The sequence below is a fragment of the Micromonospora sp. NBC_01699 genome (assembly GCF_036250065.1).
Classification (GTDB): domain Bacteria; phylum Actinomycetota; class Actinomycetes; order Mycobacteriales; family Micromonosporaceae; genus Micromonospora_G.
In genome coordinates this window covers 4,943,942-5,174,627 of the sequence record NZ_CP109199.1, presented here as the reverse complement: position 1 = coordinate 5,174,627, position 230,686 = coordinate 4,943,942, and the positions used below count along the sequence as shown (strand labels likewise).

The window sequence follows — 230,686 nt, the reverse complement described above, 5'->3', positions numbered from 1 at the left end:
AGCCGCCAGGCAGCCGAAACCGATCCCTATCGCCGCCGGATAGCTCATCCTCTCCACCCGCTGCGCCACCATGGGTTGGACGATCGCCAGGCCGAGGGAGTAGCCCATCATGGCCACGCCGAAGAGCAGCGTCGTCACCCGCCCCTGGGCATAGCTGGAAAGGTACTGAAAGAACTGCATGTGCAGGTAGAAGGTCAGCGCGGTGACGACGAAGGGCAACACCGCCAGACCGTGCAACATCCGCCGGAACGGCTCTACTGGTGGGGCGTCCTCGGTTCGTTGCTCTCGACGGAGGAAGACATGACCGATCGCCAGGCTGGCGTAGACCGCTGTGACGACGGCGAACATTTCACCCGGGCGCTGGATGAGCACCGCACCGACCACCGGCCCGACCGCGATACCGAGGCTACCGGCGGCGTTACCCGCCGACACCAGCCGGGGCCGCTGCTCATTGCTCACGCCGTGCAGGAGGTAGCTGCGGTACGCGGGGGAGTACAGCGACCCTCCGCCGGAGATGAGGAACAGGCCGGCGATGGTGAGCACCGGGTTCTCCCCACCCGCGAGGAAGGCGCCACCGCCGAGGCCGTACAGCACCAGGGCGGCGACCAGGGACCGCTGCAATCCCACCCGCTCGGCGACCGCCGCCGTGGCTGGAGCACTCGCGAACTGCACCAGGGTCGCCAACCCCAGCACCACCCCGACCTGGGCCATCCCCACACCCATCCGCTCACGCAGCAGCACCGCGACGTACGGATAGACCGAGAACGAGCCGACGTTGACCAGAAAGCCGCCCACCAGCACCGCGAACTGGGCGCCGGTGATATCGCGACCACGCAGGAACGCCAGCCCGCGGGCCCACGCGGCAGTCCGGGGCGAGGCAGGCGTGACCATCAGCAGCCCGATCCGCAGGAACCAGACCGAGCTGGCCCCGTAGCCGGCCTTTGACGTACGGAATGCCCGCTCACTCTGGTCCTCTCGAACTGCCTCGTCCGTTGACCGCCTGCCCCCGGCACCTGCCGCGCATAGGGCAACGCCTTGCTCGGGCCGGCAGCGAGATGGTCGTCGTCACACTCGGATAAGTTCCGGAGATCGTCATATCAGGTGCGGCCGTCGTGTCGGGCCGTGGACTTCCACTCCGTCGCGGGCCCCACCACGATGACCCGTTCGACTCCGGGCATCGTCCACGCGAGGAACGCACCATTCGATGGTTTCGCCATGGTGCGCCGACTCTCAGCGTCGGGATCCCGCCTCCGAGCTGAAGTCCGTGCCCGGGATCGAACCGCCGTCCTCGGTGGACACGACTCCCAGACCGGGCGCGTCTCCGAGGACGATCCGTCCCCGGTTGAGGCCGAGCCCGCGAAAGGGCGGATCGCGTAGGAGGAACTGGCTGTCGATGTCGATCCGATCGGCGAGCGGTGCCAGCAGGGCCGCCTGGCTGAGCGCCAATTCCGACTCACAGTTACAGCTGAGCATCACCGACAGGCCGAGCTGCCGGGCGGTCTCCATCACCCGGCGGGTCGCCTGGACACCGCCGGACTTGGCCAGCTTGACCACCACGCCGTCGGCAAGCTCACGCGCGGCGTGGACGCTCGCCAGGTCGGTGCAGCCCTCGTCCAGGAAGACCGGCAGCCGGTTCGGTAGCTCCCGGTAGCGGCGATAGGCGTCAACGGACGCGGTGGGGAAGGGCTGCTCGATGAGCTGGATGTCAAGGCCACGCAACCGTGGGGTCAGATCCCTGGCCGTTTCGAAGTCCCACGCCTCGTTAGGGTCGATGCGGATCGCACGGTCGGTTACTGCCCGGACCTTCACCAAGCGATCGAGGTCCTCAGGCCCGCGTACCTTCATCTTGAACGCGCCCACCTCGGGAGCGTTCTGGACCGCCGTGAGGGTTTCCTCCAGGCTGCCGATCCCGATCGTGTACCCCGTCGGCTCAGTGAGAGTGCGAGGTAGGCCGAACAGCTGCCAGGTCGGCACCCCGGCTGACCGGCCGAGCCAGTCGTGCACGGCCCCGTCGAGGGCCATCCGGGCACCGACCGGCGCCTCCCAATCCGCGATCCGGTCGAGAACAGTCTCGGGATCGGACAGGTCGGAACCGAGGATCCACTCGCCCTGCGCCTCGACCGCCGCGAGGACCTCCTCGACGGTTTCGCCGTGTGCCCACGCCGGGGTCCCCTCACCCCGGCCGACGATGCCACCGTGAACGACGGTCGCGACACAGGTGTCCGTCGAGTCATAGGCGACACGCGAACTCCGAAACACCGTGCGCAGACGCAAAGTCACACGACGAACGCGTACCTCCATGCGGGCAAGGATGTCACGACCCGGACGAGTAATCCATACCCGCCAATCCGACCTGCTCACTATCACGCGATCGATGCCCGAGGTCCGGACCGGGACGCGGTACCGGCCGACGTGCCCGCGACCAGCGAGCAATCGGTACGGCAACGAACCTGTGGTGTGTTCCGATGCGGATCCCTGAGTGGGCCGCGCCGCAGCCGGGACCTCATCAACGCGGTCTCATGTTCATCGATGTCATCGGGAACTTTTCCGTCCTCACCTCCGACTGTTCAGGCACGAACCGCTGTCGGAGGGATCATCGATGAGGCGACGGGCAATGTTGACGGGTGGTGCGGTCGCGGGTGTGGGCACGCTGATCGGTGGGCAGGCGGCCGGGGCAACGCCGCGCGGTACGAAGGGCCCTTTGCGGGTACGTATCGTCATGTTCGACGGTGTCGAGGAGCAGGACTTCATCGCGCCGCAGGAGGTGTTCTCGCTGGCCGGGTGGTACAGCAGCAGGGAGATCGACACCGGCTACACGGTGCTCGGCAGACCTCGTGTCATCACCGCCGCGTTCGGCACTCGCGTGACGGTCGATCGCGGCTGGCGGCCCGAGGAAGCGGACCTGATCATCGTGCCCGGTGGTGGTCGTCCCGGAGAGCCCGGTATCTGGGCGGAGATCAACAACGGGGCGCTCCCGAAGGCGCTCGCCGAAGCCCGCCGTCCGGGGCTCATCATCTCCTCACTCTGCACCGGCGCGATCATCCTTGCCGCGGCCGGCCTGGTTACGGGCCGCCCCTGCACCACCCACACCGTCGCGAAGAGGGAGCTGGCCGCGCGCGGCGGCGTCGTCAAGAACGCGCGCGTCGTCGACGACGGCGACCTGGTCACCGCAGCCGGCATCACATCCGGCCTGGATCTGGCGCTGCACCTGATCGCGCGCGAGCTGAACGCGGACGTCGCGGTCCAAGTCGAGGAGGCCCTCGAATACCAGGCGCGCGGCACAGTCTGGACCCGGTGAGGATCCGGACACCGCCGCCTGGCGGCACCACCGCCACCGCGGTACGGCATCCAACCAGCAGACACAGTGGTCCCTATTGCTCCAACATGTTCGGCAGGTTCCATTCGGGGTCCCGCGAAGGGTTGAGGTGGCTGTCTGAGCGACGTGTCGCACGAAGCCGAGGATCAATGCCTTCGAGGGAGGCCACCGGAGCGCTACCGAAGCTACGGCGGTAACTGGCCGGGCTCGTCTGGAGGTCTCGCTGGAAATGGGCCCGCAACGCCGTCACCGAGCCGTGGCCGCTGTGTTCGGCGACCGCCGTCACTGACAGATCGGTGGTCTCCAGGAGCCGGCGGGCCAGGTGCAGCCGTTGGTGGTGTAGCCAACCGAGCGGTGTGGTGCCGGTCTGCTCCCGGAAGCGCCGGGTGAGCGTGCGTACGCTGACCCGGGCATGGCGGGCGATGTCGGTCACGGTGAGGGCGTCGGCCGCGTTTTCGGTGAGCCAGGCCAGGGTCGGGGCGAGTGAGCCCTCGGTGCCGGCGGGCGTGTGGTCGATGAACTGTGCCTGACCGCCTTCCCGGCTCGGGGCCATGACCACCACACGGGCAGTCCGCGCGGCGACAGCCGCACCGTGATCGCGACGCACGAGGTGTAGGCACAGGTCGAGGCCCGCGGCGACGCCTGCTGAGGTGAACACCAGGCCGTCGGCGGTGAACAGGGCCGCCGCGTCGACGTCGACGCCGGGGTGCCGGCGGCCCAGTTCGGCCGCGGCGGCCCAGTGGGTGGTGGCGCGGCGGCCGTCGAGCAGTCCCGCTTGGGCGAGGACGAAGGCACCTGTGCAGATCGAAACCGTACGTGCCCCGCGTTGGGCCGCAGCGCGCAACACCTCCAGCACGGTGTCCGGAGCCCGGCGAGGAACTGCCAGGCCGGGCACCACGACCGTGTCGGCGTCGGCGGCGGCTTCGAGTCCGTACGGCGCCTGGATCTTGTAGTAGTTGGTGCCCGACGCGCTGGCGCTCACAGTCGACTGAACACCGCACACCCGGATCTCGTACGGGTAGCCGCCGTCGGCCAGCCGGGTACTGCCGAAGACCTGACACGGGATCGCCAGGTCGAAACCGACGACGCCCTCGATGGCGAGTACGGCGATGACGTGGGGATCACCGGGCATCGATCGTCCTTCGCGTGCAACTCCACAGGCAGGCCCGCTGTGGGCAGACGCACATCGGGCGCAGCTCGATCCGTGGCGAGCCGTCGTGCGCCGTGTCGACCACGGCGGCCACCCCGAACACGTCGTGCAGTATGTCGGGAGCCAGCACGGTCGATGGAGGTCCGGCCGCGACGACACGACCACCATGCAGGACCACCACCGCGTCGGCGTACCGGGCGGCGAGGTCCAGGCCGTGCAGGGCGGCGACGACGGTGACGCCGAGTCCGCGGACCAGTTCGAGGATCTCCAGTTGGTGGCGGATATCGAGGTGGTTGGTTGGCTCGTCGAGAACGAGCATCCGGGGTTGTTGGGCGAGCGCGCGGGCGAGCAGGACACGCTGCCGTTCCCCACCGGAGAGCTCACCCACTCGCCGTCCGGCGAACTCGGCCAGCCCGGTCGCCTCGATTGCCCGGTTCACCGCGTCATGGTCCGTCGTCGACAGACGGTCCAATCCCCGTAAGTGCGGAGTTCGGCCCATTGTGACGGTTTCCGAGACGGTGAACTCGAATCCCGAATGCTGCTCCTGGGTGAGTACCCCCGTGTGCCGGGCCGACCACGTCGCCGACTCGGTCCAGATGTCTGTGCCGTCGACCAGTACCCGCCCGGAGTCGGGCCGCCGGGCCCGGTAGACCGTCCGGAGCAGGGTGGACTTGCCGCTGCCGTTCGGACCGAGCAGGGCCACGAACCGGCCCTCCGGCACGGCCAAGGAAACCTTGTCGAGCACGACCGTCCCGCCGAGGGCGACGGACACGGACTCCACGTTCAGCGTCACGACGAACCTTCCGCAGCCAAACCTCGGGCGTGCATGACGAGCAGGAAGAACGGCACCCCGAGGAACGCGGTGAGAATGCCGATCGGCAACTCCGTCGGCGCGATCAGCATGCGGGCCGCGACATCGGCCCACACCAGGAACAAGGCACCGAGGGCGACAGTTACCGGCAGCATCCGCCGATGGTCCGCGCCGACGAGCATCCGGGCCAGATGTGCCACGATGAGACCGACGAACCCGATCCCGCCGGACACCGCCACCACCGTACCGACCAGCAGGGTCGTCACCAGCAACAGCTCGAGGCGCAGCCGGCTGGCGTTCACGCCCAGCGCCGCCGAGGCCTCGTCGCCCAGCACCAGCACGTTGAGCCGCCTGGCCCGGTACAACAGCAGCAGGCAAGCCCCCGTCACGATGATTGCCGGCACCCCGAGCAGCCCCCAGTGCGCACCCGACAGCGCTCCGAGCAGCCAGAAAATGATCTGTTGCTGGGCCGACGACGTTTCCGCGCGGGTCAGCATGAACGAGGTGACGCCGCTGAGCAGATGCCCGCACGCCACCCCGACCAGGATCAGCCGCAAGGGCAGCAGACGACCCCGATGGCGGGCCAGCAGCAGGACCACGGCCATCGCCCCGGCCGCGCCCGCAAAGGCCGCAGCTGGAAGCGTCACCGCACCGAGCACGCTGATGCCGGTGGTGATCACCAGGACCGCTCCGACCGAGGCACCCGACGACAACCCCAGCAGGTACGGGTCGGCGACCGGGTTACGAACCACGCTCTGGACCACCGCGCCGGCCAGCGCCAGCCCTGCCCCGACCACAGCGCCCAGCAGCACTCGGGGAAGCCGCAGCCGCCACACGATCAGATCGGCCGTGGATGTGGTGTCGCCGCCGCCGGAGAGATGGTGGAGCAGGATCCGGGCCACGTCGCCGGACGGGACGCGGACCGGTCCGATCCCGGTTGCCGTTACCACCGAGACCACCACGGCCGTGCACAGGACGCCCAGTACTACCGGGTACGGCACCGGGCCGGTGCGGATTCGCGACCAGGAGCGTCCCCGCGGTGCCGTTGCCCCAGAGGTACCTGTGGTGCTCACGACCCGCCTACGTGCATCGCAGCCGCGATCTGCTTGAGCGCGTCAACGTTGAGCGGGCTGGGGAACGCCGCGACGTACTGCGAAGTGGACAGCACTCGGCGGGTGCGCACTGCGGTGGTGTTCGCCAGCAGCGGGTTGGCGCGGACCTGGTCGACGAGCGCTTCGCCCTTGGCCTTGGCGAAGCTGTAGTCGGTGACCACCAGGATCACCTGCGGGTCGCGTTCCGCGACCTTCTCGGGTGACACCTGGCTGTGCATACCGCTGGCGTCGGCGAAGACGTTCTCCCCGCCCGCCCCGATGACCAGGGCGTTGGCTATGGTCGCCGGGCCGGAGGTCGGCACCGGCTGTCCGGCCACCGGGTTGTCGGGCAGGATCAGCACCCGCGGCTTCGTTCCGGTGCCGGCCGTGGCGACCACCGCCTGCTCCCGTTCTTTGAGGTCGGCGACGAGTTGCTCGGCGCGGTCTTCCACCCGGAACACCTTGCCGATGTTCAGTAGATAGTCGTACGTCGGGGCCAGGGTGGTCAGTGGCTCCGCCGCCTCGGTGGGGGATGCCGCGCGCGGCATGCAGGCGGCCAGCCCCAGGGCGTTCATCGTTGCCAGGTCAGCGTCCTTCGGGCTACCCGGCGCGCCACCGAACGCGGAGAATGCGGTCAGCACCAGGTCGGGTCGTTTCGCCGCGACAAGCTCGGTCGGCGGCACACTGTCAGCCGTCAGAACCGGCAGCCGTGACAACTCGGACCGGATCGGTCCCTGCTCCACCGAGAACGGCTTCGTGAACCCCACGCCAACGATGCGGTTGCCCAGACCCAGCCGGACCATCGACTGCGCGGCGTAACCATCGAGGACAACCACCCTCTGCGGCACCGCCGCAAAGGTCACGTTGTTGCCCGCGCAATCCTTGATCGTGACCGGAGTGGCACCGCCCGACGCGGGTCCGGCCGCCTTGTCCGAACCGCCGCAGGCAACCAGAGCCAGCGACAGCCCCGCAGCGCACATCACCCTGATCAGACGCGCCCGCCGCATCACGCACCACCTCCGGAGATCGGAGCCGGTGACTGCCATACCTGGCCCTGCCGTTCATACTCCAGCCCACGGGCGACCGTGGCGGCGACCTCGGCGCCGTGGAAGCGCTCCACCAGCCACAATGCCAGGTCCAGGCCGGCCGTGACACCTCCGGCCGTGACCACGTCGCCGTCGTCGACCACGCGTGCGTCCACCGGTTCACCCCCGGCCTCGGTCAGCGCTGCGATCGCCCGGTGATGGGTCGTGCATGGTCGCCCGGAGAGCACGCCCGCCGCCGCCAGCAGGAGCGCGCCCGTGCAGACCGAAGCGAGGACCAGACCCGGGCGTACGGCCGACCGCAACGCCGTCGGGATCCGGCCGGTGGCCAACTCCACGGCAACCCCAGGATGCTGGGCCGATGTGAAACCGCCGCCGGGCACGAACACCACATCCGCCGTCCCCGGTGACCACCGCTGCACGGGCGCGAGGCGCAGGCCGCCGGCTGTCGTCACCGTTGACACCGCACCCTCCGAGACCAGTCGCACCGAGACGGCTGCTCCTGCCCGCCGTGCCATCGACCAGGTCCCGTACGGCCCGGCCACATCCAGGTCGTCCACACCGTCGAAGACCAACATGTCTATCCGCATCACACCTCCAGGGCGCTGTCCCCGGGCGCCGTTCGGGCCCGCTGCACGCGGACCCAGTTCATCCGCTGCGCTGGGCCGGCGGAAGTGGCCCGTGGGCCAACCTGCGCCAGCTTCACGCCACGGCACCAGGCAGAGAACCGCTCGTCCAGTGAGTCGTACGGGCGCGTCGTACAGTTCCCGCTGACGTGCCGTCTGTCCCGGCAAAGGCGGGTGCGTGGTAGGGATCATCGTGGCCGGCGCGTTGCCGATGGCTCTCATTACGGGATACGGGACCGCGGTCCGCACACGGAAGGACGGCTGTTGGAGGCGCACCGACCGACAGGTCGATCCGACGAGGGAACCTTTCGACTGCTGCTACCGACTACCGGTAGGACGCAGCTCCCGCCCGTCTGCGTCGATCACCCAGCCCAGCAGTGCCCACTGTCGCGCGGTGCCACCCCGATGCGTGGAGCGCCGACAGCTATCCGGACGGGGGCACCTACACGACGGGCTACCCCGGCTACAACCTCCTGACCCTGGTCTTCGACACGTTGCTGGTCCTGGGTCCCGGCAACCAGGTCACCTCGCTGCTGGCGACCGGGCTGACCACCAGTCCGGACAGCAGGGTCTTCACCCTGCCGTTGCGTACCGACGTCTCGTGGCACGACGGTAAGCCGTTCGGAGCCGAGGACGTGGCATTCACCATCGACTACTACCGCAAACACGACTCGGTACGGTTCGCGGGCCCGCTGGCGGTCGGCGACACCGTCCAGGTACACGGCGTGGCTGCACGGCCGTGGCCGGCTGTTTCGCTCCGACAACCCAACGGTCGTCCGGAGACCGGACCGCGAAGCCCGTCACCGCTGCGTCCGCATCCGTCCGCTCGCGGTCCACCCGCACGTCGGGGCAGCCGGCGGTGGCCGGGTGCCAGGAGCCGTCGTCGGCGCGTACGGCGTGCGAACGGCAGTGCTCCTCGTCGACATAACCCCACGCCAAGAGAAGTTTCCGGCCCGCGTACCGATAGCGCCCGACGCTCGCCGTGCGTCCGCTCTCATCGTCGCGGTGGTAGATCTCCGCGCGCAGGCCGGGTACGGGGACGCCCTCGAACGCTGCGTCGGGGTCGATGCGGTGCGAGTGCGGCGGAGTAGATCCATTCGCGGGTGGGGTTCCAGCGCATCTTCGTTTCGTGGCCGAGGGCGACGTCTTCGATGTCGATGAGGATCTCGGCTTTGCGTTGCCGGTTCCATACCTGCCGGCCGGCGTAGCGGGGGTTTAGCAGGATGACGCGTACGGCGCTCTTGGCCCAGGCGTTGCCGTGTCGGTGGGGGTTGCGTCGCGGGTCGGCCGCAGACGGGGACGGGATGCCGCCGCGGGTGAGTCCTTCGGCGATGGCGTAGATGCCGGAGCCGGCGAGGGACTCGCGGTAGATCCGGGCGACGACTGGTGCGGTGAGCGGGTCGGGTTCGAGGCGGTGCAGTCGTCGTCCGTCGGCTGCCTTGCTCGGGTTGGGGTGCGGTCCGGCGTCGGCGAGCCGGTAGCCGTACGGGGGTCGGCCGCCGAGGAATCTGTCCTCGGTGGCGGCCTGGGCGGCCATCGCTGAGCGGACTCGGATCTTGATCCGGTTCCGTTCGCCTTTGCTCATTCCGCCGTAGAGCGACATGACGAGGTCGTGGGCGTCGCTGCCCGGGTCGACTGCGCCGCCGACTTCGGGAATCCACAGCAACTCGTCGCGGTGGATCATCTCCTCCGGCCGGCGTTGCGGGTCGAGGAGGGTGTCCGTCCGCATGTAACGTGCGTAGTCCGTGCTCCCCTGGCCGGGCAGCACGGGTGAGTAGTCTTTCTTTACAGAACCGCCCCTTTCGATGCCGATGAGCCCGACCCTCGGTCGTCTCCACGGATCGTCGCGTGGCCATTACCCAGTGACAACAGGCAATTGATCTTCGGGGCCCCGCCGGTCGACGTCGGGACGGGGGAGATCCCGATCTGCGCTTCTTGCCAGGAAAGCGCCCCCTTGTCGGTGCGTTTGATGGGCGAAGTCGGTCACCCGGCCGGTGAAATCGCCGGTGGCCGGTCGCGTCGTCGTGACGTCCGGTTCAGACGGTGGCGGGTCGGGTTGGCTCGTCCGGTGAGGACGGCGTCGGCCGTCGATCGGCCCGGGTGGGGCCCGTCACCCGGGCGCGCGGGATAGCCCGATCAGGTCAGTAGGAAATTCGTTCGGCGGGGCGCGTCGATTGCCGCCACGTGAAAGGTACGTTACGCCTGCGTGATGGCCCTTTCCGGACAGCTGTCCGAAGTAAACAAGGTCACCTTGAGTAGTGTGCGCTGGTCGGCGCCGGCAGGCCCCGTGTGCTGGCTGGTGTGGCACGCGCCGCCGTGGCACGCGCCGCCGTGGTGAAACCCCTGCTCGGGGCGGGCCGGCGGGGGATATTGGTCGGTCCTGATGGTTGTGGTCGTCGGTTAATCCGCAATGGAGCTTGCTCCGAAAGAACTGCTACCGATCCACAACAGAGCACCCAAAACCGACACCGTGAGGTCACTGAGCACTTTTCGCGTTCCACTGCTAGCATTCCCCTCGTGGCCCGCTGGAGGTTCGCGGGGGCGTCATCGGGTCAATGCTGGGACGGAATGCCGGGCAGGTGTTCTGGCCTTCGGGCTGCCGATACTCCTGCCCTTTTCCGGCCTGGCGCACACGGGCTGACGGTCGCTCTGCGTATTGAGGTGAGCTGTGGGGAAACGTCAAGGCGGACGATGTCCGGCCGTTCTCGGTCGGTCACATTCGCCGCGCCGACGACGCGTTCCGTCGCGGCGCCGAGAACGTGCCGTCCTGGCCCAGCCCACCACCGCCGTCGCCCTGAGCTGGTGAGACTCTCCCTGCCGCCCGGGGCGGCCCGCACTTCCTGACCCGTAGAACCGCGCCAGTCACCCACCGCGTCGGCAGCCTTCCCCGGTCGGCCCACCTCTCGCCGCGTACCGCTCGCCGGCGAACGAGCCCGGCCAGGTGGAGGATTCTCCCGTTTAGGACAAGTGCATGCGTCACGACGATCCGGAAGTCCCGAGTCACGATTCCCTCACCGCTGTCCAGGTGGAGACCTGGCTGCGGGAACGGCTGGCTGCGCAACTCGACCTCGACGCCGCCGGCCTGGACGCGTACGAACGGTTCCACCGGTACGGCCTCAATTCGCTGCGCGCCGCCGGCCTCATCGCCGCGCTCGCCGAATTCGTCGGACGGCCCCTTCCGGCAACGCTTGTCTGGGATCATCCCACCATCGACTCGTTGGTCCGTTTCCTTACCCGTGGCGACGAAGAGAAGGCCACGCCGAGTAGGCGTCCGATTACCCGGGAATCGGAGCCGATCGCGATTGTCGGAATGGCGTGCCGCTTTCCCGGCGCCCCGAACGTCGGGGCGTACTGGAAACTGCTGACGCAGGGTGTCGACGCGATCACTGAAGTGCCGGCCGGGCGGTGGGACATCGAACAGTTCTTCAGTTCCGCGCCGGACGCCCCCGGCAAGATGAACACCCGCTGGGGCGGCTTCCTCGAACACGTCGACCGCTTCGACGCCGGCTTCTTCGGACTCGCCCCCCGCGAGGTCCTCCAGATGGACCCGCAGCAGCGCCTCGTCCTCGAGCTGGCCTGGGAGGCCCTCGAAGACGCCGGGATCGCCCCGGGATCCCTGCGGGACAGCGCCACCGGCGTGTTCTGCGGGGCGATGTGGCACGACTACGGCCACCTGTTCGGTCACCACGCCGAGGACGTCACCGCGCACACCGCGACCGGGCAGGACCTCAGCATCATCGCGGCCCGGGTGTCGTACCTGCTCGGGCTCCAAGGGCCGAGCCTGGCCGTCGACACCGCCTGCTCGTCCGCGCTGGTCGCCGTCCACCTCGCCTGCCAGAGCCTGCGTACCGGTGAGGCGACGATGGCGTTGGCCGGCGGGGTGAACCTGACCCTTGCCCCGGAGAGCACGGTGGCGATGTCGAAGTTCGGGGCGATGGCCCCGGACGGCCGCTCCAAGGCGTTCGACGCCCGTGCCAACGGCTACGTCCGTGGTGAGGGCGCCGGCCTCGTCGTACTCAAGCCGCTGTCCCGGGCGCTGGCCGACGGCGACCCGGTGTACTGCGTGATCGCCGGCTCCACGGTCAACAACGACGGTTTCAGCAACGGCCTGACCGCGCCGAACCCGCAGGCGCAGGTGGCGATGCTGCGGGCCGCGTACGACCGGGCGGGCGTCGCCCCGGACCGGGTGCACTACGTGGAGACCCACGGCACCGGCACCCTGCTCGGCGACCCGATCGAGGCGAACGCGATCGGTGCCGTCCTGGGCGCGGGCCGGCCGGCGGAGCGTCCGCTCGCGCTGGGCTCGGTGAAGACCAACATCGGTCACCTGGAGGCCGCCGCCGGCATCGCCGGCCTGATCAAGGCCGCTCTGGCCGTCCGGCACCGGACCATCCCGGGGAACCTCCACTTCGAGGCGCCCAACCCGCACATCGACTTCGACGGGCTGCGGCTGCGGGTGCCGCGCACCACCGAGCCGTGGCCGTACCCCGAGGAGACCCCCCTGGCCGGGGTCAGCGCGTTCGGGTTCGGGGGCACCAACTGCCACGTCGTGCTGGCCGGGGCGACCGCGCAGCCGGTCCAGCTCCTGCCGCTTGCCGCAGCCACCGAGGCCGGACTGCGCGAGCTGGCCGGTATCGTCCGGGACGCCGTGGCCGGTCCGGTCGACTCGGCCGGTGCCGTCCGGGACGCCGCCACCGGACCGCTCGACCTGGCCGGGCTCGGCTGGACCCTGGCCGGCCGGAGCGTCGAGCAGCCGTACCGCACGGCGGTGACCGCGCGGACCGGCGACGAGCTGGCCGCCGGGCTCGACCGGTGGCTCGCCGACCCTGCCGGTACGACGGCGGAGGTGACCACGTCCGCTCCCCGGGTGGTGTTCGTGTTTCCGGGTCAGGGTGGTCAGTGGGTGGGGATGGGTCGGGAGTTGTGGCGTCGGGAGCCGGTGTTTCGGGAGGTGGTGTTGGCGTGTGAGGGGGCGTTTGCGGGGTTGGTGGATTGGTCGTTGGTGGAGGTGTTGGAGGGTGGGTCGGTCCTGGAGGGGATCGATGTGGTGCAGCCGGTGTTGTTTGCGGTGCAGGTGGGGTTGGCGGCGGTGTGGCGGTCGTGGGGTGTGGAGCCGGCGGCGGTGGTGGGGCATTCGATGGGTGAGGTGGCGGCGGCGTGTGTGGCGGGGGCGTTGTCGTTGGGTGATGCGGCTCGGGTGATCTGTGTGCGGAGTGGGTTGATGCGGCGGGTGTCGGGGGTGGGTGCGATGGCGGTGGTGGGGTTGGGTGCGGTTGAGGTGGGGGAGGTGGTGGCTGGGTTTGGTGGTGAGGTGGTGGTGGCGGCGTGGAATGGTCCGGTGACGACGGTGGTGGCGGGGTCGTCGGGTGCGGTGGATGCGGTGGTGGGGGAGTTGTCGGGTCGGGGGGTGTTCGCGCGGCGGGTGCAGGTGGATGTGGCGTCGCATTCTCCGCAGGTGGATGGGTTGCGTGATGATCTTTTGGCGGGGTTGGTGGGGGTGTCGCCGCGGGTGGCGTCGGTGCCGTTGTATTCGACGGTGCGGGGTGAGGTGTTGTCTGGTGTGGAGTTGGGGGCGGGGTACTGGTGGGAGAATCTGCGGGAGCCGGTGCGGTTCGCGCCGATGGTGGAGCGGTTGCTGGTTGATGGGTTGACGTGTTTTCTGGAGGTCAGTCCGCATCCGGTGTTGGGTGGGGCGATCGAGGAGTCGTGTCGGCGTTCTGGTGGTGGGGTGGTCCTCACCTCCACCCGACGAGACGAGGACGAGCGCGGTGCGCTGCTCGACACCGCCGCCACCCTCTACCGGCTCGGTCACCCGTTGCACTGGCCCGCCCTCTACCCGCAGGACCTCACCCCGGTCGACCTGCCGCTGCCGGACGCGCCGACCCGACCCGCCGCGCCGACCACGCCCGTCCCACCGGCGGTCGACGACGCCGGGCCCACCGCCGACGAGGTGACCGCCGCCGTCGACGCGCGGACGGCGCAGGACCCGGTCCTCGTCCCGCTCTCGGCCCACACCCCGGACGCGCTGACCGACCTCACCCGACGCACCGTCGACCTGCTCGGCCGGCACCCGAACGTACGACTGCGCGACCTCGGCCACACCGCCGCCCTCCGGCGGGACCACCACGCCGTTCGGCTCGCCGTCGCCGCCACCTCCCACGCCGACCTGGTGGAGAAGCTGACCGTCCGGCTCGCCGACGACCGTCCGGCCACCCCCGTGCCCGCCGGAACCGCCCGCAAGGTGGTGTTCGTGTTTCCGGGTCAGGGTGGTCAGTGGGTGGGGATGGGTCGGGAGTTGTGGCGTCGGGAGCCGGTGTTTCGGGAGGTGGTGTTGGCGTGTGAGGGGGCGTTTGCGGGGTTGGTGGATTGGTCGTTGGTGGAGGTGTTGGAGGGTGGGTCGGTCCTGGAGGGGATCGATGTGGTGCAGCCGGTGTTGTTTGCGGTGCAGGTGGGGTTGGCGGCGGTGTGGCGGTCGTGGGGTGTGGAGCCGGCGGCGGTGGTGGGGCATTCGATGGGTGAGGTGGCGGCGGCGTGTGTGGCGGGGGCGTTGTCGTTGGGTGATGCGGCTCGGGTGATCTGTGTGCGGAGTGGGTTGATGCGGCGGGTGTCGGGGGTGGGTGCGATGGCGGTGGTGGGGTTGGGTGCGGTTGAGGTGGGGGAGGTGGTGGCTGGGTTTGGTGGTGAGGTGGTGGTGGCGGCGTGGAATGGTCCGGTGACGACGGTGGTGGCGGGGTCGTCGGGTGCGGTGGATGCGGTGGTGGGGGAGTTGTCGGGTCGGGGGGTGTTCGCGCGGCGGGTGCAGGTGGATGTGGCGTCGCATTCTCCGCAGGTGGATGGGTTGCGTGATGATCTTTTGGCGGGGTTGGTGGGGGTGTCGCCGCGGGTGGCGTCGGTGCCGTTGTATTCGACGGTGCGGGGTGAGGTGTTGTCTGGTGTGGAGTTGGGGGCGGGGTACTGGTGGGAGAATCTGCGGGAGCCGGTGCGGTTCGCGCCGATGGTGGAGCGGTTGCTGGTTGATGGGTTGACGTGTTTTCTGGAGGTCAGTCCGCATCCGGTGTTGGGTGGGGCGATCGAGGAGTCGTGTCGGCGTTCTGGTGGTGGGGTGGTCCTCACCTCCACCCGGCGGGACACCGGGGAACGACTCACCATGCTGGACACCGCCGGTGAGCTGTACCGGCTGGGCGTCCGGCTCGACTGGACGGCCCTGCACCCCGGCGCCGGCGAGGTCGTCCGCCTCCCCGAGTACCCCTGGCAGCGGGAACGCCACTGGCCGGAGCACACCGTCCGGGCCGGCCAGCCGGTCGGCCACCCGCTGCTCGGCGCACGCGTCGAGTCCTCCCTCGACCAGGGCACCCACCTCTGGACCACCGACCTGCACGTCGACCGGCTGCCCTACCTCGCCGACCACCGGGTCCGGGGCCAGGTGCTGCTCCCCGCCACCGGGTACCTGGAGATGGCGCTGGCCGCCGCGACCGACCGGCTCGGCCCGGCCGTCTCCGTCGCCGACCTGGAGATCACCGAACCGCTCGCGCTGAGCGATCGGCCGGTCACCGTCCAGGCGACCCTCACCGGCCACCCGACCGGCGGGTTCGCATTCCAGTGCGCCAGCCGCCAACCCGACGAGGACGGCCGCCCCGGCGACTGGCTCGTCCACGCCCGGGGCACCGTCCGCCGCACCGGCGACACCGCCCCGGCCGCCGACGCCATCCGACCCGAACTGCCCGAACCGGGCGAAACCCACTACGCGGCGATGCGCGCCCGGGGACTCGACTACGGCCCCCACTTCCAGGGCGTACGACAGCTCCGCCGAACCGACGGCGAGGCGTGGGCGCAGGTCCACGGCGAGGCCGGCGGCGGCTACACCATGCACCCCGCACTGCTGGACGCCTGCCTCCAGGTCGCCCTCGCCGCGCTCCCGACGCAGCCCGCCGACACCTACGTGCCGGTCGGCGTCGAACGCCTCGACCTGCGGGACCGCCCCGGCACCGAGGTCACCTGCCACGCCCGGCTCCGCGAAACCACCGACACCGACGAGCACACCGCCGACCTGACGGTCCACGCCCCGGACGGCCGGGTCCTGGTCGTCGTCACCGGCCTACGGCTGCGCCGCCTGGCCCGAAGCGTGGCCGGCGGCGCCGACCTGCTCTACCAGATCCGCTGGCAGCCCGCCCCGGGCCTGACCGCCGACGCCGGTACGGCCGACCTCACCGGACGGTGGCTGCTCCTCGCCGACCGGGACACCACCCTGGACGCCGCGCTGACCGCCCGGGGCGGCAGCTGCGTCGTGGCCCGCCCCGGCGACCGCTACCAACGTCTCGGGCCGGACGCCTACCAGGTCGACCCGACCTGCCCCGAGCACCTGCGCGACCTGCTCGCCGAGGTCCTCGCTTCGGGGCAGCCCACCCTGCGCGGGGTGGTGCACCGCTGGGCGCTGGACACGGTGGTACCCGGGACGGACACCGCCGACGGCTGGGAACCCAACCACCGGCTGGTCGCCGACAGCGTCCGGCACCTGGTCGCGGCGCTGCACGACGTACCCGGCACCACGCGCCCCCGGCTCTGGCTGGTCACCCGGGACAGCCAGGCCGTCCGCCCCACGGACCGGGCTACGGCGGTCGCCCAGGCCCCGCTCTGGGGGCTCGGCCGGACCATCGCGCACGAACACCCGGACCTGGACTGCACCCGCGTCGACCTCGGGACGGACCTGCCCGACGAGGACGCCGCGCTGCTCACCGCCTTGACCGCCCCGGTCGAGGAACCCGAACTCGCCCTGCGCGGCACCGACGTGCTGGTCTCCCGCCTGGTCCCGGCCACCGCCGAGGAACCGACCGTCGACCCGGAGCCGGCCGGGGACCGCCCGTTCCGGCTCGCCGTCGACCGGGTCGGCACCCTCGACCAGCTCCACCTGCGCGCCGTCGCCCCGCTCGCCCCGGGGCCGGGGCAGGTGCTGGTCGAGATTCGGGCCAGCGGGCTGAACTTCCGCGACGTCCTGAAGACCCTAGGTCTCTACCCCGGGCTCGACGACACCGCCGAGGTGACGCTCGGCGACGAGTGCGCCGGGGTTATCGCGGCGGTCGGACCGGACGTCACCGACCTGCGGATCGGCGACCCGGTGGTGGCGGTCGCCCCGCACGGCATCGGCAGCCACGTCCTCGCCGACGCGCGGCTCGTCGCGCCCAAACCCGAGCGCCTCGACTTCGCCGAGGCCGCCACCATCCCGATCGCCTTCCTCACCGCCGCGTACGCCCTGGAGCACCTCGCCCGGATCGAGCCCGGCGAGCGGGTCCTGGTGCATGCCGCCGCGGGCGGGGTCGGGCTGGCCGCGGTGCAGCTCGCCCACGCCGCCGGGGCGGAGGTGTTCGCCACCGCCGGCAGCAACGAGAAGCGCGCCCACCTCACGTCGCTGGGCGTGCGGCACGTGATGGACTCCCGGTCGGCGGCGTTCGCCGACCAGGTCCGCGCCGAGACCGACGGGCGGGGCGTGGACGTCGTCCTCAACTCGCTCTCCGGGGACCTCATCGCGCACGGCGTCGGCGCGCTCGCCCCGTACGGGCGGTTCGTGGAGATCGGCAAGCGGGACATCTACCAGGACCGGTCGCTCGGGCTCGGCCCGTTCCGCCGGAACCTGTCGTTCTTCGCCGTCGACCTGGACCTGATGTTCACCGAGCGCACCGCGCTGGTCGGCGGGCTGCTGCGGCGCATCGTCGCCCGGGTCGACGCCGGGGAACTCCAGCCGCTGCCGGTGCGCCGGTTCCCGGTGGGCCAGGCGCAGGACGCCTTCCACCTGATGGAGCAGGCGGGCCACATCGGCAAGATCGTGCTGACGGTGACCGACCCGGCCACGGTCGAGGTCCGTCCCGCCGCCGGTGTCGGCCGGCTGCCCGCCGACGCCAGTTACCTGATCACCGGCGGGTTCGGCGGGCTCGGCCTGCGGGTCGCCCGCTGGCTCGCCGAGCGGGGGGCCACCCAGCTCGTCCTGGTCGGCCGCAGTGGCGCATCGGCCGCCGCGCAGCCCACCCTGAACGAGTTGGCCGACGCCGGCGTCCGGGTGGCGACCTTCGCCGCCGACGTCACCGACCCGGCCGAGGTGGCCCGGGTGCTCGACCACGTCCGCGCCCACCTGCCCCCGTTGCGCGGTGTGGTGCACGCCGCCGGGGTTCTCGACGACGGCATCCTGCTCCAGCAGACCGGGCAGCGGTACCGGCGGGTGACCCGTCCCAAGGTCGACGCCGCCTGGCACCTGCACACCCAGACCGGCGTCGACCCGCTGGACTTCTTCGTCCTGTTCTCCTCGGTGACCTCGGTGCTCGGCTCACCCGGGCAGAGCAGCTACGCCGCCGGGAACGCCTTCCTGGACGCGTTGGCCCACGCCCGTCGGGCGGCCGGCCTGCCCGCGCTCAGCGTCAACTGGTGTCCCTGGTCGGCGGTGGGTATGGCGGCCCGTCTGGAACAGGGCGGCCAGGAGGCGCTGCGCGGACTGCGGGCGATCACCCCCGACCAGGGCGTCGCGGTGCTCGGCGCGCTGCTTGGGCAGCAGAGCGCCCAGGTCGCGGTGATGCCGTTCGACGCCGCCGAGTGGGTGGCCGCGTACCCGGCCGCCGGGCGGACCAACCAGCTCGCGCTGCTCGGCACCGCAGCCGCCGAGCGGCCCGCGTCGGACGGCGTTCGGGAACGCTTCCTCGCCGCCCCGCCGGGTCGCCGTCGGCGGGCCGCCGTCGAGGCGTACGTCTGTGAGGAGGCGGCCCGGGTGCTGCGGCTGGCCCCGTCCCGGGTCGGGGTGGGCACGCCGCTGCGCAGCCTCGGCTTCGACTCGCTGATGTCCCTCGAACTGCGCAACCGGCTCGAGGCCGGCCTGCACCTGGCGCTGTCCGCGACGCTGATCTGGAACTACCCGACGATCGAGGTGCTCGTGCCCTACCTCGCCGACCGGCTGGGCGTTCCGCTCGACGCCCCGGAGGAACCCCCGAAACAGGACGAGTCGACCGAATCTGCCAACCATGCCGACCCCACCTCCGGCGACCAGACGGGCGACGACGACCTGGGCGGGCTCTCGGTCGACGACCTCGAAGCGCTTCTCGCCCAAGAGCTCAACGACCTCGAGTCCTGACGGCGACAAGGAACCGACATGTCCTCAGCACACCCCTCGGCGGCGACGCTGCAACGCGCGTTGACCGCGGTGCGCGACCTACGCGCCAAACTCGAGGCCACCGAGCGCGCCCGCACCGAACCGATCGCGATCGTCGGTCTGAGCTGCCGGTTCCCCGGCGGCGCGAACAGCCCGGAGGCGTTCTGGGCGCTGCTGCGCGACGGGGTGGACGCGATCACCGAGGTCCCGGCCGACCGGTGGGACGCCGACACCCTCTACGACCCGGACCCGACCGTGCCCGGCCGGGTCAGCAGCCGCTGGGGCGGCTTCCTCGACCAGGTGGACCGCTTCGACGCCGCCTTCTTCGGCATCTCCCCCCGGGAGGCCGACCAGATGGACCCGCAGCAGCGGATCATGCTGGAGGTCGCCTGGGAGGCCCTGGAGCACGCCGGCCAGACCACTGACCGGCTTGCCGGCAGCCAGACCGGCGTGTTCGTCGGCGTCCACAGCCACAGCAACGACTACACCTGGCTCCAGTACGCCGACCCCGACCAGATCGACACGTACACCGGCACCGGCACCTCACACAGCGTCGTGGCCGGGCGCATCTCGTACCTGCTCGACCTGCGTGGGCCCAGCGTCGCGCTGGACACCGCCTGCTCGTCGTCCCTGGTGGCGGTGCACCTGGCCTGCCAGAGCCTGCGCGCCGGCGAGTGCCACACCGCGTTGGCCGGCGGGGTGAATCTGGCGCTGGCCCCGCACTTCACCATGGCCACCACCAAGATGCGGATGATGGCCACCGACGGCCGGTGCAAGACCTTCGACGCCGCCGCCGACGGGTTCGTCCGGGGCGAGGGCTGCGGGGCGATCGTCCTCAAGCGACTTTCCGACGCGCGGCGCGACGGCGACCCGGTCCTCGCGGTGATCCGGGGCTCGGCGGTCAACCAGGACGGTCGGACCAACGGCCTGACCGCGCCGAGCGGACTCTCCCAGCAGCTCATCGTGGCGCAGGCGTTGCGCAACGCGGGCGTCGACCCGGCCGACGTGGACGCCGTCGAGGCCCACGGCACCGGCACCGCGCTCGGCGACCCGATCGAGGTCGAGGCGCTCGCCGAGGTGTTCGGCCCGGCCACCGACACCAACCGGCCGATCGCGCTCGGCTCGGTGAAGACCAACATCGGCCACCTGGAGGCCGCCGCCGGCATCGCCGGCCTGATCAAGGTCGTGCTCGCCCTGCGGCACCAGGCGATCCCCGCCCACCTGCACTTCCACGCCCTCAACCCGAACACCTCGTTGACCGGCACCCGGTTCGTCATCCCCACCGAGTCGCGCCCGTGGCCGGCCAGCGACCATCCCCGGTACGCCACGGTCAGCTCGTTCGGCTGGTCCGGCACGAACGGCTGCCTGGTGGTGGGCGACGCCCCGGCACCCGCCGAGCCCGCGTCGGTCGCGCCGACGGACCGTCCCGCGTCGGCCGCCCCGACCGACAGTCCCACGTCGGCTGCGCCCACCGACGCTTCGGCACCGGCCGCGCCCACGGACGGCCTGGCCGACCGGGTGGAGCTGCTGCCGCTGTCGGCGCGCAGCCCGCAGGCGTTGCGGGACCTGGCCGGTGCGTACCGGTCGCTGCTGGCCACCGACGGCGGCCCGGCGCTGCGCGACCTGGTCTGGACGGCCGGGGTGCGGCGCAGTCACCACCCGTTCCGGGCCATGGTGACCGGCCGTACGCCCGCCGAACTCGCCGACAAGCTGGCCGCCCTGGTCGACTTGCCGGTCGACGGAACCGTCCCCGACCCGCCCGCCGGGCCACTCTTCGTCTTCTCCGGGCAGGGCGCCCAGTGGGCCGGCATGGGCCACGATCTGCTGGACCAGGAACCGGTTTTTGCCGAGACCATGCGCCACTGCGACGAGCTGCTCCGCGCCCACACCGACTGGTCGCTGCTGGCCGAGATCCGCGCTGACGAGACCCGCTCCCGGCTGGACCGCACCGAGATCGCCCAGCCCGCCCTGGTCGCCGTGCAGGTCTCGCTGGCCGCCCTGTGGCGCTCGTGGGGGATCGAACCGGAGGCCGTGATCGGGCACAGCGTCGGTGAGATCGCCGCCGCCCACGTCGCCGGGGTGCTCACCCTCGCCGACGCGCTGCGGGTCGCGTACCACCGGGGACGGGTGATGCAGCAGGCGCACGGGCTCGGCCGGATGGCCAGCGTCGCGCTGCCGGTCGCCGAGGCCGAGGCGGTCGTCGCCGGGTACGCGGAGCGGCTCACCGTGGCCGCCGTCAACGGGCCCACCGCCACCGTCCTCGCCGGTGACCCGGACGCCCTCGCCGAGGTGCTCGCCGCGCTCACCGCCCAGGGCGTGGCCAGCCGAATGTTGCGGGTCGAGTACGCCTTCCACAGCCCGCAGATGGCACCGTTCCAGGCCCCGCTGGTGGCGGCGCTGCGCGGGCTCGCCCCGCAGCCGGCCAGCGTGCCGATCGTCTCCACCGTCACCGGACGCGCCGCCGGAGACGGGGACTTCGACGCGGCGTACTGGGGACGCAACATCCGCGAACCGGTCCGCTTCGCCGATGCCCTCGCCGACCTCGGCGTGGAGACCGCCCTGCGGACGGTGGTCGAGGTCGCCCCGCAACCGGTGCTGGCCCGGCCCATCGTCGAGCAGTTCGAAAGCACCGGCCAACGGGCCGTCGTGCTCGCCTCGATGCGGGCCAACGCGGACCCACGGACCACCCTGCTCACCGCCCTCGGCGGCCTCTACCGGGCCGGCCACCCCGTCGACTTCGGACGGCTGCACCCCACCGCCGGCCGGTGCGTGGAGCTGCCGGCGTACCCGTGGCAGCGGCGACGGCACTGGCTGCGCCCGGCAGCCCGACCCGCCGCCGCCCGGCCGGCCGGCGGGCACCCGCTGCTCGGTCGGCGGGCCCGCACCGCCCTGCCCACCTTCGACAGCGTCCTGGACGCCACCGTCGGGGCCCTCGGTGACCACCGCGTCCACGACGCGGCGCTGCTGCCGCTGACCGGTTACCTGGAACTGGCCCTGGCCGCCCACGGCGACCCCGGCCCGGCCCAGGTCACCGACCTGGTGCTGCACGAGCCGCTGGTGCTGCCCGCCGACGCGCCGGTGGCGGTGCAGACCGTGCTCACCCCCGCCGGCGGTGGCCGGAGCAGCGTCGGTGTGTTCAGCCAGCCGGCCACCGCCGTTGACGACCAGCCCTGGACCCGGCACGCGGAAGGCGTGGTGGCCCGGTACGCCCCGCCGCCCGGACCACCGGTCGACGTGGCGGCGCTGCGCGACCGACTCACCCCGGCCGAGGTCACGCCGTTCTACCAGCGGCTGCGCGACGTCGGCATCGGCTACGGGCCGGCCTTCACCGGCGTACGCGACCTGTGGCGGGGCACCGACGAGGCGCTCGGTCGGGTCGCCCTCCCGGCCGACGTGGCCGCCACCGCCGGCGCGTACCGGTGGCACCCGGCGCTGCTCGACGCGGCCCTCCAGGTGGTCCTGGCCGCGCTCCCCGACGACCTGGCCGCTGCCTGGCTGCCGATCGGTCTGGACCGGTTCGCCGCGGCCGCCCCGGCCGGGGCGCAGGTGTGGAGCCACGCCACGCTGCGTCGCCGCGACGACGACACCACCGTCGCCGACCTCGACCTGTACGCCCCGGACGGCACGCCACTGGCCCGGATCGAGGGGCTGCTGCTGCGGCGGGCCGGCCGGGACGCGCTGCGCCGGAACGCCGACCTCGGCTACGAGATCGCCTGGGAGCCGGCGCGGGCACCCCGTCCGGCCGAGTGGGACGGCGGCGGGGCCTGGCTGTTCCTGGCCGACCGGGACGGTTCCGCCGAGGCGCTCGGCGACCTGCTGCGGGCCCGGGGCGACGAGGTCGTCGTGCTGCCCGCCGACCCGGCCGACGACCTGGCCGCCCGGCTGCACGGCCAGCTCACCGCCGACCGGCCGTGGCGGGGCGTCGTGCACCTCGCCGGCCTGGACACCCCTGCGGTTTTCGGGCCGGGGGCCGAGCCGACCACCGGCGACGTGCTGACCGCACACGAACGGACCGTCCGCGTCCTGCTCGACCTGGCCCGGGTGCTCACCGCCGCCGACGGCCCGACCCCGCCGGTCTGGCTGCTCACCCGGGGCGCACGGGCGGTCACCCCGGACGACGCGCCGGTGGCGGTGACCCAGTCGCCGGTCTGGGGCCTGGCCCGGGCGGTCGGCCGGGAACGCCCCGACCTGCGCTGGACCTGCCTCGACCTCGACCCGGCCGACCCCCGGCCGGTCCCGCCGGAACTGCCCGACCTGCTGCGCGCCGCCGACGCCGAGGACCAGCTCGCGCTGCGCGCCGGCACCGTCCATGTGCCCCGGCTGGTGCCGGCCACGCCGCCGGCCGAGGCCGGGCCGGTGCGGCTGGGCATCCGCGCGCGGGGTGTCCTGGAGAACCTCACCTTCGACCCGGCCGCCCGCCGGCAGCCGGCACCGCACGAGGTGGAGATCCGGGTGCACGCCACCGGGCTCAACTTCCGGGACGTGCTCAACGCGCTCGGCATGTATCCGGGTGAGGCGGGACCGCTCGGCCTTGAGTGCGCCGGGGTGGTGGTGGCCGCCGGCGCGGACGTGCCGGACCTGGCCGTCGGGGACCGTGTCCTCGCGCTCGCCCCGGCGAGCTTCGCCAGCTTCGTCACCGTCGCCGCCGACCGGGTCGCCCCGCTCCCGGCGACCCTCGGCCACGCCGAGGCTGCCACGATCCCGGTGGCGTTCTGCACCGCCGCGTACGGGCTGCACCACCTGGCCGCGCTCAAGCCCGGCGACCGGGTGCTGATCCACGCCGCCGCCGGTGGCGTCGGCCTGGCCGCCGTGCAACTCGCCCAGGCGGCCGGGGCGGAGGTGTTCGCCACCGCCAGCCCGGCCAAGTGGCCGATCCTCACCGACCTGGGCGTGCGACACGTCTTCAACTCGCGCACCCTGGACTTCGCCGACCAGATCCGTGAGCGCACCGACGGTGCGGGCGTCGACGTGGTGCTCAACTCGCTCGCCGACGACTTCATCCCGTACAGCCTGGACCTGCTCCGCCCCGGCGGGCGGTTCCTGGAGATCGGCAAGCGGGGCATCTGGGCGGTCGAGCGGGTCGCCGCCCACCGCCCTGACGTCGCCTACCACCCGTACGACCTCGGGGCGGTCGCCGACGACGACCCGGCGCTGATCCGCACCCTGCTGCGGGACCTGACCGCCGCACTCGGGGAGGGCCGGCTCAACCCGCTGCCGCTGCGCGCGTTCGCCCTGGACCGGGCGGTGGACGCGTTCCGCCATATGGCCCAGGCCCGGCACGTCGGCAAGGTGGTGGTCACCCACGAGCCACCGCCGGCCGTGCACCCCGACGCCACGTACCTGGTCACCGGAGGTCTCGGCGGGATCGGCCCGGCGATCGCCCGGTGGCTGGTGGCGCGCGGCGCCCGGCACCTGGTGCTGGTCGGCCGCAGCGCCCCCACGCCGCAGGTCGCGGCGGCCCTGCGCGACCTGCACCCGGACGCGCGGATCCACGTCCGGCAGGCCGACGTGGCCGACCCGGACGCCCTGACCGACCTGCTCGCCGGGATCGCCGCCGACCTGCCGCCACTGCGCGGCGTGGTGCACGCCGCCGGCGTGCTCGACGACGGTGTGCTCGACCAGCAGAACTGGCCGCGCTTCGCCCGGGTGCTCGCCCCGAAGGTCGCCGGTGGCTGGAATCTGCACCGGCTCACCCGGCACCTGCCGCTGGACTTCCTGGTGTTCTGCTCGTCGGTCGCGTCGCTGCTCGGCTCGGCCGGGCAGAGCGGCTACGTCACCGCGAACGCCTTCCTCGACACGCTCGCCCAGCACCGCCGCGCCCGAGGGCTTCCCGCCACCAGCGTCAACTGGGGGCCGTGGGCGGACGGCGGGATGGCCGCCCGGCTCAGCGACCAGCAGCGGCAGCGGCTCGCCGGGCAGGGCTTCCGGCCGCTGACCGCCGACGACGCCACCGCCGCCCTCGGTCGGCTCCTCGACGCGCACGCCGTGCAGGCCGGGGTGTTCGCCGTGGACTGGCCGACCCACCTGCGCCAGTACGGCGGCGACGCCCCGCCGTTGCTGACCCGGCTCGGCGTCACCCCGGCCGCCGCCCCGACCGGCGCGGCACCCACCCCGGCGACCGGCGGGCCGCGCGAGCGGATCACCGCCGCCCACCCCACCGAGCGCCGGCAGCTCCTTCAGGAGTACGTCCGGGACACCGCCGTCACCATCCTCGGGCTGCCCACCAGCCAACCGGTCAACCCGCAGCAACCGTTGCGGGACCTCGGCCTGGACTCGCTGATGGCGGTCGAACTACGCAACGCGCTCGGCGGGCTCGCCGGCCGCGCCCTGCCCAGCACCCTGGTCTTCGACTACCCCACCGTGGCCCGGCTGACCGACCACCTGCTCGGCGAACTCTTCCCCGAGCCGGCCCGACCGTCGCCCACCCCGGCCACCCCGCCGCCGGCGACCCCGGGCCCTGCCCCCGAGGCCCCGGCCGACCTGGTCGCCCGGGTCGCCGCCCTGGACGACGCGGACGTCGAGGCGCTGCTGGCCGCGAAGCTTTCCGCCCTGGAGGTGAGGAACACCAATGAGTGACGCCGGACCGTCCTCTCAGGCGCTCTCCCCGCTCAAGCGGGCCCTGGTCGCCATCGAGACCCTGCAGGCCCGCTTGGACGAGGTCGAACGCGCCCGGACCGAACCGATCGCGATCATCGGGGTGGGCTGCCGCCTCCCCGGCGGCGCGGACGGCCCCGACGCCTTCTGGACCCGGCTGCGCGACGGCGTGGACCTGGTCTCCGAGGTTCCCGCCGACCGCTGGGACGTGGCCGCGTACCACGACCCGGAGCAGGCCACCCCGGGCACCATGAGCACCCGCGACGGCGGCTTCCTCGACCGGGTCGACCAGTTCGAACCGGGCTTCTTCGGCATCTCGCTGGGCGAGGCCGCCAGCATGGACCCCCAGCAGCGACTGCTGCTGGAGGTCGCCTGGGAGGCCCTCGAACACGCCGGTCAGGTGCCCGCCCGGCTCGCCGGCAGCGCCACCGACGTCTACGTGGGCATCAGCACCTGGGACTACTCGCTGCTGCTCGGTGGCGCGCCGATCCGGGGGCTGTCCGGCACCGCGTTCAGCATCGCCGCGAACCGCCTGTCGTACCTGTTCGACCTGCGCGGCGCGTCCATGGCGGTGGACACCGCCTGCTCGTCGTCCCTGGTCGCGGTGCACCTGGCCTGCCAGAGCCTGCGTGCCGGCACCGCCCGGGTCGCCCTGGCCGGCGGGGTGAACGTGATGCTCTGGCCGGAGACCATGGCGGCGTTCTCGCAGATCGGCATGCTCTCCCCGGACGGGCGCAGCCGCACCTTCGACGCCAGCGCCAACGGCTACGTGCGCGGCGAGGGCGCCGGCATGGTCGTCCTCAAGCGACTCTCCGACGCCCGCGCCGACGGGGACCGGGTCCTCGCGGTGATCCGGGGCTCGGCGGTCAACCAGGACGGTCACAGCAACGGCCTCACCGCCCCGAACGGCGTCGCCCAGAAGGCGGTGATCCGGGCCGCGCTCGCCGACGCCCGCACCCCCGGCCACCGGGTCGACTACGTCGAGGCGCACGGCACCGGCACCACCCTCGGCGACCCGATCGAGGTCCGGGCCCTCGGCGCGACCCTCGGCCCGGGCCGCGACCCGGCCCGCCCGCTGCTGCTCGGCTCGGTCAAGACCAACACCGGGCACCTGGAGGCCGCCGCCGGGATCACCGGCCTGATCAAGGTGGCGCTCGCCCTGCACCACGGCGAGATCCCCCCGCACCTGCACCTACGCGCGCTGAACCCGCACGTCGACTGGGCCGAACTGCCGCTGCGGGTGGCCACCGCCCGCACCCCGTGGCCGTCCCCGGCGGGCGCGCGGACCGCCGGCGTCAGCTCGTTCGGCTTCGGCGGCACCAACGCCCACATCGTCCTCGGCGACACTCCGGCCGACGCGGCCGAGCCGCTCGCCTCGGTTGATTCGGTCGCCGACGACCGGCCGGTCCGGCTGCTCACCCTCTCCGCCCGTAGCGAGGACGCCCTGCGCGACCAGGCCCGCCGGTACGCCGACCGGCTCGCCGCGCCACCCACCCCGACCCTCGCCGCGTTCTGCCACACCGCCAACGCCCGCCGCACCCACTTCGCGCACCGCGCGGCGGTCCCGGTGACCGACCTCGCGCAGGCCCGTGCCGCACTGACCGCGATCGCGGCCGGCGAGCGCCCGGACGGCGTCCAGGTCGGCGCCGTCGCCACCGGCACCCGCCGGCGGCTGGCGTTCATCTTCCCCGGTCAGGGCGGCCAACACCGGGACATGGGCCGGGAGCTGTACCGGACCGAGCCGGTCTTCCGGGGTGTGATCGACCGCTGCGCCGAACTCTTCGACGCCCACCACCCGTGGCGGCTGCGGGACGTCCTCTACCCCGACGGCGGGGTCACCTACCCGATCGACGACACCGAGTACGCCCAGCCGACCCTCTTCGCCCTCCAGTGCGCCCTCGCCGCGACCTGGCGTTCCTGGGGCGTCGAACCGGACGCGGTGCTGGGGCACAGCCTCGGCGAGTACGCCGCCGCCTGGGTCGCCGGGGTGTTCAGCCTGGAGACCGGGGTGCGGCTGATCGTGGAACGCGGCCGGCTCACCCGCACGCTCCCGCCGACCGGCATGATGGCCGCCTGCTCCGCCTCGGCGCAGGACGTCACCGCGCTGCTGGACGGGTACGCCGGCCAGGTCGCCGTCGCGGCCATCAACGGCCCCGAGCACACCGTCATCTCCGGCGAGAAGACCGCCGTGCAGGCGGTGCTGGAACGGCTGGAGGAGGACTTCGTGCTCACCCGCCCGCTGCGGGTGTCCTACGCCTCCCACTCGCCGCTGCTGGAGCCGATCCTCGACGAGTTCGAGAAGGCCATCGCCGGGCAGGAGTACGGCGAGCCGCGCATCCCGTTCATGTCCACCTACCAGGCGACCATGCTGCGCTCCGGGATCTGCCACGACGCCGAGTACTGGCGTCACCAGCTCCGCGAGCCGGTCCGCTTCCTGGACGCCACCCGGGCGCTCGCCGCCGAGGGCTACGACACGTTCCTGGAGATGGGCCCGAAGGACACCCTGATCGAGATGGGCAAACGCTGCCTGCCCCGGGGGACCGGCCGGTGGCTGCGGTCGCTGGACCCGGAGGTGGGCAACTGGGAGACCCTCACCGCCAGTGCAGCCATCCTGCACACCGACGGCGTCGAGGTGGACTGGACCGCCTTCGGCGGCGGCGCGCACGCCCCGGTGGACCTGCCCACCTACCCGTTCCAGCGGCGGCGCTGCTGGCTGGACCCGGAACAACTCGCCCAGTACCGCCGGCCGACGGAGGACCCGAGGTGACCCACCACGATCCGGTTCTGGCGGTGACCCGACTCGACTCGGGCATCGTCCAGCTCGCCATCTGCGACCCGACCCGGGAGAACCGGCTCAGCTACGAGCTGGTCGACCAACTGTTCGCCGCCCTCGACGAGCTGGCCGGCGACGAGTCGGTCAAGGTCCTCCTGGTCACCGGCACCCCGGAGATCTGGTGCGCCGGCGGCACTCTCCAGATGCTCCGGGAGATGGCCAGCGGCGTGTACGACGAGCGCCGGCTGCTCGCCCTCGCCGACCGGCTGCTGGGCTTCCCGGTGCCGGTGATCGGCGCCCTCGAGGGGCACGCGGTCGGCGGTGGCCTGGCCCTGGCGCTGTGCTGCGATCTGACCGTCGCCGCCGCGAACCGCCGCTACGCGGTCAACTCCGCCAGCATGGGCTTCACCCCGGCGATGGGCCTGTCGGTGCTGCTGCCGGCCGCCGTCGGTCACCACGTCGCCGCCGAGATGATCTTCACCGGAAAGTACTACAAGGGTCGCGAGCTGGCCGACCGGCGGCTGTTCAACGCGGTCGTACCCGGCGACGAGGTGCTCGCCCACGCCACCGACCTGGCCGAGCAGATCGCCGAGAAGCCGCGCTACGTGCTGGAACTGCTGAAGGAGACGCTGGCGCTGCCCAAGCGCCACGCCCTCCAGGAGGCCATCGCCCGCGAGCCGCTGATGAACCGGATCTGCTTCACCCAGCCCGGCAGCGCCGCGCTGCTCGACCAGACGTACCTGAGCTAGGAGAACTCCCATGCGGGTAGGCATCGAGAAGTTGAACCTGTACGGCGGTCGGGCGTACCTGACGATCGCCGACCTCGCCTCGGCGCGCGGCGGCTCCCTCACCGAGCTGGAACGCCGCCAGATGATCCCGTACGAGTCGCGGGCCATCATCCCGCCGTACGAGGACCCGGTCACCCTGGCCGTCAACGCCACCGAACGGCTGCTCACCGACGATGACCGTGCGCAGATCGAACTGGTCGTGGTGGCCACCGAATCGGCGGTGGACTTCGGCAAGCCCATCTCCACCTGGGTGCAGCGGTTCTGCCGGCTGCCCGCGCACAGCCGCAACTTCGAGGTCAAGCACATGTGCTACGGCGGCACGGCCGCGCTGCGCGTCGCCGCTTCCTGGGTCGCGTCGAACGTCCGCCCCGGCAAGAAGGCCCTGGTCATCAACAGTGACCTGAGCCGCACCCGCAACCACGTGCAGACCGAGGACGACGACCTCGGTGAGCTGATGGCCGGCGGCAGCGCGGTCGCCATGCTCGTCAGCGCCGAGCCGGCGGTGTTCGAGCTGGAACTGGAGAAGGCCGGCTACTGGACCAACGAGTTGTCCGACGCGCTGCGCCCCAACTCGCGTACCGAGATCATCACCGGCACGACCAGCTTCTACTCCTACCTGGACGCGCTGGAGGAGACCTACGAGCGGTACGAGACGATCGTCGGCGAGGTCGACTTCGAGTCGTACTTCCGGAAGAACATCTATCACGCCCCGTTCCCGGGGATGACCAAGGTCGCGCACAAGACCCTGCTCAACCGGCTCGGCGTCACCGACAAGGCCGCCATCGAGGCGAGCTGGCGGGACCGGGTCGCCGCCAGCACCCACTTCGCCCGGCGGATCGGCAGCGCGTACGGCGCGTCCACCTTCATCTGCCTGCTCGGCATGCTGCACACCGCCACCGACCTGGCCGCCGGGGATCGGCTTTCGGTCTTCGCGTACGGCTCCGGCTGCCAGGCCGAGTTCTACAGCGGACTGGTCGGACCGGACGCCACCGGGTACGTGCGCGGCCTCGACCTGGACGCGCACCTCGACTCCCGGGTCCGGCTCTCCGTCGCACAGTACGAGCAGATCGAGAAGGCCTGCGAGACGAACATCGACGAACGCACCTACCAGCCGCTGACCCAGGACGTCGGCGACCTGTACGCCCAGCGCTACGAGGGAGAGCACCTGCTGGTCCTGGAGGCCGTCCGCGACTACCACCGTCACTACCGCTGGAGCTGACGGAATGGACCGCGCGGTACGCACCGAGATCGCCGACGGCGTCTGCTTCGTGACGCTGGCCGCCCCCGCCAACGGCAACGCGATCAACTTCGACCTGATCGACGGGCTGACGGCGGCGCTCGACGCCGTGGACGCCGACCCGGACTGCCGGGCGATGGTGGTCGCCGCCGAGGGGCCGACGTTCTGCCGTGGGCTCGACCTGGAGGCGTTCTTCGTCCACGGCCGGCTCCCGGACCGCGACCAGCTCCGCCGGCTCCCGGCCTGCCTGGCCCGGATCCGGCGGGCCCGGGTACCGGTGATCGCGGTCGCCGACGGCGAGGCCATGGGCGGCGGCGTCGGCCTGCTCGCCGCCTGCGACCTGGTGCTCGCCACCCCGGCCGCGCGGTTCATGCTCTCCGAGCCGATCGTCGGCCTGGTGCCGGCGACCATCGTGCCGTTCCTGCTGCTGCGCATCGGCCCGGCCCGGCTCCGGGCGATGACCCTGAGCACCCGGGGCATCCCGGCAGCCGAGGCGCACACCTGGGGCCTGGTCGACGAACTGGTCACCGATGGCGTCGGCACGGCGCTGCGCGCCCAGCTCCAGCGGATCTTCCGGTCCGCGCCGCAGGCGCTCGCCGAGACCAAGCGCTACTACGACCGGCTCAGCGCCGCCGACCTCGACCAGCAGATCGAGATCGGCCTCGACCAGTTCACCGGCTGGCTGGCCCGGCCGGACGTCCTGGCGGGGGTCACGTCGTTCGGCGAGGGCTTCGCCCCGCCGTGGTTCGCACGCTACCGAGGGCGGACGGATGTTCCAGGTCATTCGGGTACGTGAGGTCGAGCCCGGCGTCGCCGAGCTGACCCTCGACGACGCCGAGCACGACAACCGCCTCAGCGACCGGCTCTGCGACGAGCTGCTGGCCGCCCTGGCCCAACTCGCCCAGGACCCGCAGCTCAAGGTGCTGATCCTGCGCGGCCGGCCGGAGGTGTTCTGCGCCGGGGCGACCATGGAGGCCCTGCAACGGGTGCTCTCCGGTGCCCTGCACGTCAAGGACCTGCTGCTGTCCCGGCCGATGCTGGACTTCCCGGTGCCGATCGTCGGCGCCCTTGAGGGGCACGCCGTCGGCGGCGGGCTGGTGCTGGCGCTCTGCTGCGACCTCGTGGTGGCCGCCCGCAACCGCCGGTACGCGATGAACTTCGCCCGGATGGGCTTCACCCCGGCGATGGGCACCACCGCGCTGCTACCGGCCGCCGTCGGGGCCGCCACCGCCGCCGAGCTGACCCTGACCGCCCGCTACTACCGGGGCGGCGACCTCGACGGCCGTGGCTTCTTCAACGCCGTCGTCCCGGCCGACGAGGTGTTCCCCACCGCGTTGGAGTTCGCCCAGCGCATCGCCGAGAAACCCCGGCACGTGCTGGAGCTGACCAAGGAGACCCTGGCCCAGCCCCGACGCCAACTGCTGCGCGCGGCGATGTCCCGCGAGCACCTGATGCACCGGGTCTGCTTCGGCCGACCCGAGGTCGCGGAGATCGTCGCCGAGACCTACCTCACCTGACCAGCACCACCGATCAGAACAAGGAGACACCTCAAGATGGACCGTCAGCAGGTCGTGGACGTGGTGACCAAGCACATCCGGCTCAACGCCGAGGGCCTGGACGACCAGCCCGTCGACACCACCAAGTCGATGAAGGACTTCGGGCTCGGCAGCCTCGACATCGTCGAGATCGTCTCGGCGTCGATGCGCGAACTCAAGATCCGGGTGCCCCGCACCGAACTGGCCAACCTCAAGAACGTCGACGAACTCGTCGACCTGTTCCTGAAGGTCAAGCAGGAGCAGTAGGTCTCATCTCCCGAGGAAGGGTTCGAGCCCCCATGGCCCTGGAGCGCAGCCGCCGGGACGACGATCGACTGTCGTCCCGGCCCGCCGCTGAGCCGATCGCCGTCGTCGGTCTGAGCTGCCGGTTCCCCGGCGCGCCCGACGCCGACGCGTTCTGGCGTCTGCTCGTCGACGGCGGGGACGCGATCACCGAGGTCCCGGCGGACCGGTGGGACGCGGCTGCCCTCTACGACCCCGACCTCGCCGAGCCCGGCAGAGCCAACACCCGCTGGGGTGGCTTCGTCGACGACGTGGACCGGTTCGACCCGCACTTCTTCGGCATCTCACCCGGCGAGGCGGCCAGCATGGACCCGCAGCACCGGATGCTCCTCGAGGTCACCTGGGAGGCACTGGAACGGGCCGGCATCGTCCCGGCCCGGCTCGCCGGCAGCGCGACCGGGGTGTTCGTCGGCATCGGCACCGACGACTACGCCTCGGTCGCCTTCGACGACCCGGCCAACCTCAACGCCTACTTCGTCACCGGCAACGCCCTCAGCATCGCCGTGAACCGGCTGTCGTACCTGCTGGACCTGCGGGGGCCGAGCCTGGCGCTGGACACCGGCTGCTCGTCGTCCCTGGTCGCCGTGCACCTCGCCTGCCAGAGCCTGCGCGCCGGCGACACCCAGGTGGCGCTCGCCGGCGGCGTCAACCTCATGCTCTCGCCCAAGGCCACCATCGGGCTCTCCCAGACCTGGATGATGGCCGCCGACGGGCGGTGCAAGAGCTTCGACGCCGCCGCCGACGGCTACGTACGCGGCGAGGGCGCCGGGATGGTCGTCCTCAAGCGACTCGCCGACGCCCAGCGCGACGGCGACCCGATCCTGGCCGTGATCCGCGGCTCGGCCATGAACCACAACGGACGCGGGGAGGCGCTGACCGCCCCCGACGCCCAGGCCCAGGAGGCGGTCGTCCGGCGGGCCCTGCGGGACGCCGGCGTCACCCCCGGGCAGGTCGACCTGATCGAGGCGCACGGTGTCGGCACCCCACTGGCCGACGTGGTCGAGGCGACCGCCCTCACCCGCGTCTTCGGCGTCGACCGCGACCCCGACCAGCCGTGCGCGCTCGGCTCGGTCAAGACCAACGTCGGCCACCTGGAACTGGCCGCCGGCGTCGCCAGCCTGATCAAGGTGGTCCTCGCCCTGCGGCACGGCATCATCCCCCCGCACCTGCACCTCACCACGCTCAACCCGCAGACCGGACTGGCCGACGCGCCGTTCGTGCTGCCCGACACGCCGCTGCCCTGGCCTGCCGGCGACCGGAGCCGACTCGCCGGGGTCAACTCCTTCGGCCTCGGCGGCGTGAACGTCCACCTCGTCGTCGCCGAAGCGCCGCAGCCTGCGGTCCCTGCTGCGGCCGACGCTTCCACCCCGCTGCTGCTGCCGCTCTCCGCCCGGACCGCCCCGGCGCTGCGTGCCCTCGCCGAGCGGTACGTCACCCTGCTCCGCGCCCCGGACGCCCCCGACCTGGCCGCCGTCTGCGCGACCGCCGCCACCGGCCGGACCCACTTCGCGCACCGGCTCGCCGTCCTCGCCCCGGACCGGGCCACCGCCGCCGACCGGCTGGCCGGCTGGCTCGCCGGCGCCGACCAGCCCGCCGTCCGGCACGGCGTGGCCGACCCGACCGGGCCGTCCGACCCGGGTACCGCCGGGGACGCGCCGGGCAGCGATCCCGACGGGCAGGCCGAGGCGTACGTGAAGGGCACCGACCCGGCGACCCCCGCTGCGGCGGCGACCCGGATCGTCCTGCCCACCTACCCGTTCCAGCGCAAGCGCTACTGGATCGAGTCCCGTCCCGCCGCCCGCGCCGACCGGACGCCCGAGGTGCCCGCCCTGGTCCGCGAGATCGTCGCGGCACCCCCCGCCGAGCGGCGGGCCCGGATCGCCGACGCGGTCAACGACCTGGTCGCCGCCACCCTCGGCACCGAGGACGACAGTCCGGTCGACCCCCGGCAGGGCTTCTTCGCCCTCGGCATGACCTCCCTGATGGCCGTCGACCTCCAGAACCGGCTCCAGCGGGCCCTCGGCGACGCGCACTCACTGCCGCTGACCGTCGTCTTCCAGTACGCCTCGGTCGCCGCGCTCAGCGACTACCTCGCCCGCGAGGTCTTCCGGATCGAGACCGTGGAGCCGCCCCGCCGCGCCGTCGGCGGCGACCTGCCCACCGCCGACGCGCTGGCCGCCCTCTCCGAGGACGAGGCCCTCACCCTGCTCCGCCGGCACCTCGGCGACCCGACCGGGCTCTCCCCGGTCAAGCAGGCCCTGCTTGCCCTCGGCCAGCACGCCGCACCTCGACCGACCAGCGAACCGATCGCGGTGGTGGGTGTGGGTTGTCGTTTTCCGGGTGGGGTTGTGGGTCCGGGTGGGTTGTGGGAGTTGTTGGTGGCCGGTGGTGAGGGTGTTGGTGTGGTGCCGGGGGATCGGTGGGATGTGGATGAGTTTTTTGATGGTGATCCGGATGTGGCGGGTCGGATGTATACGCGGTGGGGTCATTTTGTGTCTGGGGTGGATGGTTTTGATGCGGGGTTCTTTGGGGTGTCGCCTCGTGAGGCGGTGAGTTTGGATCCGCAGCAGCGGTTGTTGTTGGAGGTGGCGTGGGAGGCGTTGGAGCACGCCGGTCAGGTCCCCGCCCGACTGGTGGGCAGCCGCACCGGGGTGTTCGTCGGGATGATCAGCAACGAGTACATGCAACTCCAGCTCAAGCTCGCCGATCCCACGATCATCGACACCTACTACGGCACCGGGGGCATCGGCAGCGCCGTGGCCGGCCGGCTGTCGTACCTGCTCGGCTTGCACGGGCCGAGCCTCATGGTCGACACGGCCTGTTCGTCGTCGCTGGTCGCCGTGCACCTGGCCTGTCGCAGCCTGCGCTCCGGGGAGTCCGACCTCGCCCTCGCCGGCGGCGTCAACCTCATGATCATCCCGGAGTCGTACATCTTCCTGTCCCGGGCCAAGGCGTTGTCGCCGGATGGTCGGTGTAAGACCTTCGATGCCTCCGCTGATGGTTACGGCCGTGGTGAGGGTTGCGGGGTTGTGGTGTTGAAGCGGTTGTCGGACGCGCGGCGTGACGGTGATCGGGTTCTGGCGGTGATCCGGGGTTCGGCGGTGAACCATGACGGGCCAAGTTCCGGGCTGACCGTGCCGAACGGGCTGGCGCAGCAGGACCTGATCCGTACCGCGCTGGCCGATGCCGGCATCTCGCCCACCGACGTCGACTACGTCGAGACGCACGGCACCGGTACGCCCCTCGGCGACCCGATCGAGGTGGCCGCCCTGGGCAGCGTGCTCGGTGACCGCCGTACCCCGGACCGGCCACTGCGACTCGGCTCGGTCAAGGCCAACATCGGTCACCTGGAGGCGGCGGCCGGAGTGGCCGGCCTGATCAAGTCGGTGCTGGCGTTGCAGCAGGAGCAACTACCTCCGCAGCTCCACTTCCACACCGTCAACCCCCGGATCGCCCTCGACACGATCCCGGCCGAGATCCCGGTCGCCCCGACCGCCTGGCCCCGCAGCGAGCGGCCCCGGATCGCCGGGGTGAGTTCGTTCGGCATGAGCGGGACGAACGCTCACGTGATCGTGGCCGAGGCACCCGTTCTGGACGCGGTGGAAGCGCCGTTGCCGTCCCGGGGCGTACACGTCCTGCCGTTGTCGGCGCGGGACGACGCGGCGTTGCGCGCCCTCGCCCAGCGGTACGTGGATCTGTTGGAGGCCCCCGGTGGAGTGTCGTTCGGCTTGGTGTGTGCGGCGGCGGCCGTGTCGCGGAGCCACTTCCCGCACCGTGTAGCGGTGGTGGCATCGGACGCGGTCGAGGCGGCGACGCGGTTGCGGGGTTGGCTAACGGGCGACGCGCACCGGTCGGTGACGTACGGGGTGGTCGCCACCGGTCGACGACCGCGAATCGGGTGGCTGTTCACCGGTCAGGGCGCCCAGTCGGTGGGCATGGCACGCCCCCTTTACGAGTCGGAACCGGTGTTCCGCGCTGAACTCGACCGGTGCGCCGAGTTGCTGGCCGGTGAGCTGGATCGACCGTTGTTGGAGGTGTTGTTCCAAGGCGAAGGCGACGTCGCCCAGGACCTCCTGGACCAGACGGGGTTCACCCAGCCGGTGCTGTTCGCGGTGGAGTGGGCGTTGGCGAAGCTGTGGCGGCACTGGGGTGTGGAGCCGGAGGTGGTCGCCGGTCACAGCGTCGGTGAACTGGTCGCCGCGTGCGTGGCGGGGGTGTTCTCGCTGGAGGACGCACTCCGGTTGGTGGCGGCACGTGGTCGTTTGATGCAGGCGTTGCCGGCGGGCGGGGCGATGCTGGCGGTGGCGTTGCCCGAGGAGCGGGTGGTCCCGCTGCTGGCGGGTACCAATCTCGTCGTGGCGGCGGTGAACAGCCCGGTCGAGACGGTGGTGGCCGGTCCGGCCGAGGCAGCGGAAACGTTGGCCGACCGGCTCTCTGCCGACGGGGTGAGGACCACGGCCCTGCACGTGTCGCATGCGTTCCATTCGCCGTTGATGGCGTCGATGGTGCCGGCGTTCCGGCAGGTCGCCGAGACGGTGTCCTTCCATCCGGCCAAGCGGACCGTGGTGTCGAACGTGACCGGTCAGGTCGCGGACCGGAGCATCGCGTCCGCCGGCTACTGGGTCGACCACGTGTTGGCTCCGGTGCGGTTCGCCGACGGGGCGGCGACCGTCGTCGGTCAGGGCTGCACGGTGGTGCAGGAGATCGGCCCGCACCCGGTGTTGCTGACCGCCGCCAGGCAGTCCGTCGAGGACGACACCAACGTGGTGTGGGTGCCGTCGCTGCGGCGGAACCGGGACGACTGGCAGCAGATGCTGACCGCCGTCGCGGCCCTTTACACCCAGGGCGTGGACCTGGACTGGACGGCGGTCACCGGTGGTGTGTCGACCGCCTCGGTCGACCTGCCCACGTACCCGTTCCAGCGGAAGCGGTACTGGGTCGACACGTCCCGCCTCGCCCAGATCTCCCCGGGCCACACCGACCCGCAGGCCGACTGGCTGTACGAGCTGAGCTGGCGACCGTACGACCTGCCTGAGGCAGCCGCCGATGCCGACCCGGGCAACTGGCTGCTCCTCGCGGACGCCGGCGGTGTCGCCGAGTCCGTCGCCGCGCTGCTGCGTGCCGAGGGCGCCCGCTGCCATCTGGTTCGCGCCGGAGACTCGTACGCCGCCCTCGCCGACGACGAGTGGCAGGTCACGCCCGACCAGCCGGACCACTTCCGCCAGCTTCTCGCGGAGGTGGGTGGCGGCCTCACCAGCATCGTGCACCTCTGGAGCCTTGACCACACCGCCGCGGCCCCCGATGCGCTGCACGCCGCCCACCGGCGTGACTGCGCCGGTCTGCTGCACCTCGTGCAGGCACTGGCACCACTCGAACTGGCGGAACCGCCGAAGATCCGGGTCGTCACCCGAGGCGGCCAGCCGGTCGGCGGCACCACCACGCCCGGCACGCCGCACCAGGCCCCGGTCTGGGGGCTGGGCAGCGTCGTCGGCCTGGAACACCCCACCCTGTGGGGCGGCCTGATCGACCTCGACCCCCAAGCCGGCGACCCGGCGGCCACCATCGTGCGGACTGTCCGGTCGGCCAGCGGCGAGCACCAGCTCGCGTGGCGCGACGGCCGCAGCCGCGTGGCCCGGGTCACCCGAGCTGCTGCCACTCTGCCCGCCAGCCCCGTGCAGATCACGGCAGAGGGCACCCACCTGGTCACTGGTGGCCTTGGCGCGCTCGGCCTGCTCGTCGCCCGGTGGCTGGTGGACCGGGGTGCCCGACAGGTCGTCCTGGTCGGCCGCCGCCCGCCGTCCGAGGCCACCGTGGAGACGCTGCGAAACCTCACCGCACAGGGTGCCGACGTACGGGTGATGCGCGGCGATGTCGGCGACGCGGACGACGTACGACGCGTCCTCGACGAGATCGGCACCACCATGCCGCCACTGCGGAGCGTCTTCCACGCGGCCGGCGTGCTCGACGACGGCGTGCTGCACCAGCAGAGCTGGGAACGGTTCGCGCGGGTGTTCGCGCCGAAGGTCGACGGGGCGTGGCATCTGCACACCCTCACCCGGGACCTGCCCCTGGACCACTTCGTTCTGTTCTCCTCGATCGCCTCCCTTCTCGGTGCGCCGGGCCAGGGCAACTACGCGGCGGCGAACGCCTTCCTCGACGCGCTTGCCCACCACCGGTGTGCCTCCGGGCTGCCGGCGGTCAGCGTCAACTGGGGTGCGTGGGGCGACTCCGGCATGGCCGCCAGCCTCACCGACCGCGACCAGCAGCGCTGGACCGAGCGGGGCATCGGCATCATTCCACCGGAGCAGGGCATCCGGGTGCTCGAACGGATCATGGCGCGCGGGGTGACCCAGGTCGGCGTCCTGCCGGTCGACTGGTCCCGGTACGCCGAGCGGTACCCGCTCGGCGCGGAACGTCCCCTGCTGGCGGAGGTCGTCCGGCGGGAGCCGGCGGTCGCCGGGGCATCGGCCGACACGACGACCGCCCCCCGCCTGCGTACGCAGTACGCGGCCCTGCCGGACGCGAGCCGCCGGACCGCGCTGACCGACTACGTGACCCGGGAACTCGAGAAGATCCTCATGCTCGACGAGGCGTCGCTCGACCCGCAGAAGGGGCTCTTCGACCTCGGTCTGGACTCGCTGATGGCGCTGGAGTTCAAGAACCGTGTACAGGCCGCCTTCGAGTACGAGCTATCCGCCACGCTGCTCTTCAACTATCCGACCATCGACGCCGTCGTCGGCTACCTCCAACAGGCGATCTTCGGTGCGCCGGACGCTGGCCGGAGCGGGGCCCCGTCGCAGACGGCGGAACCCGAGGACGACGAGCTGGGTGCCCTGCTCGACAACCTTGAGCAGATGTCCGACGACGAGATCGACCGCATGTTCGCAGACAGTTCAGGCGTAGAAGGACAGGCATCATGAGCGACCTCCACGAGCGGCTGGCCAACCTGCCGCCCAAGCGCCTCGCGCTCCTGGTCCTCGACCTCCAGAAGCGTCTCGACGCAGCGAAGCGTTCCGCACCCGAACCGATCGCGGTGGTGGGTGTGGGTTGTCGTTTTCCGGGTGGGGTTGTGGGTCCGGGTGGGTTGTGGGAGTTGTTGGTGGCCGGTGGTGAGGGTGTTGGTGTGGTGCCGGGGGATCGGTGGGATGTGGATGAGTTTTTTGATGGTGATCCGGATGTGGCGGGTCGGATGTATACGCGGTGGGGTCATTTTGTGTCTGGGGTGGATGGTTTTGATGCGGGGTTCTTTGGGGTGTCGCCTCGTGAGGCGGTGAGTTTGGATCCGCAGCAGCGGTTGTTGTTGGAGGTGGCGTGGGAGGCGTTGGAGCACGCCGGTCAGGTCCCCGCCCGCCTGGTGGGCAGCCGGACGGGCGTGTTCGTCGGCATCGGCACCGACGACTACTCCCTGATGCTCCGTTCCGCCGACCCGGCCACCATGGACGCGTACACCGGCACGGGCAACGCGTTCAGCGTCGCCGCGGGGCGGCTGTCGTACCTGCTCGGGTTGCAGGGGCCGAGCCTGGCCGTCGACACGGCGTGTTCGTCGTCCCTGGTCGCCGTGCACCTGGCGTGTCGCAGCCTGCGGTCCGGCGAGTCGAACCTTGCCCTTGCCGGTGGCGTGCACCTGGTCCTGACCCCCGAGGGCACGATCTACCTGTCCCGGGCCAAGGCGTTGTCGCCGGATGGTCGGTGTAAGACCTTCGATGCCTCCGCTGATGGTTACGGCCGTGGTGAGGGTTGCGGGGTTGTGGTGTTGAAGCGGTTGTCGGACGCGCGGCGTGACGGTGATCGGGTTCTGGCGGTGATCCGGGGTTCGGCGGTGAACCATGACGGGCCGAGTTCCGGGCTGACCGTGCCGAACGGGCTCGCGCAGCAGGAACTGATCCGCACCGCCCTCACCGACGCGGGCGTCACCCCGGCCGACATCGACTACGTCGAAGCCCACGGTACGGGCACCTCCCTGGGTGACCCGATCGAGATCGACGCGCTGGCCGCCGCGCTCGGCGAGGGACGCGCGCCCGATCGTCCGGTGCTGGTCGGTTCGGTGAAGACGAACATCGGTCACCTGGAGGCGGCGGCCGGGATAGCCGGTCTGATCAAGCTCGTGCTGGCGCTGCAGCAGGAGACGATTCCGCCGCACCTGCACTTGCGTACGCCGAACCCGCACATCGCCTGGGAGAAGCTGCCGGTCGAGGTGACCGCCGACGGGCGGCCGTGGCCCCGGAACGAGCGGCCCCGGATCGCCGGGGTGAGTTCGTTCGGCATGAGCGGGACGAACGCCCACGTGATCGTGGCCGAGGCGCCGGCCGCGGAGGCCCCCGACATCGCGCTGACGCGCGACGTGCACGTCCTGCCGTTGTCGGCGCGGGACGATGCGGCGTTGCGTGTCGTCGCGCAGCGGTACGCAGACCTGTTGGAGGGCGGGGCGTCGTTCGGGTTGGTGTGTGCGGCGGCGGGGGTGTCGCGGAGTCACTTCCCGCACCGTCTAGCGGTGGTGGCGTCGGATGCCGCCGAGGCGGTGACGCGTCTGCGCGGCTGGTTGGCCGGCGGCGAGCACCGGTCGATAACCCACGGTGTGGTCGAGGCCGGGCGCCGGCCTCGAATCGGGTGGCTGTTCACGGGTCAGGGTGCCCAGTCGGTGGGGATGGCCCGGGGTCTGTACGAGTCGGAGCCGGTGTTCCGCGCGGAACTCGACCGGTGTGCCGAGTTGCTGGCCGGTGAGCTGGATCGACCGTTGTTGGAGGTGTTGTTCCAAGGCGAAGGCGAGGCCGCCCAGGAACTCCTGGACCAGACGGGGTTCACCCAGCCGGTGCTGTTCGCGGTGGAGTGGGCGTTGGCGAGGCTGTGGCGGCACTGGGGTGTGGAGCCTGAGGTGGTGGCCGGTCACAGTGTCGGTGAATTGGTGGCGGCGTGTGTGGCGGGGGTGTTCTCGCTGGAGGACGGACTCCGGTTGGTGGCGGCGCGGGGTCGTTTGATGCAGGCGTTGCCGGCGGGTGGGGCGATGTTGGCGGTGTCCCTGCCGGTCGAGAGGGTGACATCCCTTCTCGCTGGTACCGACGTCGTGGTGGCGGCGGTGAACAGCCCGGTCGAGACCGTGGTGGCTGGTCCGGTCGACGCGGTGGCAGTGGTAGGGGAGAAGGCCACCGCTGATGGGGTGAAGACGACCGCTCTGCACGTGTCGCATGCGTTTCATTCGCCGTTGATGGCGTCGATGGTGCCGGCGTTCCGGCAGGTCGCCGAGGCGGTCGCCTTCAAGTCGGCCAGGCGGACCGTTGTGTCCAACGTGACCGGTGGTGTCGCCGGCCAGGAGATCAGCATGCCCGGCTACTGGGTCGACCACGTGCTGGCGCCGGTGCGGTTCGCCGATGGGGCGGTGACCGTCGTCGGTCAGGGCTGCACGGTGGTGCAGGAGATCGGCCCGCATCCGGTGCTGCTGGCCGCCGCCAGGCAGTCGGTGGCCGACGACACCGGTGTGGCGTGGGTGCCGTCGCTGCGACGGAACCGGGACGACTGGCAGCAGATGATGACCGCCGTCGCCACCCTTTACACCCGGGGCGTGGACCTGGACTGGAAGTCTGTCACCGGCGGTGTGTCGACCGCATCAGTCGACCTGCCCACCTACCCCTTCCAGCGCCAGCGTTACTGGGCATCCGTCGCTCCTCGGCAGAACGCGAACCCGCCCGCCGAGGGCGGCACGCATCCGCTGCTGGGACGGAACCTCACCTCGCCCGCGCTCGCCAGCACCGTCTTCGAGACCACGTTGGCCCCGGCATCCCATCCGCTGCTCACCGAGCACCGCATCTACGACCAGATCGTGGTGCCCGGTGCCCACCACCTGACGATGCTGGCCGCTGCCACCGACAGCCAGGGCACCGCGACCGCGATCGCGGACGTGGTCTTCCCACAGCCGATGCTGCTGGCCGACGGTCAGGCCCGAGTGGTGCAGGTGGTCATCGGGACCGCCACCGACGACGGGGCGCCGATCCAGTTGGTCAGCCGCAGCACCGACGACCCGACCTGGACGACCCACGCCACCGCCACCCTGCGCCCGGCTGACGACGAGAGCGGTACGCCACACGAGACGCCCGCCGTCATCCAGGAGCGGTGCACCGCCGACCCGGACTACGTCGACTGGTTCTACGACAGCGGTTGGCGGGACGGGCTCGAACTCGATGCCGGGTTCCGCTGGCAGAGCCGGATCTGGCGGCGGGACGGCGAAGCTCTGTGCCGGATGCGCGCCGTCGAGGACACGGACCGTCAGGACCGGTACGTGCTGCACCCCGGCCTGATCGACGCCAGCTTCCAGATCGTCGGCGCGACGTTGCCCACCGCCGGGCGGGAGTTCGCCGTCTACGTGCCGCTCGGGCTGGACCGGTTCCGGCTGCACCGGGCTCATCCCGCCGACCGTCCGCTGTGGGGACACGCCCGACTGCGTCCCGGCAGCGACCCGAACGACGAGACGCTCACCGCCGACGTCCGACTGATCGACGACGATGGTCAGGTGGTGGCCGAGTCCCGGGGGCTGCACCTCAAGCGAGCCGAACGGTCCGCGCTGCTGCGCGCCGGCCAGTCCCAGGCGACGGGCCTCCTGCACGAGATCGCGTGGCAGCCGCAGCCCGCAGCGTCCGCCCCTGCGGAAGGCCCCGGACGCTGGCTGCTCTGCGCCGACCGGAACGGTGTCGGCACGGCCGTGGCCGCCGCGCTGCGGGCGAGGGGACACCAGGTGGTCGTCGTGCACCCCGGCCTGTCCCAGGAGGCGGTCGGCGAGCACACCTGGCAGGTCGATCCGGCCGACCCCACCCAGGTCACGAGCCTGCTCCGTACCGTGGCCGCCGACCGGGACGTCCCGTTCCGGGGTGCCGTGCTGCTGTGGGGGGCGATCCCGGCCGACGGCGAGCCGGAACTGGCCGGCCTCGACGTCGCCCAGGCGCGGACGTTGCGGGCCGCGCTGCACCTGCTCCGGGGACTGGCCGCCGTGGCGGGCGGGACTGCGGCACGGCTGCACCTGGTCACGCGGGGTGCCTTCCCGGCCGGCCAGGCAACGGTGGCCGTGGCGCAGACCCCGCTCTGGGGCCTGGGCAATGTGATCGAACTGGAGCACCCCGAACTGTGGGGCGGACAGGTGGACCTCGATCCGGCAGCCACCGACACCGAAGCCGCCGCCGCACTGGTTGGGGAACTGCTCGCACCGCCGACCGGCGACCGGATCGCCGTACGCGGGGGAGAGCGGCTGGCCGCCCGGCTCGTGCCGCAGCGGACCGTTCCGGCCGGAGACCCGGCGGTGACCGTGGCCGGCGACGGGACGTACCTGATCACCGGGGGCCTCGGTGCGCTGGGCCTGGCGGTCGCGCGCTGGCTGGTGGCGCGTGGTGCCGGGCATCTGATCCTGGTCGGTCGGCGGGAGCCGACCGGCGCGACCGAGACGGTCCTCGACGACCTGCGGCGGGCGGGTGCCGCCGTCACGGTGGCCCAGGCCGACGTGACGCGCGCCGACGACGTGACCCGCCTGCTTACGGCGATCCCGGCCGACCGGCCGCTGCGCGGCGTGGTGCACGCCGCCGGTGTCCTCGACGACGGGGTGCTGCTCCAGCAGCCGTGGGAGAACTTCGTCCGGGTGCTGGCCCCCAAGGTCGCGGGCGGGTGGAACCTGCACCGGGCCACCCGCGACCTGCCGCTCGACTTCTTCGTGCTGTTCTCCTCGGCGGCCTCGCTGCTGGGCTCCACCGGGCAGGCCAACTACGCCGCCGCGAACGCGTTCCTCGACGGGCTGGCGCACCACCGCAGGTCACTGGGCCTGCCGGCGGTGAGCGTCAACTGGGGGCCGTGGACCGAGGCCGGGATGGCGGCGCGGGCTGGCCAGACCGAGGGACGCTGGGCCGCCCTTGGCATCGGCGGTATCACCCCCGAGCAGGGCATCGAGGTGCTGGAGCAGATCCTGCACGCCGACCCGGTCCAGGTCGGTGTCCTGCCGGTCACCTGGTCGACGTACCTGCGGCGGTTCCCGCCCGGGGACGAACCGGCGCTGCTGCGGGAGCTGGCCCGGACGGCGCGCGCCGGGGAGCGGCGGGCGGCCGTGGCCACGCCGGGGCCACGACTGGCCGAACGGCTCGCGGCGGCCGCGCCGCAGGACCGCCTCGACCTGCTCCGGCAGCACGTCCGCGGGCAGGTGGTCGCGGTGCTCGGCCTGCCGGCCACGTACCACCTGGAACCGAGGCAGAAGTTCTTCGAGATCGGCCTCGACTCGTTGATGGCGATCGAGTTGAAGAACACCCTGCAGAGCCAGCTCGGCAAGCCGCTGCCGTCGACGGTGGTGTTCGAGTACCCGACCGTCGAGGCGCTCACCACCTACCTCGCCCAGGACGTCCTGGTCCTGGACGTGAGCGGCCCGGAGAAGGCGGAACCGGAAGAGCCGGCCGCCCGTACGGACGCGATGGACCGGCTCAAGGACCTCTCCGAGAACGACCTGGAAGACCTGCTGGCGAAGAAACTCGCCGCCCTCGCTGAGCGGAGAAGCAAGTGACCGAGGACTCGACGCGGGCCGAGCAGCAGCAGTCCGCGCTCCTGCGCGCGTTCGTCGCCATCGAGGAGCTGGAGGCCGAACTCGACGAGGTGCGGCGGGCGCAGCACGAGCCGATCGCGATCATCGGGGCGAGCTGCCGGTTCCCCGGCGGTGGCGACAACCTGTCGTCCTTCTGGCGGGTGCTGCGCGACGGCGTGGACGCCGCCGGCGAGGTGCCACGCGAACGCTGGGACCTGGCCGACTACCACGATCCTGACCCGGACCGGCCGGGGAAGATGTACCCCCGCGAGGGCCACTTCGTGGACGGCGTCGACCAGTTCGACCCGGCCTTCTTCGGCATCGCACCCCGGGAGGCGGCCAGCCTCGACCCGCAGCAGCGCATGCTCCTGGAGGTCGCCTGGGAGGCCCTGGAGCACGCCGGTCAGGTGCCGGACCGGCTCGTCGGCACGCCGACCGGGGTCTACGTCGGCATCATGACCAACGACTACCTCCAGTTGCAGACCGGTGCGGGTGACCCCGGCCAGCTCGACCTGTACGCCGGCACCGGCAACGACCTGAGCTTCCCGGCCGGCCGGCTGTCGTACCTGCTGGGGCTCCAGGGGCCGAGTATGGCGGTGACCACCGCGTGCTCGTCGTCGCTGGTCGCGCTGCACCTGGCCGCGCGCAGCCTCCGCACGGGCGAAAGCAACCTCGCACTGGTCGGCGGGGTCAACGCCATGCTCTCCCCGGACGCGTTCATCACCCTGTCGAAGATGCGCGCCCTGGCCGTCGATGGCCGGTGCAAGACCTTCGACGCCGCCGCCGACGGTTACGGCCGTGGTGAGGGCTGCGGGGTCGTCGTGTTGAAGCGGCTGTCGGACGCGCAGCGCGACGGTGACCGGGTGCTCGCGGTGGTTCGCGGTACGGCGGTCAACCACGACGGCCCGAGCGGTGGCCTCACGGTGCCGAACGGCCTCGCCCAGCAGGAGCTGATCCGGACGGCGCTGGCCGACGCGGCGATCTCACCTGCCGACGTCGACTACGTCGAGGCACACGGCACCGGCACCTCCCTCGGTGACCCGATCGAGGTACGCGCGCTCGCCGCCGTCCTCGGCCGGGACCGGCCCGCGGATCGTCCGGTGCTGGTCGGTTCGGTGAAGACGAACATCGGGCACCTGGAGGCGGCGGCCGGGATGGCCGGCCTGATCAAGCTGGTGCTGGCGTTGCGGCACGAGCAGTTGCCGCCGCACCTGCACCTGCGTACGCCGAACCCGCACATCGACTGGGCGGAGCTGCCCGTCCAGGTGCCCACCGCACCCACGCCCTGGCTGCGCGGCGAGAAGCCGAGAGTGGCCGGCCTCAGCTCGTTCGGCATGAGCGGGACGAACGCCCACGTGATCGTGGCCGAGGCGCCGGCGGCGGAGGCCCCCGACATCGCGCTGACGCGCGACGTGCACGTCCTGCCGTTGTCGGCGCGGGACGATGCGGCGTTGCGTGTCGTCGCGCAGCGGTACGCAGACCTGTTGGAGGGCGGGGCGTCGTTCGGGTTGGTGTGTGCGGCGGCGGGGGTGTCGCGGAGTCACTTCCCGCACCGTCTAGCGGTGGTGGCGTCGGATGCCGCCGAGGCGGTGACGCGTCTGCGCGGCTGGTTGGCCGGCGGCGAGCACCGGTCGATAACCCACGGTGTGGTCGAGGCCGGGCGCCGGCCTCGAATCGGGTGGCTGTTCACGGGTCAGGGTGCCCAGTCGGTGGGGATGGCCCGGGGTCTGTACGAGTCGGAGCCGGTGTTCCGCGCGGAACTCGACCGGTGTGCCGAGTTGCTGGCCGGTGAGCTGGATCGACCGTTGTTGGAGGTGTTGTTCCAAGGCGAAGGCGAGGCCGCCCAGGAACTCCTGGACCAGACGGGGTTCACCCAGCCGGTGCTGTTCGCGGTGGAGTGGGCGTTGGCGAGGCTGTGGCGGCACTGGGGTGTGGAGCCTGAGGTGGTGGCCGGTCACAGTGTCGGTGAATTGGTGGCGGCGTGTGTGGCGGGGGTGTTCTCGCTGGAGGACGGACTCCGGTTGGTGGCGGCGCGGGGTCGTTTGATGCAGGCGTTGCCGGCGGGTGGGGCGATGTTGGCGGTGTCCCTGCCGGTCGAGAGGGTGACATCCCTTCTCGCTGGTACCGACGTCGTGGTGGCGGCGGTGAACAGCCCGGTCGAGACCGTGGTCGCCGGCCCGGCTGACGGGGTGGCAGTGGTACGGGAGAAGGCCACCGCTGATGGGGTGAAGACGACCGCTCTGCACGTGTCGCATGCGTTCCATTCGCCGTTGATGGCGTCGATGGTGCCGGCGTTCCGGCAGGTCGCCGAGGCGGTCGCCTTCAAGTCGGCCAAGCGCACCGTTGTGTCCAACGTGACCGGTGGTGTCGCCGGCCAGGAGATCAGCATGCCCGGCTACTGGGTCGACCACGTGTTGGCTCCGGTGCGGTTCGCGGATGGGGCGGCGACGGTCGTCGGTCAGGGCTGCACGGTGGTGCAGGAGATCGGCCCGCACCCGGTGCTGCTGGCCGCCGCCAGGCAGTCTGTCGAGGACGACACCAATGTGGTGTGGGTGCCGTCGCTGCGACGGAACCGGGACGACTGGCAGCAGATGATGACCGCCGTCGCCACCCTTTACACCCGGGGCGTGGACCTGGACTGGAAGTCTGTCACCGGCGGTGTGTCGACCGCATCAGTCGACCTGCCCACCTACCCGTTCCAACGCCAGCGTTACTGGGCGGCACCGACGCCGGGAGTACGGAGCCGGCGACGGTCGGGGGACCATCGGCTGCTCGGGCAGCGGCTGCGTACGCCGTCGCTGCGGGACACGGTCTTCGAGGCCACGCTGGGCGTGACCGACCATCCGCTCCTGGCCGAGCACCGGCTGCACGACCAGGTGGTGGTACCCGGCGCCCACCACGTGGCCATGCTGCTGGCGGCGGCCGGTGCGGCGGGCACCACGACGGCGGGGCTGCGGGATGTCCTCTTCGCCCAGCCGCTGCTGCTCCCCGAGTCGGGCGAGCGCACCGTGCAGACCGTCCTGACCTCGGAAGACGCGACCCTGCGGCTGGTCACCTTCGACGACGGGGCCTGGACCGAGTACGCCACGGCCGGGCTGGACGCCGACGCCCACCCGGCGGAGCCGCCGGCCGACCTGGCGGAGCTGGGGGCGCGCTGCGACCGGCCGATGGCCGACCTGGACGCGTTCTACCGGCGGGTCACCGACGCCGGCCTCGACCTCGGCCCGAGCTTCCGCTGGCTGACCGACGTGCACACCGGCGACGGCGTGGCGACCAGCGTGATCCGGGTCCCGGAGCAGCTCGACCGGTCGGTGCCGTACCCGGTGCACCCGGGCCTGCTGGACGCGTGCTTCCAACTGCTGGGGCTGACCCGGCCGCAGCCGGCGGACGGGCTGGCGATCCACGTCCCGTTCCGGGTGGAGCAGCTTCGGACGGCAACGCCCGCCGACCAGCACGAACTGCGCGCGTACGCGTGGACCCGGGACACCGCGTCCGACGTAATGGGCGACGTGCTGGTGGTGGACTCGACCGGGCGGACCGTGGTGGAGCTGCGCGGACTGCGACTGCGTCAGGTGGACCCGGCGGCGGTGCGTCCGGCGAGCGCCGGCGCCGACGGGCTGCGCTACGAGATCACCTGGCCAATCGTCGGCCCGGTCGAGGCAGGCGGTGACCAGGTCGCACCGGGACGCTGGCTGGTCTTCGCCGACCAGGGCGGGCTCGGGCAGGAGGTCGCGGCGTCGCTGACCGCCGGGGGCCACACCTGCACGTTCGTTCACCAGGGACAGCAGTACGGGGCGGGACCGGACGGGTACCGGATCGACCCGGACCGCCCGGAGGACCTGACCCGGCTGCTCGACGAGACACCCGGCGACGGCTGGCGTGGGGTGCTGCACCTGTGGGCGCTGGACGTGCCCGCCGACCCGGACGCGGACCCGGCTGCCCTCCAGGACGCCCAGCGGGTCGTCCTCGGCAGCGCCCTGCACCTGGTCCGGGCGCTGGCCACCCGGAACCAGCCGCCCCGCACGTACCTGGTGACCCGGGGAGCGCAGCCGGTCGGCGAGCCGGCCGGGCCGTACGCGCTCGGTCAGGCACCGCTGTGGGGCCTGGCGGGCACGGTGGCGCTGGAGCACCCGGAGCTGCGCTGCACCCGCATCGACCTGGACCCGGCCGGGACCGGGGACGACGCGGCGTCGCTGGTCGCCGAGCTGCACGCCGGTGGACGCGACGACCAGGTCGCGCTGCGCGCCGAGAATCGGCACGTGGCCCGGCTGGGCCGGTGCGCGGACGACGACCGGCGGCACCTGACCCGGCCCGGCGTCGAGTCGTTCCGGCTGGAGGTGGGCGCCCCGGGTGTGCTGGACCAACTGGTGCTCCGGCCGGTGGCCCGCCGCGCCCCGGCCGCCGGCCAGGCGGAGTTGCGGGTCCGGGCCACCGGCCTGAACTTCCGGGACGTGCTCAACGCGCTCGGCATGTACCCGGGTGAGGCGGGCCCGCTGGGCCTGGAGTGTGTCGGCGAGGTGGTCGGAGTCGGCGCGGACGTGTCCGGCCTGGCGGTGGGGGAGCGGGTGGTCGCCCTGGCCCCGGCGAGCTTCGGCAGCTTCGTCACGGTGGACGCCGACCTGGTCGCGCCGTTGCCGGCGGTGGTCGGGGACGCGGACGGGGCGACGATCCCGGTGACCTTCCTGACCGCGTTGTACGCGCTGGAGCACATCGCCCGGCTCGCCCCGGGGGACCGGGTGCTGGTGCACGCGGCGGCCGGCGGGGTGGGCCTGGCCGCCGTGCAGCTCGCCCAGGCGGTCGGCGCCGAGGTCTACACGACGGCGAGCCCCCGCAAGTGGCCGGTGCTGACCGGGCTCGGGGTCCGGCACGTGTTCCACTCCCGCACGCTCGACTTCGCCGCCCAGATCCGCGAACAGACGGGCGGGGCCGGCGTGGACGTCGTCCTCAACTCGCTGACCGGGGACTTCATCGTGGAGAGCCTGCGGCTGCTCCGCCCCGGCGGCCGGTTCGTGGAGATCGGCAAACGGGAGATCTGGTCCGCCGGACAGGTGGCCGCGCTCCGGGACGACATCACCTACACCGCCTTCGACCTGGTGGAACTCTCCCGGGACGAGCCGGGGACGGTGCGCGTCCTGCTGGCTGAGCTGATGCGCCGGTTCGAGACGGGGACGCTGCGTCCGCTGCCCCGGCGGGTCTTCCCGCTCCCCCGGGCGGTCGACGCGTTCCGGTACATGGCGCAGGCCCGGCACGTCGGCAAGGTCGTCGTCAGCCACACCGACCCCATGGCAGGCGACGCCGCCGACCTGGTCCGCGCCGACGGGACGTACCTGATCACGGGTGGCCTGGGCGGGTTGGGCCTGCACGTGGCGCGCTGGCTGGTCGCCCGGGGGGCCGGGACGTTGGTGCTGGTGGGCCGCAGTGGCGTCACCGACGCCACCCGGCCGGCGGTCGAGGCGCTGCGCGAGGCCGGGGCCCGGGTGGAGGTGGTCCGGGCCGACATCGCCCGCGCGGACGACGTGGCCCGGGTCGTCGACGAGATCAGCGTGTCCCTGCCGCCGCTGCGCGGCGTGGTGCACGCGGCCGGGGTGCTCGACGACGGGGTGCTGCTCCAGCAGGAGTGGTCCCGGTTCGCCCGGGTGCTCGGGCCGAAGCTGGCCGGGGCGTGGCACCTGCACCGCGCCACCCAGGGCCTCGACCTGGACTTCTTCGCACTCTTCTCGTCGGTGGCGTCGCTGCTCGGCTCGGCCGGGCAGGGCAACTACGCGGCCGGCAACGCCTTCCTGGACCTGCTCGCCGCCGAACGCCGCCGGCAGGGCCTGCCCGGGTTGAGCGTCAACTGGGGTCCGTGGCGTGGCGCGGGCATGGCCGCGTCCGTGGACGACCGGGGCGACCGGCAGTGGGCGCTACGCGGCATGGGCCTGCTCGAACCGGAGCAGGGCATGGCCGAGCTGGCCGCGCTGCTGGCCGCCGACGACCGGGCGCAGGTCGGGGTGGTGGCCGTCGAGTGGGGCGCCTACCTGCGGCAGTACCCGACCGGGCTGCGCCCGCCGCTGCTGGACGACCTGGCCGACGCGGTGGCCGGGCCGGGCGGCGGGCCGACCGGCGGCGGCAGCGACCACCGGGCGCTGCTGACCCTCCTGGCGGAAGCCGCCCCGGACGACCGGACCGACCTGATCGTGGCGCACATCCGGGAGTTGGCGGCGCGGGTGCTCGGTCTGGCAGCCGCGCACACCCTCGACACCCGACGTCCGCTGAACGAGCTCGGCCTGGACTCGCTGATGGCGGTGGAACTGCGCAACGCGCTCAGTCTCAGCGTCGACCGGTCACTGCCGGCGACCGTGCTGTTCGACTACCCGACTGTCGAGGCGCTGGCCGACTTCGTCGCCGGGGACCTCCAGCCGACCGAGGCAAAGCCGGCTCCGGCTTCGCCCGCGCCGCAGGCGACCCCGGCCCGGACGGCACCGGCCGTCGCCGGGGACCGGGACACCTGGCTGGCGGAGATCGGCCAGCTCTCCGACGCCGAGGTCGAGGCACTGCTGGAACAGGAACTCTCCGAAACACGGAAATGGGACCGCCATGAGTGAGAGCCCCGCCCCGAACCTGACCCCGCTGCAACGGGCGCTGCTGGGCATCCGGGAACTACGCGCCCAACTCGACGAGGTGGAACGGGCCAGACACGAGCCGATCGCGGTGATCGGGATAGGCTGTCGCCTGCCCGGCGGCGCCAACGACCCGGAATCGTTCTGGCACCTGCTGCGCGACGGCGCGGACGTCATCCGGGAGATGCCCACCGACCGGTGGGACGTGGACGCGTACTACGACCCGGACCCGGAGACGCCCGGGAAGATGAGTACCCGCTGGGGCGGCTTCCTCGACGGGATCGACGGCTTCGACCCTGCCTACTTCGGGATCTCGCCGTGGGAGGCGGCGAACATGGACCCGCAGCAGCGGCTGATGCTGGAGGTCGTCCAGGAGGCGTTCGACGACGCCGGGCAGGTACGCGCCCAGTTGCAGGGCAGCCGCACCGGCGTGTTCATCGGCCTGGCGCACAGCGAGTACGGCTGGCTCAACTTCAACAACCCGGACCTGGCCAACGTCTACACGGCCACCGGGTCGTTCGGGTCGATCGTGGCGAACCGGGTGTCCTACGTGTACGACCTGCGTGGCCCCAGCTACACGATGGACGCGGTCTGCTCGTCGTCGCTGCTGGCCGTGCACCAGGCCTGCGAGAGCCTGCGCAGCGGCGACTGCACGATGGCCCTCGCCGGCGGGGCGGGTCTCTTCCTCAAGCCGGAGGGGTTCGTCTGGTTCACCAAGCTGGGCGTGATGGCCCCGGACGGTCGCTGCAAGGCGTTCGACGCCCAAGGTGACGGCATCGTGCTCGGCGAGGGCGTGGCCGCGGTGGTGCTCAAGACGCTGTCCCGGGCGCTGGCCGACGGCGACCCGATCCACGCGCTGCTGCGTGGCAGCGCCGTCGCGCAGGACGGCCGCAGCAACGGCCTGACCGCGCCGAGCCGGCTCTCCCAGGAGGCGATGCTCCGCGAGGCGTACGAGCGGTCCGGCGTCGACCCGGCGGCGGTGCAGTACGTCGAGGCGCACGGCACCGGCACGATCCTCGGTGACCCGATCGAGGCGCAGGCGCTCGGCACGATCCTCGGGTCGCGCCGCCCCGCCGACCGGCCCCTGATGATCGGCTCGGTCAAGACCAACATCGGGCACCTGCAGATGGTCGGCGGCCTTGCCGGGCTGCTCAAGGTGGTGCTGGCGATGAAACACCGCCAGCTCCCGGCGAGCCTGCACTACACCGAGGGCAACCCGCACATCCCGTTCGACGACTACCGGCTGCGGGTGCAGGACCAGTCCGGCCCGTGGCCGTACGAGGGGCCGTTGCTGGCCGGGGTGACCTCGCTCAGCTTCGGCGGCACCAACGTGCACATGGTCGTGGAGGAACCCCCACCGCCGGCCGACACCCCGCCTGCGGCCGGGCCGGCGGACCGGGGTCGGCTGCTGCCGCTGTCCGCGCACGACCCGGGCGCGCTGCGGGACCTGGCTGGGGCGTACCGGGAACTGGTCGCCGACCCGGGCGTCGACCTGGACGACCTCTGCTACACGGCGAGCCTGCGCCGCACCCACCTCGACGACCGGTTGGCGGTCGCCTTCGCCTCGCGGGCCGAGCTGGTCGACCGGCTCGGCGCGTACCGCGACGGCGCGGTCCGGCCCGGCATGACCGGCGGCGACCGGTCGCAGCACGTCCGCCGCCGGCTGGTGTTCGTGTTCCCCGGGCAGGGCGGCCAGTGGGTCGGCATGGGGCGGCGGCTGCTCGACACCGAACCGGTGTTCCGGCAGGCGATCGAGGAGTGCGCGGCGGCGATGCGCCCGTACGTCACCTGGTCGCTCCTGGGCGAGCTGCGCGCCGACGAGGCGTCCTCGCGGCTCGACGAGATCGACGTGGTGCAGCCGATGACCTGGGCGGTGCAGGTGGCCCTGGCCGCGCTGTGGCGCTCCTGGGGCATCGTCCCGGACGCGGTGGTCGGGCACTCGATGGGCGAGGTCGCGGCGGCCCACGTTGCCGGAACGCTCACCCTCGACGACGCGGCCCGGGTGATCTGCCGGCGCAGCGCCCTGGTGCGGCGCATCCGGGGCCGGGGCACGATGGCCGTGGTGGAGCTGCCGCTGGCCGAGGCGCGGGCGGCCATCGCCGGCCTGGAGAACCAGCTCGCCATCGCGGTGAGCAACAGCCCCACCTCCACCGTGCTGTCCGGGGACACCACCGCCATCGAGACCGTGCTGAAGACGCTCACCGAGCAGGACGTGTTCTGCCGGCAGGTGCGGGTGGACTTCGCCTCGCACAGCCCGCAGGTGGACGAACTCCGCGCGGACCTGCTCGCCGAACTGCGGCCGGTGCGCCCCCGCGCGTCGTCGGTGCCGATCCACTCCACGGTGACCGGGCAGCTCACCGACGGCCGGGAGTTCACCGCCGAGTACTGGGCCGACAACCTGCGTGAACCAGTGCTGTTCGCCACGGTGGTGGGGCAGCTCGTGACGGCCGCGCCGACGGCGGTCATCGAGATCAGCCCGCACCCGATCCTGCTCCCCTCGGTGGAGCAGTGCGCCCGGCACGCGGACGCCGCCGTGGTCGCGCTGCCGTCGTTGCGCCGTGACGAGGACGAGCGGACCGTACTGCTCGGCACCCTCGGCGCGCTCTGGGCGCTCGGTCGGCGGGTCGACTTCCGTCGTCAGCACCCGGTCGACCGGACGGTGCTGCGGCTGCCCGCGTACCCGTGGCAGCGGCAGCGCTGCTGGCTGGAGTTCGACCCGGCCGGCCCGGCTCCCAGCACAGCGGTGTCGACGCAGCGCTACCTGCGGGCGGCCGTGCCCGGCAGCGAACACTTCTGGGAACTCCCCGTCGACCGGGTGTCCCGGCCAGGGCTGGCCGGCGAGCCGGACCTGCCCGCCGCCGTACACCTCGACCTGGCGCTCACCGCCGCCAGCACGCTCACCGGGTCGCCGGCGGTGGTGCTCACCGACGTGACCGTCGCCGGCCCGGCCGTCCCGTCCAGCCGGGGGAGCGTCGTCCAGGTGGCGACGACCGGGCTGCGGGACGGGAGCGCCCGGTGGCAGGTGCACAGCCGCCCCGCCGGCGACGACACCGGGCCGTGGACCGGGCACGCCCACGGCAGCCTGCGGGCCGCCCCCGCCGGGCGGCCGGTCGTGCCGCCCCGGGAGGCCCCCGACGCGGTACGGCAGCGGTGCGCCACCGAGATCCCCGGTGCGGCGTACCGGGCCAGCCGGGCGGCGGCCGGACTGGCCGGCGGCGCGGGCGCGGACACCGTAGGTGAGCTGTGGCGCGGCGACGGCGAACTGCTGGCGTCGCTGACCGTGTCGGCCTCGGCGGACGGGTCGCCGCTGGACTGGCGGCTGCTGCACGGCGTCGCCGACCTGCTCCCGGTGATCGCGCCGGACCCGGCCGTTGCTTCCGCCGCGCACCGGGTCGCCGAGATCGCCCGGCTGCGCGTGCTACGGCCGGCGACCGGCGAGTTGTGGGCGCACGTCACGCTCCGGGAGGTCGACGACGACAGCCTCACCGGCGACGTCCGCCTGCTCGACCCCGACCTGCGGGTGGTCGCCGAGCTGACCGGACTGCGCGTGACCCGGGGCGCGGCCCCGGTCGCCGACCCGGCGTCGGCCCCTGCGCAGGTCGTCGGGCCACTGCGGTCCGAACTCGGCGCCCCGGCGGTCCTGCCGACAGCAACCGGGATGACGGTGCCGGCCGCCGCGCCGACCAGCCTTAAGGCGCTGCTGACCGTCCCCGCCGACCAGCGGCAGGCGGTGCTCACCGGGTACCTGCGCGAGCAGATCGCGGCGGTGCTCGGCCTGCAACCCCAGCAGCTCGACGTGGACCAGGTGCTGCTCGGGCTGGGCCTGAACTCGCTGATGGTCTTCGAGCTGCGTAACCGGCTGCGGGTGATGTACGGCACGCAGATCACCCCGCAGGAGTTCCTGTCCGGCATCTCGGTCGCCCGGATCGTCGCGCACGTCCTCGACCAGGCCGACGGCGGCACCCCGGAGGCCACGCCGCCCGCTGCCTCGGAGTCGCCCTCGGACGACGTGCCGGTGCGGGTGCCACGCCGGATCGTGGCCCGCCGGTCCCGGCCAGCCACCGCCGACGTCAGCATGGACCCGGCCGACTGGCTGGGCCAGCGCGCCGCCGACCCGACGGCCCGGCTGCGGCTGTTCTGCCTGCCGTACGCCGGGGGCAGCGCCGCCCTCTTCCGGGGCTGGGCCGACAGCCTCCCCGACGGGGTCGACGTGTGCCCGATCCAGCTCCCCGGCCGGGAGCAGCGGCACCGGGAACCCGCGTTCACCCGGATGTCCGAGCTGGCCGCCACGCTCGGCACCGTGCTGCGCGGGCACCTCGATCGCCCGTACGCGGTGTTCGGGCACAGCATGGGCGGCCTGATCGCCTTCGAACTGGCCCGGTACCTGCGTCGGGAAGGGCTGCCCGGCCCGGCACACCTGTACGTGTCGGCGGCGCGGGCCCCGCACGTGCCGGACCCGGAGCCGCCGCTGCACCGGCTGCCCGAAGCGAAGCTGATCGAGAAGCTGCGGGCGATGGACGGCACCCCGGAGGAGATGCTGCGTGACCCGGAGGCGATCGCGCTGTACCTGCCGGTGATCCGGGCGGACCTCGCCATGGTGGAGACCCGCATCCACCACACCGAGCCGCCGCTGTCCGTGCCGCTGACCGTGTTCGGCGGCCGACGCGACGACAAGGTGTCCGAGGAGTCGCTGGACGCCTGGCGCAGCCAGACCACCGGGGAGTTCGCCGTCGAACTGCTCCCCGGCGACCACTTCTTCGTCCGGCGGGAGCGGGCCGACCTGCTGGCCGCGCTCACCCGGCGGCTCACCGCCGACCTGGCCCGGCCGGCCACCCCGGCCGCCACGCCGACGAACCTGACCTGACCCCCGACGCATTCCTGAAAGGACCAGCATGCCGTACATCGTCGCCACCGAGACGAGTCTGCCGACGTACTACTACGACCAGCAGACCCTCGCCAGCACCCTGAAGAAGTACTGTCAGGCCATCGGGCTCGACATCGACCTGGACATCATCGACAGTCTCTTCCAGAACACCCAGATCGACGGCCGTTACTTCGCCATGCCGCTGGACACCTTCTTCGACCCGCCGCCGTTCAGCCAGGTGGCCGCGCGCTGCGTCGAGGAAGCCGCCGACCTGTGCGAGAAGACCGTCCGCAAGCTGCTGGCCAGCGCGGGCATCGCGTCCACCGAGATCCACCAGCTCACCTCGATGCTGTCCACGGTGGTCTCGGTGCCGACCGTCGACGCGATCCTGATCAACCGGATCGAGTTCGCGCCGACCATGAAGCGGGTGCCGATCAACGGTCTCGGCTGCATGGCCGGGGTGGCCGGGCTCAGCCGGGTGGCCGACTACCTCAAGGGCCACCCCACCGACGCGGTCATTCTGCTCACCTGCGAACTGGGCGGCACGGCCTTCTGGCAGGGCGGCGTCCAGGGCTACCTCCAGGAGGCGCTCGACCGGGACCTGACCGAGAGTTCCTTCTACACCGACCTGGTCTCGCAGATCGTTACCGTGGCGCTGTTCGGCGACGGGGTCGCCGCGACCCTGATGGTCGGCGACGAGCACCCGCTCGCCCGGCCGGGGCTGCCCCGGGTGGTCGACACCCGCTCCGGGTTCCTCCAGGACACCCTGCACGTCGCCGGGGTGGACGTGTTGGACAACGGATTCCGCAACCGGCTCAGCGTGGACGTGCCCGGCCTGGCCAGGACCGGCCTGCGCCCGGTGCTGGACCCGCTACTGGCCGACCACGACCTCACCGTCGACAAGATCGGCCACTGGCTGATCCACCCCGGTGGGCCGAAGGTCCTCACCGCCACCGCCGAGGAATTCCACCTCACCGACGAGAACCTGAAGCTCAGCCAGCACATCCTGCGGACCGTCGGCAACGTCTCCGGGCCGACCGTGCTGTACATGATGGACGAGACGTTCTCGTCGTACGAGCTGGACCCGGGCACCTACGGCCTGGTCGTCGGCATGGGACCGGGCTTCTCGCAAGAGGCGGTCCTGCTCCAGTGGTGACCCTGACGGCGGCGCATCGGAGCGTCGCGTCCGGGACCGGACAGAAGGAGAGGCATGGCTAGCGTCGCCCCGACCGCGCCGACCGGGGCGGGCCGTCGCCTGGCCCCGGGACCACGCGGCAAATTCCTCCTCGGCAGCCTGCTCGACCTGCGGCGGGACCTGATCGGCTTCCTCGGGCAGGTCACCACCGAGTACGGCGACATCGCGCGGTTCACCGTCGCCGGGTTCACCGTGCACCTGGTCAACCACCCCGACCACCTGCGGCACGTGCTTCAGGTGAACAGCCGCAACTACGACAAGCAGTCCCACGAGTACCGGCCGCTCAAGCTGGCCTTCGGCGAGGGGCTGTTCACCAGCGACGGGGACTTCTGGAAGAAGCAGCGCCGGCTCATGCAGCCGGCCTTCCACCGGCAGCGGATCCTCAAGCTCGGCGAGTTCATCGTCCGGGACGTGGTGGACCGGATCGACACCTGGCAGCCGTACGCCGACCGGGGCGAACCCCTGGACGTGGCCGCCGAGATGGTCAACCTGTCCATGAACGTGGCCACCAAGTCGCTGTTCAGCACCGGCCTGCGCAGCGACGACGAGGTGACCACGATCGCCCGCAACCTCGACGCAGTGATCAACTACTGTCTGTACCGGACGATGGTGCCGTTCGCGCCTCCGCCGAAGGTGCCGACCCGGCGCAACAAGGAGTTCACCGCCGCCCTCGGCGAACTGGACGGGATCATCTACCGCATCCTGCACGAGCGCCGGGAACAGGGCACCGAGACCCACGACCTGCTGTCGATGCTGCTGGAGGCGCGGGACGAGGAGACCGGCGAGGGCATCCCGGACAAGCAGATGCGCGACGAGATCGCCACCCTGCTGCTCGGCGGCTACGAGACCACCTCGAACCAGTTGAGCTGGGCCTGGTACGAGCTGTCCCGGAACCCGGAGGTCGAGGAGCGGCTGCACGAGGAACTGGACCGGGTGCTCGGCGACCGGCTGCCCACCGTCGCCGACGTGCCGGAGTTGGCATACACCAACCGGGTGCTTGAGGAGACTCTGCGGCTCTACCCGGTGCCGTGGCTGGAACGGCGCGCGGCGGCCGACGACACCATCGGCGGGTACCACGTCAAGGCCGGTTCGCTGATCTACATCAGCCCGTACCTGACCCACCGGCACCCGGACTTCTGGCCGGACCCGGACCGGTTCGACCCGGACCGCTTCCTCCCGGAACAGTCGGCCGACCGGCCCCGGTTCGCGTACTTCCCGTTCGGCGGCGGGCCACGGCTGTGCATCGGCAACCGGCTGGCCCAACTGGAGGCGCAACTCACCCTGGCGACGATCGCCCAGCGCTATTGGCTGCGGATGGTGCCAGACCACCCGGTCGAAGCGAAGATGCAGGTCACCACCAGCCCCCGATACGGGCTGCGGATGACCCTCGAACCCCGCCGCCCGTCGGCCTGACGGCGGCTGCGAGGAGATGTCCCCTATGGACGACAACCGGCTCAAGCTCCACCGACTGGGCGGCACCTGCGCCATCCTGGTCGGTGTCTCGTACCTCGTGGTCACCACGTTCTTCGTGCTCGACCCGACACAGCTCATCCACGACGACAAACACGAGCTGTGGACCCGGCTGGCCGAGAACGGCACGCCGCGGATCCTCTACTACTGGGGGTACGCCCTCGGCGCGATCTTCGCGTTCGGGGCGATCCCCGCCATCGCCGACCTGGTCCGCGACCGGCACGAGGGGTGGGTGCGTTGGACCACCGGCCTGGCGTACCTGTCCTTCGGGGTGACCGCGGTGGAGACGTTCCGCCTGGTCACCGCCACCCCGCTCTGGGCGAGCGAGTACGCCGCCGGCGACCCGTCGGTGCGTACCGCCATCGTCACCACCGACCTGCTGCTGCGCCTGGACCCGGCGACGTGGCTGCGGTTCGGCGCACTCGGCCCGTTCTTCCTGGTGGTGAGCATCCTCGCGCTGCGGCACCGGCTGTTGAGCCGACCGCTGAACTACGTCGGCATCGCGCTGGGCGTGCTGACCAGCACTGCCGCCCTCGGGGTGGCGTTCGGCATCGGCCCGATGGTGCTGGTGTCGGCGGTGCTCGGCGGCGCGGTGGCCGCCCCGGTCTGGTTCGTCTGGATCGGTGTGGCGCTGCGGCGGGGCGTACCGGCGGCGGCTGCTTCGGTGACAAGCGGCGGGGCCGCGACCCCGGTGCCCGCCGGCGGCGGTACGGCGGCGGAGGCCCGTCATGGCTGACCGGCACCCGCCGGGACCCAAGGGCGTTCCGGTCCTCGGTAACCTGCCCGGCCTCGGCAAGGGCATGGTCGAGTTCATGATGGAGACCGCGACGCACGGCGACGTCGCGTCGTTCACCATCGGACCGACCCGCAACTACCTGCTCAGCCACCCGGACCACATCCACGACGTGCTGGTCCTGCGCCGGGACAAGTTCGCCAAGGACCCGCACGACCTGCGGACCCTCGGCCGGTGGATGGGCAAGGGGCTGCTCACCAGCGACGGGGAGCACCACCGGCGGCAGCGGCGGCTGGTGCAGCCCGCGTTCCGGCACCGCCGGATGGCCGGGTACGGCGAGATCGCGGTGGAGAGCTCGCTGCGCCAGATCGGGGACTGGCGGCCGGGCGAGGTGCATGACATGCACCACGAGATGATGAAGCTGACCCTGAACGTCGTCTCCCGGGCGATGTTCGGCAGCGGGGTGCCGGCCGAGGAGGCGCTGAAGGTCCAGCGGGCGGTCGCCGGTCTCCAGGACGTCGCCATCAACATCAGCAAGTTCGGCATGCTCGTCTCGCCATGGCTACTCCTGCCGATGCACCAGCTCCTCAAGCGCGGCACTCGGGTGCTCGACGAGGCGGTCATGCGGATCATCGCCGAGCGGCGGGCCAGCGGGGAGGACAAGGGCGACCTGCTGTCGATGTTCCTTCTGGCGCAGGACGAGGTCGACGGCACCGGCATGACCGACCAGCAGGTCCGGGACGAGGCGGTGACCATCTTCGTCGCCGGCCAGGAGACCACCGCCAACGGTCTGACCTGGGCCTGGTACCTGCTCTCCCAGAATCCTGAGGTGGCCGAGAAGCTCGGCGCCGAGCTGGACGAGGTACTGGGGGACCGTCCGCCGACCGCTGAGGACCTGCCCCGGCTGCGGTACACCGGGATGGTCTTCAAGGAGGCGCTGCGCTTCTGCCCACCGGCCTGGACGTTGAACAAGCGCACCCCGGTCGAGGACGTCGAGCTGGGCGGGTACCGGATCCGCCGGGGTGCCGGGATCTTCATCATGCCGTACGTGATGCACCACCTGGAGCAGTACTTCCCGGACCCGTTCCGGTTCGACCCGGAGCGGTTCGCGCCGGAACGCGAGGCCCAGATCCCCCGGTACGCGTTCATGCCGTTCGGCGGCGGCGAGCGGATGTGCGTGGGGGCGGGCTTCGCCGAGATGGAGGCGAAGCTGATCCTCGCGACGCTCGCCCAGCGGTTCCGGTTCACCCTGGAACCCGACCAGAAGGTGGCGCTCAAGCCGCTGGTCACCCTGGCCCCGAAATACGGGCTGCGGATGCGGGTGACCCCCCGCTCACACTGACCGGGAACACAGTCGAGGGCCGACCCGCCGGTAGGCGGGTCGGCCCTCGCCGTCGTCGAGCGACCGCGACAGGACGGTCGCCCCGTCGGTGTCGGCCATGACCACGGCCGTCGTCTGCAGTGCGGCGTTGAGCCGCTTCCGGATCAAGGCGAGGGCTTGGCGAGTTCGGCTGCGCCGACGTAGTCCAGCGTCGAGGTCTTCATGCTCACTGCGACGTGGGTGGCCGCGGTGAGCATCGAGACGGTGACCAAGCCCATTCTCGGGGCCGCGTCCAGGATCCCGACGTCGACGTCCTGGTCCTCGTCGAACTCGGCGGCGAGCAGGATGTCCAACCCTGGCGGGCGCTCGGACTCGACCCGGGCCAGGGTGTCCAGACTCGGCACGATCCGCACCCCGGACACGCTGGTCGGCGCGGTCGCCTCACGGATCGAGCAGTCCCCGAGCATCACGTCCAGCAGGGTCGGATATCCGGCCGGACGCTGCGGGGTCAGCCAGTACCGGAGCGCCGGCCAGGTACCTCGGCCATCTCGATCACCCCCGTGACCTGCCGATCAGTGGGGCCACCGTAGCCCCGCTCACCGGTCACGGCGAGGCTGTTTCCCGAGCGCAGCGAGGCCGTTGGAGCGCAGCGACCTGGCCTACCGAGAGTGCGGTCGCGCGCTGCTCCACCACCAAGGCCCGGCAGTGCCTGGTGTGTCGTGGGGCGGCCGGCACCGGCGGCGCGACCGGACCGGTCAGCCCCTCCTCCAGCACGGCGCGCTACTCGATCGAGCTGCACCGGGACAAGCTGCAACAAGCGGCCAGCCCTACCCAGCCGGCGGCCAGCCCGAGCGGACCGCAGGCCGATCCGGCGGGGCTGACCGGCGCGCTCGGGAGAGCGCGCCGGGCACCCGGAATGTCGCCGACCTAGACGAGCAGCCGGGGGGCGCCTGAGGGTCCGATGCCGGCGGTGGCCAGCGGGCCGACGAGCGGGTTAGCGGCCTTGATGGTGCGTGGCGCGCGGGAGCGTGGCGGCTATCCGGCCCGGTACCGGGCAATCGCGGCGGCGGCGGCCTTATCGTCCTCGTAGTAGCGCATGAACCGCTCGGCGGAGCCGCCGGCCTCCAGCACGTTCAGCGCGATGGCCCGGACCTCCCGTGCCATGTCGGGGTCGCGCGATCCGCCTGCGTCGTCCGGGATGTCGAGGATGGCTGCCATCACCGGTGTGACCACTGGACCGTGGTGGCCGGAGACTGCCCGCACCAGGTGGGCACGTTGTGGCCAGGTGTCCAGCGAGGGGTACGCGTCGACCAGAGCCTTGAGCAGGTCTTCTCCGAACGGTTGGCGTAGCTTCTCGATCGCGTCGCGGTCGCCGGCCCGAATCGCCGTCAGCAGGGCGCGCAGCAGGCTGGCGTCGCTGATGTCGTACTGCCGGGCTCGGACGTCCTCCACCCGGTGCTCCCCGTTCACGAGGGTCACCACGGCGGCAAGTTCGAAATACCACAGGCGGTCGCCGTACATCTCCTGTTCGATCGCCCCGGCGAGGTCGTTCCGCCCATGCCCGCGGAGCCGGTCGACGGCGTAGCGGAGATAGTCGCGGGTGCCGCCGACCACCGTTGTCCCGTACGGCAGACGCCGTCGCGGCAGCTCGTACTCGCCGGCCAGCGCGGTGACGACGAGCAGCCGCTCGCCGTCGTCGCCCGGCATCCGCCACACCGCGTCGAGTTCGTCAGGTTCGGTCGGCTCGCTGTCCGCCCCCCAGAGGCGTATCGCTTCGGGAAACACCTGTTGGACGTAGCTCGTGGCGCACAGCCGGGCGATCGTCCGGTCCGCCTCCCACACCGCGCGGCTCGTCGCTTCGTGATCCATCCGGCCTCCAAACTTCGCCGCCGATCCCGGCGTCAGCCCGACAGGTTACCGCCGAGAAGGGACCGGCGCGTCGGCGATACATGGGACAGGTTTTCGTGCACATCGACGCCGCGACGGCGTTCGCACCTCGCCGCAAGCAGGTCGGCTACGAAACGCGTGCCGCCAACTCTGCAACCTCTCGGAGATGGTTCGCCTCACCCAGAGTAACCAGCAATTCGCCCTCCTTTGTGCGCACGTCGAGGTAGGCGAAGGTCTGGGGGCTCTGCCCCTGTCCTACAAGATGGGTCTTCGACCACTTCCGCACATCCACCTCGTTCCACGCATATGGCCGCAGCTGTCCGTTCCCGCCAAGAATGAAGCCGGCTTCGAAGCAGTACAACCTGGGTGCTCGCGCCCAGGTCCGGCCGTACGCCCGCCAGAAGAGGAAGGCGACCACGGGTGCAAGAACAATCAGAGCAATGCCGACCGCAGTCGTCACCGGTCCACCGTCGGCGACGAGCAGCCCGGTGCCGACGAGTACCAGGACGAAGGGCGCGATGACGCTCAGGCACCCGGAGCCGATGTCGGCCAGCACCGTCGTCACGACATGCGAACCGTAGCCGCGCTGTTCGGCCAGCTCCGCCACTGCCCCAGTTGGTCGTTCCATATTCTCACTGTTCTCGCTAGTCCTGCATCGCAGACTAGCGAGGTACGGGCCGGTCGTACCAGGTGTGACGACGACGTCTGCCGTGACGATCCGCGCGACATATGCTCCCGAACCACTCTCTGATGCGCAGGGGATGCGGGTGGCGTCGGCGACCCAGAGCCGGTTCGGCCCGGTCGCGGTGAACTGCCGGTTGACCAGATCCGGCGCCGGCGTCGCCTTCGGGTCCTGCTTCGTGGAGCCGCCGCGCCAGCGTCGACGCAGGAACGCGCCCTGCCAACCCTGGTCGGCCATCAACCGCTCGACCCGCTTACGGCCCACGTGGATGCCGTCGCGGCGTAGCTGCCGGTGCACCCGGTCCGCGCCGTAGGTGTGCCCGGACGTGGTCCATATCTCGTGGATGTTGGGGATCAGGCCCAGGTCGACCAGGTCCCGGTCGCAGGGCTGTTCGACCTGCTTGACCCAGGCGTAGTAGGTGGATGTGCCGATGTTGAGGACCCGTAGCAGGAGCGCGACCGCGAACTGGTCACGGTGTTCGTGGATGAACCTCATGACCGTCGCCGGGTCGGGTCGAGCTCCGCCGCGAAATACGCGCTCGCCGCCTTCAGGATCTCATTCGCCCGACGTAGCTCCGCGGTTTCCTTCAACAGCCGCCGGTTCTCGGCCAACATGTCGCTGCTGGGCCGGTCGTGCCGCTCGCCCGCGTCGGCCTCGGCCTGGCGGATCCAGTTCCGCAACGCCTCGTGATGCACGCCAAGCTGCTCGGCCAGGCGCCGGATGACCGGCGTCGGGTCCGACTCGCGGTACAAACGCACAGCACGCTGACGTAGCTCATCGGGGGTACTTCTTCGGTGCTGCCACAGAAACTTTCTCCCCAAGGTCATCAGACCATGATCAAGAAGCTCCATGAAAACGGGGTGGCTCAGTTCGGCATGGCTAGAGAGGTGCGTGTGTCACGGGTTTCCTTCGGGCTGTGGTGTGCAATAGATGGCGAACGCGTTGATCGCGTGTGCCCAGGCCGCGTCGAGATCGGCGTTGGGTGGGAATCGGTTGGCCAGCTCAAGATCGACAAGGCCGTGTGCGAGGCCCCAGATGGCACGCGCGGCTGCGATGTTGCCGCCGGTGATTTTCAACAGTGGCGCGGCCGCTGCGGCCTCGACGCCGGGCGCGAGACGTGGACGATCCAGGGGATGGCGGGCACTGAGCTCGTAGAGGCGAGGGTGCTCAAGTGCCCATCGCCGGTAGGCGGCGACGAGCGTGGCTAGGTCGGCGCTGGCCCCGGCCAGCACAGCGCCGAGCCGTTTCAGTGCGCGCTGTTGCAGCGCGGCTTCGATCTCGGTCTTGCCGGCGATGTGTTTGTACAGCGACGGTGCCTGGATCCGCAGTTCGTCGGCGAGGCGCCGCATGGTCACAGCCTCTGGGCCTTCACGTTCCAGGATCCGCTCGGCCGCGTCGACCACCTCGGCGCGGCGGTTCACCAGCGCCTCGGACATGCCGGGATCGCTACCGGCGCCGTCATCCGGCGCGCTGGGTGGTGCCGCGCCAGTCCGGGGACGACGTCCAACCGCGACTCAACACGTAGGCGCCGATGAGGAGCACCGAGACGGTGCCATCCCAACCGACGATGGTTGCGGTGTCTGCGATACCGCCGTGAGCGGCGTAGAGCAAGGCGGTCACCGTGAGCGCGACCTTGTGGAAGATCACCAGCTCCCACACGCCTCGGTAGCTGCGCGGCGCCAGCGCAAGCAGCAGGAACAAGCCCGCAAAGACGGCGAGGCCGTAGGCTCGCCAGGTCTCGACGACTTTGGTCCCGCCATCGGCGTCCCAAACCGTGCCGGCCGCGGTGAGCGCGGCGCCGGCGGCGCCGGCGGCGGCAAGCCACAACATGATCCTTGCGATCCGATCGCGACCAACTCGCGGCGACCGCGCCGACGAGGTCGACACCGTGGAACTGCTGGTGATCATAAACCCTCCCGCGGTTTGGCTAACATCGTTAGCCAGACCGTAAGCTAACAACGTTAGCCTCGTCAACCGAGAGGTGAGCAAGTGAGGGCCGTGATCGCTGTCGCCGACATGGGCAGCAGGTCCTTCCCATCGCCAAGACGATCAACAAGTGCATGCTGCCGATCCTCAACCAGCCGGTAGTCGACCACGCGGTCGCCGACTGCGTCGCCGTCGGCGCCCATGAGATCGCGATACGATGCGGATTCCTTACCTTCGGCCAGCGCAGTGATACCCATTCCTGCCAGGGCCTCTTTACCTCGGACGACGCTGAGCTGCGACTACAGCCCGTGACGTTTGACCATGCTGGCGGCCTCGATCCGGGTACCCGACTGACTGCCTCGGTGTCCGGCCCGGACGACGGCACGGCAACCGTCGGGGGCACGCGCAGCGTCGGGATGCGAGTCGTCCTGGCCGTTGTGAGCGTGGCCGGGTTGGTCGCGGTGCTGCTCCGGTTTCGACGGCTGCTCCTCGTCGGCCGGTCGAGCCGGGTGGGCGCTACCCGGCCGGATGGGGATACGCCGGCAGTGGCGACCGGAGTGGCGCGACCCGCCGATACCCGCCCTGGCACATCATCGTTGGGCTCGACCCGGATCGTCTGGACGCACACCGGCAACGGGGAGTCTCCGTACCGGGCGGTGGCGGGCGGCCACGAGTTGACCGTCCGGGTCAACGATTTTCCGGCGAAGATGCTCTACACGGTGATCGTCGACGGTGTGGAGACGGAGGATCTGGAAGACTGGCCACCCGAGTGGATCAGGCCGCGGGTGCCCCGCGCAACAGCTCGCCTCGCTGCACAGCGTCATCGAATGCCCGCTGAGCGCTACAGGATGCGCCGGCAACCTTCACCCTGGATAGTCCCGGCGCGGAGGTGGTCGTGGCTCGTGGCTGTCACAAAACGGGGTGGAGCTTCGTCCAATGCGTGTGGTGAGACCAAGGTTGAAAGCCAGGAGCCGGGCATAGGCCGGAACAACGGACGCCGCCCGATCCGAACAACCGCGTGCGCTGCAACCTGCTGCGCCACCCTGGGTCCACTCGCGACCAACCGCATCGACCGCAAACGAGGATCATGACCAAGCTCCGTCATTTCCGATGTCAGGACGCCTCCCCCATGTCTAGCCGGAGGCTGGCCCTGAGCGCCGTACTCACCCTGGCAATGGTCGGGTGCGGGGGACCGCCGAATAAGGACTCTCCGTCGCCGCCCGCCTCCAACACTCCGTCCGCCACCGCCACCGCCACCGCCACCGCCACCGCCAACACCGGCACGGCCCTGGCCGAAACCCGCAGCACCATGACCGAGAACCTGAAGGTCGAGGTCATCGGCCTCAACCGCGTCAAGGGCAGGCACCTCATCGCTCAGATTCGCCTGTCCAACACCGGCACGGAGAAGCGTCTGTCCTGGGCTGGCGAGATGGGCGACCACACGCGCCCGCTCGGCGAGATCAAGTGGGCCTCCGGCATCGGCATCCTTGACGCGCAGGCCCGCACCTGGCTCCTGCCGTACAAACCCGCCGGCTCCCCCTGCCTGTGCAGTGGCCGGGACCGCGACGGCCTCGGCCAGTTCATCGACCCCGGCCGGTCGATCACCGTCTACGCGGTGCTGCCCGCGCCGTCGGGCAACCCCGCGAGGACCGTCGTCGTCACGCCAGTGGGCCCGCCGATGCTCGACGTGCCCATCAGCGACGAAGCTCCGGCCGGTGATTTTCCCGACCCCGATGCCGAACCCGTCACCCCGGTCACCCGCCGCCTCATCCTCCCCTCCGAATCACTGGACAAGTCGGAGGAGACCGCCGACGACGGCAAGGACCTGCAGGTCAACCTCTCCGCCGACGTGCTGTTCGCGGTGGACAAGGCCACCCTCACCCCCAATGCCAGGTCGGTCATGGCCCGCACGGTGAAGCTCATCGACGCCTCGCCCGCCACGGTGGTGACGGTGGCGGGCCACGCCGACTCCTCCGGCACCGACGCCATCAACGACCCACTGTCGCTGCGCCGCGCCCAGGCAGTACAACACGCCCTGTCGGCGCTGCTGACCAGAGGAGGGGTCCGCTTCCAGACCGAGGGGTACGGCTCACGCCGCCCGCTCTACAGCAACGACAGCGACGAGGGAAAACGCCGCAATCGCCGCGTCACGGTGACCTTCCCCAAACCTCAACCCGCTGCCCAGGAACCGGTGGCCACGACCACCACCGGCGCGACCGACCTGACCGGCAGCACCAAGGCCGACGGTCAGCCCATCGCGATGGAGGTCACCGGCCTGCGCCGGCTACCCGGAGGCCTCGGCCTGCTCACCTACAAGATCACGAATGAGGGCTCGTCCGACGCCTGGTTCAGAGACCTACACCACGCTCAGGACTGGGAGGCGTACAAATACCAGGCCGCCACCAACGTCCGCGTGACCGACCTCGCGGCCCGCCGCCGGTACCTGCCCGGCCGCATCGAGGTCCCCACCGACGACGGTGTGGACTTCTACTGCGCATGCACAGCCGCCTCCGGCGTCCGCATCAGCACCGAGAAGTTCCCACCGGGCCAAACCCGCGAGTTCTGGAACCTCTTCGCCCTGCCCGACACCGCCGACGCCCTCAAGGTCAAGATCGGCCCGTTCCGCGACCTCCAGGTCCCCGTCCAGTAACGGCATCCCGCGCTGCCTGCCCATTTCAACCCATCAGGGCCGCCACCCTGTTGACCATCAGGTCGGACGATCCTGGCGTCGACGTCGATGGCGGTGACCCGGGCCACGACGAGTTTCACATCGGCACCGTCCAGCATGGTTCGCAGCGACCGGTCTCGCAGGGCCTGCCCTGCGGCGCGCTGGTGCAACCGGATTCGTTCCACGAATCGGTCGGTGGCGTTGATCAGCGTCACCTCGACGTCGGTGCGGCGCAGCCGGCGGGCGGCGCGCCTGGCGGCGCCGAGGCCCGCGTACCCGGCGCCGAGTACCAACAGGCGGTGAGTCATGGTCGTCTCCTTTGATATGCACTGGTTGACGGGTGACGGGGCAGATTCGTGACCGTCTTCCAGTGCAGGCGTGGTCTTCCACGGCACTGCGGGGTGCTGGGCGATCTACCGGCCGTGGCATCACCTAGCGCCCTGAACGGTTCCGACACGGATGTCGCGCGCCCACGACCGGGCGAGGAACCGTCGCGCAACGTCGAGGCCTACTCGTTACCTGTCGATCCAGCCGAGCTCAACTGCCTGCTCGCGCATGACGTCTTCCATCACGGGCAGCGTCAGGAACGAGACGGCATACAGGACAACGATGAGTCCGATCGGGACAATCCAAGCGCGAGGACGGGTTGCCCAAGCGCGAGGACGGATCTCCAACGGCCCGACCCCATCCGGTCCAGCGTCGGCAGGGCGGGCCCGACGGAGCCGAGTCTCCGGAAGCCGGCGGTCGGCTGACCTCAGCACCCACGACGCGATGGCGCACGTGCCGAACATCAACGGCACCCACCACGACTTGAGACCGTCACCGACTGCCAGATGCGACGCCACGGCACCCGACCACAGGAAGAAGGCGCCCACGTACGCCCATTCCTTGAGCAGCGGGAGCCCGGGCGCGATGATCGCGACGGCCGCGCCGGCCTGCCACGCGCCGAGAATGTAGGCGAAGAAGTGAGGGTACCCCAGGTGGTGCAACTGCACTTCCACCCATTCAATCGTCAGCAGGTTCCACACCGATCCAGCAGCCAACTCGAAAACGATTACAAACGTCGTGGCCCAAAAGGCGATGGGGCGGATCCGGCTCCAGGTCCAGCCGCTTCGTGTGACGGTGGCCGACTTCTCGTCGGTCGCTTCCTGGAACTTTCTGGTCGCTTCAGTTCGCATCTCACTCGCCTCGTCAAATCGGTCTGATGTGTCGGAAATTGCCGGCTCGCAATGGAAGTACACAGCCGGGGCCGGAAGCAGCTGTCCACGCCGGCGGTGTAGTCGGTGCCGTCGGGACGGGCCAGGGTTCCGGTCAGTTGCGATCGCCAGGACGGGGGGGAACCGTCACGGTCTCACTGCGATTTTGGCCCGCCGGGTGGGGTGTTCGTCTCAGTGGTACGACAACAGGGCGCCTCGGAATGTGAGGCGACGCGCGAACCTCACAGTTCGGTGTGCTGTCTTGTCGAACCAAGTGAGGGCAGATGCGACCAAAGGGAGTCGGCGACACCATGACCAGACGAACCGAGCCAGGACATGTCCGATCCGATCCGGGCCTGACTGCGGTCATGAACGAACGGCGTCAGCTGATCAATCTCGCCTACCGGCTCCTCGGCTCCCTGACCGACGCCGAAGATGCCGTCCAAGAGACCTATGCCCGCTGGTACGCCATGTCCCACCAACAGCAGGAGGCGATCCGATCCCCCGGCGCCTGGTTGACCAAGGTCGCCAGCCGGATCTGCCTCAACGTGCTCTCCTCGGCACGGGTCAGGCGGGAGACCTACGTGGGCGAATGGATCCCCGAGCCGCTACCCGAACCCACAGAGTGGATCAGTGGACGGTCCGACGCCAACACCATCGACCCGGCCGACCGCATCACCCTCGACGAATCGATCAACATGGCCTTCCTCGTCGTACTCGAATCGATGACCCCGGCCGAGCGCGTCGCGTTCATCCTGCACGACGTCTTCCGCTACTCCTTCGCGGAAGTTGGCGACATTGTCGGCCGTACCCCTGCGGCGTGCCGCCAGTTGGCTTCCTCGGCCCGCCGTCGCGTTCGCGTGGCACAGACCCGCGCGACCTCGACAGCCCCACGCGCCGACATCGTCAGGAATTTCAAACAGGCATGGGAAGCCAAGGACATCGACGCCCTCATCGGCCTCCTCGACCCCAACGCCACGGCGATCGCCGACGGCGGCGGCATTGTCGGCGCCGTGCTCCACCCGATCGAAGGCGCCGAGCAGATCGGCCGCTCCCTGATCCACCTCGAGGGCAGACTTCGGAACCTGACGATTCTGGAGCGTACGGTCAACGGCCAACCCGGCCTGATCGCCCAGCAGGACGGCGTCACCGTATCGGTGTACGCCTTCGAGGTCGTAGGCGACCGGATCAAGCGCATCTGGGCGGTACGCCACCCTGACAAGCTGCGGCCGTGGACGGTGGGACGCCTGTAAGGGCTCCCCGCTTCGGCCCGGCTCTCAACGTCGTCTACCGCAACGTCAACGGCGCGCTGCTGTTCGCCGACGGCGACACCCCCCTCGCCGGCGTCGTCCTCGACCTCATTCCGGCCTGCGGCCAGGTATACGGAATCGATGCCGTCAGGAATCCCTACAAGCGTTCTCACGTCGACTGAGCACTGAGGAATCCCCATGTTGCGGAAAGTAATGACCTTGCCCAGTGGCAGGATTGCGAAATGGGCAATCGTGGCCATCTGGGTCGCGCTGATGGTGCCGGCCTTCCTGCTGGCCGGCAACCTGGGCGACGTTGAGAAAAACGACAACTCGGCCTGGCTGCCCAGCAACGCAGAGGCGACCAAGGTCCTCGACCAGGCCAAAAAGTTCCAGCCCGCCGAGACCCTGCCCGCGATCGCGATTTACGACCGGCCCGAGGGCGTCACCCCTGCCGACATAGCCAAGGCCCACGCCGACGCCGATGCCTTCAAGGGCATCGAGAGGGTCGTAGGGCAGCCACAGGGCCCATTGCCGTCCCAGGACGGCAAGGCGATCCAGACCGTGGTCCAGGTTGACGACGGTAATGAGGGCTGGGACGGCGCCCACAGGGTCGTCGACGAGATGACCGCGATCGGCGAGCAAAACGCCGACGGTCTCGGGTTCCACGTCACGGGGCCTGCCGGCTACGCATCCGACTCGATAACGGCCTTCAGCGGAGGAGGCGCCCTGGGGATGATCACGGCTTTGGTAGTGGTGGTCATCCTGCTGTTCACCTACCGCAGCCCGTTGCTGCCACTACTGCCGCTGCTGAGCGCGGGCGGTGCCCTGGTCACGGCGGAAGCGGTGATCTACCTGCTAGCAAAGAACGCCGGACTCGTCGTCAACACGCAGACCAGCCTCATTCTGACCGTGCTGGTGTTCGGTGCCGCCACCGACTACGCGCTACTGCTCATCTCCCGGTACCGGGAAGAGTTGCGGCGACACGAGGACCGGCACGAGGCGATGGCGGAAGCCCTGTACCGCTCCAGCCCCGCGATCATCGCCAGTGCAGCGACCGTCGCTGTCAGCCTGTTGGTGCTGCTGATGGCCACTCTCAACTCCACAAAAGGCCTCGGCCCGGCCTGTGCCATCGGTATCGTCGTCGGGCTGCTTGCCATGCTCACCCTCATGCCGGCCCTGCTGGTCATCTGCGGCCGCTGGATATTCTGGCCGGTGAAGCCGTCGTACGGCTCGGTCGGGACGGCCAAGGACAGCATCTGGACGCGGATCGGCACCGCCATCTCCAGCCACCCGCGGATCGTGTGGGTCGCCACCGCGCTCGTCCTCGGTGTCATGGCGATCGGGATGACGGAGCTCAAGGCCGATGGGATCCCGAGCAAGGGCCAGTTCACCAGCGAGCCGCAGGCGGTCGTCGGCGAGGAGATCCAGTCCAGGCACTTTCCGGCCGGGTCGGGTGACCCCATCTACGTCGTGGCCAAGGCCGCCACGGCGGAGCAGGTCAGGACCGTGCTGTCAGGCATCCCAGGGATCGCCGACGTCGCGGCACCTATGGCAAGGATGGTGACGTCTTCGTTCTCGGGACGCTCGAGGACGCGCCCGGCAGCAAGGCCGCGATGCGCACCGTCGAGCAGGCCAGGACCGGGGTCCACAAGATCGAGGGTGCGGATGCGCGGCTTGGCGGCAGCACGGCGATCGCACTCGACACACAACAGTCGGCCGCCCGCGACGCCAAGGTGATCATCCCCGTCGTGCTGATCGTTGTCTTCCTCATCCTCGCGCTGCTGCTACGGGCGATCGTCGCACCGCTGCTGCTCATGGCAACGGTGGTGCTGTCGCTCGGAGCGGCCCTCGGCGTGAGCGCGTTGGTGTTCAACCATGTGTTCGACTTCGCCGGGGCGGACGCGAATTTCCCACTCCTGGTGTTCGTGTTCCTGGTCGCCCTAGGCATCGACTACAACATCTTCCTGGTCAGCCGGGTACGGGAAGAGGCACAGCTGCACGGCACCCGATACGGAGCGCGGGCCGGACTGTCCGCCACCGGCGGTGTGATCACCTCCGCCGGTCTGGTCCTGGCCGGTACCTTCGCGGCGCTGGGATCACTGCCGTTGGTCTTCGCGACGCAGCTGGGGTTCGCGGTGGCGTTTGGCGTGCTGCTGGACACCATAATCGTCCGCTCGGTCCTGGTCACCGCGCTAACAGTGGAGGTTGATCGATGGATGTGGTGGCCCAGCAAACTGTCCAAGCACCACGAGCCCCTGCCGGCGACGGGCGGATCCAACCCCGAACCCGCCCTCGCGGGCACGGGCGGGTGACATCCGTCCGGCCCCGGCCCTCTGGCGCCGGCCGGGAGGTCCGGTTCCGGGTGTGACGCTGCTCGGGAAGCCACCCCTGCCGCGGCGTTCCGGTGGCATCCGCAAGATGGATGAGGATATGTGACACAAGGTGTCAGGATTCGGATTGAGGATGGGTTCATCGGGCCGGCGTCGACGGTCCACGTGGACCGACACCATGGACGGATAGGAAGGTGAGGAACTCCGTGCGCGAAACTCCAGAAGAACTCAAAGAGCTTCAGGCCCTCCTTGACGACTCCCTCTCCCGCTCCGCCGCGCACCTCCGCAGGACCTCGGTCGCAGGCTCGGAATCCTCGACCGGCTCGGCCTGGCCCATCTCCAATTGTCCCGGAGCGCGGCGACACTGTCCGGGGGTGAGTTGCAGCGGACCCGGCTCGCCGCGCAGCTCAGCACCGAACTGAGCGGCATCATCTTCGTCCTCGACGAGCCCGGCACCGGGCTGCATCCGGCGGACAAAGGCACGCGAGCCGACGATGCGATAGGCCAACGACATCAAGTCGGGCCCTCGAAGCCTCGAAGTGTTCGACGAGTTCCACGTCTGGTCACCTTTCATGCGTGCCGGGCGTCAGAAGGGGCGAGAGACCACAACCTGATGAACCCGCGCACGTGGAGGCACCTATGAGTTTACCGATTTCTCGATCGCGCCGGCGCGCGTCATGATCGCCGTACTGGAGGGCGTCCTGGTCGTCGCGACCATCCTTTGCGCCCTCGCCAACGCCATCGAGGTGTCCGCCAAGGTGATCAAGGCGGACTTCGTGATGCGCAACTGCGCCGAGGTCGGGCTGTCCGCGCGGTGGATCCCCTACCTTGCGGTGGTCGAGGGGGCCGGCGTCATCGGTCTGGTGCTCGGCCTTCTCGGCGTACATCCCGTCGGATTGGCCGCGGCCGTCGGCCTCGTCCTGTTCTTCGTCGGCGCGATCCTGGCTCACGCCCGCGCGCGGGTGTTCCACAACATCGCGTTTCCCGCGGTCTTCCTCGTCCTCGCCGTCGCCGCCGTGGGGCATTTCGCATCGACGATCGCCTGATCAATCGCCGATCGGCCTTGGCGGTGCAGGGGCTGAGGGTCCGTGCGGTTGTGCATAACGCCGTGGTGCAATTCACCCGTAAGTACCGGCTGACGCTGTTCGCCGTCTACTTCGCCGCGCTCGCCTACGTCCTGCGCCGGCGGACGGCGGTGGGGGAGTCGACATTGTAGAGCGCCGCCCAGTACCGCAGATACTCACGCGCCGTCAGCTTGTGGTACAGGCCGCGTTCGCCGCCCATCACGATGCCGATCAACGGACGCAACCGCTTCGCGTCGCGTACCACGTCCAGCCCGAAGATCTCGACCGAATCTGAGGACGGCGTCAGCACCGGGGACAGGATCTTGCACAATGTGGTCTTCCACGCGCCGTTCGGACCGAGCAGCCCGTGCAGCTCGCCCTCGTCGATGCGCGGGTCGACTGTGTCCAGTGCGGTGACCTCACCATCCGACCGGTTCAGGAACCGCCGGCGCCCCGCGTACGTACGGCCGAGACTTCGCGTTGAAGGCGGGCCGAGGCCCGGACATAGCATCCGCCGTTGTCGATCATCTCCGTCTGGATCGGGACCCTGGCATTTCGGTCTTATAGTCGCGGGCGTCCATTTCGGCGGCGAATGCATGACCTCGCTCAAGCTCGGCTCGAGGGGACCGCGGCCCCTGCTCGAACTGGTCGGTCATGGTCTCGCACTCCCTCGGTCGCGTTTTGCTCTCAGCGAATCGACAAGACATCGCAGCGAACTGTGAGCCACCTCGCCTCACATTTCTCTGTGTCGCGCTATCGCAAGAGTGAGCGATGTCCATCAACTATCGCAGCTGCGGGCTGATTGGCGGCTCGCTGTTTGGAGCCGCGCTGCTACTCGCAATCCCACCAGCGGGGAGCGCGTCCAAGTGTCGAGATCGCGAAGGGAACCTCTCCAATGTCCACGCGTGTTGGGCCCACCGTCCGCAAGGTCGTGGTCGTCGTCGGCGGTTACGCCGGCACGCTCGCGGCAAACCGGTTACGCAAGCGCGACGACGTAGACGTCGCCCTCGTCAACCGCCGTCTGAAGTTCATCGAGCGCATGCGGCTCCACCAGTTCGTGGTCGGCACCGGGGATGCGACCGCCGACTACGGATCGCTGCTGGCCGAGGGAATCGGACTCGTCGTCGAGAGCGCCACGCGCATCGACGCTGCGGCCCGCACGGCCCGGCTCGCCTCGGGTCGCGACCTCGACTACGGCTTCCGTGTCTACCTTGTGGGCAGCGCTTGCGGTACCAACTTCGGTTGCCCGGCGTGACCGAGGTCGCCGTCGCCATCGCCGAGCGGGAGTCCGCGCAGCGGATGCGCGCCACGCTGGACGAGCTGCCCCTCGACCTCCGGTCACCGTCGTCGGCGCCGGACTGACCGGCATCGAGACAGCTGCCGAGCTGGTCGAGCAACGGCGGATCACCATTCTGGAGGACCAGCGCCTCCACCTCGGCGATCTGACGTCGTCGGCGCCCGTCTCGAAGCCGGTGTCGAGACTTGGGATCGGCGTGCATCCGGCACGCCGGCGGCCTGGGGTCGCCCGCGTGCCGGGGACTGTCAGTTGCCGCCGACCACCACGACGGCGTCGGTCGCCGTTTCGACGCGGTGGATCGGCACGAACCATGAGGCGTCGACCCCGTTGCCGCAGGCGTGACTGCCCACTGCGGCGAGATCGTTGGTGGCCGAGGTGGCGGTGTTCCACCTGGTCACCGGGGCCCCGGAGTCACCACCGAGCGTGGCGCCGTCCTGGGCGTGCCCGGTGTCGGTGTCGATCGCCACCATTCGTTCGCCGTAGCAGTCGTCGTTGTTCGACGTCACCCGCCCGTAGACGAGCCCACCGTTGGATCCGGAGACGTAGACCGCTGAGCCGACAGCCGGCCAGGTGGTGTTCTTCCCGGAAACCGGATTCGCGGTCGAGGTGTTCTGTTCGCCGAACCACGAGTAGCGGCTGAAGTACCGCTCGCCGAGTGGGGCGAGTATCGCGACGTCCGTGCCTGAACTCTCGTAGTCCGAGCTGATCCGGACCGCCCAGCCGCCGGGATGCCAGAACTGGTCGCCGTTGTCGCCGCAGTGCCCCGCGGTGGTGACCCAATTGCTGTTGGTCCCGCCGCGCGTCATCCGGAATCCGGTCGTGCAGTCGGCGTAGGCGGTGGACGGGTTGCCGACGCTGCTGCCCCAGAGCGCCATGCCGCCGTAGTAGGGCGCCGAGTCCGATCGGCGGGTCTGCCGGGTCGGACCGCTCCGTGACACGGTGACCCGCGGGGTGATTCCGGTGGCCCGGTTCGCCGCTGCGGCGAGCTTCTCCGCCTCGCCGGCGGCCTCGATGACGATCTGGTCGGCGAGTTCGTCGAGACGAACCTGATGCACCATCCCGGCCAGCTCGCCCGCCCAATCGCGGGACTCGTCCAAGCTCTTGGTTGCCTTCGCCAGGCGGGCCGAGGAGATCTTTGTCGCCTCGTACCGGATCGGCACGTCCCCGGCGATGGCGCGCATCGTCCTGCCCTGCGCGCGCCATAGGGCGCCGTTCCGGTTCTCCACGTACCTGACGACGAGCTGCCCGGTGGCCTCGTCGAAGTACGTGCTTCCTGAGCCGTCCGGATAGGCGGCCGCCATCGCCACCAGACGGTGGTATTGCGCGTTCATCGCCTCGGTGTCTACGCTCGCGGCGAAGCCGACGGTGCCGAGCTTCTCCGCTTCACTTGTGGGTGGTTTTGCTTGGGCGGCTGACGTCGTGCCCACGACGGCTACGAGCACGCAACTCGCGAGCACACTCCGTCTGCGCATAGGGCCTCCTGGTTGATCCGAACGGGTGGGGGAACGTGTGCACCGTAGGGTCGCGCGCTTGCAAATGACATGCAGTCCATCTGCGGGGCAGGTCAGAAGATGTTCATGGCGATGCCGTTCGTCAACGACGTCGTACTCTGCTCGCCGTCGATCTTGATCGGGTTGCCGGAGACGTGCTTGACGAAGATCCGCATGATGAAGGTCCGGGTCCCGCAGGTCGGATCGATCGGGATGCCGGTGAGCGAGAAGTTCGCGACGTAGTGATGGGCGTCGTCACGGATCGTCTTGCGCGAGGTCGCGGTGCTCGTCGTGCGGCAGGTGTGTGCGGTCGGGTCGAGTTGGATGAACTCGAAACGTACGTCGACCACGGCGTTGGTCCCACGCGGCTGCTCATACGCGTCGATGGCGCTCTTGCACGACGCGGTGCCCGTGTAGCAGGTGGTCAGCTCCAGGTTGGCCAGAGCCTGCACCGAGGTCGCGCCGGCGGCGGCGGTCCACTTGTGGACCGGGGTGCCGTCGTCGTAGAACACCCATGCTGTGGACGTGCCGGCGCCGACGTAAGTGCAGGTGCTCGACGTGCCGGTGCTGCTGCACGCCGGGTTCTGCCACCACCGCGCACCCGCCTGGTGGGTGTCGCTGACCTCCAGCCACGTGTCGGTCGCGACGGCGGTCAGGTAGTAGCCGGTAAGTGAGGTGGAGGCCGTGTACCCGTACAGGCCGCAGGTGTAGGCGCCCGCCGACGGCGCGGTGAAGAGCAGGTCGGCGTAGATCGGCAGGTGCCCGGGCCTGGCGTAGTAGGTGGTGTCCGAGCCCTCGTGGTTCCGCGAGGACGTCGACGTGGTGCCGACGACGGTGCCGGCCGAGTTCACACACTTCAGGGTGTTGTTCATCGACACGATCTGCGGCACACTGCTGGTCGCCTGGAGGCGTCCGCGCACATGCCGGGACTCTCCGGCCGCGAGGGTGACCGTTCTGCTCAACAGTCGCTCCTCGACCCGCGAGTGGAAACTGTTCGCGCTGGTCAGCGTCACCCGGGTCACCGGCCCGTCGTCGGCATGCGCGACGGTCGCCGCGAACACGACGACCGAGAGCACGGCCACCATCACGCTGAGGATCTTTCGCACGTATCGGCTCCTGTCAGTTGGTTGGCGGGTCTGGCCACCGTCACGTGACGCGCTTGCAAAAGTCATGCATTCGCCCACCCGGCTCGCGAATCGATCACGACTAATCGATTGCGGCATAATGGCGAACGGCAGACAAGCGGGGGGTTAGCGTGGTGGAGTTCCGGATTCTGGGTGCCGTCGAGGCGTGGGCGGGCGGGAAACGGATAGATCTCGGTTCGCGTCAGCAGCGCCTCGTGCTCGCCGTGCTGCTGCTGGAGCCCAACCGGCTGGTGCCGCTGGACCGGCTGATCGACCTCGTCTGGGACGAGGAGGCGCCCGCGTCCGCACGAGCCTCGATCCAGACGCTCGTGTCCCGGCTCCGTGCGGCGCTTCGGCAGGCCGACGACGGGACCGCCATCGTCGGCCGTGGAGCCGGCTACGCCGTGCAGGTGGATCCGCTCTTGATCGATGCACATCGGTTCACGGACCTGATCCTCGCGGCGCGTTCCTCCGACGACGAGCGAGCGGTCGAACTGTTCGACCAGGCCCTCGCCCTCTGGCGAGGCGAGGCCCTCGCGGGTGTGGCCTCCACGGAAGTCGCCGAACGCCTGTGCGGCCACCTCCGTGAAGCCCGATGGACCGCGCTGGAAGACCGAATGGACGCCCACCTGCGGCTGGGCGACGGCCGAGGGCTGCTGGCCGAGCTCACCGGTCTCGTGGCCGACCACCCGCTGCGGCAGCGGCTCGTGGGCCAACTCATGCTGGCCCTGCACCGCGACGGCCGGACCGCCGCCGCGCTCGACGTCTACCAAACACTGCGGACGCGACTGGCCGGCGACCTCGGCCTCGATCCTGCACCAGAGCTGGTGAGGCTGGAGTCTGCGATCCTGCGCGCGGACCCGGCCCTGGATCCGACCGCGAAAACCCAGAACACAGCACCACCCGAGCCGGTACGCCCGGCGCAGCTACCGCACGACCCCCAAGGATTCGCCGGACGCGCGGAAGAACTCGCCCGGCTCGACGCCGGACTGCACCCCTCGCCAGGCCCGAAAATCTGGGTGATCAGTGGCACCGCCGGCGTCGGCAAGACGGCGCTCGCCATCCACTGGGCCCACCGCAACCGAGCGAAGTTCCCCGGTGGGCAGCTCTACCTCGACCTCCGTGGCTTCGACGCCGAGCATGACCCGCTCAGTGCGGAAGCAGGGCTTCTCCAACTACTCAGCGGTCTCGGGGCCGATCCCCGGCTGATCCCGGCGGATATGGATGGCCGGGTCGCGTTCTTCCGCTCGCTGCTGGCCGACGAACGCGTCCTGCTGGTGCTGGACAACGTGCGTGACGCCGCCCAGGTCAACGCGCTGATCCCACCGGCGGGCACGGTCATCCTCACCAGCAGGCAGCGGCTCGGTGAGCTGATCGCCCGCACTGGGGCGCAGCCGCTGTCGCTGTCCGTGCTCACCGCTGCCGACTCGCGCCGGCTGCTGGAGGCCGCGCTCGGTGTCGACCCGGTCGCCGCCGAAGCCGCAGCCGCCGCGAAGCTGGCGCATCTCTGCGGTCACCTGCCGCTCGCCCTGCGAATCGCGGTGGCCAACATCGTCGCCGTACCGAAGGCCGAGATCACCGGGTTGGTGGAGGAGCTCTCCGACGGCGACCTGTTAGCCGACCTGACTGTGGACGGTGCCGAGGAGAGTGCCGTGACGAGGGCGTTCGCCTCGTCCTACGAGGCGCTCGCAGCGGAGCCTCGGCTGCTGTTCCGCCGCCTCGGGCTGATGCCGGGACCGACGTTCACCGCGCTGCCGGCGAACGTGGCTGCCGGGCTGCCGCCGGTTCGGACGGACCGCCTGATGAAGGCGCTGGCTGCGGCGCACCTGATCGAGCAGCACGAACGCGGGCGCTACCGGTTCCACGACCTGCTCCGACAGTACGCGGTCGACCGGGCGCTGGTCGAAGACACGGCGATCGAGCGCGAAAACGCGCGCGGACTCGTCCTGAACCATTACCTGCACACGGCTGACGCGGCGGGCAAACAGCTCATCCCGCACTTCCTCCGGCTGCCGCGAGAGGCGCCGGACGGGATCAGCTTCCCGGACAACACCAGCGCTCTCGCGTGGCTCGACGCCGAGTGGCCGAACCTCGCCGCCGCGGTCAACCAGGCGGCGGCCCGCGGCCCGCGACCGCTGGCCTGGCACATTGCCGACGCCCTGCGCGCCTACTTCCACCACCGCGGTCACCGCGCGGAGTGGGTCAGCGTGGCATCGGTGGCACTGGAGGCGGCCCGCGCCGAGGGTGACGAACGGGCGCAGGCCGCGATGCACCAGAGCATCGCGCTCGCCTACGTCAACATGGGCCGCTACGCCGAAGCGCAGGAGCATCTCGACAGCGCGCTGCGGCGAAACGCGGCCGACGGCTGGCACGAAGGCCGCGCCGCCGTGCTGAACAATCTCAGCGCGGTGCATCAGCGTCTCGGCAACCCCCAGGCGTCGATCGACTGCGGGCTGCGTTCGCTGGACCTTCAATGGCAGTTGGGCAACGGTTCCGGCATCGCCATGGCACTCGCGAACCTCGGCTTCAGCTATTGGCAACTGGGCATGCTGGACCAGTCGCTCGACCACTTCGGTCGGGCTCTCGAACTGGGAGAGCGGCAAGGCGCGCGCTACAGCGTCGCGGTCCTGCTCGTCGACCTCGGGAACGTGCACCGGGACCTCGGCAACCGGGACGCGGCCGAGGAGTTCTATGCCCGGGCGCTGTCCGCCAACCGTGAGCTCGGATATCACTACGGCGAGGCGACCGCGCTGTCCGGCCGCGCACTGCTGCACTGCCAGACCGGTCCTTCGGAGCAGACTCACGCGGACGCGCGTGCGGCAGTCGAGCTGACCAGGCAGATCGGTGACCACGGCACCGAGGCGTGGACGCTCAACGCACTCGGTGACGTTTGCCTGCGGCTGGGCCTGGCCGCACAAGCCGCGGACCACCACAGCCGAGCCCTGGAGATCGCGCGGTCGACCAGCTTTCACTGGTGTGAGGCCGACGCGTTGCGAGGTTCGGCCGAGGCGCTGCTGACCCTCGGCGACCTCGAGGAGTCCATGGCCCGAGCCGTGCGTGCCGTCGAGGTCGCTGATCGTGCCGGGTATCGACTTGTCGAGGCCCGCGCACTGCGCACGCTCGCCGAGGCGAGGGCCAGGCGGAACGGAGACGCACTCCCAGTCGGGTCGCACCGTCCCTGATCGCTTCAGCGGCAGCCAGCCATCGTGGGAGTGCGACCGGAGTACCTGGATAGCCGCGAAAGCACTGCCGTCATCGCGAGTCACTCACCTCAGCCGGCATCTCGCGGCTGTATCGCAGGCGGCCACACTCGCGCCGGCCAATCGGCCGCAACCGCTCGTCTTTGCAACTACCGCCGAGCGCACTGGGCTGTCTGGCTCGATCAACAAACCGGTGGCCGCAACCGGCAGGGAACACCGTGGACAAAGCGACCAACCGAGTCTCGATCCGGGTCGCGGTAGCCGACCCTGAGTATTCCGGCACCGTCGAGACGAGGATCTTCATCGACGACCGACCTATCGTTGTGGAGGCGTTCACCGCCGGCCCCGCCGAGCCGCCCGAGTACCTGCTTGGTCTCGACCATCGGCTCCACGCCGGCGTCGAGCCGCACGAGGTGCGGCTGGCCGAGGCCGACTGCACCGAGGGCTGCTGCGGCGCGCTCTACGTCACGATCCAGCGATGCGGCGACGAGGTTGTGTGGCGCGGCTGGCGCAACCCGGACACCTCCGACCTCTCCCTGCCGGCGTTCACCTTCGACGCCGCTAGCCGGCGGTAGCCAGGAAGCCGCACAACAGCTCGGCTTCCAATGGCCACCGAACCGAACGCAGAACTAAACATGGCTGGCCCGCGACGCGGGCCAGCCATGCGTGATCCCGCGACGTCGGCACCCATCACGCGCATCAATTCAACAGGTGTCCATGTGGTTGTGGGCGTGCGCGGTGCCCGGGTTCAAGCCGGGCCCGGATGGTTCAGTTGTCCTGGTAACTGTGCAGGAGCAGGTCGCTGGCGCGTTCGAGGTCCGCTTGGTCGCGGATGCGGATCTCTAGGTCGCCCGTGCCGAAGTGACCGATGGAGCGAACGTCACGGGTGAAGCCGTCTTCAAGCGCGACGGTACTGGGGTCTACCTTGGCGTACACGAGTAGGCAGTGGTCGCGCGGATGGACCTCGACGCACGCGAAGTTGCGCAGCCGCCGGTAGGCGAAGTAGTTCTTGCGGGTGATGCGCTGCACGTCGTCTCCGAACGCGTTGAGCGTGGCGTCGAGGTCGGCGAAGAGGTTCGCGAGGGACTCTGGTGCCTTCTCCAGGTATTGGCTTACTGTCTTGTCCTGGGTTGGTCCCGATCGTGTGCGGTTGTCGCTGGCAGCCTGAGTCCGCTCACTCGGTTGACGCAACGGCTTGCCGGCCACCGCTGTCACGAGTTCCAGCGCGAGCAATTGGCCACCGTAGTCGCGGTATCGCACGAGTTCGATCGCTCGGTTGATCTGCTGCACCGCATGCTCGTCGTAGCGGGTGAAGTCCTGCGCCACGCAGACGAGCCGTGGGTTGCTCCAATCGATCTCGGCTGCGGACGCCGCCCCCAGTCGTCGCTGTACAAGTAGTGCGAACTCGCCTTGATGGTCCAACAGCCAGTCCAGGTAGAACAGTCCCTGATTGATGACGTTTTCGTCGCGTGACCTCTTGTACTCAAAGTTCACTGGCGAGCCGTTTTCGTCGATGCCCAGCGAGTCGACGCGACCGCCGTGGCGGGCTCCCGTGGAGTACTCCGAGGCCAGAAAGCGCACGCCGAACAACGTCTCCATGTTTCGCTCGAGCAACGTCTGCAGGTGCCTCTCCAGCACCATGGCGCTGTTCGTCAACTCCGCGGCCACACCGCTGTCGATGCGGAAGAGCTTGAGGTCGCTCAATTCGAACTCCTGCGGAAGGCGAAGGCGTCAGTTGGTCTGGACTGCGGGTGCGTCGGTCCGCCGTGGCATCGTAGTCGCGACCGGTTCGGGAGGCCGCGATGCGGGTAGTTGCTTGCCGTGGGTGGATATGCCGATAGCCAAGGTGTTCGCCCCGGGTGGGTGGTGTCTCCGGGGTGGCTCCGGGCCGGCAGGGCGGCGGTGGTCAGGCCGGTAGTGGCAGGCGACGCAGCCGTGTGATGACTTCGGCGAGTATGTCGTGGCCGAGTGCGGGCCGCAGGGTCAGTGTGCAGGGCGTGGCGTGTCAGCCGGGCGGGGGTGTGCAGCAGACGGTGGCGGAGGGTGGTCAGGTGGGCGCGGTTGGTGCCGTCTGGTGGTTCAGGTGTTGAGGCCGGCTCGCTGTGTGATCGGTGCCTTGGGCTCTATCCTTGCGCGATGCCGTACGCGGATCTCAGCTTCGATCAGTGGAACGATCTGTCTGACGGCGCTGCCGGCCGGCTGGCCCAGGAAATCGCCGATCGACACGACCTGACTGTGGTGGGCCTGAAGAGCACGGCGTACGTGGGGCGGTCGCACCGGGTGGCGCTGTTCGACCGTGACGGGATGCGGTTCGCTCTCGTGCCCGGCGGACGGCCGGCGCTCGGCTACGACGCGGCCCGGTTCCAGCCCGTTTCGCACCAGGCCGTCAGCTACGCCGACAGCGCCAGCGAATTTGGTCTTCCTCCGCTGGTCGAGTACGTCGACGCGATGACTTCGCCGGTACGCAGGGTCGAGATGCCGGCGATGCTGGTCGCGGTGGAAGCGTTCGACCCGTGCGAGGTTCCGCTGGCGCCGGACGACCCTCGGGTACTCGAACTGCTCGCGTCGAGAGGGGATCGGCTCGGCGGGGTGAGCACATTCCGATCTGCTGGTGGGCTGAGGGTCGAGTTCGACCAGGCCGGGCAGGTGGTGCGGGCCCGAGCGACCAGGGAGGTCTCCTTCGACGAGGGTATGTCCGGGCTCGCGAGCATCGGCTTGCGGACGACCACTGCGGATGAGTGGGAGTGGGCGTGTGGAGCCGGTGCGGCAACCCTGTTCCGCTGGGGCGATGACTGCCCCAACGACGGTTACCCGTTCGACTACAAGACCGGCCCGCACAGGCAGAAGAACCTATGGGGCTTGGCGATCGGGCAGGATCCCTACAAGCATGAGACGACCACCGAGCGCACCATCGTGTGCGGCGGCGATGGCGGCAGCACCACCTGTGGAGGCAGCGGATTCTTCCTGGGCTGGCTCACCCTCGCGACCGCCTACTGCGACAAGGAGTTCGGCCAGTGGCTCGCCTCTGACGACGGGTACGCCGACGAGATCCTGACCCGGCCCGTCATAGAGCTGAGCTGAGGAGCGCCGAACAGTGGACGACCGCACCCGCGAGCTCCTCGACACCGCCGTACGAGAACAGCTTGACGCCCATGGGCGGGTCCTGCCGCCGTGGACGGCGTACCCGCAGATCGAGCGGTACAGCATCGGCTGGCGCATGGGTGACGGCGAGTGGCATCTGATGGTGTGGTGGCACTGGTGGGAATCCGCGCCCATGGACGAGGGGGAGAGGATTGCCTACTTCCGGGCCGATGAGCCGCCGCGCGAGTGGCTGGACTGGGTAGCGCACCAGCTCTGGCCGGATGTGGACTTCGGTGAGGCGGGCGTACGCCGCCTGGCCGAGCACGGGATCGGCGCTGCGCGGTGACTGATCGTCCGCTGCTGTTCCTCGACGTGGACGGGACGCTTCTGCCCTTCGCCAGCGCCGCGGGCCCGATGGGCGATGATGCCAACCCTCTGTTGGCCGGTCTCGACGCCGAACACGGTCGTCGGCTTGCCGCGTTGCCTTGTGATCTCGTGTGGGCCACGACCTGGATGGCCGAGGCGAACGAGGTGCTCGCACCACGGCTCGGCCTACCCCAGCTCTCGGTTGTCGACTGGCCAGACGACGAAGACGACGGCGGTCGACTGCACTGGAAAACGCGCTGCCTCGTCGAGTGGGCCGCAGGACGCCGGTTCGCCTGGGTGGACGACGAGATCACCGACGCCGACCGGACGTGGGTAGCAGCGAACCACAGCGCTCCCGCGCTCCTGCACCGCGTGGATCCACGCTGCGGCCTCACCGACGCGGACTACCAAGCCGTCGCGCGATGGCTGAACGAGGAAGTCTCGGACACGGCAACCCCCACGGGTGGTCTTCACGGCCGCTGAGGGTGGCTCGGTGGAGGTCTCTTCCGCTCGGCGCTGGTGCGGGACGGCGGGTGATCGGTGTATCGCGCCCAGGTGAGGTTCTCGGTGATGGTCAGCGTTCCGCCGATGGCGCAGGTGACGTGGACATCATGTTCGAGTAGCGCGGCTACGACAGCGTTGGGGTCGGCGGCCGGGATGCCGAGCCAATGGGCAACTTGTTTGATCGCTTTGGCTTCGTTGATGTAGACGTTGCGCGGCCGGGCTATCCCATCTGCCGTTGCGTTGCGATGGCCGTGGCGGCAGCGGTAGGCGGCGTGCTTGTTGACCCAGTGTGCGTCGAGGATCCGGCCGCATTCCTGGCAGCGGATCAGTCCGGTCAGCAGGTAGCGTCCGCTTTCGTCGTCGGCCGGTGTAGGCCGGGCGTTGGCTTGTTGGGCGGCGACGAAGTCGTGTTCGTTGACCAGTGGCGGATGGGCGATGTCCCGGGAGATGACCCACTGTTGCATCAGGTTCCAGCGGCGTACCTCCGATTGACCGAGCAGATCATCGGCGGTGTCGAGCGGTCCGCGGTCGGTGTGCTGCCGGTTCCAGACTTGCCGGCCGGTGTAGCGAGGGTTGGCCAGGATCGACGCCACGGTGCGCAGGGTCCATCCCGCGCCGCTGCGGTGGGGGTTGCGGCCGGGGTCGACGCTGGACGGGCATGGGACGTGCCGTTGGTTGAGGTCGCGGGCGATTCCGGCGACGCTGCGCCCGGTGAGGCGTTGGGCGAACATCCACTGTACGTGCGGCGCGGTGGATGGGTCGGGTTCCAGTCGGTGGGCCACGCGTCCCCACTTGGCGTGGGCGGGGTTCGGGTGCGGTCCTGCCGCGACGAGGCGGTATCCGTACGGCGGCCGACCGCCGAGATGACGGCCTTGCTCGATCACCTGGGCGCACATGGCTGCCTTCGCCCGAAACCGCGAACGCTGGACCTCCCGCCTGGAGTGCACGCCGAGCAGGGCCAGTAGTGACAGGTGCAGTTCGTCGCCGGCGTCGACCGGGCCGTTGAGCTCGGGGAGCCACAGCTGCACGCCGTACAGCTTGAACAACGGCGCGAGGTCCCGGAACTGGTTGCCGTAGAAGGCCCGCTCGAACTCTCCCACTACCACCGCGTCGAACCCGCGGCCAGGATCGGCCAAGGCTACCAGCAACCGCGCGGCTTGCGGGCGACGTGGCCAGGGCACCTGCCGGGAAAAACCGACGTCGAAGAAGTCGGCCACGATCACTCCTCGCCCGTCGATCACCTCCTCGGCGAAGTCGCGCTGCCACCGCGCCGACGACAGCCGATCCTGGAACTCTCGGGTCGACATCCGCCCGTAGAAGGCGAACCGTATGCCCACGGGCTCTGGTGCCTGCGGGCGCCGTGTCCGCAGGCGGCCTCGCCGGTCCGGCTGCCGGAGCCACCAGCCGAGCAGGTCAGGGCCGTCCAACTCCGGCGCGTACTGCATCAGGACCCTCCCCATGTCGATGCTTCGCTAACAGCTGTCGTCGGGCAGATCGAATCGGTCACCCCCGTAAGCAGGCTCTGACCTGCTAATCAGCCCTCCTCGTCGTCAGGGGAAGCTCAGCCCGACAGCACGCTACATCTTCTAGAGACTTCGTCTGGAGACCAGCAAGTTGGCGGTCAGCGTTGTGTGAGCGGTTCAGGCAGTGGCTTGCTGTGCACCACGACAAGCTCCCGGTTTGCCCGGGTCAGGCTCGTGTACAGGGTCCCGGCGAATTCCTCCTGTCGCACGAAGTAGCGCGGCTCCACGACCACGACCCCGTCGAACTCGACACCCCTTGCCGAGTCGGGCGTGCGGACGGCCAGCCGACGTCCCTCCCTGGTCCAGTCGCCCGCACCCGCTGCCGTGTCTGTTCGTCGCCACCCGTTGCCGAGAAGCAGTTTGTCGATGGCGTCCGGATCGGTGGTGATGATCGCTGCCGTTCCGCCGGGGTACGAGTTCAACAGTCTGCCCGCCTCACCGACGGCCCGAAGGTCGCGCTTGCCAGGTGTGCTGGCTCGGATGACGGACGGTTCCGGCCCGTCGGTCTGGAGTGAACAGGGTTGGTTCTCGTTGGGTGGCAGAAGGCGGTTGGCGAAGTCGAGAATTGGTTGGGTGGAGCGGTATCCCCGTTCCACGACCTCGGGTTGGAACAGCTGGGCATCGGGAAGTATGTGAAGTCGCTCCGCCAGTTCGTGCCAGTCGAGGTGGCTGATGTCCAACCGGCGGCGTTGGTTCAGATCGCCGACGATTGTCCATCGTCCGTTGGCGTTGTGGGCCTGGATGATCTTCCATTCGAGTTCCGAGACATCCTGGGCCTCGTCGACGACGATGTGTTCGTACCTGGACCGTTTGTCGCTGAGCAGCGTGCCCAGTTGCGCGAAGAGAGGGAGGTAGCGACGTTTCCCCCATGCCTTCGGGAACGGTGGGAGCGCCTCGATCCACCGCTGCTCCGCCTGGCTGGTTGGTGGTCGTCTGTGTGGGTCGTTGCTGCTGCGGATGGCCTCGTAGGTCATCTTGACCATGTCGGTCAGACGGCTCGCCTTCCATTCCGGTCGGTCCTGGCTCTCCAGTACCGCGTGTTTTGCCAAGGCCACGACGAAGCCGCCGACGTCCTCCGCCGTCCCCTCACCGGGCTGTACCGTGGTGGTGCCCAGACCGGCGAGTTCGGCGAGCCATTCGGGAAGTGACTTGACCGTTACGGCTCCGGTCGGGTCGAGTTCCCTGACCGTCCGTGACACATGGCGAACGTACTGTTCGGTGGGTCCAAGCAGGAGCACCCGTGGGATCTGGCCCTTCTTTGTCGTCTCCTCGTTGACCAGATAGCCCGCACGGTGCACCGCGATGATCGTCTTCCCGGTACCCGGGTGTCCCTGGATGATCAAGGGCATTGTCGGCGGTTGGGTCACCAGGCGGTACTGGTCGGGTTGGAGAGTGGCGAGCACGGAGGTCATCGCCTCCGTTCGGGGCGCGTGCAGCGCGTAACGGACCGCGTCGATGGCACGCATGCCGTTCTCAAGGTCGACGGCCGCTGAGGCGGAGCGGTGTCGGTGGTCGGCCGGTTGGGGTCGGCGGTCGGGTGCCCGGTCGTGGACTCCGGGTGGCGTGGCGGGAGCGGCTTTCGGTATCGGCAGGGCGACGGTGTGTCTGATCAGTCTGGCGCCGTGGACGGCGATCACGTCGACTTCTCCGCGGTTGTCCGGGACGCCGAGGCGTTCAACCATGCCGACCGTGCGGCGACTGTCGATGGTCGGTGATCCGGGGCTGGTCAGATCGGTGAGGACCGTCCACTGGGCGGTGGGGTTGTTCGCTCGTAGTACGGCGCAGGACAGACTGGAAAAATCATGTTCGCCATGGACGATGACGTGGCCGTAGGGCCTTTGGCTGTCGGGGCCTCTGATCGAGGTGACCAGTTGGGCGAACAGTGCGAGGTAGCGTAGTTGCCCCCAGGCGGCTCCGAACGGCGGTAGAGTCGCGATCCATTCTGCGGAATACCTACCCAGCTTCAGTGGTTCGGTGGGCACTCCGCCCATTCGGATCACCTCGTAGGTGACCTCGAGCTTCGCCGACAGGTGTACGTCGCGTTGCGCCCACCCCAGGCGTCGGCGACAGATCGGTACGGCCTGCTCCACGATCTCCTTGACGTACCGGCCGACGTCAAGGGCGTCCGGCTCTCGGGTGTCCGTGAAGCTGGGGTATCCGGCGATCCCGACCAGCCACTCGGTGTCCTGCACGATGGTCACGATCTTGGGTATATCCGCAGCGGGCAGTCCGACGAGTGCTGCTGCGCTGTGGACCCTGCGGACGATCTTCGGGAGTGGGGTAGTCCATGCTGACACGATGAGCACGCGCCGTCGTTCGTGGGCCAAGTGCCGCACCATGTCGACCGCGCGCACGGCCGCGATACCTTCGGGATCCGCCCGGAAGCCCTCCGAGAAAGCAACGACGAGCGGTGCGTCCGGTTGCCATGTTGCCAGGTCCGCCGGTTTGTCCGGCAGTGGCAGTCGGACTGCGGTGTCCCTTCTCGCCACGGCGGCCCGACGCGCTCTAGGGGCAACCGGTGACGGTGGTTCCATCCTTGGCGTGCTCGGACCGGGTGCCGTGGCCTGCCGGGTTCTCGGCACCTGCTCCGCGGGGCGGTCTGTCGACGAGGCGGTACGGGCAGATGACGACGTCGAGCCGGTGGGGCGCCCGACCTGCCGGCGCGGCGGTGCCGGGGGAACGCGCAGCTTCCCTGCCTTGAAAGGCGACTGGTCGGCCGGCACCGCGACCGCCCAGTCGTCGGAGCCGTGTACCACCTCTACATCACGCGCAGTGAGTGTTCGGCGCACCACCACATCTGTGTCTAGTTCATGGGTCGCGTTCGGGTCGAAGAACACCCTCGCTGTCCGTGCGGCCCAGTTGATGACCGGATAGTCCCAGTCCGCGCTGTTGAGGTACCGCGTACCGATGTAGAAGGCGATTCCGAGATCCCGGTCCGGACCGGCAAGGCCGACTCGGCCGTAGAGGGGGCCGACGCTTGCCCGTTCACCCCGAGGGACGTTGTCGACGTAGCGCTCGTTCGCGGTGACGGAGATTTCGGGGTTCTTCCGGGCGAGTCGCCGCTCCAACGCCCGCAGGTAGCTTCGGTTGGTGGCGATTTCGTAGGCGAGTTCCTCGTCGCTGATCTTGGCCACCTACCGCACCTCCACTACGCAGACGGCCAGGTCCTCAGTACTGAGCATGGCTGTCGATCGTGCCGATATGTCCTGGAGGAGGCCCGCGTGGCGGTTGTCCTCTCGACGCTGTTGGGCCTCGAAGAGCGGCACCATGCGCTCCCTGCCACGGGTCCGCAGGGTGGCGATGCGTGACTCCAGCGCCTGTGTCCGCCGTTGATGGACCTGCTCCACGCTGAGTCGTCGTGAGGCGAGGAACGCCTCGTTCTCGGCGGCCAACGTGTTCTGGCTCCGGAGATGCCTTCGGACCAGCAGGTCACTGCTCACGTCGAGCGCGGGCCGTAGGTCGATCGACCCGTCGAACCATGCGGGTTGCAGGTTTCCGGCTGCCACAGCCGCCATCAACCGGTCACCCAGGTCTGGGGCGACCTGTAAGGTCCGGGCGTCAACGGTGGCGGTCCATACCTCATGCAGTGGCCTGACACCGCTCCAGTTGGCGATGCAGAGATGGACGAGATAGGTGCCCGGGGCCACCCCGGCGCGGTGCGCCGGCATCGTGATCGCGGAGAATCTGGTCTGCCGGTGCCCTGGTACGTCCAACGCCGCCCGTACCAACGGGTGGTTGGCCGTCAGGAGCGGCACCCCGGTGGTTCGGGACGCCTCCTGGTCCAGGGACAGCTGAACCGGCAGTTGATGTGTCAGGTCGCTGAGGATCTGGTCCACCTCGGACCTCGTCTTTTCACCGCGCAGCGCGAGGTCACGGACGTGACCGGCGAGCTCGCTGTTGCCGATCACGGTCACGTGGTCGCCACGGACCTGGCAGCGTCCACCGTAGCTACCCACCCAGTCGCTCACCAGCAGGGCCAGTTCCTGCTGTCCGACATACCGGCCCGATGCGAGTAGATCGGGTTCGAGGCCCTCGATGTCGACGCCATCACTTGATATGAGGTGGGGCGCCGCCGACTCGATCTCGTCCGCGGCCCGCTTCTGTTCCGCGACCGCCGCCAGGAACTCCCTAGTGCGCTGCTCTCGTTGGGCTGGGGTCAGGGCGAAGTCGAGCAGGGTCGACTCGACGTCGGGCCATATGCTCTCGATGATCGGTTCCAGCGCCCCGATGGCGTGTTCGAAGATGCCGATCCGGGTGAGCAGCCGCTCGATGATGTCCGACTCGATCGTCCCGGGCGTCGTGAAGTTGATGATCACAACTTTCTGCTCGGTCTGGCCTATCCGGTCGATCCGACCGATGCGCTGCTCGACCTCCATCGGATTCCATGGCAGGTCGTAGTTGATCAGAACGGAGCAGAACTCGAAGTCCAGGCCTTCGCTCGCGACCTTGGTCGCCACGACGATGTCGTAGCCACCTGCCCGGAAATCGGCCATGACCCTGGCCCGGTCGTCCTTGCCGACACCACCGTGCAGTACCGCGGTCCTGCACCGGCTTCGGAGATGCCTCTCGAGGTAGGACAACGTCCTCCGGGAAAACGTGAAGACGAGTCCCTGCCTGCCCTGGCTGATCAGATCGTCGACAACGCGGAGCAGCCGCTCGAGCTTCGTGTCCACGTCGATGCCGGCTGCCAGATCCCGCAACCGTGGCGACGGCGGCACATCCGGACCGAGCACAGCCGCCGACGGCTTCGCCGTAGCGTTCACCTCATCCTGCACGCCCGGTGTCTGCCACGCGGTCAGAACAAGTGCCGCCGCCTCGGGGAGACAACTGCCCGCGAGGCGGAGCGGCATCTGCATGCCGAAGTGCAGCGGAGTGTCCTTGACCCTCGCGCGCTCGATGCACCATTGCAGGTATGCCTGGTAGAAGTCGTGCTCCCGCTGAGTCCAGCGCACCTGGACGGGGCGCGGCTCTCGCACCGCCTTGTCCTCCTGGACCTCGATCTTGCGGGTGCGCGTGACCTGGGCCGAGAGCCCGCCCAACTCGCTACAGATCCGTTTGACCTGGACCACGTCGGTCGGGGACAGGTGAGGTCGCTCAAGGATCTCGCACAACAGTAAGAAATCAGGCCGCAGGGTGATGACGCGGCCGAACGTGCTGTCGGACAGGTTCGACAGCCACCGCCTACGTGTGGCGTTGCTGATCGAGGCGTCGAGCAGCGAACCCATGATCCGATTGAGGACTGCGTTGGGTTCGATCCGCTCCTGCAGGTCCGCCAGGTCCTGAAACTCGCCGGGCACCAACAGCTCAAGGAGGTTGTACAGATCGTTGCTGCGCAGGTTCACCGGGGTGGCGGAGAGGAAGACGTACGCATCCGCCCAGCGGGACAACAGCTCACCCAACGCGTGGCTTTTGGTGTTCGAGTTGCGGAAGACGTGGGCCTCGTCCACGATCACCAGGTCCAACTGGAGACCCAGTTGCTCGATGTCGGCCAGCCCCTTCCACGCCCGTAGCCGCTCCACCGAGCAGATCCAGGCGATCCTCCTGGGCAGGCGATCCGATTCGAGACGGTCCTTGAGGTCGGCCAGCCCCGCACCGGTGAGCTCGGTCAACTCGAAGCCGAACCTCTCGCGCATCTCGTGCTGCCATTTGGTCAGCAGTACGGAGGGACACACGACGAGCACCCGGTCCGCGTGCCTGCGGGCATCGAGTTCAGTCCACAACAGTCCGGCTTCGATGGTCTTGCCGAGACCGACCTCGTCCGCGATGAGCAACCGCAGGGACCCTGTGCTCAGCAACTTCATCACCGGCTTGAACTGGTACGGCCGGAAGATGGTGCGTGTCGCCCGGAACGAGAAGACCGTGTCGGTGAACTGCTTCTCCAGCTTCGCCCTGGTCAGGGTGGCGGCAAGGCGCTCGGCGGGGGCGGGCTCGGTGCGTACCCATGCGTCGGGGGAGTCGACCGTCGGCCTCGGCAGCAGGGCGCCCTCTTCGACACGCTGGATGCGGCTGCCGGCGAAGACCTGGTAGATCCATCGACCGTGCACGAACTGACGGGACTTGATCATGCCGTCCTGCCCGGCTCGGGTGATCACCTCGTCGGTGACGTCGAATCGGGGCAGCGGCACCTCGTGGGCGCTGTCCCAGAGGTGGTCGAACCAGCCCAGTGCAGAGGCCACGGGAGAGTCCTCGGCTACCTCGGCAGCCGGCTCGTGAATCCCCGCACCGGGCATCGCGCCTGAGGTGACCACGAGCAGCGGAGCGGGGTCTAGGCCCCCGAACCAGTAGACCCCTTCAGGCAGGCTGACCGTCGGGACGACGATCTGTCTCACCCGCTCAACCGCTCCCGCAGGATCGGGCAGATCGGCGCCGAGAGCCAGTACGTCAGTGAAGAGCCCGGTAGCGAGCATGGCGGTCGCATCCGTCACCAGCGGGTGGTATCCATGTGTGACCGCGAGGACACCTGGATCGGGAAAGATCCTCCGGCCTGCTCCGCCAAGCGCGCGCACTGTCATCCTCCATGGTCGACTCGGACTGTCCCGTAGCCCTGCCCGTCCTGCGGCAACGCCGTCATGTGTTCTCCTCCGAGCGTGGGGACCGGCGGGGGCGGAGCCACCGTATGGGGCCCCGGTCTCCGGCAGTGGCTGTCGTGGGGCCGGATCGACGGCCCCGGCGGACGTGGCGGAGGGTCGAGGGGCGGCTTGGCGTGCAGGCCCCCGGTCCGGCCGGGGCCACCGTCCGGCCCGCCCTGATGGCCCGGACGCTGCTGATGTCCGGACGGGTTCGTCGTCACCGCGCGGTCCAGCCGTTCGACGGCGGATGTGTGCCTGAGGCCGAGAGATTGAGGCATTGGCCGACACCGCACCAATCTAGGTGCGCTTCCGGCAGTAGGAAAGGGCTTGATCGACGGGGGTTGGAGGACGTTCAGGTGTGTGTGACTGACCGATCTGGTGGGCCGAAGGGTCATCATTGGGTGGTTCTGTTGGTCAGATTGGGCCTGACCCGTTTTGACGGACATCCGCGATCAGGGGGCTGTGAGCCCCTTCGGGAGGATGTTCATCTGGAAGACATGGGTAAGAACCGCGCCGGCCGGTAAGGGCGTTCACGCCGGAGTTCAAGGCGAGGACTGTCGAGGTGCGCCGGCGGGGTGACCGCACGATCGTCCAGGCTGCGAGGCTTAAATTCAGATGGTCAATGCAACGGTGCTGGTAGATGGGTGACCTGCGGCATGGATGAGTCGGCCCGGCATGTCAGACACGATGGAATGGATCTATGGCGGCGATGGCGCGCCGGTGACTCCATCAGCGTGATCTTCCGGGCACTGGGTGAGCCACCGGGATCGTTCTTCACGGTGCTGAAGCACCATGGCAGCATCGCCCCGGCTGATCGGGTGTGTCGGGCGGATCGTCTGACCGCCGAGGACAGGGAGTCGATCTCTCGGGATCTTGAGGCCGGAGCCTCGCTACGTTCGATCGCCGTGTCGATTGGCCGTGCGGTGTCGACGGTGAGCCGGGAGGTCACGCGCAGCGGCAGCCGGGTGAACTATCGCACAGTCGCCGCCGAGCAGCGTGCTGAGGAGCACACACGTCGCCCGAAACCGTCCGCCTGCAGGACACCTACATCTGCCATCAGTCGCCTGGGGCGGGAGTGTCCCGATTTCGGTGGTGACGAAGCGTGGTCGGCACCGCTGATTTGACGTGCGAAAGATCAACGAGCTTATCGCGATCGTGTTCTCAGGGATGTCTTCGCTGGCAATCGATGACGTGGTGGACGAGGGCGATGAACAGATTCCCGGCGTCCTGGACGCGTTATGAGCGTCGCACGCCGCGTCTTGGCGCGCAACCGGTGCGTTGGCTCGGGAGTTGGCCGACCGCGTCGGCGCACGCGTGTTATCCGCCCTGGCGGTGGTCGTCTCACGACACACCGCCATACGTGAGCTGCTGCCGCTGGGGCGATTTCACACCCCGACCCGCTCACATCCCACCCCACCTATACATTTGGCCAGAAGGCTCTTGTCCCGCCGGGCCGCTCGGTGGTGCCATAGCAGGGTGAGCGGGAATGTGTACCATTCCGGCCCGTCGCTGGCGCAGGACGGGATGCGGGGCAGGCGCAGCGGCGGCCGGTAGGGCACGCCCCGCCGTCGTACGGACTACGCCGAAGTCGGACCGCCCGTTCCCGGCGGCGCTGCTCGCGGCGGGCAATCGGGCGGTCGCCGGGTTAATGGCCAATCTGCAGCGGGCGCAGGAGGCCGCCCGGGAAGCGCGTGTCGGTTGGCGCATCGGTGATGGTGGCGACGTCGACCCTGACTGGATCGGCCGGCTGGTGAAATACCAGGTGCCGTTTCGCCCCGGGGAGACGCCGCCGATGACCGAGGAGCCATCGGACCTGCCAAACGGAGACGTACTGCTGTACCCGGCGGTGTCTTTCGCCGAGGTGCAGCAACGTTACGACGAGGCGTCCTGGGCGATCACCCGGCTGAATGTGGCGAGCCCGGCGCTGTTCGGGCTGGCCCGCGACGGTTCGAGCGAGGCAACCGGTGCGTTCGCCGCAGACCCGGACGCAGGCCGGGCAAGGGACCGGGCGGCCGGGCCATTGCGGCGGGTGCTCGCTGACATCTCCGCCACCCGAGCCAGCCTCGGGGACGACCTGGATCCGTTGGATCTCACGCCGCTGCACCGGCAGCTTTACGGCCGCGCCGTCTGGGCGGGCGGCTTCCGGCATAGAGTCGCGGAGACGGCCGCACGGGGTCGCACGATCGCCCGCATTCCGTGCTGCTATGCAGACCGGAATGCGGGCCGTCCAGCATCTAGGCCGTGTTTCAAAAGTGATTGCTGTTTCCCTGAGCGTTGCGTTCTGCGGCGGCATGCCACCAGCCGGGCGGGGTCGGCCCGGTGACCGTCGCGGTCGGCTGGTCGGGATGCAGCCCGAGGCGGCGCAGAGCGGCAGCCTGGATACGGACGTCGAACCAGCCGTGCCAGTGACCATCAGGGCCAATACCGCAGGCCAGACCCCAGTAGACCTCGCTCGACTCGAAGGGCATCCAATCGATGCCCCGGTCACGCAGTCAAGCGCGGGCCGCAGCCAACGGCCGCGGACAGCCAGGGGTGTTCTCGTAGGCTGCGATAGTGACCCAATCAGCGTTCATGGTGACCATGATGCCTGGGCAGACCTTCTTGCGGCATGGCAGCTTCGCCGCCTGGCGGTGCATAGAAGGGGAGATCGTCGGATCCGAAGCTCGGCGTGTCGGTGATCGATAGACGGTGAGGTCTCCGGTAGGTGGTTCAACGACGAAGAAGAACCCATAACCGGAGACCTCGTGGCCACCTTAGCGGTGACGAGGCGACACGACCTGACCGACGCCCAGTGGGCGGCGCTGGTGCCGTTGCTGCCCAGGCCACGTGGGTCAGGACGTCCGCCGAAGTGGAGCAGACGGCAGTTGATCGACGGGATCCGGTGGCGGACACGGGTCGGCTCGCCGTGGCGGGACGTGCCCGCACTGTATGGGCCCTGGCAGACCATCTACGGACTGTTCCGTCGGTGGCAGCGTGCCGGGGTCTGGCGGGACGTCGTCACCGGGTTGCAGGCGAGGGCGGACGCGGCTGGGTTGATCACTTGGGACGTCAGTGTCGACTCCACCAGTGCCCGCGCCCACCAGCACGCCGCCGGCGCCCGTACCCGCCCGGAGTTACAGGTCGAGTCCCCCGGTGGTGTCGATGACGAACCCGACGATCACGCCCTGGGACGGTCCCGGGGTGGGCTGACCACGAAGCTGCATCTCGCCTGTGAGCAGGGACGCAAGCCGCTGTCGACGGTGTTGACCGCCGGACAGCGTGGGGACAGCCCGCAGTTCGTCCCAGTCCTGGCCGGTATCCGGGTTCCTCGCCCCGGCGCCGGCCGCCCCCGTACGCGACCGGACCGGGTCTTGGCCGACAAGGCATACAGCTCCCGCGCCAACCGCCTGTATCTGGCCCGTCGAGGGATCGCCGCGACCATTCCGATCAAGATCGACCAGGCCGCGAGCAGACAGAGGAAGGGCTCGAAGGGCGGAAGGCCACCAGCCTTCGACCCCATCACCTACCGGCAACGCCACGCCGTCGAATGCGGCATCAACCAGCTCAAACGCAACCGAGCCCTGGGCACCCGCTATGACAAACTCGCCGTCCGCTATCAGGCCACCGTGCACATCGCCACGATCAACGAGTGGCTCCGACCAGGCTTATGAAACACGGCCTAGCGCTGCTGCTCGCACCGTTCACCAGTGGTGTTTCGCTGCTGGTGCTGCTTGGTACCGCAACAGCGGCGGCGGGGATACAGGCGTACGGCAGCTACCGGGAGGCGCAGACGACCTTAGCGGCGGAGGGCACGGCAGTGTGTCCCGACATGGATCTCGTGCCGGCCGGCAGCGTGGAGCGGGCGCGTCTGACTGCGGAGGCCGATGCCATCGCGTTCGGCCTCGTGCTGCTGGCGCTCGGTGCGGCCGGCTTTGAGGCGTGGCGGGTCGGCGCGGAGACCCGGTCGCTGCGGGCACAGGCACGGGCGCTGATGCGGCAGGCGCAAACGGAGGGAGGGCGGGTTACGGTCAACATAGGCGGCGCGGGGGCGCCGCACGAGCCGGAGGGTGCAATCAACCTCAACCCGCAGGTACCCGGTACCGAGCGGCGCGGCATTCCCAACCTGGTGCAGGCACCGGGAGAGCGCATCGGTGAGTTGTTCCCGCCGAACACCGTCGACTCGATCGTCGGGTACCGGCTTCCGCCGCGCGACGTGATCGACTGGAATCGGGTGGCTCCCGGCGCGGCGCGGGTGCTGCGATCCGGCGGCACGCTGTCCATCTCGTTCCAGGGAGCCAGCCCGGCTGCCGAGACGCTGGCCGAGGCGTTGCGCAAGGCCGGCTTCCGGCAGGTCAGCACGATGTCCGATGTCGTCGTTGAAGCGGTTCGCTGACCGCCTCGGGGCAGGCACGGGGCAATTTCAGATGACCGAAAGCTCGGCCTCGGAGGGTTGACGCTGGTTTCGTGCGACGTCGAGGCCGCGTCGGTGGCCATGCTGGCGCCGATAGTCCCGTCGTGTGGCTACCTGTTCCTGTGCCGGGTCAGCAGTTAATCGTGCTCGGCCTGCGCGGCGAGCGGTTCAAAGAGGTCGAGATGCTTGTGCTGCGTCACCAGGTTGCGGACCTGCGTCCGCAGGTCAGCCGTCCGGATCTATACCGCTCCGGCTCGTCGCACGGCCGCTCTGCGGCAATGCGATTCGTCAGGGGCGAGTGTGCGCCGCTGCTCCGAGCGCCAAGGCGAAGGCTGTCTCTGATTGACCGTGGTGCGCCCGGACTCTACTGTTCAACGCTTGAACACCTGTTTCGGCAGGTGTGTTGGATGCGTGTGGCCGATCAGATGCAGCTACGTTTGCCTCCCTGTGGCGTGGCGAGCCATGGACGACTCGAAGGACAAAGATGAGCGCGAGCGGGACCCGTACTTGCTCCTGGTGCGGCGCAGAAGGGCACGACAAGCGGTCGTGCAAAGTTTCTCCCAACGCTGGGCAGTGCAGCGTCTGTTTCTACCGGGGGCACGACAAACGCAACTGCCCGCGCAAGTGAACCAGGTACGCAGGGTCATTGCGTAGTGGACAAGAAATGCCCTGCCGCGTCCGGGACACGCGATCCCTGCCCTGACGGCTGCGCCATAGACTTCGCCGATGCTGGAGGTGTCGGGGACTTCGAGATCCACATTACGGCTCACGCTTCTCATGACTGCTCGTTCGACCATCGGGCCAGGGGATCCTCTTCGCCTTGGCCATCTGACACGTAGACCTTCAAGCCGAAGAATCCTCGGGGTGGAGGCGCACAGGCGTTCGGCCTCCGCCAGCACAGCCTGCCGGCCGGACGGTTGGCAGCGGCGTCGAGCAGCCCGTCGGAACCATCCGACGTCCACAGGAGCCAGGCTAACCATGGCCACAGAAGCGCGGGGCACCGCAACATCGTCGTCGCGTTAACCGAAATGCAGCTACTCCAGCGCGTCGAGGTGAACGAGGTACGTGTGCAACTGTTCTCTCTTCGCGTACCGGTGCAGTTCGTCGAGGGTGGGTGTGGTCACCTCAAGTTGTTCGGCCACTGTCCTCAATCGGCTGGTGAGGTCGGCTCGGGTACGGACCTCGCGGAGCTGGGTCATGGCCAGAGCCCGTTGCATGGCGGCCTGCCGCCGTAGTTTCGTGTCGTCGGTCCAGATCTGCGCGAAGTGCCGCTTGCGCAACTGGTACGACCCGATCCGACTGAGCGGCAGCTTTGGCGTGCCACCGAAACTGTCCGCGATGAGCGTTGCCCGCCAGACACCGCTGGGCAGGTGCCGCAGAGTGCCCTTTCGTTTGCCGTCCGCGAGCCAACCGGTCCAGATCTCTCGCGGATCCTGCGACGGCTCGGCGGCCATCAACTGCCTGATCATCGGGACCCGATCGCACACCGACTCCAGGAAGGTGTCCCGTTCCCCGCCCACCCCGCTGTACGCCAGCAACCGGCCGTCGGTGCCTTCGATGAGGTACGCCGGCAGGTATGCGTCCTGGTGCCCGAGCACGCGCAGATTCCGCAGTTGCTTGGGCAGATTGAAGTCGAACCGGTCGGGACGCTCCCCGAGCCGCGTGACGATCTCCGGCCGGAAGGTCGAGGGCGAGAAGAGCGGGGCGAAGTGCGATCCGTCGCTGACCCGCTCGGCCGGCACGTCGGGGATGGGCAGCAGGCTCAGCGAACCCTGGTAGTGGCTGCGCGGAAGCGGCCGGGCGGTGAAGCGTTCGACGAGAAGCTGCTGGCGGCTTTCCTTCGGCACGTAGCGAATGCCGGCTCGGGCGGAACTTTCCCCGAGTGGGGTGAGCGTGACCACCCCCTCGGCGAGGCGGGCGTGTCCGATGAGGGAGAGAAACGTCAGGCAGCGATCCACCAACGAGTCGGGCAGGCCGTAGAACGCGGCCAGGTCCGCCGACCGGGTCAGCCCGGCCTCCAGGATGCCCCGCACCAGGAAGCGATCCAGCACCTCGTACGCCTGCTCGTCGTAGACCTGTGCGGACGTCTCGACCTGCCACAGCGGCCACAGCACCGGGAAGAGTCGCGACGGGCGCACATCTGGCACGGTGACCGCGTGCTCGATGGCTCGCCGGGCGGGGTAGATGACCCGACTCATGACAACAACCCGCTCTCCGCGCTGATCATCGGTACGGATGCCGTTCTGTCAGCCACCGAGCACCGTCTCGATCTCCCGGGAGGGCCGGCGGTCGCCCACCGCGTCGAGATGGTCGGTCAACGACTGGATTAACGCGGCGAAGCCCGGATCGCGCGCGACGAGCAAAGTCGTCGTGTCGCCCACCAGGACCAGTTGACGCCGGGGCCGGGTGATCGCCACGTTGAGGCGCCGGAGTTCGCTGAGGAACCCGATCTCGCCCCGGTGGTTGCTGCGGGTGAACCCGTAGACGATCAGGTCCCGCTCACCGCCCTGGAACGAGTCGACGGTGCCCACGTTGTCGGCCACCCCGGTATCACCCAGTTCCTTTGTGAGCAGCTGGGTGATCAGCTCGGCCTGTGCCCGGTACGGGACGATGACCGCCCAGTCGGCGTACCGCGTGACGTATCGGCCCAACAGTTGGACGATCAACCTGGCCTCCAGCTCGTTCACGTAGCCGGGCCGCCCCAGCCCGTCCGCCGAGCGGCCGGGTTGCTCCCTCCGCCGCGTCGCCGGCTGGTCCGACGTGTCGATCATTGCCAGCGGCGCGCGGAACACCGGGTCGGGCGGACCGCCGGGATGCTCGGTCTCCAGTAGTCCCCGGTAGAAGGCAGCCGAGACGAACTGGGCCAGCTCCGCCGGCATACGCCGCTGCACCCGCAACATGACCCGGTTGGTGTCGCCCAAGCTGGGATAGAGCCGTTCGAAGGCGCTGCGCCGCAGCACGTCACCGATCAGTGTCGCGACCGCAGGAGGCACATCGGCGGCGAGGTTGTCGGCCCAGTCGCGTACCTCGTCGTCGAGAAAGGGCGGTAGCTGGTTGTGATCACCGACCAACACCGCCCGGCGGGCCCGAACCAACGGTACCAACAGGTTCGGCGTGGAGATCTGCCCGGCCTCGTCGACGATCGCCACATCGAATTCCAGCTCGGCCAGGAGGGCGGTGGTGGCGGTACCGATGCAGGTGGCGGCCACCACGTCGGCGTACCGCACCAGCTCTCGATGCAGCTCCTGCTCGGCGACGGCCACCTGGTCGCGCCACTGGGTGAGCAGCCCGGCCCGGAGACGGGCCAGGGTCGCCGCCGAGGTCAACTCCTGGTGCAGCCGCGTCCAGCCGGCCAGGTCTTCCGGCACCCCGACGGGTACGGCGACCGCCGGGCGCAGCACCTCGCGCGCGTTCTCCCCGGCCCGCGTGGCCTCGCCCAGCGCCTTCTCATATACCTCGGAAGCAATGTCGCGGGCACTGGTGATCGCCCTGACTTCCGGGTCGGCCGCGATCAGCGCGTCGGCTTGGGCACGAACCGCAGCGTACGACTCCTCGGCCAGTCGCGTCGCCGTCCGCGCGGCGCTGAGCTGCTCGAAAGTCGCGGCGAGACGCCGTTCCCGGCGGTCGGCGAGCCAACGGAAGAAGAACGCCAGCACTCCCCGGGCGGCCCGCCGCCGTGCCGCCTTGGCCCGCCGCTCGCGGTTGCGGTGTTTCTCGGCGAGCAGTTCCAGGCTCGCGCGCGACTCCCGTGCCCCCTGGCCGGCGGCGGCGAGCTGTGCGGCGACCGGTGCGGCGGCCCGCTCGACCGAGGGTGCCAACTCGGCGGCGCGGAGCTGGACGTCCCGGTCCGCTATCCGGGCCTCGGCGAGCCGCGCGGCCAGGTACCCCAGCCACCGCTCAGCCTGGTCGTCGACACCGACGAAGGGGGCCAGCCGCGACGCCGTACCCTCGGTCGCGGCCAGAATCTCCTGCCGCAGCGCCTCCACCTGCGTCTCCACCATGAACCCGCGCGCGTGCGCGGTCATCGCATCCTCGTTGCCGACCCGGACCGCCCGAACGTCCGGCGGTAGTCGTTCGAGCACGTTGTCGACGGCGCGGTTGGTGTGCGAGGTGACCAGTACCCGCTGCCCACGTCCGGCGCTGGCGGCGGCGATCTCGGTGATGGTGCGGGTCTTCCCGGTACCGGGCGGCCCGAGCACCAACAGCAGGTCGGGCACGGTCAGGGCGGCACGGAAGGCGTGTAGCTGCGCCGGGTCGAGCGTCTCGCGCGGCTGCGCGCTGGTGTCCGGCCGGTACGGCGCGAGACGCTGGTCGACCAACTGGGTGAGCAGGTGGGGTTGGGTAGCACGCCGTTCCCGAAGAGCCTCCACCGCGTCGAGTTGCGCGCGGTAGACGCGGTCGCTGGGCAGCACCTGCAACGCACCCTGCTTCGGTATCCGGGCGTAGTCGACCGGGTTGTCGAACCGTACGGTGACCTCCCGGTCCTTGACCCGCAGCACCCGCCCGCGCAGGTCGGGTTGATCGGTGACGAAGACCAGCGCCCCTTTGGCCACCGGGGCGCCGTGGAGCAGTTGGAAGGCGTAGACGCCACGCGCCGAGTGCCGCTCCTCACGGGTGCTGTCCAGCCTGCGGTACGGCAGGGCCCGCGCCTGGCGTTGCCGCGCGATCTCGATGTCCCGGGTCGCCTCGATGACATCGGTGAGCAGGTCGAGGTACTCGATGTGGTGCGCTGGCATCGTCGGCGTCGCCTCCGGACGTGCGACGCCCAAATTCAACCAGGCCTGGCAGAGCAGTGGCCAGTGTGACGAAGACCGCTGCGGAACGTCACGGACGTGGTGATAGGCCGACCAGCCGGCCGCACCGCCGAGCACCAGCGCCGCCCTGAGCAGCCGTTCCTGGTCCTTGAAGGAAAGCGGTGAGACGTGTCCGAGCCGGTACGCGTCACCGTGATCACTGGGATAGAGCCACGCCGCCCAACGCTGGCTGTAGACGACCAGCCGGGACCGGTCCGGCTCGACCCGCGCAGGCAGCGCGTTAGACGAGGCGAGTCTGCCGAACTCGTTGATCAGCACGGACGGATCACGCAGACCACCCTGGGCGAGTTGGTCAATGGCCTTGCCGGACGGTACGACCGCGACCGGGCCCGGCAGGAATAGGGACGCGATGCTCAGCGGGTACCTCCCTGGGAGAGCAGCCGACGTCCCTCGCGGAACGCGGCGGCGAGCGCGCGTGGGTCGACGGGACGGCGGGCCGGGTCCGGGTCGAGGCAGCGCAGCAGCAGGTCGTCGAGGTGTTCGGGCAACTCGGGCAGGCTGGCCCGGATCGGTGGCGTTGCGTACGACGACGGCGGATGACCGGTCAACGTGTGATAGACCAGCGCCGCCACCTGGTAGATGTCGACCGGGATCGAGGATCGGCCGCCCCGGTGCTGCTCCGGGGCGCGGTAGCCGGGAACCCCCTCACCCGGCTGCGGCGTGAGGGCGGCCAGACCGCCGTCGACCAGCGCCGCGCGCCGGGTACGTCCGGTGAGCACGATGCTGTCGGGACCGAGCGCCCGGTGACTTGCCCCTTCCCGGTGCAGCACGGCCAACGTGGCGCAGACCTCGGCCGCCGCGCCAAGCACGCCAGTGGCGGGGAACCAGGCCAGCGGCGTACCGGTCGGGCCGAATGCCTGTCGCCAGAAAGGCCCGGCAGGCAGCACCGTGACCAGCGTGGTGGCGGCGGCCTGCTCGGTCAGACCGTCGAGTGACGGCAGCCCGCCCGTACCGCCGAGCTTGCGTAACAGGCGGCCCTGCGCGCGTACCTCGTCGCGGCGCCGCTGAGCCGTCGACGTTTCCCGGACGAGGTGGAGTTGGCGAAGCCGGACTCGAAGCGGATCGTGCTGGACACGGTCGGCGGTCGCCTCCCGCCAACTCCACGAATGGTCGAGGCTGACCTGCTCAACGGGGTCTTCGTGCAACAGGTAGCGGTGCGTGCCGATCCGGCGTTCGTCACCACCACGCCAGGGGCTCGCGGCGTGGTCCGGGGGTTGCCGTGGCGACGAGGATGGGATCGTGACCGACTCCGAGCCCTTCGGATGGTCCATGTCCTGGTCGCCAATGTCCCGGTAGGGGTGGTAGTAGGCACGCCGAACATACCGCGCGGCTGGCTGCATCAACTGACTACGCAGGCCCGTCTCGTCCCACAGGACCAGCCGTACGCCGGTGAGCCGCGTCTGCGTCTGCCGCCAGCCGTCCCACCACCGGGTCATCTGCGGGTCGAGACTGGACGGGACGCAGAGCACCCACTCCTGAACGTGGTAGCCGTGCTGGGATGCGTTGCGCACCGCCGAGGCGAACGAACCTTCGATCTGCCCCCGGTGCCTGTTCGTCACCCCGTGCGGGAAGTACTTCGCCTGCCAGATTGTGACCCGACCGTTGAGGTCGCCGACCAACGCGTCGATGCCCCAGTCGCCACCGTTGGCGAAGACGAGCCGGGCGTCGCCGCGTACCGCCTCGACCAGGAGCCCGATCATCTGCTCGAAATCCTCACGGGCACCGGCCTCGCCCGCCCGCGCCTGATGCGCGTAAAAGTGGATCGGCGGCTCGCCCGACGCCGCCCGCGTCACCTCGTCCCCGCCGTCGCTCGGGTGTCAATCCGCACGGCAGCGAGCATCCCAAGTGATTGGCGACGACGGCAAGACGAATCCCCGGCATAGTGGCGCTGCCGCCGGCACGACGATCGATCGCGTCGAACCCGGGCGGCCTGAGGGGTTCTCAGCAACGGTGACCGGAAGTATGTTTACGCCCACGGAGCGCGTCGGGTGTGGCCCTGGGGCAAGGTGGATGAGTTACGGCAAGTACAACCATCAAGGATATTTCGGCGAGAGCTTCGTGCGTGTCCTGGCCAGCGCCGCCGGCCTGATCGCCGGTCAGCAGGACGTCGACCACACGGGCGTGGACTTCTCCATCGACTTTCCAGGGACGCGTGGCACTGTCCGCTTTCCGAAGATCGAGGCACAGGTCAAGTCGTGGTCCAGCCCGAAGGGGACCGAGCTGGACTGGCATTACCCCATGGACGTGCGCCACTACAACAACCTCGCCGGTGAGGGGTTCGCGGTGTCGCGCTATCTCTTCTTGATCATCGTTCCCCCGGATGCCGGTCAGTACGCCCAGGTGGACGAGACATCCATGCGCCTCAGTCACTGCGGGTACTGGGCGTCCTTGCGCAGGTCGCCGTTGATCGACCAGGCCGCGCAGCGCCACGTCACGGTTCCCGTGCCCAAGCGCAACCTGCTGACCGTCAACGGCCTGCGGTCGCTTCTTGGTCCCGTCCCGGCGCAACAGGTGCCCGCGTCATGATGCCGCCTGTCGTGGTGAGTGCTGACGAGCTAGGTGCCGCATCGGCCCTGACGCCCGAGACGTTGAGTCGTTATCTGTCGTCCACCGGTTGGGCGCCGGAACAGCATCTCGAACGGGCGACCTTATGGTCGCGGCGCGAGGACGACGGCGACTTCCAGGTGTTGGTCCCCGGCGATCGGGACCTGCGCGACTACGCGAGCCGCGTCTCTGACCTCCTCACCACCGTGGCGGCCGTCGAGGAGCGCCCGATCCGGCTGCTTCTGGACGATTTGGAGACCACCGGCGCGGACACGCTCTCCTTCCGGCTTCTGCCCAGCGGTCCATCTGGGACGATTCCCCTGTTCAATGCGGTGGACGCATTGGCGGGAGTGCGGGAGTTGGTCGTGTCGTCCACGTACGCTCTGATGAGCGAGCAGCCGATGCTGGTGCAAGGGCGTCGGCCGGACAGTGCGCTCGACTTCGCCCGTACTGTGCGACTGGGAACCCCACGCGCCGGAAGCTGGGCGATCGCGGCACAGCTCGCCGTGCCGCGTGCCGACGTGAATGCCGATCCGCCGCTCGCCCGCCGGGTGTCGCTGCAGATGCACCGCGCGGTGAGGGCATGTTTTGCCGCGTCAGGCGAGGCGCAGCGCGAATTCGATCTTGGACTATTTCTGCGCCGTACCGGTGAGGGCGTGTCGGCGAACGTCTGTGACGCCCTCGCCAAGCTCGGCCGCGACGGTGTTCCCTACGACGTCAGGTTCAACTGGGCTGTTCAGCTACCTTCCTCCGTGCCGGCGCGTTCGTTCCGTTTCAGCACCCGGCGGATCGAGGTCCTGCGCGCGGCGGCAGAGCAGCTCAAGGTGGCCGTTCCGGACGGGGAGGTCACGGTGGAGGGTCAGGTCAGCAAGCTGCGTCGGGATATCGGCGAGGGCGGCCAGGCAACCGTGCGGGGCCCGATCTCCACCGTGTACGGCTCCTCTGAACGGTCCGTTCGGGTGTTGCTGCCGGACGCCCTCTACCAGCAGCTCGTCGACGCACACGGTCGCCGGCAGCACGTGCGAGTCATCGGCACCGCCGTACGTGGGCGTATCGAGCGAGTTTCCCACGTCGAGATTCTGGACGGCGGCACCGCAACCTGAGTAGCCCTGCCTGCGGTGATTCCGCCACTCGTGGGGGCAGGACAGCTGCCGGTCCACCCTGGATGGCCGGGCGAGGGGTCTCCTGCCGTCTCTGATCCACATAGGATCTACCGCGCCGCTGCGGCTCGACGGGAAAGGTGTGACGACCATGAGCAACGTCCGTACCGAGTCGGCACCTGACTTGGCGCCAGGGTCGGTGGTGGTCATTCGGGACGAGGAGTGGCTGGTGCAGACCGCAGAGGAAACCGCGGACGGGCTCCTCGTGCACGTCCGCGGTCTGGGTGAACTGGTCCGTGACGTTACGGCCAGCTTTTATGCCTCCCTCGACCGCATCGCACCGCTCGACCCGGCAGCCGCGAGCGTCGTGGCGGATGACAGCCCGCGCTACCGCAAGGCCCGCCTCTGGCTTGAGTCCACCTACCGCAAGACCGCCGTTCCGCTCGCCGATCGCTCACTCACCGTCGCCACGCAGGCCCTGGCCACACCGTTGAGCTACCAGCAGACCGCCGTGCGCAAGGCACTGGACCCGGAAAACCTACGTCCCCGGATCCTGCTGGCCGACGCGGTCGGGCTCGGCAAGACCCTGGAAATCGGTATGATCCTGTCGGAGTTGGTGCGCCGTGGCCGAGGTGAGCGGATCCTCATCGTGACGCCCCGCCACGTGCTCGAACAGATGCAGCAGGAATTGTGGTCGCGATTCGCGTTGCCGTTCGTCCGTCTCGACTCGGCCGGTATTCAACGGGTCCGGCAGAAGCTCCCGGCGAACCGTAACCCGTTCACGTACTTCCGGCGGGCGATCATCTCAATCGACACGCTGAAGTCGGAGCGCTACGCGGCCAGCCTGAAGAAGCAGCGTTGGGACGCGGTCGTGATCGACGAATCGCACAATCTGGCCAACGCGTCCACGCAGAACAACAGGCTGGCCCGCACGCTGTCCCGCAATACCGAGACGCTGATCCTGGCGTCGGCGACCCCGCACAACGGCCGCAAGGAGTCCTTCGCCGAGCTGGTTCGGCTGCTCGACCCGTCCGCGATTCCGCCCGGGGGCGAACTGGTGGCCGCCGAGATCGAACGGTTGGTGATCCGCCGCCACCGGCACAGCGACGAGGTAGCGGGCGTTGTCGGCGCCGACTGGGCGGAACGGCAGGAACCGGAGAACGTACTGGTGCCCGCGAGCCCGGCGGAAAACGCGGTCGCCCGCGAGCTCGAGGACGTGTGGTTGTGGCCGCCGGACAAGCGCACCCCCTATTCCGGGCAGAACGCGTCGCTGTTCCCGTGGACGCTGGCCAAGGCATTCCTGTCGTCGCCGGTCGCGCTGGCCGAGACCGTTCGGCAGCGTCTGAGTCGTCTCACGCACGACGCCGTCGCGAATATTGAACGTGCGGCCCTGGAACGGCTGGCCGGCCTGAACACGGCGACGCTGGCGGCGGGCTCGGCCAAGTACGCCCGGCTGGTCCAGCGGCTCCGGGAGGTCGGCGTCGCATCCGGCTCGCCGATGCGGGCGGTGGTGTTCGCCGAACGCGTTGCCACGCTCACCTGGCTGCACAAACACCTGCCGGCCGACCTCGGAGTGCCCGCCGAGGCCGTCGCGATCATGCACGGCGGCCTGCCCGACGACGAGCAGCAGCGCATTGTCGACGCCTTCAAGCAGGAACACGCCCCGGTCCGTGTCCTGGTCACCGGCGACGTCGCCTCCGAAGGGGTCAACCTGCACGCCCAGTGCCACGAGCTGATCCACTACGACATTCCGTGGAGCCTGATCCGCATCGAGCAGCGCAACGGCCGCATCGACCGGTACGGCCAGCAGCACCCGCCCCGAATCACCGCCCTGCTGCTGGAGCCAAACGGCGGCCGGTTCGCCGGCGACATCCGCATCCTGGCAAAGCTGGTCGGCAAGGAGAACGAGGCACACCGCGCGCTCGGCGATGTGGCCTCACTGATGGGCCAGTACGACGTGAAGGGCGAGGAGGCCGCCATCCGCGCCGTCCTAGCCGGGCAGCGTGACCTGGACGATGTGGTGCGCACCCCGGACGAGGTGCTGGCCGGTGACGACCTGTCGGCGATGTTCTTCGGCATCGTCGACGCCGACGACGCCGACGAAGAGCCGCTGCCCGAGACGACCGGGACCGCCGGGTCAGGGCTCTACCCCGACGACGTCTCTTACCTCGAAGAGGCGCTGCACGCCGCCTTCGTCGACCCGACCGGGCCGCTGAGCAACAACGGTGTCGCCTGGCGCCGCGACCCCGCCTTCGGTACCGCCGAACTGACCCCGCCACCCGACCTGGTGCAACGCCTCGATCTCCTGCCGCAGAGCTATCTCGCCGACCGGAGGGTCACCGACAAGCTCGTCCTGGCCACCACTCTGCCCCGGGGCAAGGACCGGCTAGAGCAGGCGCTGCGCGACGACACCGAGTCCAGTTGGCCGGACGCGCACTACCTGAGCCCGCTGCACCCGGTACTGGACTGGGCCTCGGACCGGGCCTTGGCCGGGCTGGGTCGTAACCAGGTGTTCGCGGTCCGCGGCAACGTCGACGACCCGACTGTGCTACTGCTGGGCACGCTCACCAACCGGCGCGGGCAGGTCGTCTCGGCGGCGTGGCTCACCGTCGAGTTTCCGGCGCCCGACACCCTGTCGTTCGCCCCGGTTACCCCGCACTCGTCGGCAGCCGAGGCACTGGCCGCGCTGGGCTTCGACGCCGCGCGAGCCAACCCCGGTCCGGTGCCGGACGCCGAGTCGCTCGGCCGGTTCATCGCCCCGGCCGTGCAGCACGCCCGCGCGCAGATGCGCGACCTGTTCGCGGCGGCCGAGAAGGACGTCGCGCATCGGGTCGAGCAGTGGTCGCATCGGCTCGCCCAGTGGCAGGACGAGGCGGACAAGCTGATTCAGCGCCGCGATCTGAAGCAACGCCGGGTCAGTATCGGGCAGGAGCAGAAGCTGGTCGCCGACATGAACCCGGACCGGCAACTGGTCCGCCCGCTGCTGGTCGTCGTACCAAAGACCGGGAGCACCGCATGAGCGAGTGCACCGAGCGCAGCGAGGGCCACGAGCGCATGCGAAAGGTAGGCACCGCATGAGCGCGTCCGACGCGATCCTGGTCGGTGAGGGCTGGATCTCCGAGCACTACTTCACGACCGACGCGACGAAGGAGTCGTTCCGCGCCCGGGTGCTGGAGCGCCGTAAGACGTGGGACGCGGAGGCCGACGAGCGCCGGCCCACCCCGCGTAGCCGGTTCACCGACGCCCGGCAGGAGCTGGAAGCCGACCTCGCCAAGCTCAGCGAGCTGACCGATGTCGAGTCCGACCTCGGCGCCACCGACCCACAGACCACCGCCGCCGCGGTCGCGTCGATCCACCAGCGCATCGTCGGCATCCTGGAACTGCGTGAGCACGGTCTGGTCCTCGGCGAGGACGGGCCAATCCTGCGCGTCTCGGCGCCCGGTATCACCGAACGGTCACCGCTTGTCGTCGTGCTCGCCCAGCCGGTCGCCGCAGTCGAGGACGTCCTCGCCAAGGACGGCCGAACGCTGGCCGCGCCGGTGCGCCTGGACGACGACGGCGACGAACTCACCTCAGCCGCGCGGCTGACCTCCGCCCTGTTCGTCGAGGACGATGCCCCCGACCTGGCCCTCATCCTGGCCGGCCGGTGGGCGGTGCTGGCCGAACGGGAACGCTGGGCCGAGGGCCGCTACCTCGCCGTCGACCTGCAACTGATCTGCGAACGCAACGACACCAGACGCGGCGGCGAGATCGACCGCGCCCTGACCTGCCTGTCCGCCGCGTCGATCGCCCCGGACGCCGACGGCAACCTGTGGTGGAGCGGCGTCCTTGACGAGTCGATCAAACACACCGTCGGCGTATCCAAGGACCTCCGCGAGGGCGTACGCCTCTCCATCGAGATCATCGCCAACGAGGTCGTCGCCCGCCGCCGCGCCCGGGGCCTCGACCCGCTGCCCGCAGCGGAGGCTCAGCCGCTGGCCAAGCAGGCGCTGCGGTTCCTCTACCGCATCCTCTTCCTGTTGTACGCGGAGGCGTCGCCCGAGCTGGGCGTGCTGCCCGTCGGCGCCCCCGAATACGACCAGGGCTACAGCCTGGACCGGCTGCGTGAACTCGTCCAGGTCGAACTGGCCACCCCGCGCGCCCGGACGGGAACCCACCTCTACGAGTCGCTGGGCGTGTTGTTCCGGCTGGTCGACCGGGGTCACCAGGTCGTTGAACCAGCCGACGAGGAAGCGTTGTCCGCGCCGGGGCTCACGTTCAACCCGCTGCGCGCCGACCTGTTCCGTTCCAGCGCCACCGCGCACATCGACGCGGTCGGCATCGGCAACGCCGCCCTGCAGGAGGTCCTCACCCACCTGCTGCTGAGCAAGGAACGGCGGGGCAGGGACAGAGGCTTCATCTCGTACGCGGAACTGGGCATCAACCAGCTCGGCGCGGTCTACGAGGGGCTGATGTCGTACACCGGCTTCTTCGCCGAGACGGACCTGTACGAGGTCGCCAAGGATGGTGACGGCAGCAAGGGCTCCTGGGTGGTGCCGGTGGACCGCGCGGGTGGCATCGCCGCCGCCGACTTCGTGAAGCTGGCCGACCCGGTGACCGGCGAGCTGCGGCCGGTGCTGCACCCGCAGGGCTCGTTTGTGTTCCGGCTGTCCGGTCGGGAACGCCAGCAGTCGGCGTCCTACTACACCCCCGAGATGCTGACGAGGTTCACCGTCGGGCAGGCCCTGGAGGAGCTGCTCGACCAGAACAGCGAACGCACACCCGCTGTCGACATCCTGGGCATGACGATCTGCGAACCAGCGCTCGGCTCGGGAGCGTTCGCCATCGAGGCGGTGCGGCAGCTCGCCGAGCAGTACCTGAAGCGCCGCCAGGAGGAACTGGCCGCCGAGGGCAAACGCATCGACCCGGACGACTACCCGAAACGCCTGCAGGAGGTGAAGGCCTACCTCGCTCTGCACAACGTCTACGGCGTAGACCTGAACGCCGCCGCCGTCGAACTCGCCGAGATCACCCTGTGGCTGGACACGATGGTGCAGGGCCTGTCGGCGCCCTGGTTCGGCCTGCACCTGCGGCGAGGGAATTCGCTGATCGGTGCCCGCCGGGCCGTCTATCACCGCAGCCAGGTCGTCGACAAGTCATGGCTGGGCGCGGTGCCGAACGAGATGCCGTTGACCTCGTTGGTCGACGACATGGCCACCGGGCGGGTCGCCACCGACGGCATCCACCACTTCCTGCTGCCCGCCGACGGCTGGGGCTCGGCCGCCGACGTCAAGGAGGCTTCCGCGCTCGCCCCCGATGCCGTGAGGAAGCTCAGGACCTGGCGGGGAAGCACGAAGACCAAACCCACCAAGCAAATTGTCGACGCGTACGCCGAACTGGCGCATCGGGTGGAGTCGCTGTGGCAGATCGCCTACCGCCGCCTGGACCTTGCCGAGCAGCAGATCCGCCGGCGCATCCCGGTGTGGGAGGCGGGTGAGCTGCCCGCCGGCGGGGCGGTGCAGCGCGAGGAAATTGAGGCGGCGCTCGCCGACGAGGCAGGCGCCTACCGGCGGCTGCGCCGCGCAATGGACGCGTGGACGGCGCTCTGGTTTTGGCCGCTCACCGACGAATCCGCCACCGTGGACGGCACAATGATTGCTCCGCCGAGTGTCGCGGAGTGGGTCGCCGGGTTGCAGGCGCTGCTGGGCCGCAACCCGGAGCTACGCAAACGCAAGGCGTCTGGGCTGACCCTGAGCGCCGGGATGAGCTGGGACGAACTCAACGAGGCCGAACGAGTGGAGATCGGCTTTGCCGGCGCTAAGCCCATCGAGACGGTGCTGTGCGAGCACCCGTGGCTGGTGGTGTGTGAGCGTATTGCCCAGCGGCAGGGCTTCTTCCATTGGCAGTTGGATTTCGCTACCGTGTTCGCCCGCGGCGGCTTCGACCTCCAGGTCGGTAACCCACCGTGGGTCCGGCCCCGCTCCGACGTCGACGCCCTGCTGGCCGAGGGTGATCCGTGGTGGCAGTTGGCGCTGAAGCCGACCCAGGCGCAGGTCGCCATTAAACGGGCGGCGACCCTGGCGCTGCCGGGCATGACCGAAGTGGTCGTCGAGGGCACGGCGGAGGTGCTGTCGATCGCGGCGTTCGTCGGCTCGGTCGGGCAGTATCCGCACCTGCAGGGCCTTCAGCCGGACCTGTACCGCTGCTTCATGGAGGTGATGTGGCGGCACGGGTCGGCCCGCGGCACCATCGGCATGATTCACCTGAACTCGCACTTCACCGACGAAAGCGCGGGCCTTCTCCGCTCGGAGTTGTACCTGCGCCTCCGCCGCCACTGGCATTTCGTCAACGCGCTCATTCTTTTTGAGATCAAGGACAGCAAATTTTTTGGCGTCACGGTGCACGGATCACGGCAGGGCCGGCCGGGCTTCACGCAGGCGAGTTGGCTCTATCACCCCGACACGGCGGTGCGGTCCCTGGTGCACGACGGATCCGGGCCGGAACCCGGACTCAAGGACGACGAGGGCCGCTGGGACGTACGCCCGCATCGCTCGCGGATCACCACGGTGACCGATGGCACGCTGCGCGCCTGGCACGCCACCATGGAGACCGACGACGTACCGATCCGGCAGACCCGGATGGTATACGCGGTGAACCAGTCCAGCGCGGCGGTCCTGGAAAAGCTCTCCCGCGTCGGGCGAATCGGTGACCTCGGCCTGCGCTTCTCGGCCGGTTGGCACGAGAAGAACGACCGGACCAAGGGGTATTTTGAGTCGGAGTGGGGCGTGCCGGGCTCCTGGGATGACGTGATCCTTCAGGGGCCGCACCTGTTCGTGTCGACGCCGCTCTACAAGGAGCCGAACGAGTCGCTGCGCAACAACCAGGACTGGTCGGTGACGGACTTCGAGGCGCTGGCGGCCGACGCGATCCCGGCCACCGCCTACAAACGCCAAGGCGACCGCTACGACTACGACTGCGCCTACACGGACTGGGGCGACGAGGACCACCCTGACCCCGCCCGCGACCACTACCGCATCGCCTGGCGCACGATGGCAGCCAATCAGGGCGAGCGCACCTTCATCCCTGGGTTGATTCCCCCTGGTGCCGCTCACGTTGACGGCGTCTTTTCGATGGGAATGCCTGACGGCGAGCCGTCCGACCTTGCCATTGTGTGTGGATACCTTTCATCGCTGATCACGGATTTCTCGACGAGGGCTGCGCCCAAGTCGACGATCCGTGCGGGCGCGGTGGCTCGGATGGTTCGGGGTGGACGACAACCTCTCGACGATTATCTGCTCTTGCGTGCGCTGCGACTGAACGCAGTCACGGACGCCTACGCGGAGCTTTGGCGGGCTTGCTATTCGGACGACTTTCGCGATGATTCATGGGCCGGCGGACTCGACTACGAACTGCGGGTGCCGTTGGAGCAGGTCGGGCAGGATTGGACGCCGGGGACACCGTTGCGGATCGCTGCGGATCGGCGCCAGGCGCTGGTGGAGATCGATGCACTGGTTGCGCTGGCGCTCGGCTTGACCCCTGACGAGTTGTGTTCGATCTATCGAACCCAGTTTGCCGTGCTGCGCGGCTACGACCGCAACGTCTACTTCTACGACGCTAACGGCCGGCTCGTGCCCAACTCGGTGCTCACCGTCTGGCGCAGGAAGGGCGACCGGATCACCGCCGAGGAGCGCACCGCCACCAACCAGGCCGGCAACACCTACACCTATGAGCTGCCGTTTGTCACCCTGGATCGGGAGGCGGACATGCGGGAGGCGTACGCGGTCTTCGCACAGCGCCTGCGGGAGCGTTCGTGACCGAGCTGCTGCCCACCGTCCAGGCGGCCAACGTCCGGGACAGCCTCGTCGATTATCTGACGACAACGTTTGCGCTGACCGACGCGGACGCCCGCGACGGCCTCGACACGTTCCTGTCCGATCCGGTCACCGGCATGTTCAAGGGCCCGTACGTGCGCCTGCGGTTGCCGTTCCGTCCGGCGGAGGAGGGCTGGCGGCAGCACCTCGACTGGTACGCGGGCCCGGACCCGTACGGTCATCAGGCCGCCGCGTTCGCCCGGCTGACCTCCCTGGGCGGTCGACGCCCCCAGGCGACACTGGTCACCACCGGCACCGGATCGGGCAAGACCGAGGCGTTCCTCTACCCCATCCTGGATCATGTGCGCCGGGCCCGGCTGGAGGGCGTGACCGGGATCAAGGCGCTGATCTTGTACCCGATGAACGCGCTCGCCAACGACCAGGCCGGCCGTCTCGCCGGGCTGCTAACCGGCCACCCGGAGCTGGCGTCGATCACCGCGGCGCTCTACACCGGAGAGAAGGGCAAACCCCGGACGATGGTCACCTCGCACGGGTTGATCACCGACCGGGGGGTCATCCGGGACACCGCGCCCGACATTCTGCTCACCAATTACAAGATGCTCGACCAGTTGCTGCTGCGCCACGAGGACCAGAGCCTGTGGCGGCAGTCCGCGACCAGCCTGCGCTACCTGGTGCTCGACGAGTTCCACACCTACGACGGCGCGCAGGGCACCGATGTAGCCATGCTGCTGCGCCGTCTCGGGCTGGCGCTGAAGAGCCATTGGCGGGACGACGACCCGGCCCTCACCGAGGCCGCGTGGTCCCGACCGTTGGGGCTGATCACCCCGGTGGCGACGTCGGCGACCCTGGGGGACAAGGGCGATCCGGGCGCCATGCTCGATTTCGCCGAGACCGTGTTCGGTGAGCCCTTCCCCGCCGACGCGGTGGTGACCGAGTCTCGGAAGGACCTCGCCGAATGGGTGGGCGACGCGGAGGCCGTCGTCGCCGAGGCCGGGTTCGTCGTCGCGGCCGCGTTCCGGGCCGATGAGGTACGCGCGGCCGTCGAGACGCTCGGCGCCGACCCGGACGGCGCGGCTCTCGCCCGTACCATCCTCGGCCTTCTCTGGTCCGGTGACCGCGACCAGCTCACCGCGGCCGGGCCGGACCTGCTGCTCGCCCTGGCCAAAGCGCATCCGTTGGTACAGGAACTGACCTACGAGACCGCCGACGCGGTCAGCGTCGACGACCTGGTCCGCCGGATCGCGGGACAGGCCGACCGGCGCACCTCCCGCCTAGCCGCGGGCGGCTTCGACACCGACTGGGCGCAGGCGATCACCGCCGTGGTAGCGGCCCTCGGACACATCCGGGCGGTCGTCGGACGGGATGCCCTCGCCGTCGACGTGCACCTGTGGGTACGCGAACTCACCCGCATCGACCGGGCCGCCGACACCACCGCCCGGTTCCGCTGGGGCGACGACGGGCCCCCCGTGGCCGGCGGGGACACCGAGGACATCCGGCCGTCGTTCCCGGCCATCTATTGCCGGTTCTGTGGCCGGTCCGGTTGGGGGGTCGCGCTCGCCCCGGTCGGCACCGGCCTCGCCGTCGACGACGAGACCATCCGGCGTAACCATGCCACCCGGGAAGGGCGCTTCCGGGCCCTGCTGTACGCGCCGGCCGAAGCCAACGCGTCCTACGACGGGGCCGCGCACCCCGACGGGCTGGCCTGGTTTTCCGTACGCGGTCGGGAACTGCTGACCGCCGCCCCCTCCGACGACGACCCCGACCTGCGCGACGGGTGGATCCTGCCGGTGCTCACCAGCGCCGGCCGGGACGCCGACGAGCACGCGCGCGACGACACCTGTCCGTCCTGTGCCCAGCCGGACGGCATCCGCTTCCTCGGCAGCGCCATCGCCACCCTGCTGTCGGTGTCACTGTCCACCCTGTTCGGGTCGGCGGCGCTGGACGTACGGGAAAAAAAGGCCCTGGTCTTTACCGACTCTGTGCAGGACGCCGCGCACCGGGCCGGTTTCGTGGAGGCCCGCTCGCACACATTGACCCTGCGCGCCGCGCTCAACGCCGCGATCGCCCCCGGCACCCTCACCCTGGACGCATTGGTCGAGGACGCGATCCAGCGCACCGGTGAGGACGATTTCCACCGCTACCGCCTGCTCGGCCCCGACTGCGTCGACAGGGAGTCGTTCATCCCGTTCTGGACGTCGAAAACCCTGCGGGGGGTGCCCGCCCGGGTGATGTCGCGGGTCCGGAAACGGCTCGCCCTCGACGTGGTCCTGGAGTTCGGGATGAACTCGCGCACCGGGCGGACCCTCGAACTGACAGGTGCCGCCACCGTCGAGGTGGAGGCCGGCCCACCAACCCGGATGGCCGCCGCCGCCCGAGCCGTGCTGACCGGGTTCGCCGTGCAGGGCCCACTCGGCGCGGACGCGGCCGAGCCGGCCGACGAGACGCTCGTGCGGTGGGTGCGGGGCGTCCTGGACCGGATGCGGGCACAGGGTGCCATCGACCATCCCTGGTTCACCACCTTCCGTCAGGAGGACGGCAACCGCTGGTCCATCTGGGGCGGGCGGCCCCGAGGCGACGGCATGCCCGCCTTCCCCAACACGCGGCCGGCCCCCAGCTACCCGCGTGTCGGCGGCTCCGCCAACCCGGTCCGCGACAGCGACCTGGACGCCGTCACCTCGGCCCAGTCCTGGTACGCGCGCTGGACCTCGCGGGCGCTGTCGGTCAGCCCGGCCGATGGCGGGCGGCTCACCCGGCTGCTGCTCGACCGGCTCGCCCGCGACGGTGTCCTCACCACCGTCACCAGCCAGAGCGGCGCCACCGTCTACGCGATCCCGCCGTCGGGCGTCGTGGTCGCCCCGGCGCGGCTCGACGACCTCACCGCCAAACGCCACCTGTTGGCCTGTGACACCTGCCGGGCGCTGGTGCCGGGCAGCCGCACCACCGTCGACCAGCTCGACGGCGCGCCGTGCATGCTGGTGCGCTGCCACGGCCGGCTGACCCGGGAAGCCCTGGCCGACAACTTCTACCGCCGGCTCTACGCCTCCCCGGATATGCGCCGGATCGTTGCGCGCGAGCACACCAGCCTGCTCGATGACGCCACCCGGCTGAGCTACGAGGACGGCTTCAAGAAGTCCTCGACCGAGCCGCAGGCACCCAACGTGTTGGTCGCCACCCCCACCCTGGAAATGGGCATCGACATCGGCGACCTGTCCACGGTCCTGCTCTCGTCGCTGCCCCGCACCGTCGCGTCCTACCTGCAACGGGTCGGGCGGGCCGGACGTCTCACCGGCAACGCCCTCAACCTGGCCTACCTCACTGGGCGCGGCGACCAGCTTCCCAAGCTCGGTGACCCGCTGTCGGTCATCAACGGCGAGGTTCGCCCGCCCGCCACCTACCTGAGCGCCGAGGAGATCCTCCGCCGCCAGTTCACCGCCTGCCTCATCGACGACATGGCTCGTGACCAGCGGCACACCCACCCGACCAGCGCGCAGAAGGCCATCGGATCCAGCGACCCGGACTCGTTCCTCGGCGAACTCATCGCCGTCGCCGAGACGGGCGGTGCCGCTGCGGTGCGCCGGTTCACCGACACCTTCGGGTCATTGCCCGCGTCCACGGTCGATGCGCTCACCGACTGGGTCAGCCCTGCGGCCGGCGCCGGCACCAGCCTGTTCGCCGGGCACGTGCACGCGGCCAGTCGGCGCTGGCAGCAGACCGTCGAGACACTCAGGCGGCGTCAGACCGAGATCAACAAGGTGTTACCCGAACTGGAGGCCAAGGCCGGGTCTCCGGCCGTCACCGACGACGACAAGCGGGCGTTGCGGTCGGCCAAGACCACCCGCAAGCTGATAGGGGGGCAACTCGGGCACCTGCGCGGCGAATACTGGATCAGCGTCCTGGAGGAACACGGACTGCTGCCCAACTACACGCTGCTCGACGACACCGTCACCCTCGCCGTCGGAATCAGCTGGACCAACCCCGACTCCGGCGAGTTCGAAAGCGACAGCGCCCAATTCCAGCGCGGATCGGCGCAGGCCATCCGCGAGTTCGCCCCCGGCGCCACCTTCTACGCCCGCGGCTGGGAGATCGCCGTCGACGCGATCGACCTTGGTATCGACGGCGAATCCATCCGCCCCTGGGTGTTCTGCCCCGCCTGCGGCTACGCCGCCGACATTGCAGCCACCGGCCAGGAACAGCAGATCGCCAAGTGCCCGCGTTGCGGCAGCACCGGCATCGCCGACACGGGCCAGCGCCTCGACGTCGTCGAACTGTCCCATGTCTCCGCCGAGGTGCGCCGCGACGAGGTGAAGATCTCCGACCGGCGTGACCAGCGCGACCGCATCCCGTTCCAGCTCATCACGGCCGCCGACATCGACCCGGCCGGCATCGCGGCGAAGTGGTTCGCCGAGAACACCGGGCTGGGCTGCACCTATCTACGCAGCATGGACCTGCGCTGGCTAAACGTCGGCGTCCCCGGTCACGGCACGTCGCGGATCATATCGGCTGACGAACGCACCGGCGCGTTGTTCCGCGTGTGCAGCGGATGCGGCAAGCTTGACACCGACACGGGCCGCAATCGCCCGCACGAACACCGCGCCTGGTGCCCGTACCGGAAGGCAGCCGTGGAGAACACCACGGCGGTCGCCCTATCCCGCACCCTGCGCACCCAGGGGCTACTGCTGCGCCTGCCGTACGCGGTCACCCTCGGCGACGACTTCGCCGTGCCGAGCCTGGCCGCGGCCGTCCTGCTCGGGCTGCGCGAACAGATCGGCGGGCACCCCGACCACCTGCGGGTCGAGCACGTCGTCGACCCCACCCTCAGCGACGGCATCGACAACCACGACGCACTGCTGCTGCACGACGTGGTTCCCGGTGGCACTGGGTACCTGGCCGACCTGGCCGCCCCGGACCGCCTGCGCGACCTACTCACGCGCGCCTGGCGGCGGGTGCACGACTGCGAATGCCGGCATGAGGAACGCCTCGCCTGCCACCGCTGTCTGCTGCCGTTCACCCTGCCCGCCGCACTGCGCCGTACGTCCCGTGCGGCCGCCGAACGGCATCTCGCCCACCTGCTCGGTTTGGGCGAGGATGCCGACACCGCCGATGGCCCACCGTGGACGCTTGTCGAGACTCCACCGCAGGACAACCCCGAATCGCACCTCGAACAACGCTTCCGCAAGCTGATCGCGCGGCGGCTGAAGGCGATCGGGGCAGCCACCATCGAGGTGCCGAAACCGTGGGGCAACGCGCTGCGTTTCACCCTGCCCGGCGACCAACGCCAATGGACCCTCACCCCGCAGGTCAACGTCGAGAACTCCCGCCCGGACTTCCTGCTGGAATCCAACGACACCTCCGTGCCGGCCGTTGCCGTCTTCACCGACGGTCATGCCTTCCACGCCGTAGCGTCCCGCAACCGGCTCGCCGACGATGCCGAGAAACGGCAGATCCTGCGCGACACCGGCCGTATTGTCCTGGCGGTCACCGCGGCCGACATCGCCGCCGCCGAGCAGGAGACTCCGACCGTCCCAGCCTGGTTCTCCGAGGCGACGGTAACCAAACTGATCAAGCAGGCCCCGTTCCAGGCCGCGCCGAGTGCGTACGAAGGGCTGCGAGCCGGCCCCATCTCCTGGCTGCTCGCCTGGGTGTCCGCGCCCAGGCCCGCGGACCTGGGAATCGTCGCGCGGGCCGTACCGATGTTTTTGGTCGACGGCCGGTCCCGCCGCACCTACGGCGACGGGATCAGCCTTTCGGCGGTCGGACGCGCCGCGTTGCTCGCCGAGGAGTTGCCTTCCGGCGAGCGGACCCTCCTGGTACGGCAGTTCGGCGCTCTCGCCGTCGTCGTCGAGCCGACGAAGACGGCAGTGCACGCTGCGCTTGTGCTCGACGACCGGGAACAGGCCCTCGACGCCGCGCACGCCGACGCCTGGCGGCTATGGCTGCAGCTTTCCAATGCGATGTCGCTGCGGGACTGGCCCACCGTCATCACGACCGTCAGCCGAGTGGGTAGCCCGGCCACGGCCGCTGCCACGCCGGAACCAGTCGCCTCCGACGGGCTTCCCGACGGCATGGACGAGAGCTGGGCATCTGCGTACGAGTCGGCCGCGCCGGGTGTCGAGCGCGACCTGATCCGGCTCCTCGCCATCCACGGCGGCCTCGACGCACCGCTAATCGGTGTGGAAGGCCCGCAAGGTATCCCGATGGACATCTGCTGGCCGCGCCTGCGTATCGCCGTCGACCTCTACGACATGCCCGACGAGGACCGCACCGACCTCAGCTCCGCCGGCTGGCAGGTCGTACAGCCGGATCCGGACGCCGTCGTCGCGGCACTGACTGGTACCAACGACCGCGGGGAGCACTAATGTCGACCATCATCATGACGAAGTGGCCCGTCAAGATCGACGGCTCGGTCAAGGCCAAAGCGATGACCTTCCTACAGAAGCTCTCCGCCGACGACACCGCCCCCGGCCTGCACGTCGAGCCGATTGCCGGTGCGGCCGACTCCCGCGTCCGAACCGGCCGCGTCGACCAGTTCTGGCGTGCGGTGATGTTCCGGCTCGACGGCGCGGGGGAGAGCCACTACGTCATCCACGGCGTCTGGCCCCACGACGACGCCATTTCCGTGGCCGCGCGGGTCCGCCTCAAGGTCAACCCGATTAACGGTCTACCGCAGATCGAGCAGGCCGAACCCGCATCCTGGCCGGCTACCGCGCCACCGGCTACACCGCCCGCCGCTGCCCCTCCTGCACCGTCCCGGCCGGCGGAATCCCTCGTCTTCCCGGCGCAGCCTCTGCTGGGCCGGCTCGGGCGCACCCGCGGCGACCTTGTCGACCGGCTCGGCGTCCCCGCCGATGTCGCCGAGCGAGCACTGGCCGCGCCGGACGAGGACGCCATCCTCGACCTCGCTCAACGCCACGAAGGGTGGCTGGGCCTCCTCCTGGTCGACCTCGCCACTCAGGACTCGATCGACACCATCGCCGAGCGGCTTCACCTAGAAGCGCCCGAACAATCAGGTGATGACGACGCCGACCTGCTGCGCTCGCTCCAGCAACCCGCCGCCCAGGCGCAATTCGCGTTCATCGACGGCCAGGAGGAACTCCGCCGGATCATCGAAAAGGGCGACTTCGGCTTGTGGCGGGTGTTCCTGCACCCCGAGCAGCGTCGCTACGCCGTGCGCCGCTACCAGGGACCCTTCCGGCTCTCCGGGGGCGCCGGCACCGGCAAGACCGTCGTGCTCATCCACCGGGCTCGCGTGCTGGCTCGCGAACAACCCGACGCCCGGCTCGTACTGACGACGTTCACCACGAACCTGGCCGGCGCCCTGCGTGACGGCCTCGCCCAACTCGACCCGACGGTGCCGCAGGCGACCGCCCTCAACACACACGGGGTGTACGTGGCCGGGGTCGACGCCCTGGCCGCCGCCGTAATCCGCGCCGCTGGCACCGGCATCGCCGATGCCGCCCAGACCGTCCTAGGCGATGCTCGATCCACCCCCACAGGGCGGACCCCTACTGGCCGGTGGCGGGAGGTCATCGAAGCGTCGGCTACCCCGCTGCCGCCGGAGATCGCCAACGAGACCTTCCTCAGCGCCGAATACGCGCTGATCGTCCTGCCCAACAAGGTCAAGAACGAGAACGAGTACCGCCGCGTCCGCCGGCCCGGCCGCGGGGTTGCCCTCGACCGAGCCAAACGGGACAGCGTGTGGGCGCTGATCGCTGCCTACCGGGCGCAGTGCCGCATCGACGGCACTCTCGACTTCGCCGAGGCAGCCGCCGTCGCCGCCGCCCACCTGACGGCCACCGGCGGCCAAGCCGACCACGTGCTCGTCGACGAAGGCCAGGACCTGTCACCGACACACTGGCAGATGCTGCGCGCCCTGGTCGCCGAGGGTGAGGATGACCTGTTCATTGCCGAGGACTCCCACCAGCGCATCTACGGCAACCGAACCGTCTTGGGTCGATACGGCATCAAGATTGTCGGCCGCTCGCAGCGGCTCACCCTCAACTACCGCACCACCGCGCAGAACCTGCGCTACGCGATGGCAATGCTCGACGGCTGCGACTACGTCGACCTCGAAGACCAGGCGGAGATCACCGGCTATCGCTCGGCGCGATCGGGGCCGGCGCCAGCGGTGGAAAGTGTGGAGTCGCTCATCGCCGAACTAGACACGATCGCTGACCGTATCCGCCCCTGGCTTGACGGCGGAGCGACACCCGAGACGATCGCCGTCCTCGTACACGACAAGTTCCAGCGTGAACGAGTTGTCAACGCGCTCAACGAGCGCGGCGTGCCGGCACGTGCAGTCGACCGCGACCGCCCGGGGGAAGGCCGGGTGCTCGTGATGACCATGCACAGGGCCAAAGGCATGGAGTTCGCCAAGGTCGTACTCGCCGATGTCGGCTTTGAGTCGGCTACCGAGAAGGCCAGGCTCGACAGCCTGGATGACATCGAGCGGCACGACGCCGAGCTGCGCGCACGGTCATTGGTATACGTGGCCGCTACCCGTGCTCGCGATGAGCTTTTGGTGGTCCAGCGCCTATAGTTCCCTCCGGGCCGAGAGGAAATAGGGTTGGCATCCTGGTCCCGCTCGCGACCCCTGTCGACCAGGGTTCCGTACCCGTGCTCGCGGGCCCACCCGACATCGTCGAGCACGTAGCGGAAGTCCCGGTCCGTCGGCGACGGCGGCTGCTCCTCGTACGTGAACCCGTGCCGGGCCATGCACCGCGCGATCAGCCGCTCCGAGGCCCGGTGGAGCAGTTCGTCATCACTGGCGGCGACCGGCTGACCATCGGAGGCCGGTGCGTCCTCGGCGGCACCCGTCCCGTTGGTGATGACCGCCCACCCGGCAATGACGCCGAGGGCGATGCCGACCGCGACGAGGCCGACCAGCGTCGGCACCGCGGCCCGGCGACGGGACATTCCTGGCATCAGACCCTCCATCGATCGACAAAACCGTTCCCCGCCGATCGGCGGGGGAGAGCACCGGAAGTGGCGCTGATTCGATGCTCGGCCACGCCATTGATACGGCCGCCATACGCTCGCCATACGTCTGGCATATGCGCGCCGGCGCGTCGCGGCGGCGCATCAGACCGGGGGGGTCCTCGCGGACAGCTTTGCCAGCGCTGTCGTGATCGCGGCTCACGAAAGCAATCGGCTCATCGAGCAGGGAAACGGCCGAATGCGGTGCCGACCGAGACCAACCCCGCGTGCACGAGCCGAAGTCCTGTTCCATGTCGTCGGTGCGCAGCACGTTCATGTTTTCCACGTGGTCGCCCGACGGCGCCTGGCGACGGTCCTGTGATGAGATACGCTGCATGGTCGAATCGCAGGTGCCGGTCCTGGAGATGCTGTGGGAGGCGCAGGACCCCCACCACGCGCTCGACGAAAGGTTCGGCTTCAGCGACGGGCAGGCAGCCGGCCGCTGGGTTGCCGACACGCTGAACGAGCACTGGGGCGTTCCCATCGACTCCTGCGAGCGGATCGCCGAGAGGTGGGCGATCCGGCACGGACACCTGGACCACCGGTCCCCTGCGGTCGTCCATCAACGACCTCTCCGGTCCTCAGTCAGGAGCGTTCAGGCCTATGCCGGAGGTGGGGAAGCACAGCGTGTGTCGCTCCGCCGGGTGGTTGGGGCATATTAAGTGGATGGTCGCAGATGTTCCCGAAGAGTCGGTCGATCCGGCGGCAGGTCCACCTCAGCCAGAGCATGCGCGGGCTGCTGACGAGTTCGTAGCAGCGTTGCGTCGTCTGCGGTTGTGGTCTGGCCTGACGTACCGGCAACTGGAGGCAAAGGCGGCGGCGGCCGGTGACTTCCTGCCGAGCAGCACCATCGCCAGCGCCCTGGGTCGGTCCACCTTGCCGCGTGAGCAACTTGTCGATGCGCTTACCAGGGCGTGCGGCCTGGGTGACACCGATGTGCAGCGGTGGCTCTCCGCTCGCCGACGTCTCGCAATGGGCAAGGACGACGCGCCGCCACCGGACGGCCCCGATGGCCTGACCGACCTGACCGACCTGACCGACGACGAGCCCGGACTTCCGTCGACGCCGTCGGAGTCCGGGCCTCGGCCACCGGAGCCGCCCAGACCCACCCGACGGCGGAGGACCCCGGTGCCGGTGAGCCGGGCCGCGGTCCTCCTCCTGACCGGAGTTCTCGTCCTGGCCGGGCTGGGCATCGGCGGGTACGTCCTGGTGTCCGGTATGGCGGACGAGCCTGCGTCCGCGCCCGGATCCTCGGCGACCATGACCAATGTGCCGATCGCGGGGCTGGTCCTGGGAGATGCCGGTAGTTGGGCGCAGATTCGCCCGAGCGCGTCACCCGACCTCTGCCTCACCGAGGGGCGGGACCGTAGCGGTAGCTACCCCCATGCCGTCGCCGCGCTGCGGCCCTGCGCGTCAGCCGTGCCGCCGCGTACCTATCTCGAACCGGTCGGCGTCGAGGCGATGTACATCGAGTGGCACAATCCCGTGGAGGGCATAGGCTGCCTCACTCTGCGTGTTGGTGGTGCCGCCATGGGCATGTTCGAGCCTTGGGACGATTGCAGTGATACCCGCCGTGAGCAGCTATTCAAGGTCGAGCCGTTTGGTGAGGCGGCTGCGGCGCGCTACCGCCTACGGCCCGTCTACGCCGGGATGTGCGTCGGTCTGGTTGGCAACAGCGCCGTGGCGGGTGCGGAGGCGGTGCACGAACCTTGCAGCGGAGAGGCGGACCAGGAGTTCCTGATCGACCTGCTCCCGCCCCCGTGAATGGTTGCAGCCTGGGATCGATGTCGCATTCAGGCAGGTACGTCAGGATCCGGCGGGCCGGGTCAGATGCCGGCGGTGACGGTGACACCGACGGCCGCACGGCGTGGGGTGCCGACGCCGGTGACAAGGTTGCCGGTGGAGGTCACGGAGAGCGTCGTTCCCGGGGCGAGCTGGTAGTCGAGACCGACGCCCGTCCCGTTGCCCCGGATGGTGTTGCCCATCACCGCCGCGTTTCCGGTGCCGTAGTTGACGCGCATCGCGAGGAAGGTGCCGCCACCGCCGTTGAACCGGAAGATCCGGTTACCGATGATCGTGGAGGCTGCCTCGCCCTGGAGTGATACCTGGAGTCCGTTGGTGACGAAGTCCTCGATGTAGTTGTCGGAGATGGTGCTGCCGAAGAGCCGTTGTGCGGCGATCGCCGCGCCGCCGGTGCCGTAGATGTGATTGCGCTGGATGATCCATCCGGCGGTGTTGTCCAGGGCGACGGCGTCCGAACCCGAGTCGGCGATCCAGTTGTCCAGGAGCTGCCAGTCGGTGACGGAGTTTCCGGTGTCCTCCACGTAGATGCCCCGACCGCCGGATTCGGCGATATGGTTGCCGACGATACGGCCATTGACCTGGGTGTTGAGGAGTGCGGTGCCGTTGGCCGACACATTGGTCAGCCGGATCCCGTGCCGGGTGGCCCCTCGGATCTCCACGTCCTCGATCACTGACTGCCAGGACCGCACCACCAGTACGTCGCCGCCGCGAGGATTGCCGGCCCGGTTGCCATCCAATGAGACTCCTCGGATCGTGACCGGCATGCCGGTGTAGCTGTCATCGTCCAGGAACGAGTCACTGGCCAGCAATGCGGGCAGGTTGGCCCCGTCCGCCTGCCGGATCACCGTGCCCGCACGGGAATGTCCGCGATAGGTGCGTTCCCCGATCAACCGGATAGGATCGTCGATCAGACACTGCCCGTCGAAGACGATTTCGTCTCCGGGGGAGCTCGCGGTGATCGCGCTGTTGAGCGTCTCATCGTCCGCGGTGGTATTGCCACACCGTACGGTTATCTGTTCCGCCATCGCCGGTGCAGCGGTCCCGAACGGAAATACCGACAGTGTCAGGGCGAGGACGACGATGGCCAGCAGTTGCCAGGCATGTGCCTTGGATGGTCGACGCATGGCCCTCAACCTATGGCTAATTCGCGTTCTACGCGACGTCCGCAGCTGTCCGAGCTTGTCCGAATCTGTTCGGGCGGCGTGTTCCTAGTCTATTCGGGTGCGACGCCAGGTGGCGGCGGGATCCCAGCGATAACGACCTGCCGCATGCCTCGGCATGGCGCAACAACGCCACGCCACCACACACTCGGCTAACCCATCTTCGAAGCGTTCTCGTGGCGTTTCGGACGGATCCGTACAGCCCGGAACGCCGTGACGCCTTGCTCTGAATGAGGGGGGTGGTCTCCGCGGCGAGTTCCCTGATTCGGTCGAGTGCCTTCGTGAGGTCTTCGCGGAGCTTGCGTTCGTTGCCGTGGCGTGGCCGCGTACGTGAACGCGGGCGCCTCGACCCGCTGTTCGCCGCCGAGATCCACAGCGACGAGGCGGGGATAGGCAAGCCGAGCCCCGAGTTGGTCTCGCGTGCGGCGTACGCCGTTGAAATGTCGAGTGCTGGTTCGTCGACGACATGGACGCCCTGCGACGCGGCGAGGTTGGATCGGCCGCGTCGCAGGGACAGGTTACTGCTGGTCAGTTGCCGAGAGTGACGTGGAAGATGCGTTCGTTGCTGTTGTTGGGGGTGCTGTCCTTGTCGCCGTTGTTGGTGGTGGTCAGCCACAGGCCGCCGTCCGGAGCCGGTTCGACGGTGCGCAGCCGGCCGTAGGTGCCGTTGAAGTAGGTCTGCACGTTGACGAGGTTGCCGCCGCTGATCACCGCGCGGTACATCCTGGTGCCGCGCGCGCAGGCGACGTAAAGCGCGTCACGCACCACAGCGATGCCGGAGCAGGAGCCCTCGGCAGTCGAGTACGTGCGCTTCGGCGCGATGAAACCGGCGGTCCCGCAGGCGCCCGAGGTGCCCTCGCACGCGGGCCAGCCGTAGTTGCCGCCCTTCGTGATCAGGTTGGTCTCATCCATGATCGAGTTGCCGAACTCCTGCTCCCAGAGCCGACCCTGCGAGTCGAACGCGAGGCCCTGCGGGTTGCGGTGTCCGTAGCTCCAGACATAGTTGCCGAACGGGTTGTCCGAGGGCACCGTGCCGTCGGTGTTCAACCGCAGAATTTTGCCGGCGAGGTTGTTGATGTTCTGCGCGTTGTCGCCGTTCTGGGCGTCGCCGGTGCTGGCGTAGAGCTTGCCGTCCGGACCGAACCGCAGCCGGCCACCGTCGTGGTACTTGTTGCGCAGGATGCCGCCGATCAGCACCTGCTCGGTGCTGGTGTTGAGTACACCGTTCTGTAGCTTGATCCGGACGATTCGGTTGTCGCTGGGTGAGGTGTGCATGATGTAGAGCCACTGGTCGGTGGCGAAGGTGGGCGAGATCGCCAGGCCGAGCAGGCCGCCCTCACCGTCGGTGCTCTGCACGTTCGGCACGGTGCCGACGGTGGTCTTCGCGCCGGTGGTGGGATTGAGCCGGATGATGTCGTGCGCGTCGCGACGGTTGTAGAGGATGTTGCCATCGGGCAGGGTGACCAGGCCCCACGGGATGTCGGTGTCAGTGGTGATCTGTCGGACCGTGCACACCGAGGCGCCACAGGACGCGCCGGTGGTCACCGTCACGGTGTTGCTGGCCGGTGAGACGTTGGCCTGCGCGTCCGCGGCTCGGACGTAGTACTGGTAACCCGTGCTCGCCGCGAGCCCGCTGTCGATGAAACTTGTCGCGGGCGGTGTGCTGCCGCTGCCGGTGACGGTGCCGACCCTGGCGCCGTTGCGGTACACGTCGTAGCTGCGGACGCCGATGTTGTCCGTCGCCGCCGCCCAGGTCAGCGTCACGGTGGTGCCCGATGCCGAGCCGGCGAGCCGCTGCGGCGCGGTCGGCGGCGTGGTGTCGACCTGGCACTGCGGCGGGGTGATCGACACCGTGGTACTGGCCTGCGAGACGTTACCGGCGGCGTCCCGTGCGTTCACGTACAGGCCCCAGGTCGTGCCGGGGACGACGGTGAGGCTGGTCGACAGCGTGCTGCCGCTGACCGTCCGCATCTGCTGGCCGTCATGGTAGATGTCGTAGAACGCGACGCCCACGTTGTCGGTCGCGGCGTTCCAGGCAAAGGTCACCGAGTCGCAGAGCAGGTTGCTCACCCGGGGGTTGCCCGGCACCGTCGGCGGCTGGGTGTCGAAGCCGCCCGCGGACGTCGTCCAGCGCTGGTTGCTCTGCCCGCCGCAGGTCCACAGGCCGACCAGCGTGCTGTTGGCGGTACCGGCGCCGGTGACGTCCAGGCACAGATTCGATTGGATACCGACGATCGTGCCGTCCGCGTTGATCCGCCACTTCTGGTTGGCGCCGCCGTTGCAGGTGTAGATCTGCAACACGGCCGGAGCCGTGGTGTCCTGACCCGCGACGTCCAGGCAGCGGGTGTCGTTGTAGATCCGCAGCTCGCCGGCCGCCGTGAAGTTCCACGACTGGTTGGCCTGGCCGTTGCAGTCGTAGATGTTGACGCCGGCGCCGTTCGCGTTGTTGTTGGCGACCACGTCCAGGCAGCGGCCGGAGCCGACACCCACAACGGTGGTCACCGCCGCCGAGGCCGGTGATCCCGGCACCACGGCCAGCGCGGTGACCAGGCCGAGCACGGCGAGGCACGCCAGCACCCGCCGGGGCAGACTTGGTCGTTCGATGGTCAGCGTCATCTGGTACGTCCTTCCAGGAGCGGACAGTGGGGCTACCTAGGTACCCGTGACGCGACAGGCCACGCGCAGTGTCGGAAGGAACGTCCGAACGATTCGAAGAGCATGGATACCACGGTCGTGCTCGGCGTGGGTCCGTGGGGCCACTTCAAGCGAAGGCTGGATCGGCGACGGCTGACCTGCCGTCCGTTGAGTGGCGGCGGCAAAATACGGTGACGCTTCGTAAAGGGCCTGGACCGCGGCCCGCCTGCCAACCCGCACCGTGGTCACGATCTCGTCCAAGCTGGGTGTGTTTCCCCAGGCCACGGGTCACGATCGGCGGCATGAGTGGACGTTCGGTGAGCGGGCAGGGCTCGGCGACGCGAGATCGACGATGATCGTCTTGTCGGTGTGCCGCCAGAATGTAGGCCATGAGTTCACGTCTGGGCGCGGTCGTGGTTACGGGTGCGGCAGGGCGGATCGGATCGGTGGTCTGTCATCACCTGCGCGATGAGGTTCGCCAACTCGTGCTGGTCGACCGGGTTCCGGTGCATGCACAGTCTCCGATAGAGCGGGCGATACGACTGGATCTGGCAGACCTTGACGCCGTGGTCGCCGCCCTGGAGGGGGCGGACGCGGTGGTGCATCTGGCCGGGCTTCCGGATGAGGCGCCGTTGGCCGACCTGCTGGACAGGAAGCACGGTCAGCGCGCCGGTTGAACGGGTTGGCGTGCCGGCCAGCAGCCCTGCGTGTGGCGGCCCGGATGACGTCGCGTTCGGCCTGCCGGTCGGTGGTCAACGGCGTTGTCCGATCTGGTGTCGGGCGATGAGCTGTTCGAGGCGGGTGAGTTCGTGTCGTTCCCGGCCGTGGCGTATGGGTGGGGTACGGGCGGTCCGGCTGCCCGGTCCGGATCGGCTGGTCAGCGCCGAGGTCGCCAGCCAGCCGGCGTCCCGGGCGGCGGGCACGCTGCTGCACTGCCTCGCCGCCGTCGCCGCGCGGCTGGCCGCGGACACTCCGATGATCAGGACGTCCCTCACCTCGAAGAGGTAGGAGCGCCGTGACGGGGCAGGTCCCGGACCCACCGGACCCCTGGTCTGCTCGACCGCCGTGGACCGACCGTGGACGGTCCGGGGACGACCGGCCCGAAACTGTAGCCGCGCCACCACCGGCGCGTCACAAGCGAAAGGAGAACTCCCGTGAAGAAGCTGCTCACCGCGGCGGCTGCCGTGGTCCTGCTGTCGGGGACCTTCGTGGCCAGCACCGCGTTCGCCGCGGTCCCGCGGGCCGCGACGACAAGTGGCGTCACCGGCGACGTGGGGATCGACGCCGTGCCGGTCCAGGCGAAGTACAGCCCGCTCGGGGCCACCGCGAACGGTCCGTCCGGGCCGGCCACCGCACGCTTCACCGCCACGCCCTACTGCTGCCCGTCCACCGCGGTCGTGCTCACGCCGCTACAGGTCAGCGGCGAGTCCGATTTTCAGTGGGCGCAGCTCGGCCTGCCCTGGGACAACACCTCGGTCAGCTCGGTCGGGGTCTGTTACGCGATCAGCACGACGGTTGTCGGCCGGACCTACATCAGCCAGACCCGTCTCACCACCATGACCCTGCCGAACTCCGCGACCGTCCTGCTCGACGACGGCACCGACCGGACCGCCGTCGGCCCGGTCTGCTACTCCGTCCCGGCGAGTTTCACGCCCAGCGGAGCGGTGAGCCTCGGCCTCAAGGTCGTCTTCGGCAGCACCAGTGACCGGATCACGATCGGGCTGGTCAGCCTGTCCGGCCTCTCGGCCTGACCGCCACCCTCGTCCGCCCTCTCCTCGTCGATTCGGGACAGGCCGCCGACGGCCGATCCCCGCGCGGACCACCAGTCCCGGATCGACGAGGCGCGGGCGTGCTCAGACCTCCTGCTCCCGGCCCAGGACACGTCGGGTGACCGCCCGCCGTCGGCGGGCACGTGCCGCCCGTCGGTGGACAACGACGGGCTGCCCATCTGGGGCAGGTAGTGCCACAGGTCCGCCACCAGGTCGCGGCGGCGGCGCAAGCCGATCTTGTCGAAGATGGACCTGAGGTGGTCCTGCACGGGTGTGGGTGCAGACGTGCAGCGCCCGCGCGATCTCGGCCGTCGACCTTCCGCGCAGCACCTACTGGGTGACGTCCCGCTCGCGGCGGGTCAGCGCGTACGCCCTCCAGCACGATGGCCACCAACTCGCCCGGCTGGAGGGCGTTGAGCGCGACCGCCGTCACCGGCTGCCCCGCGGCGTGGGTCTGCCAGGCGTGCAGGGATCCACGTCCCGGACCGGGTACGGGCCCGGGACGCCACTATCCGCCCGGACGCCAAGGTCCGGCCCGGCTGGTGATGGCGTCGTGACGTACGGCTGCGACCGTCCCGAGGACCGCCTCACCTCGTGCAGCTCGTCCAGCCACATCTGCGCGGTCGGGCGGGACGAGTGCCGGGCGCCGTCCCCGGCCACCATCAGCAGACCGGGCGCTCCCGCCACGGTGGCGTCGTCGATCCCGGACATGAGCAGCGCCCGGCGCAGCGTGGTGGTGGCCGGCGCGCTCAACTCGGCGGCGAAGGCCATGTCGGCCTCGCTGAACGGTGGCGAGCCGGTTTCGCAGTCCCACATGCCCGCTCGCGAGCCGTTGTCGTTGCCGAAGGCGAAGATTTCCAGGCATTTGTTGTTCATGGCGCTGCGCGGCTCGAACGTTGCCGCGACGGCGACGTCGGCCCGAGCGGGCGAGGCCTTCGCGGGGCCGGCGGGCAGCGCGACGGCCGGGACGAGGGCGGCCAGCGTGACGGCGATGGCCAGGCTCTGGATTCGGTGGAACATGCGCATGATGCTCTTCCTCCTGATCCGGGGTTACCGGGATACAGCAGGGCTGGGACCTACCGGGTCGAGTCACCGGCGGTACGGGGTCAGGTGCCGGTGGCCTGCTCGGCCGCCCACCAGTCTCGAATCCGCCGTCCCCTCGCCGTCCACGGATCATCCACACCCGTTTCTCGTCGCCGGTCCGCCTCACCGCGCGAAGCTTTCCTGAAGCGATTCACCAGACGTCACTGGATCGTCACATTCGGATCACCGCCGGTGGAACAATCATCGAGGGGCACGGATCGTCCCTCCTGGACGGACCGGTCGCGCCGGAGCCGGCCCCGGTACGGACCAGGGTGGGGTTACGTGGGGTTTCGGGTGCTGGGTCCGATGGAGGTCGAGCTCGGCCGTGGCCGGCTGGAGTTGGCCGGGTCGCGGGAGCAGCGGATCCTCGCGATCCTGCTGCTCGACACCGGGCAGGTCGTACCGGTGTCGCGGCTGGTCGAGGCGCTCTGGGACGATCGGCCACCGCCGAGCGCGGTCAAGGCCGTCCGCAACTGTGTGTCGAGCCTGCGGGCACGGCTGGCCGGCGTGGCGGGTGCAACCGGTACGGCCGACCTGATCGTCACCGAGTCGAGCGGCTATGTGCTTCGGGTCCTGGACGACGATGTCGACCTGCGTGTCTTCGCCGAGCGGGTACGCCAGGGTCGGCTTCTGGCCGCCGACGGGAACCTGACCGACGCGGTCACGCAGCTTCGGCAAGCGCTGGCGCTCTGGCGCGGACGCGCCTTCAGCGGGGTGACCGGGCGGCTGATCGAGATGAGCGCCGCACGTCTGGACGAACAGCGCAGCACCGTGCAGGAGGAGTGCCTATCCCACGAACTCCGGCTCGGCCATGGAGCCGAGCTCGTGGACGAACTCGCCGCGCTGGTCGCGGCGGAGCCGCTCCGGGAACGGGCGCGGGGACAGCTCATGCTCGCCCTGCACCGGGCCGGACGCCGGCCCGAGGCGCTCGACGCGTACCAGCGTATGCGGCGGCTCCTGGTCCACGAGCTGGGCATCGAACCGGGACCGGAGCTGACCGAGTTGCATCAGGCGATCCTCAAGGGCGATCGGCGGCTCGGGGCCCTGACGGCGATGACGCCGGTTCCCCGGGCAGCGCCCGGTCAACCGGCCCGACTGCCCGCCCATCCGGTCCCGGGGCAACTGCCCGCGCAGCCGTACGCCTTCACGGGCCGTACCGCGCAGCTCGACGAGTTGCGCGGCCTGCTCGACGCGGCCACCCGCTCGGGCACCACGGCGCTGGTGATGCTCTCGGGCGCCGCCGGGGTCGGGAAGACCGCGCTGGCGGTCCACTTCGCCCGCCGGGTGGCCGACCGGTTTCCGGACGGGCAGCTCTACATCGACCTGCGCGGATACCACCCGAGCGGTGCGGTGCTGGATTCCGGCGAGGCGGTACGTGGGTTCCTGGACGCGTTCGCCGTAGCGCCCGGGCAGCTCCCCGCTGGTCTCGCCGCCCAGTCGGCGCTGCTGCGTACCCTCCTCGCGGGTCGGCGGGTGCTAATGGTGCTCGACAACGCCCGCGACGCCGAGCACGTCCGGCCGCTGCTGCCCGGCGGCCCGGGCTGCCTCACCCTGATCACCAGCCGCAGTCACCTCACCGGCCTGATCGCCACCGAGGGCGCCCACCCGCTCACCCTGGGCCTGCTCTCCGCCGGCGAGGCCCGCGAACTGTTGATCCGCCGCCTCGGTCCGACCCGGGTCGCCGCCGAGCCGGAGGCGGTGGCCGCCATCGTCGCCCACTGCGCCGGGCTGTCCCTGGCCCTGGCGATCATGGCCGCCCGGGCGGCGAGCCACCCCACCTTTCCGCTGGCCGCGATCGCGGACGAGCTGGACGCGGCACGTGGTGGGCTGGACGCGTTCGCCGGGATGGACGCCAGCACCGACGCGCGCTCCGTCTTCTCCTCGTCGTATCGGGCCCTGAGTGAGCCGGCGGCGCGGATGTTCCGGCTGCTCAGCCTGCATCCCGGGCCGGACGTGGACCTGTCCGCGGCGGCCGGTCTCGCCGGTCACCCGCCGCAGGGGGCACGTCCCTTGCTGGCCGAGCTGGCGGACACGAATCTGATCTCGGAGCACTCTCCCGGACGGTACGCCGTACACGATCTGCTCCGTGCGTACGCGGGAGAGCGGGTGCGCGGCGAAGAGTCCGAATCCGCACGGCTGGAGGCCACCCGGCGGATGTTCGACCACTACCTCCACGGCGCCCACGCGGCCGACGTACGACTGCACCCGCACCGGGATCCGATCGATCTCCCGGACCCGGCCGACGGGGTGACCGCGCCCGAGGTCAGCGACCGTGACGCGGCGTGGGCCTGGCTCAGCGTGGAACACTCGGTGTTGCTCAACCTGGTCCGGCAGGCCGTGAGCGACGGGCACGACAGCCACGCGTGGCGGCTGGGCTGGGCCCTGACCACGTTCCTGGACCGCCGTGGTCACTGGCACGAGCAGGCGATCGTGCAACGCGCCGCGCTCCAGGCGGCCCGTCGGCTCCGGAACCGGGACGCCCAGGCCCGAGCGTTCCGCAACCTCTCGGTGGCGGACCTCCGCCTGGGACAGGACGACGAGGCCCGCGCCCACCTGCGGCACGCGTTGCGCCTCTACCGCCAACTCGGCGATCGCGTCGGGCAGGCACGGACCCTACTCAACCTGGGCACCGTGGCCGAACGCGGACGCCGACCGCGGCTCGCCCTGCGCTACGCCGAACAGGCCCTGGCACTGTTTCAGGCCGCCGGTCACCGGTCGGGGCAGGGGAACGCGCTGAACAACGTGGGCTGGTACCACATCCAGTTGGGTGACCACGATCGCGCGTTGCGGTACTGCCGGGAGGCGTTGCCGCTGCAACAGGAGACCGGCAACCGCTACTGGGAGGCCCACACCTGGGACAGCCTCGGGTACGCCCACCACCACCTGGGCCAGTACCCGGAGGCCACCGAGTGCTACCAAAGGGCGCTGGCGCTCTGGCAGGAGGTGGGCGAACGCTACTACGAGGCGATCAGCCGGGCCCACCTGGGCGATACCAGCCTCGTCGGTGGCGAGCCGGAGAAGGCGCGCACGAGCTGGCGACGGGCACTGGAGATCCTCATCGAACTGGGGCACCCCGACGCCGAACGGATCCGTACGAAGCTCGTCGGATAGTCCGCCCGCGACCGTCCGGTGACCGCCGCTGCCGACGACCACGATCGGGTCGTTCCCGCACCGCGGCAGCGGGGCGAGCGCTGGCTCAGGTGGCCGGGACCAGCCCGCGTTGGTGGGTCCCGGACGAGGGCACGCCGGCGGGCCGCAGCCATCCGCCTCCGCTCGCCGAGCCGGCATCGGGTGCCGGCTCGGTGTACCGGGTTACGCGTGGCCGGTCAGCAGCGAACGACGCTGCTGGAACGGTAGGCACCCGGGCTCGGCGGGATGGTGATGCCGGTCGTGTGCATCCAGTACCTGAAGGTGGGACGGACGAGAATCGGCCCGCCGGGCAGCAGGGAGACTCGCTGGCCGATGAACCGCATGGTCGCGCCGGGCGCGAGATAGTCACCGGCGCTGGTGCAGCGATCGGTGCCACTCCCGTCGGACGCGATCAGTGTCGTCGAGCTGATCAGGTTGGCGCCGGAACAGGCGACCACCCGGCTCCCCTGGTAGTTCCAGCGGTAACCGCCGACCGAGGGCACGCCCTGTTCGTTCAGCCAGTAGCGGTAGTTGTAGGCGCCGTAGACCTTGGAACCCACGAGCCACCAGGTCACGGGATTGCCGCCCAACGGTGGCACCTGGCTGAAGCTGCCCGAGGTGCACATCTGGTCCTCGGCCGCCACCGCCGGCTGCCCGGTCGCGCCCTGGCCCCGCCCGCCGGCCAGTGCGGGCTGCGCCACCAGAGTGGACGCGGCGGTAAAGAGCGCGATGAGGATCGTCTGGAGTCGATGGCGGCGCATGATTCGGATAGGGACGGCGGACATGTGCTGTCACCTTTCGTTCGGGTCCACGGCATCCGTACTACGGGCGCCAGCGGGACTGCGGCGCGCGACCCGCCGATTGAGAATAGGTACGGCCGTCCACGATCCGTACACACCTCGTCCACGCGGCCTGGTGGTCCGAGATGAGCGGAACCGGGGCGTAGCCGGGGTTATGCCTTTGGGGCGGGTCAGCCGAGTTCCGGTTGGGCGCCGACGCAGTTGGCGCCGGTCATCCAGATCGGGCTGCTCTGGATGACCGCGCCGGGGTCGAGCCGGGCGGCGACGCCGCGCCACTGGGCGGTCTGTCCGGCGATGTCGCAGAGCCTCGACCAGATCGGCGCTTCCGACTCGACCGGTTGCCGGAACAGGAACGCGACGGTGATCGCGGTCTTTTGGCCCGGTACCCCGACCGTGGTGGCCTGGACCTGGACCTGCGCCACCTCACCCTGACCGAGGGCGGCGGCGACCATGGCGTCCTGCGACGCGGTGGAAACCGCGGATTTGATCTGCGCCTCAGCCAGCGGGGGCAGGCCGGCGGCGGGGGTCAGTTGGGTCGGGCGCGGCAGCGGGTACGCGTTCGGATCGCCCGGTGGGTTCGGCGGCGGCGGGCTGACGCTCGGCGGTGGCATGGTCTGCTCCGGAGGCTGGAGGGTCGGGCTGGCGCCGGCGCTCGGGTCGACAGGGCCGCCGCCCGGGGCCGCCCGCTCGGTGGAGGCGCAGGCTGCGGCCAGCAGGCTGACGGCGAGCAAGCCGGTGACGAGACGGATGCTGGTAGTCCCCATAGTCCCTCTAACCTCCCTTTGGTCTGCTGGCTTCGCTGCGGCGACGGATGTGTCGGTCGCCGGAGCCCGCCCAGCCACCGATCGGGCGTGGTGACGGGTCCGCCGGCCGCGCCGACGGACCCCGTCATTGTCGTACGTCGATCAGGTGGTGTCAGGTAATCAGGAGGTGCGGGTCTCGACGGCCAGACCCCACAGCGGGGTGATCTGCGGGATCGGGCTGAACCAGGACTGGCTGCCGCCCTGGTCGCCGTTGCAGCCGTAGTGGCTCTGGCTGTGGATGCCGTACGCCACCCGGTAGGTGGCCGAGCCCAGCCAGTACCAGCCGCCGCCGCTGTCGCCACCGCAGGCGTCGAGCCCGTCGACCCGGACCATGCCGCCGTCGTTGGTGCTGCCGATGATGCCGCAGCGGTTCGGGCCGTTCGGCGAGGTGTAGTTCGCGGCGAGGCAGACGGTCTCGCCGACCAGGAGGTAACCCATCGTCGGAGCCACGTAGTTCAGCGGCATGGTGCGGCTGCCCGACTCGATGTAGATCTCGCCGCCGGTGTCGTACTGGAACCAGGGGTTGTCGTTGCGGATGATGCCCGCGTCGAGTCCGCCGGACACGATCGAGCCGGTCATCGGGCCGATCGCCTGGGCACCGGTGCTCCAGGTGCCGCCGCCGCTGTTGCAGTGGCCGGCGGTGTAGGCGTAGCGCTGCCCGGTCGAGGTACGCGCGGTGAAGCCGACCGAGCAGACCGGGCTGCCGTTGTACTTCAGGATGGCGCCGGCCCGGATGGTCCAGTCGCAGTCCAGCCGGGAAGTGCAGCCGGCGTCCAGCTCACGCTTGAGGTTCGAGCCGGTGACGACGGTGACGCCGGCCGGCACGCCCTGCGCCTTGACCGCGCTGACACTCTGGCTCGACACGGCCAGCGTCACGGTGTTGCTCTTGACGTCGATGCCGACCACGCCGTCGCTGGCCTTGGCCATGCTGTTGCTCTGGAGGGACGCGGCCAGCCGCTCCAGGTCCGCCCAGGAACGCTTCACCACGTGCGCCTCGGCACGGATGCCGAGCTTCTGCGCCGTCTTGAGCGCCTCGGACGCGGCGGCTGGGCTGGTCAGCGACAGGTGCATCACGCCGGACGGCGCGTCGAACCAGGAACCGCCGTACGCGGCGTCGGTGGAGACCTGCATTTGCAGGTTCTTGCGGGTCAACTGCTGGTCGAACGCCGCCCGGGCGGCGGCCTCGGACATCTGGGGGTAGGCCGTGCGGTACGCGGCGATCGCCGAGGCAACAGCCTTGTCGTCCGTTGCCGACGAGGTCGCCGGCTTCGCCGTCACCGTGTTCGCCTGAACGGGCGCGGTGAAGACCGCGCTGGCGATCAGGACCGCCGCCGTGACGAGCGCCGGCAGCCGGATTGTCCTGGTGGTCATAAACCCTCCTCATTGGATCCCGCCAGGCTGCACGCCTGGCTGGAGATAGAATTGCACGACAGTTATTGATGCCAATTAAAGCGACGCATTGCTGACAGCGAATTATCGATATGTATTGTCAAGTGAAATTCTGAACTGTCTGTCATGGCTTGACGACTGTCGGACGAAACCCCCGACTGACGTACGGTTTGGTGCGATGGTCCGAACGTGCTACTGCCGTCTGGCTGGTTGACTCGACCCGTCTTCGGGCTCCGCCGGCCTGGTTGTCGGGCCGGGTCCTGAACGATTACTCAGTGCTTATTGCCTGGTTAGTGGAGTATTGCGATCGTTTCCATCGTGAGCTGGATCTTGGCGCGGGTGATGGTGTCCGTCAGGAATGCGACAGCCGAAAAGGATCATCGTTTCCTGGTGTCCCGAGCGGACGGACCGGCGGCATCCAGAGATCGGGTCCCGAGTCGCTTATGGATTCGCCAAAACGCCTCTGGGCTGGGGATAGTTGGCTTCGGTTGCGCTGTCCGAGACGAGCGGCGGGCGCTTCACCGTCGCGACCTGGGCCGGCTTCTGTTCGTCGCTGGTCAGCGGCCCCATCCGCTGGTACGAACGGAGTGGATTCCGTCTAAAATCGCTGCTGCCGGTGCTTTCGATCTGTTTCTGGTTGATTAACCGGCGAACCGGGGTAAGCGATGTGACGTGTCCGTTCACGCGTACCTGCGCGTTATCCATGTTGCTCGACCCGAAGTGGTGGACCTGCTTACTGTTGCCGTCGCTGTCAAGCGATAAACGTCTGTCACCAAGCCGATTGCCGCGCGGTTGCGAATACACGCGCAGCCGTCAGTCGATCGCCGAAGCTGGTCCGGCTGCGCGCCAGGATCACCCCGTCTGGGCGCGTGCGGGTGCTGGTGATCGCACTATTACGCGGAGACAGTGGTTATCCGGCTGGCCGTAGCCACTATTTCCCCGAAACTGCGCCGCGGTCCCACCGAAGATCGCGTCCTGTCTGGATCCTCGACCGAGGTCGACGCAGCCATTGATGTCGTGTCGGCCACAGCGGCAGTGGCTCGGCGCGACTTCGGTGAGTCGACGCCACCCCGACTCCTGATCCGGGTGCGCTGCTGGCCGGCATCCCGCCGAAGAGTCCGACCGGCGACGCCCGGTGGGTCGACCAGCGCACCGCCTCCGCACGACGTGGTCGAGTGCCAGCGGGACGATCGGGGCGGCCGGGTTGCGGCAGGTGTGCGCCCGAATGGCCTACCGGGGACGCGGTCGCACGCAATCGGGTTCTACCGGCTGCGTGAAGGTACGGTGACCGATCGTGCGGGGCGTCGATACGCTGGCTATTTCCGCGCACTCACTCCAGCTTCGAGTTGAGGACGGGCAGATGACCCCCACGTCCGCGCCACCCCGTTACCGGTGCCTGGCCACCACGGTCGCGGTGGTCCTCACCCTGACCCTCGCCGCAGTGGCCGGCTGCCAGAGTCAGCAGGACCCCAAGCTCCAGTCGGTGCAGGAGAAGTTGAAGCAGACCCACATCTACCAGCAGGGCAAGCTGCGGATCGGGGTGGCCGGCACCGAGCCGCTGATGGGTGAGGTGGAGAACGGCGTCTACAAAGGATTCGACGTTGAGATCGCCCGCTACATCGCCTCGTCGCTGGGGTACTCCGCCGAGGACATCGAGTTCAGGGCGGTCGAGACCGAGAACCGCATTCCCAGGCTCCAGGGTGGCGACGTCGACCTGGTGGTGTCCAGCTTCTCGATCACGGAGGAGCGGGAGAAGCTGGTCAGCTTCGCGGGCCCGTACTTCGTCACCACTCAGGAGGTGCTCATTCCGGTGGCCATGAAGGGGAAGATCCGGACCATCGAGGACCTACGCAATCCCGCGTACCGGATCTGCACCAGCGGCGGCTCGACCAGCGAAGAGGAACTGGGGCGGCACAAGGTCTCACCCCTGGTGGTGATGACGACCAACGACTGCGTCACCGGCATCCGGGCGGGCCGGTACGACGGGATGAGTTCCGACGAGACCATTCTCGCCGGCTTCATGTCCCGCTACCCGAAGGAGTTCGAGATCGTGGGCATGCCGTTCGGCACCAGCGAACGGCTGGGCATCGGCGTCCCGATCACCGACCCTGCACTGCGTGACCTGGTCGCCTACTTCCTGCAAAAGAGCTACCTGGCTGGCCGCAACGGCGGTAGCAGCGCGTGGCGGACCGCGTACAACAAGACCCTCGGACCCTGGCTGGGCGCGGACCGGAACCAACCGGCCCCGGAAAAGGTGCCGGACCTGATCGACTTCGACGAGCGGTCGCCACGGTGAGCGGCGCGGTCTCGCGCCGACCGGTGGCCGGTGACCCCGAGGCGGACCCGCAACTCGGCACTGATCCGGGGGCGGGGGCGGAGTCGGCCACCGGGGCGGACGCCGCAACGGCGAAGGCAGGACCCGTGACCGGGCCGCCCCGGGACGACGCCGAACACCGGGCGCGGGCCAGCCAGTCCTTCTGGGCGGTGGCGGTCGGCGCGCCCGCCATCTTCTCGGTCCTGCGCCTCGGTGTCGAAGCCGGTGGCGAGTTGCAGACCACCTTGCTGCTGGTGGCCAACGTAGGACCGGTCAACCTGGTCGCGGCGTTCGTCACCACCGCCACCCGGCTGGTGTCGACCGCCCTGGTGGCCATCTTCGCGATCGGTGCGGTGCTGGCGGTCAGCGCCGATCGCGACCCGAACGGGCGGCTCGGCCGGCGCCGGCCGATCTTTGCCCGCTGGGCTGACGTCGCACCGGTCTGGTCCGTGATCGCCTGCTTCGCTCTGGCGCTGGTCACCTGGCAGGTGCTCTACCTGCCGCTGCTCCTGCCGGCGCTCGCCGCCACGTTTCAGCTCGACCCGGTACGCCTGCTCGACCACATCGTCACCCGGGCGCTGATCATCGGGGCGGGCCTGCTGGCCTACTACTGGTTGGTGTTCCCCACCACGTGGGACGCCCTCGAACAGGGCGAGTACGTGGTGGTGCTGCTCTTCACCGTGCCCCCGCTGGTGGCACTGTTCGTCGCCGGCCCGATCCTGCCCGCGATCGCCCGGCCGCTCGCGTCCGTCGGCCAGGCCGCGGCGCTGGTCATGCTGGTCTGGGCGGCGGTGCCGGTGATCACGACGCCGGTGCTGCCACTCACCGTTACCACCATCGAGGACACCGGTGGCGGAGACGAGGACATCCGTGGTCACGTGATCAGCGTTGACGACGTGAACGTGGTGATCCTCCAAGAGCATGGCGGGGTACGGTACGTCCCGGTCGACCGGGTCGCGTCGCAGGTGCTCTGTCCCACCGAGGAGGAACTGCCCCGCTACCGGCTGCGGGTACGCGACTTCCACATCGAGGACTCGCTGCTGGTCGGCCTCGGCCGGTTCGTCCGTCGGCAGGCCCCGATCGACGCGGCCTGCCGAATCATCCCCTGAGCGCGGCAGCGGCGCGGAATGGTGTGGCGGGCTGTTGGCAACCGCTGGCCACCACGCCCAGGTGCCGAACAGCGCGGGGGCGACCGGGAGCAGGCCCAAGCCAATCGAGGGAAAGGCGATCCTCCAGCGCATTCGGGCACTCAACACTGCCCGTCCTCCTCGGCGTCGGGTCCGTCGCCACGGTTGCCCGCCGCGTCGGCCGATCGCTGCTCATCGGCATCCCGGAGCTGCCGTGCCTGTCGCTCGATCTCGGCCCGCTGAATCGGCGTCAGGTCGTGGCGCCGGGCCCCCTGAAGCGGTCGCTCGACCGGCAGCTCAGTCAGCGTCAGGCGGGCCTTACCACGCCGGGCAGGAGCCCAAGGCGACGTCGTGGAGACGCGTCCGGGCGGTGGCGCGGCCCAGATTCCACTCCGACCAGGCGTCCCGTCGGTTGTACCCCGATGAGGACGCCGAGCCACCGGTCAGTTCGTTGGTGATCGCGGCCAGCGCGCAGGAGCGGTACGGCTCCGGCAGTTCCTGTAGCGCCGGGACCGCGTCGGCCGACAGGGTGCTGAGGTAACTCACGTCGATCCCATGGGTCTTGAGCCGGTTCACGTTCTGCTGGGCGATGAACGCGTCGGGATTGAGCACGGCCAGGCCGAGTAGCGCGGCGACGGCCGCGGCGAGGGCGGCCCGGGGCAGCCATCGTCCCCGCAGCCGGATCCCGGCCACGAGGATGAGCAGGAAGACCACTCCCAGCCACAGTTCGAACATGGTCACCAGCAACCGTTGCCGGGTGAATCCGTACGCCTGCTCGTAGGCCGCCATCCGGGAGAGGGCCGAGGCGACGATGACCAGGGTCAGGGCCGACAGCAGCCCCAGCAGCGTACGCAGCAGCACCCGGTCGGACACCGTGGACCGGGGCGCGATCTGTGCGGCTACGCCCACCACGACCACGGTGAGCCCGGTGACCAGGAGTAGTTGCCAGAAGCCGGCCCGGGCGTACTGGGCGTACGTCAGCCCGGCGGTTTCCGCTACGTACTCACCGCCGCCGAACAGGACCGTCGCCTGGACCGCGACGAAGCCCGCGAACAGCACGACCAGTCCGCCGACCGGCAGGGCCCACTCGACCCGGCGGACCAGCCCCGGCCGTGACTCCGGTTCCGGCGCGGTCGTACCGGTCGGCAGACCATGGGCCGCGATCGCCGTCACCACGGCGGCGGCCGCCGCCGACCCCAGCCACTGCAACGATGTCCTGACGTCGACGGACGGGACCAGCACGGACAGCATTTGGGCGAACGCCGCGTCTGCCCCGGCCAGCAGGAACCCGAACACGGCCAGCAACGCCACCGCTGTCAGCCCGGCGATCATGGTCCGCTTGAGCGCGCTCCGATCCTGACCACGGGTCCCGATCGCGCCCCGGAACAGCCATCGCAGAGCCGCCGGCACCGAACCGACCACCCGCAGCGGGGCGGCCACCAGGCCGCCAGCCGACCAGCGATCGGCCAGGGCCACGCAGCCGACCACGCCAGCGGTCAGCACGCACAGTACGAACAGCCACTCCGCCGCGCGCACCGTGCCGACGGCGATCAGAGTCATCGCGGCCACGGCCTCGCCGGCCCGGACCGTGGTGCGGCCGGACCACGCAAAGCCGCCGGGTGCCGAGACCAGGATCGCGGTGGCCACGGCGAGCGCGGTCAACAGCCACCCGATGCCCGGCCGGTCCCACGACAGCGCGACGGCCGCCACGATCGCGGCGCCTCCGGTGGCGGTGATCGCCGCTCGGGGCCGCGGCGCGGGCGTGGCTTCAGGCGGCCCGGACTCGGGTGACGACGACGCTGGCGACGAAGGCTCGGGTGGCTCGGTCGGTGGTGGCGTGGCGGTCGTGACACCGGGCAACGACATCGGATTCCCTTCGGACGGGGTGACGCGGTTTGCGGCTCTGTGTATAGCGGGCCGCGGGTTGTCCGGCTTCGGGAATGCCGTATGGACAAACAACAGCGGACAACCGTTTCGGACGTTTTTCGGTTCCAGGTTGTTTGGCTTCCGGCTGCGGGAACTGAACAACCGTCGATCAAGCCATCCGATGACGGCCGCTGATAGCATTCGCGTCTGTCTTTGGGGGTGGGAAATGCCGCGTCCGGAGCGTCCGGTGGATCCGGGCGAGGGGTCGGCGCAGCGGTTCGCCGTCGCCTTGCGGGAGCTGCGGCAGTCAGCGGGCAATCCGACGTACCGCGTGTTGGCCAAGCGGGCTCACTACTCCGCCACCGCGCTGGCCCAGGCCGCTGCGGGCGACCGGCTGCCGACCCTGGCCGTGGCGGTGGCGTACGCGCGGGCCTGCGATGGCGACGAGGAAGAGTGGACGGCCCGTTGGCGGAGCGCGGTCGCAGAGCTGGATGCTGAGGCGCCACAGGCGACTGGAGCGCCCGATCCGGACGGGAACCGGCCGCCGTACCTGGGCCTGGCCGCCTATGGACCGGACGACGCGGACCGGTTCTGCGGCCGGGACCGCCTCGTCGCCGACCTCACGGACCGGCTGGCCCGGCACCGGTTCGTCGCCGTGGTCGGCCCGTCGGGCTCGGGCAAGTCGTCGCTGCTGCGGGCCGGGTTGATGCCGGCCGTGTGCGCGGATGGGAACCTGCGGACGGTGGTGATCACCCCGGGCGCCCACCCGGTACGGGAACTGGAGAACAACCTCGTGGCCTCGGACGCCGATGGTCTGCTGATCGTCGACCAGTTCGAGGAGGTGTTCTCCCTCTGCGAGGACGAGTCCGAGCAGGAGACCTTCATCCGGGCGTTGCTCGCGGTGGCGCGCGAGGTGGGCCGCCGCACCCGGGTGGTGATCGGGCTCCGGGCCGATTTCTACGCGTACTGCGCCCGCGTGCCCGAGCTGGTGGCGGCGCTCCAGGACGCGCAACTGCTCGTCGGCCCGATGACGCCCGAGGAGCTGTCGGTCGCCATCACCGAACCGGCGGCCCGGGCCGGGCTGATGGTGGAGAAGACCCTCGTCGCCACGATCGTCGCCGAGGCGGCGTCCCGACCGGCGGCGCTGCCGTTCGTGTCCCACGCCCTGTGGGAGACCTGGCGCCGGCGGCGCGGCGCCGGCCTGTTCCTGGCCAGCTACGAGGCGGCCGGTGGCCTGGACGGCGCGGTCGCGCAGTCGGCCGACCGTGTGTTCGGTGAGCTGGACGAGGGGCACCGCCGAGCGGTCCGGCGGATCCTGGTGCGGCTGACCGCGCTGGGCGACGGTACCGAAGACACCCGCCGGCGGGTCGCCCGCGCGGAGCTCGGCGACGACGCCGTCACCGCTCACGTCCTGGAACGCCTCGCGGCGGCCCGGTTGGTGACGGTCGGCGAGGACACCGTGGAGATCGCCCACGAGGCGCTCATCCGCGGCTGGCCGACCCTTCGGGACTGGCTCGCCGCCGACCGCGAGTCGCTACGGGCCCACCGCCGCCTCACCGGTGCCGCCACCGACTGGGCGACGCACGGCGAGGACGACGCGTTCCTGTACTGGGGCAGCCTGCTCGCAGGCTGGGCCGACCGCGACACCGAAGCCCTCAACGAGACCGAACGCGGCTTCCTGGCCGCCAGCCTGGCCCGGCAATCGCGCGACCACACGCGCCGCCGGCGGCGGCTGCGGGTCACCATCGGCAGCCTGGTCGCGGGCCTGGTCACGGTCAGCCTGCTCGCTGTCCTCGCCGTGGTACAGACCGTCACGGCGAATGCCCAGCGCGACCTCGCCGTTGCCAGCAGCCTGGCCGCCCAGTCGCGCGCGGTGCTGACGGCCCAGCCCGACCTCGCGAATCTGTTGGCGCTGGCCGGACTCGGCCATTCCGTGACGGCTCAGACCGTGGCCAGCGCGCAGGCGGCGCTGTCGGTCCCGATGCACGTCGCGCGGCCACTGATCGGGCATTCCGGTGCGGTGACCGCCGTCGCGTACGGCCCCGACGGCGAAACCGTCGCCACGGGCGGTGACGACGGCACCGTACGGCTGTGGACCGCCGGCCCGATCGCCGCGCTCACCCAGGGCAGTGCCGTGACGACGATCGCCTTCACGCGGGACGGACACCTGCTGGCGACCGGGGGAGTCGACGGCACCGTACGGTTGTGGGACACGACCACCCACCGGCCCCTCGGTACGTTGACGAATCGCGCCGCAGTCAACGCGCTGGCCTTCAACCCGGACGGTACGGCCATCGCGACCGGGCACGCCGACGGTGCCGTCTACCTCTGGGACACGAGCACCAACCGTTCCCTGCCCGTGCCGGTCGGCCACGAAGGCCCGGTGAACGCGGTGACCTTCGACCGCACCGGGCTGATCCTGGCCACCGGTGGGGACGACAACACCGCCCGGCTGTGGAATACGCTGACCCACCAGACGACGATCCTGTCCGGCCACACGGGCGAGGTCTTCGCGGTCGCCTTCAGTCCTGACGGCACGATGCTCACCACGGGCTCCGCGGACGGCACCGCGCGGATCTGGGACGCCACGACGCACGAGTCCCGGGCCACTCTCATCGGGCACACCCGCGTCGTGCGGGCCGTGGCGTTCGCAGCCGACGGCCGCACCGTGGTGACGGGAAGCTGGGACGGCACCGCTCGGATCTGGGACACAACCACGCACCAGCCCCTGGCCATCCTCGCCGGCCACACCGACGAGGTGCTCGCCGTGGCGGTGAGTCCCGACGGTACGACCGTCGTCACCGGCAGCCGGGACGGCACCGCCCGCGAGTGGGACACGAGGGCGAGCCAGTCCATCGCCACGCTCGGGGGCCACACCGGCTACATCGACGCGGTGGCGTTCAGCCCGGACGGACGAACCGTCGCGACGGGAAGCAGGGACGGCACCGTCCGCCTGTGGAACACCGGCCATCACGATCAGTCCGCCGTCCTCGACGCCAAGGCCGGCTTCGTCCTCACCGTGGCGTTCAGCCCCGACGGTACGACCCTTGCCACCGGCCACAAGGATGGCGGGATCCGGTTCTGGGACACCAGCACCCACGAACAGAAGGCCACCCTCACCGGGCATGCCGACGGCGTCGCATCCGTCGCCTTCAGCCCCGACGGCCAGCTCCTGGCCAGCGCGTCCACCGACGGAACCGCCCGGTTGTGGAACCTGACCACCCTACGCGCGGACGCAGTGCTGACCGGACACACCGGCTGGGTGGACGCCGTGGCCTTCAGTCCCGACGGCAACACCGTCGCGACCGCCTCGACCGACGGCACGGTCCGTCTCTGGGACCCCGACGCCGGTAGCACCATCGTCACCCTGGCCCCCGAGACCGGCCACCTGAACGGGCTGGCCTTCAGCCCGGACGGCCGGACCCTCGCCATCGCCCCCGCCAACGGAACCGCACTGCTATGGGACATCACCGACCGCCGAGTGGCGTCCGTCCTGATCAAACACACCGGGGAGGTGACCGCGGTCGCGTACAGCCCGGACGGGCAGACGATCGCCACCAGCAGCCGGGACGGCACCACCCACCTGTGGGACCGCGACCGTGGCCAGACAATCGTCGGCCTCACCGGTCACGTCGGGTGGGTCACGGCCGTGGCCTTCAGCCCCGATGGCAAGACACTGGCCACCACCTCCTGGGACCACACCGCTCGCCTCACACCCACCCCCGACACCTGGCCCGCCGAGCTCTGCCGCCGAGCGGGACGGAACCTGACCGGCGGCGAATGGACCTACTACGTCGGGCCAGAGCCCTACCGGCGCCTCTGCCCCGACCTCCCCTCCGGCCAGGGAGCCGACCCCACCGCGCCCGCGCTGACCTTCCCCGACCTCTAGGGCTCCAGGCCGACCTCGGTCTTGGCGGTCTGGAAGCACTCCCGCCGCACGTCGGCCCGGTCCCGCAGGCAGGCAGGGTGCGCCGACTCGCACCGTCACCGGCACCAACACCACCAACGCGGTGCTACGCCGGTGACCGGTGCGGGACGCGAGGCGCCCTTGCCGGGCAAGGCCGGACGGCAAAACGCGCGGAAAGGACAGCGCGCCACCGTACGGCGAGAGTCTGCGGTACCCCCGACAACCGGTTCGACGTAGGGCCGCTCGACGTCAGTCACGCCGGCGTACTGGTCCGCCCGGGCGAGGCCCCGGCCCTGCTCTTATCACTGGACCTAACGGTGATCGCCCCGTTAGGTCCACGCACGGATCATGGGTTTCGTCGGTCAGACCGCGCGCGGGCGAGGCGATCGGACCGGATCACGGGTAAACCGTCCCGGACCGCCGGGGCGCGCGAGACAGATCCTCGGACGGGGGCGAGCACGCCGGAGTCCCAACCGAGCGGCTGCTGCCACCCGGGTGCGGCCGTTGCCTGCCCGGGAGTCGTCGCGGACCATGATCTGCGACGCCGGAGGCATCACGATTGCCCGCCGCGGTGGCACGCGGTGATGCTGCCGGCGGTCAGCTCTGCTGGTAGTTCACCGCGGCCAACCCGCACGGCTGGTGCAGGTGCAGGTAGTAGGCGCCCTCGCCGAACTCGTCCAGGTCGACGCCACCGATCAGACCCACGTAGTCCATCGGTTGTCCGCAGCCGGGGCAGCCGACGTGATCGGCATCCTGGATCCAATCGGGCCGGCCACCCAGCGTCGAGCCACCCCGCTCCCAGGCGCTCGCCTGGTACGGGCTCGGCCGGGCCGGTCCCAGGACAGGCAGCAGCGCTGGCGGTTTCTCCGGCTCGGCAGCATCCGGTAGGTAGCTCGGTCGGATGTTGCCGGTCCACCAGGTGGCGGTACCGTCCGGTGTGACCCGGCTGTACAGCGTCGTGTAGCACGCGCAGAAGTGGCAGGTCTCGATCATCAACCGGCCGGACCAGCCGGTGTGTGCCAGCGCGGCGGCGACGGCTGATTCGGAAGTGTCGATGTCGGTGGCGGTCCACAGAGGCGACGCGCACCACGGACAGTCGGGAGCGTCGTCGATGCGCGACGTCTCGCGCATGAGCCAGCGGTACGCGATGTCGCCGCACAGGTCCCGTCGATTACCGTCCGAGCCCACCGTCCAACCGCCCTCGGGTGCATAGCCCAGCGGCCCGACGTGCAACTCGTCAGCGCCCGTCGGCGGCCGCTCTGCCCAGCGACGCATGGCGCGCTCGGCGAGCGGGTGACCGGTGTGGGCCAGGACGAGAAGCAGATGGTTGAGCCGATCCGGCGTCCGTCCGCCGTCGACCTGTTCGATGACCCGGCGGATCACGTCGGCGTCCGCCGCGCGGTACAACTTCGGCGGCCACAACAGATCAAGGTCGAGCAGAAGACCCTGGTACGGGGTCAGCCGCTGCGGCTCGGTGTCCGCGATCGCGGACAGTTCGTCGACCGCGTCGTCGTCCTCGGCGGCAACCCTTCTGATCAATTCTTCGATCATGTGGGGATGATATTCCCCGCTGATCAGCCGGCTTCGCAGCGCAGCGGCTCGTCTGGCGGGGCTTCGATCCGTGCAGGTCGACGCCGAACCTCAGGCACGTCGACGACAACGGCGCCGAGCGTTCCGGCCGGCAGGGTCGACAAGATGTCAGGCTGGCGACCGCGCGTCACGCACGAGAGTCGCCGGACGTACGTCTGGCCACCGTTCGGAGTCCGTTCCAGACCATGTGGGCATGGCGGACTGGTTGACGCACCTCGGTGAGCCGCCGGCCGGCCGGGATGCGTTCTTTCCGGGTTGGATCGGGCATCGTGTGGTGCCGAGGTCAAGACGTGAATCGGCTGCTACTGGCATGAAGGTGAAACAACGTCCAGTCAGAAGGGTATCGAAGACCAGCCCCAACCTCGCCCGACTCGGACTCATTTATCTATGCGCCGGCCTGCCTAGTAGTCCAGCAGGAGATCCGTTCGGACCTGTGGTGGCGTGTGGTTTTGTCCGTGGTCCGGTCGGACCTGTGGTGGCGTGTGGTTTTGTCCGTGGTCCGGCTCGGGCCGTTGGCCCTCACCCCCGACGAGCGTGGTGCGAGCTGGTTGCCGCCGGCTCAGGTGGGCGGCGGATGGCCTGAGGAGCGTCGTGGCCGGAACCGGCCCGACCCGGTGTTGACTTCGACCTCGAATAGTGCTGATAATACTAGCACTATGAGGTGGGTAATCGATCACACGTCGCGGGAGCTGCTCGCGCACCAGGTCGCCCGCTGCGTCCGCCAGGGCGTGGCCGCGGGCGATCTGGTCGTCGGCGAGCAACTGCCTCCGGCGGCCGAGTTGGCCGAAGCGCTGGCGGTCGACCGCAACACCGTGCTGGCCGCCTACCGGCAGCTCCGGGACGAGGGCCTGCTCGAATTCCGCCGGGGCCGCGGTGCGCGGGTGGCGTCCGCGGTGCCCGAGCCGTCGCCCGTGCTCGACGCCGCCCAGGCCCTGGTGGCCGAGGCACGCCGGTACGGCCTCGGTCAGAGCGACCTGATCCGTCTCATCGAGCGACTGACGTGACCATAGGACGGCTCACCGAGCGTCCTGGCACGACTGAGGTGATTTAGGAGAGGACAGATTCCGATGACAACATCCGCATTTGCCGGCCCCGGCCGGCACTCGGTCTACACCGGACGGGCCACGAACTGGCCCATGGTGGTGCTGAGCATCGCCCTGGTCGTGCCGCTGCTGGCCGTGAGCAACATGTCGGCGGGCGACCGCGGCGATCTCGTGATCCTGCTGCTGGTCATCGGCGTCGGCGTGCTGCTCGAAATGCTGACATCCTCCAGCGTCCGGACCGCTGCGGGCCCACACGGCGTGACGGTCCGGTTCGGTGTGCTCGGTCTGCCCCGCTGCACCTACCGGCTCGCGCAGATCGCCCACGCCGAGGTCATCAACCTGCCGGCGTGGTCCGTCGTGTACGGCTTCTGGTGGACCCCGCGCCGGACGTGCTGCACGGTCCGCTCCGGGCCGACCCTGCGCCTGACGCTGCACTCCGGCCGTACGGTGACCATCACGGTGCCGGACGCCCCCGCGGCCGTCGCCGTCATCCGCGAGGCCGCCGCACGCTGAGGTGTCCCCGGCGAAGCAGGCCTGGACCAGGCTGTCCGGCACGTCGGCGAGCGTCGCCGGTTGTAGGCACTGTCCTGGCAGCCGTCGCCGCCTCCTGCACCGCCGCAGCCGCCGTCGCCGCCAGCTCGCGCCAAGCCTCACGGTCATGAGCGCACAAGATCATCTGTACCGCTGACCGCTGTACCGATCTTCCTCAACCCCGGAGATTCGATCCGATGAAGACACTCGTCGCGGTTTTCGCCTCCGCCGCCACCCTGCTGGCCGGCTCGCCCGCCGCGGCCGAGCCGCCGGCCGTCCTGCCTTCCCGGACGGCCGCCGGGGCCGACATCCGGCTGACGTTGCCGCAGCCGACCGGGCCGGAGCGGATCGGCACCGTCTCGCTGCACCTGGTCGACCGGTCCCGGCCCGATCCGTGGGTGCCGGACGAGAAGGCCCGCGAGCTGATCGTGCAGATCTGGTATCCGGCGCGCAATGTGTACGGCCATCCGCGGGCGGGTTGGGTGTCGCCGGGCGTGGCGGCCCGCATCAACCCGCCGGGGAGCGGCTTCGTGCTGCCGGTCACGCACGGGCACACAAGCGCGCCGGCCGCCCCGGGCCGCCGACCGGTCGTGATGTTCTCGCCGGGCCTCGGCGGGGAGCGCACCGGGAGCACCGCGCTCGTCGAGGATCTGGCCAGCCACGGCTTCGTCGTCGTGACGATCGACCACACGCACGACGCGCAGTTCGTCGAGTTCCCGGACGGGCGGATCGCGACCCACGCGATCCCGCCGCCGGCCGACCCCGACGACGAGGCGGCGTTGCTGGGCAGGGTGCTCGACGTCCGGGTGGCCGACACCCGCTTCGTGCTCGACAAGCTGACCGCGATCAGTCGCGGGCGCAACCCCGATGCTTCGGGCCGGGCGTTGCCGCGAGGACTCGCGCAGGCGCTCGACCTGTCCCGGGTCGGGATGTTCGGCTCGTCGCTCGGCGGTGCCGGATCGGCCGAGACGATGCTGGTGGACCGGCGGGTGCGGGCCGGGCTCAACCTTGACGGCACCTTCTTCGGCCGGGTGCTCACCGCCGGCCTGGACCGGCCGTTCCTGATGATGAGCGCCGACACCGAGGACCCGGGGAACACCGACGAGACCTGGGACCAAATGTGGTCCCGGCTGCGCGGCCCGCGGTACTGGATCCAGCTGGAGAACGCCGGGCATCTGTCGTTCACCGACTTCCAGGTCCTGCTACCGCAGCTCGGAACTCCGGCCGAGGACAGCGAGCCGTTGATCGGTAGCATCGACGGTGAGCGATCAATCGCCGTCCAGCGGCCGTACGTGCGGGCGTTCTTCGACAAGCACCTGCGCCACCGCGATGGCCGCCTGCTGGCCGGTCCGTCGGCTCGCTACCCGGAGATGCGTTTCCTGCCGTGAACCCCGGACGGCTGGGTGAGAGGTGGACAGCGATCCCAGGCTCAAATTCGACGCCCGGGCGGTGCTGTGCCGGCGCCGGGGTTCCGGCCGTGAGCGGCAGCCACCGCCGCATCTCCTGAGGTCTATGCAACCACTGAGACTCGACGGCGGCCGCTTGCTGTCCACGGACAAAACCACACGTCACCACAGGTCCGAACGGACCTCCTGCTGGAGTGCTAGGGCTGCGCGACAGGCTGGCAGTGACGGTGAAATCCGCCGATATTCGCGGGTCCGGGCTGTCCGGATGGTGGATCATCAATCGGTGATCGTGGATTTATGATGGTCGGGCAGGTTCGTCACCACTCCGGAAGGACTCGCCATGCCCCAGCCGCTCCGCCGCCGGCTCACCCGCCTCGCGGTTGTCGCCGCCGCCGCGGCAGCCGTCGGCTTCACCGTCCAGCCGGCCCCGGCCGCCGCCGTGCAATTCGATTGGAACGGCTATTTCGTCACCTACGACGAGTGCGAGCTCTACCGTATCGATGCCAGCTACTGGGGTGAGGTGAGCAGCAACTGTGAATACCGCACCCTGCCCAACAGCGAGTACAACGGCTGGTACTTCCGGGCCTGGCTGCCGGGGTAGGACCGCCGGGTGACCGGATCAGGTGGCGGCAGCGTGCGCCGGGCTCGCGCGTCCCGCCTGCCGCCACCGAGGTCACCGATCGCAGCCGGTGCGCCGACGGGCGGCCACCGCAAATGCCCTGCGGATTGCCCACGAGCGGGGTGACCAGCACTGCCTTCGGCAGCAGCTCGGACGTACAGGCGATGGCAGCGGCGGTGATGGCCACGGCAGAGTCGTCAGCCGACTGGCCGGACCGTCGGATTGTCTCCGCCGCTGCGGAAGCAGCCACCTTCATCCTCCACTCAATACACGACCACTCCGGCGGTGCCGGCGTGCCAGGCGCGGGGCGTCGACGATTCACGGCCCGGCATCACCGGGATCGATCCGTCACATGCGAGATTTGAGGACGTCGACCTCGCAGCCCGGGGCGAACGGGTCGAAGCCGTGTCCGGCGAGCCAGCGGACGTTGAGGAGGCTGCGGAGGGACCACCAGGCGCGGATGGCGGCCGGGTCGGCGGCGGGGCCGTAGCCGGCGAGGACGTCGGCGAGGCGGTCCTCGTGGCCCAGCGTCAGCGTGGCGAGGTCGAACATCGGGTCGCCATGGCCGGCCTCGGACCAGTCGAGCACGCCGGTGACCCGATCGCCGTCGGTGAAGACGTGGGTGATCTGGAGGTCGCCGTGGGCGAACACCGGGTTGAACGGGCGGAAGGCGGTCTCGGCGACCTCACGATTGCGGGCGACCAGGCCGGCGGGGAGGACGCCGTTCGCGACGAGCAGTTCGCACTCGGATTCCAGCTCCGCCCAGACCAGCGAGTCGGCGCTGCGGCCGGGGCGTGCGGGTAGCGGCGCGTCGTGCAGGGTGCGGGCGGCGGCACCCGCGGCGGCCCAGGCCGCGGGCGAGGCGAGCGACGGCTCGCCGAGGCGGCCGAGGGCCTCGCCGGGGAGGGCGCCGAGCGCTATCACCGACGGTTTGCGCCACAGGATCGGGGCCGTCGGGATCGGCGCCGCGGCCATCGCCTCGGCCTCGGCGTCCAGGCGCGCCGGGTCGGCGTCCACCTTGAGGAAGACGTCGCCGATGCGGAGCGTCACCCGCTCGGAGTGAGCAACCACGACCTGAACCTCGTCCACACGGGCCAGTATTGCGGAAAGTCCGCGCGGCGGCCCGCGCTTTATCGCCCGGGCGCCCACCATCGGCGTACGGGAAATTCGGTTCAAGGGCTGAAGCTGGCGCCGTTCGGCCTGGTCGATCCGCATCGGTGGTAGTGGCGCGGTCCGGTCCAGGGCCTGGATCTGTGACTTCTCATCGACGCAGACCACGACGGCGTTCGCGGGCGGGTCGAGGTACAGGCCGACCACATTACAACCTTCGCCTCCAACTGTGGATCAGTGGAGAACTTGACCGTCTCGACCCGATGCGGTTGCAGGTCCCACGCCCGCCCGATCCGGGCCACCTCGGCCAAGCTGACCGGCATCCCCGTCCCGCTCAGGTGATCGGCGAGCAGTCGCGCCGACCAGCTGTCTCTCACCCGAGCTCAGGCCGGCGTCGCGTCGAGGTACCCCGCTGCCTGAGTGAGGAAGAGGTCGGCGTAGCGGCCCTGGGCGCGCATGAGTTGGGTGTGGGTGCCGTGTTCGATGATGCGGCCGGCGTCCAGGACGTAGATGCGGTCGGCGCTGCGGACGCTGGAGAATCGGTGCGAGATGAGCAGGACCGTGCGGCCGGCGAAGAGCTGGCGGATGCGGGCGAAGAGGTCTGCTTCGGCCTGAGGATCCAGGGCGGCGGTGGGCTCGTCGAGGATGATAAAGGGGGAATCGCGGTAGAAGGCGCGGGCGATGGCGAGTTTCTGCCACTGGCCACCCGAGAGGTCCGTGCCGTTGGTGAACTCGCGCCCGAGGACGGTGTCGTAGCCGTCGGGAAGGCCCTCCACGAGGGCCGCGACACCGGCGGATTCGGCGGCGCATCTGGTGCGGCTGTCGTGGGGTTGGTCCTCGACGCGTCCGAACGCGATGTTGTCGTAAGCGGTCACCTTGTAGCGGACGAAGTCCTGGAACACCACGGCGCAGCCATGGCGCAGTTGATGCAGGTCGGTGGCCGGGCGACCGTCGTGGTCCAGGCTTCCGCCGGTGGGCGCGTACAGGCCGGCGAGGATCTTCGCGAGGGTGGTTTTTCCGGAGCCGTTGACCCCGACGAGGGCGATGATTTCGCCTTCATGCAGTGAGATGTCGATGCCGTGGAGGGTGCGTTGATCGGTGCCGGGGTAGGCGAAGGTCAGATCGCGCGCACGCAGCGTCCGGAACGGGCGCACGGGTTCAGCGGGCCTAGGTGGTGGCGCGGTGGCCGGGGCCGCGAAGTCGTGCAGGTCCTTGAGGAAGTACAGGGACTGGCCCATGTCGTTGAGCATGTGACTGGCCATCGCCATCCGAGTCGACAGCAACCAGAGTCCGACCAGGCCGGTGGAGGCGCCGGCCAGGGACACCGCGCCGGCGTCCACCAGGGCCCAGACGGTGGTGATGACGCCGACGATCAGAGCACTGGATACGAGTCTGGCGAGGATTTCGCGTCCCGCATGGGTGCGGATCAGGCGGACCATGCCGGTCAGTTCCTGAGCGTATTCGTTGTCCCAGCGGGTGTGGAGGGTGGCGCCGAGGTCCAAAGCGCGGATTTCCTTGGCCTCGTCTCTGCCGGTGAGTAACTGCTCGAAGTATTGGCGGCGGCGGTGGTTCTCGGCTAGGGAGTGGTGCATTGTGTATATGGCGTCGCGTTCGTCCTTGGCGGCCTTGAACAGCGGCAACGCGGTGAGAGTCGCCAGTGGGAGCAGCCACCAGGCGATGGTAATGAAGACGCCCGCCACGGCCAGCACGGTCAGCGCCGCCTGCATCATCGTGACCAGCATTATGATCACCATGGCCGGCTTGTGTCGCGCGGCGTGTACGGCGCGCTGCAACCTGTCATGGAAGTCGGGGTCTTCGAATTCCCACAGCTCGGTATGAGCGGCGGTGCGTAACACCAGTGAGATGACGTGCCGGTCTACCCGATCGGTGAGTATCTGCTGTCGCATCTTACTGAGCGTTTGCAGGATGCCACCCGCCGCGCCGAGGGCGATCAGCGCCACCAGCCCGGAGGCTAGCGTTGAGGGGTCCGCTTCGGCACCTCCCCTGCCGGCCAGGGGCATCACGTCGTCGACCATGCCCCGCAACAGCAGCAACGCACCGGCCAGGCCGACTGCGGTGGTCAGCTGAAGCCCGACCACGGTGAGGACACCCCGCCGGTCCGCCGCCCAGGACATGCGTACGGCCCGTGTCGCCGCCCGGCACATGTCGCGGAGCGTGAGTCTGGGCGTCACCGGGTCCACCGTGTGATCCAGCTGTGGTGCTCGGCGCGTAGGAACGCGAGGTGTTCGGCGTAATGGAACGCGTGGCCCGCGCCGGGAAGGAGGAGCAGACGGGCGGTGCCGCCGTTGGCGACGATGGCCTTGTAGAGCTCGACGGATTGTCCGGGGGCGGTGGCGGGGTTGCTGTCCTTGGTGCCGTGGGCCAACAGCACAGGCCGATCGAGCCGGTGGGCGAACTCCAGGGCGCTGAAGGCGCGGTAGATGTCCGGGGCCTGCCACAGGTGACGTTTTTCGTGTTGCCAACCGGTCGGAGTGAGAGTGCGGTTGTAGCAGCCGCTGTGCGCGATCGCTCCACGCAGCTCAGGTATGTGGGCGAGGGCGTAAAGGGCGAGGGTGGCGCTGAAGCTGTGCCCGCCCACCAGCACCGGACCGTCAATGGTGGCCAGCGCGGCGTGGACCGTTTCGACTATCTGCTGGTGCAGGGATTCCACCGTGGCGTCGGGCGGCCAGTGCAACGGCAGGTCCAGGTTCGCGACCGCGTATCCAGTATCCAGCAGGGGTGGCGCCGTCACCCTGCCTGCGGGGCGGGCATCGCGTAGCCACAACACTGCTGCCGGCTCTTCCCCGTACTGAGCGAGCCTGGCCTGGTGATGCCCGGTATCGATGCTGATCGGCATCGGCATCGGCATCGGCGGGGTGGGTTGGGGGTTTGGTGCCGCCTCTTCTGGCAGCGCATCGTGGGGCAGGTCGTGGGGAGTTTCGGTGGCCCGTCGGGGCGGGCCGGATCCGTCCACCGGCACGGCGAGGCCGGACCAGGACAGGCCCTCCTCGGAGACGGGATCGTCCTCGGCGTACTCCAGATAGAGTTCCCCGTCCAGGGCGGCCAGACGCCGGACCACCAGCGGGTCGGTCAGTCCGAGTGTCTGGCCGGTAAGCAGGTCCAGCGCCGCGGGCCGGGCGGCGACGACAGCGGCGAGTTCGGGCAGGGTGGGCTGGAATTTCACATATCCCGGACCCGTCGCCTCCAGCGCGACCGGGTTCCCTTGTGCGACCGGGTTCCCTTGTGCGACCGGGGCGGGCGTTGCCGGCGACGCCAGGAGCACGACGAGGCGGTCACCCACCCAGACATGGGGAGGCCGTGCGTGCGAGGTCGCTGCCCGCACTTGGTCGAACAGTGTGACAGTCTGGGCGGCGTAGTCGGCCACCCACGGATGGGCGTGTCGGTCCCGGACCACCAGCCCGGCGACGAGGGGCCGGTCGGGGTGCCACGTGAGTGGTGTGGGCAGCACGTCGGTGATCGGTAACGTCCATCCGGGTGACGTGCCATCTGGGTGGATCTCGATGCGGGTCAGCCGTGCCCGGTCCGTGACGAGCCCGGCCAGGTCCGGGTCCACCCACAGGTCGCGCCAGCACACGGCGGCAGGGTTCGCCTGCGAGATCGAGGGCTCGGTCGGGGCGGTCAGCCGCGCCCACGGCCCGGTCATTGAGCTTTCCCGCCAGCTGTCAAGCATGTGCGGTGACGACGATCGAGTTGATCAGACCCTTGACCGAGCCGATTCCGGAGACCGGTTCGCCGACGGGTCGTCCTGCGGCGTCGAGGCCCTGCGCGCAAGGCACCCCCATCTCCGCCATCGATGCCGGTGGCGCATCATGGGGTCCGAGCACAGTTTCGGCGACCGCGTCGCGGCGAGCCGGCTCCATCCCCGCCACTAGCTTCTTCAGTGCCCGGCAGGATGGACACGACTCCGAGGTGTAGAGCCGTACGCCGTACACCGCGTGCATGGATTCCACGATCTGTTCTTCCTTCGCTGCGTCGAGCGTGCGGGCGCCGTGGTCCAACACGAGGAGCACACAGGTGATCAGGGCGGTTGCCGCTGCCGCGAACACGACGCGCGACGCCGTTTGGGAGCCGGGGCCCAGCAGCAGTGCGACGGCTGCCAGCAACGCGCCGGCGGCGTTCCCGAGGACATGGGTGTGACCTACCGAGGCCAGCCGTGCCAGCCCGAAGCAGGCACACCTCTGGCCACGGAGTGCGTGGGCCACGATGGTCAGCGCCAGGTACGCCACCAGACCGCAGAGCGCGGCAAGGCGCCCGGGCACCACAATGAGGAGCACCGCGCCGATCAGCTCGGCGGCGCCGATCAGCCGCGGGCCGTGCGGCGCCACCAGCGGCCCGCGGCGAATCGGCCAGGACAGTTTCTCGGTTGGCGCCGCCAGCTTCGCCACACCGGAAGCCACGAGAGGACCGGCCAGGACCGCCACCAGCAGATCAGCCAGCATCGCCGCGCACCACCCATCCGGCCGCAATCAGGAGCTGGGCCAACTGCCCTTCCGGTGCACCGCCGGCCAGCAGTTCGTTGATCGCCAGTCGCTGTGGCTCATCGCACTCGGCGATTGCCAGACTCACGCCATTCACCAGAACCGCGCCGCCGTACGGCAGGAGGGTCAGGGTCACCTGGGGGGCAAGCTTCACCGTGTTCATGATTGACGTCCCATCCAGTGATCGGTCCACACCAGCCGGAGCAGGGCCAGGGCGTTCTCGGTCATCAGCCGAGGGTCACGCAGTGCCTTGGCGACCTCTGTGGCGTCAATCAGGCCGGCCTTCGCCAGGGGCGACTCGGCGACATCCGCCGCCAGCTTGTCCCGCTGTGCATTGAGGTGTTCGGCCGCGGCTAGGCGCAGCCAGTAGCCCGGTGCCGCTCGTCGTACGCCGGTCACGCCGTGCGCGTCGATCGCCTGCCACAGCGGCCGGTTGTTCCGGAACACCCCCCGCTCGATCCGGCCGATGTCGTCGGCTGAGAGGGCAACCACGGCGGCGAGGACCTGCGGGGCAAGAGCCGGCAGCAGTGCGCCGGCTTTCCCACGCTCGGCCAGAGCGGCGTCGGCCTTGCCCAGCGCCGGTGGCAGGGACGTGATGTGCTCCTGCCAAAGTGGGAGGCGCAGCTGTCGCGCGATGTCGTACTCCTCTCGGCCTGTTGCAGTCAGACCAGGCACGAAGTACTTTTCCACCGGCCGTTGTGGCTGAGAACCGGGCTGCTGCTCCGTCGATGGGCCTTCCGCAGCAGCCATGCGCGCATGCACGGTCTGTTCTTCGAGGAGCCTGCGCGCCTCGGCCAGTGTCGGCAGGATTCCGGCCACGTGGAACGGCTCGCATTCGAGCAGATTTCCATCGCTGATGTCGGCTTCGGGTAGGCGGATCGAGACCAGGTCCTCCAGCAGCGCCCCGGTTGCCAGCGGCAGGTCCACCGCCGCGGACAACTTCGCGACGAGGCGGCGACGCGCCTCCACCTCCGGCGTCGGCGGTCGTGGTAGCTCGGTGGCGATCGGATGATGGTCGAGCAGCTCTGAAACATCCACGGGCACCCGTCGCAGTTCCAGGCCAGGAATCCCAGGCACCGGCAGGTGTGTGAAGGCCGCGCCCAGATCCGCGTGTACCAGCACCGGCCGCTTGCCCGCCCGCCGTGCCGCCACCGCCAGAAACGCCGAAGAGAGTCCACCGCTGTAGGCGATCCCGAACTGACCATCCGGTAGCGCCGCACCGACCGCGTCGACCAGGCTTCCCCCGGGGCGGGGCAATTGTGGCGCGTGTCGCCCTACCCGGACCCCGCCGGCGTCCACCCGCACCACCGATCCGACCGTCAGCCGTTGGACCCCGGGCACACCCAGCGCATCATCCGGCGCCGGCACGGTTCCGTGCACCATGGCGAGCAGATCCCACGCCTCTGGGCCGGGAATCCCTGCGCTACCTGCGAAAGCGGCCAGGTCCTCGCCCCACTCCAACCCTGAGGGGTCGATCCGGTAGTAGACCGATCGCGTCGACGGCAGCTCCAGCGCCAGATCGAACGAATCCCTCGATTGAGCGACTCGCAGGCCGGAAAACGTCGACCCCGGACCGGTCGCCCGGACCCCATGCTTGGTTATCTCTACCTTGTTCATGCTCGATGTACCTCGAGATATGTCTCCTTGACGGGCAGGGAGGTGCTCACCACTTCGCCGTCACACTCCACCCACGCGTAGAAACCTGCCGGTGGCAACGCCGGCACGGTCTCCCTGCCCAGGTGGAACGAAGCTGGGAAACCCAAACCCCGCAGCCCCACCGTCACATACAGCGCATCCTCTACCGGGTCCAGAAACCCGACACTGTTGCGCTGCTCCACCCGCAACGATGCCACGACGTCGTCGACTCGCTGCGCCCGGCGAACCGGTATCATCTGCGGCCACGATTCGATCCGATACGTCCCCCCATCACCCCGTACAGACTCCAGAAACTCACGCGCTTCCATGGCCGCCGTGCGCACCATCACACAACCCCCCTTTCTTGCATTCATGTCAGTTCTGGCGTCGCAGCGTGGGTTGCCCGCATCGATCGCACCGGGCGGGCCGCGCAGTGAGCGGCCCGACCCGGCACGAAATTGCGTAGCCGCCGCTGAAGCCCAACAAGGGCACGCGCCGACGACCGAGACGGAAGTGCCTCAGCCTGGACGGCAGTGGCCGTCCGCCGACCAACCGACGTAGAGGCGGCAGTAGTAGCCGTCGCAGCAGGTATACGTGAAGAGACACCTGCCGCCATTCGGTATGCATTCCTGAGCCACAGTCGACTGGGACTCGAACATGTGCTGCTGAAGGCTGTTGCTGGCCAGCCTGTCAACAATGGACGTTGTGATCATACTTTTCACCTCCTCGGATGAGTTAATAGATTCACCAGTGTGAGCCTATGTAAAGATCTCAACACGAATGCTTGCGTCCTGTCGAGGAGCGGCTGCTCGTCGATTTGACTGGAGTCGAAACGACGAGGTCAACTGGTCCGCGTATTTTCAACGGCCCGAGTGAGTGTTTGGCAGGGCGTCACACAGTGTGTCCGTCGGGTGAGTGGATCTCCGTCAGAGAGTTCCTCGGTAGAGCGGCTACGGACGTACGACCGGAACCTGACCGATGCGCAGTGAGAGATCGTCGAGCCCTTGTCGCCGCCGACAAAGGAACCCGGGCGGGTGCCGAGGCATTCGCGCCGGGACGTAGTCGTCGTGTACCTGTCGGTGAAGGGGGCCGACGCGGTCGGCCGGGACACTCGCAGCTACGACCCTTGACGAGGGCCAACGGTCGGAAGCGGTCAGTCGTGACCGTCACCCTCGGCCTGCTGGTCTGCGTGTGGGTCCTCGTGGCGACATGGCAGGACCGACCGAGACGGCGGAAAGGACGCCCTAGTGGCGGTTTGCGCCGGCACTCCGATCCGGTTCGTGTTCGCCGACCGGGGCTTCGCTGGCCATCTGGTCGGTGGGTGCCGGGACGTTCTCCGCGCTCATTTGCGATTGTTCGGAAGTCGGGTGGACAGGAAGGCTTCGTGGTCCATCCGAGGCGGCGGGTGGCCGAGCCGACCCTGGTGTGGCTCGTCTCGTACCGGCGCCTGGCCCGTGACTACAAACGTCACCCGGCGGTGTCCGAGGCCCTGATCCGGTGAGCGCGATCAATCGGCTGATCCGCCGACTCACCCGAGGAGGCCCGGCCCGCCGGCAACGACGCCCCATCTCCAATCAGCCTGACACCCCGCTCAAAACTCATTGAGATATCTTTCGGCGGGTGAGGGCGTTACCCAGAGGGCTGCGCCGATACAGCACGCGCTTGCCGTCACGCCGGCGATGGAGCAGGCCCGCCTTGTGCAGGATGCCCAGATGATGAGAGACGGTAGCGGCCGAAAGGTTGTGGCGCCGGGCGAGGTCGGCGGTGGTGTGCACGATGTCCAGGGTGGCCAACAACGCGGCACGGGTCGCGCCGAGAAGTTCGGTGAGGTCCCGCGAAATTAGTCTGATCGGTTGCCTCCCCGACGTGGCGCCCGCCGCCCCGACAGCGAAGTAGATGGCTACGGTGTCGTCGGGACGGCTGGTCAGGAGAATCCGATCGCCCATGAACGCCGAACCGACACACCACAGCCCCGCGTTGGCGGTTAGTCGGGCGCGGGGCGGCATGTCGACGAGTAGCGTGTCGCCGCTCCAGGCCAGGTGTCGGCTCATGTCGGCGATGACCGTCTGGACCCCATCGGCGGCGAGTGTTCGCGCCCGATGGTCGAATTCCAACTCCAGGTCGGCCCGCAGCCCGTCCCAGTACGGGGCCAAAGCCGCCGCCCAGTAGGTTCTCAGCTCATCGGCCAAGGCGGCCAGGTAGGCGCCCTCGCCGCGCGCGTCCAGCAGGCGTGTGGCCAGCGGCAGCGCCGGCCCGGTGCGCCCCGTTCGCTTGGCATCAGCGATGGCGCAGGTCAGGTCATCTCGGATCGACCCCGTCGATGTGGTCACCAGCGCGTGCAGTTCCTCATCGAGGGAGGTGGAGCCGCCGGCCACCACCGGTAGGAGGAAGTCCGGCGGGTATCCGCCCGTCCCGATGATCTCGCGCAACAGGCGCGGTCTGCCCGGCGGTAGCCGTCCGCGTACATCGCTCCACCACCGTCGGACCCAAGGCGCCTGGTCGTCTCCGGCGGCCGCCCACAACGACAGGGTGGCCTCGGTCACCATCGACCAGCCGAAGCGGACATTCCTGAGTCCCTCGGCAGGGATCTCAAGTGCCTGCACCACGCCCGCCCTCCGCGCCGGACCGTCGGCCGGTGGGCGCGCCGGAAGCGCCGAATTGAGCGCGACAATTGGGTCGAGCACCATCAGTCTCCTCTCGGGAAATGCATCTTGGCTAGCCTTGTAGCGCGCTTCCACTCATTCTGCGAGGCTGAATTCACCGGACTAGATCGAGGCCCGAGAGTGGGTGCTTCCGTTGACGCTGCGGCAATGCGTCAACCATGATTCACCTCTGGGTAGTCGGCATGGGTTTACGTCTGTGCCGGATTGCTCGGAACAGGCGCGGGGTAGCGTCGTTCGTCCGAACATGGTGGCGAGGGTGCTGGCCGGCAGGATTTCGCCGTTGGCCTGTGCTCGTCGTGCGATCGCGCGGTAGGTGAGGCCCGATTGGTCACGGACCCGGCGCAGGAGTGCGACGTACTGTGCGGCGCTCGATGCGATCGTCGGGTCGACGTCCGGACCGGGTGCCGTCACGGTGTTCTGTTCGGCATCACTTCGTTCGCTGTCCACTGAGACGAATTGGACCAGACGGTGGCCGGGGGAGGGGACCGCAAGTGCCACCTTTCGGTCGGGGACGAAGGCTTGTCGCCCTGGCCGGACGGCTCGATGGGTGCTGTTGCGTCACGGATTCGAAGGACATGCCGAGCCCGCTTGGGTCCGCGGTCAGATCGCACGAGCCAGCGCGGTTCTTTTCCGGGCCACTTTCTGGATTCAGATTGTCCGGTCCTGAGAGAGGACCTCATATTGGGTGGCCGCAACATCTCGGGACACGCAGTACACGTCGCCGGAAGTGGCGGCGTGCGGCAGCGCGACCAGGTAGCTGCGCCGGTTCCCGGAACGGGCAAGGATCGCAACTCGGGTCGGGGAGTATCCGCAGACAACGGGCGGACACCGGGGCGCCTACGGTCCCCGCGAATGGTCGTTGAGCTGCGCCGCCGTGGCCGCCGGGTCAACCGTAAACGGGTCGAGCGGATCATGCGGGAACGCGGCATCGTCGGAATCCCCCCGGCGGCGCCGCCGCCTGACCAAGCAGGACCAGACGGACGCGCCGGCGCCGGACCTGATCAGGCGGGACTTCGCCGCCGATGCACCCGGACACCGTCTCGTGGGTGACATGACCTACCTACCCACCGCCGAGGGCTGGCTCCACCTGGCCACGACGATCGACCTGCACACCGTGAACTCGCCCGCCGAGAATCGTCGCCGACACTCGACACTGGGCCACCGCACACTCCACGAAGCGCGTACCCGTTTCCTTCAACCCCCCCCGCCCTCGCGGCATGAAACCTCGGCGTCTGGTCCCCGGGTGGAACCTCGGTACGTCGGCCCACGCCAATATTTGCGGAACCACCTCGGCGTATGTCGCGAATCCGAGTAACACGCCCCAAGTCGCCACCTTTACCACCCCCGCCGGCCGTGGGCCGTCCGCGTTCCGAAGGTCGAATACCGGGACTACTGGGGTGCGGCTGCTCCGCCCTGCCGTTCGGCGACGTAGACCGGCGCGACCGCCCGGAGGGGCGCCACTGACGCAAAGTTACCGTTGCTCCCGGCCGGTCGTATCAGTTAACTTTCTTACATGAAGCCTGTTATCAACGGACTGGCATTGACAGCAGCCGCCGTCATGGCAGCGATCGGTCTTGCTTCACCCGCGCAAGCCAACGCGCCCGGCTATGTCAAGCAGGGCGTGTACGGCTGGGCCGACCAGTGCGCCGGGGTCGGCTACACCGGCCAGGCCAACCAATTGTGGAGCAACTACTACTGCACGACGATCATTCCATCCAGATGGAGCGGACCGGGCCACTACGAGCTCTGGGTCTCGTAACCCGGCGGGTTGTACTCCGACCATGTCAATTGAGCGCCAGACACGTATGCCCCCGTCGCATCACGTGCCTGGCGCTCAATTGTCGAGTGCCGCCCGAATTGCGGACCCACGCGAGGTAGGCGGCATCTCCGGCGAGCACGGGCGGGAGTACGAGCGGCCGGTCGCAGTCCCGTCCGATCAGGCAGTCGGCGGGAAAAGCGGAACGGATGTGTGCCAGGACCGCATCGGCGGCAGCGGTCACCGGTAGGGGACTGGGCCGTGCGGTCAGCAGCGACCGGTCCACCGGCCCGGTGGTGCGGATGCTCCACCGGCGGCTCTGTCGCATTGGCGGGTACGCCGAGCCGTGTCAGCGGGCACCGGTCAGATCGCTCGTGCCACTTCGGTAAACGGGCCTGCGTTGGCACAGCTGTCCGATGCTCTGGGCGATCTCCCGCATCACCTCGTCCGGAGTGTCGTGTAAAAAAAGTGACCACCGCGGAACACGCGCCGGAGCAGGCCCCGGCTGGTGTGCGACCGCCAGCCCCGCTGATCCTGCGGTTCTGCCAGCGGATCCTGGGTCCCCGCCAGCGCGATGATCGGAGCCGAAAGCCGGGACCCGGGCGGCCGGTAGCCGGCGAACAGAGCCAGGTCAGCTCGCAGCGCGGGAAGAATCACCGCCATCAGCTCGGTCTCCGCCGCCATCTCCGCCGTCAGGCCGCCGACGCGCACCAGTGTTGCCACGAGCGTGTCGTCGTCGAGACCGAGCAGATCGATAGCGGGCTGCTGCTGCGGCGGCCGGCAGCCGGAGACGACGAGGCAGACCGGCCCGGGCCGGGCGGACGCCGCGAGACGGCCCGCCAGGTGGTACGCCAACAGGCCACCCATGCTGTGTCCGAACAGCGCGTACGGACGTCCGGTCTCGGCGGCGTACGCGTCCACCACCTCGACCAGCTGCTCGGTCAGCGCGTCGAGCTCGGCGACCGGCGCTTCGGCGATCCGGCTGCCGTGGCCGGGAAGCTCCACCGGAACGAAGTTCACGTCCGCATTGGCCGTGGAGTCGGCCCAGCTCCGGTAGGAGCGGGCGGTGCCCCCCGCATGCGGCAGGCAGAACACTGACACCCCGCGCCCGGTGCCACCGAACGGCAGCCATCGCGGGGAGACGATGTCACGCACGATCAACGGGTTCCCCAAAGTCATCGAGCCGACAGAAGGCGTGCAGGCTGGGTGAACGCCGGGCACCGATACGGCCGGTGCCCGGCGTTCACCGCACGTCCGAGCTCATCCGCCGACGGCTTCGCGCTGCCGGGGCACCTCGGCCACCGGCCGAACCCGAGGCTCGGCGTACTGGACGAGCTCGACCAGCAGCCCGGTCGCGGGCCCGAGGTGCACGAATGCGATCCGCAACCCCGGCTGCCCACCCGGCCGCGGCTCGTCGTCGACCAGTACGGCACCCCGGGCGCGCAGGACGGCCAGCTCAGCGACGATGTCGTCGACCTCGAACGCCACATGGTGCAGGCCGGGCCCACTGCGGCGCAGATGCCCGCTGACCTGGCTGGACGGTCCGGCCGGGGTGACGATCTCGATCGCGGTCGGATCGCCCTCTCGGCGCCAGAACTGGCACTCCACGTCGTAGGTGGCGACGATGTCGTGCTCGTCGGGGCTCATGGTCAGCATGCGCAGCCCGGCGGCGGCCGCCTTCAGATTCGCCGCCACCATGCCGACATGGTCGATACGCAGGATCATCGGTCCCCCAGCGCGGTGCTCACCAGGTCGGACAGCTGCCCGACGTCGTTCACGGCGAGGTAGGTGCGCAGGTCGAGCTGCACCCCGAACTCGTCCTCGATTTCGGTGAGCAGGCGCAGCGCGGCCAGGCTCGTCCAGTCGGCGAGGCTGTGGAAACTCGACGCCGGGGAGATGTCGGGCGACTCGGTGACCCGCTCGACGAGCCCGACGACGGTGCCGGTGACATCAGACATGGGCAGATTCCTTCCACTCCAGATTGATCCATTCGGGTACGGCCACGTCCGCCGTGGTGAGATCGAGGGCGTACCGGGTGACGCCGTCTGTGTCGCCGCCCACGGTGAACGGGTCGACCAGGGAGGCGGCGGCCTTGTTGCGGTCCCCGCGCCGGTAACCGGCGGCCAGCGTGCCGGCGGACGAGCCTCGGGCGAGTGCGGCGAGGTGGGCGAGCACGGCCTGCTCGACGCCGCGGGAGAACACCCGGCAGCTGAGCACGAAGTTCTCGATGAGCCAGTGGTCGGGGCCCTTGGCGACCCAGGCCGCGCCGACCAGGCCTTCGCGGCCGAACCGGTCGGACACCTCGACCCCGAGGACGAGGTGGTCGGGCGAGCCGGCCATCTCCCTGGTGCGGCTCTCGCCGTGGGCGCGGGGGTTGAGGTTGAACTGGTTGGTGCGCGCGGCGAGCTGGACGATCCGGGGCAGGGTGTACGCGTCGGCGGGGGTGACCGTGACAGTGAGTCCCAGCCCGGACAGGTAGTCCCCGGTGGAGACGAACGACGCGGCGAACTGCTCCCGTTCGGCGCGGGCGCGGTACATGCCGGTGCGCTCGCGGTCGGTGGCCGTCGTGGCGAGTGCGCCGAAGAACTGCGGTTCCAGCACCGCGGCGGCGTGTCCGGCGGGGTCGCCGCTGAGCCTGACGACGCGGACCTCGGGGATCTCCCGGCTGACCAGTTCGCATTCGAACGGGCTGTCGTCGACGAACACGACGCTGTCCAGGCCGATGTTGAGGGTCTGCACGATCTGGCGGATGTTGTGGTCCTTGCGTCCCCAGTTGGCGACGGTCGCCACGAAGTCGTCGGGGCGCAGGGTCAGTTCGGGGTGGGTGGCCAGGACGGCGTCGACGTTGGCCTGCTCGTTCTTGCTGCACACGGCCAGCAGGACGCCCTGGCGGCGCAGGGCGAGCAGGCCCTGCTGGAGGTCGGTGTAGCAGTTGCCGGGGTAGGCGCCGCCGACCTGGATGCCTTCGGGGCCGTCGTCGCCCAGGACGCCGTCCCAGAGGGTGTTGTCCAGGTCGACGATGACGAGTTTGGCGGACAGGCCTGCGGTGACCCGGCAGAACGCGGCGGCTTCGTGGGCATAGGCGGCTTCGGCGCCGATGGTCCAGGCCATGCTGGCGAAGCGGTACAGGCGGTCGTCGCGTACCGGTCCGGGGTGGTCGGTGAGCAGCGCCTCGAAGTCCAGGACGTGGACCGAGGGGTGGCGGGCCGGCAGGTCCAGTAGCCGCTGGTTGACGCCGCGCCAGATCCGGCCGAGTTCGGCCCGGCCGCCGAAGCTGATGACGCGGCGCTGCTGATTGCGGGCCAGGGGCACGGTGTGCAGCACGAGCGTGCCGGTGGAGCGCTGGGTGAAGCCCGCGACGGCGTGCTCGATCAGGTCGAGGCGGTGGGTGGCCGCGTCGGTGAGGGTGGCGAGGTCCGTGGGGTCCCAGTCGCGGGGCAGCAGCGCCTCATCGTGCAGCAGGCACAGGGTGATGTCGGGGGCGAACGCGGCCAGGTCCGACTCGGGGTCGCTGAGCTCGACGAGCATCTGGTCGAATCCGCACACGTGCAGCTCCGGCGCGATACCGGCGCGCAGCAGTTCGGTGCGCAGGATCGGTGCGACGTTCTCGGCGGTGAACGTGGCGGCCACCGCTATCCGCAGGGGTCGCAGGGTCTGCCCGTCGTGGGTGAACCGGGCCGGTACGAGGGCGGCCAGGCCGCGGCCGGCTTCGCGCAGTGCTTTGGGCGCGTTCAGGGCCGCGAGGTCGGTGAGCAGGTCCGGGTCGCCGGGTGCGGCGGGGTCGTGCAGGGCGCGGACGCGGGCCAGGACGTCGGTTTCGGTGAGCATGTCTTCTCCTTCTCTCTCACACCTGGAGCAGCGTGCAGATCCAGTGCATGCCGCTGCTGGTGCTGGTCAGTGCCACCACGTCGCCGGGGTTGAGCTCGCCGGCCGCCTGGAGGCGGCGCAGGGTGACGAGCTGGTCGGCGCAGCCGATGTGGCCGTGGTCCAGGGCCGCCTCGACGTTGGTGTGGTGCAGCGCGATGTCGAGGTCCTTGGCGAGGTCGGCGAGCTGCCGGCCGTTGTCGTTGAAGTGGATGACCCGGCTGATGTCCTGGCGGGTGATGCCGGCCGTGGCGCAGGCGCGGTCGACGACCTCGCGGCTGCGGGCGCGGATCATCGACACAAACCGGTACATGGCGCGTACGTCGCCGTTGAAGAACGCGTCGAGGCGGTCCTGCGGGTTTCGTACGTGCGGCTGGTCGGGCTGTCCGGCCAGGAACGGTGCGGCGGCACCGCCGACGTCCATGCGCATGAAGTCGGCGTAGGTGCCGTCGGTGATGGTTTCGGTGACCAGCCACCGGTAGCCGCCGTGGTCCCGGCGCAGCACCGCGGCGGCGGCGCCGTCGGAGTAGATGCTGGTGTTCATCGCCATCCGGTTCCAGTACGGTTCGGCGACGCGGTTGGCGCCGATCAGCAGTGCGGTCCGGTAGCCGGGGTGCAGGGCGAACCTGCCGGCGACCAGGTCGAACGCCGCGACGCCGCCGCCGCAGGCCTGGTTGACCAGCACCGCCTCGGCCCGGTGCGCACCCAGCCGGGCCTGGGTGGCCGCGGCCGGGTCCCAGTACAGGTATTCGGCCAGGTCGGCGATGGCCAACACGACCAGGTCGACGTCCTCGGCGGCGACGCCCGCCTCGGCCAGCGCCTGGCGCCCGGCGTCGGCGGCCAGGTCGGTCAGGCCCACGCCGTCGGGCGCGCGGTGGAACGTGCGGTACCCCCAGCCGCGGATCCGGTCCAGCTCCTCGGTGTACGTCGGGGCGAGTTCGGCGACCTGCGACGGTTCGGGCAGGGCCTGGCCGATCGCGACGATGCCGAACGGCACGCCGGCGCGCTGCGGGGCGCGGGCCGGCGCGGCCTCGGACCAGGTGAGCGCGTGCAGCTTGCCGGCCTGCCCGGAGGTGGTCTCCGGCAGGGCGCGCAGGAACGTCAGCGCGGCGCCGTTGTGCTCGGTCTCGCGGTAGCGGAACACCACGTCGGCGCCGTCGGCGCGAGCCACGATCTCGGCCAGTACCGCGTCCTCGACCTGCCGCCCCAGCACCGGGCAGGACAGCGAGAACAGGTCGACGGTGCATACGCCGTCGACCCGGCGCAGCCCGACCGCGCCGCTGAGGCCGTAGTCACCGAACCGGTCGCGGACCGAGACCGCGAGCACATCGCCGTCGTAGGCGGCGATGGCGGCGGCGTCCTGGTCGTTGCCGAGGGTGAAGTCCTTGGCGCGGGCCACGACCTCGGTGACCTTGTCCAGCCGGCCGGCTGCCGGGTGGACGTCGACGACGACGTCGAGGCTGGCCACGAAGTCGTCCAGCGACACCTGCGGTGCCGGGGCGGCCTCGGCGGGTGCAGTTGCCGTCGGGGGCGGGCCGGTGGTCAGGGGTGGGGGCCGGTCAAACAGTCCCGCGGCGGCCAGGGTCGCCGGCCAGGTCTCCGGCTGCGGTCCGAGCAGGACCGCCCGTCCGGGCAGGAGGTCGGGGTCGGTGGTCACCAGGACCGCCGATCCGGCCGGGACGTCGAGGGCCGTGGCGACCTCGGCCAGCCGCGTGGCGGCCGGGCCGGGGTTGATCGCGGTCGCTCCGGCGTGCACGACCAGTTCGGGCCAGTGTGTGGCCAGCCCGGTCCAGACGGCGGGGTCGGTGGCGCACAGTCCGATCCTGGTGCCGGAGCGGTGCAGCGCGCGCAGCGGTCCGCGCAGGGCGGCGGCCGGAGCATCCGACAGGCTGTCGCCGTCGAGCACGACCGCCCGCACGCCCGCCCCGTACCGGCTGGCCAGCAGCCGGGCGAGGTGCCCGCCGAGGCGGGCGAACAGCTCCTCGGTGTAGGGCACCTTCGCGAGTTGAAACATCGCCGGGTGGTGGGCACGGGCGGCGCCGACGTCGCGGATCGCGTCCTCGGCGTCGGCGAGCAGCACGCCGGGCTGCCCGGCCAGCAGGGCGCGGGCGGCCTCCCGGGCCCGGGTGGCCAGGACCGCGGTCCCGGCGAGCGAGGCGGCGTCGCCGACGCCGAGATCGCGTTCGTCGGGCAGCGCGGGCAGGACGAACACCAGGGTCGCCTGCCAGCGGCCGGCGGCCGCGAGGGCGGTGTCGGCGATGTCGGTCAGGTCCCGGGCCCAGCGGGGCCCGGCCGGGCCGAGCTCCTCGAAGCGCGGTGCGGTGACCAGCACGTCCGGTGCGGCAGCCGCGGTCTCGCCGTCGTCGTCGAGGCACTGCCGGACGATCTGGTCGAACGGTCCGACGTGGAACCGGGCGGGCAGCCCGGCCTGGTGCAGCGGCAGGCCGAGGTACGGCACCAACTGGTCGACGGTGTAGCTGGCGAGCAGGCTGATCCGCAGTACGGCCGCAGTGCCGGCGCGGACGGCCTGCTTCCACGCCGAACGCTGCTGGTACGGGGTGAGGGTGATCATGCGGCGGCCCCCTTGCGGCGCAGGACATCACGCAGGAATCCGACCGACGGCACGTCGCGGACCTCCTCGTAGGCGAACGACACCTGGTAGACCTCCTCCAGCGTCACGATCAGCTGGAGGTGGCGCAGGCTGGTCCACTCGGACCGGGTGGCGGGGCTGTCCTCGTCGGTGACGGTCCCGGGTGACAGCTCCAGGACGTCGGCGACGAGGTCGCGCAGCCGGGCGGGTTCGACGACGGCGGTCATCGGGCCACCGTCGCTTCGACGGGCTGCTTGGCGCCGACGGTGGCCGGGATGTCCGGGGCCGGGTCCGGCTCGTCGGGGATGGGCTCGGGTGCGACGTCGGGCAGGATCGTCTCGATGCGCCGCAGGCTGGGCGTGAGGAACGACACCACGGCCAGCAGGGTGCCGAGCACGCCGATCGCGACGTACACCAGGCCGATGCCGCCCGCGGGCCCGGTGCCGACCAGGCCGCCGAACAGGCTTGCGCCCGGCTGGCCCTGTGCCATCCACGGGACGATGACGAACTCCAGCAGCGGTCCGGCGATGAGGGTCGCGATCGGCACGGACAGCTCCTCCACGAACTGCCGGGCGGCGAAGACGCGGCCCTGTAGGTGCGGCTCGACCTTCTCCTGCCAGACCGAGGTGGCGTAGCCGTCGATGACGGGGATGCACATGTGCACGACGATCAGCGCGAAGCCCAGGACCAGGAGTACGTCGGACACGCCGTACACGATCCGGCCGATGACGCTGAAGGCCACCGTGCCCCACAGCACGTAGCGCATCTTGTCGCGGGGGGTCTTGAGCAGCGCGACCAGGATCGTGCCGCCGATGCCGCCGATCGCACCGGTGGCCAGCACCAGTGCCAGCGCGTCGGCGTCGTCGCCGGTGCGTTCCAGCACCATCGGGCGCAGCAGCAGCCAGCCCACGGCGGCGAGGATGTTGATGACGATCAGGAAGATCTCAAGGTTGAGCAGCGGGCGGCTGCGCGCGATGTAGGTGAAGCCGAGCCGGCAGTCCTGCCAGAACGTCGACGGGGCGGTGTCCTTCGGTCGTGGCGGGGTCGATGGCAGCGCGATCAGCAGCATCGATGCGATCGCGAACAGGTAGGACAGGCTGTCCACGGCAAGGACCAGCTCGATGCTGGTGGTGGCCAGCAGCAGCGCGGCCAGCAGCGGCGCGAACAGCTCCGGGGTGGTACGGACCGCGAACATCATGGCGTTGGCGCGCGGGTAGTTGCCGCGCTCCATCATCAGCGTGATCGTGGCCTGGAACACCGGCACCTGGAACGCGACGAACGCGCCGGTGACGAAGTTGAGCACGTACAGCTGCCACAGGGTGGCCGTGTCGGTGAGGAACAGCGTGAGCAGCACCACCGTGGCCAGCGCGGTGCCGATCTCGGCGAGCATGAGGGTGGTGCGGCGGTTCCAGCGGTCGATGATCGCGCCGGCGACGGGGCTGAAGACCACCGTCGCGGCGAACGCGAAGAACAGGGTGAGGGTGAACTGGGTGGTGCTGCCGGTCTGGTCCCACACCCAGACGCTGACCGCGAAGTTGGTCATCCGGGTGCCGAGCACGGACAGGAACTGTCCGGCCCACAGCACTGAGAAAGCTGCGAATCCGGAGGGGCGTCGCATGATGGTGAGGTTCCTTCCTAGAGGGAGGCCGTGGCCGGGCCGATGAGACCGGTCAGCCGTGCGCAGAGTTCGTCGAGGAACGCCTGCGCGGTCTCGGCGGTGTAGACGGTGGTGCTGTAGCCGACGTCGAGCCGGAGCCGGCCGCCGACGATCACGCCGCCGATGTCCAGGTCGTAGGGCCACCGGCCGACCCCGTCGTCGGTGTCGCCGTACGGGGCGTCGCACACGTCGAACAGGTCATCGGCCTGCGACACCTCGTCGAAGCCGAAGTTGCCCATGTAGTTCAGCGCGATGCGGGGCTGCACGAGCTTGCCCAGCTGCGCCCGGACCGCGGCGTCGGTGGTCGCGTAGCGCAGCACGCCGTAGCCGATGCCGTTGTCGGGAACCTCGGCCAGCTGCGCGGCCACGTGCGCCGCGCGGGACGCGGCGTCGCCGCCGTCGGGCAGCCGCAGCAGCACCGGGTACATGACCTGGAACCAGCCGGTGGTGCGGCTGAGGTCGATGTCGGCGAACAGGTCCTCGCGCCCGTGGCCGGTGGTGGCCAGCAGGCACTCCCGGCCGCCGACGCGGGCCGCGACGGCCTCGGTGACGCCCCACATGATCAGGTCACGGACGCCAACGCGCAGCCGCCGCACCACGTCGTGCAGGCCGTCGGTCTGCGCGGTGGTCAGCGTGGTGCTGAGCATCGCCCCGGCGGCCAGGGTGGTGACCCCGTCCGGGTGGTCCGGCGGCACCATCGTGGTCTCCGCCGCGGTCTGTCCCAGCCAGTAGGGCAGCTGGGCGGTCAGGTCGTGGGTGGACAGCCGCTGCGCCCAGGCGCTGTAGGCGCTGGTCCGGGCCGGCAGGCTCGGCTGCTGGCCGCGGCCGAGCTGCGTACACAGCGTGCGCAGGTCACCCAGCAGCAGGTCGCGGGAGATCGCGTCGACCACCAGGTGATGGGCGATGATCAGCACCCGGTCCGGGCGGTCCGGGCCGGGTGCGAAGTGCAGCACCCGGCACATCGGCCCGGCGGCCGTGTCCAGGGTGCGCTGGGCGGTGGCGGCCAGCTCCGCCATCGCCTCATCCTGCTCGGCCACGGTCAGGCCGGACAGGTCGTGGCTGACGAAGGGCACCGCGTCGGGGCCTTCGGCGTGGTGCTGGCGCAGGGTGCCGTCCTCGCCACGGACGAACCGCAGCCGCAGCGACGCATGGTGCTCGGCCAGCAGCCGCACCGCCTCGCCCAGGTCGCCGACCGTGATCGGCCGGAGCACGTCGAGGTAGTACGGGTGGTTGAACCACGACGGGTTGTCCATCGTGGTGGCGACCTCCTCGAACCACCACAGCTGCGCCGGGGCCAGCGGCACCTGCCCCGCGACCAGGTCCGTGCACACCTGCGCGGGCGCGCCGGTGTCGCGGTCGAGGTCCAGCTCGGCGATGGTGCGCCGCTCGGTCAGCTGCCGCGCCGACAGCGCGATGCCCGCCTCGGCGGCGTGGAACGCGACCGTGATGGCCAGCAGCGAGTCGCCGCCCAGCTCGTAGAAGTCGTCGTGGATGCCGACGTCGGCGGTGTGCAGGACCTCGGCCCAGATCGCGGCGAGCGCCCGTTCCCGGTCGGTGCGCGGGGCGGCGACCGGCCCGCGTGCCGAACGCCTGCGCCCGGTCCGCACCGCCTCGGCGACACTGTCCGCCGTGGACAGGTCCTCGGCGAGTTCGGCGAGCAGGTCGGCGGCCAGGGGCGCGGGTTCGGCCGGGTGCGTGGCCGGTGCGTCCAGCTGCCACAGGTGCGCCGCGCGTCTCGCCGGGTCGAGGGTGACCGCGCCCGGCGGCGGGCTGCCCACGCGTACCGCGCCGACGGTGACCAGTGCCGCGAGCTCCGGCAGGGCCGGTGGCGCGCTCAGCACGACCTCGCGGCTGTGGCCGAGCTGCTCGCGCAGCACGGCGACCAGTTCGGGGCCGAACGCGCCGGGGTCGGCGGCCACGGCCGTCACCTGCGGGTGGTGGCGGCGGCGCGCCAGCCGCGCCACGGCCGTGGCCAGCACGGTCTCGAACAGCTCGGTGTACGCCGCGCCGTCGTGACCCGGGTACGGGTCGGTGACGTCGTAGCGGCGCGCCCACGTGTCCATCGCGATCACCCGTACGGCGGGTTGGGTCGCGGCGAACGACGCCAGTCGATCGCTCAGCCCGCCCAGCACCCCGGCCCACCGCTGGCCGACGTAGTCCGCCGAGGCGGGGCACACGCCGATGACCAGCTCGGTGTCCGTCCGTGACTGGTGGGCGGCGACCGCCACGGCCAGGTCGGACAGCGCCCGCTCCCAGGCCACCACCGCCGCGGGCAGCGCGACCGGGCCCGGCAGCAGGTCCTCCCAGCGCAGTAGCACCACGTCCAGGGCCGTGTCCCGGAACGGGCCGTCGGCATCCAGCAGCGGCCGGCGCACCTGCCCGGCCGGCGCGCCACGTACCGACAGGCCCGGCTCGTCCAGCACCTGCGACCAGAACCGCAGCGTCGGCTCCACCGTCCGCATCGGGAACGACGACGCCAGCCCGACGACGTCGAGGTCCCGGTCGGCGGCTGCCTCGGCGACCGCGAGCACCGCGTCCGGTGCGGCCACCAGCTCGGCCAGCAGCTGCCCGAACCGGGCGACGACCGCTTCGGCGCGCTGCGCGCTGAACAGCTCGGTCGAGTACGTGAAATCGGCCTCCAGCAGCTCACCGAGCCAGTCCAGGGTGAACAGCACGTCGAAGTCGGCACCGGCGGCCCCGACCGGCAGCGGCTCGACGGCCAGGCCCGACAGGGTCGGCGGCTCCTCGGCGGCGTCGGCGTAGTTCAGCACGCACCGCAGGGAGTGCCGCGAGGAGTCGCGGGGCAGCCGCAGCGCCTCCATGATCTTCGGGAAGGGCAGGCGCTGGTGTGCCTGGGCGTCCTTGACCGTCGCGTGTAGGCGGCGCACCAGCCGCCGGAACGTCAGCCCGCCCGACAGGTCCAGGCGCAGCGGCAGCAGATCGGCGAAGCAGCCGATGACGTTGCTCAGCTCGGCGCGGTCCCGGCCGCTGGTCGGCATGCCGACCACCAGGTCGGATTGGCCGGACTCCTCCTGGAGCAGCACCGCGAACACGGTCAGCAGCACGCTGTACGGGGTCACCCCCTCGGCCCTGGCCAGCTCCCGGACCGCGACACCGACCTCGGCCGGGAACACCCGACCGGCCCGGCCCGCCGCGTCGCCGGCCACACCCGACGGCGAGTCACCGGGCAGTTCCACCGGCGAGGCCGCGTCGCGCAGCCGGTCGCGCCAGTACGCCACGTGCGTGTCGACCTGCGGGCTGGACAGCCACTGTTGCTGGTCGTAGGCGAAGTCGCCGAACTGCACCGCCACCTCCGGCAGCGGCGAGGGCAGGCCCGCGGTGTAGGCGTCGTACAGCGCCGCCAGCTCGTCGAGGAAGATGCCCCAGGACGTGGTATCGCAGATGATGTGGTGCATCCCGATCAGCAGCTGGTGCTCGTCCGGGCCGGCGCGCAGCACCTGGACCCGCACCAGCGGCCCGTCGGCCAGCGAGTACGCGAAGCCGGCGTGCGCCTCCACGTACTCGTCGACGGCCCGCTGCCGGTCGGCGGCCCGCGAGATGTCGACCGGTTCGCACCAGGCGGTCAGCTCGGCGTGTACCACCGGCCGGGGCAGCCCCCGGTGCTCGGTGAAGGTGGTCCGCAGCACCTCGTGGCGGCGGACGATCTCGGCGACGGCCCGGCGCAGCGCCTCGACGTCCAGCTCGCCGCGCAGCGTGGCGGCGAACATCGTGTTGTGCCGGGCGTCCGCACTGTCGAGCTGGCTGGTCGCCCAGAGCCGCTGCTGGATCGACGACGCCACCGGCACCGCGTCCGCCGGCGCGGGCCGCAGCACCTCGGCCGCCTGCCCCTCGGCGGCGTCGATCACCCCGGCCAGCGCGGCCAGGGTCGGGTTGGTGAACAGGGCGTACAGCGACACCTCGCGGCCGAACTCGCGGCGCAGCCGGGACAGCAGCTGCGTGGCCAGCAGCGAGTGCCCGCCCAGGGCGAAGAAGTCGCAGTTCGCGCCGACCCGCTCCACCCGCAGGACCTCGCGCCAGATGGCGGCCAGCCGCTGCTCCGTCGCCGTCTCCGGCTCGACGAGCTGCTCGGCCGCGACCACGGTCGCCCGCGGCGCGACCCGGTCGGCGACCTCGGCGGGGTCGGCCAACTGCTCGGCGGCGTACGCGGCCCGCTCCGGCTCGGCCTCGGGCGCCGGCAGCCGGCGCACCGCGATCGCGGCCAGCGCGGCGAAGTACACCGGCGGGTACGGGATGTGCCCGAGGTTGTCGGTGACCGCGTCGTGCCGCACGTCGTACGGGTGCTCCTCGGCCCAGTCGACCGTCACGCCCGGCACGGTGTGCGCGAGCGCGGCCAGCCGGTCGTCCAGCCGCGCGAACAGCCCGGACCGCTCGGCCGCCTCCGGGGAGGCGGGGCAGCGCAGCAGGACCAGCGGCGCGGCCGTACGGCGTCGGTAGCCGGCCACGGCGGCCTCGAAGTCACGCATCGCCGCGTCGGCCACCACGGCCGGGTCGGCGTTGGCGCCGGCCCGGCGCAGCCAGTCCTCCCAGCGCAGCAGCCCCACCGTCGCGGCCGCGTCACCGGGGGCGAGCAGGTGCTGTACGAGCTGCCCGTACGGGGCCAGCCGCACCGTGGTCGGGGCCTGGCCGAAGTCCAGCCAGAACCGCAGCGCGTCGGCCAGCAGGTCGGCGGTGAAGGTGGCACCGACCACGACCGACGGCCGGGCCATCGACGGCAGCAGCCGCAGCGGCGTGTCGGCCGCACCGACCATCTCCGACAGCACCGCCGCTGTCCGCTCGGCTAGCCGGGCCACGGTTCCGGGCAGGTACAGGTCGGCGTTGTAGTCCACGACCAGCTCGTCGCCGCCGGCCCGCCGCGACAGCGTGACGAACAGGTCGAAGTCGGTGAGCTGGTTGTCCACCGGGACCGGCGTGAACCGCACCCCCGCCGCGGTGCGACCCTGCGCACCGGCGTCGGTGACGGTGAACATCACCTGGAACAGCGGGTTGATCCCGGGGTCGCGCGGTGGGGCGACCTCCTCGACGACCCGCGCATAGGGTGTGTCCTGGTGCCGGTACGCCTCACCGGTGCTCTGGTGCGTGCGGCGCACGGCCTCCCGCACCGTCGGCTGCCCGGACAGGTCCAGGCGCAGCACCAGCATGTTCGCGAACGAGCCGATCAGCGGTTCCAGCTCCGTACGCGGCCGACCGGCGCCGGGCGTACCCACCACCAGGTCTTCCTGGCCGGTGGTCTGCGACAGGGCGGCGGTGAACCCGGCCAGCGCGACGGCGTTGAACGCCACCTCGGACTGCTGGGCCAGTGCCGACATCGCCGAGGACAGCGTGGACGGCAGCGCCAGCACGTGCCGGCCGCCGCGGTGGGTCTGCACCGGCGGACGCCGCCGGTCCGGGCGCGGCGTGCTGGTCAGCGGCGCACCGGCCAGCCGGTCGCGCCAGTACGCCAACTGACCGTCCAGCGCGGCCAGCGCGCCGGGCTCCCGCTGCGCCCGGACGTAACCGGCGAAGTCGGTACGCAGCCGCGGCAGTTCGGCCGGGACGCCCTCGGCGAACTGGCGGTAGAACTCCACCAGCTCGGTGGCGAACACGTCACCGGACCAGGCGTCGTACACGATGTGGTGCACGGTGACCAGCAGCCGGTGCCGGTCCTCGGCCAGCGCCACCAGGCACGCGGCGAGCTGCGGCCCGGCGGTCAGGTCGAACGAGACCAGCCCGTGCTCCACCGCGGTCTGCTCGGCCCGCGCCAGCTGCTGCTCGCCCGGCAGCCCGCGCAGGTCCACCATCGGCAGCTCGACGTCGACCTCGGACAGCACCCGCTGGTAGGGGCCCTGCTCGTCCTCGGCGAACACCAGCCGCAGCGACTGCTGCCGGGCCACGACGGCATTCAGCGCCGCCCGCAGCGCCCCGGTGTCCAGCGGGCCGCCGATGTCCAGCGCGAACGGCACGTTGTAGACGGCGGTCCCCGGGTCCATCCGGTCGAGGAACCACAGCTGCTCCTGCGTGAACGACAGCGGCAGCCGTTGCGGGCGCGTCTGGCGCGCCGCCAGGCGTACCCGTAGCAGCTCACGCTGCTCGGCGGTGAGGTCGGTCAGCTGCGCCGACATGTCCTGTGTCATCGGTGGTTCCCCCGGTTCAGCGGACGCTGAGCGGACGCAGGTCGGTCCACACGCGGTCGATGTGGTCGAGGCACTCCGGCTGGGTGCCCCGGAATCCGGCGTCGCGCCAACCGGGAGCGTCGTCCCGGTCGGCGGGCCAGATCGAGTACTGCTCCTCGTGGTTGACGACCACCCGGAAAAGCGACTGCTCGGTCACGACAGGTCCTCCAGTTGCGTCTGGCTCAGTTCGTTGGCGACCTGCTCCGGCGACATCGCCGCGATCTCGGCGAGCAGGTCGGCGAGGTCGTCCGGGGTCTGCTGCCGGCGGGCGGCCAGCAGGTCGGTGACGGTGGCCGCGAGGCCGGCGATCGTGGGCGTCTCGAACAGCGCGCTGATGGGCAGGTCCACGTCGAACGCCTCACGGATCCGCGCGACGATCTTCGTGCCCAGCAGCGAGTGCCCGCCGAGACTGAAGAAGTCCCGGTCCGCGTCGATCTCGGCGATGCCGAGCAGGTCGGCCCAGATCTGGTGGACGACCTGGTGTGGGGTGCCCCGTGGCACCGGCGGCGCGGTGGCGGCCGGGGACGTTTCGGTGGTGAGGGTGCCGTCGGCCTCGACCCAGTGCCGGTCGCGCTGGAACGGGTAGGTCGGCAGCGGCACCCGGCGGCGCCGCTGCGGCGCGTCGCCCAGGTCGACGTCGACCCCGGCCAGCCACATCCGGCCCTCGGCGGCGGCCATCGCGATGCGGTCATCGCCCGGCGCCTTCGGGCCGGGCAGCGACGGGGTGCTGCGCTGCTCCGCGCCGGGGTGCTGGCGGGCCAGGGTGGTCAGCGCCGCACCGGGGCCGACCTCCAGCAACAGGTACGGCCCGGCCAGCAGCCGCCGTACGCAGTCGTCGAAGCGCACCGGCTCGCGCAGCTGCCGCGCCCAGTACTTCGGGTCGGCGGCGTCGTGGTCGGACAGCCAGTCCCCGGTCACGTTCGACACGATCGGCAGCTGCGGCGCCCGCGCCGGGAACCGGGCGACGTGCTCGGCGAACTCGGCCAGGACCGGCTCCATCATCGCCGAGTGGAACGCGTGCGAGGTGTGCAGTAGCCGGGTCGTGACGCCCTCGGCGCGCAACGCGGCCGCGAACGCCTCGACCGCGTCGACGGGGCCGGACACGACCGACAGCGACGGCGCGTTGGCCGCGGCCAGTTCCACGCCGCGCGGTAGCCGCTCGGCCAGCCGGACGGCCGGCAGCGGCACCGACAGCATCGCGCCCGGCGGCAGCGACTGCATCAGCCTGCCGCGCTCGGCCACGATCGCCAGCGCGTCCGGCAGGGTGAACACCCCGGCCAGGCACGCCGCGACGTATTCGCCGACGCTGTGGCCGGCAGCGGCGGCGGGCCGTACGCCGCGGTGCATCCACAACCGCGCCAGCGCGTACTCCACCGCGAACAGCGCGGGCTGGGTGACCCGCGTCTGGCGCAGCAGCTCGTCGTCGCGGTCGCGGAAGATCACCTGCCGCAGGTCAAGGCCCAGCAGCGGCACGAGGATGTCGGTGCACTCGTCCAGGTGCCGGGCCAGCTCCGGCTCGGTCCGGTACAGCTGCTCGGCCATGCCGGCGTACTGCGCGCCCTGCCCGGGGAACAGGAACGCCACGGTTCCGTCGGTGAGGTCACCGGCGGCGGTGTCCAGTGTGGCCGGACTGCCCAGCGCGGCAACGGCCTCCTCGACGGTGCGGCACGCCACGGCCAGCCGGTGCTCGAACCGGCGCCGGGTGGCGCGCAGCGTGTACGCCACATCGCCCAGGTCGGCGTCCGTCCCGGCCAGGTGGCCACGCAGCCGTACGCGGGCGGTGTCCAGCGCCTGCGGCGTGCGCGCCGACAGCACGAGCACCTGCTCGGTGCGCGCCGGGGGCGGGCCGTCCACGGCCGGCGGCTGCTCCACGACGACGTGGGCGTTGGTGCCACCGATCCCGAACGAGCTCACCCCGGCCCGGCGCGGCACACCCGCCACCGGCCACGGCTCGGGCTCGGTGTTGACGAACAGCGTCCCGCCCGCCGCCAGGGCGGGGTGGGGCTCGGTGAAGTACGGGCTGGGCGGCACGACGCCGTCGCGTACCGCCAGGCAGGCCTTGATCAGGCCGGTGACACCGGCCGCGACGTCGAGGTGCCCGGTGACGGCCTTGACCGACCCGAGCGCGCGCCGTCCGGTGCCGAACACCTCCTGTAGCGCGGCGAGCTCGACCTGGTCGCCCAGCGCGGTGCCGGTACCGTGCGCCTCCAGGTAGCCGATGGTCGCCGGGTCCACGTCGGCGGCCCGCAGTGCCGTCCGGATGACGTCGGCCTGCCCGTCGACGCTCGGCGCGGTGTAGCCGACCTTGGCCCGGCCGTCGTTGTTCACCGCCGAGCCTTTGATCACGGCGTGGATGGTGTCGCCGTCGGCGAGCGCGTCGGCGAGCCGCCGCAACGCGACGACGGCGACACCGCTGCCGCCGACGGTGCCGGTGGCGGTGGCGTCGAACGGCCGGCACAGCCCGTCGCGGGACATGATCCCGCCGGGCTCGTAGCGGTAGCCGGCCGCCAGCGGCAGCCGCAGGTGGGCCGCCCCGGCCAGCGCGACGTCGCATTCCCCCGCCAGCAGCGCCTGCCCGGCCAGGTGCACGGCGACCAGCGACGACGAGCACGCCGTCTGCACGGCCACGGCCGGGCCGCGCAGCCCCAGGTGGTACGCGACGCGGGTGGCCACGGCGTCCTTGTCGTTGGCCACCGACAACTCGTACTCCGACCCGGCGGCCTCGCCCGCCGGAAGCAGGTGGTGCAGCAGGTAGCCGCTCATCGCGGTAGCGGCGTACACGCCCACCGACAGCTCGTCGACGTCGGCGACGTGCCCGGCCGACTCCAGCGCCTCCCACGCGCACTCCAGGAACTGCCGCTGCTGCGGGTCGATCACCCGAGCGTCGCGCGGAGAGTAGCCGAAGAACCCGGCGTCGAACCGGTCGGCGCCGTCCAGTACGCCGAACACCGGCACGTAGTCCGGGCGCGTGTACTCGGCGGCGGGGACCGACCCGGCCAGTTCCTCGGGCGTGAACCGGGTCGTCACCGGACGGCCGCCCAGCACGTCGCGCCACAGTCCGGCCACGTCGCCCGCGCCGGGGAACCGCCCGGCCAGCCCGACGACCGCGAGATCAAGTCCACTGTCCTCGTTCATCGTTCCCCCATTTCCGCCCGCACCCGCCGGGTACGGGCCGCCAGTGCTCTGCGCCCGTCGACCGCGGCGCTCGGCCGTACCGGGACCGGGTCGGCGGTGTCCTCGTCGAGGAACCGCGCCAGCCGCGCCACGGTCGGGTACCGGAACAGGTCGACCGCGGCGATCTGCACGCCGAGCGCGTCGCGCAGCCCGGTGTGGACCCGGACCAGCAGCATCGAGTTGCCGCCCAGGTCGAAGAAGTTGTCGTCGGCGCCGATCCGGTCCAGGCCGAGTACGGCCCGCCACACGTCGGCGACCGCCCGCTCGGTCGTGCCGCGCGGCGCCCGGTAGGGCGTGCCCAGCTGGGGCCGGGCGGCCGACGGCGCGGGCAGCGCCCGCTGGTCGAGCTTGCCGTTCGGGGTGGTCGGCAGGTCGGCGACCTCGACGAACGCGACCGGGACCATGAAGTCGGGCAGGTCGCGCAGCAGCTCTTCGCGCAGCGCGTCGGTGCTGAGCCCGCCGGGCGGCTCGGCCACCACGTAGCCGACGAGCCGCCGGTGTCCGGGCTGGTCCTCGCGTACGACGACCGCGCAGCGGGCCACGCCGGCGCAGTCGCGCAACCGGGCCTCGACCTCGCCGGGCTCGACCCGGTTGCCCCGGATCTTCACCTGCCCGTCGCGGCGGCCCAGGATGTCCAGGCTGCCGTCGGCCCGCCAGCGCGCCAGGTCGCCGGTGCGGTACATCCGCGCGCCGGGCTCGGCCGCGAACGGGTCCGGCATGAACGCCGCCGCGGTCAGCGCCGGCCTGCCCAGGTAGCCGCGGCCCACGGCCGCCCCACCGATGAACAGCTCCCCGGCCACCCCGATCGGCACCGGCCGCAGCCGGGCGTCGAGCACGTGGATGCTCGCGCCGGTCATCGGGCGCCCGATCGGGACGACCGGGCCGGTCTCGTACCGCCCGCCGGTGACCATCACCGACGTCTCGGTCGGGCCGTACGTGTTGTAGAACTCGCGCCCGTGCTGCCACGCCGCGGCGACGTCCACCGGGCAGGTCTCCCCGCCGACGGTCAGCACCCGCAGCTCGGGCACCCGCGCCGGATCCATCGCCGGTAGCGCGACCGGCGGCACGTCGAGCATCGTGATCCGCCGCTGCGCCAGGGTGCGGGCCAGATCGGGGCCGGGCATCCGGTCGTGGCGGGCCACGATGTGCAGCTCGGCGCCGGCACACAGCGCGGTGAGCAGGTCCGACACGGCCGCGTCGAAACCGGGTCCGTGGAACTGGAGCACCCGGTCGTCCGGTGTGATGGCGAGCAGGTCGTCGATCGCGTCGGCGAGGTTGCTCAGGCCGCGGTGGGTGCTCAGCACGCCCTTGGGCCGTCCGGTGGAGCCGGAGGTGTAGATCAGATACGCGGCCTGGTCGGGGCGCACCGTGACCGGCGGGCGCGGCGCGGCCGGCAGGTCCTCGACCCGCAGCACCACCGGTCCCGAGGGCACCGCCGACGCGGTCGCCGCGTCGGCGAGCACCAGCGCGGCGCCGGAGTCGGCGAGCAGGTAGCGGATGCGTTCGGCGGGCAGGTCGGGGTCGATCGGGACGTATACCGCCCCGGCGGCCAGCACGCCGAGGAACGCCGCGACCGCCTGCGGGCCGGGTCGGGTCCACACCGCGACCGGCGTTTCGGCGACGCCACCGGCCCCGTGCACCGCCGCGGCCACGTTCGCGGCCATGTCGTGCAGCTGGCCATAGGTGACCTGCCGGCCGTCGCAGGCCACGGCGGTCCGGTCCGGGTCGATCGCGGCGATCCGGTCGAGCACCGGGCGCCACGGTGCCGGTGGCCGGGTCGCCGTCCAGCCCTCGATCGCCTGCCGCTCCCGCTCGTCCAGCAGTGGCAGGTCGGCGATCGGGCGGTCGGCGTCGGCCAGCGCGGCCGCCAGCAGGTTGCGGACATGCCCGGCGATCCGGTACGCGGTGTCCGGGCTGAACAGCGTCGTGCGGTACTCCAGCCTGCCCGCGATCCCGTCCGGGCCCGGGGTCAGCGTCAGGGTCAGGTCGAACATCGCGGTGCCGGTGGGCAGCTCGACGCCGGACACGTCGACGCCGGGCAGCCGCAGGCGGGCGGCCCAGTCGCTCTCCATCGTGAACATCACCTGCGCCAGCGGGGTGCTGCCCGGGTCACGGGCGGCGTGCAGCCGGTCCACGAGCGTGTCGAACGGCAGCTGCTGGTGCGCCAGGGCAGCCAGGCTCGTGTCACGGACCCGGTGCAGCAGCTGCCGGAACGTGGCGCCGGCGGGTACGTGGGCCCGTACGGCGACGGTGTTGACGAACAGGCCGATGGCCTGCTCGGCGGCGAGCGTGGTGCGGCCCGACACCGGCGTGGCCACGACGAAGTCCGGGCCGCCGTACCGCGACAGCACCGCCTGCCAGGCCGCCAGCAGCACCATGTACGGCGTGCCCGCGACCGAGGCGGCCAGCGCCGACACCTGCTCGGCCAGCGCCACGGGCCAGGCGAAGGTCAGTTCCGCGCCGGACTCGTCCAGCACCAGCGGCCGGGGCAGGTCGGTGGGTAGGTCCACGGTCGCCGGAGCGCCGTCGAGGTGCTCGCGCCAGTACTCGACCAGTTCGTCGGCGTCGGACTCGACGGCGGTCTCGACGTGCCGGGGCGCGGCGGCGAGCTGCGCACCGGTGTACGCCTGCGACAGGTCGTCGACCAGCAGGCCCATGCTCCAGCCGTCGCAGACGATGTGGTGCAGCTCCAGGTGCAGCGTCCACCGGTCCGGGTCGCCGGGCACCAGCGTCGCCCGTACCGGCGGCGCGGCCGCCAGGTCGAACAGGCCCGGCTCGAAGGTGTCGGCGACGCGCAGCCGGGTGCCCGCCGGGGCCTGCGGAAGCACCCACTGCCACGGCTCGCCGTCGATCTCGACGAACACCGTACGCAGCGCCTGGTGCCGGGCCAGCACCCGGTCGAAAGCCTCGGCCAGGTTCGGTACGTCCAGCGCCCCGGCCAGCGTGAACCGGAAGTGCTCGTGGCACATCGGGCTGCCCGGCCACAGCCGGTCGTGCAGCCACATACGACGCTGCGCCGCGGTGAGCGGGTGCAGGTCGTACTGGTCGGCGGCGTCGCGCAGGCTGCGCAGGAACGCCCGCCTGCGGTCGGCGGGCAGCACGTGCAGGCGATCGAGCAGATCTGGCGCGGTCATCGGGAGTCCTCCTCAGCGCTCGAACTCGGCCAGCAGGTCGGCCACGTCACGTCCGGCCCCAACCGCGACCGGTACGGCCGCGGCCGCAATGACCGGTGTCGCCGCGAGCCTCGCCAGCGCCGTCGCCAGCGCGGCGACCGTCGGGTGGTCGAACAGCGTTTGCAGTGCGACGTCGACCCCGTAGGCGGCCGACAGCCGCGAGCGCACCCGGGCCGCGTCGATGGAGTTGCCGCCCGCCTCGAAGAAGTTCGCCTCGGCACCGCCGTCGACGGCTCGGCCGAGCGCCTCCTGCCAGACGTCGAGCACTGTCCGCTGCGCGGCCGTCAGCTCCGTCGCCGGTGCGGCGGGTTCGGCCGCGGGCAGTGGCAGGGCGGCCGGGTCGACCTTGCCGTTGGGGTTCAGCGGCAGCCGCGGCAGGTCCATGAACACCGTCGGCACCAGGTAGGCGGGCAACCGGCCGGTCAGCTCCGCGCGCACGGTGGCGGTGTCGGTGCCGTCGAGCACGACGTAGGCCAGCAGGCGGGTGTCGCCGTGCGCGGCCCGGTCGGCCACGACCGCGACCTCGACCACGCCGGCCAGGGCCCGCAGCGCGTCCTCGATCTCGGCGGGTTCCACGCGGTGGCCGCGCACCTTGACCTGCCGGTCGACGCGGCCCAGGAACTCCAGGGCGCCATCGTCGCGGCGGCGGGCCAGGTCACCGGTACGGTACAGACGCGCGCCCGGCTCCCCGGAGAACGGGTCCGGCAGGAACCGCTGCGCCGTCAGCGCGGCCCGGCCCAGATAGCCGCGGGCCACGCCCGCCCCGCCCAGGAACATCTCGCCCGCCGTGCCCTCCGGCACCGGTCGCAACCGCTCGTCGAGCAGGTACACGGCGCTGTTGGCGGCCGGGCGGCCGATCGGCACGATCCGGTCCGCGCCGGTCTGCGCGGTGCAGCGGTGGGCCGTGGCGTACACGGTGATCTCGGTCGGGCCGTACAAATTGATCAGCTCGGTGTCCGGGCAGTGCGCGGCGAGGCTCGCCACCGTGCGCGCGTCGGCCTGTTCCCCGCCGAAGGACAGGTTCCGCACGGTACGGAACACCGCCGGATCCTCCGCCGCCACCTGCCTCAGCAGCGACGTGGGCAGGAACAGCACGTCGACGCCGTGGGCGGTCAGCGCGTCGCTCAGCCGCTCGGCGACCAGCAGCTCGTCCTTGCCCAGCCCCACCAGGCGGGCGCCGTTGAGCAGCGCGCCCCACGTCTCCAGCGTCGCCGCGTCGAAGGAGATGTTGGCCGCCTGCACGACCGTGTCGCCCGGCCGCACGTCGATCGAGTCGGCGCTGCGCGCCAGCCGCACGATGTTGCGGTGCGTGACCGCGACGCCCTTCGGGCCGCCGGTCGAGCCGGAGGTGTACATGACGTATGCCAGCGACTGCGGCCCCACCCGCACCGCCGGGCGCGTGGCCGGCTGCCCGGCCAGGTCCAGCACGTCCAGGTCCACGTGCCGGCCCGGCATCTCGGCACCGTGGCCGCCTGCGCGCAGCACGACCTCCACGCCGGCGTCGCGGCACATGGACTCCAGGCGTTCGGCCGGGTAGGACGGGTCCAACGGCACAAAGCACGCACCGGCCTTCAGCGCCGCCAGCGCCCCCACGATCCAGTTCTCGTCCCGGCTGCACAGCCCGACGCGCGCCTCGGGGCCGACCCCGTACGCCAGCAGGTGGTGGGCCAGGCGGTTGGCCCGCTCGTCCAGTTCCCGGTAGGTCAGCGCCACCTGCCCGAAGCGCAGCGCCGGTGCGTCCGGCATACGGTCGGCCCACTCCTCGACGAGGCCGTGCACGGTGCGCTCGCCCGGGAACGGCGAAGCGCTGACCGCGGCCCGTCCGGGCTGCCGCTCATCTGGCCTCATGCTCACCGTCGTCCCTCCCCGGATGCGCGGGACAGTCCCTTGACGGCTTCTTCGGTGATCTCGGCGGCGAGCTGCGTCTGTCGCAGTGCCTGGTTGGCCCGTTGCGCCTCCGCGGCCTGTTCCCGGCCGGTCATCGGACGCCCCCCCGTTGCCATCCTGCGGGTCTCGTGGTGACGGCAGGAGCGCGTCCATGGGCGTGACGCGAGTATCTCGGAGCATCCCGTGCCGGGCGTTCGGTCTGTGCCGCACGCTTCCCCCCTCAGTGGTACGAACGGGAGTGAGGCAACCAGGGACGACGTCCCGAGCAACAGGGACCGGCGTCCCGAGCGCCAGGGATCAGCGTCCGGACGGCTGGTGCTGTGCCCGAGGACGTTGGCCGGGTTCGGCGACCCGCCGGACCGGGTCCATGGGCGAGCTTCGATGGGGTCGCGGCGCTGCGGGTGGCAGGCAGAACCCATTCGAGTACGCCGACTGAGTGATCAAGAAGGTCAGCGGTTACAGCAACGGCTGCTCAGGTTGCCAACTGCTTTCGGCTCAAGCCGAAGCCGCCCGTCGCGGACGACGTTCGCTGAACACCCGCGCGAGGTCGACGACTTCAGCGCGTCAGGTGAGTTGGCAGAGGATGTCGATGTGCACGAGCCCCGTACGGTGAAGGTTTCTCGACCCGGCCCACCGGCCCGTGTCCGGCGGAGCCGTCGAGCGTGACCCGACGTGCTCGCGTACGTGGGTGCGTGCGGGGGTGATGTCGAGGCCTGGCGTGCACGGTGGAATCGACTGGACCGCGAGTTGACCCGCTCCTCGGCACGGGTGGGCGAGCCGGGGGAGGAAGCCGCGCCTGAGTAGCCGTCCGCCGTGACGTCGGCGACCGAGGAACGCGACCCGGCTCGGCCGGGGGAACAGCCCGGTCCTGCCCGGTCGGCAGGACCCGATCCGGCGCGGATGCCGGCGCAACCCGTCGCGCTACCGGTGGCCGGTGCAGCTCATTCCCGCCGTCGGTTCCGCTGGGTCGCGATGCCCGGTGGGGTGCTGGTGCTGGCCCTGATCCTGGTCTATGTCGGTTGGTTCCGGGAGGACAACGCACCGGCACCCGTCGTCGGCCCGAGTTGTCCGCCGGCACAGGCGGACGCCCTGTTCACCGGTACGACGTACGGCAGTGGGGCGAATGTCCGCCGGGGACCAGCGCTGGGTGCGGACATCCTCTACTCCTTCCCGCCCGGATGCGTCCTCGGCCTGACCGGGTACTGCCCGGGACAGAACATCACCGACGCGACCGCCGGTACGCCGGACGTACGGTGGTTTCTCGTCGCCGGCGGTGGGGTCGTCGCCTCCGCCGTCATCCACGGCAATGCACCGGCCGATCTGCGTCCGTCCGGCTGCCCGGACGACCGTCCGGCACCCGCTTCGATCACGGTCGGCGCGGTGGCTCACCCCGCCGGCCTCCGGCTCTCCGCGCAGGGCACCCATGTTGAGATCGTCGGCTTCGCCGTCCGGTACGCGGACGATCCGGCTCTGCCGGCGGAACACCGGTGGCATCAGGTCGCGCTGACCGATGCCACCACGCCCGCCTTCGAGGCGGTCCGGCGGGCGGACCAGCTGCGCCGGCGGCCCGCCCCCACCGAGGACGTCATGGTGGCCGCCGTGGCCTGCCTCGGCGGGCAGGGGCCGACCGATGTGTTGGATGTCCGGGTGGCCCGAATGGACGGGGTGAACCGGCCGGTCGTGCGCCCGCCGGACAGTGGCGAGAGCGAGCGGTTGGCCAGTACCGCCTGTGCGTACCCCCGGGCGGACTGAGGGCGCCGTGGCGACGCGACCGGACCCGGTCGCGTCGCCACCCGTGGAGCAAGGGTCAGCCGCAGTGCACGTTGTACTGGTAGCTGCCGAGCCCGTTGATGCTGCCTCCCCAGTCGATGCAGCGGTCCCGGGCGGTCACGTAGACCGGTCCGGCGTACGTGGTGTAGCTGCCGCTGTCAGTGATCCACGGAGCACCGGCCAGCGAGACGCTGGCGGTCATCGGCAGCCGGCTGCCCGGGTTGTCGCGAACGGTCACGACACAGTTCTTTCCGGTGCCGCCGCTGTAGGTCAGGTAGACCGTGCCGCGGCCGACCAGGCTCATGGCGTCGATCACGCCGTAGCCGGAGCCGCAGCTGCCGTTGTAGGCAGCGGCCTGCGCGGCTCCGGGGGTGAGCGCGGTCAGACCCGTGGCCATCGCGGCCGCCGCAGCCGCACCGACGGCGATCTTCTTCAGTTTGCTGGACATGGAAACTCAACTCCTTCTCCCGGGGCGGATCGGCTTGGTGAACGCCCCGCTACCAACATTGATAGTGGCCACGATGATTGACCGACAGCCTGCGAGCTGCGGATCAATCAACTCCGAACAATGGATCCGGTGTTTGATCCAGGTGTAGGTGCTGGCCAATTCCATTCCGTACCGGTTGGTGTCGGAGCGGCGGTTGAACAGGCGGACGTGACCCGGCCGGTACCGGATCGAGGCCAAGTTCGCCTCGGTCCGGTACTTCGCTCTCGTCGGCACCGACCACCGCACCCATCCTGAGCAGGACAAGGCCGTCGGCGACCGCCCCCGATGCACCAGGTCCAGCCCGGCTGCCGGCACGGACCGACGTGGCCCGGCGGCGGGGTACGGGTTCGGCCAAATGACCAGAGCCATTGTTTGGTCATTGTGCCGTCGCATTGGCCAAAATTCGCCGCTAACGTCCCTCCTGCCGAAACTGAGCTTCCCTGACAGGGAGATTCCGACAATTCGGAAGGAGGCGGGGGTGGCGCGGTTCGGTGCCTCCATCATGGGATTTTGCAGGGATCAAGAAGGGCGTGCAGTGGTAAAGAGGTTCGCTTTCGTGGCGCTGATCGGCGCGTTGATCAGCGTGTTCTTCGGCACGGTCCCCGCCTACGCGGCGACGGCTCGTGACGGGGTTTGTGAGACGGGCGAGTTCTGCCTGTACTTCAACAGTGACCACCAGGGCTCGGTGTCCGATTTCGCGACGTCGATCTCCGACTACGGTGACAGCCAGCCGACCTGCTACGACTTCAGGAGCGCGGGCACCGGTCAGCAGGTGTGCGTGAAGAACAATGCCGCGTCAGTGTGGAATCGCACCGACAGGTCGGTGACCGTGTTCTTCAACAGCGGGTACGGCGGCACCAGCCAGACGATCGGGGCGGGCGGCAAGGTCAACCTCAACTCAAGCCTCAAGAACGAGAACGCCTCCCACCGGTTCGGCTCGCCGTCGGCGGATCGTGACGGCGTGTGTCAGGACGACGAGTTCTGCCTGTACTACAACAGCGACCACCAGGGCTCGGTGTCCGATTTCGCGACGTCGGTTTCGAACTACGGCGACAGCCAGCCGACCTGTTACGAGTTCAAGAGCGCGGGCAGCGGTCAGGGCGTGTGCGTGAAGAACAACGCCGCGGCAGCGTGGAACCGCACCAGCCAGTCGGTGACCGTGTTCTTCAACAGCGGGTACGCCGGCACCAGCCAGACGATCCCGGCGGGCGGCAAGGTCAACCTCAACGCGGGCATCAAGAACGAGAACGCCTCCCACCGGATCGGCGGAACCGGTGGCGGTGGCGGTGGTGGCGGCGGTGGCGACGACTCGGGTCCCTACTCGGCTCCGCCGAGCAACCCGCACCCGTCAGCGGCCAGCCAGGCGCCTAACGCCACTGCCCGCACCCAGTTCGTCGACACCCAGATCGCCGACCTGACCGGCGAGACCCACTGCTGGGTGGGCGACTACCGCAGCTACGAGCCCGCGACGAGCAACCACAACACCGGCAACGCCCTGGACTGCACGATCTCGAACGCGATCGGCTCCTACCCGAACGCGGCCCAGGAAGCGCAGGGCTGGAAGCTGGCCCGGTGGCTACAGAAGTACGCCAGCGAGCTGGATGTCCGCTACGTGATCTGGGACGGCATGATCTGGAGCGTCGAGCGCGCGTCCGAGGGCTGGCGCACGTACACCGCCGGATCCGGTGTGACCGGCGGTCACTATGACCACGTCCACGTCTCGATGCAGAATCCCCACGGCGACTGATTGCTACGGCAGCCAGACGCCGGACTGTTTCGTCCGCGGGTTGAGGTGACCCGATCGGGGGCGGCATGAAGGGCAGCGAAGCTCCGCTGGTCGAAGGAGTCCGTCCAAGGACTTCTCGGCACCGGGGCTTCGCTGCCTACCGCTTGGTCGGCCGGACGGGAACCCTCGTCGGCCGGGTTCGCGGTGGTCTCCCGGTAGCGGCTACTTTTCCTCCTGCACGATCACGTCCAAGAAGATCGGATTCTTGTCGGGGAGGAGCAGACGCCGCGAGGCATCGGTTGCCTTCCAGTAGATTTTGCAGCGGGCGGGCGTGGGGCTTGCGGTGACCTGCACCGTGATCCGCACCGACTCGCCGGGCTCGGTGGTTGGAATGGGCACCATGTCGGGCGCCGAACAGTCGGTGGTGTTCATCCGGGTCAGATAGCGGCCTTCCCAGCGGACCTGCCCGGTGTTGCGAAGCTGCCACACCTTCGTGAACACCTGGGAAGGAGCCACCACGGTGCCGTCCGGGATGGTGATGTCGCCCTCGAACGCGGCATCATCGAGCTGGGCGTTGTCGACAGTGGACTCCGGTGCGGGCTCGCCGGACGGCGCGAAGGACCAGCCGACCAGCAGCCCGACGGCGACGACCGCGAACAGGGCCGCGACAACGGCCGCGGTCAGCTGGGTCACGGTCAGACGGACAACGGGCCCGGGAAAGGCTCCCGCTCCCTGGGGTACGGGATCCGCCTCGGGCGGTGTAGGCGGCTGAGGCGGTGCAGGCGCCTCGGGCGGTGCAGGCGCCTCGGGCGGCGCAGGTGCCTCGGGCGGTGCAGGTGCCCGGGGCGGCGCAGGTGCCCGGGGCGGTGCGCTGGCACCTCCTGGTTCGGCGGCACCGGCGGCCTTCCAACGAGCCCACCAATCGCGTCTGGTGTCCGCCGCGTCGGCACCAAGGGTGTCGACCGCCAGGACCCGGACGAACTCCCAGGTCGTCTCCCAACTCGGGAGTGCGGTCCCACGGGTCGCCGCCGACAGCGACGACCGCGACACCGCCGCGCCGAGCCTGGTGCGCATCGCGGCGTACGACGGGTCGCCAGCGCGGCGCTTGAGATCCCAGAGTTCACGGGCGAACGCCGCGACGGGACCGCTGTCCGGGTTCGGCGGCGTCGCCTTCCTGCCCCGACGGCTCCCGTCTTCGTTGTCCGTCTCGTCTACCGAAGCGTTCGGAAGGTCGCCCGCCACCACTTGCTCCTTGCGTTCTCACCCTCTGTAATCTGCACCACGGGGCCAAGTGGCCCGTCTCCTCGGCCCGGGGATCGTCGGACGAATCCTTCCCTGGCAGTCTCCGACTGCCGTTGTCCAGCCGGCCAAGGCTCCACAGGCATGCCCTCCCGTTGCAGGGCACATCGTGGCGGCGATCCTACCAGCGGGTGTCACCGGCAATCCGTCCGAAGTGGACGAAGGTCGGCAGGTGTGCAAGGTCCGAGGCCTGTAAGTCAACCAGGGGAGCCACCGGTCGGAGTCGTACCGGTTTCTGGCGGGCACGTGGTCGTGGCACGGTGAGCGCGGCGGTCCATCGATGATGTCGGGATAGCGAAGCCCGTAACCGCCGCCGGGTTGGGTCCGCCAGACGGGTGACCATCCGTCGGGAATGTCGACAAGCTCCGGCCACAGCGCGTGCTGGTTCTCGCCATTCACCATCACGACGTAAGTCAGCGTTTTGTCATCGAACGGGTTTCCGCTCATCACGCAACTCGCCTCACTGTGGCGGCCGTCGGAATGCTGGGCAATATTTGATCACTCGATCCGGGCCCTGTCAAGGGTACGGTGGTGACCAGCGCATATCCGGCGCCGTTCACGTGCGAGTCTCCTATCGTTCAGATTGGAATACCCTCCGTCTCTTGACATAGACGTGCCTATCTGAACTAATCAGGACCGGAATGGATTGCGGGTGAATTGGCCTGCGAGCTGGCATGCAACTGAAAAGTAACTCCTTGACGTCAGGGCAGGTTTCTCGCTATGCCTCACCCGACAAGAGCGCGGCGGATATCGCAAGGCCAGGAGAAAATGCACGTTGCGACAGCGAGATTCTGACGTTTACACAGATGGAGTGCAGGACATGAGGCGAGTCGACGCTCATGGGACTCGGGTCGTCATGAATCGTGGAACCGGTCGTCGCATCATTTCAAGAATAGACGCGACAACCGTCATGGGTGGCAGTATTCAATTGCTCAACGGGGTCCGATGACTGACGACCAGACCAAGACCCGCGGGTACCCGGCCGAACCTGCCGACGTCGCCGGCGTACTCGCCGGGCACCAGACGGTCGCACACGCCCATGTGCTGGCCGGCCGGAACGAGACCCACCTCATCGCGTATGTCGTGCCCCGCGATCGACGACGGGTTCCCCGGGCGGCTGAGCTGACCGCCCATCTGCGGGACCGGCTGCCCGTGCCAACGGCACCACAGGCGTACGTGGTCCTCGACGCGCTGCCGATGACCGACGACGGGGAGGTGAACCTGGCCGCGCTGCCGCAGGCCAACCACTGGAAACGGCGGGAGCGCGTACCGTATGTCGCGCCCCGGACCGCTACGGAACGGGGGGTCGTCAAGATCTGGGGTGCGGCGGTCGGCATCGATCGCGTCGGGATTCGGGACGACCCGTTCGACCTCGGTGGACACTCGTTGACCGCGCTCCGCGTGATCGCCCGGATCAGGTCGGAGTTCGGCATCGACCTTCCGCTCCGAGGGCTGTTCCAGCACCGTACCATCGCCGAACTCGCCGACTGGCTGGAGTCCGCGCAGCCCGATCCGGCCCTCTCGATCCTGCCTCCGGTTTCCGAGCTGGACACCGACACCGGGATCCCCCTGTCATTTCAACAGGAACAGATTTGGTTCCTTCATCGATTCGCTCCGGACACCATTGCCCACCATGCGCAGACGACGATCCGCGTTGCCGGCCCCTTCGATCTCGACCGGCTCGACCGTGTGATCACGGAAATTCATCGACGGCACGAGATCCTGCGCACCACGTACTCGGAGGTCGGTGGTAGACCGTGGCAGGTGGTGCATCCGCCACAACCGGTCCAGGCCGCACGACTCGACATCAGTAACATTCGCGAAGGACAGCAGAAACTGCTGGACGAGATCGTATCCGGCGAAATGCGCAGGCCGTTCGCCATGGAACATCTGCCGCTGATTCGCTGGACCGTGGTGCGGCTGTCGGACGAGGTATACGAAATCATCGTCGTGCAGAACCACCTGCTGCACGACGGGTGGTCCTTCTCGCTGCTGATGCGCGACTTCAAGTCGCTGTACAACGCGTTCGCCCAAGGCGTCGAGCCATCGACGGCCGAGCTGCCCATCCAATACCGGGACTTTGCGCGCTGGCAACGCTCGGCGCTGGAGACCCCGCCCATGCGGGCGCAGCTCGCTTACTGGCAGAACCAGCTCAGCGACCTTCCACCCCGGCTGGAGCTGCCGGCGGACCGCGCCAGACCCGGGATCCAGAGTTTCCGCGGGCAGACCCTGCGGGTGGACCTGCCAGCCGGGCTCGCGGCGGCGCTGCGCTCATTCTGCCGCGCTCACCGGGTGACGTTGTTCAGCACCATGCTCGCGGCCTTCTACGCATACCTGTACCGCTACACCGGACAGCGGGACATCTGCGTCGGGTCTTCGTTCGCCAGTCGACAGGTGCCCCGGACCGAGGACCTGGTCGGCATGTTCGTCAACACGGTGCTGTTGCGGTGCGAGGTCGACGCCACGCTGGGCTTCGAAGACCTGGTCGGAAAGGTACACAGCGTCGTGCTGGACGCGACGGCGAACGAGCTGTTGCCGTTCTCGGAGCTGGTCCGGGTGCTCAACCCCGCTCGGGAGCCGGGCCGTAACCCGCTGACCGACGTCCTCTTCAGCATCGATGACTCCCCGATCCCGAACCTAGACCTTGCCGGAGCGACCGGGACGATCTTCGAGCACGGGAATGGCGCGGCGAAGCTGGATCTGAACGTCGTGGTGATCCCGCGCGCGCAGAGGCAGGGCCCCGACGCCGATCACACCGACGGCCGGATCACCATGCTCTGGGAGTACGGCGTCGATCTGTTCGACCGCGCGACCGTCACCCGGATGGCCGAGAGCTACCTGCGGCTGCTGGCTGATGCGATTGCCGGGCCGGCGGCACCGCTGTTCAAGCTGGCGGTGCTCGGCCCGGCCGACCGCGTCAGGATGCTGACCGACTGGAATCCCGAGCGCCATCACCCTGCCGACGGCGGCCCGCTCGTTCACCAGGCGGTCCGGGCGCGGGCCCGGAACACACCGGACGCACCGGCCATCCGCGACGGGGCCCGCGAGGTCAGCTACGCCGAGCTGATCCGTCGGGCGGACTCGCTGGCCGGCATCCTCCGCGCCAACGGTGTCCTGCCCCGTACGTTCGTGGGTCTGTGTCTGCCCCGTGGCGCGGACCTGGTGATCGCCGAGCTTGCCGTGTTGTGCGTCGGGGCGGCCTACCTTCCCCTGGACCCGGAGAATCCGCCGGCACGCCTGGCCGGCCAGTACGCCGCCGCCGGCGTCGTCCTCGTCATCACCGACAGCGTGATCGCGAACCGCCTTCCGGGTGATCTCGCACGGCTGCCGATGGACCGGCTGCCGGATGTTCCCGATGCGGTCGACGCCGGTCCGTCGGACCAGGCGGCGTACAACGACCTCGCCTACCTCATCGCGACATCCGGCTCGACCGGCCAGCCGAAGATCGTGATGGTCGAGCACCGGTCGCTGTCCAATGTCGTCGCCTGGCGTCGTCGGCGCTGCGACCTCGGTCCGTCCGACCGGGTCGCCCAGATCGCCTCGCCCGGGTTCGATCCGTCCGTGACCGACATCTGGCCGACCCTGACCTCCGGCGCGACCCTGTACGTGCCCGACCAGGACACCAAGCTCGATCCCGGGCGCCTGCGCTCGTGGCTGGTCGACGAGGGGATCACCGTCACCGAGTTGCCGACGGCGCTGGCCGAGCGCGTGCTGGCGCTGAACTGGCCGGCCGGGTCGGCCCTGCGGAAGCTGATCATCGGGGGCGACCGGCTCCGGGTCCGGCCGTCCGGCGACCTGCCGTTCCGGGTGCTCAACGAGTACGGCCCGACGGAGACCACGGCGACCGCGACGGCCGGGCACATCGAACCCGCCGAAACCCCGCACGGACCGCCGGACATCGGCCGTCCGATCGCCGGAACCAGCGTCTACATCTTGGACGCGTGGCAGCAGCTGGTCGCGCCCGGAGTGCCCGGAGAGCTCTGGATCGGCGGCATCGGAGTCGCCCGCGGCTACCACGGTTCGGCCCGGCTCACCGCGGACCGCTTCGTCCCCGACCCGTTCTCGGACGTCCCCGGGAGCCGGATGTACCGCACCGGCGACCTCGCCCGGCACCTCCCGGGCGGTCAGATCGACTTCATCGGCCGTCGCGATCGCCAGATCAAGCTGCGTGGCTACCGGATCGAACCGGTCGAGATCGTCGAGGCACTGCGCGCACACCCCGCGGTCACCGACGCGGTGGTACTGGCCAGGACCAGCGAGAACGGGACGGGGGAGAAGCGTCTCGTCGCCTACCTCGAAGCGGAGGACCGGCCGGCGCTGCGGCAGCAGCTGCGTGAGCATCTTGCCGGCAGGGTGCCGCGCTACATGATTCCCACCGATCTTGTGCTGCTGGACTCGTTACCGCTCAACCGGAACGGGAAGGTGGACGAGCAGGCTCTGCCGGCTCTGGGGCCGGCCGAGCCCGACCCCGATTTCCGGGCGCCCCACACCGGTACGGAGCGGTGGCTCGCCGAGACCTGGTGCGCCGTACTGCGGCTGGAACGAGTCGGCCTCGACGACAACTTCTTCGAGATCGGTGGGCACTCGCTGCTTCTGTTCGAGGTGCAGCGGGCGCTCGCGGGACGGGGTCACAAGCTGTCGATCGTGACGTTCTTCGAGCACACGACGATCCACCACCTGGCGACGTACCTGGATGAACGTGACCTGGACTCCGGTAAGGATGCCGGCGAGTCCGATCGAGCGGCACGACGGGGCGCCGGGCGCGTTCGCCTGGACCGGCGCAGGGCAGCCCTGCGATCGGCCGAGCTGACGAACGCCTCCGGCGACCCCGAGGAGACCACGTGACCGACGAGTTACCGCAGGCCCGCCGCGGGCTCTTCCGGATAGGCGTGTCTCTCATCGGCCGCGGTTTCCGCCGCCGGAATCTCCGAATCGTGGTGGACGACGTCACGCAGCTTGGGGATTCTGGAAAGCAACGGCGGCAGGACAGACAGGGCGTTGAGTCCGGCGGCCAACCAGAAAACGCCCGGTAGCCCGATCACATCGACCAGCAGTCCGCCGCCGGCCGCACCCAGAGGAATGACGCCCCAGGTGGCGAACCGGAATACCGAATTCATTCGTCCCAAGAGGTGCGGTGGCGTCACGGCCTGGCACAGGCTGACCTGAAGGACGTTGAAGATGAATGCGCCGAGGTAGGCGACGAACATTCCCGATGCGAATGTCACCGGCCCGGTGGAAATCGGCAGGATGGCCGATCCGGCGGTGAACAGCACGATCGAGGCCATGAAGGTGATTCCGGTGCCGAAACGGCGTGCGAGCGGCTCCGCCACGAGCGCCCCGACCACACCGCCGCCGTTGCCAACCGCCAACGCGACACCGATCACCGCGGGGCTCAGGGACAGCTCCTCGGTCGCGAAGACCACTTGCAGGGCAAGGATGATCGCGGACGCGAGCTCGGCGAGCGTGGCGCACAACAACAGCGGGCGCATGAGCGGGTGGCCGAACACGAAGCGCATGCCCTCGCGGATGTCCTGGCGGAGGCTGTTCTTCTCGGGCGGTCGGTCCACCGGCGCCGGCTTGCGGATGCGGAGGACGTAGTACGCCGACGACAGGTATGTGACCGCGTCGGCGAGCACCGCGAGTGGGGCGGTGAGCAGCTGCACCATCAGGCCGCCGACGGCCGGGCCGCCGATCTGGGAGACCGAGCGGGACAGTTCCAGCTTCCCGTTGGCGTCGACGAGGCGGTCCTGGGCGACCAGGGTGGGCAGGACCGACAGCTGCGCGACGTCGTAGAACAGCGCGCCCAGGCCGATGATGAAGGTCACGACGTACAGCAGCGGCATGCTGAGAAAGCCCATGGCCAGCGCGATCGGCACGGCGAGCAGTGCCATCGCCCGGATCAGGTCGGCCCCCACCATCACGGCACGCGTCGGCAGCCGTTCCACCCAGACGCCGGCGGGGAGACCGATCAGCAGGATCGGCAGGTACTCGACGGCCCAGAGCAAGCCGATCTCGAACGGCGTCGCGTCGAGGGCGAGCAGTGCCACCAGCGGCAGGGCCAGCAGGGTGATGCCGGTGCCGAACAGGCTGGTGGTCTGGGACAGCCAGAGGTTGCGGTAGTCCCCGACGGCCCAGAGGCTGCGGCGCAGACTCGATCGCCACACGGTCGTCTTGGGCATGCTCTTCCTTTGTGGTGGGTGATACGGGAATTCGAAACAGATTGCCGGTCCGGGCTGTCCGACTACACATTGTGACCAAATGGCGACCGGGTGAGCGATCCATTCTCACTAGACCCAGTGGATGCCCGTCTTGTCAAGCGGTATCGCCGAATAAGTCGACGACCAATGTGTACGGCGCAGCTCATCGACATCACGAAATGTCTGCCTGATGTTAACCCGTCTTTCTCCTGTGAACGCGCGGACGGATGGTTACGCTCCAACCGGCACCGCGCCAGACATTTTCGCGGGTGATTGCCTATTCGACGTCACTTCCGTCGCGTCGGCGTCCCGATCGATACCGCCCGGAGACCGAGATATGAGTACTGAGGACGTTGACGACGGCGGATTCGTCGCCGTCACGGCCATGGCGGGTCGTTTCCCGGGAGCTTCGGACGTCGAGACCTTCTGGGACAACCTCTGCAACGGCCGGGAATCGGTGTCGGTGCTGTCCGACCAACTGCCGGCGGCGGACGGGCACGTGCCGGCCTACGGTCTGCTGACCGATCCGGAGCTCTTCGACGCCGACTACTTCGACTACTCGCCCGAAGACGCCCTGATCATGGATCCGCAGCACCGGCTGCTGCTGGAGTGCGCACACGAGTCTCTCGATCGGGCCGGGCACGGCGGCCCGGAACGCCGGTCGACCGGCGTGTTCGTCGGGGGGTCCATCACCGACCACGGCGCCCTGGTCCGGGCATGGGGACGGGCTCGGGGCGTCCCGCTGCCGGACTCCCGAGTCCAGCAGGGGAACGACCTGGACTTCCTCGCCACCCGGATCGCCTACAAACTGGGCCTGACCGGGCCCGCCATGGCGGTCCAGTCAGCCTGTTCCTCGTCCTTGGTGGCGGTGCACGTCGCCATCGGCTCACTGCTCGCGGGTGACTGCGAGATGGCGATCGCCGGCGGCGCCTCGGTGCTGGCCGCTATCCCGACGCTGCATCACGACCCGGACGACATCTTCGCCGACGACGGGCGCTGTCGTCCGTTCGACGCGCAGGGCCGCGGCACCGTGCGGGCGAGCGCGGTGGGCCTGGTGGTGCTCCGTCCGCTCGCCGAGGCGCTGAGCGACGGTGACCATGTGCACGCGGTCATCCGCGGTACCGCGGTGAACAACGACGGCCGGCGCAAGATGGGTTTCCACGTACCGAGCGTGGCCGGGCCGGCCGGAGCCGCCCGTACCGCTCAGTTGGTGGCCGGTGTCGACGCCGACGAGATCGGCTACGTCGAGGCGCACGGCACCGGCACCGCGCTCGGTGATCCGGTCGAGGTCGCCGGGTTGACCAGGGCGTTCCGCCAGAGCACGGACCAGACGGGATACTGCCGGATCGGATCGGTCAAGGCCAACGTCGGCCACGCCGACGCGGCCGCCGGCATAGTTGGATTGATCAAAACAGTGCTCTGCGTGGAGCACGGTGTGCTCCCCGCCAGCCTGAACTTCAGCGAGCCGAACCCGGCGATCGACTTCGCGTCCTCCCCGTTCGTCGTCAACGACCGGACGGTCCCTTGGGAGTCCGGAGGGCGGGCCCGGATCGGCGCCACGAACGTGATCGCGGTCGGCGGTACCAACGCCCACGCTGTGGTCGCCGAGCCGCCGGCCCCGCTCCCGACGACCCCGGGACGACCGGACCACCTGCTGATCCTCTCGGCTCGGACCGGGTCCGCGCTCCAGGACGCCGCCCGCAGGCTGGCCGACCACCTCGAACAGCATCCGGACGCCGATCTCGCCGACGTCGCCTGGACCCTGCAAACGGGCCGGTCGATGCATCCCGAACGCCACTTCGTGGTCGCGGCGGACGTACCCGGGGCTGTCGCGGCCCTGCGCGGGAGCCCGACGGGCGGGCACGGTCCCGGCCCTGCACGGCGACCGCGCATCGTGTTCCTCTTCGCCGAGCCCGGCGGTGACCGCACCGGCTCCGTCGCTGCGATCCAGCGCGCGGAGGAAGTGTTCCGCGCCCACCTGGACGAGATCACCGAAGCCGTACACCCGCTTCTCGGCCACGACCTCCGCCAAGCGCTGCTCGCGGGTACGGAGAGCACGCCCGCAGCGCACCTCGCCGTGCAGTACGCGACGGCGAGGCTGCTGATGTCCTGGGGTCTGCGTCCCGACGCCGTGGCCGGGCAGGGGCTCGGCGCCCGCTGCGCGGCGGCCGTCGCCGGGCAGCTGAACCCCGCCGACACCGGCCGCCTGATCGTCGCCGGGACCGAAGCCGAGGCCGGCGCGGCCGCGGCCGCCGGGGGGCCACTGCTCTGCGACGTTCCGGCAGCGCTGGACGGCACACCGGGGCAGTTCGTCGTGCACATCGGAGCGGGGCGGCCGGCAGCGCCCGCCGCCGGCGGCGTCGAGTCGGTGTCCGTCGACGTGCTGGACGAGCCCGGGCGGTCACCGACCGGCCTACGGTCGGCGCTCGCCGCGATCGGCCGGCTCTGGACGGTCGGGGTGACCGTCGACTTCGCGGCCCTGCACACCGGCGAACGACGGCGCCGCCTGCACCTGCCCACCTATCCGTTCGAGCGACGCCCCTACCTGGTGGCCCACTCGATTTCCCCCGACCTAGGAGAACGACTTCCGTGAACGACATCGAGCGAACCATCCAATCCATGCTGGTCACTGACCTGTTCGTCGAGATTCCGGCCGACCGGATGACCCCTGACGACCGGCTGCGTACCGACTTCGGGCTGGACTCCCTCGGCTTCGTCGAGTTGCGGGTTCAGTGCGAGAACACGTTCGGCATCACCATCACCGATGCCGAGGCCACCCCGGAGAACTTCACCAGCATCCGTACCGTCGCCGAACTCGTCCGCAGCCTCCAGGCCAGGTCCCCGGCCGCCGGCGACTGAACACCCGTACGTCTACGGCCCCTCTGCACAGCACCGCCGAAAGGAAACACTCATGACAGCCGCCGACGTGATCGGGTTGCCCGGGCACGCATCGACCCGGCCCTGGTTCGACCGCGACGTCCAGTTCGACCACTACGGAGCCGAGCCGCTGCCGTTCGGGTGCACCGGAGCGAGCGGGATCGTCCAGCACTTCGTCGAGCTGACCGGCGGCGCGGCGGGGCGCTCCTTCGACGTGCTGGACGCCAGCGGCGGCTACGGGTCCGCCTGCCTGGGCGCGGGGTCGGAGGTAATCGCCGCGGCCATGGCGGCCGCCGTCCGGAACGCAGGCTACGTGACCGACGAGGTCGCCTCGGCGGAGCGCTCCCTGCTCCTGGAACGGCTGTTCGCCCCCGGCGGGCTGTTCGCCGACCGGTTCCCGGCGGTGGACTACCGGGTCAGCGGGCGCAACTCCGGCTCCGAGGGCGTGGAACTCGCGCTGCGCCTCGTCCTGGAGTCGCGCTTCGACCGCCGCCGGTTACGGGCCGTGCCCGGGGCCGAGCAGCGCGACATCGTGCTCGGGTTCGAGGGGGCGTGGCACGGCTGGTCCGGGGGGCTGCTCCCGCTGCTCAACCGCCGCCACTACCGGATCGGCCTGCCGACGATCGCCCCGGAGCGGTTCGGTTTCCGCACCGACCACCTCCCGTTCGGCGACCTCGACGCGGCCCGGAGGTGGTTCGAACGCAACGGGGACCGGGTCCTGGCGGTCGTGGTCGAACCGATCCAGGGCGACGCCGGGATTCTGGTGCCCGAGCAGGGCTACCTGCGCGAGCTGGCCACGCTGGCTGAGCGCAGCGGCGCGCTGCTGGTGGCCGACGAGGTCCTGACCTTCGCCAAGACCGGCCGGTTCTTCGCGATGACCGACGACGCGGGCCCGATCCCCACCGATGTCACCGTGATCGGCAAGAGCCTCGGCATGGGCGCGCTGTCCACGTCGATGGTCATCGCGCGCCGCGAACTCGGAATTCGCCCGACCGGCGCCGTGGCCACGTCCGACCTGCGACCCCTCACCTGCGCGGTGATCCGGGCCGGGCTCGATCACATAGTCGCCGAAGGGCTGCTGGAGCGATCCGCGGTGGTCGGCGCCCAGCTGGGCCGGCTGCTGCGTGACCGGGTGGTGGCCGAGTTCCCCGACCTGTACCGCGAGGCCCGCGGCGTGGGTCTGATCCACGGGATCGAGCTCACCGACCACGCCGCCGCCCGTCTCGGTGACCTGCGTACCGCCATGATCCGCAACGGCGTGTACGTGGAGTTCATGTCCGGGGCCGGACGCCGTTCCCACGGCCTGCGATACCTGAACGCGACGATGCGGGTGGCACCGCCACTCGTGGCGACCGCGGACGACATCGAGTCGATCGCCACCCGGCTGGCGGCCGGGTCGCGTGCCGTAAGGGAGGCCGCGGCGTGACGCGGCTGCTGCCGGTCCGCCGCCGCGTCGAGCACGCCGACACCGACGCGTCCGGCGTCGTGCACTTCGCCCGGTATCCGGCATTGCAGGAGACAGCGCTGCTCCAGAACCTCGAACGGCTCGGCGTCGGCCTCGACGTCCTCGCCGCTGCCGGGTTCGACCTCGTCGTCACGGAGGCGACGACGAAATACCGTTCGCCCGCTCGCTATCCCGACGAGCTCAGCCTCGAACCCGTCGTCGGGCACCTCGGCGCCGCGCGCGCCCGGATCGACACGACGATCCGGCGGATCGCGGACGGCGTCGAACTCGCCACCGGCTCCCTCGTCGTCGCACTCACCGACCGCACGACCGGCGCGCCGTGCGCGCTGTTCCCCGCCCTGCACGCCGTTCTTGAGGAGACCTGCTCCGATGCCCTCCGTTGAACCAGAAGCCGTGGCCGACCCCGGCCGCACGATGGGTTTCGCCGAGATCAAGACCTGGCTACGCCACCGGCACCCGATGCTCTACCTCGATCGCGTACTCGACTTCGAACCGGGCGTGCGGCTGGTCAGCAGGCTCTCGGTGTCGGCGCAGACAGACGCGATCGCCGGGCACTTTCCGGACCGCGCGATCTACCCGGCCAGCCACCTGAGCCAGGCCTTCGCGCAATCCGGGATCATCCTGCTCCAGGTCAGCACCTCGCGCCTCGCCGACGACGAGCTGACCCTCGTCGGAGCGATGAACTCCCGGTTCTTCCGGATCGTCGCCCCCGGTGACACGGTGACGATCACCGTCTCCGTCGACCGCCAGCTGAACAACACGTTCTTCTTCTCCGGCCGGGCCGTCGTGGACTCGACGACGGTTGCCGCGTTCCGTGCCAACCTCGTCCGGCGGAACGTCGCCGACATGGGGCACCAGTGGTGGTGAGCGGCCCGCGCGGCGACAGCGACGTGCTGATCACCGGGATGGCCTGGTCCACGGCGCTGGGCTCGGATCTGGACGACGTGTGGCAGGCGTTGCTGTCGGGGGCGACCGGGATGACACCGGTGCCGAGCGCCCACCCGCTGCGCAATGACCGGGCGGCGGTCCTGCCGGACTTGCCGGTGGACCTCGATCCGGTACGGCGCCAACTTGAGGCCGGCTCGCGGACCGTACGGGCCGCGGTGTCGGACGCGGGGCTCGATATCACGGACCCGCGGCTACGCCTGGTGGTGGGCACGAGCTATGGGTCGCACCTGGACGTTCCGCCCGACGGGCTGAACGTGTGGGGCGACGCGCTCGCGACGGAACTGGGCCTGGCCCGCCGGCCGCTGGTGGTCAGCACCGCCTGCTCGGCGGGCTCGGACGCCATCTCGGTCGGGGCCGCGCTGATCGGCGCGGGCGAGGAGGAGATCTGCCTCGTCGGCGGAGTCGACGTGCTGACCCCGGCCAAACGGCTCGGGCACTCGGCACTCGGCACCATGTCGCCCACCGCGCTGCGGGCCTTCGACGCGAGCCACGACGGCACGATCCTCGGCGAGGGCGCGGCGTTCCTCGTACTTGAGGAAGGCAGTTCGGCGCGGGCACGCGGGGCCCGCCAGCGGGGTCGGCTGGCCGGCGTCGGCTCGGCGAACGACGCCACCGGCCCGACCGCTCCCGACCCGAGCGGTGACACCGTCGTGCGGGCGGTGCACGCCGCCCTGGCCGCGGCCGGTCGCGGCACCGTCGAGGTCGGGGTGCTCAACGCGCACGGCTCCGGCACCCCCGTCAACGACGACGCCGAGAGCCGTGCCTTCGCAACCGCCTTCGCGAACGGAGAGGCAGCGGGCGCAGTGGCGCCCGTCGTGTTCGCGACCAAGGGCGCCTTCGGGCACACGCTGGGGGCCACCGGAGCGCTGGAGGCCGTAGCGGTGTTGCTGGCCCTGGGTGACGGCAGGGTGCCGCCGGTGCCCGGGCTACGTACGGTGATGGCTGGTTTCCCACTGCCCCTGCCGAGCGGTGGCGTGCCACTGCCGTTCACCGGCGACGTCGGACTCAGCGTCACCATCGGGTTCGGCGGGTTCACCACGTGCCTCGCGCTGGAGGCCCCCGCATGACGGTCGAGGACATCGCGGTGCTCGCCGGAGCCGGGCTGGTCCCGCTGGCCACGGCCCGGGCCGGCCGCGCCCCGAACGCCGCACCACACCGACAGATCCCCTCCCTGTACGCCGACCCGGCATCGTGGTTGGTTCTCGAAGCCGTCGACGAGCTGTGGGCCGGATGCCCGGACGCCGTGCGGGCGGCCCCCGAGACCACCGCGATGGTCCTGGTCAGCACCTACAGCACCATCGACACGATGTCGGCGATCGCCCGTGCCGTACCCGGCGGACGGCTCTCACCGCTGCGCTTCGCCGGGGCCAGCGCCGGTGGCCCGGTCAGCCTCGTCTGCCAGGTGCACGGTTTCCGCGGGCCGACCCTCGTCATCACCAGCGCCCCGGAGGACGGGTGCCCGGCAGCGTGGACGATGGCCCGGCACTGGCTGCGAACCGGTGCGGCGAGCCACGTCGTGGTCGCCGTGCACGACCACGATTCGCTACGTGGCCACGAGGTGCGGTGCGTGGTGGTCGGTGCCGCACCGGGCCGGCATCCGTCGGGAGGACCGCGGTGAGCGCGAGCATCACCGGCGTCCCGGACCGTGCCGCGGTGCTGGCCTTCCTGGCCGCGTCCGTGGACGCAGAATCAGGTCCCGGCAGGTCCGACGAGCCCGAGGTCGTCGTCGACGCGGTCGCCGGCTTGGACCTGCCGCCCGGTTCCCTGGTGCTGATCGCGATGCCGAACGGCCGGGTCGCGCTCGCCGCGTTCTTCGGGGTATTGCTCGCCGGGGCGGTTCCGGTACTGCTACCACCGGCGGCGGGAGCGGCGCGGATCAACGAGATCAGCCGGCAGCTGGGTGGCGCGGCGCTGATCGCGCCCCGGATCGACCCGGCGCGGTACGGGGCGACGGAGGTGCACCCGCTCGGCGACCGATGCGAGGCGGCGCTGCTGGCCGACCGGCCGCACCCGCGGTACCAGCCGGGCGAGGTGGTGCTGATGACGTCGGGCACCTCCGGAATCACCAGCGGTTGCCTGCACGGCGTCGACGCGCTGATGCGCAACGCCGACCGCCACGCCACCGCCATCGGCCAGCGCGCGGACGACACGGTCCTGGTGTCGCTGCCCCTGTACTACTCCTACGGCCTGGTCGCGCAGGCGTTGGCCGCGTTCGTGCGGGGGGCGCGGCTGGTCGTCTCCGGACCGCCGTTCACCCCCCGGTCCTTCACCGACATCATCCGCGCCCACGACGTCACGGTGTCCTCGCTGACGCCCAGCGCGGCGGCCCGGCTGGCCGTGGACCCGCCGGCCGGGCCACCCGCCCTGCGGGTGCTCACCGTCGGCGGCGACGCACTCGACCCGGCGCAGGTCGGCTCGCTGCTGGCCAACGGGCCGCAACAGGAGCTCTACCTCACCTACGGCCTCACCGAGGCCGGCCCGCGGGTCACCACGCTCGCCGCGCACCGGGAGCCCGAGCACCGCTGGGGCTCGGTCGGCGTCGCGCTGCCGGAGGTGCGGACCTACCTGCGCGACGCACCGGGCGAAGGGCCCGGTGCGGAGCTCGTCGTCGAGTCCGACACGGTGCTGCGCCGACGGGTCCCCGGCGGCGCCCCGACCGTCACGGGCTCCGTCGCCACCGGCGACCGGTTCGACATCGACGCCGACGGCTACCACTTCTTCCGCGGACGATCCGGCGACTCGGTCATCGTCGCCGGGGAGAAGATCTGGCTGCCCTCGGTGCGCCGGATCGCCGCCGAGCTGCCCGGTGTCCGGCACGCCGCCACCACCGTCTACCGCGACGACCACAACGAGTTGCGCTACCGCCTCGACGTCACGGTGGACGACCCCGGGCCGCGTCAGGCGGCCGAGATCGAGCGCGCCCTCAACCGCGTCCTACTGCGCGCCGAGCGACCACATCGGATCACCCTGGGCAAGGCAACGACGGAGGAGTGGCGTAAATGAGTCCCGCGACGATCACGGTCCCGGCGCTGCGTGCGGTCGCCGAGCGCGTACGGCTGACACCGCACGTCGAGGCGGTTCGCTCGGCCCACGAGTCCATCGACTACCACGGCCTGTGGGAGCGATCGGCGCAGGTAGCGGCGCGGGTCGGGCAGCTCGGCGCCGTCCCCGGTGCGGCGGTCGGCGTACACCTGGAACGGTCCGTTGATCTTGTGGTGACGCTGGTCGGGCTGCTGCGCTCCGGCTGCGTCGCGGTGCCGCTGGACGTCGGTTATCCGCCCGAGCGGCTGCGGTTCATGTGCGCCGACGCCGGCGTGGAGCTGATCGTCGGCCACCGGGGTCCCCTCGACCGGCTGGGCGGCTTCACCACCGTCGTGACCGATGGCGAGGTCCACTACGCGGCGGGCCCGGCCCGCCCGGTGCCGGAACCCGCCGGCCACGACATCGCCTACATCGTCTACACCTCCGGGTCCACCGGCCGCCCGAAGGGCGTGCGCTACGGCCACCACAACCTTGCCAATCTGGTGGCCTGGCAGGCCGAGGCCAGCGAGTGCGGTGCCGGGGATCGGACTCTCCAGTTCGCCCCGTCGTCGTTCGACGTGATCTACCAGGAGGTGCTTCCCACCCTCGGCGAGGGCGGCACCGTCGTCTGTTGCGACGAGGACGACCGCCTGGACCCGCAACTGCTCTGGGACCTCATCGAGCGGGAACGGATCAACCGACTCTTCGTACCCTTCGTGATGATCCAGTCGCTCGCCCTGTTTGCCGCCGAGGCCACCCCGCAGACGCACCCGCTGCGCGAGATCCTCACGTCGGGGGAGCAGGTGCAGTGCACGGCGGCGATCCGGGCGATGTTCACCCGGCTGCCGGACTGCCGGCTGGTGAACCAGTGGGGCACGACCGAGACCCACGTCGCCACCTGGTACCGGCTGCCCACGGACGTGGCGGACTGGGTCGACCTGCCCTCGATCGGCAGGCCGATCACCGGCACCGCCGTGCGGGTCTGCGATCCGGACGGCCGGCCGGTGCCGGACGGCGAAGTGGGTGAGCTGTGGATCACCGGTGCCGCCGTGGGACCCGGCTACCTGAACCTGCCCGAGCGCACCGCACGGAGCTACCGCACCGACCCGCTGGACGCGGCCGTACCCGCCTACCGCAGCGGGGACCTCGGCCGGGTCACCCCGGACGGCCTCCTGGAATTCCTCGGCCGCCAGGACACGCAGGTCAAGGTGCGCGGTTTCCGGATCGAGCTCGGCGAGATCGAGAGCGTGCTGGCCGCGGACCCGTCCGTCGGACAGGCGGTGGTGGTGGTCGCGGGCTCCGCGGCGCAGGAGCGGAACCTGCGTGCCTTCCTCGTGCCGAAATCGGTTCCCGAGGACCCCTCGGCCTGGACGGCTGGCCTGCTCACGGCCCTGCGCGACCGGTTGCCGGCCTACATGGTGCCGGTCAAGGCCGAGGTCGTCGAGTCGTTGCCGCGCACCCCCAGCGGAAAGGTCGACCGGCTCGCCCTGGCCGCCCGGGATACCAAACCGACGGCGAGCGGGAAAACAGCATGATCGAGAGGGTCACCGTGGCGGCGCCGGACCACATTCCGGCGCTGGACCGGGCGGCGGGACCGCTTCCGCTGTCGGGCGCCCAGCGGGCGCTGTACCTGGTCGAACTGCTCCACCCGGGTACGCCGATGTACAACATCACGGTGGCGGTCCGGTTGGCGGGCCCACTCGACGTGCCGCGGCTCCGGAGCGCCGTCGCGCGTGTCGTCGCACGGCACGAGTCGCTGCGTTCGACCTTCGTTCCCGGCACCGCGCCGTCGTTCGAACCCGTGCTGCGGATCGGCGACCCGGCCGTGGAACTGCCTGTCGTCGAACTGGACGTCGACGGGACCGAGAGCGCGGAGGCGGCGGCGCTCCGGCTGGCCCAGGCATGGGCCGACGAGCCGTTCGACCTCCGGCGTGGACCGCTGCTGCGTACGCGACTGCTCCTGACGGGGCCCGGTAGGCACCTGCTCGTCGTCACGATGCACCAACTGGTCTCGGACGGTCCGTCGCTGCAAGTGTTCTTCGACGAGCTCGCGCAGGGGTACGACGGTGAGCCCGAACGCGCCGCGCCGGCCCTCCGGTTCGCCGACTTCGCGGCCTGGCAGCGGGCCCGCCCGGTCGACGCCGTGCAGCTCGGCTGGTGGCGCGAGCACCTCGCCGGGGCCCCGATGGTGCTGCGGCTGCCGACCGACAAGCCCCGCCCGCCGGTCGTCGGAACCCACGGGGGGAACCACCGTCACCTGCTGCGCGCCGCGGTGATGACCCCGGCGCTGCGGCTGGCCCGGCAACTGCGTGTCACGCCGTTCGTACTGGTGCTGACCGCGTACGCCGCCTTCCTCTCCCGCCTCGCCGAAAGCCGCGACGTGCTGGTCGGCGTCCCGGTGAGCGCCCGCGACCGCGCCGAGCTGGAGAGCATGATCGGGTTCTTCGCCACCACCCTCCCGGTGCTCGTCGAGGCGCACGCCGAACGGGGCTTCGCCGACCTGTGCCGGTCGGTGCAGGCGGAGCTGCTCGACGTCCTGACCTACCGCGAGGTGACCATGGAGCAGCTCGTGCAGGAGCTCGCGCCCGTTCGCGACCCCGGGCACGCCCCGCTGGTCCAGGCGTTCTTCTCCTTCGAACAGGAGCCGATCGTGAGCCCGCGTCTGGCGGGCCTGCGCACCACGGCCATCGACCTCCCGCCGAGCGGGGCGAAGGTCGACCTCGACATGCTGGTCTTCCGCTCGGCCACCGGCGGGGACGACTTCGACCTGACGCTCACCTACCGGACCGATCTGTTCGAGGCGGCCACGATCGCGCGGATGGCCGAACACTTCGAACGGCTGCTCGTCGCGGCCGTCACGGATCCGGCCGCCCCGATCCGGTCGTTGCCCGGCTCGGTCGAGGACGTCTTTCCGCTCCCTCGTCGCGCGGCGGTTGCGGCGGCGCCCCGCCTCGATCTCACGACGTCGGCCCACGCCGGCATGGAACAGAGCCTCGTCCAGATCTGGCGGGAGGTGCTCGGCCGCGACGACGTCGGCTTCGACGACAACTTCTTCGACCTCGGGGGTACGTCCTTCGCCCTCACCGCCGTACACACCCTGATCGGTGCTCGTACCGGGGCGAAGACCTCGCTGGTGTCGCTGCTGGAGTTCCCGACGATCGCCGCGCTCGCCCGGCACCTGGGCGACGGCCCCCGGACCGGACCCGCGGTCGCGGAGCCGGCCGGTCCGGCGCGTGCCGCCGGGCTGCGCGACCGCCGGAACCGGCTGCTGCAACGACGGTCCGGACGGGGGGCCGGCGAATGAGCGCGAACGTCGAGGGGGCCGGGAACGGGACGGCCGCCGTCGTCGCCGCGGTCTGGTGTGAGCTCTTCGGGGTGCAGCAGGTCGAAGCCGACGACGACTTCTACGCGCTGGGCGGGCACTCGATGCTCGCGATCCAGATGGCGTCCCGGTTGCGGACCGAGCTGGGGCTGCGCGTACCGGTGCGCACGATCCTGGAGAACCCGACGGTGGCCGGTCTCTCCCGGCTGCTGGACGAAGCCGGCGGCTGAACCTTACGGATGACTGTTGCCAAGTGAACCGAGTGATTGGCGGAAGATGTACGAGGACTCTGCCGACGAGGACATGCAGACCGCCGTGGCCGTCATCGGTTTGGCTGCCCGGATACCCGGCGCCGCTGACCTCGACGACTTCTGGGCCGCCCTCGCCGAGGGCCGCGATCTGACCACTCGCCTCGACTCCCGAGTCAGGTACGGCGTGGTCGCCGACGCCGATCGGTTCGACGCCGCGTTCTTCGGGATGGCACCGCGCGATGCGCAGCTGCTCGACCCGCAGGATCGGGTGTTCATCGAGTGCGCCTGGGAGGCCCTGGAGCACGCCGGCTACGACCCCGGCACCTACCCGGGCGCCATCGGTGTGTACGCGGGGAGCAGCGAAACGGACCATTTCGCCGAGCTGCGTTCGCAGCGGCACCGGTTCCCGGAGACGACCGACGAGCAGCTCCGGCTCGCCGGCAGCCGGGACTTCCTCACCGGCCGGGTGGCGTACAAGCTGAACCTGCGCGGCCCGGCCGTCACCGTGCAGACCGCCTGCTCCACCTCGGCCGTCGCCGTCCATCTGGCATGCCAGGCCCTGCTCGCCGGCGAATGCGACATGGCCGTGGCGGGTGGAGTCGCGCTGCGTGGCGCGACCGGCGCGCAGGACGGTGACGACCTGCTCTCACCGGAGGGCTACTGCCGGCCGTTCGACGCGGACGCCGACGGGATGGTCGGCGCCGACGGGGCGGGAATCGTCGTACTCAAGCGGCTGTCCGACGCGCTTGCCGACCGGGATCACATCGACGCCGTACTCATCGGGTCGGCGCTGAGCAACGACGGTTCCGACAAGGTGGGCTTCACCGCGCCGAGCGTGACCGGACAGGTGACCGCGACCCGGACCGCGCACCTCGTCGCCGGTGTCGCCCCCGACACGATCGGGTACGTCGAGGCACACGGAACCGGCACCAGAATCGGCGACACGATCGAGGTCCGCGCACTGTCGGAGGCGTACGGGCCGGGATCGCCGGGCAGTTGTCTGCTCGGCTCCGTCAAGTCGAACATCGGCCACACCGACGCGGCGGCAGGCGTGATCAGCTTGATCAAGGTGGTGCTGTCGCTGCGGCACGGCCTCATTCCGGGCACAGCGCACTTCCGCCGCCCCAACCCACTCCTCGATCTCTCGGCCGGCCCGTTCGTGGTGACGAGCGAGGCGACGCCGTGGCCGCCGGGTGGCGGCCCCCGCCGAGCCGGGGTCAACTCCACCGGGATCGGCGGGACCAACGCCCACCTCGTCGTGCAGGAGGCGCCCAGCGCACCCGGATCCCCCGACGACGGCCGCCACCACCTGTTGCCACTGTCGGCGCGCACCGTTGCGGCACTCGCCGAGGCGGCGGCACGGCTGCGCGACCGGCTCCAACGGGACCAGGTCGCCGTCGCCGACGCGGCATGGACCCTGCAAACCGGCCGCGCGGCGTTCGCCCACCGCGCCTTCGTGGTGTGCCGCGACCGCGACGAGGCGATCCGGGCCCTGACGGACCTGGCCGAACATCCGGGGCCACCCGGTGCGGCTGGTGGACACGCGCACCTCCGGGCATCCCCGGTGGACTCTTCCGCGCACACGCCGCACGTCGCGTTCCTCTTTCCCGGTCAGGAGGGCCGGCAGGTGGGCATGGCGCGCGAGTTGTATCAGCAGGAGCCGGTCTTTCGCGCGGCGATCGATGACTGCGCGGCTCAGGCCGGCGCTGACCTCGGCCTGGACCTGCGACGGGTGCTGTACCCGGAGCCCGGCGCCGAGGCGCAGGCGCAGGCGCGGATGTCCACGATGGCCGTTGGTCAGCCCGCGCTCTTCGCCGTCCAGCACGCCCTGGCGCAACTGTGGGCATCCCGTGGGATCAGCCCGAACGCCGTCCTCGGGCACGACCTGGGCGGATTCGTTGCCGCCGTCTCGGCCGGGGTGCTCAGCCGGGCCGATGCGCTGTCGCTGGTGCTCACCCGGGGTCGGCTCCTGGACCACCCGGCCCTTGTCGACGACAGGTCCGATGAGTACGCCGACGCGGTGGCATCGGTGCGACCGAGCCCACCGCGGCTCCCGTGGATCTCCGACCGGACCGGCGCGCCGGTCACCGCGCGCGAGGCGTGCGACCCGGCCTTCTGGACCGGTCACCTGCGGGACACCGTCCGCGTCTCCGATGCGTTGGAGACCCTGCTCGCCAGCTCCGCCGGGATCCTGCTGGAGGTCGGCCCGGGGGAGCTGCTCGGCGGCCTGGCCCGGCAGCACCCCGGCCGCACGATCGTCGCGAGTCTGCCGGAAGGAGCCGGGGGCGCCGTCGAGTCGCTCCACGCCACCGGCAAGTTGTGGCAGGCCGGGCTGCCCGTACGCTGGTCCGCGCTGTACGACGGCCGGTCGCCCCGGCGTGTCCCGCTGCCCACGTACCCGTTCCAACGCGAGCGGTTCACGGTGGACGACCCCATTCCCGTGGCGGCGCTCGCATCACCGGACGCGGCGGACCGGACGACGACCGAGCCGTCCACCGAGGTCGAGAAGGCGATCGCCGAGGTGTGGCGCGAGGTGCTCCGAGTGTCGCACGTGGGCATCGACGACGACTTCTTCGAGCTCGGCGGTCACTCTCTGCAAGCCACGCGCGTACTGGCCGGGCTGGGTCCCGCGCTGGGCCCGGACGCCCCTCGGCTCACGATCATGGATTTCTTCGACAACTCCACGATCCGCGAACTCGCCGCGCTCGTGAATGGAGAGCCCCGATGACCTCCGGAGGACGTTCCATGAGCGACCTGAACGAGCCACCTCCGACGCCGACGACGATCCCCGTGCTGCCCGACGGAGAACCGGTGATGTCGTTCGCCCAGGAACGCCTCTGGTTCATGGACGCGTACGCGCCCGGCACGACGGCGTACACGATCCCCGAGGCCTGGCGGCTGCGCGGCCCGGTCGATCCGGCGGCGCTCGCCGAGGCGCTGAACCGGGTCGTGGCCCGGCACGAGCCGTTGCGGACCCGTTTTCCCGCGACCGTGGACGGCCGGCCCGTCGTGCTCGTCGACGATGTCGGCGCGATCCCGCTCACCACCGCGGAGGCCGGGTCCGACGACGCCGTGAGCGTGCTCGTCGACGCCTTCATGGCCGAACCGTTCGACCTCGCCGCCGGCCCCGTGGCGCGGGGGATGCTGATCACGATCGCCCCCGACGAGCACGTTTTCGCCCTCGCGGTACATCACATCGCCGCCGATGGATGGTCCACCGAGCTCATCCTCGACGAGGTGCTGGCCTGCCTGGCCGGCGACCCGCCGCCGGACCTGCCGGTCCGCTACCGAGACTTCGCCGCGTGGCAACGCGCTCTGCCCGATACCGAGCAGGATGTGGCGTACTGGCGCGAGCAGCTTGCCGGCATCGCGCCGCTCGAACTGCCGACCGACCGGCAGCGGCCACCGGTACCGACCCACGCCGGCGCCGCGCACGAGTTCTCGGTCGCGCCGAGTGTGCTCGCCGAGTTGTTCCGGCTCGGACGCAAGCAGCGGGCCACGCCGTACATGGTGCTGCTCGCGGTGTTCGTGATCCTGCTGGGCCGCCGGGCGCAGCAGGACGACGTCACTATCGGGTCGCCGACGGCCGGCCGGCCGGTACCCGAACTCGACGACCTCGTCGGCTGCTTCATCAACATGGTGACGATGCGGGTCGACTGCTCGGGTGACCCGACGTTCGTCGAACTGCTCCAGCGGGTCCGCGCCACGGCCGTGCACGCCTTCGCCCACCAGGAGCTGCCGTTCGAGCGTCTGGTCACCGAGCTGAACGTGCCGCGGGAGGTGTCCCGTTCACCGCTGTTCCAGGTGGTCTTCTCCATGCAGAGCTACGAGGCGGCGCAGCGGAGCAACCCGTCGATCACGGTCACCGCGGACGTCGACATCTCGTACCGCGTGACCCGGTTCGACCTTGAGCTCCACACCGCCGGCGACGGCGACTTCCTGATGACCTACAACACCGCGTTGTTCACCGCGGACTCGATCGAGCGCCTGGGCGCGCACTTCCGCGTCCTCCTGGAGGGCATCGCCGCCGACCCGTACGTCCCGATCTCGAACCACGAGCTGCTCACGGCCGACGAACGCGCACAGCGCGCACGCTGGAACGACACGAGCGCCGACCTCGGCGCCGACCAGCTCCTGCACGAGCCGGTCGAAGCGCAGGCGCGCCGCACGCCCGACCACCCGGCGGTGATCCACCCCGGTGGCCGGCTCTCGCACGCCGAGGTCGACCGGAGGGCCGATCACCTCGCGGCGCGGCTGACCGCCTCCGGGGTGACGAGGGGCGACCTGGTGGCCGTCGTGATGGGACGGGGGTGGGAGCAGATCGTCGCGGTGCTGGCGATCAACAAGGCCGGCGCCGCCTACCTGCCCGTCGACGCCGACCTGCCCGAGCGCCGCCGCGACGAACTCATCGCGCGCGGCGGCTGCACCGTGGCACTCACCCAGGCGGCGCTGCGTACGCGGCTGGACTGGCCGGACGGGCTGCTGGTGCTGCCCGTCACCGAGGAGTCGGGTGGCTCGGCGCCGCCCTGTCCCGCCGAGCCCGGCGACCTCGCCTACGTGATCTTCACGTCGGGCTCGACCGGCACGCCGAAAGGCGTGGTGATCGAGCACAGGGCCGCGTTGAACACCGTCCGTGACGTCACCGCGCGGTTCCGGGTGGGACCCGAGGACCGGGTCTTCGCGCTGTCCGCCCTGAGCTTCGACCTGTCGGTCTACGACGTCTACGGCACGCTGGCCGCCGGCGCCACGCTGGTCATGGGACGGCCCGAGGAGGACAAGGACCCGGCCGCGTGGGCGCGGGTCGTCACGGAGCAGCGGATCACCGTGTGGAACTCGGTGCCCGCGCTGATGGAACTGCTGGTCGAGCACGCCGAGCTGGAAGGGACCGACATCAGCTCGCTGCGGCTGGTGATGATGTCCGGCGACTGGATTCCGCCGAGGCTGCCCGACCGCATCCGCGCGCTCGCCCCGAACGCCGAGATCATCAGCCTCGGCGGGGCGACCGAGGGGTCGATCTGGTCGATCTGCTACCCGATCGGATACGTCGACCCGTCGTGGTCTTCGATCCCGTACGGCCGCCCGATGACCAACCAGCAGTTCCACGTACTCGATCGCGGGATGTGCGACGTGCCGGTCGGCGTGCCCGGCGACCTGTACATCGGGGGCGTCGGCGTGGCATCCGGCTACTGGAGGGACCCGGAGCGGACCGCGGCGGCGTTCGTCACCCACCCGCGCACCGGCGCTCGTCTCTACCGGACCGGCGACCTCGGCCAGTACCGGCCCGACGGCGTGATCGAGTTCCTCGGCCGAGCCGACGCCCAGGTCAAGATCCGCGGCTACCGGATCGAGCTCGGCGAGATCGAGGCCCACCTGAGCCGCCATCCCGAGGTCGCCGAGTGCGTGGTGACCACGCACGGGACGGGCAACGCCGGCCAGCTCGTGGCCTACCTAGTGGCCGACCCCGGCGCGGTTCCCGACCACGCACGGCTGCGGTCGCACCTCGCTGCGGCGCTACCGGCCTACATGGTCCCCAACTCGTTTGTCACGCTGCTCCGGCTGCCGCTCACCGCGAACGGCAAGGTGGACCGCGGGCGGTTGCCCGCGCCGGAGGCGCCCGGCGGCGGGGAGGCCGGGCGGCTGCCGCCACGCACCGACTCTGAGCGAATGGTCCACGCGGTGTGGGCGGACGTCCTCGACGGGGCCGACGTCGGGATCGACGACGACTTCTTCGCCGTCGGCGGTCACTCCCTGCTCGCGATCAAGGTGATCGAGCGGCTGAGGCGTGCGACGGCGGACGGTATCTCGATCGCCGTGATGGACCTGTTCACCCACGCGACGATCCGGCGGCTCGCCGCACTGCTCGACGGGAAGACGCCGACGGAGCGCGGGCTCCTGCACCGGCTGACGCCGAAGCCGTCGTCCGGGGCCGAGCTCAGCTACGTCGCCGTTCCGTACGGCGGAGGCAGCGCGATGGTGTACAAGTCGCTCGCGGACGAGCTACCGGCCACGCACGCGCTGTGGTCGGTGGCCATCCCCGGCCACGACCCGGGAATCGACGAGCAGCGCGCACCGCTTGAGGATGTCGCCGCGCGGTGTGTGCAGGAGATCCAGCAGAGGGTCGCCGGGCCGATCGCGCTCTACGGGCACTGCGGTGTCGGCTCGGCGCTCATCGTCGAGATCACCAGGAAACTGGAGGCGGCCGGTCGTGTCCCGGAGGCGGTCTACCTCGGCGCGATCTTCCCCTTCGCCCGGCCGGGTCGGGGCCTGGTCGGCGAGCTGGGCCGGCTCGCCAACGCGGACACGTCGCGCAGCGACCGCGCCTACGCGGACGGGCTCACCGGGCTCGGGCTCGACCTGGGCGACCTCGACGCCGCGCAGGCCCGGCTCATCGTCCACAACACCCGCCGCGACACCGAAGCGGCGGAGGACTACTTCACGCGGCTTTTCGAGAGTTCGGTGGAGCGGCTGCGGGCGCCGGTCATCACCGTGGCAGGGGAGCAGGACCCGGCGTCCGACTTCTACCAGGAGCGCTTCCGCGAGTGGCACTTCCTCAGCGACACCACCGCCCTGGTGCTGCTCGACGAGGCGGGGCACTTCTTCCAGAAGCACCGCGCGGCCGAACTCGCCGAGATCGTGACGACCACCCATCCGGCCGTCTCCACCGGGGAGCCGGCCGGCGGGGACGGGTGGCGGCTGATCGAGGTCTCGCGTACGGATTCGTCGGACGCGCCCGGCGGGCCCCGGCCCGCGATGCACCGTTTTCTCGCGGTGGCGGCGGCGCAACTCGTCTCGATCAGCGGTTCGGCGCTGGCCGCGTTCGCGTTCGCGATCTGGATCCTCCTGACCACCGGCTCGCCCGGCCAGTTCGCCCTGTCGGCCGTGGCCGGGCTGGTGCCCGGGCTGCTCGTCGCGCCGCAGGCCGGCACGGTGGTGAACCGCCGGGACCGTCGCACGGTCATGCTCGCCGGCGCCGTCGGCGTGGTCGGGGTCCAGCTGACGCTCGGCCTGCTGTGGTGGACCGGAGTCCTACAGATCTGGCACACCTATCCGCTGCTCGCGCTCCTGTCGGTAGCGCTCACCTTCCAGCGGCTCGCCGCCGACTCCGCCGTGCCGCAGCTCGTCCCCAAGCGATACCTCGGTCATGCCACCGGCGTCGTCCGAATCGCCGCGACGACGAGCCGCCTGTTCGTGCCGGTCGCGGCCGTCGGGCTGATGGCCGTCCTGGGTTTGCGGGGCATCCTCGTCCTCGTCGTGCTGAGTCACGCGGTCGCGATCACCGTCACGCTCCTGGTCCGTTTCCCGCACACCATGGCGGGGCCGGCGGAGTCGGTGACGGCCGAGATCAAAACCGGTTTCCGGTACGCCCGGAGCGACATCCGGCTCCGCCGGATGCTGACCTTCTTCGCGCTGCTCAACGTCCTCCTGGCGCCGCTGTTCCTGCTGATCCCGCTGCTGGTGCTGGGGATCGGCCGGCTCGCCGACATCGGTTGGGTCCTGCTCGGCGCGGGACTGGCAGGCGTGCTGGGCGGCCTCGTCATGAGGGCATGGGGCGGCCCGCCGCGACGCCGGATGCGAGCCGTGCTGCTGTGCACGCTGTGCCTGGCCGCATTCAGCCTGGTGACCGGCCTGCAAGCGAACCTGGTGACGATCGGCCTCGGCGTGTTCGGCATGTCACTCACGCTGACGGTGATCAACGGGATCCATGCCGCGATCGTGGAGGTCAAAGTCCCGCAGCGGTTCCACGGTCCGGTGTTCGCGCTCAACACGATGATCGGGTGGTCGGCGCTGCCGATCGGCTTCGGACTGCTGGCGGCCTACGCGTCGGAGCTGTTCGAACCGCTGCTGGCCCCCGGCGGCGCGCTCGCCCCGGCCGCCGGTGCGGTGATCGGCACCGGGCCGGGACGGGGAATCGCGCTGCTGTACGTGCTGCTCGCGATAGCCATCATGCTGCTGGCATTGATGGTGCTGGGCACCAGGCTGCCCCGGCTCGTCGACGACAGCCCCGACGCCACGCCCGACGACCTGATCGGGCTCCGGACGCTGAACCGCGGTCCGCGCCGCCTCATCGCCCGCGCCGCCCAGCCGCCGTCGCGCCGAACATGACCAGGAGCCGACCGGTCACCCCACCGGGTTAGGGCAGCGCGCGCGTCCGGGCGCGGGCCAGGTAGACGCCGCGGCCGGGGACGGCGCCGTTCCACAGGGTGAACGCCACAGGGAGCGTCGCGGCCAGCACGGCCATCGTCGGGTCGGCGAAGTGCCAGGCGGTGGCGGCGACCAGCGCGACCGGCAGCACGACGCCGAGGACGAGGCGCGTGACGGACCCTCCCGGCCGGGCGGCGGTGGGGTCGAACGGGCCGAACGCGGAGGTGAAGGGTGGCGACCGCCGGGCGGTGCTGCCGGGCCAGAAGCGGCCCACACCGGGGACGTCCACCAGGTACATTCGCCGGAAGCCGAGGCAGCGGCGCGGCGCGGCATCAGGCGCGGTGCCGGCCCGGGAGCGTGGCGCGCGGACCGGACCGCGCCGGAGCCGGTACGGACCACGCGGGATCCGGCTCGTCGCCGGTCGGACCGCGGCCGTCGTCGTATCGCGGCGGTGAGAACGGCCCGACGGCCGCCACGTCGGTCACCTCGTCCAGCGCCGGATCATCGGCCTGCGCCGACTGTCGGGTCGCCGGGGCAGGCGGACGGGAGGGTGACTGTAGTACGCCGACCGGGACGTACACCTGTGTCTGCGCCGCCTCGGCCAGCAGCAGCGCCATGGCGACACTCGTCGGCCGGTCGGCCGGATCGCCGCTCAGGCACCGCAGGCACAGGTCGGCCACGTCGGCGGTCAGGCCGGCGATCGGCGGCAGCGGGTCCGGCGGCCGGTAGACGTGGGACCACGGCCGATCCGGTTCTGCGGGTACCGGCCACGGGAGCCGCCCGGCCAGGCTGAGATAGAGCACCACGCCGACGGCGTACACGTCGGTGGCCGGGCTGGCGACGACCCCGTCGAGCCGCTCCGGGGCGACGAACGCCGGCGTGCCCACCACCTCGCCCCGGGTCACCGGGTCACGTTCGCCGATCAGTGCCGCGATGCCGAAGTCGAGGACCTTCACCCCGGCCGGGGTGAGCACGATGTTGGCCGGTTTGACGTCCCGGTGCACGATGCCGCCCAGGTGGGCCGCGGCCAGCGCGGCGCCCGCCTCCGCGCAGATCCGCACCGCGATCCGCCAGTCCAGCGCCCCGGACCGCAGGTGCACGGCCAGCGTCTCACCCTCCACCAGCTCCATCACGATGTACGGCGCCAGCTGGCCATCCGGCAGGGGTACCAGGCCGAAGTCGTGCACGCTGGCGATGTTGGGATGCGCCAGCCGTGCCGCGGCGCGGGCCTCCGTCCGGGCCTGGTCCACGATCGCCCGGCCGGCCGCCGGATCGGCGTACGGCAGGTTGATGAGTTTGACCGCGACCGGCCGGGCGAGCACCTCGTCGTGGGCATGCCAGACCTCCGACATGCCCCCTGCCCCGATCCGCTGATCGAGGCGGTACCGCCCGTCCAACACCGGCATTCCGCCCCCGACACCCTTCCCCGCCGCCGGTCCGGATCGACGACGGTCGGGAACAGCGCTACCCCCGGTGCGCCCGACCCAAACCGCGACCTCCGACAAGCCGGCCGGTGATGCGGGGTGGGTCGATGAGCTGCGCGTTCCGATCGGCTAGGGTCGGCGGGCGTGGGGGGAAGCATGCGGACGTTGGATGGGCTGCTCGACGGGTACCGGCCGGAGGACGACACCGAGGCGGGCGACCTGGCCCGGCTGCGGGCGATGCTGAGGGCGGGGGTGGACCCCTGGTCTCGTACGACGGCCCTGCACGTGACCGTGACGTCGGTGATCCTGCATCCACCGAGCGGGCGGGTGTTGCTGCGCTGGCATCCGCGTCAGCAGGCCTGGCTGCTGGTCGGTGGGCACGCCGACCCGGGTGAGTCCGACCCGGTGACCATCGCGTTGCGGGAGGGCCGAGAGGAGACCGGTCTGCCGGACCTGACTCCGCTGGCGGGGTCGGGGGTGGTTCACCTGACGGTGGTGCCGGTACGGGCCAGTGAGTCGGAACCGGCCCACGAACACGCGGACCTACGGTTCGTGCTGACCACCGAGCAGCCGGCCGCGGCCCAGCCGGAGCACCCGACCGCCACGCTGAGGTGGTTGTCCATCCCCGATGCCCGGACGGCAACCTCGGAGCCGAACGTTCGGCAGACGCTGTCCAGAGTCGACCGTCTGTGCGTCACCCGGACGTCGTGAGCGCGTTCGCGGTTTCGATCAGAACGTCGTCGAGGGGGGTCGGCTTAAGATCAAATGTCCGTACGGACAGCGAGGCGTCCAGGACGGCGGGCCGCTGGTAGAGGTACTGCATCTCCGGAACCTCTGCCATGATCGGATCGGAGATCGCTAGGTTGTGCAGGTCAAGCGGTGACATGCTGACCAGTCGGGGAACGGGTGCACCGGTCAGCTCGGCGAACCGCACAGCTACCTCGTGCACCGAGCCGTCGGAGATGGGCGGCACATGCCAGGCCCGCCCCCATGCCCGTTCGTTCCTACTGAGGGCGACGAGCATTCGGGCCACATCACCGGGATAGCCCCAGCTGTGCGGCGCGTCGAGGTCCGCCGGGATGTGGACCGGCTTGCCAGCCAGCACGGACGGCCCGACCATCAGGTTGAACATCGACACCGATCCGGGGCCGATGAAGTCGCCGGGTCGCACCTCGGCGAAACGGATCCGCCCTGCTTCGTGGGCGCCGATGGCGTCCTGCCACATCTGAGCCCGGACCCGGCCCTTGATGGTGGTCGGTGACATCGGAAGGTCCTCGGTCATCGGCCCGAAGACGGGCCCGTACCCGTAGGTGTTGCTGAGGTTGATGTAGCCCGCGCCACTGCGCTCGGCCGCGGCCAGCAGCGCGGTCGCCAACGCCGGAGTCTCGATCGGCAACCTGTTGTAGGCCGGTGAGGCGCAGTTGAAGAGCGTGACAGCACCCCGGGTCAGTTCGGTCAGGACGGCGGCGTCGCTGGCATCAGCGGTGATCCGTTCGATCAGCGGATGCGCTGGCCCGCCGCCGCGCCGGCTGAGCATGCGAACACGATCACCGGACTCGGCGAGCAGGCGGGCGGTGGCCGTTGCGGAGTGGTTGGCTCCGACGACAACGTGCAGTGACATCAAGATCCTTCATGGGTTGGAGGTGGGGGATGGCCGGACTTCGACCGTACGTTCCCTGCAAAAGACGGTGAATATCCTGCTGTCTGCAATTCATGTCCCATCGTCTACATGGGTTGAAGATAGAGTTCCGGCATGGATGTGCTCAGCGACATGCTCTCCGCCATACGCACCGGGCAGCCGTACGCGGGGCGCACCAAGTGCCAGGCACCATGGGGGGTGCTGTTCCCAGACGGGGACGCGGCGGCGTGCCACGTCGTTTTGCAGGGCTCGTGCTGGCTCATCCCCCGCGATGGCGCCCCGCTGGCCCTCGGCGTCGGCGATGTGGTGTTCACTCCACACGGGGACGCGCACGCAATCGTCGACCAGCCCGGCAGTCCCACAATCGACTACCAGCCCAAGCGCGGCGACGAGTCGTTCATCAGGGAGATGACCATTCCGGGCGCGGGCGCCACCACCCAGATGCTGTGCGCCTCCTACAGCTTCGACCAGGCCCGCCCGCACCCGCTGCTGCACGGCCTACCCTCGGTCGTCCACCTACCCGCGCGGGTCGGGCACCACCCCGCCCTACGCGCCGCCGTCGACCTCATGGGGAACGAACTGCGACAATCCCGCGCCGGTACGGAGGCCATCCTGCCCGCGCTCATCGACATGCTTCTGCTCTATGTCCTACGCGCCTGGCTCGACGATCAGTCCGGACCTGCCATGACCGGCTGGGCCACCGCACTGAACGACCCGGCGATCACCATCGGGCTGCACCGCATCCACCGCCACCCCGAGCGACCCTGGACGGTCGAGGACCTAGCCGGGGAGGCTGGACTGTCACGCGCGGCCTTCGCCAAGCGGTTCGCCGCCGTCGTCGGCCATCCGCCCCTGACCTACCTGACCTGGTGGCGGATGACGACGGCGGCACGACTCCTGCGCGAGTCCGACGCCACACTGAGCACAGTCGCCGAACGCTGTGGCTACGGGTCGGAATTTGCGTTCGCCAAAGCATTCAAACGTGAGTTCGGTACGGCCCCGGGCAGGTATCGGCGCCACCGACGGCCCGGGTGACAAGTGACACCGCCAGGGCGCCGGACGACCGCCTGGACCACGGGGTCGGGCGGCTGTCCGAGCCGCCGAGGGTGTTCGACCCGACCGCACCTTCTGTGCGGGCTTTTCGGGTGCGACCCGCCTTGGCGACGAGTGGATGCGGCAACATCCGTCCGCGTGCGAAGAGGCGGGACCGATCCCTGTCGACCGGCCCCGCCTGCCGTGCCGCGACGGAGGGAATTCGTGGGGAGGTGGTCTACCTCAGATAGGTGGAACTACCGGTGCCGCCGCCGTGGGTGACGTCGATGGCCTTGACGATGAACCTACCGACGCCGCCGTAGCAGCAGCTGCCGTTCAGTCCCGGAGGGGCAATGGGGAAATACTGGGCGGTGCTGTTGTAGTTGCAGACCTCCCACTCGTCGGCATCGAGCAGGCTGCCGGTCTGCACGTTCCAGCCTTCGAATCTGGCCTTGGCGCATTCGTCGACACGGACGTAGATTTCGACGTTGGCGAAACTGACGGACCGGTTCGACCAGCTGTAGTCCCCCCGCACGACCACCGCTACGGCGCCACCCGAGTGGGTGTAGGTGGCCGAGAACGGCGACGCCGCCTGGGCCGGAGAGACTCCGACGACTGCCGCGGTCACCAGTGTCAGCATCGCGATCGCGGCCTGGGTGAGGCGTTTGAGCAGCATTCAATACTCCCCGTTGACTAGATGGAACAGCGAGTCACCAGTTTCACCTAGAAATTTGAGCTTGTCTATGTCTGGGTTCCCGGGGAGGGTCTGTGTCGCGTCTGACCGCGACCATCGACGGCGAACAGGATCACTTCGAATGCCCGCCCTGAAGGCGCTCCGCCCGGCGTCGGGCCCGGCGTCGACCCGGCGGCCGATTCCCGCCGGACCCATGACCGGCCGGTAACATGCCTCGGGCGGGCACCTGAGCGAGAATGGGCCAGCCCGGACTCTGCTCACCCTGGAAGGACCCCCCTTGGCCAGTGGACTCGTAGCCCTGCTGGATGACGTGGCGGTGCTGGCTCGCGCCGCTGCCGCGTCGGTCGATGACATCGGGGCGGCCGCCGCGAAGGCCGGCGCCAAGGCCGCGGGCGTCGTCGTCGACGATGCCGCCGTCACCCCGCAGTACGTGCGGAGCCTGGCATCCGAGCGCGAGTTGCCGATCATCAAGCGCATTGCCATCGGGTCGCTACGCAACAAGTTCCTCATCATCCTGCCGGCGGTGCTGCTGCTCAGTCAGTTCGTGCCCTGGCTGCTCACTCCGATCCTCATGCTCGGCGGCGCCTATCTGTGTTACGAGGGCGCGGAGAAGGTGTGGGCCAAGGTCGCCCATCACGGTGCCCACGGCGCGGGCGAGGAAAAGGTGCTGGACGAGAACACCCTGGTGTCCGGGGCCGTACGGACCGACCTGATCCTCTCGGCGGAGATCATGGTCATCGCCCTCAACGAGGTGATCGCCGAGGCGTTCTGGTCCCGCCTGGTGATCCTGGCTGTCGTCGCCCTCGTCATAACCGTTCTGGTGTACGGCGTCGTGGCCCTGATCGTGAGGATGGACGATGCCGGGCTGCGCCTGGCGCAACTTTCCGGCGCCGCCGCCAGCTTCGGCCGCGGTCTGGTGAGGGCGATGCCGGTGGTTCTCACCGTGCTGACGGTGGTCGGCACCGCCGCGATGCTGTGGGTGGGCGGACACATCCTGCTGGTGGGCGCGGACGAGCTGGGCCTGCACTTCCTGTACGGTGCCGTGCACCACGTGGAAGAGGCGGCTCACGACGCCACGGGTGTTCTCGGCGGGCTCCTCGGCTGGCTCGTCAACACGGTGGCCAGTGCGATCCTCGGGTTGATCGTCGGCGCGCTGGTCGTGCTGGTGATGACCCTCACCCTCCACCGTCGCAAGCCCAAGGCTGTCGCTACGGCGGGCATGACCGGCACGGACGAGATCATCCCCGCGACACCGCACGGTGCGGCTCGGCGTGGCGACGCTCCCGCGGACGGGGCGCCGCGCCCCTGACCGCAAGAACCGAAACACGGCCGAGGTTCCCCGGCGCAGCGACGGTCCACGAAAGACTGTGTGGACCAGCCCGAGCGGCGGGCCCGGTCCCGGATCGATCGTGGCACGCCGACCCATCAGCAGGAGGAGCCTGATGCCCGCCTTCCACGTCCCCGCCGGTGCCGGTGACCTCGTCCGGACGCCGAGCGGTGTGCTGCTGCCGGCCGACATCGACCCGTTCCACCGGCGGCTGCACCGGATCGCGCCCGCATCGTTGATCGGCCAGACCACCCAGACGTCGGGCATGCGGCGGCTCGAAGCGGTCAGTGGCAAGACGGTCGGCGCCCAGCACCTGTGGATGGGGCAGACCCACGTGCCGGGCGCGACCAACTCGGGCAACCACCACCACGGTGCGTCGGAGACCGCGATCTTCGTTGTCTCCGGCACACCCGTCTTCGTCTTCCTCGACCTGGAAGGTGACGAGCCGGTCGAAACCCGCGTCCAGACCGCCCCCGGCGACTATGTTTTCGTGCCCCCGTATGTGCCGCACCGGGAGGAGAACCCGGATCCCGACACCGAGGCCGTCGTCGTGATCGCCCGTACCACCCAGGACGCGATCGTGGTCAACCTCGACACACTCGACTGGTCCGCCGTGACGAGGGACAGCCCGGTCAACAGTGATCGATGAGCCGTAACGTCAAGACCCGAACGGCCGGCGGTCGACCGGGTAGCACCGTGACCGCGGTGCCGGGTCGGCCGTCACCCGGGTCGGTGCAGAGACGAAAATCATCAATTCTGTACGGTGCGCGGATAGCTCCGAATCATTCGCGCCCGACTTGGAGAACGCGAAACGCTAGACGACGGAGAAGTTCTTCCAGACGACGTTGTTGTTGAACTGGGCATTCTGGTAGGTGTTCGTCCCCTCGTAGAGCATCGGATCGTCGGGCGAGACCCAGCGGTACAGGGTGGAGACGAGTCCGGGGCCGGCGGCGGTCCAGGGAAGCACCACGGTCGTGACGCCGGCTGGGATCGTCAGGACCATCGAGCCGAGGGATGTCCAGTCGACCGGCCACACCGCGCTCCCACCCGCGTAGGTGAAGTAGACGCGCAGGGTGCCGACGTCCGTTCCGGTCGCGTACGGCCCCGGGTTCCGCAGGCTCACGATGAGGTAACTGGTCGTGTAGGCGGGGACGCTGATGCCCACCGGACAGGTGATGGGGGTGGGGCAGGCCTTGACGTCGGGGCTGTTCCAGTAAGGGGGCCCCGGGGTGTTCGGCTCGAATCCGGCGTCTCCCGGGTAGTCCATCATGTAGACGTCCTTGGGGGTGAATATCCCGACGTCGCCGTCGGCCACGGCGGGACCGGGCAGCGGAATGGCCATCAGCGCCGCCAATACCGCGACGAGGAGTGACCTACCCACCGAGCGGTGTGCGCGTGGTCCAATCATGGTCATTCGGGGTTCCTTCCGTTTGACGGATCATGGGGCGGAAGATGGCGGACACTGGAGTGGGAGCCTGCTCGTCAGCCGGGCAAATATCGTATGACAATGACGTACGGCAATGAATTGATCGACCAATTCGAATACCACACGTGTCCCCAAATGTCCGGGACGACGCAATTACCGGCCCATCCTCGGGGTCCGGCGCGGAGATGGTCGGTCGCCGCCGGTTCCGGGTGCACGAGACCGTCGGCGACGGACGCGTTGGTCTCGGTCGGTAGTGAACCCGCCCCGCGTTTGGCGTCGAGGCGCGGCGACTTCGTGACGGTGCGTGAGTGGCTCGATGGTCCTCGCGTCGTCGCCCGTGGTGGGCGGGGTGAGTCGGTCGAACGGCCGAACCGGGATCGGTGAGTGGTCCGAATGTCACGCGTGGAGCGCGTGACTGCCTGCCGACGCCCAGCTCACACCGTCTGCGTTGGGCGTGGCGCGGTGCGAGATCACGCGGTGAAAACTGGATCTTGCGCGACGGAGCGGGAGGCGGGAGGATGCGGGAAAGCGCTTGCCCAACGGAGGGCGATGCGAGATGGAGAACAAAAGTGCGAAAAACACTGCGTAAACTCGTACCCTTGCCCCTGGTGTTGGCCGTGAGCCTGCCCCTGTTCGGCTTCAGCTCTCCGGCTGTGAGCGCTGCCCCTGCGTCCAGTCCGCGCCCGATGGAGTATCTGACCCGCGGGTTGGTCGCCGCCCAGACCTCCGACGGAATCTTCCTGAGCTGGCGCTTCCTCGGCAACGAACCTGATGGCATCTCCTGGAACGTCTACCGCAAAGACGGCAATGCGGACTTCGTGAAGATCACCACGATCGCACCAAGGGATGTTCAGCCCGAGAGCGATTACGCCACGAACCCCGGCATTGTGAAAGAAGACGTCACCCCTTCCAGCTACACCGATCCCGGCGGCGTTCTCACCTCCATCTACGAGGTCGCTCCGGTCATCGGCGGCGTCGAGGGCGCGAAGCAGGGCATGAGCGTGCCCATGCTGTCGGCCCTGGCCGGCCAGGCAGGCCAGGCCAACCGGGGTGCGGCGAGTTACATCCCGCTCAAGCCCGCCCCGGCACCCGTGCCGCTCGCCCACTTCACCTACCGCGACCAGCGGTTCGGTCCGGGTACCAACATGAACGCGGCCAGCATGGTCATCCCGGGTACGGGAAACCAGAACTGGTACGTCGTCGACATGGATCTCCTGCGGGGGTTCCGGGTGGCGTACGACGACCAGACGACCGTGACTCAGGAGCAACTCGCCGGTTGGGTCGCCTCGCTCAACGAGCGCAACATGACCCCCAACGCCCTCGGCGTCGCCACCTACACCACCGCTCGGCCGCTGACGAACTCCCTCGTCAATGGCAAGATCACCGAAGCGCTGTACAACGAGCTGGAAGCCGAGTTCGTCAAGTACGTGGAGAACCTGGACTCCGGCACATCGCTTCCCTACGCGAAGACCGGCACCGGCGCGATTCACACGTCGCAGAGCAGCACCTACTCCACGCATGACATGACGGTGGGTGATTTCGACGGCGACGGCGAGTACGAGATCGTCGTCAAGTGGCGCAGCACCCAGCAGGATCCCATGTATTCCGAGCCGATTTTCGGCGGCAGTAACACCACCACCGCCCCCGAGTACATCGACGTGTACAAGCTGGACGGCACCCTGCTGTTCCGCGTCGACATGGGCTACAACGTACGGGCGGGCAACGACCACGAGACCACCCTGTTCGCCGAGGACTTCGACGGCGACGGCAAGTCCGAGCTGATGCTCAAGACCGCCCTGGGCACCCGCGTCGGCAACTGGGACGAGGCGTCGCAGTCCGTCGTGTATCCGGATTCGGGCGTCGTGGGCGGCGCGGACGGCCTGAACGCCACCACGGACAAGTTCAAGGAGTACTTCACCACCGGCAACACCGGTGCGCTCGACACCTACTGGTCGCTCCTGAACAGCTTCGCCATCAGCTACCGCGTCCCGGTGGCCGGAGGCGGCAACGACGGACCCAATGATCCGGCTCTCAAGCGGTGGATCAAGACCTACCACGTCGGCCCGATCGGCCCGGCAAAGGACGACCAGGAGTTCTTCTCGGCCTTCGAGTGGGACGCCAACGCAGGCAAGGGCGTGCTCACGGACAGTGCCGCATACCCGTTCCCCTACGAGGGCAGCGTCGACGGCGACAACTGGGCCATGACGCCCGCCACCCAGCGCGGCAACTTCTCGTACCTGGCCTTCCCCGGGCCCGGCGCCGGTAGCGGCCCCGCTGATTACAAGTCGCAGATGATGGCCCCCTCGGAAGCCTATTGGCTTGAGCATCCCTGGAAAGCGGCCGTGTGGGGCGACGCGCAGGGCAACCGCGCCAACCGCTACGTCGGTGTGGTGGCAGCCCTGGACGGCAAGCACAACTACGCGGTCTCCCAGCGCGGCTACTACGCGAGGACGACCATGGCCGCCTTCACCATCGTGGACGGCAAGGTCAAACTCCAGGCCAGCTTCGACTCGGCCGACCCGCAGTACTGGTCCCTGGGCGGCAGCGCCTACGACTACCAGAACCGCGGCAACCACCAGACCCAATCCGGGGACCTCGATGGTGACGGCCGGGATGAGATCGTGGTGAAGGCCATGGTCCTCGACCTGAGCGCCGACGGCACCAAGATCTTGCCCGAGGTGATCAACGGCGACACCATGCCCACGATCGAGGGGCAGAACAGCCTTCCTCCGGTTGCTGGCAGCTTCGAGTTCGCCACCGACGCCGTCCGGAACAACCCGCTGAACGTGTGGGCCCCGCTCCGCCACGGCGACCGCAGCGCGCTGCTTCCGGTCGACAAGGACAACGACATCCGCATGTGGTCCGGCAGCGAGGAAAACCTGCTGGACGACATCCGTACCGGCCACCAGCTGGGCTGGATGCCCGGCCCGGAGGCCCACGACCCGATGAAGGGTCAGCGGCGCAACGAGCAGGGCGAGATCGTCCATGAGAACTCGATGGTCTTCGGCGTGTACGCCGGAACCGACGCCGAGGGTGCCGTGGCCGGCAACTTCTCCAACCGCTGGCCGGGTGCGCAGGGATTCTCGCAGAACGGCGCCAGGAGCATGGTCACCGGCGAGCTCCTGAACGGCAGCAGCAACGTCAGCAGCGGCCAGTACGCCATCTGGTTCGGCGGCGGCCTGACGGCCATGGCCGCCAGCAACGCGACCATCAGTACGGTCAACGACCTGACCTTCGCGACCTCCTCGTATCTCGCGACCGGTCTCACGTCGACCGGCAACAAGAGCACCCCCACGCTCAAGGCCGACCTGTTGGGCGACTGGCGCGAGGAGCTGGTTCTCCGGGCCAGCGGCAACCGGCTGGCCATCGTCACGACCCTGTCGCCGACCGAGTACGGCATCCGTACGCTGATGCACGACCCGATGTACCGCAGCGGGGTGGCGAACAAGAACACCGGCTACGACCAGTTCGGATTCGCCAGCTTCTACCTGGGCGACGAGGCTGAACTGCCCGCGATGAGGACCGACATCTCCGTCCCGGTCGCGCCGGACACGACCGCTCCGGCGATCGCGGTGAAGCCGGAGTCGAAGGGTAGGGACGGGGTCTACAGCAATGTCTCCTTCAAGCTGTCCGACGCCGGCAAGGTCGACAAGCTCACCCTGAACGGGGTCGGGAAAAACCTGGCCGACAACGCCTACTCCGATCTCAACGGGGTCAAGCCGGGCACGTTCGGCGGCAAGGCGGGTAGCAACGAGCTGAAGGTGTACGACGTGGCGGGCAACGTCACGACGCTGACCTTCGTGCTGGACGTCACGGGCCCGACGGTGACGGTGAAGGACGGCGCGACCGATACGGTCGGCACGGCTGCCGCCGGGTACGAGCTGGCGTCGTTCAAGCTGTTCGACGAGTACAAGGTTGACAAGCTCACCCTGAACGGGGTCGAGAAGGACCTGGCCGACAACACCTACTCCGACCTCAACGGGGTGAAGCCCGGTGTGTTCGGGGCGGTGCTCGGGGCGAACGAGCTGAAGGCGTACGACGTGGCGGGCAACGTCACGACCGTGACCTTCACGCTGGTCGAGCCGAAGCCGGCGGTTCCGGCCTGGGACGCGAAGAAGGCGTACAACAACGGCGACCAGGTGTCCTACAACGGGGCGATCTACATCGCCCAGTGGTGGACGCAGAACGAGAAGCCCGGTAGCACCGCGACCGGCTCGTGGACGGAGCAGGGCGCACTCGTCCCCGCCGCCGGGGCCGACGTCCGGGGCTGGACCGCATCCTGGGTCTACACCGGTGGCGAGACGGTCGCGTACAACGGCCACAGCTGGAAGGCCAAGTGGTGGACCCGGAACCAGCAGCCGGGCGATCCCAACGGGCCGTGGCAGGATCTCGGCGCGTACTGACGGCTGACGCCAGGGGAGGGTCGGTCCGCAAGGGCCGGCCCTCCCCGCCGTACCGAGAGCCACGAGTCGCACCCTTATGCGCAGATGAAGCGGGTACAACGTCATATTCCACGCTTATCGCGCGACTTCTCGGTACGGTGTCGACGTAGGTAGGTGCGGTGGCGTCGGTGGTCTGCTCAGTCCCGGACAACAACGCTGAAGCACACCGTGTGGTCGGCCGCCCCCGGACGGACCGGGTGGTATCGCCCTACCGGGAGACAGAAGATGCGCGCCGGTCACCAGGCGGGTGGCGGGTCGGCCCGCCTGCCGGCGGGTCTGCGGCCGGTGACCGCGTTGACCCGGGTCACGACCGCCGAACTCTTCTTCGACCTCGTCTTCGTTTTCGCGTTCATCCAGGTCACCTCGCTGGTGACGGAGAATCCGAGCGCTCTGGGGCTGGCCCGTGGCCTGCTCGTACTGGCCGTGCTGTGGTGGTCCTGGTCGCTGTTCGCGTGGTTGGGTAACCGGATCCGGGCCAATTACGGCATCACCCGCCTGGTCCTGCTCGCCGCGACACCGATCATGTTCGTCCTGGCCGCGACGATCCGGGAGGCGTTCGACGACTTCCCGGGCGGGCTCGACGGCCCGGTCGTCTTCGCCGCCGGCTACACGGCGCTGCGGCTGCTGCACCTGGCCCTTCACTGGTACGCCACACCGGGTATGACGGCCCGGGCCGCACTGGCGCTCGTGGTCCCGATGGTCGGCGCGGCGGTCCTGCTGTTCGCCGCCGCTGTCGCACCGCAGCACGTGTTCGACCGCCCCCGGGCGGTCGACCTGGCCCAGCTCGGATGCTGGGTCCTGGCCGTACTGGTCGACTACAGCGCGGGGCTGGCCCTGCCGGCGCGGGATCGGCAGGTCTTCGCCGCCCGGCACTGGACCGAACGGCACGGCCTGATCATGATCGCGGCGATCGGTGAGGCCCTCATCGCGATCGGCCTCGGTGGATCGGACCTGGCCACCTCATGGGAGCTGATCGGGGCATCGGTGCTGGCGGTCGTGGTGGCCGGCGCACTCGAATGGACGTACTTCGATGTCGCCGCGCTCGCCGGGGAGCAGTCCATGCAGCAGGCCACGCCGGAACACCGGGCGACCCTCGCCCGGGACGCCTACAGCTACCTGCACCTGCCGATGATCGCGGGGATCAT

At 70.2% G+C, this 230,686-nt stretch carries 142 protein-coding genes and 4 pseudogenes (2 of these 146 cut by a window edge); 80 read left to right on the top strand and 66 right to left on the bottom strand.

All coding sequences use genetic code 11. From position 1 onward, the window contains the following. Both OG792_RS21135 and OG792_RS21130 read right to left on the bottom strand, forming a co-directional pair. Positions 1-891, bottom strand: partial view of an MFS transporter gene (locus tag OG792_RS21135; RefSeq protein WP_329101471.1) — the 5' portion only. It extends 339 nt beyond the left edge of the window; only the first 891 of its 1,230 coding nucleotides appear in the window; it begins with the start codon at positions 889-891; its stop codon lies off the left edge, out of view. Positions 892-1,230: 339 nt separating this feature from the next. Beyond that, positions 1,231-2,445 (bottom strand): enolase C-terminal domain-like protein, encoded by a 1,215-nt coding sequence (locus tag OG792_RS21130; RefSeq protein WP_329101469.1) that lies wholly within the window; start codon positions 2,443-2,445, stop codon positions 1,231-1,233. 196 nt (positions 2,446-2,641) lie between these two features. Between OG792_RS21130 and OG792_RS21125 the strand changes: the two genes are divergently transcribed. Further along, complete coding sequence (locus OG792_RS21125) at positions 2,642-3,298, top strand: DJ-1/PfpI family protein (RefSeq protein ID WP_329101467.1); 657 nt, start codon at positions 2,642-2,644, stop codon at positions 3,296-3,298. A gap of 73 nt (positions 3,299-3,371) precedes the next feature. Here OG792_RS21125 and OG792_RS21120 read toward each other — a convergent pair whose 3' ends face one another. The 5 genes from OG792_RS21120 to OG792_RS21100 form a co-directional block, all read right to left on the bottom strand. Further along, positions 3,372-4,448 (bottom strand): GlxA family transcriptional regulator, encoded by a 1,077-nt coding sequence (locus OG792_RS21120; RefSeq protein ID WP_329101465.1) that lies wholly within the window; start codon positions 4,446-4,448, stop codon positions 3,372-3,374. Then, complete coding sequence (locus OG792_RS21115) at positions 4,438-5,259, bottom strand: ABC transporter ATP-binding protein (RefSeq protein ID WP_329101463.1); 822 nt, start codon at positions 5,257-5,259, stop codon at positions 4,438-4,440. Before OG792_RS21115 ends, OG792_RS21120 begins: the two co-directional genes overlap by 11 nt. Beyond that, a complete protein-coding gene (locus OG792_RS21110) occupies positions 5,256-6,278 on the bottom strand; it encodes a FecCD family ABC transporter permease (RefSeq protein WP_442932268.1) in 1,023 nt (340 codons plus the stop codon). Before OG792_RS21110 ends, OG792_RS21115 begins: the two co-directional genes overlap by 4 nt. Positions 6,279-6,346: 68 nt before the next feature. Next, complete coding sequence (locus OG792_RS21105) at positions 6,347-7,375, bottom strand: ABC transporter substrate-binding protein (protein WP_329101459.1); 1,029 nt, start codon at positions 7,373-7,375, stop codon at positions 6,347-6,349. Further along, complete coding sequence (locus OG792_RS21100; protein ID WP_329101457.1) at positions 7,375-7,989, bottom strand: DJ-1/PfpI family protein; 615 nt, start codon at positions 7,987-7,989, stop codon at positions 7,375-7,377. The genes OG792_RS21105 and OG792_RS21100 overlap by 1 nt, the downstream gene beginning before the upstream one ends. A 578-nt stretch (positions 7,990-8,567) precedes the next feature. Here OG792_RS21100 and OG792_RS34765 point away from each other — a divergent pair. After that, complete coding sequence (locus OG792_RS34765) at positions 8,568-9,128, top strand: ABC transporter substrate-binding protein (protein WP_442932490.1); 561 nt, start codon at positions 8,568-8,570, stop codon at positions 9,126-9,128. Here OG792_RS34765 and OG792_RS21095 read toward each other — a convergent pair. Then, entirely contained in the window at positions 9,032-9,766 is a 735-nt protein-coding gene (locus OG792_RS21095; RefSeq protein WP_329101454.1) for a recombinase family protein, read from the bottom strand. The genes OG792_RS34765 and OG792_RS21095 overlap by 97 nt on opposite strands. A gap of 1,242 nt (positions 9,767-11,008) precedes the next feature. On the opposite strand from OG792_RS21095, the gene OG792_RS21090 reads away from it, so the two are divergent. Genes OG792_RS21090 through OG792_RS21015 form a run of 16 tightly spaced genes read left to right on the top strand, consistent with a single transcriptional unit; the run spans position 11,009 to position 61,133 of the window. After that, complete coding sequence (locus OG792_RS21090; protein WP_329101452.1) at positions 11,009-19,144, top strand: SDR family NAD(P)-dependent oxidoreductase; 8,136 nt, start codon at positions 11,009-11,011, stop codon at positions 19,142-19,144. Positions 19,145-19,162: 18 nt separating this feature from the next. After that, positions 19,163-25,738: a type I polyketide synthase gene (locus OG792_RS21085; RefSeq protein ID WP_329101451.1), complete on the top strand. Its 6,576-nt coding sequence runs from the start codon at positions 19,163-19,165 to the stop codon at positions 25,736-25,738. After that, positions 25,731-28,523, top strand: a complete 2,793-nt coding sequence (locus OG792_RS21080; protein WP_329101449.1) for a type I polyketide synthase — start codon at positions 25,731-25,733, stop codon at positions 28,521-28,523. The genes OG792_RS21085 and OG792_RS21080 overlap by 8 nt, the downstream gene beginning before the upstream one ends. After that, on the top strand, positions 28,520-29,278 hold the full coding sequence (locus OG792_RS21075) for a polyketide synthase (RefSeq protein ID WP_329101447.1): 759 nt from the start codon (positions 28,520-28,522) through the stop codon (positions 29,276-29,278). Before OG792_RS21080 ends, OG792_RS21075 begins: the two co-directional genes overlap by 4 nt. Before the next feature lie 10 nt (positions 29,279-29,288). Continuing rightward, positions 29,289-30,536, top strand: a complete 1,248-nt coding sequence (locus OG792_RS21070) for a hydroxymethylglutaryl-CoA synthase family protein (RefSeq protein ID WP_329101445.1) — start codon at positions 29,289-29,291, stop codon at positions 30,534-30,536. Between the two features lie 4 nt (positions 30,537-30,540). Next, positions 30,541-31,350, top strand: coding sequence for an enoyl-CoA hydratase/isomerase family protein (locus tag OG792_RS21065; RefSeq protein WP_329101443.1), 810 nt, complete (start codon positions 30,541-30,543; stop codon positions 31,348-31,350). Next, a complete protein-coding gene (locus OG792_RS21060) occupies positions 31,325-32,071 on the top strand; it encodes a polyketide synthase (RefSeq protein ID WP_329101441.1) in 747 nt (248 codons plus the stop codon). The genes OG792_RS21065 and OG792_RS21060 overlap by 26 nt, the downstream gene beginning before the upstream one ends. 36 nt (positions 32,072-32,107) lie before the next feature. Then, positions 32,108-32,356, top strand: a complete 249-nt coding sequence (locus OG792_RS21055) for a phosphopantetheine-binding protein (protein WP_329101439.1) — start codon at positions 32,108-32,110, stop codon at positions 32,354-32,356. 32 nt (positions 32,357-32,388) lie between these two features. Continuing rightward, complete coding sequence (locus OG792_RS21050; RefSeq protein WP_329101437.1) at positions 32,389-39,312, top strand: SDR family NAD(P)-dependent oxidoreductase; 6,924 nt, start codon at positions 32,389-32,391, stop codon at positions 39,310-39,312. Then, complete coding sequence (locus OG792_RS21045; RefSeq protein WP_329101434.1) at positions 39,309-44,912, top strand: type I polyketide synthase; 5,604 nt, start codon at positions 39,309-39,311, stop codon at positions 44,910-44,912. The genes OG792_RS21050 and OG792_RS21045 overlap by 4 nt, the downstream gene beginning before the upstream one ends. Then, a complete protein-coding gene (locus OG792_RS21040) occupies positions 44,909-51,514 on the top strand; it encodes a type I polyketide synthase (protein WP_329101433.1) in 6,606 nt (2,201 codons plus the stop codon). Before OG792_RS21045 ends, OG792_RS21040 begins: the two co-directional genes overlap by 4 nt. After that, positions 51,507-56,393, top strand: coding sequence for a polyketide synthase (locus OG792_RS21035; protein WP_329101430.1), 4,887 nt, complete (start codon positions 51,507-51,509; stop codon positions 56,391-56,393). Before OG792_RS21040 ends, OG792_RS21035 begins: the two co-directional genes overlap by 8 nt. Before the next feature lie 28 nt (positions 56,394-56,421). Further along, positions 56,422-57,549: a type III polyketide synthase gene (locus tag OG792_RS21030; protein WP_329101428.1), complete on the top strand. Its 1,128-nt coding sequence runs from the start codon at positions 56,422-56,424 to the stop codon at positions 57,547-57,549. A gap of 54 nt (positions 57,550-57,603) precedes the next feature. After that, positions 57,604-59,001, top strand: a complete 1,398-nt coding sequence (locus tag OG792_RS21025) for a cytochrome P450 (protein WP_329101426.1) — start codon at positions 57,604-57,606, stop codon at positions 58,999-59,001. A 25-nt stretch (positions 59,002-59,026) separates the two neighbouring features. Further along, positions 59,027-59,794, top strand: a complete 768-nt coding sequence (locus tag OG792_RS21020; RefSeq protein WP_329101424.1) for a DUF4386 family protein — start codon at positions 59,027-59,029, stop codon at positions 59,792-59,794. Continuing rightward, positions 59,787-61,133 carry a cytochrome P450 gene (locus tag OG792_RS21015; protein ID WP_329101422.1) on the top strand — a complete coding sequence of 449 codons (1,347 nt, stop codon included), beginning with the start codon at positions 59,787-59,789 and terminating at the stop codon, positions 61,131-61,133. Before OG792_RS21020 ends, OG792_RS21015 begins: the two co-directional genes overlap by 8 nt. A 143-nt stretch (positions 61,134-61,276) precedes the next feature. Here OG792_RS21015 and OG792_RS21010 read toward each other — a convergent pair whose 3' ends face one another. Further along, entirely contained in the window at positions 61,277-61,588 is a 312-nt protein-coding gene (locus OG792_RS21010; RefSeq protein WP_329111346.1) for a ParA family protein, read from the bottom strand. Between the two features lie 236 nt (positions 61,589-61,824). Here OG792_RS21010 and OG792_RS21005 point away from each other — a divergent pair, with 236 nt between their 5' ends. Further along, positions 61,825-62,043 carry a hypothetical protein gene (locus tag OG792_RS21005; protein WP_329101420.1) on the top strand — a complete coding sequence of 73 codons (219 nt, stop codon included), beginning with the start codon at positions 61,825-61,827 and terminating at the stop codon, positions 62,041-62,043. A 104-nt stretch (positions 62,044-62,147) separates the two neighbouring features. On the opposite strand, the gene OG792_RS21000 is transcribed toward OG792_RS21005, so the two are convergent. From OG792_RS21000 to OG792_RS20980, 5 genes are all read right to left on the bottom strand, one after another. After that, positions 62,148-62,981: a hypothetical protein gene (locus OG792_RS21000; RefSeq protein ID WP_329101419.1), complete on the bottom strand. Its 834-nt coding sequence runs from the start codon at positions 62,979-62,981 to the stop codon at positions 62,148-62,150. Between the two features lie 145 nt (positions 62,982-63,126). Then, the gene (locus OG792_RS20995) at positions 63,127-64,176 is read right to left on the bottom strand and encodes an IS3 family transposase (protein ID WP_329101418.1); all 1,050 of its coding nucleotides are present in this window, start codon (positions 64,174-64,176) and stop codon (positions 63,127-63,129) included. Beyond that, positions 64,173-64,532 carry a transposase gene (locus tag OG792_RS20990; protein WP_329101416.1) on the bottom strand — a complete coding sequence of 120 codons (360 nt, stop codon included), beginning with the start codon at positions 64,530-64,532 and terminating at the stop codon, positions 64,173-64,175. Before OG792_RS20990 ends, OG792_RS20995 begins: the two co-directional genes overlap by 4 nt. A 45-nt stretch (positions 64,533-64,577) precedes the next feature. Beyond that, complete coding sequence (locus tag OG792_RS20985) at positions 64,578-65,117, bottom strand: TetR/AcrR family transcriptional regulator (protein WP_329101414.1); 540 nt, start codon at positions 65,115-65,117, stop codon at positions 64,578-64,580. A gap of 22 nt (positions 65,118-65,139) precedes the next feature. Next, positions 65,140-65,589 (bottom strand): hypothetical protein, encoded by a 450-nt coding sequence (locus OG792_RS20980; protein ID WP_329101412.1) that lies wholly within the window; start codon positions 65,587-65,589, stop codon positions 65,140-65,142. Positions 65,590-65,741: 152 nt separating this feature from the next. Between OG792_RS20980 and OG792_RS20975 the strand changes: the two genes are divergently transcribed. From OG792_RS20975 to OG792_RS20965, 3 genes are read left to right on the top strand one after another with little or no spacing between them, the layout of a single operon-like run. After that, the gene (locus tag OG792_RS20975; protein ID WP_329101410.1) at positions 65,742-66,698 is read left to right on the top strand and encodes a hypothetical protein; all 957 of its coding nucleotides are present in this window, start codon (positions 65,742-65,744) and stop codon (positions 66,696-66,698) included. After that, positions 66,695-68,257 (top strand): OmpA family protein, encoded by a 1,563-nt coding sequence (locus tag OG792_RS20970; protein WP_329101408.1) that lies wholly within the window; start codon positions 66,695-66,697, stop codon positions 68,255-68,257. The genes OG792_RS20975 and OG792_RS20970 overlap by 4 nt, the downstream gene beginning before the upstream one ends. A 50-nt stretch (positions 68,258-68,307) precedes the next feature. Continuing rightward, the gene (locus OG792_RS20965) at positions 68,308-68,598 is read left to right on the top strand and encodes a hypothetical protein (RefSeq protein WP_329101407.1); all 291 of its coding nucleotides are present in this window, start codon (positions 68,308-68,310) and stop codon (positions 68,596-68,598) included. Positions 68,599-68,790: 192 nt separating this feature from the next. Here the strand turns inward: OG792_RS20965 and OG792_RS20960 are convergent, their stop codons facing one another. Beyond that, positions 68,791-69,453: a DoxX family protein gene (locus tag OG792_RS20960; protein ID WP_329101405.1), complete on the bottom strand. Its 663-nt coding sequence runs from the start codon at positions 69,451-69,453 to the stop codon at positions 68,791-68,793. Between the two features lie 329 nt (positions 69,454-69,782). On the opposite strand from OG792_RS20960, the gene sigJ reads away from it, so the two are divergent. The 6 genes and pseudogenes from sigJ (at position 69,783) to OG792_RS20930 (ending at position 74,097) form a co-directional block, all read left to right on the top strand. Further along, positions 69,783-70,724 carry an RNA polymerase sigma factor SigJ gene (gene sigJ, locus OG792_RS20955; protein ID WP_329101403.1) on the top strand — a complete coding sequence of 314 codons (942 nt, stop codon included), beginning with the start codon at positions 69,783-69,785 and terminating at the stop codon, positions 70,722-70,724. Then, positions 70,703-70,903 (top strand): hypothetical protein, encoded by a 201-nt coding sequence (locus OG792_RS20950; RefSeq protein ID WP_329101401.1) that lies wholly within the window; start codon positions 70,703-70,705, stop codon positions 70,901-70,903. Before sigJ ends, OG792_RS20950 begins: the two co-directional genes overlap by 22 nt. A gap of 16 nt (positions 70,904-70,919) precedes the next feature. Then, positions 70,920-71,960 (top strand): annotated as a pseudogene (locus OG792_RS20945) (MMPL family transporter); the annotation flags it as partial. Positions 71,961-72,334: 374 nt separating this feature from the next. Next, the gene (locus OG792_RS20940; protein WP_329101399.1) at positions 72,335-73,033 is read left to right on the top strand and encodes an MMPL family transporter; all 699 of its coding nucleotides are present in this window, start codon (positions 72,335-72,337) and stop codon (positions 73,031-73,033) included. Positions 73,034-73,313: 280 nt separating this feature from the next. Then, positions 73,314-73,544 (top strand): annotated as a pseudogene (locus tag OG792_RS20935) (hypothetical protein); the annotation flags it as partial. A 184-nt stretch (positions 73,545-73,728) separates the two neighbouring features. Beyond that, positions 73,729-74,097 carry a DoxX family protein gene (locus OG792_RS20930; protein WP_329101397.1) on the top strand — a complete coding sequence of 123 codons (369 nt, stop codon included), beginning with the start codon at positions 73,729-73,731 and terminating at the stop codon, positions 74,095-74,097. A 124-nt stretch (positions 74,098-74,221) separates the two neighbouring features. On the opposite strand, the gene OG792_RS20925 is transcribed toward OG792_RS20930, so the two are convergent. Further along, positions 74,222-74,626 carry an ATP-binding cassette domain-containing protein gene (locus OG792_RS20925; protein WP_329101395.1) on the bottom strand — a complete coding sequence of 135 codons (405 nt, stop codon included), beginning with the start codon at positions 74,624-74,626 and terminating at the stop codon, positions 74,222-74,224. Positions 74,627-75,010: 384 nt separating this feature from the next. Here OG792_RS20925 and OG792_RS20920 point away from each other — a divergent pair, with 384 nt between their 5' ends. After that, a complete protein-coding gene (locus OG792_RS20920; RefSeq protein WP_329101393.1) occupies positions 75,011-75,370 on the top strand; it encodes a hypothetical protein in 360 nt (119 codons plus the stop codon). 287 nt (positions 75,371-75,657) lie between these two features. Here OG792_RS20920 and OG792_RS20915 read toward each other — a convergent pair whose 3' ends face one another. Both OG792_RS20915 and OG792_RS20910 read right to left on the bottom strand, forming a co-directional pair. Continuing rightward, entirely contained in the window at positions 75,658-76,884 is a 1,227-nt protein-coding gene (locus OG792_RS20915) for a hypothetical protein (protein WP_329101391.1), read from the bottom strand. A 92-nt stretch (positions 76,885-76,976) separates the two neighbouring features. Continuing rightward, positions 76,977-78,008: a hypothetical protein gene (locus tag OG792_RS20910; protein ID WP_329101389.1), complete on the bottom strand. Its 1,032-nt coding sequence runs from the start codon at positions 78,006-78,008 to the stop codon at positions 76,977-76,979. A 152-nt stretch (positions 78,009-78,160) separates the two neighbouring features. Between OG792_RS20910 and OG792_RS20905 the strand changes: the two genes are divergently transcribed. Together OG792_RS20905 and OG792_RS20900 are read left to right on the top strand one after the other, a co-directional pair. Then, a complete protein-coding gene (locus OG792_RS20905; protein ID WP_329101388.1) occupies positions 78,161-81,208 on the top strand; it encodes an AfsR/SARP family transcriptional regulator in 3,048 nt (1,015 codons plus the stop codon). Between the two features lie 236 nt (positions 81,209-81,444). Next, complete coding sequence (locus tag OG792_RS20900) at positions 81,445-81,801, top strand: hypothetical protein (protein ID WP_329101386.1); 357 nt, start codon at positions 81,445-81,447, stop codon at positions 81,799-81,801. Positions 81,802-81,994: 193 nt separating this feature from the next. On the opposite strand, the gene OG792_RS20895 is transcribed toward OG792_RS20900, so the two are convergent. Then, positions 81,995-82,930, bottom strand: coding sequence for a DUF5655 domain-containing protein (locus tag OG792_RS20895; RefSeq protein WP_329101385.1), 936 nt, complete (start codon positions 82,928-82,930; stop codon positions 81,995-81,997). A 432-nt stretch (positions 82,931-83,362) separates the two neighbouring features. Between OG792_RS20895 and OG792_RS20890 the strand changes: the two genes are divergently transcribed. The 3 genes from OG792_RS20890 to OG792_RS20880 are packed head-to-tail and all read left to right on the top strand — an operon-like array spanning position 83,363 to position 85,156. Next, a complete protein-coding gene (locus tag OG792_RS20890) occupies positions 83,363-84,307 on the top strand; it encodes a hypothetical protein (RefSeq protein ID WP_329101383.1) in 945 nt (314 codons plus the stop codon). A 13-nt stretch (positions 84,308-84,320) separates the two neighbouring features. Continuing rightward, positions 84,321-84,653, top strand: coding sequence for a hypothetical protein (locus OG792_RS20885; protein ID WP_329101380.1), 333 nt, complete (start codon positions 84,321-84,323; stop codon positions 84,651-84,653). Further along, a complete protein-coding gene (locus OG792_RS20880) occupies positions 84,650-85,156 on the top strand; it encodes an HAD domain-containing protein (protein WP_329101378.1) in 507 nt (168 codons plus the stop codon). The genes OG792_RS20885 and OG792_RS20880 overlap by 4 nt, the downstream gene beginning before the upstream one ends. Here the strand turns inward: OG792_RS20880 and OG792_RS20875 are convergent. The 3 genes from OG792_RS20875 to OG792_RS20865 form a co-directional block, all read right to left on the bottom strand. Further along, positions 85,144-86,622, bottom strand: coding sequence for a recombinase family protein (locus tag OG792_RS20875; RefSeq protein ID WP_329101376.1), 1,479 nt, complete (start codon positions 86,620-86,622; stop codon positions 85,144-85,146). The two genes, OG792_RS20880 and OG792_RS20875, sit on opposite strands and share 13 nt — an antisense overlap. Before the next feature lie 176 nt (positions 86,623-86,798). Next, positions 86,799-89,834, bottom strand: a complete 3,036-nt coding sequence (locus OG792_RS20870) for a UvrD-helicase domain-containing protein (RefSeq protein WP_329101374.1) — start codon at positions 89,832-89,834, stop codon at positions 86,799-86,801. Beyond that, a complete protein-coding gene (locus OG792_RS20865; protein WP_329101372.1) occupies positions 89,835-93,125 on the bottom strand; it encodes a DEAD/DEAH box helicase in 3,291 nt (1,096 codons plus the stop codon). Positions 93,126-93,925: 800 nt separating this feature from the next. Here OG792_RS20865 and OG792_RS20860 point away from each other — a divergent pair. From OG792_RS20860 to OG792_RS20845, 4 genes are all read left to right on the top strand, one after another. Beyond that, positions 93,926-94,393, top strand: coding sequence for a helix-turn-helix domain-containing protein (locus OG792_RS20860; RefSeq protein WP_329101370.1), 468 nt, complete (start codon positions 93,926-93,928; stop codon positions 94,391-94,393). 524 nt (positions 94,394-94,917) lie between these two features. After that, the gene (locus OG792_RS20855) at positions 94,918-95,592 is read left to right on the top strand and encodes a hypothetical protein (RefSeq protein ID WP_329101368.1); all 675 of its coding nucleotides are present in this window, start codon (positions 94,918-94,920) and stop codon (positions 95,590-95,592) included. Positions 95,593-96,028: 436 nt separating this feature from the next. Further along, complete coding sequence (locus OG792_RS20850; protein WP_442932452.1) at positions 96,029-96,919, top strand: IS5 family transposase; 891 nt, start codon at positions 96,029-96,031, stop codon at positions 96,917-96,919. Further along, positions 96,898-97,641 (top strand): hypothetical protein, encoded by a 744-nt coding sequence (locus OG792_RS20845; protein ID WP_329101361.1) that lies wholly within the window; start codon positions 96,898-96,900, stop codon positions 97,639-97,641. Before OG792_RS20850 ends, OG792_RS20845 begins: the two co-directional genes overlap by 22 nt. Before the next feature lie 1,052 nt (positions 97,642-98,693). Here the strand turns inward: OG792_RS20845 and OG792_RS20840 are convergent. The 3 genes from OG792_RS20840 to OG792_RS20830 all read right to left on the bottom strand — a co-directional run bounded on the left by OG792_RS20840 (position 98,694) and on the right by OG792_RS20830 (position 104,173). Further along, the gene (locus OG792_RS20840; protein WP_329101359.1) at positions 98,694-99,857 is read right to left on the bottom strand and encodes a hypothetical protein; all 1,164 of its coding nucleotides are present in this window, start codon (positions 99,855-99,857) and stop codon (positions 98,694-98,696) included. A 48-nt stretch (positions 99,858-99,905) separates the two neighbouring features. Beyond that, a complete protein-coding gene (locus OG792_RS20835; protein WP_329101355.1) occupies positions 99,906-102,731 on the bottom strand; it encodes an AAA domain-containing protein in 2,826 nt (941 codons plus the stop codon). Positions 102,732-102,826: 95 nt separating this feature from the next. After that, a complete protein-coding gene (locus OG792_RS20830) occupies positions 102,827-104,173 on the bottom strand; it encodes a serine/threonine-protein kinase (protein WP_329101354.1) in 1,347 nt (448 codons plus the stop codon). 310 nt (positions 104,174-104,483) lie between these two features. Between OG792_RS20830 and OG792_RS20825 the strand changes: the two genes are divergently transcribed. The 8 genes and pseudogenes from OG792_RS20825 (at position 104,484) to OG792_RS20790 (ending at position 124,665) form a co-directional block, all read left to right on the top strand. Beyond that, the gene (locus OG792_RS20825; RefSeq protein WP_329101352.1) at positions 104,484-104,999 is read left to right on the top strand and encodes a DUF4365 domain-containing protein; all 516 of its coding nucleotides are present in this window, start codon (positions 104,484-104,486) and stop codon (positions 104,997-104,999) included. Continuing rightward, the gene (locus OG792_RS20820) at positions 104,999-106,120 is read left to right on the top strand and encodes a hypothetical protein (RefSeq protein ID WP_329111344.1); all 1,122 of its coding nucleotides are present in this window, start codon (positions 104,999-105,001) and stop codon (positions 106,118-106,120) included. Before OG792_RS20825 ends, OG792_RS20820 begins: the two co-directional genes overlap by 1 nt. Before the next feature lie 148 nt (positions 106,121-106,268). After that, the gene (locus tag OG792_RS20815; RefSeq protein ID WP_329101350.1) at positions 106,269-109,136 is read left to right on the top strand and encodes an SNF2-related protein; all 2,868 of its coding nucleotides are present in this window, start codon (positions 106,269-106,271) and stop codon (positions 109,134-109,136) included. 55 nt (positions 109,137-109,191) lie between these two features. Then, positions 109,192-113,910, top strand: a complete 4,719-nt coding sequence (locus OG792_RS20810; protein WP_329101349.1) for a class I SAM-dependent DNA methyltransferase — start codon at positions 109,192-109,194, stop codon at positions 113,908-113,910. Then, positions 113,907-120,284 (top strand): DEAD/DEAH box helicase, encoded by a 6,378-nt coding sequence (locus OG792_RS20805; protein WP_329101347.1) that lies wholly within the window; start codon positions 113,907-113,909, stop codon positions 120,282-120,284. The genes OG792_RS20810 and OG792_RS20805 overlap by 4 nt, the downstream gene beginning before the upstream one ends. Further along, positions 120,284-122,464 carry a UvrD-helicase domain-containing protein gene (locus tag OG792_RS20800; RefSeq protein ID WP_329101345.1) on the top strand — a complete coding sequence of 727 codons (2,181 nt, stop codon included), beginning with the start codon at positions 120,284-120,286 and terminating at the stop codon, positions 122,462-122,464. Before OG792_RS20805 ends, OG792_RS20800 begins: the two co-directional genes overlap by 1 nt. Positions 122,465-123,236: 772 nt before the next feature. Beyond that, a pseudogene (locus tag OG792_RS20795) lies at positions 123,237-123,404 on the top strand (phosphotransferase); the annotation flags it as partial. 163 nt (positions 123,405-123,567) lie between these two features. Continuing rightward, entirely contained in the window at positions 123,568-124,665 is a 1,098-nt protein-coding gene (locus tag OG792_RS20790) for a helix-turn-helix transcriptional regulator (RefSeq protein WP_329101343.1), read from the top strand. A gap of 62 nt (positions 124,666-124,727) precedes the next feature. Here OG792_RS20790 and OG792_RS20785 read toward each other — a convergent pair whose 3' ends face one another. Next, positions 124,728-125,828, bottom strand: a complete 1,101-nt coding sequence (locus OG792_RS20785; protein WP_329101341.1) for a right-handed parallel beta-helix repeat-containing protein — start codon at positions 125,826-125,828, stop codon at positions 124,728-124,730. A 564-nt stretch (positions 125,829-126,392) separates the two neighbouring features. Further along, complete coding sequence (locus tag OG792_RS20780) at positions 126,393-128,480, bottom strand: PQQ-dependent sugar dehydrogenase (RefSeq protein ID WP_329101340.1); 2,088 nt, start codon at positions 128,478-128,480, stop codon at positions 126,393-126,395. A gap of 407 nt (positions 128,481-128,887) precedes the next feature. Between OG792_RS20780 and OG792_RS20775 the strand changes: the two genes are divergently transcribed. Further along, positions 128,888-129,175, top strand: coding sequence for an NAD-dependent epimerase/dehydratase family protein (locus OG792_RS20775; RefSeq protein ID WP_329101337.1), 288 nt, complete (start codon positions 128,888-128,890; stop codon positions 129,173-129,175). Between the two features lie 75 nt (positions 129,176-129,250). On the opposite strand, the gene OG792_RS20770 is transcribed toward OG792_RS20775, so the two are convergent. Next, the gene (locus tag OG792_RS20770) at positions 129,251-129,493 is read right to left on the bottom strand and encodes a hypothetical protein (protein WP_329101335.1); all 243 of its coding nucleotides are present in this window, start codon (positions 129,491-129,493) and stop codon (positions 129,251-129,253) included. Between the two features lie 159 nt (positions 129,494-129,652). On the opposite strand from OG792_RS20770, the gene OG792_RS20765 reads away from it, so the two are divergent. Beyond that, complete coding sequence (locus OG792_RS20765; protein ID WP_329101334.1) at positions 129,653-130,249, top strand: hypothetical protein; 597 nt, start codon at positions 129,653-129,655, stop codon at positions 130,247-130,249. A 447-nt stretch (positions 130,250-130,696) separates the two neighbouring features. On the opposite strand, the gene OG792_RS20760 is transcribed toward OG792_RS20765, so the two are convergent. Then, positions 130,697-131,287, bottom strand: a complete 591-nt coding sequence (locus tag OG792_RS20760; RefSeq protein WP_329101333.1) for a hypothetical protein — start codon at positions 131,285-131,287, stop codon at positions 130,697-130,699. A gap of 369 nt (positions 131,288-131,656) precedes the next feature. On the opposite strand from OG792_RS20760, the gene OG792_RS20755 reads away from it, so the two are divergent. Beyond that, complete coding sequence (locus OG792_RS20755; RefSeq protein ID WP_329101331.1) at positions 131,657-134,461, top strand: AfsR/SARP family transcriptional regulator; 2,805 nt, start codon at positions 131,657-131,659, stop codon at positions 134,459-134,461. 215 nt (positions 134,462-134,676) lie between these two features. Here the strand turns inward: OG792_RS20755 and OG792_RS20750 are convergent, their stop codons facing one another. The 4 genes from OG792_RS20750 to OG792_RS20735 form a co-directional block, all read right to left on the bottom strand. Beyond that, positions 134,677-135,264, bottom strand: a complete 588-nt coding sequence (locus OG792_RS20750; RefSeq protein WP_329101329.1) for a hypothetical protein — start codon at positions 135,262-135,264, stop codon at positions 134,677-134,679. A 185-nt stretch (positions 135,265-135,449) separates the two neighbouring features. Then, a complete protein-coding gene (locus OG792_RS20745) occupies positions 135,450-136,043 on the bottom strand; it encodes a hypothetical protein (protein ID WP_329101327.1) in 594 nt (197 codons plus the stop codon). 159 nt (positions 136,044-136,202) lie between these two features. Further along, positions 136,203-137,453 carry a S1 family peptidase gene (locus OG792_RS20740; protein ID WP_329101325.1) on the bottom strand — a complete coding sequence of 417 codons (1,251 nt, stop codon included), beginning with the start codon at positions 137,451-137,453 and terminating at the stop codon, positions 136,203-136,205. Between the two features lie 459 nt (positions 137,454-137,912). After that, the gene (locus OG792_RS20735) at positions 137,913-138,176 is read right to left on the bottom strand and encodes a hypothetical protein (RefSeq protein ID WP_329101323.1); all 264 of its coding nucleotides are present in this window, start codon (positions 138,174-138,176) and stop codon (positions 137,913-137,915) included. 655 nt (positions 138,177-138,831) lie between these two features. On the opposite strand from OG792_RS20735, the gene OG792_RS20730 reads away from it, so the two are divergent. Together OG792_RS20730 and OG792_RS20725 are read left to right on the top strand one after the other, a co-directional pair. Further along, positions 138,832-139,767, top strand: coding sequence for a transporter substrate-binding domain-containing protein (locus tag OG792_RS20730; protein WP_329101321.1), 936 nt, complete (start codon positions 138,832-138,834; stop codon positions 139,765-139,767). After that, positions 139,764-140,894 (top strand): hypothetical protein, encoded by a 1,131-nt coding sequence (locus tag OG792_RS20725; protein WP_329101319.1) that lies wholly within the window; start codon positions 139,764-139,766, stop codon positions 140,892-140,894. Before OG792_RS20730 ends, OG792_RS20725 begins: the two co-directional genes overlap by 4 nt. A 336-nt stretch (positions 140,895-141,230) precedes the next feature. Here OG792_RS20725 and OG792_RS20720 read toward each other — a convergent pair whose 3' ends face one another. After that, entirely contained in the window at positions 141,231-142,622 is a 1,392-nt protein-coding gene (locus OG792_RS20720) for a DUF4153 domain-containing protein (RefSeq protein ID WP_329101317.1), read from the bottom strand. Between the two features lie 382 nt (positions 142,623-143,004). Here OG792_RS20720 and OG792_RS20715 point away from each other — a divergent pair, with 382 nt between their 5' ends. After that, complete coding sequence (locus OG792_RS20715; RefSeq protein ID WP_329101315.1) at positions 143,005-146,667, top strand: nSTAND1 domain-containing NTPase; 3,663 nt, start codon at positions 143,005-143,007, stop codon at positions 146,665-146,667. A gap of 615 nt (positions 146,668-147,282) precedes the next feature. Here the strand turns inward: OG792_RS20715 and OG792_RS20710 are convergent. Then, positions 147,283-148,236 carry a hypothetical protein gene (locus OG792_RS20710; protein ID WP_329101313.1) on the bottom strand — a complete coding sequence of 318 codons (954 nt, stop codon included), beginning with the start codon at positions 148,234-148,236 and terminating at the stop codon, positions 147,283-147,285. A 695-nt stretch (positions 148,237-148,931) separates the two neighbouring features. On the opposite strand from OG792_RS20710, the gene OG792_RS20705 reads away from it, so the two are divergent. The 4 genes from OG792_RS20705 to OG792_RS20690 all read left to right on the top strand — a co-directional run bounded on the left by OG792_RS20705 (position 148,932) and on the right by OG792_RS20690 (position 151,856). Further along, complete coding sequence (locus OG792_RS20705; protein ID WP_329101311.1) at positions 148,932-149,279, top strand: GntR family transcriptional regulator; 348 nt, start codon at positions 148,932-148,934, stop codon at positions 149,277-149,279. 63 nt (positions 149,280-149,342) lie between these two features. Next, positions 149,343-149,831 carry a hypothetical protein gene (locus tag OG792_RS20700; protein WP_329101309.1) on the top strand — a complete coding sequence of 163 codons (489 nt, stop codon included), beginning with the start codon at positions 149,343-149,345 and terminating at the stop codon, positions 149,829-149,831. Positions 149,832-150,046: 215 nt separating this feature from the next. Then, entirely contained in the window at positions 150,047-151,237 is a 1,191-nt protein-coding gene (locus tag OG792_RS20695; RefSeq protein ID WP_329101307.1) for an alpha/beta hydrolase family protein, read from the top strand. Positions 151,238-151,595: 358 nt separating this feature from the next. After that, positions 151,596-151,856, top strand: a complete 261-nt coding sequence (locus tag OG792_RS20690) for a hypothetical protein (RefSeq protein ID WP_329101305.1) — start codon at positions 151,596-151,598, stop codon at positions 151,854-151,856. Positions 151,857-152,222: 366 nt separating this feature from the next. On the opposite strand, the gene OG792_RS20685 is transcribed toward OG792_RS20690, so the two are convergent. From OG792_RS20685 to OG792_RS20645, 9 genes and pseudogenes are all read right to left on the bottom strand, one after another. Then, positions 152,223-153,026 carry a phosphotransferase gene (locus OG792_RS20685; protein ID WP_329111343.1) on the bottom strand — a complete coding sequence of 268 codons (804 nt, stop codon included), beginning with the start codon at positions 153,024-153,026 and terminating at the stop codon, positions 152,223-152,225. A gap of 57 nt (positions 153,027-153,083) precedes the next feature. Beyond that, positions 153,084-153,349, bottom strand: a pseudogene (locus OG792_RS20680) (IS630 family transposase); the annotation flags it as partial. 18 nt (positions 153,350-153,367) lie between these two features. Beyond that, complete coding sequence (locus tag OG792_RS20675) at positions 153,368-155,176, bottom strand: ABC transporter ATP-binding protein (RefSeq protein ID WP_329101304.1); 1,809 nt, start codon at positions 155,174-155,176, stop codon at positions 153,368-153,370. After that, complete coding sequence (locus OG792_RS20670; protein WP_329101302.1) at positions 155,173-156,648, bottom strand: alpha/beta hydrolase family protein; 1,476 nt, start codon at positions 156,646-156,648, stop codon at positions 155,173-155,175. The genes OG792_RS20675 and OG792_RS20670 overlap by 4 nt, the downstream gene beginning before the upstream one ends. Before the next feature lie 19 nt (positions 156,649-156,667). Beyond that, complete coding sequence (locus OG792_RS20665) at positions 156,668-157,444, bottom strand: hypothetical protein (protein WP_329101300.1); 777 nt, start codon at positions 157,442-157,444, stop codon at positions 156,668-156,670. Further along, a complete protein-coding gene (gene adfB, locus OG792_RS20660; protein ID WP_329101299.1) occupies positions 157,434-157,646 on the bottom strand; it encodes an actinodefensin-associated protein B in 213 nt (70 codons plus the stop codon). Before adfB ends, OG792_RS20665 begins: the two co-directional genes overlap by 11 nt. Continuing rightward, positions 157,643-159,100 (bottom strand): hypothetical protein, encoded by a 1,458-nt coding sequence (locus OG792_RS20655; RefSeq protein WP_329101297.1) that lies wholly within the window; start codon positions 159,098-159,100, stop codon positions 157,643-157,645. Before OG792_RS20655 ends, adfB begins: the two co-directional genes overlap by 4 nt. Beyond that, positions 159,097-159,465: a hypothetical protein gene (locus OG792_RS20650; RefSeq protein WP_329101295.1), complete on the bottom strand. Its 369-nt coding sequence runs from the start codon at positions 159,463-159,465 to the stop codon at positions 159,097-159,099. The genes OG792_RS20655 and OG792_RS20650 overlap by 4 nt, the downstream gene beginning before the upstream one ends. A gap of 1,251 nt (positions 159,466-160,716) precedes the next feature. After that, positions 160,717-161,805 carry an ArsR/SmtB family transcription factor gene (locus OG792_RS20645; protein ID WP_329101293.1) on the bottom strand — a complete coding sequence of 363 codons (1,089 nt, stop codon included), beginning with the start codon at positions 161,803-161,805 and terminating at the stop codon, positions 160,717-160,719. Positions 161,806-162,324: 519 nt separating this feature from the next. Here OG792_RS20645 and OG792_RS34760 point away from each other — a divergent pair. Together OG792_RS34760 and OG792_RS20635 are read left to right on the top strand one after the other, a co-directional pair. Beyond that, positions 162,325-162,831: an IS3 family transposase gene (locus OG792_RS34760; RefSeq protein ID WP_442932489.1), complete on the top strand. Its 507-nt coding sequence runs from the start codon at positions 162,325-162,327 to the stop codon at positions 162,829-162,831. A 463-nt stretch (positions 162,832-163,294) separates the two neighbouring features. Continuing rightward, complete coding sequence (locus OG792_RS20635) at positions 163,295-163,540, top strand: hypothetical protein (protein WP_329101291.1); 246 nt, start codon at positions 163,295-163,297, stop codon at positions 163,538-163,540. A 435-nt stretch (positions 163,541-163,975) separates the two neighbouring features. Here OG792_RS20635 and OG792_RS20630 read toward each other — a convergent pair whose 3' ends face one another. The 13 genes from OG792_RS20630 to OG792_RS20570 all read right to left on the bottom strand — a co-directional run bounded on the left by OG792_RS20630 (position 163,976) and on the right by OG792_RS20570 (position 186,147). Then, on the bottom strand, positions 163,976-164,692 hold the full coding sequence (locus tag OG792_RS20630) for a thioesterase II family protein (RefSeq protein ID WP_329101289.1): 717 nt from the start codon (positions 164,690-164,692) through the stop codon (positions 163,976-163,978). A 105-nt stretch (positions 164,693-164,797) separates the two neighbouring features. Beyond that, a complete protein-coding gene (locus OG792_RS20625; protein WP_329101287.1) occupies positions 164,798-165,262 on the bottom strand; it encodes a VOC family protein in 465 nt (154 codons plus the stop codon). Then, positions 165,259-165,495 (bottom strand): acyl carrier protein, encoded by a 237-nt coding sequence (locus tag OG792_RS20620; protein ID WP_329101285.1) that lies wholly within the window; start codon positions 165,493-165,495, stop codon positions 165,259-165,261. Before OG792_RS20620 ends, OG792_RS20625 begins: the two co-directional genes overlap by 4 nt. Continuing rightward, positions 165,488-167,365 carry an HAD-IIIC family phosphatase gene (locus OG792_RS20615; RefSeq protein ID WP_329101283.1) on the bottom strand — a complete coding sequence of 626 codons (1,878 nt, stop codon included), beginning with the start codon at positions 167,363-167,365 and terminating at the stop codon, positions 165,488-165,490. The genes OG792_RS20620 and OG792_RS20615 overlap by 8 nt, the downstream gene beginning before the upstream one ends. Before the next feature lie 16 nt (positions 167,366-167,381). Next, the gene (locus OG792_RS20610) at positions 167,382-169,973 is read right to left on the bottom strand and encodes a 3-oxoacyl-[acyl-carrier-protein] synthase III C-terminal domain-containing protein (RefSeq protein ID WP_329101281.1); all 2,592 of its coding nucleotides are present in this window, start codon (positions 169,971-169,973) and stop codon (positions 167,382-167,384) included. Further along, positions 169,970-170,218, bottom strand: a complete 249-nt coding sequence (locus OG792_RS20605; protein WP_329101279.1) for an acyl carrier protein — start codon at positions 170,216-170,218, stop codon at positions 169,970-169,972. The genes OG792_RS20610 and OG792_RS20605 overlap by 4 nt, the downstream gene beginning before the upstream one ends. Continuing rightward, positions 170,215-171,609 (bottom strand): MFS transporter, encoded by a 1,395-nt coding sequence (locus OG792_RS20600; protein ID WP_329101277.1) that lies wholly within the window; start codon positions 171,607-171,609, stop codon positions 170,215-170,217. The genes OG792_RS20605 and OG792_RS20600 overlap by 4 nt, the downstream gene beginning before the upstream one ends. 17 nt (positions 171,610-171,626) lie before the next feature. Beyond that, positions 171,627-177,779, bottom strand: a complete 6,153-nt coding sequence (locus OG792_RS20595; RefSeq protein WP_329101274.1) for a condensation domain-containing protein — start codon at positions 177,777-177,779, stop codon at positions 171,627-171,629. Positions 177,780-177,795: 16 nt separating this feature from the next. Beyond that, positions 177,796-177,975, bottom strand: coding sequence for an MbtH family protein (locus OG792_RS20590; protein ID WP_329101272.1), 180 nt, complete (start codon positions 177,973-177,975; stop codon positions 177,796-177,798). After that, positions 177,972-180,953, bottom strand: coding sequence for a type I polyketide synthase (locus tag OG792_RS20585; protein WP_329101270.1), 2,982 nt, complete (start codon positions 180,951-180,953; stop codon positions 177,972-177,974). Before OG792_RS20585 ends, OG792_RS20590 begins: the two co-directional genes overlap by 4 nt. Continuing rightward, on the bottom strand, positions 180,950-184,126 hold the full coding sequence (locus tag OG792_RS20580; protein WP_329101268.1) for a non-ribosomal peptide synthetase: 3,177 nt from the start codon (positions 184,124-184,126) through the stop codon (positions 180,950-180,952). Before OG792_RS20580 ends, OG792_RS20585 begins: the two co-directional genes overlap by 4 nt. Positions 184,127-184,138: 12 nt before the next feature. Further along, complete coding sequence (locus OG792_RS20575; protein ID WP_329111341.1) at positions 184,139-186,013, bottom strand: non-ribosomal peptide synthetase; 1,875 nt, start codon at positions 186,011-186,013, stop codon at positions 184,139-184,141. Between the two features lie 2 nt (positions 186,014-186,015). Continuing rightward, positions 186,016-186,147: a hypothetical protein gene (locus OG792_RS20570; protein ID WP_329101266.1), complete on the bottom strand. Its 132-nt coding sequence runs from the start codon at positions 186,145-186,147 to the stop codon at positions 186,016-186,018. Between the two features lie 805 nt (positions 186,148-186,952). On the opposite strand from OG792_RS20570, the gene OG792_RS20565 reads away from it, so the two are divergent. Then, positions 186,953-187,804, top strand: coding sequence for a hypothetical protein (locus OG792_RS20565; protein WP_329101265.1), 852 nt, complete (start codon positions 186,953-186,955; stop codon positions 187,802-187,804). A gap of 55 nt (positions 187,805-187,859) precedes the next feature. Here OG792_RS20565 and OG792_RS20560 read toward each other — a convergent pair whose 3' ends face one another. Continuing rightward, positions 187,860-188,270 (bottom strand): hypothetical protein, encoded by a 411-nt coding sequence (locus tag OG792_RS20560; RefSeq protein ID WP_329101264.1) that lies wholly within the window; start codon positions 188,268-188,270, stop codon positions 187,860-187,862. A gap of 394 nt (positions 188,271-188,664) precedes the next feature. Here OG792_RS20560 and OG792_RS20555 point away from each other — a divergent pair, with 394 nt between their 5' ends. Next, on the top strand, positions 188,665-190,056 hold the full coding sequence (locus OG792_RS20555) for a peptidase inhibitor family I36 protein (protein ID WP_329101263.1): 1,392 nt from the start codon (positions 188,665-188,667) through the stop codon (positions 190,054-190,056). Between the two features lie 201 nt (positions 190,057-190,257). Here OG792_RS20555 and OG792_RS20550 read toward each other — a convergent pair whose 3' ends face one another. Beyond that, positions 190,258-190,728, bottom strand: a complete 471-nt coding sequence (locus OG792_RS20550) for an NBR1-Ig-like domain-containing protein (protein ID WP_329101261.1) — start codon at positions 190,726-190,728, stop codon at positions 190,258-190,260. Positions 190,729-191,295: 567 nt separating this feature from the next. Then, positions 191,296-191,781, bottom strand: coding sequence for an MbtH family NRPS accessory protein (locus tag OG792_RS20545; RefSeq protein ID WP_329111340.1), 486 nt, complete (start codon positions 191,779-191,781; stop codon positions 191,296-191,298). Between the two features lie 498 nt (positions 191,782-192,279). On the opposite strand from OG792_RS20545, the gene OG792_RS20540 reads away from it, so the two are divergent. Further along, positions 192,280-196,179 carry an amino acid adenylation domain-containing protein gene (locus OG792_RS20540; RefSeq protein WP_329101259.1) on the top strand — a complete coding sequence of 1,300 codons (3,900 nt, stop codon included), beginning with the start codon at positions 192,280-192,282 and terminating at the stop codon, positions 196,177-196,179. A gap of 8 nt (positions 196,180-196,187) precedes the next feature. On the opposite strand, the gene OG792_RS20535 is transcribed toward OG792_RS20540, so the two are convergent. Then, positions 196,188-197,513 carry an MFS transporter gene (locus OG792_RS20535; protein WP_329101258.1) on the bottom strand — a complete coding sequence of 442 codons (1,326 nt, stop codon included), beginning with the start codon at positions 197,511-197,513 and terminating at the stop codon, positions 196,188-196,190. Between the two features lie 355 nt (positions 197,514-197,868). Between OG792_RS20535 and OG792_RS20530 the strand changes: the two genes are divergently transcribed. Genes OG792_RS20530 through OG792_RS20470 form a run of 13 tightly spaced genes read left to right on the top strand, consistent with a single transcriptional unit; the run spans position 197,869 to position 217,518 of the window. Next, positions 197,869-200,124, top strand: coding sequence for a type I polyketide synthase (locus tag OG792_RS20530; RefSeq protein WP_329101256.1), 2,256 nt, complete (start codon positions 197,869-197,871; stop codon positions 200,122-200,124). A 26-nt stretch (positions 200,125-200,150) separates the two neighbouring features. Further along, positions 200,151-200,390, top strand: a complete 240-nt coding sequence (locus OG792_RS20525) for an acyl carrier protein (RefSeq protein ID WP_329101253.1) — start codon at positions 200,151-200,153, stop codon at positions 200,388-200,390. A gap of 52 nt (positions 200,391-200,442) precedes the next feature. Further along, positions 200,443-201,834, top strand: coding sequence for an aminotransferase class III-fold pyridoxal phosphate-dependent enzyme (locus OG792_RS20520; protein ID WP_329101252.1), 1,392 nt, complete (start codon positions 200,443-200,445; stop codon positions 201,832-201,834). Beyond that, positions 201,831-202,256, top strand: a complete 426-nt coding sequence (locus OG792_RS20515; protein WP_329101250.1) for an acyl-CoA thioesterase — start codon at positions 201,831-201,833, stop codon at positions 202,254-202,256. Before OG792_RS20520 ends, OG792_RS20515 begins: the two co-directional genes overlap by 4 nt. Then, positions 202,243-202,740, top strand: a complete 498-nt coding sequence (locus OG792_RS20510) for a 3-hydroxyacyl-ACP dehydratase FabZ family protein (RefSeq protein ID WP_329101248.1) — start codon at positions 202,243-202,245, stop codon at positions 202,738-202,740. Before OG792_RS20515 ends, OG792_RS20510 begins: the two co-directional genes overlap by 14 nt. Next, positions 202,737-203,888, top strand: a complete 1,152-nt coding sequence (locus OG792_RS20505; RefSeq protein ID WP_329101246.1) for a beta-ketoacyl synthase N-terminal-like domain-containing protein — start codon at positions 202,737-202,739, stop codon at positions 203,886-203,888. Before OG792_RS20510 ends, OG792_RS20505 begins: the two co-directional genes overlap by 4 nt. After that, positions 203,885-204,439 carry a hypothetical protein gene (locus OG792_RS20500; protein ID WP_329101245.1) on the top strand — a complete coding sequence of 185 codons (555 nt, stop codon included), beginning with the start codon at positions 203,885-203,887 and terminating at the stop codon, positions 204,437-204,439. The genes OG792_RS20505 and OG792_RS20500 overlap by 4 nt, the downstream gene beginning before the upstream one ends. After that, positions 204,436-205,824: a class I adenylate-forming enzyme family protein gene (locus OG792_RS20495; RefSeq protein ID WP_329101243.1), complete on the top strand. Its 1,389-nt coding sequence runs from the start codon at positions 204,436-204,438 to the stop codon at positions 205,822-205,824. Before OG792_RS20500 ends, OG792_RS20495 begins: the two co-directional genes overlap by 4 nt. Then, entirely contained in the window at positions 205,821-207,377 is a 1,557-nt protein-coding gene (locus tag OG792_RS20490) for an amino acid adenylation domain-containing protein (RefSeq protein ID WP_329101241.1), read from the top strand. Before OG792_RS20495 ends, OG792_RS20490 begins: the two co-directional genes overlap by 4 nt. After that, positions 207,374-209,146: a condensation domain-containing protein gene (locus OG792_RS20485; protein WP_329101239.1), complete on the top strand. Its 1,773-nt coding sequence runs from the start codon at positions 207,374-207,376 to the stop codon at positions 209,144-209,146. The genes OG792_RS20490 and OG792_RS20485 overlap by 4 nt, the downstream gene beginning before the upstream one ends. Continuing rightward, positions 209,143-209,394 carry a phosphopantetheine-binding protein gene (locus OG792_RS20480; protein ID WP_329101237.1) on the top strand — a complete coding sequence of 84 codons (252 nt, stop codon included), beginning with the start codon at positions 209,143-209,145 and terminating at the stop codon, positions 209,392-209,394. The genes OG792_RS20485 and OG792_RS20480 overlap by 4 nt, the downstream gene beginning before the upstream one ends. Before the next feature lie 46 nt (positions 209,395-209,440). Then, positions 209,441-212,143, top strand: a complete 2,703-nt coding sequence (locus OG792_RS20475; protein ID WP_329101235.1) for a type I polyketide synthase — start codon at positions 209,441-209,443, stop codon at positions 212,141-212,143. Between the two features lie 17 nt (positions 212,144-212,160). Then, positions 212,161-217,518 carry a non-ribosomal peptide synthetase/MFS transporter gene (locus tag OG792_RS20470; RefSeq protein WP_329101234.1) on the top strand — a complete coding sequence of 1,786 codons (5,358 nt, stop codon included), beginning with the start codon at positions 212,161-212,163 and terminating at the stop codon, positions 217,516-217,518. A gap of 28 nt (positions 217,519-217,546) precedes the next feature. Here the strand turns inward: OG792_RS20470 and OG792_RS20465 are convergent, their stop codons facing one another. Beyond that, a complete protein-coding gene (locus OG792_RS20465) occupies positions 217,547-217,855 on the bottom strand; it encodes a hypothetical protein (RefSeq protein ID WP_329101232.1) in 309 nt (102 codons plus the stop codon). A 34-nt stretch (positions 217,856-217,889) separates the two neighbouring features. Then, entirely contained in the window at positions 217,890-218,963 is a 1,074-nt protein-coding gene (locus OG792_RS20460) for a serine/threonine-protein kinase (protein WP_329101230.1), read from the bottom strand. Positions 218,964-219,137: 174 nt separating this feature from the next. Here OG792_RS20460 and OG792_RS20455 point away from each other — a divergent pair, with 174 nt between their 5' ends. Beyond that, positions 219,138-219,692 (top strand): NUDIX hydrolase, encoded by a 555-nt coding sequence (locus tag OG792_RS20455; RefSeq protein ID WP_329101228.1) that lies wholly within the window; start codon positions 219,138-219,140, stop codon positions 219,690-219,692. On the opposite strand, the gene OG792_RS20450 is transcribed toward OG792_RS20455, so the two are convergent. Further along, a complete protein-coding gene (locus OG792_RS20450) occupies positions 219,676-220,602 on the bottom strand; it encodes an NAD-dependent epimerase/dehydratase family protein (protein WP_329101225.1) in 927 nt (308 codons plus the stop codon). The two genes, OG792_RS20455 and OG792_RS20450, sit on opposite strands and share 17 nt — an antisense overlap. A 132-nt stretch (positions 220,603-220,734) precedes the next feature. Between OG792_RS20450 and OG792_RS20445 the strand changes: the two genes are divergently transcribed. Continuing rightward, complete coding sequence (locus OG792_RS20445) at positions 220,735-221,655, top strand: AraC family transcriptional regulator (RefSeq protein ID WP_329101223.1); 921 nt, start codon at positions 220,735-220,737, stop codon at positions 221,653-221,655. A gap of 235 nt (positions 221,656-221,890) precedes the next feature. On the opposite strand, the gene OG792_RS20440 is transcribed toward OG792_RS20445, so the two are convergent. Next, positions 221,891-222,328, bottom strand: coding sequence for a hypothetical protein (locus OG792_RS20440; protein ID WP_329101221.1), 438 nt, complete (start codon positions 222,326-222,328; stop codon positions 221,891-221,893). Between the two features lie 295 nt (positions 222,329-222,623). Between OG792_RS20440 and OG792_RS20435 the strand changes: the two genes are divergently transcribed. After that, positions 222,624-223,655 (top strand): DUF808 domain-containing protein, encoded by a 1,032-nt coding sequence (locus OG792_RS20435; protein ID WP_329101219.1) that lies wholly within the window; start codon positions 222,624-222,626, stop codon positions 223,653-223,655. Between the two features lie 133 nt (positions 223,656-223,788). Next, entirely contained in the window at positions 223,789-224,322 is a 534-nt protein-coding gene (locus tag OG792_RS20430; protein ID WP_329101217.1) for a cupin domain-containing protein, read from the top strand. Positions 224,323-224,487: 165 nt separating this feature from the next. Here OG792_RS20430 and OG792_RS20425 read toward each other — a convergent pair whose 3' ends face one another. Continuing rightward, positions 224,488-225,087: a hypothetical protein gene (locus OG792_RS20425; RefSeq protein WP_329101215.1), complete on the bottom strand. Its 600-nt coding sequence runs from the start codon at positions 225,085-225,087 to the stop codon at positions 224,488-224,490. A gap of 698 nt (positions 225,088-225,785) precedes the next feature. Between OG792_RS20425 and OG792_RS20420 the strand changes: the two genes are divergently transcribed. Both OG792_RS20420 and OG792_RS20415 read left to right on the top strand, forming a co-directional pair. Next, entirely contained in the window at positions 225,786-229,502 is a 3,717-nt protein-coding gene (locus OG792_RS20420; protein ID WP_329101213.1) for a rhamnogalacturonan lyase family protein, read from the top strand. Positions 229,503-229,766: 264 nt separating this feature from the next. Further along, positions 229,767-230,686: the 5' portion of a low temperature requirement protein A gene (locus OG792_RS20415; RefSeq protein ID WP_329101211.1), read on the top strand. 391 nt of this gene lie beyond the right edge of the window; only the first 920 of its 1,311 coding nucleotides appear in the window; its start codon is at positions 229,767-229,769; the stop codon falls past the right edge of the window.

Coding starts and splice junctions, on each gene's coding strand:
- OG792_RS21120 (WP_329101465.1), bottom strand. CDS start 4,448: ATGCCCGGTGATCCCCACGTCATCGCCGTACTCGCCATCGAGGGCGTC.
- OG792_RS21105 (WP_329101459.1), bottom strand. CDS start 7,375: ATGCGGCGGGCGCGTCTGATCAGGGTGATGTGCGCTGCGGGGCTGTCG.
- OG792_RS21100 (WP_329101457.1), bottom strand. CDS start 7,989: ATGTTGGTCTTCGACGGTGTGGACGACCTGGATGTGGCCGGGCCGTAC.
- OG792_RS21095 (WP_329101454.1), bottom strand. CDS start 9,766: ATGCGGACGGACACCCTCCTCGACCCGCAACGCCGGCCGGAGGAGATG.
- OG792_RS21090 (WP_329101452.1), top strand. CDS start 11,009: ATGCGTCACGACGATCCGGAAGTCCCGAGTCACGATTCCCTCACCGCT.
- OG792_RS21085 (WP_329101451.1), top strand. CDS start 19,163: ATGTCCTCAGCACACCCCTCGGCGGCGACGCTGCAACGCGCGTTGACC.
- OG792_RS21080 (WP_329101449.1), top strand. CDS start 25,731: ATGAGTGACGCCGGACCGTCCTCTCAGGCGCTCTCCCCGCTCAAGCGG.
- OG792_RS21070 (WP_329101445.1), top strand. CDS start 29,289: ATGCGGGTAGGCATCGAGAAGTTGAACCTGTACGGCGGTCGGGCGTAC.
- OG792_RS21065 (WP_329101443.1), top strand. CDS start 30,541: ATGGACCGCGCGGTACGCACCGAGATCGCCGACGGCGTCTGCTTCGTG.
- OG792_RS21060 (WP_329101441.1), top strand. CDS start 31,325: ATGTTCCAGGTCATTCGGGTACGTGAGGTCGAGCCCGGCGTCGCCGAG.
- OG792_RS21055 (WP_329101439.1), top strand. CDS start 32,108: ATGGACCGTCAGCAGGTCGTGGACGTGGTGACCAAGCACATCCGGCTC.
- OG792_RS21050 (WP_329101437.1), top strand. CDS start 32,389: ATGGCCCTGGAGCGCAGCCGCCGGGACGACGATCGACTGTCGTCCCGG.
- OG792_RS21045 (WP_329101434.1), top strand. CDS start 39,309: ATGAGCGACCTCCACGAGCGGCTGGCCAACCTGCCGCCCAAGCGCCTC.
- OG792_RS21035 (WP_329101430.1), top strand. CDS start 51,507: ATGAGTGAGAGCCCCGCCCCGAACCTGACCCCGCTGCAACGGGCGCTG.
- OG792_RS21030 (WP_329101428.1), top strand. CDS start 56,422: ATGCCGTACATCGTCGCCACCGAGACGAGTCTGCCGACGTACTACTAC.
- OG792_RS21025 (WP_329101426.1), top strand. CDS start 57,604: ATGGCTAGCGTCGCCCCGACCGCGCCGACCGGGGCGGGCCGTCGCCTG.
- OG792_RS21020 (WP_329101424.1), top strand. CDS start 59,027: ATGGACGACAACCGGCTCAAGCTCCACCGACTGGGCGGCACCTGCGCC.
- OG792_RS21015 (WP_329101422.1), top strand. CDS start 59,787: ATGGCTGACCGGCACCCGCCGGGACCCAAGGGCGTTCCGGTCCTCGGT.
- OG792_RS21000 (WP_329101419.1), bottom strand. CDS start 62,981: ATGGATCACGAAGCGACGAGCCGCGCGGTGTGGGAGGCGGACCGGACG.
- OG792_RS20995 (WP_329101418.1), bottom strand. CDS start 64,176: ATGAGGTTCATCCACGAACACCGTGACCAGTTCGCGGTCGCGCTCCTG.
- OG792_RS20990 (WP_329101416.1), bottom strand. CDS start 64,532: ATGGAGCTTCTTGATCATGGTCTGATGACCTTGGGGAGAAAGTTTCTG.
- OG792_RS20985 (WP_329101414.1), bottom strand. CDS start 65,117: ATGTCCGAGGCGCTGGTGAACCGCCGCGCCGAGGTGGTCGACGCGGCC.
- OG792_RS20980 (WP_329101412.1), bottom strand. CDS start 65,589: ATGATCACCAGCAGTTCCACGGTGTCGACCTCGTCGGCGCGGTCGCCG.
- OG792_RS20975 (WP_329101410.1), top strand. CDS start 65,742: ATGCTGCCGATCCTCAACCAGCCGGTAGTCGACCACGCGGTCGCCGAC.
- OG792_RS20970 (WP_329101408.1), top strand. CDS start 66,695: ATGACCAAGCTCCGTCATTTCCGATGTCAGGACGCCTCCCCCATGTCT.
- OG792_RS20960 (WP_329101405.1), bottom strand. CDS start 69,453: ATGCGAACTGAAGCGACCAGAAAGTTCCAGGAAGCGACCGACGAGAAG.
- sigJ (WP_329101403.1), top strand. CDS start 69,783: ATGACCAGACGAACCGAGCCAGGACATGTCCGATCCGATCCGGGCCTG.
- OG792_RS20940 (WP_329101399.1), top strand. CDS start 72,335: ATGCGCACCGTCGAGCAGGCCAGGACCGGGGTCCACAAGATCGAGGGT.
- OG792_RS20930 (WP_329101397.1), top strand. CDS start 73,729: ATGATCGCCGTACTGGAGGGCGTCCTGGTCGTCGCGACCATCCTTTGC.
- OG792_RS20925 (WP_329101395.1), bottom strand. CDS start 74,626: ATGCTATGTCCGGGCCTCGGCCCGCCTTCAACGCGAAGTCTCGGCCGT.
- OG792_RS20920 (WP_329101393.1), top strand. CDS start 75,011: ATGTCCACGCGTGTTGGGCCCACCGTCCGCAAGGTCGTGGTCGTCGTC.
- OG792_RS20915 (WP_329101391.1), bottom strand. CDS start 76,884: ATGCGCAGACGGAGTGTGCTCGCGAGTTGCGTGCTCGTAGCCGTCGTG.
- OG792_RS20890 (WP_329101383.1), top strand. CDS start 83,363: ATGCCGTACGCGGATCTCAGCTTCGATCAGTGGAACGATCTGTCTGAC.
- OG792_RS20875 (WP_329101376.1), bottom strand. CDS start 86,622: ATGCAGTACGCGCCGGAGTTGGACGGCCCTGACCTGCTCGGCTGGTGG.
- OG792_RS20860 (WP_329101370.1), top strand. CDS start 93,926: ATGGATGAGTCGGCCCGGCATGTCAGACACGATGGAATGGATCTATGG.
- OG792_RS20855 (WP_329101368.1), top strand. CDS start 94,918: ATGGCCAATCTGCAGCGGGCGCAGGAGGCCGCCCGGGAAGCGCGTGTC.
- OG792_RS20840 (WP_329101359.1), bottom strand. CDS start 99,857: ATGAGTCGGGTCATCTACCCCGCCCGGCGAGCCATCGAGCACGCGGTC.
- OG792_RS20830 (WP_329101354.1), bottom strand. CDS start 104,173: ATGATCGGGCTCCTGGTCGAGGCGGTACGCGGCGACGCCCGGCTCGTC.
- OG792_RS20825 (WP_329101352.1), top strand. CDS start 104,484: ATGAGTTACGGCAAGTACAACCATCAAGGATATTTCGGCGAGAGCTTC.
- OG792_RS20820 (WP_329111344.1), top strand. CDS start 104,999: ATGCCGCCTGTCGTGGTGAGTGCTGACGAGCTAGGTGCCGCATCGGCC.
- OG792_RS20815 (WP_329101350.1), top strand. CDS start 106,269: ATGAGCAACGTCCGTACCGAGTCGGCACCTGACTTGGCGCCAGGGTCG.
- OG792_RS20810 (WP_329101349.1), top strand. CDS start 109,192: ATGAGCGCGTCCGACGCGATCCTGGTCGGTGAGGGCTGGATCTCCGAG.
- OG792_RS20800 (WP_329101345.1), top strand. CDS start 120,284: ATGTCGACCATCATCATGACGAAGTGGCCCGTCAAGATCGACGGCTCG.
- OG792_RS20790 (WP_329101343.1), top strand. CDS start 123,568: ATGGTCGCAGATGTTCCCGAAGAGTCGGTCGATCCGGCGGCAGGTCCA.
- OG792_RS20785 (WP_329101341.1), bottom strand. CDS start 125,828: ATGCGTCGACCATCCAAGGCACATGCCTGGCAACTGCTGGCCATCGTC.
- OG792_RS20780 (WP_329101340.1), bottom strand. CDS start 128,480: ATGACGCTGACCATCGAACGACCAAGTCTGCCCCGGCGGGTGCTGGCG.
- OG792_RS20775 (WP_329101337.1), top strand. CDS start 128,888: ATGAGTTCACGTCTGGGCGCGGTCGTGGTTACGGGTGCGGCAGGGCGG.
- OG792_RS20760 (WP_329101333.1), bottom strand. CDS start 131,287: ATGTTCCACCGAATCCAGAGCCTGGCCATCGCCGTCACGCTGGCCGCC.
- OG792_RS20755 (WP_329101331.1), top strand. CDS start 131,657: ATGGAGGTCGAGCTCGGCCGTGGCCGGCTGGAGTTGGCCGGGTCGCGG.
- OG792_RS20750 (WP_329101329.1), bottom strand. CDS start 135,264: ATGTCCGCCGTCCCTATCCGAATCATGCGCCGCCATCGACTCCAGACG.
- OG792_RS20745 (WP_329101327.1), bottom strand. CDS start 136,043: ATGGGGACTACCAGCATCCGTCTCGTCACCGGCTTGCTCGCCGTCAGC.
- OG792_RS20740 (WP_329101325.1), bottom strand. CDS start 137,453: ATGACCACCAGGACAATCCGGCTGCCGGCGCTCGTCACGGCGGCGGTC.
- OG792_RS20735 (WP_329101323.1), bottom strand. CDS start 138,176: ATGGATAACGCGCAGGTACGCGTGAACGGACACGTCACATCGCTTACC.
- OG792_RS20730 (WP_329101321.1), top strand. CDS start 138,832: ATGACCCCCACGTCCGCGCCACCCCGTTACCGGTGCCTGGCCACCACG.
- OG792_RS20715 (WP_329101315.1), top strand. CDS start 143,005: ATGCCGCGTCCGGAGCGTCCGGTGGATCCGGGCGAGGGGTCGGCGCAG.
- OG792_RS20710 (WP_329101313.1), bottom strand. CDS start 148,236: ATGATCGAAGAATTGATCAGAAGGGTTGCCGCCGAGGACGACGACGCG.
- OG792_RS20705 (WP_329101311.1), top strand. CDS start 148,932: ATGAGGTGGGTAATCGATCACACGTCGCGGGAGCTGCTCGCGCACCAG.
- OG792_RS20700 (WP_329101309.1), top strand. CDS start 149,343: ATGACAACATCCGCATTTGCCGGCCCCGGCCGGCACTCGGTCTACACC.
- OG792_RS20695 (WP_329101307.1), top strand. CDS start 150,047: ATGAAGACACTCGTCGCGGTTTTCGCCTCCGCCGCCACCCTGCTGGCC.
- OG792_RS20690 (WP_329101305.1), top strand. CDS start 151,596: ATGCCCCAGCCGCTCCGCCGCCGGCTCACCCGCCTCGCGGTTGTCGCC.
- OG792_RS20685 (WP_329111343.1), bottom strand. CDS start 153,026: ATGGTGGGCGCCCGGGCGATAAAGCGCGGGCCGCCGCGCGGACTTTCC.
- OG792_RS20670 (WP_329101302.1), bottom strand. CDS start 156,648: ATGACCGGGCCGTGGGCGCGGCTGACCGCCCCGACCGAGCCCTCGATC.
- OG792_RS20665 (WP_329101300.1), bottom strand. CDS start 157,444: ATGCTGGCTGATCTGCTGGTGGCGGTCCTGGCCGGTCCTCTCGTGGCT.
- adfB (WP_329101299.1), bottom strand. CDS start 157,646: ATGAACACGGTGAAGCTTGCCCCCCAGGTGACCCTGACCCTCCTGCCG.
- OG792_RS20655 (WP_329101297.1), bottom strand. CDS start 159,100: ATGAACAAGGTAGAGATAACCAAGCATGGGGTCCGGGCGACCGGTCCG.
- OG792_RS20650 (WP_329101295.1), bottom strand. CDS start 159,465: ATGGTGCGCACGGCGGCCATGGAAGCGCGTGAGTTTCTGGAGTCTGTA.
- OG792_RS20645 (WP_329101293.1), bottom strand. CDS start 161,805: ATGGTGCTCGACCCAATTGTCGCGCTCAATTCGGCGCTTCCGGCGCGC.
- OG792_RS34760 (WP_442932489.1), top strand. CDS start 162,325: ATGGGTGCTGTTGCGTCACGGATTCGAAGGACATGCCGAGCCCGCTTG.
- OG792_RS20635 (WP_329101291.1), top strand. CDS start 163,295: ATGAAGCCTGTTATCAACGGACTGGCATTGACAGCAGCCGCCGTCATG.
- OG792_RS20625 (WP_329101287.1), bottom strand. CDS start 165,262: ATGATCCTGCGTATCGACCATGTCGGCATGGTGGCGGCGAATCTGAAG.
- OG792_RS20620 (WP_329101285.1), bottom strand. CDS start 165,495: ATGTCTGATGTCACCGGCACCGTCGTCGGGCTCGTCGAGCGGGTCACC.
- OG792_RS20615 (WP_329101283.1), bottom strand. CDS start 167,365: ATGCTCACCGAAACCGACGTCCTGGCCCGCGTCCGCGCCCTGCACGAC.
- OG792_RS20610 (WP_329101281.1), bottom strand. CDS start 169,973: ATGATCACCCTCACCCCGTACCAGCAGCGTTCGGCGTGGAAGCAGGCC.
- OG792_RS20605 (WP_329101279.1), bottom strand. CDS start 170,218: ATGACCGCCGTCGTCGAACCCGCCCGGCTGCGCGACCTCGTCGCCGAC.
- OG792_RS20600 (WP_329101277.1), bottom strand. CDS start 171,609: ATGCGACGCCCCTCCGGATTCGCAGCTTTCTCAGTGCTGTGGGCCGGA.
- OG792_RS20595 (WP_329101274.1), bottom strand. CDS start 177,779: ATGACACAGGACATGTCGGCGCAGCTGACCGACCTCACCGCCGAGCAG.
- OG792_RS20585 (WP_329101270.1), bottom strand. CDS start 180,953: ATGAACGAGGACAGTGGACTTGATCTCGCGGTCGTCGGGCTGGCCGGG.
- OG792_RS20580 (WP_329101268.1), bottom strand. CDS start 184,126: ATGACCGCGCCAGATCTGCTCGATCGCCTGCACGTGCTGCCCGCCGAC.
- OG792_RS20575 (WP_329111341.1), bottom strand. CDS start 186,013: ATGAGGCCAGATGAGCGGCAGCCCGGACGGGCCGCGGTCAGCGCTTCG.
- OG792_RS20570 (WP_329101266.1), bottom strand. CDS start 186,147: ATGACCGGCCGGGAACAGGCCGCGGAGGCGCAACGGGCCAACCAGGCA.
- OG792_RS20565 (WP_329101265.1), top strand. CDS start 186,953: ATGCCGGCGCAACCCGTCGCGCTACCGGTGGCCGGTGCAGCTCATTCC.
- OG792_RS20560 (WP_329101264.1), bottom strand. CDS start 188,270: ATGTCCAGCAAACTGAAGAAGATCGCCGTCGGTGCGGCTGCGGCGGCC.
- OG792_RS20555 (WP_329101263.1), top strand. CDS start 188,665: ATGACCAGAGCCATTGTTTGGTCATTGTGCCGTCGCATTGGCCAAAAT.
- OG792_RS20545 (WP_329111340.1), bottom strand. CDS start 191,781: ATGAGCGGAAACCCGTTCGATGACAAAACGCTGACTTACGTCGTGATG.
- OG792_RS20540 (WP_329101259.1), top strand. CDS start 192,280: ATGACTGACGACCAGACCAAGACCCGCGGGTACCCGGCCGAACCTGCC.
- OG792_RS20535 (WP_329101258.1), bottom strand. CDS start 197,513: ATGCCCAAGACGACCGTGTGGCGATCGAGTCTGCGCCGCAGCCTCTGG.
- OG792_RS20530 (WP_329101256.1), top strand. CDS start 197,869: ATGAGTACTGAGGACGTTGACGACGGCGGATTCGTCGCCGTCACGGCC.
- OG792_RS20525 (WP_329101253.1), top strand. CDS start 200,151: ATGCTGGTCACTGACCTGTTCGTCGAGATTCCGGCCGACCGGATGACC.
- OG792_RS20520 (WP_329101252.1), top strand. CDS start 200,443: ATGACAGCCGCCGACGTGATCGGGTTGCCCGGGCACGCATCGACCCGG.
- OG792_RS20510 (WP_329101248.1), top strand. CDS start 202,243: ATGCCCTCCGTTGAACCAGAAGCCGTGGCCGACCCCGGCCGCACGATG.
- OG792_RS20500 (WP_329101245.1), top strand. CDS start 203,885: ATGACGGTCGAGGACATCGCGGTGCTCGCCGGAGCCGGGCTGGTCCCG.
- OG792_RS20490 (WP_329101241.1), top strand. CDS start 205,821: ATGAGTCCCGCGACGATCACGGTCCCGGCGCTGCGTGCGGTCGCCGAG.
- OG792_RS20485 (WP_329101239.1), top strand. CDS start 207,374: ATGATCGAGAGGGTCACCGTGGCGGCGCCGGACCACATTCCGGCGCTG.
- OG792_RS20480 (WP_329101237.1), top strand. CDS start 209,143: ATGAGCGCGAACGTCGAGGGGGCCGGGAACGGGACGGCCGCCGTCGTC.
- OG792_RS20475 (WP_329101235.1), top strand. CDS start 209,441: ATGTACGAGGACTCTGCCGACGAGGACATGCAGACCGCCGTGGCCGTC.
- OG792_RS20470 (WP_329101234.1), top strand. CDS start 212,161: ATGAGCGACCTGAACGAGCCACCTCCGACGCCGACGACGATCCCCGTG.
- OG792_RS20465 (WP_329101232.1), bottom strand. CDS start 217,855: ATGTACCTGGTGGACGTCCCCGGTGTGGGCCGCTTCTGGCCCGGCAGC.
- OG792_RS20460 (WP_329101230.1), bottom strand. CDS start 218,963: ATGCCGGTGTTGGACGGGCGGTACCGCCTCGATCAGCGGATCGGGGCA.
- OG792_RS20455 (WP_329101228.1), top strand. CDS start 219,138: ATGCGGACGTTGGATGGGCTGCTCGACGGGTACCGGCCGGAGGACGAC.
- OG792_RS20450 (WP_329101225.1), bottom strand. CDS start 220,602: ATGTCACTGCACGTTGTCGTCGGAGCCAACCACTCCGCAACGGCCACC.
- OG792_RS20445 (WP_329101223.1), top strand. CDS start 220,735: ATGGATGTGCTCAGCGACATGCTCTCCGCCATACGCACCGGGCAGCCG.
- OG792_RS20440 (WP_329101221.1), bottom strand. CDS start 222,328: ATGCTGCTCAAACGCCTCACCCAGGCCGCGATCGCGATGCTGACACTG.
- OG792_RS20430 (WP_329101217.1), top strand. CDS start 223,789: ATGCCCGCCTTCCACGTCCCCGCCGGTGCCGGTGACCTCGTCCGGACG.
- OG792_RS20425 (WP_329101215.1), bottom strand. CDS start 225,087: ATGACCATGATTGGACCACGCGCACACCGCTCGGTGGGTAGGTCACTC.
- OG792_RS20420 (WP_329101213.1), top strand. CDS start 225,786: ATGGAGTATCTGACCCGCGGGTTGGTCGCCGCCCAGACCTCCGACGGA.